Raw genomic sequence first — 230,686 nt, 5'->3', positions numbered from 1 at the left:
TTACCGTAAAGTCCGACAAGGCTTATTTCCTGTCACTCTTTTCCGCGTTAGTCTTAATGCCGCCTTGATCGGCGACATAACCTACGGAACGAAGCACATTGAGGACACCCGCTGCGAAGCCCAGTAGGAGAAATACGATCAATCCCCAAGGCGACGTGCCGGCGACACGATCGATAAACCAGCCAAGCACCGCACCCACCACGATTCCCGCGATAAACTCGCTGGAAAGCTTCATGGCCTGTGCGACCGAACTTGCCGTTTCCGACCGCTCCTCCTCGGAAGCTGGCTTTTTGAACATGCCTTTTTTGACCAATTCGGCCTCAAGACGGTTCAAACGCTGATCCAGCTCCCCGGAAGCAGGTTGCCCTTGCCCATCCTTGACGGCACCGGATGGCTTTTCGGGCTCAATTCCCCGTGCCATTGGCAGCTCCTTTTTTCAAGAAAGGCAGGTTCAAAAACCCATTTCCAAGTTGCGCGCAACATATTGACACGCCGCCCGGTAGTCAAGGCGGTGAAGCCACTGCTCCAGAAGGTTTTTTATTCATAAAAAACAATTGGATAGCTAATGGTGCGACTCATTTTCCGCCCAAAGACGAAGAATGTGGCGCGAATCCTTCACTTTTTCGTTGCCGCTATCCCCAGCCGATCACGGTGGGCACAGCGCGAATGAGCACATTTCGCACCGGACAAGCCCGCTTTGCTCTTTAACCAGAAGAGTCGCCCTGCAAGATTGGCCAATGCGGGCAATCGAAAGCGCTCAATTACGGCGATGGAAACAGTACGCCTTGGAATGACACAGGCGGAAGAGGCCACCCTCTCCCGCCTGTCTGTGCTTATGAGATCAGCTTCCGTCAAACGGAACGCCGCCGCCGAACTGTCATCGGCTCCGGCTCTTCCATTCATGCGGAACCGTGCGCCTATCGTGGCAAGCCCTAGAACTTGCCGGAAAGACCGATGATCGCTCCGAACGCGGTATCCTTGTCCAGCGTGCGGTTGACATACGGCGTAACACCAATGCTGACAGCATCGCTGAATGCATAGGAAACCGTGGTCGACAGGCTGCCGCGTGTATGCGCCGTATCCGAGCCGAACTCATATGCGCCGATATAGTCGGCACTGGCGATCACGCTCGGGTCCTTGTGCGAAAGATCCTGCTCGATCTCCGCATTGACCGACCAGTTGACCTTGTCGGTCAGCGCCATGCCGTAGTTGAGGCCGAAATAGGCCGTCGTGCGCTGTGATTTCACATCCGAATAGGTGAACGGGAAATAGGCATTGGTTTCGGTATAACCGTCCATCTTCAGATCGGTATAGCTCAAGCCGCCATAGTAACCGAGCGACGTCTTGTTGCCGAGATCGAAGGATTGCCCCGCTTCAAGCTGCACGCCCCAGCCATTGATGGTGCTGTCGCCGGTGCCGGGTTCGGTATAGCCCAGAACCTGTCGCGTCCGCTCAACGTCATAGCGATTGATCGCCGCGGAACCGCGCATATACCAGGTTCCGCTCTGGGTAGTATCTTTCCACTGCGCATAGATGCCGCCGCCAATATTGTTGTTGGTGCGGTCGTAATTGTCCGGCATGTCCTGCCAGAAAGTGTGCGCGATGGTTGCGCCCGCCGAGAAATTATCGGTGAAGGCATGACCGAGCGTCATCCAGCCGAGCACATCCTTGCTGTCGCCAGCACGGCCGACATCGGAATAGATGCCGTACCAGTTTTCGCCTGCCTTCGCCATTCCAAGGCCAGCGCCGGAGAAATCGTTGAAGCCCTGACCGCTGCTGCTTCCACCCATCAACCGACCGACGATAGCGCCCTGCGAACCCATGACGGAGAAGGTGTCGTGCGCAAGTGCGGCTACCGTATCAACCGTATTGGTGACATCGATTCCTACGGGCGTGGGAGTCGGGTCCGGCGTCGGCGTTGGGTTTACGTTTGGATCGGGATCAGGCTTTGGATTCGGGTCAGGATCGGGATCTGGTGGCGTTACTGTCACAAGCTTCCAGAGCGCGGCATGTTTTACGGTATCGCTCGTCGTCACGTTTCCGGCAATCACAGTGCCATCATTGGAAACCAAAGTCGCCGCGGAAGTAGCACCGCCCAAATTTCCAAGATCAGTCGGCGTAAGCGCGTCACCGAGCCATGCCGTCGCGTGTTTGTCCCCGTTGTCTAGTGCTGCCTGCCCGACGATCACCTTGCCATCGCCGGAAACTGCTGATGCGATTGAAGAGGTACCTCCCAACGCTCCAAGATTTACGGCCTGTTGATTCCCATCAGACCACGCTACAGCGTGAGTATCACCAGGCAATGTTAAAGCATAACCCACAATCACAGCGCCATCGGAGGAAACTGCTGTGGTCCCTGAGGTTTTACCACCCAAAGTCCCGAGGTCCGTAATCTGTGCTAATCCACCAAACCAAGCGACACCTCGGGCATCAAGACCCGCAGTATCCGCTTGCCCTGCAATCACAGACCCATCTGCGGAAACGTACTGGGCTCTGGCATAGCTACCACCCAAGGAGCCGAGATCAGTCCGGGTTCCATTTGTGGCCCAAGCCATTGCATGACTATCACCTAAGGCAGTCGTATTGGAACTTCCAACAATCACTTTGCCGTCTCTAGAAATATTGTTGGCGGTGGACTGATAGGCATTATTCAGAGGATCTAGATATTGAGGACCTATCAAATCAGCACGCCAAATGGTAGCGGCCCCGTGACCATTTTGCCCTGTACTGCCGACAATCACACTGCCGTCGCCGGAAACAGCAGTAGCTTTCGCGTTATATACCCCGCTATCCAGCGTTCCAAGTTCAATAAGCGCACCACCATTCCACATCACAGGCGCGGTAGTGGACCCGTTAGACCGCGCAGCACTCCCAACGACGACTTTGCCGTCTAGGGATATCCCGGTAACACTGCTTGCTGTGCTTGTGTTGACCCCACCCAAATCGGCCACGGGAACCGGAGCTCCATAATCAGGCTGCTGCGCCATTGCAGCATGCGCACATCCTAATAAAGATGATGTACCAATAAGCAAATAAGCCAAATGCTTATTAAGTATATTCATAGTCCCTCACATTATAAAATAACACACGGATATCATTCGATTCCGATCTTATATTTATTTAAAAAACTATGTCTATATTGATATTTATTGTTTTTATTTTACTAATTTATTGATAACGGTAACTTATATCAATATTTCTAAATTAAATTTAACAATTTCTAATGGATACTGTGGAATAAAATCTAACTATTAAAATATATAATTTATTTATGTTTTTATTTGTAAGATAAATTGCGAACACGTTTTCTATTTCAGATGGAATTCCAAAGCTTTCTTGAACGTATAAAGCCTTATATTCAGGCAAGCGAATGTATTTCCCCCTGAACATCAAAGAACGTAAATTTTTCAGCGGGCTATTAAACAGCGGTGATACCAGACAACGCCGAGCGCATTTCCGGTGAAACGAAGCCATCTTTTACTGAAATTGATTTGTCGGTCGCGTTCGCACAGATCAGCGGGCAGCGCGGCGCGCTGTTCGTCCCGCGAACATGTTGTGTGCTTTTCCGGGCTTGGCTTTTACCGTCGCGGTACGGGATGGTAAGCCGCTTCGCGCTTCTTTCGGAGGTTGCTTTATCAGCTCCAGCCGCCGCCATAGGTGCGGTAGAAGACATGAAGGCCGATCTTGGTCAGCTTCTTCATGGTCGGCGCCCAGAAGGGCTTCACATAGGTCGCATGATAATGTGTGGCGGAGCCCACTTCCGGTAGCCAGATCTGGCCGGAGGAAACCGTCTTTGCTACCTGCTGCGCCATACGCCATTGCGGCATCTCGGTCACACGGTGCTTCTGGCCATCGCAGGCAAAGGAGAATTGGCAGGCATTGAGCCAGTCGCGATTCTGATAGACCGCACCGCAGATCGTGTTCGGATAGGCCGGGTTGCGCACGCGGTTGAGCACCACCTGCGCCACAGCCACCTGCCCCTTGACCGTCTCGCCGCGCGCTTCGAAATAGACCGCCTCGGCAAGGCACTTCTGTTCGCTCGCAGTAAATGCCGAAGGCGGCAACGGAGTTGCCGCCCATCCATGATCTTCATCGCCAATCGGCGGGACGAACCGCCCCTCGCTCGGATCCGGTTTCAAGATGCTTTCGAAGGGTGAGGTCTTTCCATAATCGGGTGTGGAAGGCGCATAACCCAGCGCCAGCACATCCGGCTGGTCATTGGTGATCAGCTTGGCCAGCTGCACCGGCATTTCCGCTCTTGGCTTTGGCGGCTTCACGGCATGGAAGGCCATGGTGATACCGATTTCCTTGCCCTCCAGCTTACTGGAAAAAGCCATCTTGGCGTCGGTTTTTTCCGGCGGGCGGGTGATCATGCTGATCTTGTCGAACATGCTGCCCGCCGTGAACGCCTTGGCAGGCGCCTTTGGCTTGACCGAGACAAGGCGGCCGGTCTTGTCGGTGCGGTTGATGCGGTTTTCATCCGGATTGGGATCATCCGGGCCGAGCTTGGCGGTCTTCTTGCCACCCGAAAGCGCCACACGACCGATGCCAGGCACTTCTATGCCGTTGGTTGCGATGCTGCCAGTGACCGTCGTTGCATCGACAAAAGGCATTTCCGCCTGATGCACGGAACCGACGGGCGCCTTGGCGACGAAAGCCGTCCAGCGATGCGTGCCAAGATCGGCGGAAGGCACGAGGCTCGCCATATCCTGAAAGGCAATCGCATTGGAATTGAAGAGATAGGCGAAAGCTGTGAGTACCAGCGGGATCAGGCGCTGCGGCTTGCGGGCGATGTGACGCGGCTTCGCGCGCACGGCATAATAGCGCCCCTCTTCCGGGCAATAGCCCGTGACAGGATAATGCCATACCGGCTCAGCGACGGTCTTCCGACGACCAAACAGCGCTCGTATCGACACAAGACGCACCGCACACTCCACTCACACAGACTTCTGTTGTTCTCGCGCACATCGTGTCCGAGGCGCGTTTTCACGCATTTCGGGATATGCTTAACAACGCTGATAATGGAGTATTAACCTTGATGTATCGTTAACGGGCTTCCGTTTACTATTTGAAAAGATTGATTAATTTAGAATTAACGCTATCAGCCCGGCTTTTGTTTTCATTGTGTTTTTGGAGCGCACGGGCGACAAGGGACAAAATTGCCCCGACAGGACGAAAGTTATTTCGTCAAAAATCTACACGCAGATTACCGATAAGGAGCCGCGATGCGAAACTGGAAACCCGGACAGATAGTTGCCGCCCTCCTCTGCGTGCTCACGCTATTGCCAGCCACGGCCAAGGCGGATCTTCAACGCAATGGCGTAGTCATTTTCGCCGATACGCCGAAAGTCACGCGCTGGGCGGCAGTGCATATCACGCCGGATGAAACGGTTGGTGACCGCTTTTATCATGTCGAGGTTTTCGAACATCCGAAGGGCGCGAAGCCATGGGTCTTCAAGCGGCTGTCACTGCATATGGTGATAACCGGTGAAGCGCTTGAGAAAAGCCGCATCACATCCCGCGCCAGAACCTATGCTTATAAGGATGTCGAGTTTCGCATCGTCCACAAGCATTGGCTCGCCAACAAGCAGGAACAGGCCCAAACGCCGGTTTGCAGAACTTCAATCGAAGAGTGTCTGAAAGTTGCGGTAGCCGATTAGCTACCAGCTTCATAGGCAGCGTCGAAAAAGGCTTTCTCCAGTTCCACGGCCCGTCGGAAGAAATCCTCGCACTTTGATGCAGCGGCCGGGCCGACACGGTCGAGCTCCGAACGCAGAAAGCTGACGAACTCCACGAAATACGGATTGTCGTGCAGGATGATCCATTCGGCGAAAACGAAATTCTCCGGCAGCGGCTTCGGCGCCTTGTCTGCCCAGTCGAGATAAAGCCATTCGGCTACGGTCAGCACCGACAGGCAAACAGCATAGGAACCGGACTTTGCTGCTTCCAGCATCAGCGCCTTGAACCCGGTCGTCGCCGCCGCATCGGGTGTATCGAAGCGCGTCGCATCGTCAACCTTCAGCGTTTCGAAAGCGCGCTCGAAATAGGAGTTCTCGTCATTGCTGATCATGCCGATGAAGCGCCCCAAGGTCAGCTTCGCGTCCATCCTATCACAGTTGACGAGCGCACCGCCGAGCAAGGACAGGAAACAATCGATGAAACAGTGATCCTGAACCAGATAGCGCGTCATCACGTCTTTCGACGCCGTCCCGGTGTAGATTTCCCGGACCAGACGATGCGTCACGGCCTGTGTCCAGTAGGGCTCCGTGCTCTGTCGCAAACGATCAGTAAATCGTGCGGACACAGCTTCGTCATTCTTCAGCATAGACAAGACGTTGCTCCATATCGCGTGCATTGATTGCGAGCCGAACCTTATCGGTGCTGACCATCGTTCACAATGAACTTGTGAAAGCCCCAATCATCTGTGAAAAGCACTTCATCTCTTCGTTTGCGCATATTCGGATCAGATCGGACAACATGATCAAGAAAACTCTCGCTGCCATCGTGCTCATTGCTGTCGCGTTGTTTGGCTATACCAAGGTCATGGCGCGGGTCAGTCTGGTCGAACCTCCCGTCGCCGCTCCGGCAGAACAGCAGGCCGATGCGATCCGGGTTGAAAAGGCCAGCCGTCAGATGACCTTGCTGCGCCAGGGCCAGACGATTGGCACCTATCGCATATCGCTTGGCAGCAATGGCGATGGCGGTCACAAGCAGCGCGAGGGTGACGAGAAGACACCCGAAGGACAATACTTCATCGATTGGCGCAATCCGCGCTCAATGGCGCATCTGAGCCTGCATATTTCCTATCCGAACGAAGATGATCAACGGGCAGCCGCGGCGGGCGGTTACGCGCCGGGCGGCAACATCATGATCCATGGCCTGCCGAATGGCTGGGGCTGGCTGGCAGCCGCGCATCATTTGTGGGACTGGACCGACGGATGCATTGCCGTCACCGATGCGGAAATGCGCGACATTTGGGCAAGAGTGCCGAATGGCACGCCGATCGAGATCCTGCCTTAGAGCGCATCCCGAAAAGTTTGAAACGATCTTCGGAAAAGATGCGCGCTCTTACTTCACGGACCAGCGGTCGATATCCGCATCCTGCCCGATCAGCGCCAGACCGGTGGCGATCGAATCGAACTGGTTGGAGCTGGTCACCGCCGCATCGGGGAAACGATTCTCGAACACGGTGCGGATGACTGGCACGAAAGATGTGCCGCCCGTGAGAAACACGCGGTCGATATTGCCGGATTGAATTCCGGCCTTTTCAACAGCCTCTTCCACCGACTGTTCGATCTGGCGCACATCCTCGGCGATCCAGTTTTCGAAATCGTTGCGGGTGATATCCGAGCGGATTTCAAAATCATCCGCCTTGAAATGCAGTTCCGCCATGCGCTCAGATGACAACCGGACCTTGAGGTTCGAAACGGCACGATAAATCTCATAGCCGTAGTCGTTCTCGATCAGATTGATGAAATGCTCCAGCGCTTCCGGCTCAACCGCCTGCTTGGCAAGCTCGGTCAGGTCGCGGATCGTCGCGGGCGAGTTCATCAGGAACAGCGTGTTCCAGCGCGCGAAATTTGCGTAATAATGGTTCGGCATGGTCAGGCGCTTGCCGAAGGATTTGTATTCCGTGCCCTTGCCGAGCAGTGGTGAAACTGCATTGTCGATGATGCGATAGTCGAATGTATCACCTGCAATGCCAAGACCTGTCTGGCTCATCGGCGTGAAGGAAAGACCGCCCTTGCCCACTTCGAAACGCACGATGGAAAAGTCGCTCGTGCCGCCGCCAAAGTCGGCCACCAGAACAGTCGAATCCGCCTTCAATTCCTGCGCGTAGAAATAGGCCGCCGCCACCGGTTCGTAGACATAGTGGATGTCGGTGAAGCCAAAGGCGCGAAACGCCTTTTCGTAGCGCTGCATCGCCAGTTCTTCGTCCGGCGAGCCGCCCGCGAAAATAACGGGCCGCCCGATCACCACGCGATTGCCCTTGGGCGGCAGCCGGTCGCCGAGACGCGCCGCAACCGTTTCGAGAAAGGTCGTCAGAATATCCTCGAACTTGAAGCGCTTGCCGAAAACCGGCGTATCGCTGAAGGATTTCGACGCCGCGAAGGTCTTGAAGGATTGCAGCATGCGCGTCGAATGCGGTGCGTTGACAAAAGCATCCATCGCCCATGGGCCGCTTTCCACCGTGCGTTCGCCGGTTTCGCGATCCTGCCAGAAACAGAGGATCGAGCGATAGCCGGTCACATCGGCGCCATCCTTGACGACGCTCAGCACCGCCGCCGAACCATCGGGGCTGGCAACGGACAAAACCGTGTTGGTGGTGCCGAAATCGATGCCTAATGTCACGCCATCAAATGGGCTCTCAACAGCCTTCGTCATCACTGCACCTTTTGGGAGAAAATCGGGGAGCGGGCGGATTAGCAGCCGCGACGGCCAAGCTCAACCCGTTAATGTGCGTTTTGATGCCAATGGATGAGAGCATTTCCAGCAAAAGTGCGTAGCGGTTTTGCGCAGGATAATGCGTAAAAACAAATAGATAGAGCGGTTCCACGACTGCGTTTTAATCGGAACCGCTCTAGATCGGTGCGAAAATAAATACCTGAAACACCGGCCAAACCCGTCATGTAACGAACGGAAAAGAAGTTTGAAGTAAAAGATTGTAGTTTTTTTGAAACTTTATAGAATTTTTGTTTTCAGACTGTTAGGTTTCGGCCCCGCATCCGGAGTGGTTCACCTTTCAGAGCATAATCCGACCAAATCTGTTCTCATGATACCGCCTGAACTGCTCCCTTATTTGTTCTCACCGCATGAATGCGACGCCGGGTGATCTCGTCCGACTGCATGATGCTCCAGGCTGTCCAACAAATGAAAGCGATACTCATGGCGTTTCTCTCACGTACACTTCTGGCCACCTTCTTGTTGTCTGCTAGCGCCCTGCCCTTTGCAGCGCTGGCTGAAGATGCAGCGGGCCAGCCGCTCGCCACCGGCTATCACAGCAGCGGCCAGGTTACCGCTGAGGTTAGCGGCGCCATACGCGATGGTGACAAGCTGACCGTCAAGGTCCGTTTCAAGAATGCCACGGAAGGCGACAACGTTTCCTCGACGCTTTACAGCTCCATGTCGGACAAGGAGTACGAGAACGATTATTACCTTCTTGCCGGCGACAAGAAGTATCTGCTGTTGAAGGACTCCGAGGGCAAGCCGCTCACGCCGACTTCCGTTTCGCTGTTCGGCAAGGGGCCTGTGGTCGGCGTCTGGCATGGCGTCTTTCCGGCACCACCGAAAGACCAGAAGGTGACGCTCTATATCAAGGGGGTCGAGCCGCTTGGGCCGTTCGCCGTTCCCGCTGAATAGGGGGAACAGCCAATGGCTACGATCCATCGATTGACCCGTTTCGGTCTCATCGGCCTTGCTGCGCTGTGCCTGCCATCGGTTGGAACAGCGCAGGATGCAGGGCTGAATACGGACAAGAGCGCTTATATTCGTGATCTTGTGCCGGAAATCCGCGATCTGGTTTCAGCATCGAGCGGCACGGATGGCAACGCACGCGGCCTTTCGGGCGCAGCGCAACAGATTGTCGAGAAGAGCGGCAACATCACGATGCGCGAGACAGACAACAGCATCGTCCTGTCTGTCACGAGCGATATTCTGTTCGGCTTCGACAGCGCCAAGCTCACGGCTAAGGCCAAGTCCACACTGGGTGATGTCGTCAAGATATTGGACAGCACACCGGATTCCACCGTGCAGGTTGTCGGCCATACGGATTCCAAGGGTTCCGACAGCTACAACCTCAAGCTTTCGAAAGCGCGTGCCGGAGCGGTTGTCGAGTTTCTTGTCGTCAATGGCGTGTCGTCAGCACGCCTGAAACCGGAAGGGCGTGGCGAAAGCGAACCTGTCGCGCCCAACGACATAGAGGGCAAGGACAATCCCGACGGTCGCGCCCAGAACCGGCGTGTCGAATTCGTGCTGCCAAAAGCATGATGCAGTCTGCACAGCAGCGCCAAAAGAAAAAGCCCGGATCGCTCCGGGCTTTTTTGCATCATGCTTATCGCTTCTTCTTGGCGCGACCGGCGAACGGATTGTCCGAGGTGCGCAGCGCGAGGCGGATTGGCACGCCCGGCATATCGAAGGTTTCGCGTAGACCGTTGATCAGATAGCGCACATAGGATTGCGGCATCGCATCAGGGCGCGAGCAGGATACGACGAAGCCCGGCGGACGGGTCTTCACCTGCGTCATATATTTCACCTTCAGGCGGCGACCGGAAACAGCCGGCGGCGGCTGATGGGCGATCACGCCTTCCAGCCAGCGATTGAGGCGACCAGTAGAAATACGGCGATTCCAGATCTCATGGGTCTTCACGACATTTTCCATGAGCTTGTCGAGACCCTGTCCGCGTTCGCCCGAAATCGGCACGGCGCGAAGTCCGCGCACCTGCGGCAGAAGGCGGGCGGTCTTTTCGTAAAGATCGGCCAGAACCATCTGGCGGTCTTCGATCAGGTCCCACTTGTTGAAGGCGATGACCGGTGCACGACCTTCACGGATGATCAGATCGGCGATCTGCAAATCCTGCTTTTCGAAAGGGATCGTCGCGTCGAGCACGATGATCACCACTTCCGCAAAGCGGATGGCGCGAAGGCCGTCGGCGACCGACAGCTTTTCCAGCTTTTCCTGCACGCGCGATTTGCGGCGCAGACCGGCAGTGTCAAACAGCTTGATCTTGCGACCGTGCCATTCCCAGTCGACCGAAATCGAGTCACGGGTAATACCCGCTTCCGGGCCGGTCAGCAGGCGATCTTCGCCGAGCATCGTGTTGATCATCGTGGACTTGCCCGCATTCGGGCGTCCGACAATAGCAATGCGCAGCGGCTTGGTGGCATCATAAGCCGGGATGACTTCTTCATCCGGATCTTCGATGTCGTCGCCGATCAGCTCGCCGACAGCTTTCGGCGTGAAGACTTCGTCTGCGGTTTCGGCTTCCTTCTCATCGGCAAAGACGCGTTCTTCGCCCAGAAGTTCGACAATGGCGTCGCGCAGGTCGGGCATGCCCTGACCATGTTCAGCCGAAATCGGGCACGGTTCGCCAAGACCGAGCTGGAAGGCGTCGTAAAGGCCCGACTGCGCGCCGCGCGCTTCGGCTTTGTTGGCCACCAGCACCACCGGCTTGCCGGAGCGGCGCACCAGTTCGGCAAAGGTGTTGTCGGCAGGCGTCAGGCCGTTCTTGGCATCGACCACGAACAGAACCGCATCGGCTTCGCTGATGGCGGCTTCCGTCTGGGCGCGCATGCGCGCTTCCAGCGAGTCATTGACGGCCTCTTCGAGACCAGCGGTGTCGATCACCTGAAACTTGAGGTCGTAGAGCTTGGCGTCATGGATGCGCCTGTCGCGCGTGACGCCCGGCAGGTCGTCCACCAGCGCCAGCTTGCGGCCGACGAGACGATTGAACAGCGTGGACTTGCCGACATTGGGACGCCCGACGATAGCGAGAGTGAAACCCATGAACGAAAATTACTCCAGAAAGAAACAGGGCCGGTTCAAGACCCGCCCCGAAGATAGCCTTTGTTTAACTTTGTGCCGCAACGCCTGCGCTGCGCATCAGATCCAGCATGGTGTTAGCGCGCTGGCGGATATTGGCCTGGGCCAAACCGTCATCGGCGATCTGCTTGAACAGCTTAGCCGCATCGTCGTAACGCTCGGCCTTCCAGGCAGCAAGGCCAAGGGCTTCGCGCGCGCTGGAGCGCATCGAATTGCCATCGGCGGACAGGGTTTCGACGCGCTTGGCGACATCGTCATAAGAACCGCTGTCGACCAGCAGATAGCCCGCACGCAGGCGCGCCACATCACGCAGAGGGCCCGGCACGGCATTGTCGGCAGCGATATCGTCGAACGCCTTCACGGCGCCAGCTGCGTCGCCCTTGCCAGCAAGAACCGAAGCAGCGCGCAGGCGCGCCAGAACCGGATAGGAACCGTAGCCGGTCTTTTCCAGATCGTCGAGCGCAGCAAGCGCCTCATCGTTCTTGCCTGCCGATGCGAGGTCAAGCGCCGCGAGGAACTTGTCGCCGGATGCAGACGCCTTGCTGTCGGTCCAATGCTGATAGCCGACCCAGCCAGCAGTGCCCAGAACGACAGCAACGGCAGCACCGATCACGATCGGGCCGAAATTCTTCCAGACCTGCTTCGCCCGTTCCGAACGGAGTTCTTCGTTTACCTCGCGAATGAAACTGTCGTCTGCCATGGACCTGCCATTGTTCTTGAATCTGGTTTACGAAATAGATGTTCTGGCGCTTTTAGTCGGAATTGTCGCCATATGTAAGACCCGTCTGCGAAATAAGCAGATCAAGCCCCGCGTAAAAGTGAATTTCGGTCCGACCTTCGCCATATTCAAGGGATAGCGAGGTCATATCCCCCTTCCCGGCCTTCGATTTTCCCGGTATCTGATGGCAATGCGCGTTTTCTCCCCCAAAACTCTTCTCGCTCTTTCCCTGTCGACGGCTTTTTGTGCGCCTGCCAGGGCGACATCGCCGGACGCGAGTGCCGGAGCCGACGCTGCTGCCGCCAAAACGCAATATGTGCTGATTTCCTTCGACGGCGCACATGACAATGCGCTTTGGACGCGCTCACGCGAACTCGCGAAGAAGAACAACGCCCATTTCACCTATTTCCTGTCCTGCGTCTTTCTTATGATCCGAAAGGACCGCGCCAGCTATCAGCCCCCGCACAAAAAGGCCGGCGCGTCCAATGTCGGCTTTGCCCAGACCCATGATGAAGTCGTGACCCGGCTTGGCAATATCTGGCAGGCGCACCTGGAGGGCAACGAGATTGCCAGCCATGGCTGCGGCCATTTCGATGGCACAAGCTGGTCCACCGCCGACTGGAACAAGGAAGTCGGCGAGTTTCGCCGCATCGTTGCCGACGCCTACAAGAACAACGGTATCGACGGCGAGCCGGAAGGCTGGCGCGACCTCGCGCGGCACGGCATCAACGGCTTTCGCGCACCCTATCTCGCCGCTTCGAAGCCGGTGCAGGACGCGCTGAAGGCCAATGGTTTCCGCTATCAGGCCTCATCCGTCACACGCGGGCCGGAACTGCCCCAATTCACGGGCCAGTTCGCATCCTTTGGCCTGCCGCTGATCCCGGAAGGTCCGTCGCAACGTCCTATCGTCGGCATGGATTACAATCTCTATGTTCGCCATTCGAAGGGCAAGGAAGCGCCAGAACAGTCGGCAGCCTTCGAGGACCGCGCCTATAAGGCGTTTCGCGCCGCCTTCGACAAGCAATATGACGGCGAGCGCATTCCCTTGCAGCTGGGTTTCCATTTCGTGCTGATGAATGATGGTGCTTACTGGCGCGCCATGGAGCGACTTGTTTCTGAAGTCTGCACCAAGCCGGATGTTAAATGCACCACCTATGGCGATTATCTGAACAGCCTCGACAAAAACACCGGCCACGCTGCGCAAAGCAGGTCGTAGCCGGCGTTTTCCAAACCCTCATGCTGAGGAGGCGCGTAAGCGCCGCCTCGAAGCACGAGGGTGCTGGTGTCCTTCCTTAAACGCTCTGCGGTGTTTCCAGATTTTCGCGATCCAGCGACGGCAGCGGTTCGCCATGGATGGTCGCCTCGAAAGCCCGCAGACGTTTGTAGATCGACAGAAGCTCGATAATCGTCGTCCATGAATTGACGAGATACTGGAACGACCCCTGCACCTGAGAGAACACGTTGCTGATCTGGTTCATCAGTCCAAGTGTCAACTTACCTGCCACGATGGACGGAATGAGGATAATCGTCGGAAAGACATTGTCCGCCTGCAGGTAGAGAATGCGGGCCACGTTGAAATAGACATAGTGGAAATAAAGCCGGAAGTAATTGTGTCGGACATTGCGGAACAATTCGCGCATTGTAACCGGCCCCGCGCGGTCATCATGATCCTCGCCATAAACCAGTTCCTTACGATAGGCCGCTTCCACGCGCTGATTGTTAAACTCCAGCCCCGGCAGCTTGATGCCGACCAGCGCCAGCAGGCCTGTACCGAAGACGGCCCAGAAAACCGCCGCCCACACAAGTGCATGCGGGATGACGCCGATGATTGGCAGTTCATTGATCTTCTCGGAAAAACTGAACAAGACCGGCAAGAAGGCGATCAGCGTCATGACGGCCTTCACCAGACTGACGCCCAACTGTTCCAGCGTTGAGGAAAACCGCATCGTGTCTTCCTGCACGCGCTGCGCCGCACCTTCTATGTGGCGCAGTTGCGGCCAGTGGCTCATGTAATAATCATTCATCGCCGTGCGCCAGCGGAAGATGTAATGGCTGACGAAGAACAGGCTCAGCACACCGACCGTGACCGCGATGAAGGCGATGCCAAGAAAGTCGACAGTGCCCCAATAGAAATCGCTGGCCGTGACCGACCCGGGCGTCGACAGCGCCTTCTGCACCATATCGTAGAACGGACCATACCAGGCATTCACCGCCACGCTGGCCTGCACGGAGAAATAGGTCGTGAACAGGATCAGCGCCGAACCGAGGATTGACCAGCGCTGCCATGGATGCGGCGAGAACACTGCCCAGAAAGCATAAAACGCAAAGGTTGCTACCGCAAAATAGATGTAGAACCAGAGGAACGGCGTGGACCAGAAAATGCTGGCGCCGATGATCGGCGCAGCATCCGCAGCCGCTGGCGGCATTCCGAATATGCGCCCGAGATTTTCTCCCCCCATGTACCAGCTAAGGACAGCCAGCAGGCTCCAGAGCACGACAGACGGAAAAAACAATTTGGGGCGGGGGAAGAAAGATACGAACACGAAAAAGGTCCCGATTCTATGGGGTTATCGCCCCCATAGAATGCCTGTTAGCGTGCCTTTACCAGTTAAATCTTTGTAAGATTTTGCCAGAAACCTCATTAGTTTCCTGCTTTTAGCGCCCTATTTGGCCTTTTGACCGGCAAGCACGCCGATGACGGCAACAGCCACCAGCGAAAGCGCTGCCGCGAGACTGGCCGAGGTGAACGAGCCGGAACGCTGCGCCATGTAACCGGCGACCAGCGGCCCGACAATCTGCCCGATGCTGAACGACACGGTCATACGCGCCAGTGCCCGCTTTGGCGATGCCGGAGCCAGAACCCGTGCGATCTGGAGACCGAAAGCCGTCAGCGCCATGAAGGTCATGCCCAGAAGCGCGCCGCCGACCAGCGGGCCAACGGGCGGCGCGATGACGACGCTGGCGGCAACGCCGATGGCTTCCAGTAGCGCCGTCAGCGCAAAAGCATTGAACAGGCCGAACTTTTTCGCCGCCGGGGACCACAGCCAGATGGACGGCGCAGCCGTCAGGCCGGTAACAATCCACACGGCTGCTTCCATCAGCGGTCCGCCTTCATTGGCGCGCACGATGGCGATCAGAAACGTCGCGGTGATGACATAGCCGAAGCCGAAAATACCGTAGGCAAGCGCCAGTGCATTGAAGGCAAAGCTTTTCGGCAAAGCCGGTTCACGTGTATTGCCGCCATTGCCGCGCGGCCCTTCGCGCACCAGAAAGACCACGCCCACCAGCATGACCAGCGTAAGCAAAGCCGCACCGACCCAATCCGCACGCCAGTCAAGGCCAGAAAAGCGGATGGCGGCGACCAGCACCGCCGAGATGGCAATACCGCTGCCCACCCCACCGAAATGCACCGCGCCAAGGCCGCTGCGCTCGGCGGCGGTCACATGGCTGAGCACGATGGCCGTGCAGAGGATCATGGTCACCGCGCTGATGAAACCGGCAGCAAAGCGGATGGCTGCAAACATCCAGACGCCGTCGAACAGCGCCATCGCCGCGCAAAGCACTGCACTCATGATGAGACCGGTGATGACGCTGGCGCGTTCAATGCCTGCCGACCAGCCATAGCCCGCCGCGACAGCGCCAAGCAGATAGCCGATATAATTGGCGGAAGCGATGAAGCCTGCATCAGCGGCGTTGAAGCCAAGATCGGCCATCATGCCCGGGAGGATCGGCGTGTAGATGAAACGGCCAATGCCCATTGCAGACGCCATGGCGAGAAAACCGCCCAATGCATAACGGATCGCCGTCTGGTGTTGAGCGGTATTGGGGGAGGATGACATTGAAATATCCGAACGGGAAAAAGCTGACTTGAGAAAGTTCGACTTAGCACTGCAGTTGCAAATTCGTCAGGCCGTGGCGAAACGAGTGACTTTCGAGCACCGGAGCGGAGCGTACTTTTGGGTACGTGAGCACCGGAGCACAGGAAATTGCTCGTTGCAGCCCGGCATCACGAAGAATGCAACTGCAGTGCTGGGAGAGAACGGCATCATGCGCCGCAAAATACCCCTCAAGCGTTGGCGTACAATTCAATTTTTCTGATGGCAGCGATCAAGGGGGAATAGGGGAATAGGGGAATAGGGGAATAGGGGAATAGGGGAATAGGGGAATAGGGGAATAGGGGAATAGGATTAACAACGCCTCGGCCGTTCGCAACCAAAACATACTGCCTTATTCCCCTATTCCCCTACTGCCCTACTTCAATGTGGAAACATCGCGCTTGGGGAGGCCAAATTGATCGCGGTTCAAAAACTCGTTTCTATGACCGGTCTGTGTGCATCCGTTGTTCTGGCCGCTGGCGCGGTTCAGGCGGCGGAGCTGAAGTCCATGGAAGAGGTTGGTGCGGCATTGCAGGCCTGCTGGTCGCCGCCCGCTGGCACAAAGAACTCATCCGTCACGCTGAGCTTCAGCTTCAAGCACGACGGCAGCCTGATCGGCACGCCGCGCGCAACGGCGATCGATGTGCAGGGCGACGACAAAGCCAGGAAAGCTTTTGTCGATACCGCCATACAGGCCGTGCAGAAATGCACGCCGGTGCAACTAGCTCCCTCGCTCGCGCAAGGGATCGGCGGTGGTGTCTATACGATGCAGTTCAGCTCCCCCGACAAATAGGCGCGAACGCTCGGCAGCGTCCAAACATGGCTTGCGAATCACATAAGTGTATGCTTATGTGTTAGCCATGAACGAGAACGATATTTTCAAGGCGCTGGCCGATCCGACCCGTCGCGCAATCTATGAAAAACTGGCGACTGGCAGTCTGCATGCCAGCGCGCTGCGCGAGGGCATGGAGATCAGCCAGCCCGCCATGTCCCAGCATCTGGCGGTTTTGCGCGGCGCCGGTCTGGTACGGGAAGAAAAGCGCGGGCGGTTCGTGAATTACGAAGTCGATCCCGACGGTCTGGCGCTGATGGCCCAGTGGCTGATGAAATATCGCGCCTACTGGCCAGCGCGTATCGACGCCCTGAAAGACTTGCTGAAGGATATGGACCAATGACCGAGCAGCAGAGCCAAACGCCGAAGCCCGATATCGCACAGACCTATGAGCTGGATGCCGCGCCGCAGAAGGTCTGGCGGGCAATCAGCACGCCCGAATTCCGGGAGCACTGGCTTCCTGCAGCCGATCTTGCCGAACAGAGTGCCGCATCGTGCAAACCCGGTGAGGAAATCACCTATCGGATGCGCGAGAGGGAACCGCCTTTTCTCGAAAGTACCGTCACTTTCAGCATTGCTCCCAATGGTGAGGGCGGCACGCGCTTGCAGATCAGCCATGTGCTGAGCGACATAAGGCTGAAGCGCCCTGCCCCGGTTGCAGCCAACGCAAACGGAACACTGCTGATGCGCACGGCCTAACCCGACCACGCCTTCATCCGACAATCTGGAAAGGAGTTCGCCATGCGCGAAACGATGCAACTCGTCCCTATGGTCGTTGAACAATCGAGCCGTGGCGAGCGGTCATTCGACATTTACTCCCGTCTGCTGCGCGAGAGGATCGTGTTTCTGAACGGTGAAGTGAACGACACGGTGTCGGAACTGGTCTGCGCCCAGTTGCTGTTTCTCGAAGCGGAAAATGCCAAGCTACCGATCAATCTCTACATCAACTCACCCGGCGGTGTGGTGACGAGCGGTTTCGCGATCTACGATACGATGCGCTATATCCGTGCGCCTGTTCACACGCTTTGCATGGGCACCGCCCGCTCGATGGGTTCCTTTCTGCTGATGGCGGGCGAACCCGGCCACCGCGCAGCGCTACCCAATGCCAGCCTGCTGGTGCACCAGCCATCGGGTGGGTTTCAGGGCCAGGCATCGGATATTTTCATCCATGCCGAGGAGGTGCAGCGTACCAAACGTCGCATGATACGGCTTTACGCGGAACATTGCGGACGCACCGAAGAAGAGGTTGAACGCGCACTGGACCGCGATAATTTCATGACCGCGCAGGAAGGTCTCAGCTGGGGGCTGGTCGATCACATTCTGGAAAAGCGCGACGACCCGGTTTCATAAAGGCCACCACACAAAATGAAAGAAGCGACAGTATTTGCATGGCCCGGGTCTTGCGACCCGGACATGCGTGTACTATCTCTCATCATGATATCTTCAGATCACTTTAACCAATTGATGTTATTTATTAATTTTAAACCCCAATATATTGAACCCTATTAATAAGTGGACATAATGAATTTCAATTCCTGTATTGTTTTATCCATGATCGTTCTTGCAGGCTGCGCTGGACAGGCGAAATACGATGCGTCGCCTCCCTTCCGAAAGAACAGTCACGTTTCCGCCATTGAAGCCGAGGCCATTCAAAGGGAACGGCAAATATCAGCCGACCAGGGTTCGGTGGAATCCAGTGTTTTGGCAAATCCGATGCGGTCGCATCCATGGGAGTAGAGTGACCTCCCAACTGGTAAGCAATCCCGGTTGGATTGCTCAAGAGTGTACCGTCTTCGTTGTCTGGACCGGCACGCTGTCGGGAATTCCCGAATGCAGGAAGTGCAACAGCGTATCCTGCACCGATTCCAGCCGATGCACGCAATCACGCCAGCCGAAAGGTATTTCCTTCGGCACGGGCGGAATGCGCTGCGGCACCACGCCTTCATCCAGCGAACAATTGGCGATGATGATCTGCAGCGCCTCGCTGACCCATGGCGGCGGGGGAGCCTCTTTCTTGCGCAGCGCATTGCCAAGCGCTTCGCCAAACAGTAGCGCCGAGGCGTAAAGACGAATGCCGCGACGATCATAACGTCCGGCCATTTCGGTCACTTCGCGCGCCGCCAGCCGCCCGCGCAATGACCAGCGCGCATTGCTTCGGGCAAGTGCAATGCCGTCGCCCAGCGCGATGACAGCCCGATGGGCAGAAGTGAACTGATTGACCGCATTTTGAGCACGCACCGGGTCCTGTTTATCAAGCGCCATAGCCGCCTGTTTCAGCCCGTTTGCCAGCCGGTCCAGCAGGCCCCGCGCCGCCCTGTCGATCAGGCGTACCGGGTCAGGCGTCAGCAAGATCTGGCTGAACAAAAGCCCGACACCTGCCCCCACCAGAACGTCGATCAGGCGGGTCACACCCGCCACTTGCGGCCCCATGGCCAGCACCAGAATGGCCGAAACGCCGGACTGGATAGCAATCGCCGGAGCCATGCCGAACGAGGTCGCCAGCACCATGGCAATGAAGGTCACCACCGCCATATGCATGACGGGAATGGTTTCCGGCAGCAGAAGCGACAGTTCCCCGATCACCACGCCTGTCGTTACGCCGACCATGACGCCAATGGCCTGCTTGCCGTGGTTCGGCAGGTTGGGCGCAAGGCAAATCACCGCTGTAACCATGGCAAAGACCGGCCGCGGCTGGCCGAGAAGCCATTGACAGATCAGCCACGCCACAGCGCCCGCAATGGAAGCGACCAGCGCATCGCGCCAGCTCACCGACCATTGCTGAACGATCTTGTTCAAGCGCTGATGCATGGCTTTCTCCGCTTCGGCAGACCTATCCGCAGATATCTATGGCAGAAGCCCGGCAGCTCAAGACTTGAAGAAGGCCTCATACTGATCCGGCTTGAAACCGACCGTCAGCACGCCGTCCTTGTCGAGCACCGGACGCTTGACCATGGAGGGCTGTTCCAGCATCAGCGCACGCGCCTTGGCGGCATCGACATTCTGACGCACTTCTTCCGGCAATTTGCGAAAAGTCGTGCCCGCGCGGTTCAAAAGCTGTTCCCAGGCGACGGTTTTCAGGAAGCGGTCGAGCGTTGCCGCATCGAGCCCTTCCTTCTTGTAATCGTGAAAACCATAGTCGATGCCATGGTCCTCAAGCCATGTGCGCGCCTTCTTCATGGTGTCGCAGTTTTTGATACCGTAGATGGTCACGCTCATGGTCGACTCCTTCAATCCTTTGCGCGATCAAAGGCCAATACGCATTTCGGTTCAACCCTTTATGTCAGGTCTATCGCGCATCGTGAAAGATTATGCCCAGCGTATGTCGCATGCCGGAGCGGATCCGGCTGACGCCGTGCCGCATCTTGACCCGGTAGTCGCCGCGCGTGCCTTGTACCGGTCGGTCGTTGACGGCGAAGATCACCGCATCGCCCTGTTGAAGCGGCACCACCTCCGCCCTGCTCTGCATACGCGGGCGTTGCTCGGTGAGCACGAATTCGCCGCCCATAAAATCCTCACCCGGTTTCGACAGGAGAATGGCCACCTGCAACGGGAAAGCAATGTCACCATAAAGGTCCTGATGCAGACAATTATAATCCCCCTCCACATATTGCAGGAGAAGCGGTGTCGGGCGCGACTGGCCAGCTGCATGGCAGCGTTCCAGAAAGGCGTCATGGGTTGGCGGATAGCGGGTGTCGCTGCCCATTCTCCGGCTCCACGCATTGGCGATGGGTGCAAGCTGCGGATAGAGGCTGGCGCGGAGGCTCCCAATTAAGGCAGGCAGCGGATTGGCGTAATATTTGTATTCGCCGCGTCCAAAACCGTGCCGCGCCATGGAAATGGTGGTGCGAAATGCGGCGGAATCATGCCATTTCGTGGCGAAATTGTGGCAATCGCTTTCTAAGAGAAGTTTCGGGAGAATGGCCGTACCGAATGTGTCGAGTTCGGAACCGATTTTCTCCCAGTCATAGGCGGCGACTTTTGCCGCCGCCATTTCGTGATCGCCGCTCATGCTTCACGCTCCCGCTGCAGGAGGTCGCGCTTGCGCTCGACACCCCAGCGATAGCCGGACAGCCCGCCATCATTGCGCACTACACGGTGGCATGGCACCGCGACGGCGATCTTGTTGGCGGCGCAGGCCTGCGCGACGGCGCGAACGGCTTTCGGTGCGCCGATCCGCTCGGCAATATCCGTATAGCTCACTGTTTTTCCTGCCGGAATTTCCCGCAAGGCCTGCCAGACGCGCTGCTGGAACGCCGTGCCCCGCAGATCGAGCGGGAGGTTGAGGCCAATGCCCGGCGCTTCGACAAAGCCGACCACCTGCGCGATCATGTCTTCAAAGTCGCGATCGGCCCCGATGAGATTGGCTTTCGGGAAGCGCTTTTCCAGATCGCGGATCAGGGCTTCCGGATCGTCACCCATCAAGATGGCGCAGACGCCCTTCTCGCTCGCCGCCACAAGGACTGCGCCAAGCGCCGATTGCCCGATGGCGAAACGAATGTCGGCATCCTTGCCGCCCTGCCGGTAAGCCTTTGGTGTCATTCCAAGAATCCGGTCCGAGGCTTCATAGAAGCGGCTGCTGGAATTGTAACCGGCATCATAGATCGCATCGGTCACGCGGATTTCCGGCGCGTCGAGCGCCACGCGCATTTTCCGGGCGCGATGTGCGTCGGCATAGGCCTTGGGCGTCAGCCCGGTGAAGGCTTTGAAAATGCGATGGAAATGAGCCGGGCTGGTCTTCACCGCATCCGCGATTTCTTCCAGAGACGGCACTTCCTCCGCTGCCTCGATATAGCGGCAGGCAGCCGCCACGATTTCGGCATGGCGCGCATTGTTCTGCGTTGCGAGCGTTTCGGTCAGATACGGCTTGCAGCGCATGCAGGGGCGAAAACCTGCCCGCTCCGCATCTTCGCAACGATCGAAAAACTGCACGTTCTCGCGCTTTCCGCGCCGCGACGGGCAGGATGGGCGGCAATAAACGCCGGTGGTGCGCACGGCATAAACGAAGGCTCCGTCCGACGCCTTGTCGCGTCCGAGCACCTTCTGCCAGCGGCTTTCATCGGGATCATGCGTTTTGAGGGTCATAAGGTTCATGTCCGTGTTCCTTCTTTATATGAACCAGACATAGGACCTTACAAGGGCGGTCACACTCCGCTGCTTGCTTTCAAATTCAAAATGAAAAAAGCGGGCCTTTACAGACCCGCCTTTTCCGAAATATCGATCGATACCAGCGATCAGGATTTACGCGCATCCGCGATGGCTGCGATCAGTTCCTGCTGCTTCATCACGCCGCCATAGAGCTTGGTGCCGATGACGAAAGACGGGGTGCCGCTGAAATTGAACGCTTCACCCTGATTCATGTTGCGCTCGAGAATGCCGTTGATGCGCTTGGAATCAGCCTTGTAGGCTGCTTCAAGCTTGGCGGCGTCGAGACCGCCCTTCTTCATGGCCGTATCAACCTGTTCCTTGGTCAGACGGCCCGGCGTGGCCATCAGTGCTTCCATGGCCTTGACGTAATTGCCGGACTTTTCCGCAGCCAGAACAAGCCGCGCCGCATAGGCCGACATATCGCCGAAAATGATCCAGTCCTTCAGAACCAGCCGCACATTGCCGTCATCCTTGACGACGCGCATCAGTTCACCATGGCCCTTTTTGCAATAGGGGCACTGATAGTCGAAATATTCAACGATGGTGACATTGCCATGCGGATTACCGAGAACCGGGATTTCCTTGTCGTAGAGAACCTCGGCCACGGTCGGAACGGCCTGTGCCAGACCCTGCGCACCCGAGAATCCGAGCGTCGCAATGGTCCCGGCTGAAACAGCCAGCATCTGACGGCGGTTTATCATGAACTAGCTCCCATGCCAGATTGGGACTTGTCGAGCACCACAACGCGTGCACCCGTCGGGGCGCGCTTGTAGAGATCGAGAATGTCCTGATTGAAAAGACGGATACAGCCCGAGGACGCCGCCTTGCCGACCGACCACGGCTCATTGGTGCCATGGATGCGATAGAGCGTGTCCTTGCCGTCGCGATAGAGATAGAGCGCGCGGGCGCCAAGCGGATTGCGGATACCGCCCTCCAGACCATTGGCGTATTTCGCATAATGGTCGGGATTACGCTTGATCATGTTGGCGGTCGGGGTCCAGCGCGGCCATTGCGATTTATAGGCAACCTTGGCTTCGCCCTTGAAAGTCAGTCCGGCGCGACCGACACCGACCGAATAGCGCATGGCCTTGCCGCCCGGCTGCACGAGATAAAGATAGCGCGCATAGGGATCGACAATGATCGTACCCACCGGGTGATCCGTCGCATAATCGACCTGTTTGCGCAGGTTGCGCTCGGCAATCTTGTTCACATCGAGCGCGGGAATGAAATTCTTGCCATCGGTGACAGCGCCATACATCACTTCATATTCGCTGCGCGCCGTCTGCACTTCCGGTTCTGCAACGGCTGCGACTTGCACCGGCTGCGGTTCTGCCACAACCGGCTGAACCATGGGCGCAGGCATCACGACTGCAACCGGCTGCTCGGCGGAAGTCGTCGTGCAAGCGGCGGCTGCCAGCGGCAGCACAGCGATGGTGGCAATGCGCAACAACCGCGCCGCAATGCGGTATCTGTCGTCCCCGCGTTTCATAATTGTCCAAGCCCCCGGCATCGTCTTCAATCCTTGTTTCTGCAATTACATCCGGCCATCGGTGGTGAGACCGGCCGACCGGGCAATGGTGGCAGACGTGACATCGCCCACCAGTCTCGTCCCCTCCCGCTCGCGGCTTGCCTTGTCGAAGAAAATCATCGTCGGCGGGCCGGCCACTTTCAGCTTCGCCATCAGGTCCGCATTGCCATTGGTGAGATCGGAAATATCAGCCTTGATGAGCTGATAGCCGTTCAGGCTTTTCTTCACATCGGCATCCGGCAACACACGCTTTTCCACGGTGGAGCAACTCACGCACCAATCCGCCGTGAAATAGATCAGCGTCGGGCGCGAGCCTTCCACTGTCGCAAGCTTCTCCTGAAGGGAAGAAACCGTATCGACCGGCGCGAATCGCAGCTCGGCCATACTCTGGTTGTCGCCACGGTTAGCGAATACGGCCAGCGGTTGCAACGGATCTCTGCCGCCAGACGCCAGTCCCAGCATCAGGATGGTTGCGTAGACGAAGGCTGCCGCGCCAATCGTGCGGGCCACAACGCTATGCCCCGGCACTTTGAGGAACGCAAAACTTGCCACACCGAACAGCAGAATGGCCCAGAGCGCCATATCCACGCCCGAGGGCAAAAGCGGTGCGGCCATAAAGATCGCGGTTGCCAGAAAACCGAAGCCGAAAATCTGCTTAACGGTTTCCATCCATGCGCCTGCGCGCGGCAGCGTGCCCGCGCCAAGGGTCGCGAAAGCGATCAGCGGCAAGCCCTTGCCGATACCAAGCGCGAAGAGTGCCCCCGCACCCAGCGCGACATTGGCCGTCTGTGCAATATAGAGAAGCGCGCCCGCCAGCGGTGCGGTCACGCAAGGACCGACAATCAGCACCGACGAAAAGCCGAGCACGGCGGCAGAGCGCTTGGAGCCTGTACGCTGGCCGGTCTGCGCGGAAACCGCGCTGACCCACCGGCTTGGAAGCTGGATCTGGAACAGGCCGAACATCGACACGGCCAGCAAGGTGAACAGCGCCGCCAGAGCAAGCGCCGTCCATTTCGATTGCAGGACCATTTGCAGGTTCTGCCCCGACCAGCCAGCGATCGCCCCCACCAGCGCAAAGCCCAAAGCCAGACTGACCACATAGATGGAGGAGAGGACGAAGCCGCGTTTTGCCGTCAGCTTTTCGCCTTCGCGCGCCAGTGTTCCGGCGACGATGGGATAGATCGGGAAAACGCAAGGCGTGAAGGCCAGCAGCACACCGAAAGCAAGAAAGGCTGCGATCACAAAGCCCGTGCCGCCCTCAGCGAGCAGGTTTTCGACCATGCCCTTTTCGGGTGCGAGCGCAAAAGCCTTGCTTTCATTGGCGGTGCTCGCAGCCATCCGGGGCGCAGCAGTCGTGAAAGCGGCGCCTTGCGCGAAAGACTGGGTTTGGGCCTTGGCCAGGGTGCCCATCTGGCTTGAAACGGCCAGCGTCACCGGGTCGACTGTCCGCGTTTCAGGCCGATAGCAGATGCCGTCTTCCTGACAGCCCTGATAGGTGATTTCCACCGGAGCAGTTTGCGCATTCAGGCTGGCACTGGCATGGCGATAATAGACTTCGAGCTTGCCGAAATTCGGGTCGTCCTTGGCAATACCGGGCTGCGTATCGACATCGAGCGCATTGCCCTTGTCGTCCTTGGCGGCAATATGATCGCGATAGAGATAATAGCCTTCGGCAATGGTCCAGCCGAGCACAAGGCGTCCATCGGCGTCCTTCGTCACGCCAAGACGAAAGGCTTCGTTCACCGGCAAGGGGCCAGCGGCAAAGGCTGACGAGAACGCCGTGAAGATCAGGAGAGCGAAACTCACAAGGCTCGCAGAAAGACGCATTCCGGTTTTCCGAACTGATTCGTAGTAAATTGATTATGTTGCAAAAGGCGAATGCCGCCGCCACCTTAAGGCAGCCTTAAGCTGGGACAGCGACAAGCCGGGCCGATTTAAAACGACAACAAGGCAAAAACGGGAAGATCGATGCGCATTCTGGTTGTTGAAGACGATGCAATCCTGCTCGACGGGCTGTCCGTTGGTTTGGGCATTGCCGGTTTCACCGTGGATGCGGTCTCGACCTGTGGCGATGCCGAAGCAGCCCTTGCTGCACAGAATTACAATGCCGTTGTGCTTGATCTCATGCTGCCGGACGGGTCCGGTCTCGACATTTTGAAAACCATGCGACGCGGACGCGACGACACCCCTGTCCTGCTTCTGACCGCTCGTGATCAGGTGCCGGAACGCATCGCGGGGCTGGATGCTGGCGCCGACGACTATGTCGGCAAGCCGTTCGACCTGCATGAACTGGCCGCCCGGGTGCGCGCCATTGCGCGGCGCGGGACTGGTCGCGCCAATGCCATGCTGGAATGGCGCGGCGTCGAGCTTGATCCGGCGGAAATGTCCGCGCGCTTCAAGGGCGAACCGCTGCGGCTGACGCGGCGTGAATTCTCGATCCTGCGCGCGCTGATGGAGCGCCCCAATGCGACGCTTTCCAAATCATCGCTGGAAGAAGCGCTTTATGGCTGGCAGGAAGAAGTGGAAAGCAATGCGGTGGAGGTGCATGTCCACCACCTGCGTTCCAAACTTGGCTCCGATTTCATCGAGACGGTGCGCGGTGTTGGCTATCGTCTGGCGGGGGCCTGCGCATGAGTTCGATCCGTGGTCGCCTGACCGGTATTCTGATTGGCGTAACCTGCATCGTCTGGCTGGCTGCCGTGGTCTGGATTCACACCACCACACAGGCCCAGCTGGAAAAGGTTCTGGATGCGCGTCTGATGGAAGCTGCGCGCATGGTCAATTCGCTTTTGAGCGATCATCGCGTTGAAGTCGGCCCTGATGGCGATGGCGGCCAGCTTTCGCTCAAGCCCATGCCGGAGTTTTCCGACTATGACCGGCAGCTTTTCTGCCAGATCTGGGCGCTGGACGGCAAGCTGGTCGGGCGCTCGGAAAGCGCGCCAGTAACGCGGCTGACCAGCGTGGCAAACGGCTTTTCCAACACGGTTGTCGCTGGCGAACGCTGGCGCGTGTTTGCGGTTGAAAACACGCAACTTGGTCTGCGCGTCATGGTCGGCGACAGTCTCTATGTCCGCGAAAGACTGGTCCGCAATGTGGTGACGGGGCTGGTCGTGCCTGCCCTTCTGGTGCTGCCGTTGCTGGCAGGCATGATCTGGCTTTGCGTGCGGCGCGGGCTCAACCCGTTGAGCAGCCTTGCCTCCGTTCTGTCGAAGCGACAGGCGCAGGATTTGCGCCCGCTGCCGGAAGACAACCTGCCCACGGAAATTGCACCTGCAGTCACCGCGCTAAACGGGCTGTTCCACCGTGTCGAGGAAGCACGCGAGCGCGAGCGCAACTTCGCGATTTTCGCCGCCCATGAGCTGAAGACGCCGCTCGCCGGTCTGAAGACGCAGGCACAGATCGCGGAGAGCGCAAAGGACGAAGCCGTGCGCGCCAATGCGGTGCGCCAGATCGCAGCCGGTGTGGACCGCACCAGCAGGCTGGTCGGTCAGCTGCTCGATCTTGCAGCGCTTGAAACGTCGGACGAAACCGAAACCCCGACGCCGGAACCGGCCTGCAAGCTGCTGCACACTATCGCCACCGATATGCGCATGCTCGGTGCGCAACGTGGTGTCGCCATCGAATTGCTGGAGGGCATGCCGCTCGTGCAGATGCCCTTCCCGCATCTCTTCACGCTGGCAGCGCGCAACCTGATCGAAAACGCAGTGCTGCATTCCCCGCCGGATGGCTTTGTGCGCTGCGGCTTTACCATCGCGGACAGCCGCCTCACCCTGACCGTCGAAGACAGTGGCCCCGGCATTCCCGATATCGAAATGCCGCATGTCACCGAGCGCTTTTTCCGCGGCAAGCACCGGCAGGACAATGGCAGCGGCCTCGGCCTTGCCATTGTGCAAATGGCGGTCACGCGGATGGAAGGCACATTCGATCTGGTGAACCGTCCCGATGGTGGTCTTCGCGCCACGCTGACGGTGCCAATCGCCTGACGTCTGAGACCGGTTTCCTCCCTAGAAAATCGTCGTTGATTAGGATCAATGACAGCACGCCACTGAGCGCCGATAGAAATCCTGTCGCTACAACTGCCCCTGACGGGCGGTCTTCGTTACGCGCTGCGAGGGGATTTCATGAACTACGCCGCTGGAACAGTCCTATCCGGTCTGGGAGCGCTTTTTGCCGTGCTCCTGGCCGGATTTTCCCATGACGAGCTGTTCAGAACCCATATGTGGATTCTGTTCGTCGTGCTCGCCATTTTCACCATTCTTCTGTTGCGCAACGCCGATTACGGTCTGACGCCGAAAAAGACGGATCAGTCCGTCTATATGGATGGTCCGATCCGCTACGGCCTGATCGCCACAGTGTTCTGGGGCGTTGTCGGCTTCCTCGTCGGCGTTGTTATCGCCGCGCAGCTCGCATTTCCGGATCTCAATCTGGAACCATGGTTGAACTTCGGTCGCGTGCGCCCGCTGCACACTTCCGCCGTCATCTTCGCCTTCTGCGGCACCGCTCTCATCACCACATCCTTCTATGTGGTGCAGCGCACCTGCCGCGCCCGCCTGTTCGGCGGCGATCTGGCCTGGTTCGTGTTCTGGGGCTACCAGCTTTTCATCGTCATGGCCGCCACCGGCTATCTGCTTGGCATCACGCAGAGCCGCGAATATGCCGAACCGGAATGGTATGTCGACATCTGGCTGACCATCGTCTGGGTCGCCTATCTGGTCGTATTCCTCGGCACCGTGCTGAAGCGCAAGGAACCGCATATCTATGTGGCCAACTGGTTCTTCCTCGGCTTCATCATCACCATCGCCATGCTGCATATCGTGAATAACCTTGCCGTGCCGGTCTCCTTCCTTGGCACCAAGAGCTATTCCGCCTTCTCGGGCGTTCAGGATGCGCTGACGCAATGGTGGTACGGTCACAATGCCGTCGGCTTCTTCCTGACCACCTCGTTCCTCGGCATGATGTATTATTTCGTGCCGAAGCAGGCGAACCGTCCGGTCTATTCCTACCGCCTGTCGATCATCCACTTCTGGTCGCTGATCTTCCTCTATATCTGGGCCGGTCCGCACCACCTGCACTATACCGCCTTGCCTGATTGGGCGCAGACGCTGGGCATGGTGTTCTCGATCATGCTGTGGATGCCGTCCTGGGGCGGTATGATCAACGGCCTGATGACGCTTTCCGGCGCATGGGACAAGATCCGCACCGATCCGATCATCCGCATGATGGTGGCTGCCATCGCCTTCTACGGCATGGCGACCTTCGAAGGCCCGCTGATGTCGATCAAGGCGGTCAATTCTCTGTCGCACTATACCGACTGGACCATTGGTCACGTTCATTCCGGCGCGCTTGGCTGGAACGGCATGATCACCTTCGGCGCAATCTATTATCTGGCTCCAAAGCTGTGGAACCGCGAACGCCTCTACTCGGTGCGCATGGTCAACTGGCACTTCTGGCTCGCCATTCTCGGCATCGTGCTCTACGCCGCCGCCATGTGGGTTGCGGGTATCCAGCAGGGCCTGATGTGGCGCGAATACGACGATCAGGGTTTCCTCGTCTATTCCTTCGCAGAAACGGTCGCCGCGATGTTCCCTTACTACGTCATCCGCGTGACCGGCGGCCTGCTCTACCTCACGGGCGGTCTCGTCATGGCCTGGAACGTCTATCAGACCATTCGCGGAAACCTGCGCGATGAAGCGCCGATTGCCGGCGCAAGCCCGGCCAAGCCGGCATCTGCGATGCAGCCTGCGGAATAAGGATCGAACACACATGTCCTTTCTGAAAAAACACGCCGTAATTGAAAAGAACGCAACGCTGCTGCTGGTTGGATCGCTGACCGTGGTGCTGATTGGCGGCATCGTGGAAATCGCGCCGCTGTTCTATCTCGAAAACACCATCGAGAAGGTGGAAGGGATGCGTCCCTATTCACCGCTCGAGCTTGCGGGGCGCAATATCTATGTGCGCGAGGGTTGCTATCTGTGCCACAGCCAGATGATCCGCCCTTTCCGTGACGAGGTGGAACGCTATGGGCATTACAGTCTTGCGGCGGAATCCATGTATGACCATTCGTTCCAGTGGGGCTCCAAGCGCACGGGGCCGGACCTCGCCCGCGTCGGTGGCCGCTATTCCAACGAATGGCATGTCCAGCACCTGATCCGCCCGCGCGATGTGGTGCCGGAATCGGTCATGCCGAGCTATGGCTTCCTGAAGGATACGCCGCTTAGCGCCAACAACATTGCCGCCGATCTCAAGGCCAATGTCGCGGTGGGCGTGCCCTACACGCAGGACATGATCGACAATGCGCTGGCCGATCTGAAGGCGCAGGCCGATCCCGAAGCCGACACATCCGGCGTCGAGGGGCGTTATCCCAAGGCCAAGCTCGGCGATTTCGACGGCAATCCTGCTGCGGTGACGGAGATGGATGCGCTTGTCGCCTATCTCCAGATGCTCGGCACGCTGGTCGATTTCTCGACCTACGATCAATCCCCCAAAGCGCGATAGGAGCTTCCCATGGATTACAACGCCATGCGCCACTTCGCCGACAGCTGGGGCCTGCTCGGCATGACGGTCTTCTTCGTTATCACCGTCTTCTATGTCTTCCGTCCCGGCAGCAAGAAGATCGCCGACGAGGTGAAAGCCATTCCGTTCAAGGATGACGCAAATGACTGATAAGCATATCGACGACGTCAGCGGTGTTTCGACCACCGGCCATGAATGGGACGGCATCCGCGAACTCGATAATCCTATGCCGCGCTGGTGGCTGTGGACCTTCTACGCCACCATCCTGTTTGCCATCGGCTACACCATCGCCTATCCGGCATGGCCGCTGATTTCCAGCTCGACTGCGGGGCTGACCCAATGGTCGAGCCGCGGCGCGTTGCAGGAAGACATGCGCCAGGTGGCGGCGGAAAAGCAGGGCATTCTCGACCAGATCAAGGCCAAGGATGTGCATGAGATTCTGGCCGATGAAAACCTGCGCCAGTTCGCCATTGCGGGCGGCGCTGCGGCTTTCCGCGTCAACTGCGTGCAGTGCCATGGCTCCGGCGCGCAGGGCGCACCCGGCTATCCGAACCTCAACGACGATGACTGGCTGTGGGGCGGCTCCATCGACGAAATCCTGACGACGATCCGTCATGGCGTTCGTTCCAAGGATGACGGGGATACCCGCACGTCCGAAATGCCCGCCTATGCCGACATTCTGGAACCGCAGCAAATCCGCGATGTGGCGGCCTATGTGGTGAGCCTGACCGGCACACCACACGACCCGTCCATGGTTCCCGCAGGCCAGAAGGTCTTCTCGGAAAACTGCGCGGTCTGCCATGGCGCAGACGCCAAGGGCAGCCGCGAATTCGGTGCACCGAACCTGACCGATGCGATCTGGTTCTACGGTTCCGGCGAAGACGCGATCATCCGTCAGGTGTCGCATCCCAAGCACGGCGTGATGCCTGCATGGGAACCGCGCCTCGGCGACACAACCGTCAAGCAGCTGGCGATATTCGTCCATTCGCTGGGCGGGGGAGAATGAAGAGAGGGGAGTAAGGCAGTAGGGGAATAGGGGAGTATGTTTTGGTTGTGAAGGCCCGCAACGTCGCCCCCCTTTTTTCATACTCCCTTACTCCCCTATTCCCCCACTCCCTTCTCCTCCCTAGGAGCATAAAATGTCAGAGCAAGTCGAACGTATCGACGTTCAGGCAGTGAATTCCCCCAAGACACGGCAGTCGCTTTACGCGGCGCGGGTCAAGATTTTTCCGAAGCGCGTTCAGGGTGAGTTCCGGCGCTTCAAATGGCTCGTCATGCTCATCACGCTGGGCATCTACTATCTGACGCCGTGGCTGCGCTGGGATCGCGGGCCTTATGCGCCGGATCAGGCTGTGCTGATCGACCTCGCCAACCGCCGCTTCTATTTCTTCTTCATCGAAATCTGGCCGCAGGAATTCTATTACGTCGCGGGTCTGCTCATCATGGCGGGCCTCGGCCTGTTTCTGGTCACATCCGTCGCGGGCCGCGCATGGTGCGGCTATACCTGCCCGCAGACGGTCTGGGTCGATCTCTATCTCGTGGTGGAACGCGCCATCGAAGGCGACCGCAACGCCCGCATGAAACTCGACAAGGGTCCATGGACCTTCGACAAGATCTGGAAGCGAGTGACGAAACATTCGCTCTGGCTCCTGATCGGCGTTCTGACCGGCGGCGCGTGGATTTTCTACTTCGCCGATGCGCCAGGCCTGCTGCTCGATTTCGTGAGCGGACAGGCAGCACCCGTCGCCTATTTCACCGTCGCTATTCTCACCGCCACCACCTATACGCTGGGCGGGCTGATGCGCGAGCAGGTCTGCACCTATATGTGCCCGTGGCCGCGCATTCAGGCCGCGATGCTCGACGAGAATTCGCTGACCGTCACCTATAATGACTGGCGCGGCGAACCGCGTTCGCGCCATGCCAAAAAGGCTATCGCCACCGGCGAATCCGTCGGCGACTGCGTGGATTGCAATGCCTGTGTGGCCGCCTGCCCGATGGGTATCGACATTCGCGACGGCCAGCAGCTGGAATGCATCACCTGCGCGCTGTGTATCGATGCGTGCAATTCGGTGATGGACAAGATCGGCAAGGCGCGCGGCCTCATTTCCTATGCGACGCTGGCCGACTACGACGCCAATATGGCGCTTGCCACCAACAACGGAACGATGCCCATCACCCCTGCCCGGGTTTACGATGCGCCCAATGTGCTTTCCGACAAGGTGCAAAACCTGTCATGGGGCAAAGTGCTGCGTCCGCGCAGCCTGTTCTACTTCATCGTCTGGGTGCTGATCGGCCTTACGCTGGTCATTTCGCTGTCGATGCGCCAGCGCATTGGCATCAATGTTCTGCACGACCGCAACCCGCAATATGTGCTTCTGTCGGATGGCTCGATCCGCAACGGTTATACGGTCAAGCTTCTCAACATGATCCCGACGCCGCGCACCTTCCGCTTGTCGATCGAAGGACTGCCCGGCGCGACCCTGACCGTGCAGGACGAAACGACAGACACAGACGGCAATTATGCCGTGCCCGTCGAACCCGACCGGCTGAAGACATTGCGTGTCTTTGTGACCTTGCCGCATAGCGCCATCTCGGACCACCGCAAGGATTACGAAATCGAAGTGCGCGACGCGGACGGCGCTGAACACGCCCGCTACAAGGCAACCTTCATGGCTCCGGAGGGACGATAATGTCGGCAGAAACCAAGACTGCATCCGCGAATTCGGCAGGCACATTCACCGGCTGGCATATGCTGGGCATTATGGTGACGTTCTTCGGGGTGATCATCGCCGTCAATGTGACGATGGCCTATCTCGCCATTCACAGCTGGAGCGGGCTGGTCGTCGCCAATTCCTATGTTGCGAGCCAGGAATTCAACGAAAAGGCCCAGACCGGCAAGGAACAGGCAGCCCTCAACTGGCAGTCGACGCCTGCCTATGCCGGGGGTGTCTTTACCTGGCGGCTCACCGACCGCGACGGCAAGCCGGTTGCAGTGACGGGCGGAACGGTGGAGTTCAAGCGTCCCGTTGGCGATGTGAACGATACCAGGGCAGCACTTGCCACCCGGGAAGCGGGCGTGCTCGGCGCAAACATTGACCTCGCCGATGGCGCATGGGTCATGGAGATCAACGCCGATGCCGGTCTGGAAGACCCCTATCGCCATATCGTCCGCGTTCTGATCAAGAACGGGAAGCTGTTATGAGCTGCTGCGTCGAGAATGCACAGATTGCGACGGTCATCCAGACCGTTTCCCCGGATGAAATGCAGCTCGCCAGCCGTGCGCTTGGCGACGGGCTGCGCCAGCTCGACCTGTCGGTGCCGGGCGTTCACTGTGGATTGTGCATCAAGACGATAGAAGAAGCGCTGGCGCAGATCGCTGGCGTTGCCTATGTGCGCGTCAACCTGACCGCGCGGCGGGTCGCGATCCGCTGGAAGGACGGCGAGACCCCACCCAATGTCGTCGATCCGCTGCGTCGCCTCGGCTATGAGGCGCATATTTTCGACATGGCGCAGGAGAAAGACCCAGCCTTCACGCGCCTGCTGATCGCCCTTGGCGTTGCGGCTTTCGCTTCCAGCAATGTCATGTTGCTTTCCGTCGCTGTCTGGTCGGGTGCGGATGCGGCAACCCGCGACCTGTTTCACTGGGTCTCCGGCCTGATCGCCCTGCCGACGCTGATCTTCTCAGGTCGCATCTTCTATGTTTCCGCATGGAACGCACTGCGCGCAAGGCGTGTGAACATGGACGTGCCGATTGCGCTGGCCATCTCGCTTGCCTTTGCGATGAGCATCTATGAGACCATGAACCATGGTCATCATGCCTATTTCGATGCCTCGGTGACGCTTCTGTTCTTCCTGCTGATAGGTCGTACGCTGGACTATATGATGCGCGCCCGTGCCCGTTCCGCCGTGCGCGGATTGGCGCAGCTTGGCAGTCGCGGTGCGGTGGTGATCGCCGACAATGGTGAGCGAAACTATCTGCCAGTCAATGAAATCCGCCCCGGTATGCGCATCATTCTGGCGGCTGGCGAGCGCGTGCCGGTTGATGCCAGAATTGAGGAAGGCCGCTCCGAACTCGATTGCGCCATTGCATCCGGCGAAAGCGATGCGGTGCCGGTCGGCCCCGGTTCGGATATTCGCGCCGGTACGCTGAACCTCTCCACGCCGCTCGTCATCCGGGCAACGGCGGAAGCCAAGGATTCCTTCCTTGCCGAAATGGTGCGCCTGATGGATGTGGCTGAAGGCGGTCGCGCCTATTATCGCCGCCTCGCCGACCGCGCTTCCGAACTCTATGTGCCGATGGTGCACACGATTGCCTTCCTCGCCTTCACAGGCTGGATGGTCTACACCGGCGGCGACTGGTACCGCTCGATCTATATCGCCATCTGCACGCTGATCATCACCTGCCCCTGCGCGCTGGCGCTGGCCGTGCCGATTGTGCAGGTGGTTGCAGCGCGCCGTCTGTTCGAGAACGGCATCATGATCAAGGACGGCTCCGCCATGGAGCGCATGGCCGAGATCGACACCGCGATATTCGACAAGACCGGTACGCTAACGCTCGGCCAGCCGCGCCTGATCGGCCTTGAAAGCGTCAATGCGCACTATCTCGAAATCGCCGCCGAACTGTCGCTCTATTCCCGCCACCCGCTGTCGCGGGCGCTGGCGCAGTTTTCCGGTCAGGGACCGATGAGCGCCTTCACACGGATCGAGGAAATTCCGGGATCGGGCATCGAGGCGGAAATCGACGGCAAACTTTATCGTCTCGGCAAATCCGAATGGGCTGGCGGCATGGCCGATGCAACCGCCGCAAACGGCCCGGAAACCTGTCTCTCCATCGACGGCATGCTGGTCGAAACCTTCCACTTCGAGGACAGCCCGCGTGAAGACGCAGCCGCCGCCATCGGCGCCCTGAAAACGGATGGGCTGAAGCTTGGCATCATCTCCGGCGACCGATTGCCAGCCGTCCGGAAGCTCGCGGATTATCTGGGTGTCGATGACTATCGCGGCGCAGTGCTGCCCGCCGACAAGTCGCAGCTCGTGCGGGAACTTTCCGGCGAAGGCCGCAAGGTGCTGATGGTTGGCGACGGCCTCAACGACGCGCCTGCCCTTGTCGCAGCTCATGTTTCCATGGCTCCGGCAACTGCTGCCGATATCGGGCGCAATGCCGCCGACTTCGTGTTTCTGCGTGAGAGCCTGGCCGCTGTGCCGCTGACCTTTGCCGTCTCGAAGGAGGCAGGCCGGCTGATCAGCCAGAATTTCGCGCTGTCCATCGGCTATAATATCATCGCCGTGCCGATTGCGATCTTCGGCTATGTCACGCCGCTGGTGGCAGCACTGTCCATGTCGCTGTCGTCCATCGTGGTTGTCAGCAATGCATTGCGGTTGAAAGCCGGGAAGCAGAAGCAGCAGGCGCAACAGCAGCGTGTCGCCCCGGTCGCCGTGGTCAAGGAAGCGCACAAATGAGCGGGCTTCTCTTTCTCATCCCCGTCGCCCTTTTGATGGGCGCGGTGGGGCTGGCCGCCTTCCTGTGGTCGCTGAAAAACGGCCAGTATGAAGACCTAGATGGCGCAGCGAACCGGATCCTGCTCGACGACGACGCTAGGCCGTCACAAGAATCGCGCGCAGATCGTTGACATTGGTGCCGGTCGGGCCCGGTATGAACAGATCGCCGATGGCGTCAAAGGCCGTCCAGGCATCGTTGTTGTTGAGGCGCGCCGCACCATCCTCGCCCGCCTTTTGCAGACGTGAAACCGTGCTGCCATCGGCAAAAGCACCGGCATTGTCTTCCGAACCGTCGATCCCGTCCGTATCGGCGGCAAGCGCATGAATATTGGCATAGCCATCAATATCGAGCGCAAAAGACAGCAGAAATTCGCTGTTGCGGCCGCCTTTGCCACCCTTGCCGCGAATAGTGACTGTGGTTTCGCCACCTGACAGAATGACAATCGGCTTCTTGAACGGACGGTCGCGTTCGACCACTTCCCGCGCAATTGCCGCATGGACATGCGCCACTTCGCGCGATTCCCCTTCCATGGCATCCGACAGGATCACCGCTTCAACGCCGTGCCGGGCAGCCTCTTTCGCCGCTGCTTCCAGCGATACGGCGGCAGATGCAATCACCCGCACTTCGTTTTGCGCGAAAACCGCATCATCCGGCTTTAGCGCATGCGCTCCTTCGCCGCGAATATGGGCAAGTGCGGCCTCCGGCAATTCCAGCCGGTAGCGTTCGATGATCTTGAGCGCGTCATCGCGGCTGGTTTGGTCCGGCACCGTCGGACCGGAGGCCACGAATGCCGGATTGTCGCCCGGAATATCCGAGACGACCAGTGAGAACACCCGCGCCGGATGAGCGGCAGCGGCAAGGCGTCCGCCCTTGATGGTCGAGAGATGCTTGCGCACGGCATTCATGGCCGAGATCGGCGCACCCGACGCCAGCAACGCCTTGTTGACGGCAATTTCGTCTTGCAGCGTCAGCCCTTCCGGGGGCGACGGCAGCAGCGCCGAGCCGCCGCCGGATATCAACGCCACCACGAGATCGTCTTCTGTCAGACCCGACACGGCTTCGAACAGGCGCCTGGATGCCACAAGTCCCGCTTCATCCGGAACCGGATGCGCCGCCTCGATAATCTCGATACGTTCGCAGGGCGTGCCATAGCCATAGCGTGTCACCACGAGGCCTTCGAGCGGGCCATCCCACGCCCTTTCAAAAGCCGCCGCCATCTGTGCAGAACCTTTGCCAGCGCCGATCACGATCGTGCGCCCCTTTGGCTTGGCGGGCAGATTGGCGCGGATAACCAGTTCGGGATCGGCAGCCGCCACGGCGGCGTCGAAAAGGCTGGTCAGGAATTTCTTCGGATCGGCAATGGCGCTTGTGGCAGTCATGAGAATCCCGGCTTCACAAATCAACGGCGGCACTATTCCCCGCGCGGCACATAAAATCAATGGAGCCGGCCATCTCCCTCCAGATAACCAGCTCCACGCTCTCCCCTCCAGAGAACCGATCAGGCCTGACGCTCAGGCAACATCGTGATTGGCCATGCGCTCCAGCGCGCGCACCAGACCGGAATGGTCGAGACCATCATCACCATGCGCCGCGCAGGAATTGAACAGTTCCTGCGCCGTGGCCGTGTTGGGCAGCGAGACACCCAGCGCCTTCGCGCCCTGAAGCGCCAGATTGAGGTCTTTCTGGTGCAGGGAGATGCGGAAACCCGGATCGAATGTCCGCTTGATCATGCGCTCTCCATGCACTTCGAGAATACGCGAGGAAGCAAAGCCGCCCATCAGCGCTTCGCGCACCTTGGCCGGATCAGCACCCGCCTTTGAGGCAAATACCAGCGCTTCGGCAACCGCTTCGATGTTGAGCGCCACGATAATCTGATTGGCGACCTTGGTGGTCTGGCCATCGCCGCAATCGCCGACCAGCGTGATATTTTTGCCCATCAGCTTGAGAAGCGGCAGCGCCGCGTCAAAGCTTGCCTGCGCACCGCCCGCCATGATGGAAAGGCTGGCATTTTTCGCACCGACCTCACCGCCGGATACCGGCGCGTCGATATATTCGGCCCCGGCAGCGCGAACTTTTTTCGCAAATTCCTTGGTTTCGATGGGCGAAATCGAACTCATGTCGATGAGCGTCTTGCCCTTGCCCAGGCCTTCCGCCGCGCCGTTTTCTCCGAAAAGGACTTCGGACACCTGCGGCGTATCCGGCAGCATGAGGATGGTCGTTTCACATTCCGCGGCCACCGCCTTGGGCGTATCGAGAACCGTCAGACCCGCATCCAGCAGGTCCTTGTGCGGCGGCTGGCTATGTTTCGAGGTGAAAAGCTGGTGGCCTGCATTTTGCAAATGCTGCGCCATCGGCTTGCCCATGATACCCAGTCCGATAAAGCCGATCTTGGCCATTCTATATCTCCCTATGCAATTTACGCGCTGAGACGCTCGGCTTCATATTGTTTGAACCAACCCAGACCTTCCTCGGTCGTTGTCTTCGGCTTGTATTCACAGCCGATCCAGCCCTTGTATCCGGCGTTCTTCAGCGCTTCGAAGACGTTCGGATAATGGATCTCGCCGGTGCCGGGCTCGTTGCGCCCCGGATTGTCGGCAAGCTGCACATGCGCGATCAGTGGCTTGTAGCGCTCATAAGTGGCGACGAGTTCGCCACGCGTGCGCTGCTGGTGATAGAGGTCATACTGGATGAACAGGTTGTTACTGCCCACCTCGTCGATGATCGAAACCGCCTGCTCCACCGTGTTCAGATAGAAACCCGGAATGTCGTAATGGTTGATCGGCTCGATCAGCAGGCGGATGCCGTGCTTTCCCAGTTCCTTCGCCGCCAGCCGCAGATTGCTGACGAAAGTCGCCCGCATTACATCCGGGTCGATGCCCTGCGGCGCGATACCGGCAAGGCAGTTGACCTGCGAACAGTTGAGCGTCGTGGCATAATCGATGGCGTCGGCCACGCCACGACGGAATTCGTCTACACGATCCGGCAGCACCGCAATGCCGCGCTCCCCGCCCGCCCAATTGCCCGCAGGCAAATTGTGCAGCACCTGCGCCAGATTGTGACGGGTCAATGCTGCTTTCAGCTCATGCCGGTTGAACTCGTAGGGGAACAGATATTCCACCCCGGTGAACCCCGCCTTGGCGGCCAGCGCGAAGCGATCCATGAACGGCGCTTCGGTGAAAAGCATGGTGAGATTGGCTGCAAATCTTGGCATGTTCAACTTCTCCAATTCTAATCCAGCAATGCCGCTATCGCAGTCGGCGCATCCTCGCCACGTTCGGCCAGTTCCTCGAACTCGACCACCTGATCAATGTCGGTTCCCATGGAAATATTGGTGACGCGTTCCAGAATGAATTCCATCACGACCGGCACCTGATGCTCCTGCATCAACGCCTTGGCCTGCTCGAAACTTTCCGCAAACTGGTTGGGACTGCGGACCCGGATCGCCTTGCAACCGAGGCCTTCCGCAACCGCCACATGGTCGACGCCATAGCCCTTCTCCGCATCACCGGACGCATTGATGTTGTCGAAGGCAAGGCTGACCTCGAAATCCATGTTGAAGCCGCGCTGCGCCTGACGGATCAGGCCGAGATAAGAATTGTTCACGACGACATGGATGTAAGGCAGTTTGTGCTGCGCGCCGACCGCCAGTTCCTCGATCATGAACTGGAAGTCATAGTCGCCCGACAGCGCCACGATGGGCCGATCCGGATCGGCAGCGCGAACACCCAGAGCCGCAGGCAAGGTCCAGCCGAGCGGGCCAGCCTGTCCGCAATTGATCCAGTTGCGCGGGCGATAGACATGCAGAAACTGCGCACCCGCAATCTGGCTGAGGCCGATGGTGGTGACATAGCAGGTGTCACGACCGAAAGCCTTATTCATCTCCTCATAAACCCGCTGGGGTTTCAGCGGCGTCTGGTCGAAATGCGTCTTGCGCAGCATGGTGCGCTTGCGGCCTTCGCATTCCTTCGCCCAACCGGACCAGTCGCGCAGCTTGCCTGCCGCTTTCCATTCGGTTGCGACGTCGAGCAACTGCTTCAACGCCTTGCCCGCATCGGACACGATGCCGAAATCCGGCGCAAAGACGCGCCCGATCTGCGTCGGTTCGATATCGACATGGATGAAGGTGCGATCCTTGCGATAGGTATCCACATTGCCGGTATGCCGGTTGGCCCAGCGATTGCCGATGCCGATGACCGCATCGGAAGCCAACAGATTGGCATTGCCATAACGGTGCGAGGTCTGGAGACCGCACATACCGGCCATCAGACGGTGATCGTCCGGGATAACACCCCAGCCCATCAGGGTCGGGAGGACCGGAATGCCGGTGATCTCGGCGAATTCGACCAGAAGATCCGACGCATCGGCATTGATGATGCCGCCGCCTGCGACAATCAACGGACGTTCCGCTGCGTTCAGCATGGCAATCGCCTTTTCGGCCTGCGCCCGCGTGGCGGCTGGCTTATAGGCTTCCATCGGCTGATAGGTGTCGATGTCGAACTCTATTTCGGCCATCTGCACGTCGATTGGCAGATCGATCAGCACCGGACCGGGACGACCCGACTTCATGATATGAAACGCCTTCTGGAAGACAAATGGCACCAGTGCCGGCTCCATGACCGTGACCGCCCATTTGGTGACAGGCGCCGCAATCTTGGCGATATCCACCGCCTGAAAATCTTCCTTGTCGAGACGCGCGCGTGGCGCCTGCCCCGTCACGCAGAGGATCGGAATGGAATCGGCAGATGCCGAATAAAGGCCGGTGATCATATCCGTGCCCGCAGGGCCGGAGGTGCCGATGCACAGGCCGATATTGCCATGCTTTGCCCGCGTATAGCCTTCGGCCATATGCGAAGCGCCCTCAACGTGACGCGCCAGGACATGGCGGATCGAACCGCGCGCTTTCATCGCCGAATAAAATGGATTGATAGCCGCGCCCGGCACGCCGAAAGCGCAATTGATCCCTTCCCTCTCCAGCACAAGCACGGCTGCATCGACTGCACGCATTCTGGCCATGGCCAATCCTCCTATGGAAACATTCTCCATTTACAAAAGCTATAATCTAAAAATGGAAATGCATACCATTATACGGAAATAAAGATTTTCAACGGAATGGAGATAATCGGCTATACCCTCTGCGCCTTTCCGACTGGCAATGGATGCGATAGTGGTAACTCTGCAGTTCAGGCGGGATTCGGAGACGGGTGATGGAACAGGCCAAAGCAAAGCGGGGCCGCAAGGCGGCGGAGAATGCCGCGCCCTCATCCGTGCAGGTTCTGGACCGCAGCCTCAAGCTTCTGGCGCTGATCGCCGATAATGACGGCTCGACCCTGACGGACCTTGCTGACGCGAGCGGCATGGCCCCTTCCACGGTGCACCGTCTGTTATCCTCGCTCGCCAATCACGGCATGGTTTCCCACGATGTGGAAACCGGCGACTGGACCATTGGCGTCAAGGCTTTCGAAATTGGCAATGCCTTTCGCCGTTTTCGCAAGCTGGGCACGCTGGCGCGCCCCTATCTGAAACAGCTTATGGAGACCAGCGGCGAGACCGCGAATATCGGCGTCGAGGACGACGGCGATGTCGTGTTCATCTCGCAGATCGAAAGTCACGCGCCGATGCGCGCCTTCTTTCGTCCGGGGCGGCGTGGACCGATCCACGCATCGGGCATCGGCAAGGCAATTCTGTCAACGTGGTCGGATGGCGAAATCGCCCGCGCCCTTTCGGGAAAAATGCTGGAGCATTTCACCCAGCGCACGCTTGATGGCCTGCCCGCACTTTTGAAAGACATTCAGGCGACGCGCATGCGCGGCTGGTCCATCGATGACGAGGAACACACGCTCGGCATGTGCTGCATCGCCGCCCCGATTTTCAACGAATATGGCGAGGGCATAGCGGGCATTTCCGTTTCCGGCCCTGCCGTGCGCCTGCCGAAGAAAAAGCTCGAAGAGCTGGGACCGCTCATCCGCGCGACCGCCGATCAACTGACCCGCGCCATTGGCGGCAAGCGGCCGGAAGAGCTTTAAAACAAAAGACCCGCAGCAGATCGCTCCGCCGCGGGCCATCCTCCTCCAGGATTGGCAGATCAGGCGAGTTCCGCCTTGAGCGGCTTGCCCGCCACATAGGTTTCGACGATTGCGCGGTCGTCACCGACCGTTTGCAGCAGGAACAGTTCCTGTTCCAGCGTCGCGCCTGCCGCCATGCGAAGGCGCATCGGCGATGTGGCGGCTGAATCCAGCACCACGATATCGGCCTCCGTGCCTTCGTCCAGCGTGCCGATCTTGTCTTCCATCGACAGCGCCCGGGCATTGCCAAGCGTCATCATGTAGAAGGACTGGAACGGGTTCAGACGCTGTTCGCGCAACTGCAAAATCTTGTAGCCCTCGTCCATGGTACGCAGCATGGAAAAGCTGGTGCCGCCGCCGACATCGGTCGCCACAGCCATGCGCACGCCCGACGCCTTCAGGCGATCCCGGTCGAACAGGCCGGAGCCGAGAAACAGGTTCGAGGTCGGGCAGAACACGGCCACCGAGCCGGTTTCCGCCATAACGCCCACTTCGCGTTCTTCCAGATGTATGGAATGGCCAAGCAGCGTCTTGTTTCCCAAAAGCCCGTAATGCTCGTAAATGCCAAGATAGTCTGGCGCATCCGGATAAAGCGATTTGGTGAAGGCTATTTCGTCGTGGTTCTCCGACAGGTGCGTCTGGATGAAGCATTCGGGATGTTCACGGGCCAGCGCCTGACTGGCTTCGAGCTGTTTCGGCGTCGAGGTAATGGCAAAGCGTGGCGTGATCACATAGTCGAGGCGGTCCTTGCCATGCCAGCGCGCGATCAGTTCCTTGCTGTCGTCGTAACCGGATTGTGCCGTGTCGCACAAAGCGGGCGGCGCGTTGCGGTCCATCATCACCTTGCCGCCCAGCATGCGCATGTTGCGATGCTGTGATGCACGGAAATAGGCGTCGACGCTCTGCGGATGCACCGAGCAATAAGCGACAGCCGTGGTGGTGCCATGGCGGATCAGCTCGTCCAGAAAGCGCTCGGCGATGAATTCCGCGTGCTGCTCATCGGCGAATTTCTGTTCGGCCACGAATGTATAGGTGTTGAGCCATTCCAGAAGATTGGCGGCATAGGACGCGACCACCTGGGTCTGCGGATAATGGATATGCGTATCGATGAAGCCCGGCAGAATCAGATGCGGACGATGATCGGCCAGTTTCACATCGCTGCCCGCTTCCGCGCTTAGCTCGGCGTAATCGCCAAGGCGCGCAATGCGTCCGTCTTCGACCAAAATGGCGCCATCTTCGATATAGCGATAGGAAGCGCTGTCATCGAGACTTTGCGGCTCATCGCGAAAGGTCAGCACGCGGCCACGGATGAGAAGTCTGGTCATTGTTACTTTGCTCCAGCAGTAGCGGATTCATACCAGGAGGCGAGAAGCTGGCGCTCCTGATCCGTTACCCCGGTGACGTTGGCAGGCGGCATGGCATGGGAGCGACCGGCCTGCAAATAGATTTCGCGCGCATGGGCGGCGATTTCCCGGTCCGTTTCAAGCGTCACGCCTTTTGGCGGCGTGATCATGCCTTCCCAGCCCGGCTGCACCGCGTGACACATGGCGCAGCGTCCCAAAACGGTATCCCGCACTTTGCCAAAGTGCGGGTCCGAAATGAAAGTTTGCTGTAAAGCGGAAACCTTCTGTTCTTCCGGCTGGCCGGTCAGAATCTTCGGCGCGGTGGAAAGCCACATGATGATGATGAACAGGATGACCGTCACCAGCCAGGTCCAGGTCGGCTTGCCTTTACGGGCATGCTGGGTGTTGAACCAATGGCGGATGGTCACGCCCATCAGGAACACCAGCGATGCGATGATCCAGTTATACTGCGTGCCGAAAGCCAGCGGATTGTGGTTCGACAGCATCAGGAACAGAACCGGCAGCGTCAGATAGTTGTTATGCGTCGAGCGCTGCTTGGCGATCTTGCCGTATTTCGGATCGGGTTTGCGACCGGCGATAAGATCGGCCACCACGATTTTCTGGTTCGGGATGATGATCATGAACACGTTGGCCGACATGATCGTCGCCGTGAAAGCGCCCAGATGCAGGAAGGCTGCGCGGCTCGTGAACAGATGCGTATAGCCCCAGGCCACGAACACCAGCACGACATAGAGCATGACCATCAGAAGCGTATCGCTCTTGCCCAGCATCAGCTTGCAGATCGTGTTATAGGCGACCCAGCCAAACGCCAGCGAGCCGATGGAAATGGCAATGGCGACCGGAACAGACACATCGAGCACATTCGGATCGATCAGGTAAAGATCAGCGCCCGTATAATAAACGATGCAGAGCAGCGTGAAGCCCGACAGCCAGGTGGCGTAGGATTCCCATTTGAACCAGGTGAGGTGTTCCGGCATTTCGGCGGGCGCAACCAGATATTTCTGGATGTGATAGAAGCCGCCGCCATGGACCTGCCATTCCTCGCCATGAGCGCCAACCGGCAAACCGGGACGCTGGCGCAGACCAAGATCAAGCGCGATGAAGTAGAACGACGAGCCGATCCACGCAATCGCGGTAATGACATGCAGCCACCGCGCTGCGAAGCCCAGCCAGTCCCAGGCTACGGCAAAATCATACATCAGGCACTCCCATTGTTCGCCCCATTGTTCGTTATCCTATTATGTGCCAAAGCTTTGCGTCCGAGGGAACGTCACAACACGACCATCACTTTCAAAAAAAACTAGACAATCGTGGAGGGGACGCATGTCTTATCTTGATAATCTGCGCGTTTTCGTGCGCGTTGTCGAATTGGGAAATCTTTCTGCCGCCGGGCGCGACCAGCGCGCCTCTCCGGCGGTTGCGAGCAATCGAATCAAGGAGTTGGAGAAGCATCTTGGGGTCCGGCTCTTCAACCGTACCACGCGCAAGCTGACGCCAACCGAGCATGGCCGCATATTCTATGATGGCGCGTTGAAAATCCTCGAAGCAGTCGATGAGGCGGAAGCAGCCGTCGCGGAACTTGCGAAAAATCCCAAGGGATCGATTCGCATCACCGCGCCTTTGGGGCTTGGCCGCAGGCTCATCGCATCGGGCATTCCGGAGTTTCACGACAAATATCCGGACATTGAAGTGCGCCTGCGACTATCTGACCACGAGATCGACATTATGAGCGAAAGCGTGGATGTCGCCTTCAAACTCGGGGTTCTGGAAAACTCCAACTTGCGCATGCGCGGCATCCTGAATTGTGAGCGCGTGATCTGCGCTGCGCCGCAATATCTTGAAAAACATGGGGTTCCGCAATCGCCGGAAGAGTTGCTGGGCAACACCCATGACTGTTTGCTGCTGCGTTTTCCGGGGTCGAAGGAATATTACTGGTCGCTTCAAACACCGGAAGGTCTTCGCAAATTCGAAGTGACCGGCCCTTATGATTCCGATGATGGCGACGTATTGACGCAATGGGCGCTGGGCGGGCGCGGCATCATCAACAAGCCGCTGTTCGAGGTGAAGGAATATCTCCGCGACGGTCGGCTGATACCGCTTCTCGAAAGCACACCACCGGCACCGATCCAGCTTGCGGCGATCTATCCGCACAAGCGTTTTCAGGACCCGAAGGTACGTCTGATCATCGATTTCATGACGGAGCGCTGCCAGCGGCTCATACGCGAAGCGCTGGCTTAAAAAAGCGGCCTGCCAAATCAGGCGGGCTGCGAGACCTTGCTTGTGGTCAAAACGGCGGTCAGCACTTCGGCCGCCGCAAGGGCTGCGATGACTTCGGGGCGTTTGTCCTTCACGACCGCGCCGCCGACCGGACAGATCAGATCTTCAAACAGATCATCGCTGCCGAACTCGCGTTTCAACCAATTTTTGAAAGTCGCCTTCTTCGTCTTCGAGCCGATCATGCCGACATAGATCGCATCGCGGCGTTGCAGCGCTTCGGCAGCGATCAGAAAATCAAGCGCGTGATCATGCGTCAGGATGATGAACGCACTGCCCGGCGGCGCGGAGCGCACCACCTGCTCCGGCATGGCCGCGAGGCAGGTTTCAACGCCCGGCGCGTCGACAGCCATCAGCTCCGCCTCGCGCGTATCCACCAGCACCACCCGCACCGGCGTGAGCGAAAGCGCATAGGCCAGCGCATCGCCGACATGGCCTGCGCCGAAGACATAGACATGCGGACGGGTGGCGATTTCCGCATCGACCTTGATGACCAGTTCATCCGCAAGGCCGCGATTGACGCGTTTGAAATTCAAGGCCACGCGCCCGCCGCAGCATTGGCCGATCTCCGGCCCCAAAGGCACATCCATCGGTGAATCGCGACCGCCAGCAAGTATTTTCCGGGCGTGGTCGATAGCCATATATTCGAGCTGGCCGCCGCCGATAGTGCGGAAGATCATATCGCGGGCGACCAGCATCCAGGCCCCGGCATCGCGAGGCGCGGAACCCTTCACATCCGTGACCTCGACCAGCACCGTGTCGTGGCGACGGTTCAGGAAAGCCCGGATATCGTCCCGCCTGCCCAGCGTGCCGCTGCTCATGGTGCTACCCCTTTTGCGCGCGTAGCCGCTCGATAGCCATCAGCACACGCTCAGGTGTGGCTGGCGCATCGAGACGCGGGCTGATCTTGTGGTCGGCAACGCTCGCAACCGCATCCGACAGTGCATAAAGCACCGACATGCCATGGGGCAGCGGCGGCTCACCCACCGCCTTCGAGCGATGGATGGTCGGTTCATAAGCTTCCGACCAGTCGGTCAGCGCCACATTGAAAATCTTGGGCCGGTCGGATGCTAGCGGGATCTTGTAGGTGGACGGCGCATGGGTGCGAAGCCGCCCCTTATTGTCCCAGACCAGTTCTTCGGTGGTGAGCCAGCCCATGCCCTGCACGAAGCCGCCTTCGATCTGGCCGATATCGATGACACGGTTGAGCGACCGTCCGGTATCGTGGAGAATATCAGTGCGTTCCACCACATATTCGCCGGTCAGCGTATCGACCGAGACTTCCGAACAGGCCGCGCCATAGGCGTAGTAATAGAAGGCATGGCCTTTGCCCTTGGCGCGATCCCAGTGGATTTTCGGCGTCTTGTAATGCCCGGCAGCAGAAAGCTGTACGCGACCGATATAGGCCTGCTTCACCAGTTCGTTGAAGCTGATTTCCTGATTGCCGACGCGGATGCGGTTGGGCAGGAAGACGACCTGATCTTCCGGCACCTGATGCTGCTCGGCAGCAAAACGGATCAGCCGCTTCTTGATCTGGCGCGCGGCGTCCTGCGCCGCCATGCCGTTGAGATCAGCACCGGACGAAGCAGCCGTCGGCGCGGTGTTCGGCACTTTGGCGGTTGTCGTTGCGGTGATCTTCACCCGGTCGAGGTCGATCTGGAATTCTTCCGCCACGACCTGCGCCACTTTGAGATGGAGCCCCTGCCCCATTTCAGTACCGCCGTGGTTCATATGCACCGAGCCGTCATTATAGACATGCACCAGCGCACCAGCCTGATTGGACACGGTCTTGGTGAAGGAAATGCCGAATTTTACCGGCGTCAACGCCATGCCGCGCTTCACAGTGCGGCTTTTGGCGTTGAATGCGCGGATAGCTTCACGCCGCGCGGCGTAATCGGCGCTCTGTTCCAGTTCGGCGACGATGCGCTGGATGATGCAATCTTCCACCTTCTGGTGATAGGGCGTGATATTGCGTGTCGCGCCCTCGGTCCCCATCGCGTCGTAAAAATTGAGCTTGCGGATATCGAGCGGGTCTTTGCCGACCGCAAAGGCCACTTCCTCGATGACGCGCTCCGCACCGACCATGCCCTGCGGGCCGCCAAAACCGCGGAAAGCGGTGTTGGACACGGTGTTGGTGTAAAGCGGCGCGGATTGCGCATGCACTGCCGGGAAGAAATAAGCGTTGTCGCAATGGAACAGCGCACGATCGCCGACCGGCCCCGAAAGGTCCGCCGAGAAACCGGCATTGAGCGCGAACATATAGTCGACGCCCAGAATATTGCCTTCGTCGTCGAAACCAACCTCGTAATCGATCATGAAATCATGACGCTTGCCGGTGGCGGTCATGTCCTCGTCGCGGTCAAGGCGGATTTTCACCGCGCGCTTGTGCTTCTTGGCGGCAATAGCGGCAATGGCGGCCCATTGATTGGCCTGCGTTTCCTTGCCGCCGAAGCCGCCGCCCATGCGGCGCACTTCCACCGTGACCGAATGGCTCGGCACGCCCAGCGCATGGGCAACCAGATGCTGCGTTTCGCTCGGTCCCTGCGTGGAGCAATAGATGGTGACGTCTTCATCCTCGCCGGGAACAGCCAGCGAAGCCTGCCCTTCCAGATAGAAATGGTCCTGACCGCCAACCATCATGCGGCCCTTCACCTTGCGCGGCGCATCATCGATGGCCTTGCGGGCGTCACCGCGATTGAGCGTCAGCGGCGTGAAGACCAGACGGTCTTTTGCGCCATCAAGGCCTGCAATGGTAAACAGGCCCGGCATTTCCTCATATTCAACCTTGGCCAGACGCGCGGCGCGGCGGGCCTGATCGCGGGTGCGGGCAATGACGGCGAAGATCGGTTGCCCGTGGAACTGTACCGTATCCACTGCGAAGATCGGATCGTCATGCATGCCGGACGGCGAGACATCGTTTTCGCCGGGAATGTCCTTATAGGTCAGCACATCGACAACGCCGGGCGCTGCACGCACGGCGGAAAGGTCGACAGACTTGATATTGGCATGGGCAACTGACGCAAGGCCGACACCGACATGCAGCGTGCCTTCGGGTTCCGGAATATCGTCGATATAGACCGCATCGCCCGTCACATGCTTATGCGCGGAATCATGCCTCTGATCGGTGGCGACACCACCTTTGATAGCGGCGGCTTTGATCGTGCTTGCAGGATGTTTGTTCATGCCTGCCTCCTTCAAACCGCTTCGATATGCTGAGCGCGCAAGGGTTTGGCTTGCCCTTGCGTTTCGTCATAGAAACGGCGCAACAAATTCTTCGAGACCATCAGGCGATAATCCGCCGTGGCGCGCATATCGCTGAGCGGCTGGTAATCCTGCTCATAGGCACCGATTGCGGCCTCCACTGTTTCTTCGGTCCATGGCTGGCCCAAAAGTGCCGCCTCAACCGCAAAGGCGCGTTTCGGCGTCGCCGCCATGCCGCCATAGGCGATCCGGATGGAAGCGACCTTGCCTGCCGCGTCGAGCGTCATGTGGAATGCACCCAGCGCTGCGGTGATATCTTCCTCAAAACGCTTGGACACTTTGTAGATCGCAAATTGGTTGTCTTCCGCCGGGATCGGCACATGCACCGCCTCAACGAATTCGCCGGGCTGACGGTCCTGCTTGCCATAGGCGATGAAGAAATCTTCAAGCGAAATGGTGCGGCGGATATCGCCCTTGCGCAGGGTCAGACGCGCATTGAGTGCAATCAGCGGCGGCGGCGTGTCGCCAATCGGCGAGCCATTGGCGATATTGCCGCCGATGGTGCCCATATTGCGCACCTGCTCGCCACCGATGCGGTTGATGAGACCGCTGAGCTGCGGAATGCTTTTGGCGAGGAAGGAGAAGGCTTCCGTATAGGTCACGCCCGCGCCAATGGTGACGACGTTGTTGTCCTCGGAAATAGAACGCAACTCCGTGAGATGGCCGATAAAGACGACCGGCGAAATATCCCGCATCATCTTCGTGACCCACAGGCCCACATCGGTAGAACCGGCCACCACGGTCGCCTTCGGCTCATCGGCCAGCAGGGTTGCGAAATCGTCGAGATCGGCAGGCACAACCAGACGGTCCTTGCCCTCGCCCACTTCAACGCGCGAACCGTCGCGCATGGCTTTCAACTGTTCGACCACATGAGCGCGTTCTGCCGCCAGCGGATCTTCCGTCGTGTTGCCGTAATCGGAAATGGCGCGGGCAGCGCGAATGATCGCCTCGTAACCGGTGCAGCGGCAGAGATTGCCTTGCAGCGCCTTTTCAATCACCGGATCGGCGGGCTTGGGATTGCGCATCCACAGCCCGTAAAGCGACATGACGAAGCCCGGCGTACAAAAGCCGCACTGCGACCCGTGAAAATCGATCATCGCCTTTTGCACCGGATGCAGACCACCATCGGCCCCGCGCAGATGCTCGACCGTCACGACATGGCAACCATCCAGCGAGCCGACGAAGCGAATGCAGGCATTCACGCTTTCATAGACCAGCTCGCTGCCCACGATCTTGCCAACCAGCACCGTGCAAGCGCCGCAATCGCCTTCGGCGCAGCCTTCCTTGGTGCCGCGCAGCTTGCAGGCCAGACGCAGATAATCGAGAAGCGTTTCCGTTGGCGAAACCCGGTCGAGCTCAACCCGCTCGCCATTGAGAAGAAAACATATTCTGTTTCTCACAGACTGAACCATCCTGCTCAGCTCCCGCGATAGGTCGAATAGGAAAAAGGCGAAACCAGAAGCGGCACATGATAATGCGCCTTTTCATCGGAAACACCAAAGCGCAACGGCACGACGTCAAGGAACGGCACGCCGTCTTCGTCCTTGCCGAAATATTCGCCGACATGAAAAAGGAGTTCATAGGAACCGCGTTGCAGGTCGCCATTGGTCAGCAGCGGCTCGCCACTGCGCCCGTCCTGATTGGTGCGGATTTCCTTGATGCTGTGCGGCGCGTGATTCTCGATCCGGCGCAGTTCGATACGCAATCCAGCAGCCGGTTTGCCGCTGACCGTATCGAGAACATGGGTCGTCAATCGACCTGTTCTGCCCTCGTCGCCGTGATGTCCCTGACCCATTTGCACTCCTGACCCCTTGCGCGATTCTCCGGCCCATGAACCTTGTCCATGAAACGGATCCGCTGCAAGTCGCTGATTTCACTCGGTTTGCCAGTACCGTTTTTGCTATCAAAGCACATTTATATGGCAGACCGGCGGCGTTCCCGCTTTTGTTCCCATCGTGAAGTATTCCGCCTTATTCGGCATTAAGAAAGAGCTTTCTCATTGGATGTCTTTCAAAATTTTGAAGGGGAATTCACACCGCAAATCTTTATTATCATGGGCAAAACCAAAGCGTGATCCGCATGCCGTTGAACGGTTTTCGGGGTGCGCTGGCACTGACATCAAGGGGATATGGCATGAGTTACCCACGCAATCTGATCGGCTATGGCCGGAACACACCTGATCCGCGCTGGCCCGGCGGGGCCAATATAGCCGTCCAGTTCGTGGTCAATTATGAAGAAGGCGCCGAGAACTGCATTCTCGACGGCGACGCGGCGTCCGAGTGCCTGTTGTCCGAAATCGTCGGCGGGCAGGCCTGGAACGGCCAGCGCAACCTGAACATGGAATCCATCTACGAATATGGCGCGCGTTCCGGCTTCTGGCGTCTCTGGCGCGCCTTCACGCGACGCAACATGCCCGTCACGGTCTATGGCGTGACGCTGGCCATGGCGCGCAATCCCGAAGCCGTCGCCGCCATGAAGGAAGCGGATTGGGAAATCGCCAGCCACGGCTTGCGCTGGTGGGAATATAAGGACGTGCCGGAAGAGGTGGAACGCGAGCATATTCGCGAAGCCGTGCGCCTGCACACCGAAGTCACCGGCTCGCGCCCGCTTGGCATTTATCAGGGCAAGCCGTCCGACAACACGCTGAAACTGGTGATGGAAGAAGGCGGCTTTGTCTATTCCGCCGATTCCTATGCCGATGAGCTGCCCTATTGGGTCAAAGGCCCCAAAGGTCCGCATCTGATCGTGCCCTATACGCTCGACGCCAACGATATGCGTTTTGCAACGCCGCAAGGCTTCAATTCCGGCGACCAGTTCTACACCTATCTGAAAGACGCCTTCGACGTGCTCTACCGCGAAGGCGCGGAAGGTGCACCCAAGATGCTGTCCATCGGCCTGCATTGCCGTCTGGTCGGACGTCCGGGTCGCGCAGCAGCACTTGAACGTTTCCTCGATTATGTCCAGAGCCATGACAAGGTCTGGGTCGCCAAGCGTATCGACATTGCCAATCACTGGCACGAACACCACAAGCCGAAAGTGGTCGACGTGGTGCCATCGAAGGCCAGCAAGGCCGATTTCGTGGCCCGCTATGGCAGCATTTTCGAGCATTCGCCGTGGATTGCCGAGCGCGCCTATGATGCTGGCTTCGCCGCCGCCGAGGACACAGCCTCCGGTCTTGCCGGTGCGATGACGAAAATCTTCCGCGCGGCCTCGCCCGAAGAGCGGCTTGGCGTTTTGAACGCCCACCCGGATCTCGCCGGCAAGCTGGCGCAGGCCAAGCGCCTGACCGCAGAATCCACAGCCGAACAGGCTGGTGCCGGTCTGGACGCGCTGACCGACGCGGAAAAGCAGACATTCACCCAACTGAACGATGCCTATACGCAGAAATTCGGCTTTCCCTTCATCATCGCCGTGAAGGGGCGCAACAAACAGGAAATCCTCGACACGTTCCAGCGCCGCGTCGCCAATGACCGCGAGACCGAGTTCGCCACCGCTTGCGCGCAAGTCGAGCGCATCGCGCTCTTGCGACTGAAGGACATCCTTCCAGAAGCGCTTTACTAAAAACACTCTACTGACCAGGGAAGTACCAATGACCCGCACTTATTTCGCACCGACTGGCGGATTGCCGCCGCAGACGCAGCTTCTGACCGACCGCGCCATGTTCACGGAAGCCTATGCCGTCATTCCGAAAGGCACGTTCAGCGATATCGTCACCAGCTTCCTGCCTTTCTGGGAAAAGACCAGATTGTGGGTGATCGCGCGTCCGATGTCCGGTTTTGCCGAGACTTTCTCGCAATATATCATGGAAGTGCAGCCGGGCGGCGGCAGCGACCGCGCCGAACTTGACGACCGCGCCGAGGGCGTTCTGTTCGTGGTCGAAGGCGAAGTGACTGTCACCATTGCAGGCAAGACCCATACGCTCACCGAAGGCGGCTATGCCTATCTGCCGCCGAAAAGCGGCTGGAGCCTGCGCAACGCGGCCAGCAAGACCGCGCGTTTCCACTGGGTCCGCAAGGCCTATGAATATGTGGACGGGCTTGATGTGCCGGAGCCGCTGTTCCTCAACGAAAACGACATCGCACCCTCGCCCATGCCCGATACCAATGGCGTCTGGGCGACGACGCGCTTTGTCGATCCGAACGATCTGCGCCACGACATGCATGTCACCATCGTCACCCTTGAACCGGGCGGCGTGATCCCCTTTGCCGAAACCCATGTCATGGAGCACGGCCTCTATGTGCTGGAAGGCAAGGCGGTCTACCGGCTCAATCAGGATTGGGTGGAAGTGGAAGCCGGTGACTTCATGTGGCTGCGCGCTTTCTGCCCGCAGGCTTGCTATGCAGGCGGTCCGGGCAAGTTCCGCTATCTGCTTTACAAGGACGTGAACCGCCACATGAAACTGACGCGATAGACTGTCGTTTCAACAGGGTATCCGGCCAGCGAGCGCCGGATACCTGCCGGATACAACTGCTGTCCCGCAACTTTCAAGCAAACGTTGCAGCCAAGACTATATTAGACTTCGATAACCTTTTGCGATTATTCGCAGAAACAAGATATTTTGACGGGAATGTAGTTGAACGCACAGCTGAATTGTGCTCAATAAAATTTCAAAGCCGCCTCTTTTGAGTAGCAGGCTTCGGATGATTGTTTTTTAGAGAGAAATTTATTTATGAAAAACCATCGCGCGCTCGGCCTTGCTTGCACGCTGGCAGCACTTCTCGCAACGCCTGCCTTTGCAGCCCCCCTTCCGGGCGGCGCAAGCACCTTGCAGGAAACCTATCAGGACTGGACCGTCTCCTGTCAGACGCAGAAGGATGCGTCCGCCTGTGCTATCCGTCAGGAGCAGAACAGTTCCCAGACTGGCCAGCGCGTCTTGACTGTCGAGCTGCGCAATGTGGCGGGCGGTAAGGTCGACGGTGTTATCCTGATGCCATTCGGTCTTGATCTGGCCAAAGGCGCGACCCTCAAGATCGATGATGCAGTTGGTCCAACGCTCGCATTCTCCACCTGCCTTCCGCAAGGCTGCCTTGCACCGATCAGCTTCGAACTAAAACAGGTTGCAGCCATCAAGGCGGGCGCCAATATTAACGTGACGGCAACGGCGCTCAGCCCAAGCCAGCCGGTTGCCTTCAAGATTTCCCTGAAGGGTTTTGGCAGCGCGCTTGATCGTATCAGCAATCTGACGAAGTAATCGCGGAAGCGAATGCGGATACGGTATGATATCCGCAGCATGCAACTATGCCGTACGACCTTCTGGCCGTACGGCATTTTTGTTTTATGCAAGCGTTCTGGAAATATGGGCCAGATGTCTACGCCAGCGCAAAGTCATCATCACGGCAACGATACCAAGCCCGGCGGCAAGGCCAAGCCAGATGCCCTGACCGCCCATGCCGACCTTGAAGGCCAGCAGCGCGCCAAGCGGCAGGCCCACGCCCCAATAGCCAAGCAATGCCAGAAACATCGGAACACGGGTGTCGCGCATGCCACGCAACATGCCTGCAGCAACCGCTTGCGCACCGTCTACCGTCTGGAACAGAGCGGCCAGCGCAAGGAAGCTGACGGCCAGCTCCATGACGGCCAGATTTTCCGGATCGTGCAGATCGAGAAACACGCCGATGAACAGGCGCGGGATCAGAACCATCAGGAGACCCATGATCATCATAAAGCCAACGCCCAGCGCATAGGCGCTCCAGCCCGCATAAGCGACGGCCTTGGGATTGCCCGCACCATAAGCGCGCCCGACGCGCACGGTCGCCACCTGCCCGAAACCGAGCGGCACCATGAAGCTGAGCGATGCGATCTGGATCGCCACCGCGTGGGCCGCCATGGCGGTCGCACTGATCCGGCCCATCATGACGACAGCCGCATAGAAGATGGAGGTTTCGAACACGAAGGTCAGCGCCATCGGAAAACCGATGCGCCATAGTTCGCGCAGGCGCGGCCAGTCCGGACGCCAGAAGCGACCAAACAGGTGATAACGGCGGAAGCGGCGATGACGCAGCGTGATCACCGCCATGCCAAGAAACATCATCAGGCTGGAAAGCGTGGTGGCAATACCAGCGCCATGCAGTTCCATACGCGGAAATCCGAAATGACCGAAAATCAGTGTCCATCCGGCCAGCGCGTTGAAGCCGATCGCAGCACCCGCAATCAGCAATGTCCACATGGGCTTTTCCATCGCGGCGAAGAACGAGCGCAACACGATGTAGAACAGATAGGGCAACAGCGCCCATTGCAGCGTGTGCATGAAGTCGGTCGAGCGCGCAGCGATATCCGGCTGCTGTCCGAGGAACAGGAATATCTCCTCGCAATGCCACAGCACGACCCAGATCGGCATCGAGATGATGATCGCCGTCCAGAACCCTTGACGGACCGTGCGGCGCACATCGCGCACCGAATGGCGGTTCCTGCCAAGCGCGATGGCGATCATCGGCATGACAGCCGAGACCAGTCCCATCGAGAAGATGACCAGCGTGTGGTAGAAGCTCGTGGCCAGAAGTGCCGAGGCAAGCGTATCCTTGCCCAGACGCCCGATGAAAATCACGTCGGTGGCCGTCAATGCGGCTTGCGAAACATTGGTCAGGATCAGCGGCCAGCCGAGTTTCAGCGCCGCGGAAAGTTCTCTGCCCCAGCGCTGTACGCTGTTTTGATGGGGCTCATGAAAGCCCACATTGGTTGTACTGCTCACATTCCACTCCCCTGAATCACCCCGGGAGCCGTCACTCCGCCGGATGATTCAAAACCTGAAAACCACGCGCCGAGACATCAAAGACTCAGAGACCGGGTCAATCTGAGGAGAGTGGCGTCGCGTTACGATCATCGACCGTCCCATGCCGGCTAAGAGCCGCGCGTTGCTTTTCAAAAACAACGGCGCCCCAGCTTTTCGGGTTGCTCAATTTCAATGGGGAACGTTTTGCATGTTCCTGAAATTGATCCGGAGCCAAGCGGGCTGCGCATCGATATGCACAATTTAGCAGCATATGGATATCAGACTTGCTTAAAAGAGCAACACATCTTGAGACGTAAATTCTAACATGCCGACACGCCGGGAAACCAATTTTCGCACCTGTCGTGAAAGAGCCATTTATCGTCCGATAAGTGATTGACCCGGCGCTGCGCCCGGCTACAAATATACTTGTTGTATTTTGCGAGGTTCCCATGCGCAGCACCAAGGTCATCCATATTGTAGGCTGTCACGCGGAAGGCGAAGTTGGCGATGTCATCGTCGGCGGTGTCGCGCCACCGCCGGGTGAAACAGTGTGGGAGCAGTCGCGCTTCATCGCCATTGACGAAACCCTGCGTAATTTCGTGCTGAATGAGCCGCGCGGCGGCGTGTTCCGCCATGTCAATCTGCTGGTTCCGCCGAAAGATTCGCGTGCGCAAATGGGCTTCATCATCATGGAGCCTGCCGACACGCCGCCAATGTCCGGTTCAAACTCGATCTGCGTTTCAACTGTGCTGCTCGACAGCGGCATTATCCCGATGCAGGAGCCGATGACGCGCATGGTGCTGGAAGCGCCGGGCGGCCTCATCGAAGTGGAAGCTGAATGCCGCAACGGCAAGGCTGAGCGCATCAGCGTGCGCAACGTGCCCTCTTTCGCCGATCGGCTGGATGCGGCACTTGAAGTCGAAGGGCTTGGCACCCTCACCGTCGACACGGCCTATGGCGGCGACAGTTTCGTCATTATAGAGGCGGCCCAGATCGGCATGAAGATCGAGCCGGGTCAGGCGCGTGAACTGGCCGAGATCGGCGTGAAGATTACCAAGGCCGCCAATGAGCAACTTGGTTTTCGCCACCCGGAAAAGGACTGGAACCACATTTCGTTCTGCCAGATCACCGAGCCGGTCACGCGTGAAGGCGATGTTCTGACCGGCGTCAACACGGTGGCGATCCGTCCGGCCAAGCTCGACCGTTCGCCGACAGGGACCGGCTGCTCGGCACGCATGGCCGTGCTGCACGCCAAGGGCCAGATGAAAGTGGGTGAGCGCTTCATCGGCAAATCTGTGCTTGGCACAGAGTTTCACTGCCGGCTGGACAGGCTGACCGAGCTTGGCGGCAAGCCCGCCATCAGCCCCATCATTTCCGGGCGCGGATGGGTGACGGGCACCTCGCAGCTGATGCTCGATCCGAGCGATCCATTTCCGGGCGGATATCGCCTGTCGGACACCTGGCCCCGGGGCGAATGATAATCAGGCGCTGAGAGCTGCTCCTCACCCTGAGGTGCGGAGCGGAGCGAAGCCTCGAAGGGCGAGGTCCAGATGGAACTTGAAACGCAACGCCAGTCGCCACATTCTTGATCCTTCGAGACGGCCCTGCGGGCCTCCTCAGGATGAGGGCGTGGTAGAAGTCAGAGCAAAGCGTGCAATAAAAAACCCCGCCTAAGCGGGGTTTTTCGATAGCGTAAAGCTATAACCTCACGCGAAGTCCAGCGCGCGGTCGCCGTTTTCATCCTTGATACGGGATGGCAGGCCGATATGATTCAGGATGTTCAGGAAAGGCTTCGGGTTCAGCTCTTCCACATTGACCATCTTCTTCACGTCCCATTCGCCTGAAGCGATCAGGATTGCAGCCGCAACCGGCGGAACGCCAGCCGTGTAGGAAATGCCCTGCGAACCCACTTCGTTGTAAGCGTCCTTATGGTCGGCAACGTTGTAGATGAAGACTTCCTTTTCCTTGCCGTCCCTGGTGCCCTTGACGAAATCGCCAATGCAGGTCTTGCCGGTATAGTCCGGCGCCAGCGACGACGGATCGGGCAGTACAGCCTTGACCACCTTGAGCGGCACAACTTCGAGACCTTCAGCGGTCTTGACCGGCTGCTCGGACAGGAGGCCGAGATTGTTCAGCACTGTGAAGACATTGATATAGTGATCGCCAAAGCCCATCCAGAAACGGACATCCGCATTCGGATAGTTCTTGGACAGTGAATGCACTTCATCATGGCCGGTCATATAGGCCTTGCTCGGACCGACGACAGGCAGATCGAACGTGTGGCCGACTTCGAACATTTTGTTCGACTGCCAGGCACCCTTCTGCCAGGAATAGACCGTGCCGGTGAATTCGCGGAAATTGATTTCTGGGTCGAAATTGGTCGAGAACCAGCGGCCATGCGAACCGGCATTGATGTCGACGATATCGATGGACGTCACTTCATCCAGATAATCGTCGGCGGCCAGACGCGCATAGGCGTTGACCACGCCCGGGTCGAAGCCGATGCCGAGAATGGCAGTGATGCCCTTCTCTTCGCATTCCTTGAGGTGCTTCCATTCATAATTGCCATACCATGGCGGCGTCTCGCAGATCTTCTTCGGATCTTCGTGAATGGCCGTATCCATATAGGCAACGCCCGTATCGATACAGGCGCGAAGAACCGACATATTGAGGAAGGCCGAGCCGACATTGATGACGATCTGAACGCCCGTCTTCTGGATCAGAGCCTTGGTGGCTTCAACATCCAGAGCATCCAGCGCATGCGCTTCCAGCTTCACCTCGGTCTTGAGGCTCTTCTTTTCATGCACGCTATCGATAATCTTGCGGCATTTCTCAACCGTGCGGGACGCAATATGGATATCGCCCAATATGTCAGAGTTTTGTGCACATTTATGTGCAACAACCTGTGCCACGCCCCCGGCGCCGATAATGAGAACGTTCTTCTTCATTTTCTGTCGATGCTTCCTCTTCCAGCGGTTTCCCGCCATCTGTTTCGCGTCCCCCGTGCTCTCGCCGCGGAACTAGTTTAAGTTTCGCGTCGCTGGTGATGAGTGCGACGCAGGGTTCAGGAGAGCGAACCCTCAAAATCCGCGAAGGTGAATTCGCGGACAACATTGACCGTGCCATCAAGTTCGCGCACGGCAATCGCAGGCATTTTCACGCCATTGAACCAGTTTTTCTTGACCATCGTATAACCGGCCGCATCCGCAAAAGAGAGGCGGTCGCCGACCTTCAACTCCTGACCGAAGTTGAATTCGCCGAACACATCGCCCGCCAGGCACGACTTGCCGCAGACCATGTAACGATGCTCGCCTTCATTCGGCTCCATCTTCGCGGTTTCGCGATAGATCAAAAGATCGAGCATATGGGCTTCGATCGAGCTGTCGACGATGGCGAGGTTCTTGCCGTTGAACAGCGTGTCGAGAACCGTCACTTCCAGCGTCGTGGTCTTGGTGATCGAGGCTTCGCCCGGCTCCAGATAGACCTGCACGCCGAACTTTCCCGAAAACGCCTTCAGGCGCGCGCAGAATTCATCGACCGGATAATTCTCACCGGTGAAATGAATGCCGCCGCCAAGGCTAACCCATTCAACCCGATGCAGAAGCGAGCCGAACTTGTCTTCGATCTCGGTCAGCATCTTGTCGAACAGACCGAAATCGGAATTTTCGCAATTGTTGTGAATCATGAAGCCGGTCACGCGGTCCATGACCGTCTCGACCTTCGCCACATCCCATTCGCCAAGGCGGCTGAACGGACGCGCCGGATCGGCGAGATCGAAACTCGATGACGACACGCCCGGATTGAGACGCAGGCCGCGCTTGATATGCGCCGCCTTATCGGCAAAGCGATCCAGCTGGCCGATGGAATTGAAGATGATCTTGTCGGCATTGGCGATGACTTCGTCGATCTCGTGATCGGCATAGGCAACGCTATAGGCATGGGTTTCGCCGCCGAATTTCTCGTGGCCGAGACGCACTTCATTGAGCGAGGACGAGGTCGTGCCGTCCATATATTGGCTCATGAAATCGAACACCGACCATGTCGCGAAGCATTTCAGCGCCAAAAGCGCCTTCGCACCGGATTTCTCGCGCACATAGGCGATCTTTTCCATGTTGCGCTTCAGCTTGGTCTTGTCGATCAGGTAATAAGGCGTCTGGATCATGGCTCTTCGGGTCGTCCAATGGGGAAATCTGGCCTGTCCAGCAAGGCTGGTCGCCACGTTGGGAAGAAACGTCAGACGCTTCTTCTGGAATTATTCAAAGGCTTATAGGAAGCTTGTGACAGAAACACAAATCCGCCACAGCGCCATCGAGAAAAATTTCCCCATAAGCTGTCGCGGATCGCTTCTGTCTTGGCTGTCAGCCTTAAACGGTTGGCCCTCATATAGAGCTTTTCGCCAGAATTTGAACCCCTTACCAGCTTCTCCCTTGATTTGATTGAAAGTCTTTGTGCGCTGGCCCGGCTTTCCGCGCATGATTGACGGCTCTATCATTGCGTGAAATGCCGCCTGGATAATTAAACAAGCATTTGCTTGACAAATTACAGTGGCGGGCGTAGCGATTGGCATGCAGTTCGGACCGACGGGCATTTTTAGCCCTCCATGTCCGGTGATTCATATGTGTAAGGAAAAAATCATGCAGGACCAAACATCCGCTAGCGGCCAGCCCGCCGGTTGGGGAGACCTGTTTGCGGGTAAGAATGCCATCCGGTCGCTCACCCTTGTCGGCGGCGTCGCATTGCACGCCATCAACGTATTCATCGCGACGACCATCCTCCCAACGGTCGTCGCCGATATTGGCGGCATGGATTATTATGCCTGGAACACGGCGCTATTCGTGACGGCATCCATTCTCGGCTCGGCGCTCGTTCCGCGCCTGTTATCGCAAGCGGGTCCGCGCAGCGCCTATCTGATGGCGGCAATTATTTTTGCAGCCGGTACGCTTGCCTGCGGTCTCGCGCCATCCATGCCGGTCATGCTGGCCGGACGCTCGGTGCAGGGCCTTGGCGGCGGCATGATGCTGGCCCTTTCCTATGCGATGATCCGCATCGTCTTCCCCGAAAACCTGTGGCCCCGCGCGATTGGCCTTGTTTCCGGCATGTGGGGCGTTGCAACCCTCGTCGGTCCCGCGATTGGCGGCATATTCGCCGAACTTGGCATCTGGCGCGCCGCCTTCTGGTCGCTGGCGCCGGTGATCGGCATCTTCGCCATCATGGCCATGGTCGTGCTGCCACGTGCCTCCGGTGATGCTGGCAGCCGCGCACCGCTGGCCTGGCCGCAGCTCATTTTGCTGACGGCGGCAGTGCTTGCCGTTTCGGCCGCCAGCATTTCGGTCAATGCCGTCATGAATGCGGCAGGTGTCGCGCTGGCTGTCGTGCTGTTGCTCCTGCTCTTCATCATCGAGCGCAATTCGTCGCGGCGTATTCTTCCCAAGGGATCGTTCAGCCTTCACCGCCTCGGGGCGCTCTATCTGACGCTTGCTTTTCTCAGCGCCTCGGTAACCAGCGCGGAAGTGTTCGTGCCGCTGTTCTTTCAGGTGCTGCACAATCAGTCGCCCCTGGTCGCCGGCTATCTGGCCGCCATCATGGGCGGAAGCTGGACACTCGGCTCTATCGGTTCTTCGGGTGTTTCCTCCGGTCGTGTCGACCGGGTGATCATCGCTGCACCGCTGATGGGCATAGCAGGCATGATTACGCTTGCGGCACTCGTCCCCGTCGGTAGTGACGGTCACTGGGTCAGCCTGCTGCCGATCTGTCTGGCGCTGGCGGTCATCGGCTTTGGCGTGGGCATGACCTGGCCGCATCTTCTGACGCGTATTTTCAAACGCGCTGATGCGGATGACCAGAATCTGGCGTCGGCTTCGGTCACCACCGTACAGCTTTTCACCACTGCGCTCGGCGCATCGCTGGCAGGCATGATCGCCAATATGGCAGGCCTCAGCAATCCGGGCGGATTTGCAGGCACCGCCAATGCCGCTATGTGGCTGTTCTCCGGCTTTGCCGTCATGTCAACGCTGGCATTCCTGTCTGCGCTGGCATTGGTGCGCAGCGCAAGACAGCCGCAAGCGGCATCGTGCTGATCAGGAAGGACTGGCTGGGGTAAACACATAGGCGCAGCGCCGCGCCCCGGCCAGAATATGCTCGGTACGGGCAACAGACACATCCGGGCCGAGAACCGCTTCAAAAACCTGAAGCTCGGCCCGGCAAAAACCCTGACAGGCATCAGCGGCGGCACAGATGGGACAATGGTTCTCGACAAAAAGCCACGAACCGTCCTCCTGCCACTCGGCATCGGCCATATAGCCTTCGGTCGAGCGAATATCTGCAAGCGCCTTGACGCGCTCGTCGAAAGCCATGTCTTTCAGGCGCGCATGATACTGGCGGCGGGTTTCCGTCTCGCGATGCGCAACCAGCGTTTCCAGCGCATCTTCACCAAGGATGGTGCGCACGGAATGCAGAAGCTGCACGGTCAGATCGGCATGGGTATCGGGAAAGCGCTTATTGCCGGTTTCCGTCAGATCCCAGAACTGCGACGGGCGGCCAACGCCCTGCGAAACGGAATGCGGCGCGACGAGACCCTCCTCGGCCAGACGCACCAGCTGCTGGCGCACCGCCTCGCCCGTCGTGCCCAGATGATCGCCAATTGCGGCAGCCGTCTGCGCACCGCGCATCTTGAGCGCCAGCATGACGCGTTCTGCGGGCGAACGTGCTCCCGAAACGTCTGTATTTAGAAAGTCATTCCTTGACATATTGCCTGTTTTCGATTTAAAGAAGCATTATCTTGTTAAATTAAGCGATCCAGTCTGAATTATCAAGATAGTTGTATATCAAGGAGTCTAAAATGAGCTTCACCTTGCCTCCGCTTCCCTATGCGACCAACGCTCTTGAAGGCGTCGGCATGGGCACCGAAACGCTTGAGCTGCACCATGGCAAACACCATCAGGCCTACGTAACGGCGCTGAACGGCTTCGTCGAGAAGAACGATGCGCTCAAGGGCAAGTCGCTTGAGGAAATCGTGCTCTTTGCGAAAGACAAGGCCGATCTCGCTCCGGTCTTCAACAATGCTGGCCAGCATTTGAACCACGATCTGTTCTGGCAGAACCTGTCGGCAAACGGCGGACGCCTTCCGGGCGCGCTGGAAAAGAAGATCGTCGAGGATTTCGGCGGCGTCGACCAGTTCAAGGAAGCCTTCAAGACGGCGGCTGTCGGCCAGTTCGGCTCGGGCTGGGCGTGGCTGGTTCTGGCCAATGACGGCAAGTTGAAGGTCACCAAGACGCCAAATGGCTCCAATCCGCTGGCAACCGGCGAAGGCAAGGCGCTATTAGGGCTTGATGTCTGGGAGCATAGCTATTATCTCGATTTCCGTAATCGTCGGCCTGACTATGTAACGAACTTCCTCGACAAGCTGGCCAACTACGAATTCGCGGAAGCCACCCTGAAGGCAGCCTGACGCGCTTATATTGATTGCGATCAAAGCGGCCTGCCTGCACAGGATGCAAACTCCACGGAGTTGCATCTATGCGGGCGGGCCGCAGCAATGACCGATAAAGACCAAACCAACCGACCCAATCCATAAGGCGCCGTCCTCCCAAGCGTGGTGCCGGAGAACAACAGAGACAGTTCCGAAGATGAGCAGCAACTTTAATCAGGAAACCGTCACCGACATCCATCACTGGACCGACACGCTGTTTTCCTTCCGTACGACACGTGATCCGGGCTTCCGCTTCCAGAGTGGCCAGTTCATCATGATGGGCCTCGAAGTGAACGGCAAGCCGCTCACCCGCGCCTATTCCATTGCCTCGAGCCTCTATGAGGACGGGCTGGAATTCTTTTCGATCAAGGTGCCGAACGGTCCGCTGACCTCCAAGCTCCAGCATCTGAAAGTTGGCGACCAGATCATCCTGTCCAAGAAGCCGGTCGGCACGCTGCTTTATGACAATCTGAAGCCCGGCAAGAATCTGTGGCTGCTCTCGACCGGCACCGGCCTTGCGCCGTTCCTGTCGATCATTCGCGATCTGGAAGCCTATGAGCGCTATGAGAAGATCATTCTCGTTCATGGCGTGCGTCAGGTGGCAGAACTGGCCTATACGGATTTCATCTCCAACGAATTGCCGCAGGACGAATTCCTCGGCGAGATGGCGGCAAAGCAGCTCATCTATTACCCGACCGTCACCCGCGAGCCTTACAAGAACCGCGGACGCCTGACCGATCTCATTCGCTCCGGCCAGATTTTCACCGATATCGACATGCCGGAACTCAATCTGGAAGACGATCGTGTGATGCTGTGCGGCAGCCCGGAAATGCTGGCTGAAACCAAGCAGCTTCTGGAAGAGCGCGGCTTCAAGGAAGGCAGCCAGAGCGAAGCCGGTCATTTCGTGATCGAAAAGGCCTTCGTCGAAAAATAAGTTTTGCAGTTCTGCAAACAGGAAAAGGGAGGCAATCGCCTCCCTTTTTTCATTTCAGCTCTTCGAAATCGAGCCCGATATCGAGATTCGGCGCGCTGTGCGTGGTCCAGCCAACCGAAATCAGATCGACGCCGCTGGCAGCGACCGCCGCCACGGTTTCCGGCGTAATGCCGCCGGAAGCTTCCGAAATGGCGCGCCCGCCGATCACCGATACCGCCTCGCGCAATTGCGCAGGCGACATATTGTCGAGCAACACCGCATCCACGCCCGTCGCCATGGCTTCATCGAGCTGTTGCAGCGTATCGACTTCGACCTCGATCTTGACCATGTGACCGGCACCGGCCTTGGCGCGTTCGATGGCCTCACGCACACCGCCAGCGACTGCGATGTGATTGTCCTTGATCAGCACCGCGTCATAGAGCGCGAAACGGTGGTTCATGCCGCCGCCTGCCCTCACAGCATATTTCTGCAAGGCACGCAGCCCTGGCGTCGTCTTGCGCGTGCAGACAATGGAAGCCTTTGTGCCCTGAACCGCCTTGACCAGATTGGCCGTGGCGGTCGCGATACCGGAGAGATGACCGAGGAAATTGAGCGCGGTCCGCTCCCCCGCCAGAATGGAGCGGGAGGAGCCTGAAACGCGGGCGACATCGGCCCCTTTTTCGAGAGACTGACCATCCCGCGCCAGACGTTCGAATGTGACATCCGGATCGACCAGACGAAAGGCCATTTCGGCCACATCCAGCCCGGCGATAACGCCCGGCTGGCGCAAACTGAACAGCATGGCCGAGCGGTGATCCTCCGGCACCACCGCATTGCTGGTAATATCGCCAGCCAGCCCCAGATCTTCCAGAAGTGCGACGCGCACCAGCGGTTCGACGACAAGCGGAGACAAGCGCGGCAGGTTCATCATGCAGTCCTTGGAATTCGTTGAAGTGAGGTTTCGGGGGCGGCGATGTCGCGGGCTAGCGCGAATGCCGTCTCGAAGGTGTGGAAGCGGCGCTTGGCCTCCGCATGTTTCTGCGGGTGGTCGGTGCGGGCATGGCTGCCGCGCGACTCGCGCCGTTCAAATGCCGCAACCGCAGCGACCAGCGCCACGGCTGCGGCATCGTCGGTCTCCGCGAGGGGGAGAAGGGTGGTGATTGCAGAGCGCAAACCTTCTTCATCACGCAGCAGGCCAAGGTGGTTGGAAACGACGCGCCGAACCGGCTCGGGATCGGCACTCTGCGGCAGGCTGACCGGCACGGGATGCCGTACGGTGACCGCCTCTTCACAGCCAAGCGCGCGGGCGGCGCGCAGCCCCATGGCGGCGGCTTCAAGCAGCGAATTGCTGGCAAGCCGGTTGGCGCCGTGCAAGCCGGTGCAGGCCGCTTCGCCCACGGCCCAGAGACCCGGCAGACTGCTGCGCCCATCGGCATCGGTCCAGATCCCGCCCATATGGTAATGCGTGGCCGGTCTGACCGGGATCAGATCACAGGACGGATCGGTGCCATGCTGCTTGCAAAGCGCATCGATACCGGGAAACCGCGTAGCAAAACGCGCGCCCAGCGCCGTGCGCGCATCGAGATAGACCTTGCGCCCTTGCGCAATCTCGCTGCCGATGGCGCGCGCCACCACATCACGGGGCGCAAGCTCGCGGCCCGGAACATCCGCCATGAAGCGCTCGCCGCGGTCATTGACAAGTTGAGCGCCTTCCCCGCGCACGGCCTCGCTGATCAGCGGCAGACGCGGCGCGGAAACGGCTAGCGCGGTCGGATGGAATTGCACGAACTCCATATCGGCAAGCACAGCGCCTGCGCGGCCAGCCAATGCGGCCCCCTGTCCTAGGTTACCGAGCGGCGTGGTTGTTGCGTTATAAAGTCCGCCGATCCCGCCCGTCGCCAGAACCACGGCAATTGCTGCAACCGGGCCGACATTTTCAAGACAGGCACCGACGACACGGCCATCCTGCCGCATGAGCCGGAGAGCGCGGGTGTTTTCCATGACGGTGATTGAAGGCGTCGCCAGAACCTTGGCGGTCAAGGCGCGCATGATGCCCGCCCCCGTCGCATCGCCATCCACATGCACAATGCGATGGCGGCTATGGGCAGCTTCCAGACCGAGTGAAAATGAACCGTCCGCCTTGCGGTCGAAGTGCACGCCATGGGCTTCCAGCGCAGCAACGACGTCCGCGCCCGCTTCTATGATTTCTGCCGCCACGCCCACGTCACACAGGCCGTCGCCAGCGGCAATCGTATCGGCCAGATGCAGCGCAGCACTATCATCCGCGCCAACGCTTGCAGCAATGCCGCCTTGCGCCAGCGTGCTGGAACCGGACAGGCCGAGGCTTCCCGCTGTTACCAGCAACACTGGCTGTGGAGACAGCGTGAGCGCCGTCATCAGACCGGCAAGGCCGCTGCCAATGATAAGGACCGGGGTCGTGTTCATACCATTAACATCCGCTCGACGGCGCGCCGGGCAGGTTCCATTAATGCGGCATCGACAGTCACTTCATGGCGATTGTTTTCCAGCGCATCGCGAATATTGGTGAGCGTGATCCGCTTCATATGCGGGCAGAGATTGCACGGGCGGATGAACTCGACATCCGGGTGATCAACGGCAACATTGTCGCTCATGGAGCATTCGGTCAAAAGCACGACGCGCCGCGGCTTCTTCTCGCCGACATAGTCCGACATGACCGCCGTGGAACCGGCGAAATCGGCGACCGCCACCACTTCCGGCGGGCATTCGGGGTGCGCCAGAACCACAACGCCGGGATGGCTTTCGCGCAATTCGCGAATATCGTCTGGCGTGAACCGCTCATGCACCTCGCAATGGCCATGCCAGGCGAGAATTTCGACATCGGTTTCGCGCGCCACATTCTGCGCCAGAAACTCGTCGGGGATCATCAGCACGCGCGGTACGCCAAGCGATTCCACTATCCTTTTGGCATTGCCGGAGGTGCAGCAAATATCGGATGCCGCCTTCACGGCAGCAGATGTGTTGACATAGGTGATGATCGGCACGCCGGGATGCGCCTCGCGCAACAGCGCCACATCTTCAGGGGTGATGCTGTCGGCCAGCGAACAGCCCGCAGCCATATCCGGGATCAGCACCGTCTTGCTGGGATTGAGCAGCTTGGCCGTCTCGGCCATGAAATGCACGCCCGCCAGCACAATTACATCGGCATCGACTTCCGCAGCCTTGCGCGCCAGCGCCAGACTGTCGCCGACAATATCGGCCACACAGTGGAAGATTTCCGGTGTCTGGTAATTATGCGCAAGGATAACGGCATTGCGCTTTTTCTTCAGCTCGAGAATGGCCGCGACATCGTCTTCGAAGCCCAGCCATTCCGCCTTGGGCAGCACCTTGGCCACGCGGTCATAAAGTTGCGAAACGGAAACATGATCGTTCATGTGCGAGCCTCCCAGCTCATCGACATGCGTTTACGCATCAACCTCACACGAAAGCGTTTTGCGCTTTTGCTGGAAATGCGCGGGCATGCCCATTTATACTCAATCTGAGCATTTCATGTTTATGAACTTATACTCGATTCGAGTATATTGTCAATCGCGGGAGATTGGCAGCTTGGCTCCAGCCAGATGGCGCTCGGAAAGGGCGCGTTCCTCGACAATCGAGTAGCGGAAACGGAACAGTTTTGCCGGGCGACCGCCTGTTTCGCTGTCGCTTTCGCCAGTTTCCTCGACGAGATCCTGCTGCTCGATCAGACGGCGGAAATTCTGTTTGTGCAGGCGCAGACCCGCCAGCGCTTCGACAGTCCGTTGGAGTTGTAGAAGCGTAAAACTGTCCGGCATCAGCTCAAACACCACCGGGCGATATTTGATCTTGGCGCGCAGCCGCGCAATCGCCGTGGCAAGGATTCGGCGATGATCGGCAAACATGGAACGACCGTTCTCGTCTTCCTTCATTCCGGCCTCAGCCACCAGACCGGCCTCGAACAACAGCTCATAGCGTTGCAGCACGAGGTCTTCGTTCCAGCGTCCGCCCCACTCTCCATTGTCAAAGCCGAAGGTGAAGGCAATGCGCCGCATGCGCTGCGCGGTCAGTTCCGGCGTTTCGGCCCGATAGGCCCAGACAAGGAGCGCATTGTTGAGATGCTCCATGATGGCCGGTTCGCCCTGACGATGATCTTCCCACGGCAGATAATCATACCAGCCGCGCCAGCCCGCCTGCCCCGCTGCCGCATCGCTTTCGCGCACAAGGCCGAGATAGCTGATCGAGATGATGCGTTCGCCCTGGGCGTGACGGTCACGGTCGGCAAAAGTGTAGAGCTGCTCCAGATAGCCGACCGGATGCGCGGTTTCCGACTGTACCCAGGCACGCAGACCGGATTGCAACGAACGGTGCTCGCTTTCGAACGGGCCAGATGGCAGGGCCTGTCCCTGCCGCACGGTCATGACGCGCGGCTGTTCGCTGGTCACAGCGGCCAGCACGGCAATCAGTTCGGTGTGGGCAATATCGTCGGTCACAGCAACTCCGGAAAACACTTCCGACATTGAACGCGATTGACGAATAATTACAAGGCGCTACCGCCATACGGCACAGAATTTAAGGGTTAAGTTTTCGGTTTCGCGCCGAAAACATGCTCCGGTCCCGGGAATGTGCGCGCCCGCACCTCCTCGGCATAGGCTTTCGCCGCATCGGACACCTGCGGCGCCAGTTGCGCAAAGCGCTTCACGAAGCGCGGTGTGAAATCCTGAAACAGCCCCAGCATATCGTCCGAAACCAATATCTGCCCGTCGCAGGCAGCCGACGCGCCGATGCCAACCGTCGGGACGGAAAGCGATGCGGTGATCTCGCGCGCCAGCGGCTCTACTGTGCCCTCAATGACCAGCGCAAACACACCGGCATCGGCGATGGCCTGCGCATCGCGACGAATACGGTCGGCCTCATTGTCATCGCGTCCGAGCGAGCGGAAGCCGCCAACCGTATTGACCTGTTGCGGCATCAGGCCGACATGACCGAACACCGGAATGCCCCGCCGGACCAGAAAATCGACCGTTTCAGCCATTTCCTCCCCGCCTTCGAGCTTGACGCCGTCACAACCGGTTTCCTGCATCACGCGGGCGGCATTGCGGAACGCCTGTTCCTTCGATTCCTGATAGGAACCGAACGGCATATCGACGATGACGCAGGCCGTTTCGGCTCCACGCATCACCGCTTGGCCGTGGGCGATCATCATGTCGAGCGTGACGGCAAGGGTAGAATCCATGCCGTAAAGCACCATGCCGAGCGAGTCCCCCACCAGCAGCAGGTCGCAATGGGGATCGAGCAGCCGCGCAATCGGCGTCGTATAGGCAGTGAGGCTGACAATCGGGCGCTCACCCTTAAAAGCCGAAATGGCCTTCGGTGTCAGTCGCTTCTGTTTGACGGGTGCGCTCATCTCAGGCCGCCTGTTCCTGCGCGACATGCGCAATGACGCGATTATCGAGAAGCCGCGTTGAGCCAAGCCGCACGAACAGCGCAATCAGCACTGGCCGCCCCTGCACTGCCGTCAGGCGTTCCAGCGTCTCAGGGTCACGCAGCGCCACAACTTCCGGCGTCGCCAGCGGTTCTGTGGCGATAAATGCACGAATTGCCGCTTCCAGCGCATCGGGATCGTCCACACCGGAACGATAAAGCCGCTCGGCTTCATCGAGCGCCTTCGGCACGATGATGGCGGCGGCGCGCTGCTCCGGCGACAGATAAACGTTGCGCGACGAACAGGCGAGCCCGTCATCCTCCCGCACGGTCTTGACGCCAACCACACGCACGGGAATGGCCAAGTCGTCCACCATGCAGCGGATGATGACGAGTTGCTGAAAGTCCTTTTCGCCGAAATAAGCGGCATCGGGACCGACGATGTTGAAAAGCTTGCTGACTACCGTTGCGACACCGGCGAAGTGGCCGGGACGCGCCTCGCCTTCCATCTGGTTGCCAAGGGTCGGCACATCCACCACGGTCTGCATCGGGCGCGGATACATGTCGCTGGCGGCTGGCGCGAAGAGGTAATCGACCTCTGCCCCGCGCAACAAAGCCGCATCGCGCTCCAGATCACGCGGATATTTGTCGAGATCTTCATGCGCGCCGAATTGCAGCGGATTGACGAAGATCGACACGACGGTCACGTCATTGTCGGCGCGTGACCGGTGAACAAGTTCCAGATGGCCTTTGTGAAGATAGCCCATGGTCGGCACGAAGCCGATGCGCTTGCCCGCACGACGCGCAGGCGCCAGAACCTGCCGCAACTCCTCGATGGTGCGGATAATCTGCATGCGCGTTCCTCCTCGCGGCCAAATGAATGGCGAGGACTCCTACCGTGTCAGGTCTGATATGACAACAGGCTATCAGATCATTGCGGTGTGACCGCCGCCCCCACCGTATTGCCGACAGCGCGGCCGAAACGGTCGATCTGCTCGTCATAGGTCTTGCGCGTTTTTGGATCGAACACGGCAATCGGCGCTGTGACCACGAGAGAGGCCGCCGTTCCGACGCCCTGCGCCGTGCCAATTGCCACGGCACCCAGCCGGTCGCCGATACCGATCTGCGAATCCGTGATGGTCTGGCCCGCAACAAGACGCTGGCCGATCAGCTGCACGACCTCCGGACTGGAGGCGAATTTGCCGTGATTGAGCCTGTCGCCCGATTTGAGCTTGGTAAGATCGATGACGGTAATACCCGCCTTCTCAAGCCCCGAACGGTACGGTTCGATGGACGGATCGATCTGGCCCAGACGGTCGATATTGCCCGAAATGCGCCGCGACAGCGCAAGCGCGCGGTCGTCGCGCGAGGTGAACAGCGTGAAGCGCGGATGATCCTTGCCCATCGCCAGAAATTGCTTGGCAAACACATCGACGTCCAGATCGGGCGAGGCCAGAATGACGTCTGTGACCTTGGCATTCACCCGTCCGTCGCGGATCGCCATCTGGCGCAGCGCTTCCACCGTCAGCCAGCTGCCCATGGAATGGGCCATGACTGTGATGTCCTTCACCTCCGGCTCGCGGGCAATGGCGCGCAGCACCTGCTCCAGCGCATCGCGGGAATAGTTGGTGCTTTCCTTGTCGTAATTATAGTCGAACACGCTGGCGCGCGACGGCCAGGTGAAGATCACCGGCGCAACATCGGCTCCGGAATCGTGCACGATCTGCGCAAAGCGATAGACGGAATCTTCAAATGTATTGTTGAAGCCGTGCACGAACACCATCACGCGGCGGCTCTTGGTGAGATGGGGGCGAACCCAGCCCGCCACTTCAACATCGGTCTTGATCGGCGTCACGCTGACAGTGGTAAAATCCGTCTGCGGATTGGGCGGCAGCTTCTTCGGCCACTGCACCTCACCAGCCTTGCGGTTCTTTTCCGGCGGAATGGACACGACGATATCGTTGATCGAGACCAGCTTGTCGCGCTCGCCAGAGAAGAGAATACCGGGATTGTCGGATGGGCGACGGGTGGTGGCGACGAGGAGGTCGACCTTCGTCGCTCCGGGCGTTGTCACATCGCCGACAGGCAGAAGCACGCCTTCAGGACGGCCAGCGCAGCCCGCGAGCAGTGTCATCAAAACAAGCAATGCAGGCACAGCCCGACGAAACATGCTCTGCAAAACCAAGCTCCCTTTACGCCACCGCTTCAACCAAAAACCAGAACCGATTTCTGGAAGCCAAGACGCGCCACGTCAATAAACCCGAGTTTCTTTTACACTGCGAATTTTGCACGTTAACATATTCTTTACCGGGGGAGTTCTGCCAAGCCCCTTTTATCACCCGCAGAACGATCGCAGACCCGCTGCGACTTATCGGTTACACACTGTTCAGCAACTAACACTTTTCCCGACCAGCCTGACAGCCGATATAGGGACCAACAGCAAACGTAACTCCCTGAACAAAGGAGGCAATCATGGCTTTGGAACTTACCGGACTGCACCACCTGACGGCTATCACCGCCAACGCAGCGGGCAACCGACGCTTTTACACCGACACGCTCGGACTGCGGCTCGTCAAGAAGACCGTCAATCAGGATGACACCAGCGCCTACCATCTGTTCTATGCCGATGGTCTGGCATCGCCGGGCACCGACATCACCTTCTTCGACTGGCCGGTTGAGCGCGAACGTCGTGGCACCAACAGCGTGGCCCGCACGGGTCTGCGCGTGAATGGCGTCGAAAGTCTCGACTGGTGGCAGAAGCGCCTGAATGAACAAGGCATCGAAACCGGTGATATTTTTGAAGTGGCCGGCCGCGCCGTGCTCGATTTCGAAGACCCGGAAGGCCAGCGTCTACGGCTGACCGACGATGGCGGCGCGGGCGACGCCCATAGCTGGGACAGAAGCCCCGTTCCAGCCGACAGGCAGATTCGTGGCCTCGGCCCGATCACGCTCAGTGTTCCAGACCTCGCGCCGACCAAGATCGTGCTCGAAAAGCTGATGAACATGAGCGAGATCAACGACTATGCCTCGCCTGATGGCGAAGGCCATGTCCATGTCTTCTCCATGGGACCGGGCGGTGCGGCAGCCGAATTGCATGTCGCCGTGCAGCCAAACCTGCCAACAGCATGGCAGGGTGCCGGAGCCGTCCATCATGTCGCCTTCCGCACGCCGGACCAGGAAAGCATGCAGGAATGGGTCGAACGCCTGCGGTCGCTGCGGGTGCCGTCCAGCGGTGAAGTGGAGCGCTACTATTTCCGTTCGCTCTACTTCCGCGAACCGAATGGCATCCTGTTCGAGATCGCAACCGACGGTCCGGGCTTTGCCGTCGACGAACCGCTGGAGAGCCTCGGCGAAAGCCTGTCGCTGCCGCCTTTCCTGGAAAGCAAGCGCGCAGCCATCGAAAAGGGCCTCAAGCCATTAGACTAAAAAGTAAAAAGGGCCGCCGGAGAAATCCGGCGGCCCTTTTCGTTGTTTGATCGGCAAGCACTTTAGAGTTTCTGCTTGAGCCATTCGCCGGTGACGCGAATATCGTCGTCGGTCAGACCATGCCAGCCCTCGATTGCGCGAACGTCGATATCCGCACCATCGTCCCGCAGCGCCTTTGCCAATGCGCCCGAAGCATCGCCGAACGGATCGGCTGCACCGTTCAACTGGAGAACGGAAGCATCGGACAGATCGGCATCCGGCTGTTCCTCCAGCACTTCCGATGCACGCAGCAAAACCGCCTTGTGCACGATATGCGGATGAAGCCGCATGAAGGCCGCAAGCAGGTTTGCCCCGTTGGAATTGCCGATAAAGGCCAGTCGGCCCGGATCGATATCGTAGGCCGCAATCGCGCCCTCGACGAAAGCCTCAAAGGCTTCCGCTTCGAACCGGATATCCTTCTGGTCGAACCGCTTCTGATCGAAACGGCGGAACCAGCGCTGAATGCCCTCCTCCGTGCTGCGACCGCGAACCCCGATAAGCGTAGCGCGCGGTGCGGCCATGCGGGCGAGCGGCATGAGATCATTCTCATTACCGCCCGAACCATGCAGCAGGATCAGCGTGCTGCCATCCGGGTCTTCCGGCTGATGAACACGATGGACGAAGGGCAGGTCGCGATAGATCACCCGCTCCTCACCCGGCAGGCCGAATTGCGGCATGCGGGCGCGGATCGCTTGGGCCTGCTTCTCATTGCCCGGCGGCACGAACAGAAGCTGCCCCAATGTTTCCACCGGCTCGTCCACGGTAAAACCGGGGGCGTCGGTGGCAAATTCGAACAGGGTTCCGCCCGGCTCGCGAACATAGAGCGAGGTGAAATACTTGCGGTCGTGCACGTTGACCTCGCTGGAATTGAGCTTCGACAGCTCCTTTTCCAGTGTTGTCACATCTTCGGTTGTGCTGGCGCGAAAGGCCACATGATCGGCAATGCCGGTCCCCGGAATGCCGGGCCAGAAGCCGCTCGCATCGCGCACATCGATGGCGTCGCCGGAATCCGACACAAGCCGGTCGATGGTTTCTTCCTTCCCCTGACGGTGAAAGCCGAAATAGCGCTCGATAAAAGCGGCCGTCTGCTCTGGCTGCTCCGACAGGATGGTGGCAGAGCGTATCCGGCGAATGGCAAATTCAGCCGGAATGCCCTCGCCGGACCACGGATCATTGGCCGCCAGATCGCTGCCGACCAGCTTGACGATCACGCCATCGGGATCGCGCAGCCGCAGAACCGGTTCGCCGAATTCCTGCACCGGACCTTCGGACTGTACGTGATAACGCAAGGCGCGTTCCAGCCAGAAGCCGATGGCCGTCCGGTCGATGGAAAGCGCGATTTCGCTGACCTGCCCGTGACCGACGCGGCCCTTCGAACCGTCTTCCCAGACCAGAAAGGTGATCAGGGAACCCGGCGTGCCGGAGCGGTCGCCATAGAACAGATGCAGCTGCTCGGCATCCTCGAAGCCGCCCGTCCGCTTGACGATACGCAGACCCAGAAAGCCCGCATAGAAATCGACATTCGCCTGCACCTTGCGCGTGATCAGCGTGAGATGATGGATGCCACTGGTCATGATTGCGATCTCCCGTCCTAATAAAGCTGCACGAGAGATAGTACAGCCAGCGCGGATTGCCCATGGGGCTATGCGGTGACGGATTGTCAACGCATACGGTCAAAGCGGCGGTACGGGAACAGTGCTTGTTTTGGGGAGGTTCAGAAAAAGAAAAAGGCCGCGCGGGAGGAGGATGCGCGGCCTGATCTTCGAATACGGCTGGGAGGAGGAGTGCCGTATTCCGGTATCGAGTTCTGGGAGGAGGAGTGAACTCGATGACCAAGTTTTAACCGGCGGCTCATTTTACAACAACGGTCAATAATGCATGTCAGTTATGCAAATTCGACAATGCTCAAGAAACAGGCAGTCGCCAAAAATGCACAAGCGCCCGCAAAACGGGCGCTTGTCTGAGCTGTTTTATCTTTTGATAACAGAAACTTACAGGAACTGCGCGATCAGCGGTGCAGCCAGCACATTAACCAGTCCAACCAGCACCATGACGAGACCCGCGATGGAACCTTCCTCGCTGCCGATCTGGTGGGCTTTCGCCACGCCAGCGCCATGTGCGCCCATGCCGAACAGTGCGCCGCGCGCCAGCGCCGAACGCAGCGGCAGCCAGTTGAGCATCATTTCGCCGAGCGCCGCACCGAAAACGCCAGTCAGCACCACGAAAATGGCGGTCAGGTCCGGCGTGCCGCCAATGTCGCCCGAAACAGTCATCGCAAAAGGTGTGCTCATCGAACGCGGCATCAAGCTGAGGCTGATCGCCTCGTTGAGACCGAGCAGATGCGCCAGCCCCCAGGCTGAAGCCATGGCCGACGAACTGCCGACCAGCACACCGGCCAGAAGAACCGGCCAGTACCGGCGGATCGTCGCGCGCTGCTGATAGATGGGAATTGCGAAGGCAACCGTTGCAGGGCCCAGCAGAGCCACCAGCCAATGCGTGGCGCCGAAATAGCCGCGATAGTTCTCGTTGAGCGCGACAACCAGCCCCATCAGCAGAAGCGGCGTGACGGCCAATGGCGTCAACCACCACATGGGAAAGCGGCGATAAACGCGCTTTGCCGCAAGATAAAGCAGGATCGTGGCCGCCGACCAGAACAGCGTTGCCACGAAGGGGTTACTTGGCAGCATAACGAAGGCTCCAGCGATAGCAGAGGTCTACCGTCAATGCGGTGACGCTCATCACCGTCAGCGTGCCGAGCAGGATGACAGCCATGATCTTCAGGCCGAGCACGCCGATCAGTTCGCGGTGCTCAAGGATCGCCAGAACGGCGGGCACAAAGAACAGCAGCATCTCGGCGAGAAACCATTCCGCGCCGCGCTTCATGCTGAACAGGCTGACACGACCGCTCAACAAAAGCGCCAGCACCAGTCCCATGCCGATGATACCGCCCGGCAGAGGCAGGCCGACCACGCGGACGAAAGCTTCACCCGCCAGCCAGAAGCCGACCAGCGTCGCAATCTGCATCATGCGGCTGTGGTGCAGCGCATAGCGGAAGCGGACAGCAAGAGTATGAGCATTTCTGGAGGCGTTCATGGGCTTCTTCCCGGGCCGTTGCCCGTTTGCATTCGGTCTGTTGTTGAGGATCAATATAGGCTGTCTTGGCTTATTCTAGAAATGAATTGATTTCATTGCAGCTATTCCGATATAGAATAGCTGCAATGAACTTGAGAGGCTTTCAGGCATTTGTAGAGGTGGTGCGCCAGGGCGGGTTTTCCGCCGCGGCCAGAGCCATTCACGCGACCCAGTCCACGGTCAGCAAAGCGGTGAAGCAGCTGGAGGAAGAGCTGGGCCTTGCCCTGCTCGACCGCGACGCCGCCCCGCCGCGCCTGACTGCGGCGGGCGACATTGTTTATCGCCGCGCCCTGGCCATGCTGGCCGAGAAAGACGATCTGCTGGCAGAGCTTGGCGAATTGCGTGGCCTGAAACGCGGCCTCCTGCGTCTCGGACTGCCGCCCATCGGCTCCAGTGTGCTGTTTGCGCCGGTCTTCGCCGCCTATACCAAGCTTCATCCGGATATCGACATTCAGCTGGTCGAGCACGGCAGCCGCCGTCTGGAGGAGCTGCTGCTGGCGGGCGATGTCGAGCTTGCAGCCTCGCTTCTGCCGGTCGAAGACAGTTTCGAGTGGCAGGATGTGCGCTGCGAACCTGTCGTGGCCCTGCTCCCCGCAACCCATGAGGCAGCTTCCGGCGACGGCGTCACGCTGGACCAGATCGCAGGCTCGCCCTTCATTCTTTTTGAAAGCGGCTTCGCACTCAATCATATCATCCTCGATGCCTGCCAGCAGCATGGCTTTGCCCCGAATGTCGCGGTCCGCTCCAGCCAGATCGATTTCATCGTCGAACTGGTGGCGGCGGGCATGGGCGTCGGCTTTTTGCCCCTGATGATCGCCGAGCAACGCCATCATTCCGGCGTCCGCATTCAGAAAATCACCGATGCGGACATGAACTGGAACATGGCTCTGATCTGGCGCAAAGGCGCGTTTCTGTCCCATGCAGCGCGGGCCTGGCTGACGCTTGCTAGTGGATTGAATTTGACGTTTGAATCCCGGCTGACATAGATGCTGTTTCAAACGTCAAATTCGAAAAATCCACTAGTTGCATATATTCCCTAGTGGTCTTTTTGATTCCAACATTTGCTCAGCGCTTGAACCGAGGGATGCAAATGTTGGAATCAGACCACTAGTAGTGGAACTTCAAAAAAACCTTGAAGCGCGCGAACCAGCGCCTATCTCAAATAGACACCTACGCTACGCGCCATCCGGCGGCGTTCCGTCTTGACGCTTATGAGCTAAGAAGGAGGCTATGATGGAAGGTCAGGTTATATTCTACAAAGGCGACAGGATCCTTTACCGGCATCATATCGAAGTGCAGGACGACGATTATTCCAAGGGCGTCAATGACGCCTTGATCGCCTTCCAGCGCAACTATGCCGGCTTCGACCTTGCGGGCGACGATATTCACGTCCGCTTCAAGAAGCCCGGAGATGTTTAACGGCTGACTTAATCAATCGCGATTGGAGCGCGCGTCCGGTATAGCGCCGAACGCGTGCGGCTCCTTCTGTCGGCATGATCAGGCGGCTGCGTAGGCAGCTTCGCGCGCCACACGGCGAATGTCGTTGCGGCTGAGGCCGAGATCGCTCAGTTCGCGGTCGCTGCAGCTTTCAAGCTCGCGCAGGTTTTCGCAGTACTGCATCCAGCGATTGAATTGGGTACGAAGATTGATTGGAAGGCTCATGGCGATATTCCCCTTGTTTTTATCTTCCTCCCATTGATGAGCTTCCGCTTTTCCCGTTTCATTGAGAAGTGCAGTTACTGCATGGCTGCAATGTGATTGGCGAAATCCTACAAATTTAGCTCAAATAATTTTTCTTCTAATTTAGGTTGCTCTTTTAAAGTGAAACTTTTCCGGTTAGACGGGAGGTCGAGTGCCTTCTAAAGTCGATGCAAACCGGTAAGAATGAAAAAAACTCTCATTATAGTCGGTAACGCTCCCCTGCCTCGCGACCTGTCGCGCGAGGTTGATGCGGCAGATTTTGTGGTTCGTTTCAACGAGCCCAAACAGTCCATCGGCATGAGTGGCACGCGCACCGACCTTCTGATTCTGGCAACCTCCAGCAAGCCGATGCAGCGCCGCCTGCGCGATCCGGGTTTTGTGCAAACGCCGACATTCAAGGCCGCGAAGGAAGTCATGCTCGCCTATCATCCGAGCATCATGCGCCTTTACCACCCCAAGCCGAACATTCTCTCCCGCCTCAAGGGACGGCGTTCCGACTGGACCGTCGAGACCATCGAGGTCGTGGGCGGCGCGGGCAAGGAAATCCGCCTCATGCCGCCGCAATTCTACATCGACGGCTGCAAGGAGCTGGGCGTCGACGAAGGGAACTTGAGCAAGGTTTTTCCGAGCACCGGCTTTTTCGGCATCTGGCACATGCTGGGCGAATGCCCTGCCGAAAACTGGGACGTAAAGCTGTGCGGTTTCACCTGGGAAGGCTGGAAACGACACACATGGGGCGACGAACGCAGTTGGGTCGAAAGACAAGTGGCTACCGGACGCATCAGTATCATCGAATAACCCGATCCTCTCGGGTCTTGGCAGCAGATCTCGTTAAAGGAGTATTTGAATGACTGAACCGTTACGCATCTTTATTGGTTGGGATTCCCGCGAACCGATCGCATATGAAGTCGCCAAGGCCTCGGCGCTGAAGCATTCTTCCATTCCGCTCGAGATTGTGCCGATCAAGCTGCAGGATCTGGTTGATCAGGGCGTCTATACGCGCGACATCGATCCGCTGGCCTCCACGGAATTCACCTATTCTCGCTTCTTCACCCCATGGCTTGCGGGCTATAAGGGCTGGGCGCTGTTCTGCGATTGCGACTTCCTGTTTCTCGGCGATATTGCCGGATTGCAGGCCTATAACGACCCTTCCAAGGCGGTTTATTGCGTTCAGCACGACTATCAGCCGAAAGACAGCGTCAAGATGGACGGCAAGGTGCAGACCACCTATCCGCGCAAGAACTGGTCGTCCTGCATGTTGTTCAACTGCGAGCATCCTTCGACGCGCCAGCTGACGCCGGAGCTCATCAACCGCGAAACGGGCGCTTTCCTGCATCGCATGCAATGGGCTGCCGACGATGAAATCGGCGCGCTGCCGACCGAATATAACTGGCTTGAAGGCTGGAACGACAAGCCGGAACATGGCCTGCCCAAAGTCGTGCATTACACAAGCGGCGGCCCGTGGTTCAAGGACTGGCAGAATGTCGATTATGCCGATCTCTGGCGCGCCGAGGCCGACATTGTGGAACCGGGCTGGAAGCCGATCTGACCGCCAGCCTGATCGGGCGAAAAATCCTGGAGCTTTTTAACCGGCTCCACGCTACATAGATGCCATGAACGAAACACGTCATGAATCTCCAGCGCAGGGCGGATCAGAACAGTCCGCAGCGCCGCAAAAGCCAGACGGCCCCAAAAGGGCCGGCTCCGTGGTTTTAGATGACGGCCCGAAAAGGGCCGTCAAGGCCTTCATCATCCATCTGAAGCGGGCGAGTGATCGCCAGCCGCAGGTGGCGCAGCTCATCGAAAGCCTGCCCATGCGGGCGGACGTGGTCGACGCCATTGACGGGCGCGTGCTCGATGAAGACACCATCCAGCGCGTCTATCGCCGCTCGGTGCACAAGCCGCGCTACCCCTTTCCGCTCAGCACCAATGAGGTTGCCTGTTTTCTGTCGCATCGCAAGGCGTGGCAAGCCATTGTCGATCAGAAGATTGATGCCGGTTTGGTGCTTGAAGACGATGTTGAGCTGACGCCGGAATTCGCAGCCGCTTTTCAGGCCGCGCTGCAGCTCGTCGACCATGACAGTTTCATCCGTTTCCCCTTCCGCGAACGGGAAACAGGTCGGGAAGTGCTGAATATCGACGGCGTCCGTGTTATCCTGCCTGTACCGGTTGGCCTTGGCATGGTTGCCCAGCTTGTCGGGCGCGAGGCTGCCAGACGGCTGCTGGCCGCGACCGAGACCTTTGACCGACCGGTGGACACCACAGCGCAAATGAACTGGGTGACGGGGCTGAAGCCGCTTTCCGTCCTGCCCGGCGGTGTGCGCGAGGTGTCGGTCCGGCTGGGCGGCAGCACTATCCAGAAGTCCCGTTCGCTGCCTGACAAGCTGAAGCGGGAAATCCTGCGTCCGCTCTATCGCTGGAAGATCAAATCCCGTTCACGCAAGGGTTAAAGCGCTGTCATTTGAGATAGAACTGCCCTAGCTATTTAAATCACGCATTTCGCGACCGGCGAAACCACACAGCGTTGCTGGAATATTCTCGTGAGGATTGCCTTGTCAGTTCCGATTCTTCTGTATCACCAGATCGATGTTCCGCCCCGGCACAAGGCGCCTTTTCGCAGCATGACCGTGCATCCCGACCGCTTTCGCAGCCAGATGACCTGGCTCAAGCGCCTCGGTTATCAGGGATTGTCGTTCAAGGATGCGCTGCCCTACATCTATGGCGGCAAAAAAGGCAAAGTCGCGGTCATCACCTTTGATGACGGCTTTGAGAATGTCTTTCGCAATGCGCTGCCTGTGTTGCAGGAGCTTGGCTTTACCGCCACGAATTATTTCGTCGCGAACCAGATCGGCGGCTTCAATCTCTGGGATCAGAAAATCGGCGTGGCGCGGGCCAATTGCATGAGCACCGCTGAAATGCGGGAATGGGCCGCGCTCGGTCACGAGGTGGGGTCCCACACACTCGACCACATCAATCTGCGCGAGGCCAGCGATGCGGAGGCCGAGATACAAATCCGGCAATCGCGCGAGAAAATCGAAGATCTGCTTGGTCAGGAAGTCATCTCATTCGCCTATCCCTATGGCGGCGAGAATGCCAGAACGCGCAAGATCGTCGAGCAGGCTGGCTATAAATATGCCACCACGACGGAAAGACGCCGTGCAAAATCCACGGACGACCCGTTCGGTATTCCGCGCCTGACGATCCGGCGTAACGATATATGGCTACAGTTCCTGCGGAAGATCGTCATAGCCTGAACGGGCGATTTCAGCTCGCTTTTGCTGGCTCCATCCGGCTCGGCTTTGGCAGGTTTTGCAAATCCACCATGAAACCGCGTTCGACCAGACATTCCGGTCCCGTATATTGAACGGAGCCGGAATAGACCAGCGACAGGTCATCGGAAAACTGGTCGCTGCCGACGATGGCCTTGTAATGCTCCGATCCGCCTGCGTGGCTTCCCTCCGACGCTATCCGCTGAAATTCTTCGACCGAGCGCGACGAAAACCGGTAGTGCAACAGCGCGCCAGTGACGGGCAGATAGTTGCGGAAGCAAGGGCCCGGTCCGTGAATGCTGCCCCGGCGGTAATCGGTCTTGCGGTCCACCCAGATCAGCGGAAACTTGGACAGGCGCATGCTGCGCCCGAACAGACGCTGGCGCGGGCCGCCGCGCACGGCGACACCGAAGCGCTCCTGCCGGACCGTATAGCCGTCGCCATCGAAATGCGATGACACTTCAAACGGATATTTCGTTCCGTCATCGACAAATACGCCATCGCGCAAAAGACCGGCAGGATACATGTCGATCATCGGCGCCAGACAGCGCCGGATTCCTCTCGCTTCCAGTTCCTGAATGAAATCGCGCAGACTGCGCTGTTCCATGCGCGGAAAGACGAAGAATTCGTCGGCATCCACCGAAAGATACCAACGGCGGCGACCGTAAATATTGAATATCGCGTCGCGCCAGACGCGCCCGCGATTGGCCTCCGCATAGCGAACATCGGAAACGAAAAGATCGACATCCGCAGCATTCGCAAGAATTTCCGCCGTCCCGTCATCCGATTTATCGTCCACGACGATGAAACGTGTGACGCCCAGCGCACGATAATATCGCAGGAACGAATTCAGATAAGCGGCGGCATTGCGCACCACGCAGATCAGCGGCAGATCGTCCGGCAGCAAAGCGGCAAAACTCCCGGACGATGCGATCAGATTTGCCTTGCCACGCCTCTTGGGCACCGACAGCCGCGCATGACGCCAGCGCAGCTTGAATTGTTCTGCCGACGAGGCTCGCCAATAGGCGGCCCAATCCGTTTCGTTTGACGCTGGATAGTGCATGGGCGGCAAAACAGACTTCATACGGGGGATGTCTTTCAGGGGATGCTAATTAAGCCACATATTGGTGTTATTTGCTGGCAAATCCATGCCCGCAAGAATCACGCTGTGTTATGTCCCGACAAGAATGCGTGAACGCCGATATCTGTTCTTTTGGCTGCATTGGCTTGATCTCAATCAATGCTGCTTCAATAAAACGTGGCAAATTGCCCGCAACCGCGCCATGGACGCCAAAGGCCAAAAGCGCTAGTTAAGGCAAAGACAAGCGCATCGGCCTAAAAATCGGGAGCGATTTTTCGGAAACACGATGCGTCGAATCAAATAGTTAGAGCGAGTTTTGTGCGTCCGGAAGGTCGCGCTGCCCTCTAAGGAGCGCATGATGGATTATCGCCGGTTTTTCGAAGAAGCGATTGATCAGTTACACGCCGAGAAGCGTTACCGCGTTTTCGCCGACCTTGAACGCATCGTCGGACGTTTCCCCCGCGCAATCTGGCGTAACAATGGCACAGCCCGTGAAATCACCGTCTGGTGTTCCAACGATTATCTCGGCATGGGGCACCATCCCGACGTGATCAAGGCCATGTGCGACACCGCAAGCAATGCCGGTTCCGGCGCTGGCGGCACGCGCAACATTTCCGGCAACAACCATCCGCTGGTTGAGCTGGAAGCCGAACTGGCTGATCTGCACGGCAAGGAAGCCGGTCTGGTTTTCACCTCCGGTTTCATTTCCAACGAAGCCTCGATCTCGACCATTGCGCGCCTGTTGCCAAACTGCCTGATCCTGTCCGACGAGCTGAATCATGCCTCGATGATCGAAGGTGTGCGCCGTTCGGGCGCGGAGAAGAAGATTTTCCGTCACAATGACGTCGAGCATCTGGAACAGTTGTTGAAGGCCGCCGATCCGGCGCGCGCCAAGCTGATCGTGTTCGAATCCGTCTATTCGATGGATGGCGATATTGCGCCGATCGAGAAGATCGCCGATCTGGCCGACAAGTATAATGCCATGACCTATATCGATGAAGTTCATGCCGTTGGCATGTACGGCACGCGCGGCGGCGGCATCACGGACCGTGATGGTCTGGCGCATCGTATCGACATTATCGAAGGCACGCTTGCCAAGGCTTTCGGTGCGCTGGGCGGCTATATCACCGGCTCACGCGCCATTATCGACGCTGTTCGTTCCTACGCGCCGGGCTTCATCTTCACGACTGCGCTTCCGCCATCAGTAGCAGCGGCTGCAACGGCTTCGATCCGCCATCTCAAGGCATCACAGGTCGAACGCGACGGCCAGCAGCGTCAGGCGCAGCAGGCCAAGGACGTGCTTTCGGCAGCGGGCCTGCCCGTCATGCCTTCGGACACGCATATCGTGCCCGTGCTGGTTGGCGATCCAGAGCTTTGCAAGAAGGCCAGCGACCGGCTGCTCGATGTGCATGGCATCTATATTCAGCCGATCAATTACCCGACGGTACCACGCGGCACCGAACGCCTGCGGATCACGCCGTCGCCGCTGCATGACGATGCGCTGATCGACGGGCTGAAGGTTGCGCTGCTGGAAGTCTGGAACGCACTCGGCATTCCCTTTGCCGAAAACGACGCCCCGCAGGCAGCCAGCTCCGATCGCGTCGTGCCGCTGATGGTTTCCAAAGCCGGTGGATAAGCGCTTCGCAAAGCACTGAATGAAAAAAGGCCGGTTTTCACCGGCCTTTTATTTTAGATTAAAGCTGCTCGATCCATTTCACGAGCCGGGCTGCGGCCTCGTCGATCTGATGTGGCGCACGACCGAAGCAAAGGCGGAAGAACGCCTCACCGCCCTGTCCGAAGGCGCTGCCCGGTGCGAGACCCACATTGGCCCGGTCGATCATATCGATGGCCGCCTTGACGGAATCCGTCACGCCTTCAACGCCGAAGAACAGGTAAAATGCTCCTTGCGGCGGCGTGAGGCGCACCTTGCCGGTTGCCTGCAAGGCCGAGCACAGTCTGTCGCGGGTAGCGCGGGCGCGCTCTACCTGCATGGCGATAAAGGGTTCGCCCTGATCGAGCGCTGCGACGGCGCCGCGCTGCATGAACGGCGCCACGCCGGAATTGGAATACTGGATCATGTTTTCGATCACTGGACCGACTGAAGGATGCACCGTCATCCAGCCCACGCGCCAGCCGGTCATGGCCCAGTTCTTGGAGAAGGAATTGACGAAGATGATGCGGTCGTCGGGCTCCATGATTTCCATGAAGGACGGGGCGTGACCGCCGCCATAATAGAAATGCGTATAGATCTCGTCGGCGATGATCCAGAGCCCATGCTTGCGCGCCAGATCGAGGATGAAACGCAGCGTCTCGCGGTCGGCGGTCCAGCCGGTCGGGTTGGACGGCGTGTTGACGAACAGCGCGCGGGTGCGCGGCGTGATGGCGGCAGCGATTTTCTCCGGGTCAAGCACCCAGCCATTCGCGCCGAACTCCAGTTCGACTGCAACCGGCACTGCGCCAGCAAGGCCAGCCGCACCAACGAAATTCGGCCAGGCTGGCGACAGATAAATCGCTTCTTCGCCTGCACCCACCGTCGCCGTCAGCGCCATTTCGATAGCGTGCATGCCCGAACCGGTGACATAGAAATTTTCAGGTTGCAGGGGCAGCGGGAAATGACGCGCATGATAACGAGCCAGCGCCTCGCGCAGTTCAGGAATACCGGCCTGCCAGGTATAGAAGGTCTCACCGTCAGTGATGCTCTTCTGCGCCGCATCGCGGATGAAATCCGGCGTCGGCAGATCGCCCTCGCCAACCCACAACGGAATGAGACCCTCGCGGCCCCGGCCATGATTGGCAACGGCGACAATGCCGCTTTCTGGCGCTTGTGCTGCTTCGCGGCGAAGACTGGCTAAAAGTGTCATGATGATCCTGCGCTGCTTGGTATGTGTATATCGGCCTTAGCAAGCCGCGAGCACAAAATCACTCGGCATTTTGTGATGATCCGATCATCGGGATTGATGAATGCCAAAAAGAAAACGGAGCCTTTGCAGGCTCCGCTTTGCATTCCAAAGGAAAATCCAGATCAGGCCTTCTTGGCAAGCAGATCGCGAATTTCCGTCAGCAGGACTTCTTCGCGCGGTGCTTCCGGCTCAGGCTTCGCTTCTTCCTTCTTCTTCATACGGTTCATGCCCTTGACGACGAGGAACAGAACCCAGGCGATGATCAGGAAATTGATCAGCAGGGTGACGAAGTTACCGTAAGCAACGGTTGCACCGGCTTCGCGGGCGGCGGCCAACGTAGTCTTCGGCTCACCAGCAAGCTGGATGAACATGTTCGAGAAGTCGATACCGCCGGTAACCAGACCGATGATCGGCATGATGATATCGTTGACGATGGAATTGACGAGGCCACCGAAGGCGCCGCCGATGATCACACCGATGGCCAGATCGACCATATTGCCCTTGAGAGCGAATTCCCTGAATTCTTTCAACATTAGCCTGTCTCCCTCACGAGTGCGACTGCATAACCGGGCCGTCGTTGCTGCGGTGCGCTCGTCGAATTAATATGGCGTCAGATCGCTCCGACGGTGAATGATAGGACCGCTCCTGACAGGGGGAGGCTCGAAGAACGGTTCTATCAAATTGTATTTGGTTTAGTTTGTATTCGAAAATATTCAAAGAAAAGATAAACATGGATATTGACGGGTAAAACATCCGGTTTTCCATCAATATTCTTGCGTGCCTGACGTGAAAGTGCTTGCGTCAAGCAGACTTGAAGAACTGGGAGAGGAATAAAACCGCCTATGCAAGGCTGGGGAATCATCGGCGCTGCCTTCTTGTACCTGCTGCTTCTCTTTGCTGTCGCCAGTATCGGTGATCGCAGATCGTCGCGCTGGAACAGTGCGCCACGTCCCTATGTCTATGCGCTGAGCCTTGCGGTCTATTGTACGTCCTGGACCTTCTTCGGCTCCGTCGGCTTGTCCGCACAGCGCGGGCTGGAATTTCTCGGCATCTATATCGGGCCTATCCTGGTGTTCACGCTCGGCAACCGGCTGCTGCGCCATATCGTGCGGCTGGCCAAGGCGGAGCGCATCACCTCCATCGCCGATTTTCTGGCTGCGCGGTACGGCAAAAGTTTCGGCGTGGCATCGCTTGCCACCTGCATCGCCGCCGTGGGATCGATCCCCTATATCGCCCTGCAGCTGAAGGCAGTGGCGGGCAGCGTCGGGCTGGTGATGGACCATTATGGCCGCACCGTCGCCCCGCCGGCCTTCATCTTCGGCGATATTTCACTGGCCGTCGCCGCCGTGCTTGCCGTTTTCGCGATCCTGTTCGGCACGCGCCATACGGATGCGACCGAGCACCAGAACGGGCTGATCCTCGCTATTGCGGTGGAATCCGTCATCAAGCTCTGCGCGTTCCTGACGGTCGGCCTCGCCTGCACCTTCTTCCTGTTCGGCTCGCCTTCGCAGCTCATCAACCAGATTTCGCAATCCACGGATGCGCTGAAGGCGTTTCACTACGAGACCTCCATCGGCACCTGGATTATCCAGACGGCCTTGAGCGCTGCGGCCATCATCATGCTGCCGCGTCAGTTCCACGTCACGGTCGTCGAAAGCCGCAGCGACAAGGAGTTGCGCACCGCATCGTGGCTGTTCCCGGTCTATCTGGTGCTGATCAATATCTTCGTCTTTCCGATTGCGTTGATTGGCGTGATGACGCTCGGCAACACGGTCAGCGGCGACCTTTACGTGCTGGCCCTGCCGCTTGCTGCCGAGGCGCACTGGATGGCGCTCATTGCCTTCCTCGGCGGATTGTCGGCTGCAACCGCCATGGTGATCGTCGCCTGCGTGGCGCTTTCGATCATGATTTCCAACCATCTCGTGCTGCCGCTTTTCATCCGCAGCATGGCCAAGCGCCATCCCGCCGAACAGCCCGACCTCACCAAGGTCATCCTGAACACCCGGCGCGTGACGATCATCGCCATTCTGGCGCTCGCCTTCGCCTATTATCGCTTCACCTCCAACAATATTCATCTGGCCTCGATCGGCTTCGTGTCCTTTGCCGCCATCGCGCAATTTGCTCCGGCCTTCATCGGCGGCCTGTTCTGGCGCAATGCCAACGGGCGCGGCGCGATGCTTGGCCTGTCGGCAGGCTTTCTCGTCTGGGCCTATACGCTGCTGCTGCCCACCATGGCGCCCGAAAACGCCGCCATTTTGCGCGACGGTTTTCTCGGCTTCACGGCGCTGCGCCCCGAAGCGCTGTTCGGCACCGATGCGCTGCCGCTGACCAATGGCGTGATCTGGAGCCTTGCCGCCAATACGCTGTTCTATGTTCTGGGCTCGCTGTCGCGCGCCTCAACGCCGCTGGAGCGCATTCAGGCCAGCATCTTCCTGCCGCGCTATTCCATCGCCGCGCCAACCCTGAAGCGCTTTCGCACGACGGTGACCGTGGCCGAACTGAAAGCCACCATGGCGCGCTATCTCGGCTCCGAGCGCGTCGAGCGTGCATTCCTGCGGTTCGAAGGCCACGAACAGCGCAGGCTGGACCCGGGCATGACGGTGGACACGCCCCTGATCCGCTATGCCGAGCAGTTGCTTGGCACGGCAGTTGGCACGGCTTCGGCGCGGCTTGTGCTGTCGCTGCTTTTGCAACGCAACGACGCTTCCGGGCGGGATGCGCGCCAGCTTCTCGATGACGCCTCCGCTGCCCTGCAACAAAACCGCGACCTGCTGCAGATCGCGCTCGACCAGATGGAACAGGGCATCACGGTTTTCGACAAGGATTTCCGGCTGGCCTTCTGGAACCGCCAGTTCCGCACCCTGCTCAATCTGCCCGACGAGGTGATGCAGGTCGGTATCCCTGTTTCGGAAATCGTCGAGCATCTGACCCGCCGCGAAGATATCGCCTTCAACATGCGCGCCAATGTCATTCATTCGCTGACGGCCAGCCGCAAGCCGTTGCGCATGAAGATGAAATCCACCGACAAGACTCTGGAAATCCAGTCCAATCCAATGCCGGATGGCGGCATCGTCGCGACCTATACCGACATCACCGCCGCCGTTGAAGCCGACCTGATGCGCCAGAAAGCCGCCGAAATGCTGGAACAGCGCGTGGCCGACCGCACGGCGGAGCTGACGCATGTGAACCAGGAGCTGGCGCGTGCGCAGGCTGCTGCCGAAGAGGCCAATCTCGGCAAGACGCGTTTTCTCGCTGCTGCTGGCCACGACATTCTGCAACCGCTCAATGCGGCCCGCCTCTATTCCACCGCGCTGTCGGAAAAACTGGGGCGTTCTGAAACCAGCGAATTTGCCCGCAACATCGATTCCTCGCTGGAGGCGGTCGAGGCTATTCTGGGCATGGTGCTGGATATTTCGCGTCTCGATACCGGATCGCTGAAGCCTGAAGTCTCGGTGTTCCGGCTGGACAGACTGTTGACCCAGATCGCCACCGATTTCACGCCGCTGGCCCGCAAGAAGGATTTGAAGCTGCGCGTGGTGCCGTCGAGCATCGTCGTGAAGACCGACCGCAACATGTTGCGCCGCCTGATCCAGAACCTTGTTTCCAATTCGATCAAATATAGCCGCAGCGGCGGCATGCTGCTTGGCGTCCGGCGGCGCGGCGCTTTTGTGGAGTTGCAGGTGCTCGACACCGGTATCGGTATTCCGCAACACAAGCTGAAACTCGTCTTCCGCGAATTCACCCGCCTTGACGAAGGCATGCGTGAGGCGGAAGGGCTGGGGCTTGGCCTGTCTATCGTCGACCGCATTGCCCGACTGCTGGAATTTCCGCTGTCGGTGCGCTCGGTTCAGGGCAAAGGAACCACATTCACCTTGCGCATCCCGGTTTCAAACGAGCCGGTGCCCGTGGAAGAAACACGGAGCCGTCGCGGCCATGCACGCGCGCTGGAACTGACAGGTCTCGATGTGCTGTGCATCGACAATGATGCCGATATTCTGTCCGGCATGGAAACGCTGCTTTCGGGCTGGGGCTGCAATGTGACCACACTGCGCAGCGGGGCGGCGCTGAGAGCGTTCTGCGTCAATCGCAGCACCGCGCCGGATGTGATCGTCGCAGATTATCATCTGATCCACGAAAACGGGATCGACATGATCGGCTACACACGAGAGCATTTCAAAACGGAAATACCGGCCATATTGCTGACCGCCGACCGGTCCAAGGAAGTGCGCCAGCGCGCAGAAGATGAGAACATCACCTTGCTGAACAAGCCGCTTCGTCCGGCGGCTCTGCGCTCGCTGCTGTCGCATTTCTATCATGCGCGACAGGACAGCACCTCGTCACAGACGGCTGCACAGTAAAACTGGATCAGCTGCTGATCACATCATTGCCAATGCGCGACAGCAGAATGACGGCCTGCGTGCGGCTATCGACGCCAAGCTTCTGCAACACCGCCGAAACATGCGCCTTGACGGTCGCTTCCGACACGCTCAGCTCATAGGCGATCTGCTTGTTGAGAAGACCTTCGGCAAGCATGGTCAAAACACGGGTCTGCTGAGGCGTCAACGTGCGCAGGCGCGCAATCAGCCCTTCGATTTCCGGGTCTTTCGGGTGATCGAGATCGATCCCTTCCGGCGTCCAGATATCGCCCGCCAGCACGGCGCGAACCGCCTCGCCGATGGTTTCCATGCTGGCTGATTTGGAAATGAAGCCCGATGCGCCCAGTTCCACCGCATGATGGATGGTGGCGGCGTCATCCGTGGCGGACACGATTACCACCGGCAGCGCCGGTTGCAGCGCCTTCAGCGCGACCAGTCCGGAGAGGCCTGCGCCGCCGGGCATGGTCAGATCGAGCAGCAGAAGGTCGATATCGTCGCGTTCGGCAACCAGTTTCCTGACAGCATCGAAATCGCCAACTTCGACAATCTCCACGTTTTCGGATTGCCCCGACAGAACCTGTCTCAATGCGCCGCGGAAAAGCGGGTGATCGTCAGCGATGATAAAGTGCATGTGCCTCGCGCGCCAATTTCAAGTGGTTCCTCCCCGTGCGGTGCATCCAATGCGACGCCTCAGTGTCTGAATCAAAAAGGGTCAGGCCGTGGCGAAAATGGTGATTTCGAGAACCGGAGCTTGAGCCGTACATTTGGGTACGTGAGCACCGGAAGCGGAGAAATTGCCATTTGCAGACCGGCATGGCCACTTTTGGAACAGACACTAAGTTTTTATGCCTATTTTTATCCTGAGCAACCAAAAATCACGTTGCTAACGTGTTTTCGCATTTCTCATTGCCGCCATGTGGCCGCATTGTGTGGTAGGGTTGCGCCGGAAATTAAAAACGCAGGCCCCGCCAGACACGTGAGCAGAGGGCGGGAACCAGAAGGCATTCCATGACGCGCAATACGCTTTATCCCGAGATTGAACCCTTCAAGGAAGAGATGCTGCAGGTGTCACCGCTGCATCGCATCCATGTTGAGCAGTGCGGCAACCCGGATGGCAAGCCGGTGATCATGATTCACGGCGGCCCCGGCGGCGGCATCACGCCCGCCATGCGCCGCCTGCACGATCCGGAGCGCTACCGCATCATCCTGTTCGACCAGCGCGGTTGCGGTCGCTCCACACCGCATGCCGAATTGCGCGAAAACACCACCTGGGATCTGGTGGCTGATATGGAGCATATCCGCGCGCATCTCGGCATCGACAAATGGCAGGTCTTCGGCGGCTCCTGGGGTTCGACACTTGGCCTTGCTTATGCCCAGACCCACCCGGAGCGTGTGTCGGAAGCGGTGCTGCGCGGCATTTTCATGCTGCGCCGGTTCGAAATCGACTGGATGTACACCAACGGCGCCAGCATCATTTTCCCGGATCACTTCGAAGCTTATCAGGAGCATATCCCGGAAGCCGAGCGCGGCGACATGATTGCCGCCTATTACAAGCGCCTGACGGATCGCGACCCGAAAGTACAGCTGGAAGCCGCCCGTCGCTGGGCGCGCTGGGAAGGCTCGGTGATTTCGCTTCTGCCCGACCCATCGCGCGTGGATGCCTTCGGCGCGGATGAATATGCAATCGCCTTTGCGCGCATCGAATGCCACTATTTCCAGAATCGCGGCTTCCTCGATTCCGACGACCAGCTTTTGCGCAATGTTGAGCGTATCCGGCATATTCCGGGCGTGATCGTGCATGGCCGCTACGATATCTGCACGCCATTCATCAATGCATGGCAGCTCAAGAAACTGTGGCCGGAAGCCGATCTGAAGATCGTTGAGGATAGCGGCCACGCCGTGACCGAGCCGGGCATCGTGCATGAGCTGATCGAAGCAACAAAGCGCTTCGCAGCCTAAACCACACACAGAAAAGGCGCCATCCGGCGCCTTTTTGCTATTCCAACTCTGATCAGGTGCGCCCGCCGGGCGGTGTTGGCGTTGTTTCGGCGGGCTTTTCCGGCTCACTGTCGAAGCTTTTGGCGATATCCATAAAGCGGCGCATGAAGCGCTCCATATAGCTCATGGATTGTTCGAATTCCTGTTCGCTCGGCAGGCCCGATGCCGTGTTGCCGCTGCCGCCCTTCTGATCGATGGCGGCCAGCCGGTCTTCGAGACCTTTCACCCGGTCCTGCAAATCCGCCAGATCGTTTTCATAAGCCTCGCGATCTTCCGTTGCCATCTTGCAGACCATCTGGCCCTGCGACTGTTCGGTGCAAACCGAAATCGCGCCTGTCTTGGTATCGAGGCGCACATAGCCGGTTTCGGTCTGCTCCAGACGATAGCGGCCGGTTTCCTGCGCGACTGCTCCTGACGCAGCCAATACCGGCGCGACCAGCGCCACCGCCGCCAGACCGCGGATGACGGGACGCGCAGCAAAAAAGGTGTTTTTGTTCGACATAATCCGATCTCCCTTTGGCTTCCTGTCATCATATGGGAGCTTTGCGACGAAAATCGAACACCTGAAGCGGTTCCAGTTAAGAACGAAATCATGCAAACCGCTTCAGGTGTTTGCTTTTTCGCATTCTCCCACGCAAAACCGCTTCGCACTTTTGCTGGAAATGCTTTGGGTCTTTGATTTCCTGACAATTTCGGTCTAGAGGACACGCATGACCAAGATCATCTACAAGATCGCCCCGCGCGACCTCTGGGCGCAAGCGGAAAAGGCGGGAAGCTTTACGGGCGCGCCGGTTGATATTGCCGATGGCTATATCCATTTCTCTACTGCAACACAGGTGCGCGAAACGGCTGCAAAGCATTTCGCAAACCAGAACAACTTGGTTCTTGTGAGCGTGGACGCGACCCGTCTTGGTGAAAACCTTAAATATGAGGCCTCGCGCGGCGACGCGCTTTTCCCTCATCTCTATGCGGACCTGCCGCTTGACGCGGTCGTGGCTGTCGAGCCCCTGCCGCTCGATGACGACGGACTACATATTTTCCCGGAGCTGAAAGACGAATGAGCGGACTTTTTGAAACTCTCGGCCGACGCGCCCTCTTCTCTTTCGACGCCGAACAGGCGCACGGCCTGTCCATTGCCGGGCTGAAAACCGGGCTCGTAAGCTGCAATGCGCCGGGCGACCCCGCTCTGTCAGTCAAGGTTGCGGGCTTGCAGTTTCCCAATCCGCTCGGCATGGCTGCCGGCTACGACAAGAATGCCGAAGTGCCGGATGCGCTTTTGAAGCTCGGCTTCGGCTTCACCGAGATTGGCACAATCACCCCGCGACCGCAAAGCGGCAATCCGCGTCCGCGCATTTTCCGCCTTGTGGATGACAAGGCCGTCATCAATCGCCTCGGCTTCAATAATGAGGGCCACGAGGCGGCTTTCAAGCGCCTGTCGCAGCGCGCAGGCAAGAGCGGCATTGTCGGTGTCAATATCGGCGCCAACAAGGATGCGGAAGATCGCATCGCCGATTACGTTGCGGGCATTCGCCGGTTCTACCAACTGGCGCGCTATTTCACCGTCAATATTTCCTCGCCCAACACGCCGGGTCTGCGCAATCTTCAGGCGCGCGACAGTTTGCGCGAGCTTTTGAGCCGCGTGCTGGAAGCGCGCAACGAAGAAGGCAGCATGTGCACGCTGAAGCGTCCGGTGTTCCTCAAGATCGCGCCTGATCTGTCCGATGAGGAACTGGACGACATTGCCGCCGAGGCCACCGAACAGAAGCTGGACGGTATCATCGTTTCCAACACCACCCTGTCGCGCACAGGGCTGAAAAGCGCCGAAAACCGTGATGAAACCGGCGGACTTTCCGGTGCACCGCTGTTCGAACGGTCGACCGTGGTTCTTGCCCGCATGCGTGAGCGTGTCGGCCCCGACATGCCCTTGATCGGCGTAGGCGGCATCGACAGCGCGGAAACTGCCCTGACCAAGATCAAGGCCGGAGCAGATCTGGTGCAGCTTTATACAGGTCTCATCTATCGCGGCCCCGGCTTGCCAAGTGATATCCTGCGCGGGTTGTCGGCCGCGGTCAAACGCGAAGGCGTTGCCAATATCGCTGAGCTGCGCGACCGCGACGCAAAAGACTGGGCAGCCCGTCAGCTGCCTGCCTGATTATCTCGTGAATTCCAGCCTGTAACGGCGCGGCAGCATCGCCAGAAGCGTAATGCCGCGCACCGACAGGAACAGATTGAGCGCCAGCCAAAGCCCGTGATTGCCCATCGCGGGCTTTGCCGCATAAAGCACGGCCATAAAGAAGGCCAGCGACAGGAACATCATGTTGCGCATGTCGCGTGACCATGTGGCCCCGATATAGACACCATCCATATGGAAGGCGAGCAGCCCGGTCATGCCGGTCAGTGCTGCCCATGGCAGATATTTGAGCGCCTCGGCATGCACATCCTCGGCCTTGGACAGGAGGCTGATGATCGGATCACCGAAAACCAGAAGCGCGAAGGCGATGATGCTCGCCATCACCAGCCCCCAGACAAAGGTCAGCTTCGCACCGCGCACAAAGGCCGGGCTATAGCGGGCGCCGATGGACCGCCCGACGATCTGTTCGGCGGCAGCGGCCATGCCGTCGAGGAAAAAGCCTGCCACGAGGAAGAAATTCATCAGCACGGCATTGGCCGCAAGTGTCACCGGCCCGAGATCGGAACCAGCACGTGTGAAGAAGGCGAAGGCGGTCAAAAGCAGGAAGGAGCGGATCATGATATCGCGATTGACCGCGAACATGCGCACGATGCCTTCCTTCTGGAAAATGCGCTGGCGGCTCGGGCGCCTGGTGGCGTCCTTGCGGAAATGCCGGACCACCAGAAAAAGGCCGACAATCGCCGCGACAGTTTCGCCGGTGACCGTGGCCCATGCCACGCCCGTCACACCCCAGCCGAGTTCCAGACCGAGGATGATGCAAAGCACAATGTTGATGCCATTGAGCAGAACCTGAAGGCCAAGGCCGAGCAGCCCCTGCCCGCGCCCGAGCACCAGTCCAAGAACGGAGTAATTGATGAGCGCAACCGGGGCCGCCAGCATGCGGATCGACACATAGGTCGCCATGGCTTCCTGGGTTGCGCTTGTCGGATGCATGAAGCTGGAAGCCGCCGCCAGTGTCAGCGGCAGTGTCAGGATCATCAGCACGCCAGCTGCGACAGCGATGATAATGGCGCGCCAGAAGATCGCCTGTTCTTCGACGGCGTCTTCAGCACCCATGGCCTGCGCCACCAGACCGGTGGTGCCGGAGCGCAGGAAATTGAACATGGATAGCAGGAAATCGAAGACCAGCGCGCCGATGGCCAGTCCGCCGATCAGCTCGGCCTTTCCCATCTGGCCGACCACGCCCATATCGACGAGGCCCAGAAGGGGTGTCGTGACGGCGGCAAGTGTCATGGGAATAGCGATCAGCATGACCATGCGATGCGTCACATCGAACGGCCTCGAAACGCTTCCAACGCGCTGCGACTGATCCATAATCAACTATCCCCGAATTCATGCTTGTTGTTCGAGAACGTCTACTCTGGAATCGCTCGAAACTACAGAGAATTCGGCCCATAGATTGTCGCAGCCCCTGACAGCTTTATGTCAGGAGAAAACACCTGTTCAAAGGCCCAGCATCATCGCCCAGTAAATCCGATTGGGCTTGTTTTCCGGCGTAGCCCAGGCAAGGCCGTAATGGCTGAATGTGGGATCGAGCATATTCTTGCGATGACCGGGCGATTTCATCCAGGCGTCAAACACCGCCTCGGTGCTCGACTGGCCGGATGCGACGTTTTCAGCCGCTGGCCCGCGAATGCCCGCCTGACGCAACCGCGCAACAAACCCATTGCCCCAGCCCACGCTGTGGCCGATCTTGCCATAGCTTGCCATGCGCTTCGCCTGAAAAAGCGCGGCCTGTTCCAGCTTGGAGTCGGTCGCCATCATCGAAAGGCCGTTTGCCTTGCGGATGGTGTTGAAAAGCCCGGTGGGATCGCCCGCGCTGACCACATTTGTCGCTGCCTCAACCGCGCCGAACGGCAAAGCGGAGAGCGAAACCGCGCCCCCGGCCAGCACCAGAAAGCCGCGCCGGGAAAGCATAAATCCTTGTTTTTGCTGCATCGTCCGAATGTCTTTATTTGCCGCATTGTCCAACGCAAAACCGCTTCGCACTTTTGCTGGAAATGCTCCTAACCTGCTGCCAATATCTGCTATTTGCGATAGCTGAGGATACGGAGCAAAATAAAGGCAGGGATGACAACGGCAGCGCCCAGAATGAGATAATCCGCAAAACGGGCGACGGCGGAGAAGCCCATATTCCACAGGCGCAGGAAGAAATCGCGAATGCCCCACAGAATGTCATAGGGCGTCCAGTGGAACGCGCTCATGACAACGCCGACCACCAGCGAAATCAGCACCAGCTTGATAATGATGCGAGCAGGCGTATCGCCAAGAAAACGGTTTACACCATCAGACATGCAACTCTCCTGCGTCTCGATTTCCGCCATGCGGACAGATTCATCGCGCAAGACATAGGCTGTGATGATGACATCCGCAAGTTTTGAGCGTCTGAACCTAAAGAGCCTGAATCAAAAAGCGGCATGTGTGTGCGAAAATGGTGATTTTCGAGTACCGGAGCGGAGCCGTACATTTGGGTACGTGAGCACCGGAAGCCTCGCATAATCCTGAAAAGTTGCAGACTTTTCGGATCAGATTATGCGAATGCAAATCTCAAATCGCCATTTGCAGCCACACAGGGCGACTTTTGGAACAGGCTCTATCTTTGCTTACGATAATCGCGCGGCGCCTTCTGCTTCTGGCGCGAGAAGGAACGGTTCATGCTGCGCGTGTCGGTAAAGCCGCTGGCGACGGCCACTTCCAGAAGCGATAATCCTGTTTCGGCCAGCAGTTCCTTTGCCTTCTTGACGCGCAGTTCTTCGCGCACTTCGAAGGCCGTGCGTTCCAGCGCCAGCCGGAAGCCGCGTTCCATCTGTCGTACCGAAATGCCAAGCCTGCGCGCCACGTCGATCATCGGCACCGGGTCTTCCAGCGTTTCCTCGAAAATGCGGATGGCCTTGCGGATCATCGGCGAGCGCACGCCGTTGAAGCTGAGCGCGGGCTGTTCGGAACGGACCAGCTCGTAAGGGATCATCAGGATCGACGCACTCTTGCGCGCCAGTTCCTCGGAGATCTCGTTCTGGATGATCGAGAGAGCCAGCGACGCCGCTCCCAGTCCGCCCGCGCAGGTATAGTGCCGCCCGCTACGGTGAAACAGACTGGTCGTGTCGGCGGTATAGCCGTCGAACAGGTCGAGAAAATCGTCGCGGTGGAACCAGTTCACACAGCAATTGCGGTCTTCGAGCAGGCTGCCCTCGGCAAGCAGGAAAGCGGCGGTGCAAAGCCCCACAACGGTCTTGCCGCGTTTGTCGGCGCGCTTGATGAGATCGATCAATGCCTGCTGGCGCGGCCGATACTGGGCAAGCACCCCGCCGACGACGGCGACATAATCGCATTCGTCGAGTTCGCCGATGGGAGCCGTCGGTTCGATCACCATGCCGGAGCTGGACGCAACCGGATCGCCGGACAGCGTGCAGATTTTCCAGGCGCAACGGATCTGGCGGCTCTTGTCGCGATCATCGGCAGCCAGGCGAAAAGGATCGAGAAACAGGCTCAGCGCCGTCAGCGTAAAACCCGGCAGCGCAACAATGCCAACCGACAGCCTGCGCGGCTGGGCTTCGCCTTGCGCGTTATGTAAATCCGGCTTTCGGCTAGTGTCCAATCCCGTTCCGTTTGCCACGTCAGTCGCTCTCCTCCGCCCTTGTCACATATCTGCGCGGAGTTACTCGTGCCGTCAACGAAAATGCTTGGAAAGCTTCAATTGCTGCGCCTGATAATTGGAACCGAGATCGGTGCCGTAAAGCGCCTTCGGGCGGTTCAGCATATGCTCATAGACAAGGCGACCGACGATCTGGCCATGTTCCAGAATGAACGGCACTTCATGGCTGCGCACCTCGAGAACCGCGCGGCTGCCTGTACCGCCAGCAGCACTATGGCCAAAACCCGGATCGAAGAAGCCCGCATAATGTACGCGGAACTCACCAACGAGCGGATCGAAAGGCGTCATCTCTGCCGCGTAGAGCGGCGGCACATGCACGGCTTCACGCGAGACGAGGATATAGAATTCATCCGGGTCGAGCACCAGTTCGCGCGCGCCGCGATCATAGATCGGCTCCCAGAAATCGAGCACATCATTGGCGGCGCGTTTGTCCACATCGACAACGCCCGTGTGGTGCTTGCCACGATAGCCGATCAGCCTGTCCGGACCGCCGGAAAGATCGACCGAAAGGGCGATGCCGCCGCCGGAAATATTCGGCATTTCAGCAGCCACCAGCGTCTCGGAATGATGCAGCGCGGCGAGTTCCGCCTCATCCAGCTGGGCGCGACCCTTGCGGAAGCGGATCTGCGACAGGCGCGAGCCAGTGCGCGCAACAATCGGGAATGTGCGCGGACTGACTTCCAGATAAAGCGGGCCCTTGTAACCGGCAGGCACCTTGTCAAATTCCTGCGCGCCATCAACAATCACGCGGGTGAAAATGTCGAGGCGACCGGTCGAGCTTTTTGGGTTGGCGGAAGCCGACAGTTCCGGCGACAGCGAAAGGCTTTCCAACAGCGGCACGATATAGACGCAGCCGGTTTCGAGAACTGCGCCTGCGGTCAGGTCGATCTCGTGCAGCTTGAGACGCTCAAGCTTGTCCATGACCGGCGTGCCGGGACCCGGCATGAAGGAGGCGCGAACGCGATAGGCCTTTGCGCCAAGGCGGAGATCGAGGCTCGCAGGCTGGATCTGGTCGGCATCCAGCGGGCGCGGCGAAGCCAGCAAACCGCTTTCGAACAGCGCAGCGATATCCGCATCCGCCAGAATTCCCGCATCTTTTTGCGCCATCGACCTCGTACTCCATAGTCTGAGCAATTCTTCAAAAGACCTTTGACCACTCGAAGGCCCGATGCCAACCCTTCACGCCCGGAGAAACGGGGTTTTCCGCAGGAATCGAAGCCAATCGCAAACCAACAAGGCAGGCTTTTCCGCGAATCTGGTTCTTCTAGCATTGACGACCTTGCGCAACAGGCATAATGAAAATGTGTTCCGTGGTGATTTGGCCGGCCGGCTTGCAGCCACGTTAAAGAATTCGCTAAAAAGGGCCGCGGTTCGTTACCGGCCTTTTGGGCCGGTTTTTTATTGGCCGCCGAGATGCCACTAAACGCTTTTTGGGCGTCCCGGCCGACCAGCTTTTGACAGGTTGGAAAAATGACGACTGAGACTACCCGCAAGTTCCGCCCCGCGACACAGCTCGTGCACGCCGGTTCGCTCCGCTCCGGTTTTGCCGAAATGTCGGAAGCGATGTTCCTCACGCAGGGTTTCCTCTACCCCGATGCCGAAGCCGCCGAAGCGCGCTTCAAGGGCGAAAATCCGGGTTTCATCTATTCGCGTTATGCCAACCCCACCACGGACATGTTCGAAAAGCGCATGTGCGCGCTGGAAGGCGCCGAGGAAGGCCGTGCCACGGCTTCCGGCATGGCTGCCGTCGCCGCCGCCATTCTGTGTCAGGTCAAGGCGGGTGATCACGTGATTTCCGCTCGCGCCGTGTTCGGTTCGTGTCGCTATATCGTCGAAACCTTGCTGCCGCGCTATGGCGTGGAAATCTCGATCATCGACGGCTCGGATATCGCAAACTGGAAAGCCGCTGTTCGTCCGAACACCAAGGTGATGTTCCTCGAAAGCCCGTCGAACCCGACGCTCGAAATCATCGACATCGCCGCCGTGGCCGAAGTGGCCAATGAAGCCGGTGCGAAGCTGATCGTCGATAATGTGTTTGCGACCCCGCTTTACCAGAAGCCGCTGGAGCTTGGCGCGCATATCGTCGTCTATTCGACCACCAAGCATATTGACGGTCAGGGCCGCTGCCTTGGCGGCATCGTGCTTTCCGACCGCGAATGGATCGAAACCGAGCTTCAGGATTATTTCCGCCATACTGGCCCCGGCATGAGCCCGTTCAATTCGTGGATCATGTTGAAGGGTCTGGAAACGCTGTCCGTGCGCGTGCGCCAGATGACGCAGTCGGCAGCCGCTGTGGCCGACGTTCTCGCAGGCAAGCCGGGCGTCAAGCGCGTTATCTATCCGGGCCGCGCCGACCATCCGCAGGCCGATATCATCGCCAAGCAGATGACGGGCGGTTCGACCCTGATCGCGCTGGAATTGGAAGGCGGCAAGGAAGCTGCGTTCAAGTTCGAAAACGCGCTACAGGTGTTCAGCATTTCCAACAATCTGGGCGACGCCAAGAGCCTGATCACCCATCCGGCCACCACGACGCACAAGAACCTCAGCGATGAAGCCAAGGCCGAGCTGGGCATTTCCGATGGCGTGCTGCGCATTTCGGTCGGCCTCGAAGATACCGACGATCTCATGGAAGACGTCGAAGAAGCGCTGAAAGCAGCGGTTCGCTAAATAGAGAAAATGATGACCCGGCCTGATTCCGTCAGGCCGGATCATCCGTTCGATTTCTGTCCATTTTCATCCTGAAGCTTCTCGGGATCACGCAAAAGACGGTGTTTCGTCTTAAAAAATGTGACCTTTTCGCTGCAATCCCCCGCAAGAACGATCCAAAGGCAGAAAATCTGCCTCGCTGACCCTGTCCAGATTGCCGCTTCGCGTTGACCTCCAACGCAACTTTGGCGATAGGTGGGCATCAGGCACATGATAAAGGCGGATGCGATGTATAGGGCGGTGACGCAGGGGATCGAAGTAACGGTTGAGCCGTTTTATCTGGAAGACGAGTCCGCCCCCGAAGACAATCGCTATGTCTGGGGCTATCGCATTACCATCGCCAACAATTCATCCGACACAGTGCAACTGCAATCGCGCTACTGGCAGATTACCGACGCCAATGGCCGCGTCGAGGAAGTGCGCGGCGCCGGTGTCGTGGGCGAACAGCCGGTTCTCGATCCGGGTGACTCGTTCCAGTATTCGTCTGGTTGCCCGCTGACCACATCGTCCGGCGTGATGGTGGGCCGCTATCAAATGCAAAATCCGACCGGCAACACATTCGAGGTCGATATTCCGGCTTTCTCGCTGGATGTGCCAGAGCAGCGCCGCACGCTGAACTAGAGCCGCAATTGCATCACAGACATGAAAAAGCCGGGGCGGCTCTCCTGAACCGCCCCGGCTTTTTCATTATTCTCATTCATCACTTCGCAAACAGCGCGGGGTCGAACTCGTAGCTGGTCGAGCAGAATTCGCAGGTCACCGAAACCTTGCCGTTCTCGATGCTGTCCTGAATTTCCTCAGCGGTGAAACCGGCAAGGACGCCCTGGATTTTCTCACGCGAGCAGGAGCATTCGTCCACCACCTTGATGGCGTTGAAAACGCGCACGCCGCGTTCATGGAACAGGCGATAGAGCAGCCGTTCAGAGCCGATCGTTGGATCTGTCAGTTCCGAGCTTTCGATGGTCCCGACCAGCGACCGCGCCTCATCCCAGGCGTCATCCACCGGATGATGCACGACCTCATTATCGTCGCCATCGCCGCCCGGCAGATCGGGAATGCGCGCGCGCAGTTCCGATTCCGGCAGGAACTGGATGATCAGTCCGCCTGCGCGCCATTTCTCGGCGAGCTTGCCATCGGCACCCCGTTCGACCAGCTTGGCGACGCTGAGCTTGAGATCGGTCGGGATCTGTTCCGACTGGCGGAAATAGGTGGTGGCGATTTCTTCGAGCGTCGAGCCGTCCAGTGCCACGATGCCCTGATAGCGCTGCATATAAGCGCCCTGATCCACCGTGAAGGCCAGCGTGCCGCGACCGAGCAGTTCTTCCGGCTCAGTCTTGCCTGCAGCGATGGCGTCCTTCAGACGCTCTTCATCGAAACGCGCATAGGCGCGCACCGAATGCGGCGTGCTGAAATCCACCACCAGCATGTCCACCGGACCGTCGGACTGGGTCTGGAAGATGAACTTGCCTTCGAATTTGAGCGAAGTGCCGAGTAGCACGGTCAGAACCGTCGCCTCCGCCAGCAGGCGGGCCACTTCTTGCGGGTAGTTATGGCGCTTCAGAATGGCGTCGATGCTCGTGCCAAGCTGAACCGCGCGACCACGCACATCGAGCCCTTCCACCTGGAAGGGCACGACGGCATCGTCGCCGGCAAAGCCGAAATCACCCAGATCGAGCTTGGGACCCGACTGGCCGTTTTCGGCTTCGATATGAACGTTGCTGGTATCCTCAGCCACAGAAAACTCCAATCACGCGCCTTGCAGGCACCAGGCCAGAATGGCCTTCTGGGCGTGGAGCCTGTTTTCGGCTTCGTCGAACACGACCGATTGCGGCCCGTCGATCACTTCGTTGGTCACTTCCTCCCCGCGATGCGCAGGCAGGCAATGCATGAAGAGCGCCTTCGGGTCGGCTTGCGCCATCAGCCTTGCATTGACCTGATAGGGCACGAACACATTGTGTCCACGGGCGCGATCTTCCTGTCCCATCGAAACCCAGGTGTCGGTCACGATGCAATCCGCACCGCTCGCCGCTTTCTCCGGGTCTGTCGTGGACATGATGTCCGCACCGTGCGCCCTGGCCCAGTCAATAAAGTGCTGGTTTGGCTCGCTGCCTTCCGGCGTCGCGATATTGACGTTGAAGTCAAACCGCGCCGCAGCTTCCACAAGCGAATGCAGGACGTTGTTGCCGTCCCCCATCCAGGCAAAGGTTTTGCCTTTGATCGAGCCGCGATGTTCCTCATATGTAAGAACGTCGGCCATGATCTGACAAGGGTGGGTGTCGTCGGTCAATGCATTAATGACCGGAACGGTCGCATATTCGGCCAGTTCCAGCATGCGGTCATGCGATGTGGTGCGGATCATGATCGCATCCACATAGCGCGACAGGACCTTCGCCGTATCGGCGATGGTCTCGCTGCGGCCGAGCTGCATTTCCGAGCCGGTGAGCATCAGCGTTTCACCGCCGAGCTGGCGCATGCCGACATCGAACGACACGCGCGTGCGCGTCGACGGCTTTTCGAAAATCATCGCCAGCACCTTGCCGGCAAATGGCTTTTCAATCTCGCCCGCCTTCAGACGCGCCTTGCGCACCTTTGCATCCTCAAGGATGGAGCGCAATTCGCTTCCCGGGACGGAAGACAGATCGAGGAAGTGCTTGATACCGTTATCCTGAGCCATGATTACGCCGTCTTGCTGATCGGATTTGCGACGGAAAGCCGTTCCACGGCCGTTTCGATGCGGTTCAGCGCCTCACGGGCTTCTTCCGGCGTCGTAATCAGCGGCGGCAGCAGACGAACGACATTGTCGCCAGCCCCAACGCTCAGGAAATGCTCATCACGCAACGCCTGAATGAGCGTGGTGTTCGGCACAACGCACTTGATGCCCATCAGGAGACCGCGACCGCGAACTTCGGAAACCACATTCGGGAACCGGTCGATGATCGAGGCAAGGCCCTGCTTCATGACAAGTGCGGTGGCCTGGACATTTTCAAGGAAACCGTCAGCCAGCACGACGTCCAGCACGGCATTGCCGACAGCCATGGCCAGCGGATTGCCGCCATAGGTCGTGCCATGCACGCCGGCAACCATGCCCTTGGCGGCTTCAGCCGTCGCAAGGCAGGCGCCAACCGGGAAACCGCCGCCAATACCCTTGGCCACAGCCATGATGTCCGGCGTAACGCCCGACCATTCATGGGCAAACAGCTTGCCGGTACGGCCAACGCCGGTCTGGACTTCGTCGAGGATCAAAAGCAGGCCCTTATCGTCGCAGATCTGGCGGATAAGGCGCATGAATTCTTCCGGGAAGCCACGCAGACCGCCCTCGCCCTGTACGGGCTCAAGCAGGATGCCCGCGGTTTCATCGGTAATAGCGGCGCGCAAGGCGGCTTCGTCGCCGAACGGCACCTGATCGAAACCTTCGACCTTCGGGCCGAAACCTTCAAGATACTTGGCCTGACCACCGGCAGCAATGGTCGCAAGCGTGCGGCCATGGAACGCGCCTTCAAAGGTGATGATCCGGAAACGCTCCGGATTACCATTGGCAAAATGATAGCGACGTGCAGTCTTGATCGCGCATTCGAGCGCTTCCGCGCCGGAATTGGTGAAGAAGACCTTGTCGGCAAAAGTGTTGTCGACCAGACGCTGGCCGAGCTTTTCCTGTCCGGGAACTTCATAAAGATTGGACAGATGCCACAGCTTTTCAGCCTGATTTTTCAGGGCTTCGACCAGATGTGGATGCGAATGGCCAAGGGAGTTCACCGCGATGCCGGCCGCAAAATCGAGATAACGCTCGCCGGTTTCGGTGATCAGCCAGATGCCCTCACCTCGCTCGAAGCGCAGAGCCGCACGATTATAGGTGTCGTAAAGCGGTTGCACGGTCGTAGCGTCGGTCATTGCAATCAGGCCTCCATAAGCCCTTCTAAATGCTGCATATCCGAGGAAGACGGACTGTCAGCCTTTGCCATTTTGAGCGATAACGCGACCCTCTCTCCAGCCGGTTATCACAGGATTGCAGCAGGTGGATCATGCGTCTCGCGCGTGACGGTCCTGCCGAAATAAAAAGCCGCCCACCGGGCGGCACAATTATTCATGGGCGTATATTGGCGCTCGCGAAAAAAATGTCAATCAAACTAAGCCCGGATTGTCGCTCATCTTTGCGCATGAGTTCATGCATTTTATGCCCGCACGTCTGAGCTTTGAGCCAGATTTGCCCAAGCCTTGCCCGAGCTCTGCACAGCGGGCATATCAGAGTTTCCGCAACAATTCCGTAACCGGGGTAGCGCGACCGGCACACGCCCTATATATAGTGCCCAGTTTCCACGACAGGGCTCGTGCGGCGGCTTCTCTCTCCCAGGTGTTCAAAAATGCACCACAGGACCAAAGAAAAACCGTGTTTGCCACCCAAGTTGGGGAAAACCCTAAAAATGGAATCTGCCTGACAGGGCTATCCCTTGTCATGGAGTCATCCGGTAATGTAGTTTCTCTTTAAAGAAAAAAGCTACATTTCGTGCGGCGGACCTAGTCACCCGGATAGATATGGTGTTTGCGCCTGGAGCAATCCGGGAACACTGGTGGATTCCGGATAACGAAATTGATTGGAGCCCAGGGCGATGAACTGGACAGACGAACGCGTTGAACTACTGAAGAAACTGTGGAGCGAAGGCTTGAGTGCAAGCCAGATCGCTGCACAGCTTGGCGGCGTCAGCCGCAATGCAGTGATCGGCAAGGTGCACCGTCTGAAGCTTTCGGGTCGTGGCAAGACGACGACCGCTGCTCCGCGCAGCAAGAAGGTGAATACGGTTGCAGCAGCGCCGCGTCCTGTGACGCAGCATACGGGCGGAAGCACGCATACCACCCATACGACGACGATGCGCACGGCAACCGTTACCAAGACGGTCGGCGCAACGGCGCTGCAGATGGAATATGCTGCTGAAGTGGTGACCGAGACCGTCATCAAGCCGGCTTCGGATGTGGTGGTGCCGATTTCGCGCCGCCTCACTTTGTTGCAGCTCAGCGAACGCACCTGCAAGTGGCCGATCGGCGACCCGCTGAACGAAGATTTCCACTTCTGCGGCAGTGAATCCTGCGAATCCAGCCCTTATTGCAAGTATCATTCCCGTATGGCTTTCCAGCCGACAGCAGAGCGACGCCGGGCACGCTGATTTAAGGGAATAGGTGAGTAAGGGAATAAGGGAGTATGTCTGACGATATCGTCGACAGCTCCCTTTTTCTTTGCCTGTAATTCTATTCAGATCACATCTGCCCTACTGCCTTAATCCCTTATTCCCTTACTCCCCTATTCCCCTCCTCATAGACCTTCAGCGTGCGGTCCGCGATGCCGTCCCAGCTATAGTCGCGCGCGATCCAGTCGATGAGTTGCTGTGACTGTTCAGCCGTCAGCGGGTTATCGGTCTTGCGGCGGAGCGCATTTTTCAATGCGTCGATATCGCCGAGCGGGAAATAGTCGTCGTCGGGCAATCCAACTTCCACATTGGCCGTGATGTCGCTTGCCAGCACATTGAGGCCGTAGCCCATGGCCTCCAGAAGCGCGATGGGCATGCCTTCGTGGCTTGATGGCAGCACGAAAAGCCCCGCCTGACTGAAAAGCGCGGATAATTCCTCGCCCCGCAATGCCCCAGTCAGCACCACGCCCGGCACAGCCTCGGCGCGGGCGCGCACCTCACCGGCATAGTCGGCGGTATATTCAGCCGAGCCGATCAGAGCCAGTTTCAGCGACGGATCGGAGAGCTTGGCGAAAGCTTCGATCAGGTCGAGCTGGCGCTTTTCCGGTACGATGCGGGCGACCAGCGCAATATAGCGGCTGGGGGCAAGCCCATGCTTTTCCAGCCAGCTCGGATCGCGGCTGGGTTCCCGCAGGGTAACGCCGTTCGGGATGAAGGTGACGGGAACGTTATAGCGTTGCTCAACCGTTTTCGCGATGTCGTTGGAGACGGCGATGCGGGCGCTTGCAAAGCGCATGCCCCATTTTTCGCCAAGCTTCAATGTCGTGCGCGCTAACCGCCCCCATTTCTGGCGGTTGTAGTCGAAGCCGTGATGGGTCACGACCGTCCGCAAACCGAGCAGGCGCGCAAGCGGCGTCACCAGCGCGGGGCCGATGGCGTGAATATGCAAAATGTCGGGGCGCGTGAAACCGGCACGCAGCACACCGAGGAACGTATGCACGATGGCTTCAAACTTCATCGACGTGGGCGCCCAGATCGGCGTGACCTTCACGCCTTCCCAGACATAGGGCTGCTTCCGGTCGAGATAGGGACTGCGGCCCACCACCTCCACATCCCACCCCTTGGCAATGTAAAGACGGGCCAGTTCTTCGACATGCCGCTCCACGCCGCCTTGCACATTGGGTATGCCGCGCAGGCCGAGCATCATGACGCGTCGCCTTTTAGCCCCTTGTCTCATCAAAGCGCTCCCAGTTCCGCGTAAAGTTCCAGTGTCCGGTTCCGGTATGCCTCCGGCGAGAATTCCTTAGCCGCCCAGTCGCGACCCAGACGGCCCATCTTGCGCCGGGCCTGTGGTGTCAGACCGGCGGCTTCGCCCATGACGCGGGCGAGATCTTCGGCATCGCCGGTTCTGGTCACCATGCCGGTTTCACCGGGCACGATCATTTCGGGAATGCCGCCAATATCAGCACCAATGACCGGTACACCGAGCGCATAGGCCTCCAGAATGCTGATCGGCGCGTTTTCATACCATTCGGATGGCAGGATCAGCGCCTTTGCCTCACCGATCAGCCGGTGCAGCCGCTCGCCCGAGACATAGCCCGCAAAGGTGACATCACCGCCGGTTTCAGCCGCCAGCGCGCGCAAGGATTGCTCCTCCGGTCCGGTACCGGCCACAATCAGCTTCTGCCCGGAAATTGCCGCCGCGCGGATCAGCGTGCCGATGCCCTTTTCAGGCGCAAGACGTCCGACATAGGCAAAGTAGTCGCCCTCATGCTCGAAGGGTTCGAGATTGTCGGTCTGCGCGAAATTCGGGATATAGACCAGCTTTTCCTCCGGCCAGCCCCATTCGATCAGCTTCGAAATATAGAACCGGCTCGGCACCACAATGCGGTCGAGCGTATTGCGATAAAGGCCGAGCGTACGATGGATGGCGGTTTCCACGAAAACCAGCCCGCTCAGCGCCGTTGAATCCTTGATGCATTTATGGAGCGCGACATTGTAGATGCGCCCACCCTTGCAACGCTCGCAGATCTGGTTATGCGACAGCATCTTGTAGGCCGGGCATGCGAGCTTCAGATCATGTGCGGTCATCACGGTCGGGACGCCCGCCGCCTTCAGCACCGGAAAGATCGACGGCGACAGGTGGTGATAGACATTGTGGGCATGGGCGACACTTGGCCGAAAACGCTCGATCAGCGCCTTGATGCGGTCTCGCGCTTCCCATGAATAGATGATCTTGCCTGCCTGCGCGACCTTCGTGAGCAGGCCGCTCTCGCGCCCATATTCGATTTCCGACACGAAATAGGATGACCAGTCGGAGGCGAAATTGTCCGGATGCTGCATGGCAAAGGGAGCCGTCTCCCAGCCAATCTCGGAAAAGAGCTTGATATGGTCGAGGAAAACCGCCTCAGCCCCGCCGCGCCGGTAAAAATAATTATTGATCGCCAGCAAGCGGTGATCCGGATCGGCTGCTTTCATCAGGGAGCACCTCCATCTGCTCCGATATGAGCCAGCGCATCGCGTATCGACAGAACTTCAACGCCACTCTGCGCCGCGTGGGAAACCAGCTTTTCGAAGGTTTCCGGCGTGCAACCGAACGGGGTCGGCCTATCGCTGATATCATGCGTGTAAAAGATCAACCAGCCCGGACTTGCAACGAGATCGTCGATCCAGCGGGTCAGTTGTTCCGCATGGTGCTCCGGCTGCCGTATCTCGACGGCTTCCAGAAAGGCCAGATCGACCGCATCGCGATTGATGCGCTCACCGCCGCTGCGGCAGGTCGCGAAACGGTCTGAAAACAGGCCGCGCGATAGCACCGACGACGCGCAATAGGGATAGGCGAAGTTGCGCCGTCCGACCCGATCCGGTTCGATCTCGCCCAGATAAGCGTGGTTACGATCAAGATCCGCAACAAGATCTCGCGTGCCGACCGAAGGCACATTCCAGTGCGCGAAAGTGTGGCAGCCAATGTCGTGCCCAGCTTGTGCAAGCCGGTGGAGGCCCTCTTCCGTAATCAGCTGGCGATGCGCCTCAACGGAACCAACCAGACCACCGGCAATATAAAACGTGCCATGAAAGCCGTATTGTTCCAGTATCTTCGCGCCTACGCTTTCGGCGGTATCGGGAACATCGTCGAATGTGAAGCTGATGATCCGCCGGTCCTTCGGAAGCGGAAAAGGCCGCAGCGGAAAGCTACGGCTCAGCGCGTCGTGCAATCTGTTGTTCAGCCGGTCCAAACGTGCCCTTGCCCAGCCCAATCTGTCCTGTTCCATTGTTTTTACCAAGCCTTTGCCCCAAAAAGCTTAACTCACAAGTCGCGCCTTCGCCTGAAGACGCATGCCGAAAATGGCAATCATCAAACAAAACCAAACAGAGCTGCCATTCTGGAAAAACGTGCTTTCCATGCAGGATGCATAGAGGCCGTATAACCACAAACGGCTGAACAGAAGCGTCAATGCAGGATCGTTCCCAGTCGCTTCGGCTGCCCTGATATAACGTAGCGGCAGGATCATCAGCCAGATCAGCATAAGGATCAGGCCAAACACACCCGCATTGATCATCATATCCAGATAGGCATTATGCGCGTTGAAAGCTGCGACTGCCCATGTCGCCCCGCCTCCCCCGGCATAGACCATTTCCGGTGTTTTCCAGAACGAGTCCAGCCCGTAACCAAATATCGGCTTTTTAGCGACTGCTGAAAAGGCTATGCGCCAAATATCGGCGCGGTTGGTAAATGTCGCGTCAATGCCAAGGCTCGTGATGAGCTGGCGGATGGGGTCGGAAACCGCAGCACCCACCGCCACAAAATTGAACGCAGCCACCCCGCCAATGGCGATGGGAATGCGTGTCCAGCGCCAGTGCATGAAGATGAGAGACATGAAGGCGATGAAGGGAAGCATGGCTGTCGATGTCTTGCCGCCCGTATGCAGCAGGAAGAAAACACACAGCACCACGACCAGCCCGCCAGCCTTGCGATAGCCTTTCTGCCAGCCATAAAGCCCGAAGAAACTGAGCAGTACCAGTGCTGCCGCTGCCGCGTTCTTGTGCGGAAAATGTCCGCGCCACGCACCTGCCAGCATCGGTTCCAGCACATCGGTGCCCTGATGGATGGCACGGCTCGGCAGGAAGATGACGCCGAAATAGGCAAAGCCGAGCGTGATGAACGAGCCGATCAGCAACAGGCGCGCCATCTGGTTTTCAGAGCGCGGCAACAGCAGGAATATGCTGGCGTTGAGCGCGGTCAGGATGGACAGCACCACCTTGCGGCTTGCGATGCTGGGATGGGCCGAGAGAATGGCCGTCACAAACATCCAGATAAACAGGGTTACCAGCAGTACGCGCGGCTGAAGGATGGTCTTTCGCAGAGGATTGCTCAGGCCACAGGCAAGAAAGGCCACGGAAATCGTCAGCGTCATCAGCTGGTTCAGCAGGTTCGACTGGCCCGCCGAAGCGCTTGCACCGATTTCAGCACTGGTTCCGGGGTAAGGACTGATCCCGACCCACAGAAACAAGATCATGATGAGAAAGAGAGCGGCGCCGAAAGATGACGACACCGACGTCAGATCGTGGGCCGGTGCTTTGACTGGTGCACGGGCCGCGACACGCCGATGTGAAGCGAGATCAGACACGGCTCTCCCGATTTCTACGCCATGCGCCAAGGTAACCGAGGGCAAGCGCGAGCGCCACACCGAGACCCATGCCGACGAAACCACCACCAGCGCCCAGCAACACGGTGCGCGGCGGCCAGCTGCGGCTGATGGGCGGGATTGCCGTGGAGATCACGCGAATATTGGTGGCATCAAGCTGCTGGCGCTGATGCGTTTCGGTCGAGCGCGTCAGGAATGTGTTGTAGATCGAAACCTTGGCGGCCATGTCGCGTTCGAGATCGGACAGCTGCACCTGCGCATCATTGTCGAGCGCCACAGCCGAGCGCGCCGTCGTGGCCTGCGCATTGAGCGCATCGACGACCGCATTGGCCTGATCCAGATCGACCTTTGCCGATTGCAGGATACGCGAACGTTCGGCGGCGATCTGCTGCTCCAGCCCGGCAAGCTGGCGCTGCGTGTTGATGAGTTCAGGATAGCGCGGACCGTAGGTCATGGTCAGCGCATCATAGCGCTGCTTCAGTGTCGCATACTGGCTGCGCAGATTGGTCATGGTCGGCGATTGCAGCGTGCTTGCCGGACCGACCGGGCTGCCCGTATCGCGGGTCAGTTCGCTATAGCGGGTACTGGCATCCGTCTGGCGCGATCGGGCATCGAGCAGTTTGGTGTTGATCTGCGCCATGGACTGCGCGCTGACCAGCTCGCCACCGGTTGTCTGGAGGCCATGCGCGCGGCGGAAAGCGGCGACTTTTTCTTCGGCGTCCGTTGCGGCTTTCTGCAAGGAGGTCAGGCGTTCCGACAATGCGGCGGCAGCACGGCCTGCGCCGTCTGCATCGGCTTCGGCAACTTCTTCCTGAAAGGATTGCGCCAGCGCGTCGGCAACCTTCACCGACTTTTCCGGATTGTCGGTCCAGACGCCGATCGTCACAAGATAGGATCGTTCGGGACGGGTCACGACAATGCGCTGCGACAAAGCGCGCACCGCCGTCAGCGTATCATCCGATGGGTCCTTCGGCTTGCCCAGACCCAGCAGCGCGCGCAGATCGAAACTGGCTGGCGGCGGCACGAATTCGGCATCGTTCTGCAAATTGAGATTCTGCACGACGCGACGCAGCACATTGCCCGACACGAGCATTTTCATCTTGCTTTCAATGTCGAGAATCTGGCTGTCGGCCTGAAGGCTCTGGGCATAAATATCATTGGGCAGCAGCTGCAAACCGGATGGCGGCACCAGCATATCCGTATAGGCCGTATAGCGCGGCTTGGCTGTCATGCCATAGGCAAGGCCTGCCAGCGCACCGGCTACGGCGAGGATGACAATCCATATCCAGCGCGCGCGTACCCATTCAAGTGCCGCCCAGAGGTCGATTTCCGGCAGCATGAGCCCGCCACCGGATGCTTTTGCTTCAGGCTCTTCCAGATGCGGTGCAGACGGCCTGTCGGCACCTGCCTCATCGGGAATTGGCCCGGAAACAGGGGCTGATACAGGTGCAGGCCGCGGATAGGACGGCGCATGGTTCTGCGCCAAAGCCTGGTTCCATTGCTCGAGCGTCTCTGCGCCGCGTCCTTCATCACGCGGTAGCTGAGCCTTCGAAGCAAGGTCACGCAAGGTGTACATCGATCAATCCTATGGTTGCCTTGGCCTATGGTTACCCTGATCGCGGGAGAAACCGTCTTTCTGCTTTTTATATGAGAAGATTAAAAAAAATGGTTAATCACAACTATTGGGTTGCGATGCGCGATAAGACTGGAAAATACATGACCTGTTCAGTTAGGGTTCATATTTCAAGGCTACATCTGACAGAAAACATAGAGTAGGTCGGGAGAGGGAAAAGGCCCGTTGGTAAAACCATGCCGGATCGGTCCCATGCGCAAAGTTAGCGCCGACAGATAATGCCGTTCAAATTACTCTCTTAAGTTCGCAGTATGAAATGTTAAAACGCTACTGGCCCACATTGTTGTCCTATGCCGCTTCGAGCGGCAGTCTGTTTGCCGCCAATGTCGCGCAGCTGCTGACTTTTGCCATTCTGGCACGCTATCTGGGATCGCACGAGTTCGGGCTTTTCGTGACCGTCATGGCGATCACGGCCATCGCAAACTACATTTGCGGACTTGGCGGCGCTGAATGTCTCGTGCGGCGCGTGGCGCAAAATCCCGACATCTATCCCGCCATGCTCGGCCACAATATCATCCTCATTGTGACGAGCGGCATCGTGCTGGTGATCCTCGGCATGATCGTTTTGCCGTTCTGGCTTGAATCCGTTCCGGAATTCGCCAGCAATTATCTCGGCATGTTCTTTCTGCTTGTCACCAATATCGTGCTTGTCCGCGCCATCCTTCTCGTCGAACAGATTTATATCGCCCATACCGACTTCGTTGCCGCCAATCTCTCGGTGGTCGGCTTTGCCGTGGCGCGCACGCTGGCGGCGGTTATCGCCTGCCTCGTCTTCGATATTTCAACCGTCGTGCAATGGGCCTACTGGCAGTTCGGCTGCCATGTACTGGTGCTCGTCATCTATGCGTTATTTCTTCGCAGGCTCGGCGCGCCGCAATATCGCATCGTGCGGGAAGAAATCCGCCTCGGCATCATGTTCGCCTCGCAATTTATCTTCCGCGCCGTTCGCCAGAATGCCGATCTGCTCATTCTCGGGGCGCTCGTCGCACCCAGCATTGTCGGCAGCTATGGCGTGACGCGCCGTATCGTCGACAGCAGCATGCTGACCATCGATGCGATGAACCGCCTCGTCTATCCGCGCCTGTCGCAAGCCAGCGCCGATGGCATTCATCATGCCTTGCCGATCACGCTGCGCCTGTTGGGAGCCTCGCTGTTGATTGGAACGATGACCTCACTGGTCGTCTTCATCGCTGCGCCCTATCTCCCACTCTTATTCGGCAAGGAATACACGACGCTGATCGCCTTCTGCCGCACGTTGTGCTGGATCACGATCTTCGTCGCGCTCTGGTCGATTGCGGTGGATTTGCTCGGTGCGGCCAGCCAGCATACCTATCGTACTGCGGTGCTGAATGTCGGCAATATTCTGGGTGCGCCGCTGCTGGCTGCGGCCACATGGTATGCGCCAATCACCGGCACTTTCACCGCAATTTACTTTATTGAAATATGTATCGTGTTGGCTTCGTGGTGCTGCGTCTTCTACCTCGTCAAAAGAAGCCGCGAAGCAGCTGCAAGGAAAGAGGTTCAAGTCTAAGCCCGGTCCGTCCGGGCAGAGGGGCAGGTTAAAGTGGGGAGCATATCTGTCGCGGAGACAAAGACACAACGGGTGCGCCCGATGCGTGTCGATGACATACCAGCTGTGCGCGCGCTGTTTACCCAGGTCTTTCGTCCCAAATCGACCTCCCACAGCGAGAGTTTCGACCAGTATTTTCGGCATGTTTTCTTCGAAAACCCTTATTACGATGCCGATCTGTGCAGCATCGTGCATGAGGACAGCAAGGGCGAGATCGACAGCACGCTTTGCGTCTTGCCGATCCCCTATCATGTCGATGGCAAAATCGTCATGGGCAGACTGCTGTGCGCCTATATGATGCGGCCCGGCGGCTCGCCGCGCGGTGCGGCTGAACTGACACTCACCTTGCGCTCGCGTCCCAATGATTTCTCATTCAGCGATAGTGCAGCACCCGTCAGCACGCGCCATTTCAGCGCGGTTGGCGGCATCACGCTCGACACGCACGGTCTGGCATGGACGCGGATTTTCCGCGGCGCGAGCTATGTGGCCCAGTTCGTCGCCGAGCGCCGTGCAGTTTTGCGTGGCTGGCCCGCCGCAAAAGTCGGCAAGCTTTTGGATGCGCTGGTTCCGATACCCAAATTGCGCAACTCCACCAATGGCAAACTGGCGGTGCGCGAGATCGATCAAGGCGAGGCTATCGGCCTGATCCGCCAGCTGCTGCCAACCTATGACGCCTATCCCGCCTGGACAGAACAGGACCTGCAATGGGTATTGACCCTAGCCAAGGATAACCGTGCGGCCGGCGAGCTTCGCTTCTGCGCGGTTTCCGGCAAAGGCGACGAGCCGGTCGGTTTCTTCTGCTATTACGCCCGGACGAACGGGATGGCCGAAGTGCTCAGCATTCTGGCACTCAAAACCCGCGAGCAGGCCGTTGTCGAAGTCATGCTGTCGCATTTGCAGGAGGCGGGCCATATCGCGGCGCAGGGCCGTGCCGATCCGCGTTTTCTCGGCGCACTTTCGCAGCAATCGGTCATGTTCTTCCGCCTGAAGGCCAATGTTTGCGTGGTGACAGCAAATCCCGGCGTCGTGAATGCGCTGGATCACAATGACATTTTCATCGGCGGGCTTGCAGGCGAAAGCTGGAGCAGGCTGGTGACCGACTTTCAGTGAGATTGTGCGCTACCGGCTGAACTGACGCTCCAGCAGGAAGAAGGTCGTCGGCCCGTCAGCGCCCGCGCCGTTATCAAGACGAAATTCCACCGGCCCCTCGCCGGTGGCGACAGGCGCATGAAGCTTGCCATCGAGACCGATGGCAGACAATTTCCAGGCCGATGCAGCACCCGCAAGCCGGACATCAATGCGGTTGCGCAGCAAGGTCACCGGCAAACGCCCCCAATCCTCGATCACCTTTTGCGCATCGTCGCGAAAGCGCATGCCGGTATTGCGGGCATCGGTCGCGAAAATCACCAGCATCTTCTCGCTGCTTGCCAGGGGCTGTTCGTCGAGTGCCGACACGGAAACAAGGCCGCGCTCTTCGGCATGACCGACGGTAAGCTGCCCAAGCGTCAGACTGTCCTTCAGATCGGCGAAGGCCAGCGCTTCGGTCCGGGGCGTCACGACCCGCATACGGGTGCGGTCCCGTTCCAGCAGGATTTCGCCGGTCGCGCTGGCGAAAATGCCGCGATAAGGATCGCTCGCATTGTCCTCCGGCAGCAGGCCTGCCTGTTTCAAACGCCCCAGAACATTGTCGAGCGCAACATTGCGATAATTGATCTCAATGCCTTTGGCCGTGTTTTCCGGCCAGTGCAGACCCGAGGCGAACAGGCCGATACCGCCGACCAGCGCCAGAGTTTTCAGCCTTTCGGGTTCCCGTGTTTCAAGCGAATCGCCAAGACTGGTTTCACCCTGCATCATGAAGGGGACAGCGAAAGACGCCGTTTTGACATCGCCGCGCCGGAACAGAAGCGAGGCCAGCGTTTCGCCCGCACGCGCCACCGGATCGACCGCGAATGTATAGGGCACGATGCGCTGGCGAAGCGGCTCCGCCTCATCGAAGGCAAGCGTGATCGGCCCCTGCCCGTGGCGGCAGATACCGTCCCAGCCCTGCAAGGCGGCATAGGCCGGAAAAACCAGCCCCGCTTCATAACGATAACGGTTCCAGAACAGGTGTTCGTATTCGGTGACGAAGAAGGGGCGACCAATCCAGCGGCCAGCGGCCAGCTCGCTTACATAGGAGGCGGCATCGGCGATGGAGCTGTTCTGCTTCATCGTCGTTCCGGGTTCCATGGACCCCGTCCAGTCATGATAGGTATTGGCGCTGACCGCCTGTTGCGGCATGCGCGACAGCGCGGTCTGGACCGTAAACCAGTTGTTGTAGGGTGCGATCAGCCCCTTATAGCCAAGCGTTCGATAAGCGGCCTCGAGCCGTGCGGCCAACGCCTGCTCCCGCTCGACAACGAAAGCCTGAAAATCATGCAGCCGCGCACCGCCGCCTGAACGGCTCTGCGGCAGTTGCACTGTTCCCGCTTCGAGGTTCTCCTCTGCGGCAAGACCGCCCCAGGCACGCGAAAGTGCCGCCGTGTTGGTATAACGTTTTTTCAAAAACGCATTGAACGCCGGCGCAAAACCCGGCCAGAACGGGCCGCTTGCTTGCTTGCCATGCAGGAAACTGGTGAATTCGATACCATTCTCGTTGAACGGAATGATCAACGCCAGCGCCGGGTCCTGCAACGGGGCCAGTCCCGTATAGGGATTGACCGTCGCATAGACTTCTTTTTGAAACCGCAACCAGTGTTCGAAGGCTGTGTCGTCCACATAGATGCGCCGTTTCAGATTGCCTTCCGGTCCCCAGCGGTTCATATCCCTGCCGCCGAGCGCGCCGCTTTCCGCCGTCAGTCCGTCGATGGTCCAGTAGATGCCTTCGCGTTTCAAGGCGGCCATCAGATAGCGAATGCGATCCAGTGCTTCGGGATCGAAGTTGAAGTCCCCGTCACGATTGAGCATCAGATCGGTATCGAGAAAATGCAGCCGCGCGATATTGTAGCCATGCATGCGCAGCTGCTGCACATAGCGATCGATGAAAGCGTGATCGATCTTGCCTGCCGACGGCAATCGCCAGGAGAGCGACGCGCAAAACAGGCGCTGAGGCTCATCCGGTTTTGCAGCCCGGACGAGACGCCCGGCGGCATTGGCCACGATGCGTCCTTGCTCATCGATCGCGGGATTGGCCAGAAAGGACGAGAAGTCGAGCGGACTGCCCGGCGCCATCTCCAGCCGGGTTTCCTTGACCGGCATCCACTCTTCCGCAACAGTCGTTTCCGGCCAGAACGCCAGCGCGCTGAAACCGGCAAGGCAGGTAAGAAAAGCGGCGAGCGGCTTCTTCATGAGGCCCCTTTCGGGGTCTCTTTCGGGATATCATTCAAGACCCGGCTTTCGATCCAGTCCTGCGGCTTTCGGCGCGGCTGGAAGAAGCCGAGCGGCATGGCAGCCGCATGGAAAATCCACGCCACGACCGCATAGACGCCGAGCGAAACGCTGCGCTCGCGAAGCGACATCAGCACGAAAGGCAACAGCGCGAAGACAAGCGCTGCGACCAGCGCCCATGGCGTGACAAAGCCCAGCAAAAGTGCTGCGATCACCACCAGCCACCAGATATAGACCACACCCCAGAGGCGCAGTTCCGGTAGTTCCTTTATAACATTTTGCCAGTGCGGCTGGCCAACAGCCGCCCGCAGCACCTCGCCCGTACCGCGCAGATATTTGCTCTTCCAGCGGCGCGTCAAAAGCTTGTAGGCATTCATCGAATAGCCGAAATGCTGTACGAAAGGCCGGTCGAGACGATAGAGTTTCCAGCCGTGGGTGCGCAGGCGCACGCCCGCATCAAACTCTTCATGGCCATGCAGATTGCGGTCGGAGAAATAGCCCGCCTGCTCGATGGCGGCACGGCGATAGAGACCGCCGCCATTCATCCGGTCGATATTACCGGCCTGCTTTTCCGGTGTCTGCCTGCGTGCACGACGCTGAAATTCGAGGCTTTCCAGAATCTGGTCCACCACATGCCCGGTCACGCCGCCGGTTTCCGGGTGGTCGGCCATATATTGCAGGGCGGCGGGAATAAAATCCGGCTCGATGATCATGTCGCCGTCGATCAGGCAGATGAAAGGCTGCGTGGAATATTGAAAGCCCAGTTGCGGGCCAAGACCGCAGCTTGCCCGTGCGGGCGCTTCGATCTGCACCACCCGCACGGCGTAGGCGCTGGCAATCTCCACCGTACGATCCGTCGAGCCGCTATCGGAGACGATGACTTCGACCTGCCCGTCAGGCAAAGCTGCAAGAGCGCTCTCAATCGCAGCGGCGATGCGCTGTTCTTCGTTCAACGTCTTGATGATAATCGAAACTGACATTACCGTTTTGTCCGCTCCCGGTTGATTATCGACAGTCATCGCTTGAAGAGGTTAAACTTCCGCGATGATTTCCAGCATTTCATAGTTCTGTTTAGTTTCAAATAAACTAAACCCCGTTATGAAGATGTCGATTCGTCAGTTCATATTGTGCAATCAGCTTATGAACCGGCAAACAAACAGATATTTCAAGGCTGCTGATGTTGAGTGCCAATTTCCAAATCAAAGTGCATGGTCGCGTTGACGACCTATCCAGGGATTGGCCCGACGCCGACGACAGCAGCGGTTGCGCGCTTTATGTCTTCCAGTCCAGAACCTTTCTGCGCGCCTGGGAAGCAAGCTATGGCGAAGCGCATAAAGCTCAGCTTTGCCTGATTGAAGTCCGCGACCAGAACCAGCGGCCAGTCCTGTTCGTACCGTTTTGCATCATGCAGCGCTATGGTGCACGCATTCTGTCTTTCGTGGATGACGGTGTTTCCGATTACAACGCGCCGATCCTTTTTGAAGACGCGCCACATTGGGATGTAGCGGGCGCTGAAGCCCTGCTGAAGCAGATTTTTGCAGCCCTGCCGCCCTTCGATATGGTGGCTTTTGAAAAGATGCCGCAGGAAGTCGAAGGCCGGCCCAATCCTTTCTGGGGCCTGTCCAATCGCGATTGTTCGGCGGGCACGCACTGGATCACGCTTGACCGCCCCATGCCGGAGATCGAACAATCGATCCGCGGCCATAGTACCATTGCCAAGCGTGGCAAGGCGCTGCGCCGCGCCGGGCGCTATCGCTTTCTGGTCACGCGTGACGCACAGGAACGGGCAACCTTTCTCGAAACCATGCTGCAACAAAAACAGAAGCGTTTTGAGGACACAAAAGTCCCCGGTTTCGAGACCCATCCCGAAAAGCGCCGCTTCTTCGAAATGGTGACCGAGCCTCTGGCCGCCGTAAATGCCCTGCACTTTTCCGTTCTGACAATGGATGATGCGGTCGTCGCCACCATGTGGAGCGTCACGCGCAAACGGCATTATTGTGCAATGATCACCACCTTTGAAGACGGCATCTGGAACAAATATTCGCCCGGCAAAGTGCTGATGCTGCGCCTGATCGAAGCCTTGAAGGCCGATGATTATGATTGCTTCGACCTCGGCTTCGGCAACGAACCCTGGAAACACGATTTCGCCAACATTGAAATCCCGATGCGCGATTATGTGGTTGCCCGCACCCTGCGCGGCAAGCTCGCGCTCGCCTATCAGCGCACCATCGACGGCCTGCGCACCACCCGCCTTTACAAACGGCTTCGCCCGCTCAAATGGGAGCTGCTGCGCCGCCTCTCGCGTTAGAGCGCGCATCTTGTTCCGAAAACCGTTTCACACTTTTCGGGATGCGCTCTAATTCTCAGCCCACACGCTTTGGCAGGCGCACCATGAAGGTTGAGCCTTCGCCCAGCTGCGAGCGCACGACAAGACGTCCGCGATGACGGGCCAGAATATGCTTCACGATGGCAAGCCCCAGCCCGGTGCCCTTTTGGGCCCGGCTGGTTTCCACATCGATGCGATAGAACCGCTCGGTGAGGCGCGGCAGATGCTCGGTCGAGATACCCGGCCCGAAATCCTGTACGGAAACCACGACTTCCGGCGCACTGCCGGTTTCATCCGTCTCGAGCTTGACGATGACCTTCTTGCCCGCCTGCCCATATTTGCAGGCATTTTCGACAAGGTTCTGGAACACCTGAATCAGCTCATCACGGGCGCCGGTCACAAGCAGCGGATGATCGGGCAGATTGCGCTCGATCACCACGTCGAGATTGGCGGCCAGCGGGTTCAGCGTGTCTGCGACATGGTTGAGAATAGACGTCAGGTCCACGCTTTCATTGACCGCCAGATGCGCCCGCATTTCCAACCGGGACAGTGACAGCAGATCGTCAATCAGGCGCGACATGCGTTCGGCCTGTTTCTGCATGATATCGAGAAAGCGGTCGCGCGCCGCGACGTCGTTGCGCGCTGGCCCCTGCAAGGTTTCGATAAAACCGCGCAACGAGGCAAGCGGCGTGCGCAATTCATGGCTGGCATTGGCGATAAAGTCGGACCGCATGCGGTCGATACGGCGCGTTTCGCTCTGATCGCGGAAGATAAGCACGAACAGCTCGGGCCGCCCTTCCGCATCTGGCAGCGCCTTGACCATGGCCTTGTACCAGCGGTCGATCGGCACACGCTCGAAATATTCGATGCTGCGCGGTTCGCCATCGGCGATGACACCCTGAATGAGCGCATGCATTTCCGGAGCACGAAAACGCAGATAAAGCGCCGTTCCGCCTTCGAGCGACTGGAAAGCCTCCAGCGCGGCCGCATTGGCGAACAGCACCGTACCGCCATGGTCGAAGACAATCATCGGATCAGTGAGGAGATCGGCCAACCGCTCGCCGGAAACACCGGCCATTTCGCTTTGGTCTTCATCCTTGACCGGATCTGCGTCGGGCTCACCGCTGCCGACTTCGTTGGCAACCCAGACCGCCCCCAGCACCACCAGCGCCAGTAGCGCCGCCCGGAACCAGAAAGGCAGTTCCAGAGCCATGACGCAAACCGCCAGAACCATGCTGACAACGAGCACGCCTTTCACCCGCCCAAGCGGAGCAAAGATCGACGCTTCCGGAGCGCGCGTCTCCGGGGCGGTCTCGGCATCATCGGCACGGCGGTTGTCTTCACTCATTGTCTATCCCTTGGACTAGAGCGGTTCCGGTTAAAACGGAATCGGTGAACCGCTCTATCTATTTGTTTTTACGCGCTACCCCACACAAAACTGCTTCGCACTTTTGCTGGAAATACTCCAGGCCCTGATGCCTTCGCTGAACCTGTTGCCAGAGCCGGAAAACCGTTTTCCCCGACCAGAACACGCGTGACGACAAACCTTTATGCCTCAGTCGAAATCAGCGTCGGCGTCTTTACGTAGCTTCTCATATGCCCATATCATGGATTGATATAAACGAAAGGGAATTGCCGTGGGTGACAGTTCGAAGACAGCTAACAAAAAGAACGACAAAAAAAGCGATACTCCAGCCGCCGATAAGCCCATCAAGCTGAAGCTCGATGGCGAAACCCGCAAATTCGATATCAACGATCCCAAGCTGCCCAACTGGATCGACGATCAGGCTCTGCAATCGGGCGGTTATCCCTATTCGTCCAGGATGAAGAACGATGAATATGAGGCGACGCTCGAACGCCTGCAGATTGAGCTCGTCAAACTGCAATACTGGCTGCAATCGACCGGCGGGCGCGTCATCAGCGTTTTTGAAGGGCGCGATGCGGCTGGCAAGGGCGGAACGATCTTTACAATCCGCGAATTCATGAACCCGCGTACTGCGCGCAATGTGGCCCTGCCGAAGCCGACGCCGACCGAAAGCGGCCAGTGGTATTTTCAGCGCTATGTCGCCCATTTCCCGACGGCGGGCGAATTCGTCACCTTCGACCGTTCCTGGTACAACCGGGCCGGTGTCGAAGCCGTGATGGGCTTCTGCACTCCGGCGCAGCTGGAAATCTTCCTGACGGAAACGCCGGATTTCGAGCGCATGATCGTGACGGACGGCATCCACCTGTTCAAGTTCTGGCTCGATATCGGCCAGGAAATGCAGCTGAAGCGCTTCCATGAGCGCCGCCACAGCGCGCTCAAGAGCTGGAAATTCTCCCCGATGGACGTGGCCGGTATTTCGCGCTGGGATGATTATTCCGCAGCGCTCCACACCATGCTTGAGCGTACCGACAGCGGCTATGCGCCATGGACCATCGTGCGTTCCAACGACAAGCGGCGCGCCCGGCTGGCCGCCATCCGGCGCATCCTTTTGACCCTGCCCTATGACGGCCGTGATCTCGACGCCATCGGCCCGGAAGATCAGTCCATTATCGGTCGCGGTTCGGCATTCATCACGCAGTCGTCGACACCCAAATAAAAGATGCTCGGCCTGTGCGGGGTTTTCTCCCAGAGATGGGGTTTGCGCACCAGCTGCCACAAAGCCCGCCAGGCCGAGAGCGAAATCAACACCCAATAGACCGGTATTCCCGGCAGATAGGCATAACCACCGCGCTCTGTCGGCTCCATGGTTTTTGCGCCGAGCAGATAGAAGCTGAGATAGGCCAGCAGAATATTCACCACATCCAGCACCAGCAGCGAAAGGCTGCTTGGCGTCAGCGGCTGCATGACCAGTTTGACCATCAGAACGGCAAGCGTCACCAGCATGATCGGATGCAACAGCGCTGAGCTGATGATGCCGAGCGTATAAATCTGGTTGATGGCAAAGCGCCACCCGCCAAGCTGGCGCAGCGCCGTATAAGGGTCGCGGGCATGCACCAGCCAAGTCTGTATCCAGCCTTTGATCCAGCGCGTGCGCTGCTTGCGCCAGACATCGTAATCCTCCGGCGCGTCCTCGACTGTGCCGCGACTGATGGTGCCGATGCTATATCCATAGCGCGCCAGACGAATGCCGAGATCGGCATCTTCGGTTACGTTGAAAGCATCCCAGCCGCCGACTTCTTCCAGACATGACCGGCGAAAATGATTGGACGTGCCGCCAAGCGGAATGACCAACCCCTGCCCGGCCAGCCAGGGCAGAAGCCCGCGAAACAGCGCCGAATATTCGAAGGCAAACATGCGTGTCAGGAGATTGTGTCGAAAATTGCCGATAATCAGCGGGGCCTGAACGCAGGCAAGCTGTCCGCCATTGCGCAGGAAAGCCTGCCATGCCTCGCGCAACTGATCGGGATGCGGGCGATCCTCGGCATCGAACACCGCGACAATCTCGCCGCGCACAAATTGCAAAGCATAGTTTAGCGCGTTCGGCTTGGTGCGCGGGCCGCCCGGCGGCACGGGAATGACCTCGAAATTGGCAGGCAGATGCTGGCGTTCAATCGCATCGCGTGTCTCGTAATCATCTTCCTCGCAGACGAGTTTGATCTCCAGCTTGCTGCGTGGCCAGTGGATACCATTGAGCGCGGTAATCAGCTGGCCGATCACCTCTTTTTCCCGATAAAGCGGCACAAGCACGGAATAGACCGGCAAATCCCGTTTCTTCAGCGGCAAGATATCCACGAAGCACAGACGGCCGCCCGTCGTCACGGCAAACAGCCGGATCAAAACGCAGCCGAAAAAGAACAATGTCATCAGGACATGCATCGCCAGAAATGTCTGCAGAGGCCAGTTGATGATAGCGGCGATCAGCAGATAAAGCGCCATCGCGATGCCGAAGGCCTGCCAGCTATGCAGAACGCGTGCAGCTGAAAGGGATTGCGGTGTCATCTGTCGGGCACGGTCAATCAGCCGCGCGCTGTAACGCCGACGCAGGATTTGCCTGAGAAGTGTGGGGGTACAGATACGGATGCGTTTGCGCAGTGATGGATTGGCACGCACATGCTCAAGCAGGCTCCTGATCCGATGCTCCGTTGGCGCAATATAAAGATATGTCGTGCCGTCCTGCCCGATGGTCGTGACCTGCGCAATGTCGGTGAGATTGTGCAAGGCGTATTCATCGGAAATGAACACGCGCGATGGCAGCAGCTCCTGCGTAAAATCCAGACCCAGCAAATCCGCAATCGCTTCGAAAACAGCGGTTTCGCTGACGCCCGGCTGCTGGACAAGCTCCGTGCAAAATGTGGTCCCATTGCGCACCGCTTCGCCATAAGCCCCCAGGAGCAAGCAACGCGCAATGCCACGACGCTGCAATCTGGCAGATATGGCACCGCATATCTCCAGATCGAAGCCACTCGATCCGCTGTTCATAACGCCCCCCGACGCTGGACAAATGATACTCGATAAATATAGATCAGTAATTCTTGTTTTATTATATCCTAATTATAGAATATATTTATACTTTACTCTATTTCACTTCACTTATTATTGTAAAAATGAAAGTAAAAGAATATTGCAAAAAAGCAACCTGTATTTTGTATGCCGAACAGCATGCAACCCTTGCAAGTTGCGCGTTAACGCGAAATTATGCCGCTCATGATAGGAAGCCTGCCAATGAAACGTTGTTTTTCAAGCTTGGTGATTTTGGCTGGCCTGCTGACGGCAAGCCCGACTGCATTCGCGCAGACGGCGCCGTCCGCCCCGGATTTTTTCAACCAGAAGGAACGCCTGCCTTTGCCATCGCTGCAAAAGCTGACGCGACTGCGGTTCATCACCACGGTGGATTTTCCGCCCTTCAACATGCTCAATAATCAGGGGCAACTCTCCGGCTATAATGTCGATCTGGCCAAGGCGCTCTGCCGCCAGCTCAGCATCGAGGATATTTGCCAGATCGAAGCTGCGCCGTGGAATGAGCTGGAAGATCGTGTGCTGAAAGGCGATGCCGAAGCGATTATCGGCGGCTGGCAGCCCACGGAAGCGCGGCGAAAGGATTTCGTCTTTTCGCGCAGCTATATGCGGCTGCCTGCGCGTTTCGCGACGCAGAACAGCAAGATCTTTGCGCAACCTGCTTCGCTCGCTACACGCGGCAAATCGGTTGGTGTCATTGCCGGCACGGCGCATGAACAGCTTCTCAAGAGCTATTTCCCACAAGCGCAGGCAAAGCCCTATCCCGATCGGGCAGCCATGCTGGCCGACCTCAAAGTCGGCAAGCTCGATAGTGTGTTCGATGACGGCATGACGCTGTCCTTCTGGCTGAACGATGCTGAAAGCGGCAATTGCTGCACCTCGACCGATGGCCCCTATCTTGCGCCGCAATATCTCGGACCCGGCCTCAGCATTGCCGTCTCCCGCGACGACGCCGCTATCGCCAGCGCCTTCAACAATGCCCTGCAAGCCTTGCAGCAAAAGGGCGTCCTGACCGAGCTTTATCTGCGTTATTTTCCGACCAGCTTTTACTGACAATCACTTCAATCCGGCTGAAGCGACTCAAGCGGAATGCCCGCCGCTCGACTATCGCCCTATGCGTACTCTCGACAGCGCCAAACCAGCGCTCGGGCATGCGTGCCATTTTGACGCAGATTGCTCGTGAATCGATTTCGAATTTCAGAAAGTTTTGAAACTTCGGATATAACAATACTTACAGTAATAAAGTAAAAATGTTTAATATCAAGCATTTTTGGAGGATTTTGGTGCTACTCAGGCTGATAAAGCAGCCAATATCAAGCATTTATGCGCCGCTTTTACCACAAACATAAGTTAAAATACATCGATTTATTTTGACTTGAAGAAATAAGCCCTCGATCCCTAATCTGGCATGGGGAGAAGGAGGATTTATACGATGTTTGATGGCGTTCCTGCACAATGGCACAAAGCTCCGGAACAAACCAAACGCTCGCCGAATGAAGCGGCGTATGTCTTTCTGGGGATCATGCTGGCGGCACTGTCCGTACCAGCTGCATTTCTCGGTTGGGCACTGTTTCAAAGCATCGGCTCGCTGCTGCACTGATTAACCTGCAGGCAGAGCATTTCCAGCAAAAGTGCGTAGCGGTTTGAGGAGACTGGCACCTACTGTGAAAGTGTGATCTGTGAGCCAGTGAGAACATCCCGGTGAGGATGTTCGTGAAACAAGATTTCAGCAAACAAAAAGCCCCGCCGGATAAGCGGGGCTTTTGCTTTTTGGGCTGTCAGCGTGGCGGTCAGATGCCGCCACCCGAACCATTCGGCACATCATCCTCGTCATCCTCCGGCTTCTTCGGCGCTTTGCGCGCGATGATGCTGTAGAACATCGGGATGAAGAGCGTTGCAACGAAGGTTGCCACGAGCATACCGCCGATAACGCCGGTACCGATGGAGTGACGGCTGGCCGAGCCTGCGCCCGAGCTGATTGCCAGCGGCACCACGCCGAGAATGAAGGCCAGCGAGGTCATCACAATCGGGCGGAAGCGCAGACGTGCCGCAGACAAGGCCGCATCAAAGGCGGATTTGCCCGTTTCGCGTTCCAGCACGGCAAATTCCACGATCAGAATCGCGTTCTTTGCCGCAAGACCGATGAGTGTCACCAGGCCGATCTGGAAATACACGTCATTGGTCAGCCCGCGCAGATGGGTTGCCAGAAGCGCACCGAAGATCGCGAAAGGCACCGCCGTGATAACAGCCAGCGGCAGGCTCCAGCGCTCATACTGGGCAGCCAGAATGAGGAACACCATCAACAGACCGAAGATCATGGCCTGCGAGCCGGTGCCGCTGGTCGTGACTTCCTGATAGGCGGAACCCGTCCACGCGATCTGGAAACCCTGCGGCAGCACTTCCGCCGCCACTTCCTGCATCGCCTTGATGGCGTCGCCCGACGTGTAGCCTGGAGCCGGATTGCCGGTGACCTTCGCAGCATTGAACGCGTTGAAACGTTCGAGCTGGTCGGGGCCGACGATGCGCTTGACGGTTACGAGTGCACTGAGCGGGATCATGCTGCCGGAATCGGCGCGCACGAACACATGTTTCAGATCGCTCGGATCGCGGCGGAACTCCGCCTCGGACTGCAGATTGACCTGATAGTTACGACCGAACAGCGTGAAGTCGTTGACATAGACACTGCCGAAGGTGGCCTGCATGGCGGTGAACACCGAGTTGATCGGCACGCCCATCGCCTTGGCCTTTTCGCGGTCAAGCTGGATGTCGTATTGCGGAACATTCGGATCGAATGTCGTGCGTACGCCTGCAAGCTCGGGCCGCTTCGCGGCTGCATCGGTGAGCAGCTTCGTCGCATTGGTCAGCGATTCCACGCCACCACCCGTGCGGTCCTGAACATAAAGTTCGAAACCGCCGGTCGTGCTGAGGCCGAGGATCGGCGGCGGATTGAAGGCCAGCACAAGGCCGTCCTTGATCCCCGCATTCATGCCCATGATGGCGCCCGGCAGGTTGCGCGCGTCGAGATCCGGCGTCGTGCGTTCCTTCCAGTCCTTGAGCATGATGAACATGGTGCCTGCACTGGTCTTCAGACCGCCCGACAGGAGGTCATAGCCAGACACGGCAAACACGTTTTCCACCGCCGGATGCTTGCGAATATTCTCGCTCGCCTGATTGAGCACAGCCGTCGTGCGTTCCAGCGAAGCTGCCGGAGGCAAGATGGCGACGCTGAACAGGAAGCCCTGATCTTCATCCGGCAAAAGGGAGCTTGGAACCTTCTGGAACAGAAAATAGGTACTGCCCAAAAGGCCGGCAAAGATCAGCAAGCCGATGGCGACGCGCTTCAGGAAGAAGCGAACGCCAGCCGTATAGCCTTCCGTCACCCGATCGAAGAACCGGTTGAAAATGCGGAACGGCAGGATCGGCTCATGATGTCCGGGCTTCAGGATCAGCGCGCAGAGTGCTGGTGTCAGCGTCAGCGCCACCGTACCGGACAGCACGACCGAAATCGCGATGGTAACGGCGAACTGCTTATACATTTCGCCGACGAGACCGCCCATGAAGGCGACCGGAATGAACACCGCGCAGAGCACGAGAACAATAGCGACAACCGGCCCCGTCACTTCGCCCATGGCCTTGATGGCGGCCTTGCGCGGTGAAAGTTTCTCGGTCGTCATGATACGTTCGACGTTTTCCAACACCACGATGGCGTCATCCACGACGATACCGATGGCGAGCACCAGACCGAACAATGTCAGAAGGTTGATCGAGAAGCCCAGCACATACATGCCCGCAAATGTACCGATGATGGAGATCGGCACCGCGATAACGGGAATAAGTGTTGCGCGCCAGTTCTGCAGAAAGATGAACACCACCAGGACGACGAGGATGATAGCCTCGATGAAGGTGTGGATCACTTCCTCGACCGAGACCTTGATGAACTTGGTCGTATCGAACGGGATCGAATAGTTGATGCCCGCCGGGAAGCTGGTTTTCAGCTCATCCATACGATTCTGGATGAGTTCCATCGTGTTGAGCGCGTTTGCGCCCGGCTGCAGATAAACCGCAATCGGAACGGCGGGCGTTCCATTGAGATTACTGTCAACCAGATAGCTTTCTGTGCCCAGTTCAACGCGCGCCACATCTTTCAGACGCAGCGTCGCCGCATTGGGACTGGAACGCAGAATGATGTTTTCAAAAGCCTTTGTATCCGGCAGACGGCCTTGCGTCGTCGCCGTATAGGTGAACGGACCTGCCTGCGGATCGGGCTGATCGCCAAAGCGACCCGCTGCAAACTGGGCATTCTGTTCCTGAATGGCGGTCTGAACATCAGATGGCGTCAGATTATACTGGGCCAGCTTGTCCGGGCGCAGCCAGATACGCATCGAATAATCGATATTGCCGAGCAGCTGTACGTCGCCCACACCCGACAGACGCTTGAGATCGTCGATGACGTTCAAAAGCGCATAGTTACCGACATAGGTGCGATCATAACGGCCATTCTCGGCGAACATGGCGACCATGCCCAGAATGGTGGTGGAACGCTTGTCCACGGTCACGCCGAGACGCTGCACTTCCTGTGGAAGCGAAGAGGTCGCGCGCTGAACGCGGTTGTTCACGTTGATCGTGGCCTGATCCGGGTCGGTGCCCAGTGCAAAGGTCACGGTCAGCTGCATGGTGCCGCTGCCAAGGCTCGAGGACTGCATATAGAGCATGTTCTCGACGCCGTTGATCTGCTGCTCAAGCGGAGCGGCGACGGTTTGCGTCACCGTTTCCGCGCTTGCACCCGGATAGGTCGCGGTGACCACCACCTGCGGCGGCGTCAGCTCCGGATACTGCGCAATCGGCAGAATGCGGATGCAGATAAGCCCCGCAAGCACAAGCACAATGGATATGACCGCCGCAAAAACGGGGCGGTCTACGAAAAACTTATTCATTTGTTGCCTGCCGCCTGTTCCTTGCCAGCTTCAGCCGACGATGCTTCCTTGTTGCCGGCCGCAGCAGCGTCGACAGGTTGCACCTTGGCGCCCGGATGTGCCTTGATGACGCCTTCCGTCACAACGCGGTCACCTTCCTTGAGGCCGTCGGAGATCAGCCATTCATCGGTAAGCTCGCGGGCGACCGTGACCGGGCGCACCTCCACGACATCGTCCTTGTTCACGACATAGACGAATTGCAGCTGCGGGCCCTGCATCAAGGCGGCCTTCGGGATCGTTACGGCGTTTTTCACCTGGATGCCGAGGATAACGGCTCGCACGAACTGACCCGGGATCAGACGGCGATCCGGGTTCTGGACCACGGCGCGGGCGCCGAGCGTTCCGGTTTCGGTATCGAGCGAGGACGAGGTGAAGTCGATCGTGCCTTCATGATCATAGGCCTGACCGTCGCCGAACAGGATCTTGATCTTGAGACGGTCGGCATCTTCACCGGTCGCACCGCGTTCGGCGCGCAGTTTCTGGATTTCGGCGGCTTCCGTATCGGTGAACGAGAAGTTCACATAGACCGGATCAAGCTGCGTGATCGAGGTCAGAAGGCTGGACGTCGCATCGGTGCCGATAAGGCTGCCCTCGGACACCTGCTCCTGGCTAGTGATGCCGCTGATCGGCGCGGTCACCTTGGTATAGCTGAGATTGAGTTCAGCGGTACGCAGCTGCGCCTGCGCCGCAGCAACAGCGGCCTTGTTCAGATCGCGGGTCGCAAATGCGGAATCGCGGACTGCGGCGCTCTGCACCTTCTGCTGAACCAGCTGCTCTGCGCGTTCGGCGTCGCGGATGGACTGCTGATACTGCGCCTGGGCCTGAGCAACCTGAGCCTGCGCTTTTTCAAGCTCGGCCTGATAGGGAGCCGGGTCGATTTCGAACAGCACTTCGCCAGCCTTGACTTCGGTGCCTTCGACGAAGTTACGATGCAGCAGGATGCCGCCAACGCGGGCGCGGACCTGCACATTGCGATAGGCGCTGATGCGCGCTGCATATTCATAAGTAACGGGCACGTCGTGCGGTCGGATCGTCACGACTGCAACCTGCGCAGGCGGTGCGCCTGCCGGTGCCTGTGCAAAAACAGGCTGCCCTGCAAAAACAAGAAAAGCGGCTCCCACCGCAAAAAGCCGGATAGAACGATGGATGGTCATGATGGGTGTTGCCCTTGTTGTCGCCCTAGAGATGCCCATAAGGTTTGATGCCCATAAGGTGCGGCCAATTAAACATACATATCTGTTTGTAAACACGATTTGGGATGCTATAGTCAATAAGCTCAAAGGTAGATCACGAATGATTTATCCACGGTACAGCCGAAAAAGCAAGGAAATCCAGCCTTTTCCGGCAGATCGAGACAAATATGCGCCGCACCAAAGCCGAAGCCGCCGAAACGCGGGAAGCCATACTGATAGCCGCCGAGCAGATGTTTCTCGAACGCGGAGTCAATCAGTCATCGCTCATGGAAATAGCATCCCATGCGGGCGTGACCCGTGGGGCAATCTATTTCCACTTTCATGACAAGCTCGACATCTTTCAGGCCATCATCGGTCAGGCGCGGTTTCCGCAAGAAGAGATCATGCTGCAGGCAGCGAGCGTCGATCACCCCAACCCGCTGCATGTGCTTGAACAGTCCATTGTTTCCGCGCTGGAACTCTTCGTGACGAATGAACGCCAGCAGGTCATTTTCACCATCATCAACCAGCGCTGCGAATATGTGGGCGAAATGGCCCCGGTGGTGGAGCGCATCAAGGAAGCACGCGACAATGTGCTGTCGCTTTTCACCGGCCTTCTGGATGTGGCCGAGCGGCGCGGCGAACTTTCTCCGGAATGGACTGCCAGTACGGCAGCCCCGATCTTGCTCGCAATTGTCAGCGGGTTGCTCAATGAGTGGCTGCGCAGCGAAAAGAATTTCGATCTGGTGACCGGCGGCAGCAAGGCCGTAAGAACGCATATTCAGTCCTTGCGCAGAACCGATTGAGACCGGCTGGGAGCAGAAAACACTGCATTTCGGCTCTCAATCTTACCGTTTTGATCACGACCGACTGCATTCTTGATACAGACGGGCCGTTATAATCCAGCCGGCACTAAAGTGTTTCAGGAAGACTCGACACATCAATATTTTACGTTTACGTCAATGTAAGCCTTGCGAAGATGTGGAAACTCGACCACATTATTCTTGAGGAAGCGGCCCGAGAGGACGGGTAAGTTTGGGAGATCGGCGGAGAAGTTTCCGCCAGAGCATTTCCAGCAAAAGTGCGAAGCGGTTTTGCGTCGGATAATGCGTAAAAAAACAGATAGAGCGGTTAGGACGATTCAGCCTTCGCTGAAACCGCTCTGGATGCAACGGACGGAGCAATCCGGGGAGAAAAGATGGCAAAAAAAGCGACAGGGCAAAGCGCATCCGCAACCGAAGCCGTCACGACGGAGCAGGTTAATCCTGCACCCGGACAGCCGAACCGGTATTGGTTGCAATCCTATCCGGCTGGTGTTCCCGCCGAGATTGATCTCAACCGCTCGACGTCCATCGGCGACATGATCACCACCGCCTGCCGCCAGTTTCCCGCCAATCCCGCCTTCACCTGCATGGGCAAGGACCTGACCTATAAGGCGCTCGATGACAATGCGCGGGCGCTCGCGGCTTTCCTGCAATCGCGTGGTCTGGTCAAGGGCGACCGTGTCGCCATCATGATGCCGAACGTGCTGCAATATCCCATTGCGATTGCCGCCGTGCTGCGCGCCGGTTTTGTCGTGGTGAATGTCAATCCGCTTTATACGCCGCGCGAACTGGAACATCAGCTTAACGATTCCGGCGCAAAGGCGCTGATCGTGCTGGAGAATTTTGCCGCGACCGTTGAAAAGACCCTGCCCTCGGTCAAGCTGTCGACCATCATCGTGGCGTCCATGGGCGATATGCTGGGCCTCAAGGGCCACATCGTCAATCTGGTGGTGCGCAAGGTCAAGAAAATGGTTCCGGCCTGGAACCTTCCTGGCCATATCAGCTTCAAGGATGCTCTGGCGCAGGGCAAGTCGAAGCCCTTCAATCCGGTTCCCGTCGAAGGATCTGACCTCGCCTTCCTGCAATATACTGGCGGCACGACCGGCATTTCCAAGGGAGCGATGCTCACCCACAGCAACATCCTTGCCAATGTCGAGCAGATGGGCGTGTGGACGGAAGTGGCCTTCCGCATCAAGGGCAAGCCGAAAGCGCTGAATTATGTCTGCGCGCTGCCGCTCTATCACATCTTCGCGCTCACGGTGAATGCGATGCTGGGCATGAAGCTTGGCGCGCGCAACATCCTGATCCCCAATCCGCGCGACATTCCGGGCTTTGTGAAGGAACTGAAGAAATATCCGTTCCACATCTTCCCCGGCCTCAACACGCTGTTCAACGGCCTGATGAACAATCCCGATTTCAAAACGCTGGATTTCAAGCCATTGATCCTGACGCTTGGCGGCGGCATGGCCGTGCAGCGCCCGGTGGCCGAACGCTGGCAGGAAATGACCGGCTGCCTGATCACGGAAGGCTATGGCCTTTCGGAGACCTCGCCGGTCGCAAGCGCCAATGCGCTGGATGCAACCGAGTTCAGCGGCACGATCGGCTTGCCGATGCCCTCGACCGACATCACCATCCGCGATGATGACGGCAATGATCTGCCGCTCGGCGAAGTCGGTGAAATCTGCGTGCGCGGCCCGCAGGTCATGAAAGGCTACTGGAACAGGCCCGACGAAACATCGCGCGCCATCATGCCGGACGGCTATTTTCGCACCGGCGACATGGGTTTCATGGACGAGCGCGGCTATACGAAGATCGTCGACCGCAAGAAGGATATGATCCTCGTCTCCGGTTTCAACGTTTATCCGAACGAGATCGAGGAAGTCGCGGCGGAACATCCGGGCATTGTGGAATCGGCCGCCATCGGCGTTCCCAACGAACATTCCGGCGAAGTGGTGAAGCTCTATGTGGTGCGCCGCGATGCCAATCTGACAGCCGATGACGTCAAGGCCTTCTGCGCTGAGCGGCTGACCAACTACAAGCGCCCGCGTGAAATCGAATTCCGCGAAAGCCTGCCAAAGAGCAATGTGGGTAAAATCCTGCGCCGCGAATTGCGCGACTGATCGCCAAAATCAACAGCCGGGGTTCTCGCCCCGGCTTTTCTCTTTCGATCAGGCCGATGGCGGGGCAAGCGGCTGCACGATTTCCTGAAAGGGCGCGAGCGCTTCGCAACGTCCGGCCAGACCTGCCAGCGCCGGATATTTCGCCGTATCGAACAGACGCCCATGGGCCTCGCCAACAAAACGCAGCGCGCAGGCAACCGCAATATCCGCATGGCCGATATCGGTGCCGAACCAGAATGGCGAGCCGCGCAAGGCCAGATCAACTTCCAGACCATCCAGCACGCGAGCGATCTGCATTTGGCATCGCTCCACCCAGACCGGCGACTGTTCGCTGCGCAAAAGCCCCTCATAGAGAAGGCTCACCGCCTTGTCGGCAAGCCCGGTCGCCAGCGCGCAAACCTTCAGCGCCTGACGCCGTTCTAAACCGTGACCGGCAATCAGCGGCTTTCTGGCCTCGGCAATCTCATCGAGATAATCCAGTATCGCCGCACTTTCGATCAGCACTTCGCCGTCATCAAGCAGCAGGGTCGGCACACGGCTGAGCGGGTTATATTCAGCGAGGCGGTCGCGGTCGCCAAATGTGGACCACGGCCAATGCTCGAACGGCAGGCCGTAAAGGCGCATGGCGATTGCGACACGCCGCACAAAGGGAGAATCATACTGGCCGATAAGGATCATGGGCTTAAGCTCGGATGAGGTTCTAACCCGGCTATGCTACCGCAGGACCCCACTTCCGCAAGGGTCACTGCGATGAATTCTTCTGAACGGAAGATCAGAAAACAGAAAGCTTTACGTTATGGCTTTCAGCAGTTCCGGCAGACCTGCAATGGAATCCAGCACGACATCCGCATGCGGTTCCAGCGCTTCACGCGGGCTGTTGCCTGACAGGACGCCGACCGCAAGCCCCGCATCCGCCGCATGGGCGGTTTCGAGATCATGCAGATTATCCCCCACCATGGCGATTTCACGCGGCTCAAGCCCCAGCTTCTCCGCGAAATGCAGCAATGGATCGGGATAGGGTTTTGGCCGTGCCGCCGTGTCATAGCCGATGATCACGTCGAAAAAGCCCTCGATGCCAAGCGCCCTGGCAGTCGCATGGGCGCCCGCCTCGGAATCATTCGTTGCAATGCCGAGCCGATAGCCCATGGCGCGCAGTGCTTCCAGCGTTTCACGCAGGCCTTCGATGGCGACCGCCGAACGCGCGCCCTCCTCGACTGCATAGCGGTCATATTCACCGATCAGGCTGCGCAAATCCGCCTTGTCCAGTTCCGGATGCCAGAGCGAAACGATGTCTTCCACCGTGCCCGCCGCGATCACCGAATTGGCGCGAAAGCGCTTTGCCGTCCAGTCATAGCCACCGGCATCGAGCAGGGAGCGCGCATGCGGTTCATCGCCCTTTGCAGAACGCTGCGCCAGTGTCCACGACACCGAAAACCATGTGCGGTCGAAATCGATCAGCGTGCCGTCCTTATCGAAAAGAACGGCACGGATGTCTTTCAGGCGATCGGCAAAGGGCGTCGCACTCATGCTTCGAGTGCGCCTGCACGCTTCTTGACAGAAGACGGCTTCGCACCGAGCAGTTTCAGAAGATCGTCGCCCCGGCGCACATAGCGCAGCGAGCGGCGCGTCAGGATGCGACCGGCCTGCGGTGCGGTCATGACGATATCGTGTTCCGGTTCGCCCGGCACGGTGACGATCGTGACGAGTTTTGCGCCTGCTTCCACCACATCGCCCGGCTCGACATGGAAGAACACCATGCCGCCTTGCGGCGCACGGACCATTTCAACATTCGAGAGCGGCGAGATGAGGCCCTTATAGTCGAGGTCGAGCTTGACGCTCTCGTCGCGAATGACGCCGCGATGCACGAGGAACTTATAGAGACCTTCCCCGTCGCCCTTGCCCATATCGGCATAAACATCGGTCAGGCCGCGGAATTCCACCGTGGTCACTGCGCGGCGCTTCATATCGCGCTTGTCTTTCGGCAGTTGCAGAACGGGATGCGCGCAGGCTTCCTCGAAAGCGGCATCCGCCGTGGTGTCCCAGGCAAGGATTGCCGTGGAATTGAGCGCGACGGCCAGATCCTTCATGTCTTCCACGAAATCATCCGCGATATAGACATAGTTTTCGCTCTCGTCGTCGCAATGCAGATCGAGCACGATGTCGTTCGGCAGAGCTAGCTTCAAAAGCGTCGCCTTGAGGCGCTTGGCCAGCGCTTCCGGCGCGTCGGGACCGGGCAGTTCCGACGTGTCGAAATCGGGCAGAAGCGGGAATGCACGATTGAAGTTCACCGCCGAGAACATCTCGAAACGGCCCTGATGCTGATAGGTCTGCCACTGGTTCGAGCCAATCGGATTGGCCTGCGGCACTACGGTGATGTTGCCCAGAATGCGACCTTCTTCGCCAGCCTTTTTGAGCATCGGGATAAGGAAATGAAGTGCAGCCTGCCCTGGCAGTTCCGAACCGTGCAGCGAGGATTGCAGATAAGCGGTCGGCGCATCGCCGCCCTTGCCCGCAAAGCGCAACACGCGCAGTTCGATAGCATTGCCCGGCACGTCGCCCGCAAATTTGATGATCTCAGTCTTCATTTCTCATCCCATTTCATTTTTATACGAATGGAGCCGGGTCTGGTACAAACCCGGCTCCACATCATTTCTATAACGCAGGATTACGGCGTCAAGCTTTGCGTCGTGCGTGCAGATGCGCGACGAGACCTTGCGTCGACGCGTCGCGACCGCCAGCCGATTCCTTGCCGGAAACCACCGGCAGCAATTCGGTCGCAAGTTCCTTGCCCAGTTCCACGCCCCACTGGTCGAAAGCATTGATGCCGAAAATCTGCGCTTCGACGAACACGCGATGTTCATAAAGCGCGACGAGGCGACCCAGCGCATAGGGATCGAGCATATCGTGAACCAGCGTCAGCGACGGGCGATTTCCGGAGAATACACGATGCGGCGCAATGCGTTCGACATCGGCTTCCGGCATTTTCTTCGCCTGCAACTGGGCACGGGCTTCGTCCAGCGTACGGCCCTTCATCAGCGCTTCCGACTGCGCGAGGCAGTTGGCCAACAGCATTTCGTGCTGATTGTCGAGCGCCGGTTCATGGCCCTTCGCCGCCACGATGAATTCCAGCGGAATCGTATCCGTGCCCTGATGCAGAAGCTGGAAGAAAGCGTGCTGGCCGTTGGTGCCGGGCTCACCCCAGACAACCGGACCTGTCGGGCCGGAAACCGGCTTGCCGTCCACGGTCACGCTCTTGCCGTTCGATTCCATGTCGAGCTGCTGGAAATAGGCCGCAAGGCGCGACAGACGCTGATCGTAAGGGATGATCGCCCGGCTGCCATAGCCACAGATCGCGCGGTGCCAATAGCCGATCAGGCCGAGCCACATTGGCAGATTCTTCTCCATCGGCGCATCGCGGAAATGCACGTCCATGGCGTGGGCACCGGCGAGGAACTTGCGGAAATTATCGGGGCCGACGGCGATCATCACCGGCAGGCCAATAGCAGACCATACCGAATAGCGACCGCCCACCCAGTCCCAGAAACCGAACACGCGCTCTTCGGCAATGCCGAAGGCCGCAACCTTGTCGAGCGCCGTCGACACGGCGGCGAAATGCGCACCCACGGCAGCTTCGCCCAGCGCATCGGCAATCCATTTGCGCGCCGTCTGCGCATTGGTCATGGTTTCGATGGTCGTGAACGTCTTCGACGCGATGATGATCAGCGTTGTCGCCGGATCGAGCGGTGCCAGCGTGTCGGCGATATGTGCGCCGTCGATGTTGGAAACGAAATGCGCGCGCGGACCATCGTGATAAGGCGCCAGCGCCAGCGTGGCCATGACCGGGCCAAGGTCAGAACCACCAATGCCGATATTGACGATATCGGTGATCTTCTTACCCGTCGCGCCCTTCAGCGCGCCGGAACGGATGCCGTCCGCAAAGGCCGCCATGCGATCCAGAACCTGCTTCACGTCCGGCAGCACATTGTGACCGTCGACGAGCACTTCCTTCGACGACGTATCGCGCAGGGCCACATGCAGCACGGCGCGGTCTTCAGTGTTGTTGATATGCTCGCCCGCGAACATGGCGGCGCGGCGGCCTTCCACATCGGCGGCCTCTGCCAGTTCCTTCAGCAGCGCAATGGTCTCGTCATTGACCCGGCATTTCGACCAGTCGAACAAGAGATCATCCAGCGAGAGCGAATAACGCTCGAACCGGCCCGGATCGGATTGAAATGCCGCGCGCATGTCGTGCGGGGCGTTCTCCGTCCAATGCTTTTTCAGCTTAGCGACCGTTGCTTCAAGCTTCGTCGCGTCTCTTGCCATGATGCTACTCCCGAATCAAATCGATTTAATCGCGGATATTAGGGCAGTTTAAGAAAGTTTGTGGCAATTAGAGCGCATTGATCCGATTAAATAGGATCAGCGCTCTAACCATTTGTTTTTACGCACATCTTTTCCGAAAACCGTTTCACACTTTTCGGGATGTGCTTAAAATCACCGAAACTTACTATTTGGATAGATTGCCATATACATCTTATCAATCAAATTACATTGATAGCAGGACGCGTCTGGAGAAAGCATGGACCTGACCGGTGAAGAACGCATAGCAGCGCCAAGACAGGCGGTGTGGGACGCGCTGAACGACATTGAGACGCTGAGAGACTGCATCCCCGGCTGCGAAGACATCGAGCGTCTCTCGCCAACTGAAATCCGCGCTGCGCTCAAGGTCAATCTTGGCATTGTCAAAGTCCGGTTCCACGGCATGCTGGAACTGTCCAACATGAACCCGCCGGCCTCCTATACGATTTCCGGCCATGGTGAGGGTTCGATTGCCGGTTTTGCGCACGGCGTGACCGATGTGACGCTGACCGAAGATGGCGACGAAACCATCCTGTCCTATGCCATACGCGGTGATGCGGGCGGCAAAATTGCCCAGCTCGGCACCCGGCTGCTCGGCTCGGTCGCGCGCAAGGTTGCAGACCGGTTCTTCGCCAGTATTGCCGAAGCCGCATCCGGCAAAGCGGCAAAAACCGCATAATTTCAATCCATCTGTCTGCCTTAAAAAGCGGTGCCTCGCACCGCCTATTTCTTGACGTCCGGAATCATAAATTGACCAGATGATAAAAAATTTGACCTTCCGAAAAAATCTGTCATCCTACCCTTAACCGGAGCAGGCAACAGCAAGATTGCAGCCCGGACATGAGCGGCATTGCGCAAAGGGAACCCGCGTGTCGCATAGAGCACCGAGGCGTCTGCAGGGACGCACAAAGGTCGCTCTGAAGCATTTCTACGCATCGTGATTTCCAAAGGTCGATCCCGATTTTTGGGCCAATACTGTAGATAAAAATGGGAGATGCGATCCATGAATCCTTCCACGAGGGGATCCGCAGGCAGTTCATCCATTGATGCAGAAGCGGGCCACACGCCTGACATTCACGGCGCGCGTCTCGCCGCCGGTGAATATGCGCATGTGTTTGACGATCTGCATCCGCCGCTGACGCGGCACGAAGCCATTGTCGAATCCGACCGTTGCTATTTCTGCTATGACGCGCCGTGCATGAATGCCTGCCCGACCGGCATCGACATTCCGCTGTTCATCCGGCAGATCAATGCCGGCAATCCGGTCGGCGCGGCCAAAACCATCCTGAGCGAAAACATTCTCGGCGGCATGTGCGCCCGCGTCTGCCCCACCGAAACGCTGTGCGAAGAAGTCTGCGTGCGCGAAACGGCCGAGGGCAAGCCGGTCAAGATCGGCAATCTGCAACGCTATGCCACCGATGTTCTGATGGCTGAGGGCAAGCAGCCCTTCAAGCGCGGACCGGACACCGGCAAGCATATCGCCGTGGTCGGCGCTGGTCCTGCCGGTCTTTCGGCAGCGCATCGTCTGGCCATGAAAGGCCATCAGGTCACCGTGTTCGAAGCCCGCCCTAAGGGCGGCGGCCTCAACGAATATGGTATTGCGGCCTACAAGACCGTCAATAATTTCGCCCAGCGCGAACTGGAATTCGTGCTGGAAATCGGCGGCATCACCGTCGAGTACAACCAGACACTCGGCCAGGATATCACCATCGAAGCGCTGAAAGCGGGCCACGATGCGGTGTTCCTCGGCATGGGCCTGCCGGGCGTGAACGATCTTGGCCTTGCTGGCGAAGATGCGCCCAATGTTCTCGACGCGGTCGATTACATCGCCAATCTGCGTCAGGCGAAGGACCTGTCCACTCTCCCTGTTGGTCGCAATGTGGTCGTCATCGGCGGCGGCATGACGGCAATCGATGTCGCAATCCAGACCAAGAAGCTTGGCGCGGAAAATGTCACCGTCGTCTATCGGCGCGGTCAGGAAAGCATGAATGCCAGCGCTTACGAACAGGAACTGGCGCAGATCCATGGCGTCGCGATCCGGCACTGGCTGCAACCCCATGCGCTGGACCGCAGCGGCGACGGCACCGTGCATGCGGTGACCTTTGAATATACCGGCAACCAGGACGGCAAGCTTGTCGGCATGGGTGAATATCTGACGCTTGAAGCCGATCAGGTCTTCAAAGCCATCGGCCAGACATTCGATCCAGAACCGCTGCGCGGCTCCGGCATCGGTATGGCCAAGGGCCGGATCAGCGCGGATGCGGAAGGCCGCACTTCGGTTGAAGGCATCTGGGCAGGTGGCGATTGCGTTGCAGGCGGTCAGGACCTGACGGTCGCATCGGTCGAGGCGGGCAAGGTTGCCGCCGAATCGATCCATGCGGCGCTGACGCGGCGTCCGCAGCCAGTGGAAGGTTTCGCAGAAGCCGTGCTTTCCGGCGGCGCGCATCACACGACAGCATCCCCGCGGGACAGAAGCGTTCCATCCGATCAATGGGCAACGACCCAGCTTGGCAACGAGCAAGGCTGAGGAGGTTCAAGACATGGCTGATCTTTCAACGAATTTTCTCGGCATCAAATCCCCCAATCCTTTCTGGCTGGCTTCGGCCCCGCCAACCGACAAGGCCTATAATGTCGAGCGCGCCTTCAAGGCGGGCTGGGGCGGCGTCGTGTGGAAGACGCTGGGGTCGGAAGGCCCGCCAGTGGTCAATGTCAACGGCCCACGCTATGGCGCGATCCATGGCGCAGACCGGCGGCTTCTCGGCCTCAACAACATCGAGCTGATTACCGACCGCCCGCTGGAGGTCAATCTGCGCGAGATGAAAGAGGTGAAGATGCGCTGGCCGGACCGCGCGCTGATCGCCTCGATCATGGTGCCTTGCGAGGAGGAAGCCTGGAAGGCGATCCTGCCTCTGGTCGAGGAAACCGGCGCGGACGGCATCGAGCTGAACTTCGGCTGCCCGCATGGCATGAGCGAACGCGGCATGGGTGCGGCTGTCGGTCAGGTGCCGGAATATGTCGCGATGGTCGTCAAATGGTGCAAGCAATATAGCCGCATGCCGGTGATCACCAAGCTGACACCCAACATCACCGACATTCGCAAGCCAGCGCGCGGCGCTCATGCAGCGGGAACCGATGCCGTATCGCTGATCAACACGATCAACTCCATCGTCTCGGTCGATCTCGACCGCATGTCGCCGGTGCCGTCGATTGATGGCCGCGGCAGCCATGGCGGCTATTGCGGCCCGGCGGTGAAGCCGATTGCGCTCAACATGGTGGCGGAAATCGCCCGCGATCCCGAAACCCACGGCCTGCCGATTTCAGGCATTGGCGGCATCACGACATGGCGCGATGCGGCAGAGTTCATCGCGCTCGGTTGCGGCACGGTGCAGGTCTGCACGGCGGCTATGACCTACGGGTTCAAGGTCGTGGAGGAAATGATCGACGGCCTGTCGGACTGGATGGATTCGAAGGGCTATGAAACGCTCGATGACTTCCGCGGCATGGCTGTGCCGCAGGTTTCAGACTGGCAATATCTGAACCTGAACTATGTCACCAAGGCGCGCATCGATCAGGATCTCTGCATCAAGTGCGGTCGCTGTCACATTGCCTGCGAGGACACTTCGCATCAGGCGATCACCAATCTCGTCAATGGCGCACGCCATTTCGAGGTGATCGACGAAGAATGCGTCGGCTGCAATCTCTGCGTCAATGTCTGCCCGGTCGAAGACTGCATCACCATGGAGCAGATCGGCGGCGTCGATCCACGCACCAAGGCGCCGATTGCGCCGGATTATGCCAACTGGACAACGCATCCGAACAACCCGATGGCTGTGACAGAAGCGGCGGAGTAAAAAGGGGCCCAATTATATGGGCATGACGTAGATATCTTTACGTCAATTCTGATAAAAGTCCTTAAATAGCTTTGGGATTGGATTTCAATCGAGGAAGTTCAATCTCAAAGCACGCAGACAGCATACTATAGAATATCGTTCGCATAATTGAAAAATATTTTGCTACCATATATTCACATTCATTTTGTTGTTATTGATTATAGTTAATTTCAATCTAAAATTATGGTATACATTATTTAAAATGATGGGGATTTACCCATGAGAAAATTACTAACATTTTTTTCCGTACTTTTTCTATACATATCCAACAGCGCTCAAGCGTGCCCATTTCATGAGCCAGAAGCCACTGAATGTATGGCTCAATGTGATGTGAAATGTCATCATAACAAGTGGTCAATATGCTTTTGGTGGTGCGGACTAGGCAACCCCTCGCCCCAAAACACATCATTATCAGGCCAAAAATACGAAACAAAGAATACTATCGATTTTTTAAGAAGACCAAACTTTACTTCTATAAAATGGCAACCCGATTTGGGTTAGGTGTTATTGACCAAGAATATGTTGGTGTATTGCTGTCGCCAGCAAAAAACCTCAGAAATGAGAAAGCGCCGGGCAAGACCCGGCGCTTTTCATTTAGCCCGTGAAGAGATCAGACGATCAGCCCTTCGGCGCGCAAGGTCTTCCAGAGTTCATCCGGAATAGCCTGTTCGAACCATGTCACATTGGCGCGGATCTGGTCCGGCGTGCGAGCGCCGACGAGAATGCAGCTAACCGCCGGATGCATCATCGGGAACTGAACGGCGGCGGCAGCCAAAGGCACGTTAAAGCCGTCGCAGATATCGTGCAGCCGTTCGGTGCGGGCGATGATTTCGGCAGGCGCATCGGCATAGTTGAACTTCTGCTGTCCGCCGCGTGGCGACGCCAGAATGCCTGAGTTGAACACACCGGCCACGACCAGCGCCATGCCGCGCTTTTGCACCAGCGGCAGAAATTCCTTTTCCGCATCCTGATCCAGCAGCGAATAACGTCCGGCCAGAAGCGAGCAATCAAGGTCGGCTTCGTCCAGCGCATCGCGAATGGCTTGCCATTCATTGACGCCGAGGCCGAAGCCCTTGATGTTGCCCGCATCGCGCAGTTCGGTCAGCGCGCGAAAGCCGCCGCCCTTGGTCAGCGCGCCCCAATGGTGTTCGTGCAGATCGCCATGGGTGACGCGACCGATATCGTGGACATAGAGCAGATCGATATCGGGATAGCCGAGCCGCTGCTGGCTGTCGTCGAAACTGCGCATGATGCCGTCATAGCTGTAATCGAAGACTTCCTGAAACTTGAGCCCGTTGCACCAGCCGGAATCGAATTCGTTCTTCGGCGGCGCTGGCGGCAGTTTGCGCCCGGCCCGCTCGGTGGTCATCAGGCGGCCAACCTTGGTGGAAATGACGAAAGGCTCGTTCGTTTCCCGGAGCATATCACCCAGAAGATGCTCGCTGCGGGTATAGCCATACATCGGCGCGGTATCGAAGTAGCGGATGCCGCTATCCCAACCTGCTTGCAACAGCGCTGCCGCATCTGCACGCGAGACGGGCTCGTAAAGCCCGCCCAGCGGCGCCGTTCCCAGACCAAGCGCCGTGACTGACAGGCCGGTGCGGCCCAGCACCCGCCGTTCGGTGGCCTTGAATCCCATGAAATCCTCACTTCCTCACACCGCGCATGACCGGCGGCGTTCTCCCATTCGCAGAACTGATAGCGCACATCTCGAACCGGGCGAAACACCCCTCCGACGAAATGTGCGTGAAACAAATAGCGAGGAAGCACGCATCAACGCAATCGGAAACATGCACATGCGAAAAACGCATTCGCACACGAATAGAGGGCGCTTGACAGGTTCCAACTTTGCCTCTTATTACTAAGATGTCAGACCAATTATAAACCAAAAAGGGAACGGGTCTGACGACACGTCCACGATCCAGCAAAAGCGTCACATGCTTTGCTGTCAACGTGGAATTGGTGCTTCGAGGCGAGTCTTTGGTCGCTTCTTAGTGTCTGAAGCAAAAAGGCGGCAGGCCGCGACGAAAATGGTGATTTCGAGAACCGGAGCGGAGCGTACATTGGGTACGTGAGCACCGGAAGCCTCGCATAATCCCGAAGAGTTGCAGACTTTTCGGATCAGATTATGCGAATGCAAATCTCAAATTGCCATTTGCAGACCGGCATGGCGACTTTTGGATCAGGCACTCGGACACAACATTGGGAGAGCTGCCGAATGACAACCCGGTTGGGAACCGCGTAATGCAGGACAGCAAGTTTCAGCTGTCGCCGCTTCCGCCGATAGATCGTGCGCGGCAGGTCACGGAAGCGTTGGCCACCTATATTCAGGCGGCGAATGTGCAGGCGGGTGATCGCCTTCCCGCCGAACGCGAACTCATGACAGCGCTGGCCGTGGGACGTTCGACAATCCGTGAGGCAATCCGGCATTTTCAGGCGCTCGGCGTCATCGAAACGCGCAAGGGCAGCGGCACCTATCTCCTGAAACCCGTATCTGCGGCGACCATCCATATGCCGCTTTCCTTCGATCCCGCGCGGCTTCGCGACGGCCTGTTGCAGACGCTGGAGGTGCGCCGCGGCATCGAAACGGAAGCCAGCATGGTGGCGGCCCGCAAGCGCACGGCCGAAGACCTCGTCATCATCGAGGAAAAGCTCAACGAGATGGAACGCGTGCATCTCGCCAAGGGAACGTCCGGGCCGGAAGATCTTGCCTTCCACCTTGCCATTTACGACGCCACCCAGAACCCGATTTTCCGGCAATTGCTCGAACAGATGCGCGATGCGTTCTTCCGCTTCTGGGACGAGCCGTTCGACCGATCCGATTTCGCGCGGCGGACCTTTCCGTTCCACCGCACGCTCTTCAACGCCATCGTGGCTCAGGACCCTGAGACTGCGCGGCTGGAAACGCTCAAGATTCTCGACATCGTCGAGGAAGATATCAAGGAAATGTCCAAATGACTGACGGGATGGACCCGCTGGATTTCGCCGCACTGACGGTTGCCCATGATGAAAGCAATGCTTTCGATGCCGTGGTTCCGCCCATCGTGCAGACATCGCTCTTCACCTTCCCAAGCTATGACGACATGGTCGCTTCCTATCGCGGCGAGAAAGTGCGCCCGATCTATACGCGCGGCCTCAACCCGACCGTGCGCGCCTTTGAAGACATGCTGGCCAAGCTGGAAGGCGGTGAAGACGCGCTGGGCTTTGCAAGCGGTATGGCGGCGATTTCGGCAAGCGTGCTGGCATTCGTGCAGCCCGGCGACCGCATCGTTGCGGTACGCCATGTCTATCCCGACGCTTTCCGCCTGTTCGGCACGATCCTGAAGCGCATGCGCATCGAGGTTGAGTATGTCGACGGGCGTGACGAGGAAGCCGTCGCCCGCGCACTGCCGGGTGCCAAGCTTTTCTACATGGAAAGCCCGACAAGCTGGGTCATGGAAGCGCATGATGTCGGCGCGCTGGCCGCCATCGCCAAACGCTTTGGCGTCATCACCATCATCGACAATAGCTGGGCCACGCCGATCTTCCAGCGTCCGCTGTCGCTGGGCGTCGATCTCGTGGTGCATTCGGCATCGAAATATCTCGGCGGTCACAGCGATGTCGTTGCCGGTGTCGTGACGGGCTCAAAGGTGCTGGTCGATATGATCCGCGCCGAAACCTATCCCTATCTCGGCGGTAAGCTGTCGCCGTTCGATGCCTGGCTGCTGGTGCGCGGCATGCGCACATTGCCAACCCGCATGAAGGCGCACGAGGCCTCGGCGCTCGAAATCGCCAAGCGCCTGCAAGCGCTCGACGCGGTGGAAACCGTCTGCCATCCGGCGCTCGCCAACCGTCTGCCGGCCGGGCTGAACGGCACGTCCGGCCTGTTCTCGGTGATCTTCCGCGAACACGTCAATGTCCGCACGCTCTGCGACAAGCTGGAGCTGTTCAAGCTCGGCGTGAGCTGGGGCGGCCATGAAAGCCTGATCGTACCGGGCGAAGTGGTGCTGCAACAAAGGGCGCAACCGAACTCCGCGCATACATTCGGCATCGATCCGCTCTCCGTCCGCCTGCATGTCGGACTGGAAGGAACCGGGGCCCTGTGGAGAGACCTCGAAACGGCGATTGCCGCCGCCACTGCATAAAAAAACAAAGACCTTTCAACAGTCGTGAGGAAACAAAGGGGAACGACATGAAAAGACTGATCGCAACTGCATTTGCCGCCATGCTGATGAGCGGCACCGCCATGGCCGATACGACCCTGAAGCTGGTGGAAGTCATCACCAGCCCGGAACGCACCGAAACGCTGAAATCCATCGTCGCCAAGTTCGAAGCGGCCAATCCCGGCACCAAGGTGGAGATCATCTCGTTGCCATGGGGTGAATCCTTCCAGAAATTCGCAACCATGGTGTCGTCGGGTGAAATTCCCGATGTGATGGAAATGCCGGATACCTGGGTGTCGCTCTATGCCAATAACGGCATGCTGGAAAGTCTGGAGCCTTATCTGAAGGAATGGCAGACCACGCCAGACCTGACGGAGCGCGCGCTGGAACTGGGCCGCAGCGTCCAGAACACGGCCTATATGCTGCCTTACGGCTTCTATCTGAACGCCATGTTCTACAACAAGAAGCTGCTGTCGGAAGCCGGTGTTTCGGAACCGCCGAAGACCATGGACGAATTTGTCGAGGCTTCGAAGAAGATTGCCGCCCTGCCCGGCAAATCGGGCTACTGTCTGCGCGGCGGAGCGGGCGGCCTCAACAGCTGGGTGATCTTCGGCGCATCCATGGCTGGCTCCAACAAGTTCTTCAATGAAGACGGCACTTCGACCATGAACAGCGATGGCTGGAAGAAGGGCATTGCCTGGGTGGTCGATCTCTACAAGAACGGCCTCGCACCGAAGGACAGCGTCAATTGGGGCTTCAACGAAACCGTCGCCGGTTTCTACAGCGGCACCTGCGCCTTTCTCAATCAGGATCCGGATGCGCTTATCGCCGTTGCAGAACGCATGAAGCCGGAAGATTTCGGCGTCACTGTCATGCCAAAGGGTCCGGACGGCAAGACCTTCCCGACTATCGGCTTCGCCGGCTGGTCGATGATGAGCGCCAGCAAAAACAAGGATCTTGCCTGGAAGCTGATCTCCACGCTGGAAGGCCCGGAAGGCAATATTGAATGGAACAAGCGCGTCGGCACCCTGCCGGTGCTGAAATCTGCGCAGGACGATCCGTTCTACAAGACACCGCAGTTCAAGGGCTGGTTCGATGAGCTTGCCGACGCGAATGTGGTTCCGACCGTGATGCCGACCTATCTGGAAGAATTCGCTTACTTCAAGGATTCGCTCGTCATCACCACCTCGCAGCAGGCGCTGCTGGGCGAAATTACGCCGGATCAGCTGGCCGACCAATGGGCTGAATATCTGACCAAGGCGCAGCAGAAGTTCCTCGCCAACAAGAAGTAACATCCCTACGGGCGCGGTCTGCCTGATCGCCAGAAGCGCCGCGCCCGTTCCATTTGCAATTGCAGCCGCATGACTGCGGTTCCCACGATTGATCGGGAAAGCGAGTGATGAACACCACTATCCCCCAGCAGGATCGGCGCAGCCTCCTGCAACGTTTTGCCCATGCATCCGAGCCCTATCTCTACAGCGCGCCTGCGCTGATCCTGATCGGCGCGATCATGCTGGTTCCGCTGGTGCTCGGCATTTCCTATGCCTTTCGCGATATCCAGCTGCTGAAGCCATTTTCGGGCGGCTTTGTCGGGCTGGAGCATTTCAGCACGCTTGCAACCGACCAGAACTTCTATCGCGCCCTGAAAAACACCCTCTGGTGGACCGGCGGCTCGGTGTTTCTGCAATTCGTCTTCGGGCTCATTCTCGCATTGCTGCTGGACAAGCCTTTTGCCGGACGTGGCATTGCACAGGCGCTCGTCTTCCTGCCCTGGGCCGTGCCGACGTTCCTCTCCGGCCTCAACTGGGCCTGGCTGTTCAATCCGGTCATCGGGCCGCTGCCGCACTGGCTCTATGCGCTGGGCCTTCTGGATGCGCCGAACAACATCCTGTCCGATCCCAATCTTGCCATGTGGGGCATCATCACCGCAGGCGTCTGGTGGGGCATTCCCTTCTTCGCCATAACCATGCTGGCGGCACTCCAAGCCATCCCGCGCGATCTTTACGAGGCTGCATCCATAGACGGCGCGGGCCCGCTCCAGCGCTTTCTCTCGATCACCCTGCCCTATCTCGCCCCGACCATGGCCATCACCATTTTGCTGCGCACCGTGTGGATCGCCAACAGCGCCGACCTCATCGTCGTCATGACCGGCGGCGGTCCCGCCGACCGCACGCAGATCGTGGCAAGTTATATCTTCACACAGGCCTTCAAGCGGCTCGACTTCGGCTACGCTTCCGCCATCGCGCTGGTGCTGCTTCTTCTCCTGCTGGTCTATTCGATGCTGATCGTGCTCCTGCGCCAGACATTGCTGAACAAGGACTGAGATCATGACCGCTCGCAAACTTCTCCTCACCGGAGCGCATCGCGGCGCGATCCTCCTCTATATTCTGTTCGCGCTGTTCCCGCTGTTCTGGCTTCTGAAAGTCTCGGTTACACCCAATGACTTGCTCTATAGCGAAGGTGTGCGGCTATGGCCGTCGCACACCACGTTCGAGCATTTCAGCCATGTGCTGTCGCACAGCGCCTTTCCGCTGTTCTTCCGCAACAGCCTGATCGTCTCCGGCGCAACTGCGGTGATCGTCACGCTTCTCGCATCGCTGGCCGGTTATGCGCTGTCGCGCTTCACCTTCAAGGGCAAATACTGGATCGTTGCGCTGATGCTTCTGACCCAGATGTTCCCGCTGGTGATGCTGATTGCGCCGATTTACAAGATCATGGCCCCACTCGGCCTCACCAACAGCCTGTTCGGACTGATCATCGTCTATTCGGCGTTCAACGTGCCCTTCGCGACCTTCCTGATGCAGTCGTTCTTCGACGGCATTCCGAAAGACCTCGAAGAAGCGGCCAAGATAGACGGCGCGACGCAGTTCATGGCGTTCCGCCAGATCATCCTGCCGCTGACCTTGCCGGGCATCGCCGCCACGCTGGGCTTTGTCTTCACCGCCGCATGGAGCGAACTGCTCTTCGCGCTGATGCTTATCTCCGGCAATGACGCAGCAACTTTCCCGGTCGGCCTCCTGACCTTCGTGTCGAAATTCTCCGTCGATTTCGGACAGATGATGGCGGCGGGCGTTCTCGCGCTTATCCCGGCATGCATCTTCTTCTTCCTCATCCAACGCTATCTCGTGCAGGGCTTGACCGCCGGCGCGGTCAAAGGCTGAAAGGACCCTTCCCCATGGCTTCCATCGACATTCAGTCTGTCCGCAAGAGCTACGGCGATCTGGCTGTTCTTCACGGCGTCGACCTTGAAATCAAGGACGGTGAATTCATCGTTCTGGTCGGTCCGTCCGGCTGCGGAAAATCAACCCTGCTGCGCATGATCGCAGGACTTGAGGACATATCGTCAGGGCAGGTGCAGATTGGCGGCAAACGCGTCAACGATCTTGCGCCGAAGGATCGCGACATCGCGATGGTGTTTCAGTCCTATGCGCTTTATCCGCATATGAGCGTGGCCGACAATATGAGCTACAGCCTGCGCCTGCGAAAAACACCCAAGGAAAAAATCGCCGGCGCCATCAAGGCGACGGCGGGCAAGCTCGGCCTCGATCCCTTGCTGGAACGCCGCCCCAAGGCGCTTTCGGGCGGGCAGCGCCAGCGCGTTGCCATGGGCCGCGCCATCGTACGCCAGCCCAAGGCCTTTCTCTTCGATGAACCGCTTTCCAATCTCGACGCCCGCCTGCGTGAGCAGATGCGCGCCGAAATCAAGAAGCTGCATGGCGAATTGAAGGCAACCTCGATCTACGTCACCCATGACCAGATCGAGGCCATGACGCTCGCCGACCGTATCGTCGCCATGCATGGCGGCGTGGTGCAGCAGGTTGGCTCGCCGCTCGAACTCTATGACCATCCTGCCAATCTGTTCGTGGCCGGGTTCATCGGCTCACCGGCGATGAATTTCCTTGATGTCGTCTATCTGGAAAAGGATGGCGGACCACGCCTCAAGCTTGCCGACGGAACATTGATCGCCCTGCCGCAGCCGATGGCGCTCGCCGATGGCGTCAAGGCGACACTCGGCATTCGTCCGGAACACGTCGCGCTGGAAAAGGAAGGTTCGCTGACGACGCATGTGGATCTCGTGGAGCCGACGGGCTTCGGCATCATCCTGCATCTCAGCCTGCACGGCCTGCCGTTCAAGGTCTTCACGCTCGACCGCGATGCGTTGCGGGCGGAAGGGTCGGTGCATGTGAGCTTTCCGGCCCAGCATCTGCATCTGTTCGACAAGGATGGCAATCGCGTCGACGCGCGCAAGACCCAGTAGTTTAGAGCATTTCCAGCAAAAGTGCGTAGCGCCTACGCGGGAAAATCAGTTCACTGGACTGATTTCTGATCCCGCTTCGATGCGTAGGATAATGTGTAAAAACAAATAGATAGAGCGATTCCACGATTCCGTTTTAACCGGATCAGCTCTAGGCGAAACGCGCCTGAATGCTCTGCGACAGCAGGGCGACCGGGCGCGTCTGGTCGCCGGGCGGGTTCCAGAGCAGCTCCTCGATCTCGCTGGAAGCCACCGGCACCTGACCGTCTTTCAGGGTCAGATGGAAAAGCTCCGCTTCCACAGTTGAGTCCACCTCATTGGCGGCTGGCGCTGACATCTTCGCCGCATAGCGCAACTGGCTGGCGTCGATATGGATGCCAAGCTCTTCCTCGATCTCGCGGATCAGCGCGATTTCGGGCTGTTCACCCGCATCGATCTTGCCGCCGGGCTGGAAGAAGATGGTGCTGCCGCGCTTACGCACGAGCAGGAAGCGGCCTGCCTCGTCGCGGATGATGGCTGCTGAAATACGAATCGTTTTCATGATGCGGCAGGTTCGTCCCGCGGGCGAATTCCGTCAAGGATGATGGCGCTGACGGCGGCCGCCGTTTCGTCATAAAAGCCGGGCTTCTGGGTGCGGTCTTCCAGTATTGCGGAAATCTGCACCGAGAAATCTGAATAATGCTGTGTCACCGCCCAGATCGTGAAAATCAGGTGGTAAGGGTCGACAGGCACGATGCGCTTTTCCGCGATCCAGCGATGAATGACAGCCGCCTTTTCATCGACGAGCTGCTTCAGATGCCCCTTCAGAAAATCGGAAATGGCTGGTGCGCCGTGCAGGATTTCATTGGCGAACAACCGCGAAGCCTCTGGCTTTTTGGCTGAAATTTCCAGCTTTACCGCGATATAGCGGCGCAATTCATCGAGCGGATCGCCTTCCGGATCAATATTCTCGAAGGGCTCAAGCCATGTGGCAAGTGTGTCTTCCAGAACAGTCACATAGATGTTCTGCTTGCGCGGAAAATAATAGAGGAGATTGGGCTTCGACATGCCCGCCTTCTCGGCGATCTGGTCGATGGTCGAGCCGCGAAATCCGTAGTTTGAAAACACTTCCAGCGCCGCATCGAGAATGAGCCGGCGATTGATGGCCTGAATGCGCGTCGCGCCTTCCGTCTTCTCATGCGCAGCCGGATCGGCATGCGTGGGGGATGAGGCAGATGGGGGTGCGGAAGGGGCTGTGGCCATTTGACACCTTTCGGCAGTGTAGAATTTTTCAAAAGCGCTTGACCGTCTTCGAACGCTCTTCTAGCCTGCATTTTGACCAACTAGTCAAGTTTTTGCAATTCAGGCAAGAATATTGTGGCCAAAGAGCCGGGTCGCGGGAACATTTTAAGCGGGTGGATACGAGCCGGAACCAGAATTGGCGCGGTATCCAACGCATCCATACAATGAGGAGGTCGAGTGCATGGTGCTCACCAGTAATCTCAGAGTCAATGGCGACCGCCTGTGGGACAGCCTGATGGATATGGCCAAAATTGGCCCGGGCCTGCGCGGCGGTAATAATCGCCAGACGCTGACCGATGAAGACGGCGAAGGTCGCAAGCTTTTCCAGTCATGGTGTGAAAAGGCCGGACTGTCGATGACCGTCGACACCATGGGCAACATGTTTTTCCTTCGCCCCGGCGAAGATGCCGATGCCGACCCTGTCTATATGGGCAGCCATCTCGACACGCAGCCGACCGGCGGCAAATATGACGGCGTTCTGGGTGTGTTGGGCGGCCTCGAAGTCATGCGCACGCTGAACGACATGAATATCCGCACCAAGCGCCCGATCGTGGTCACCAACTGGACCAATGAGGAAGGCACCCGCTTCGCACCCGCCATGCTGGCTTCGGGCGTGTTCGCAGGCGTGCTGGATCAGGACTGGGCCTATGCGCGCACCGACGCCAAGGGCAAGAAGTTCATCGATGAGCTGGAGCGCATCGGCTGGAAAGGCGACGAGCCTGTGGGCCAGCGGAAAATTCACGCCATGTTCGAACTGCATATCGAACAGGGGCCGATCCTCGAAGCTGAAAACAAGGATATCGGCGTCGTCAGCCACGGTCAGGGCCTGTGGTGGCTGCAAGTGACGCTGACCGGCAAGGAAGCGCATACCGGCTCCACCCCGATGAAGATGCGCAAGAATGCCAGCCTCGGCCTCGGCAAGATGCTGCAACTCGTCAACGAAATCGCCATGGCGCATCAGCCGGATGCGGTTGGCGGCGTCGGCCATATCGACGTCTCGCCCAATTCGCGCAATGTCCTGCCGGGCACGGTCGTGTTCACGGTGGATTTCCGCTCACCCAATCAGGCTGTGCTCGACGGCATGAAGGCGCGTTTCGAAAAAGAAGCGCCGAAGATTGCCGAGGAACTGGGCATCGGCATCGAGATCGAAGTGGCTGGCCATTTCGATCCTGTCACCTTCGACAAGGGCTGCGTGGAAGCTATCCGCGATGCCGCCGAGCGGCTTGGCTACAGCCATCGCGATCTTGTTTCCGGTGCTGGCCACGATGCCTGCTGGGTCAATCGCGTTGCCCCGACGGCAATGGTCATGTGCCCCTGCGTCGACGGTTTGAGCCACAATGAAGATGAGGAAATTTCGAAGGACTGGGCGTCGGCTGGGACCGACGTGCTTCTGCATGCCGTATTGGAGACTGCTGAAATTGTAAGCTGATTTCACTGCCATCCAATACGGCTTCTGTTTCGCAACAAAACCAAAAAGGGGAACGAACAGTGGCCAGTAAAGTGATCAAGGGCGGCACAGTCATCACTGCCGACCGCACCTTTAAAGCCGACGTTCTCATCGAAGGCGAGAAGATTGCTGCCGTTGGCGACAATCTGACCGGCGATGAAATTATCGACGCGACCGGCTGTTATATCATGCCCGGCGGTATCGATCCGCATACCCATCTGCAAATGCCCTTCATGGGCACCTATTCGTCCGACGATTTCGACACCGGCACGGCGGCAGCGCTTGCCGGCGGCACGACCATGGTCGTCGATTTCGTGTTGCCGGATTCCGAGGGCAATCTGCTCGACGCGCTTCAGGAATGGTTCCAGAAGGCGGGCAAGGCGCGCACCGATTATTCGTTCCACATGGCCATCACCGGCTGGAACGAGCGCACCTTCAACGAGATGGCCGAAGTGGTGAAGCGCGGCATCAACACCTTCAAGCATTTCATGGCCTATAAGGGCGCGCTGATGGTGAATGACGACGAGATGTTCGCCTCGTTCCAGCGCTGCGCGGAACTGGGCGCCATGCCGCTCGTTCATGCCGAAAACGGCGATGTCGTCGCCCATTTGCAAGCCAAGCTGATGGCCGAAGGCAATAATGGACCGGAAGCCCATGCCTATTCGCGCCCGCCGGAAGTCGAAGGCGAAGCCACCAACCGCGCCATCATGATCGCCGATCAGGCAGGCGTGCCGCTTTATGTGGTGCATGTTTCCTGCGAGCAGAGCCATGAAGCGATCCGCCGCGCCCGGCAGAAGGGCATGCGCGTTTTCGGCGAGCCGCTGATCCAGCACCTGACGCTGGACGAAAGCGAATATCATAACAAGGACTGGGATTATGCGGCGCGCCGCGTGATGTCGCCGCCTTTCCGCGACAAGGTCAATCAGGACAGCCTGTGGGCAGGCCTTGCAGCTGGCAGCCTGCAATGTGTCGCGACCGACCATTGCGCCTTCACGACCGAGCAGAAGCGCTATGGCATCGACAATTTCGTCAAGATCCCGAACGGCACCGGCGGCCTTGAAGAACGCCTTCCGGTCTTGTGGTCGCGCGGAGTTCGCACCGGTCGCCTGACGCCGAACGAATTTGTTGCGGTGACGTCGACCAACATTGCGAAGATCCTCAACATCTATCCGCAAAAAGGCGCAGTTCTGCCGGGAGCCGATGCCGATCTGGTCATCTGGGATCCGGAAGCCACCAAGAAGATTTCGGCCAAGACTCAGCACTCTTCCATCGATTACAATGTGTTCGAAGGTTTCGAGCTGAAGGGCCTGCCGGTCGTGACGCTCTCTCGCGGTCGCGTTGCCTTCAACAAGGGCAAGGTTACGGCCGAGCCGGGCGACGGTCGCTTCATCGAACGCGAGCCGAACGGTGCCGTGAACAAGGCATTGTCGCAGTGGAAGGAAATCGTTGCTCCCCGTAAGGTGGAACGCAGCGCAGAACATATGCCGATAGGAGTCTGACACATGGCTCTAGCTCAGCTTCGGGAACCGCGCATGAATGTGAATGACAGCATGGCCCCGGAGAGGGGCTTGGAGACTGCGCAGACCGTGATCGACATCAAGGATCTGTCATTGGTTTTCGAGACCAATGACGGGCCGGTCCATGCACTGTCCAATATCAACCTCGCGATCCAGCGTGGCGAGTTCGTTTCCTTTATCGGCCCTTCGGGTTGCGGCAAGACCACGCTGATGCGTGCGGTCGCCGATCTCGAACAGCCGACCTCCGGCTCGGTCACGGTCAACGGCAAGACGCCCGAAAAGGCACGACTTGACCGGTCCTATGGCTATGTGTTTCAGGCAGCCGCCTTGTTTCCATGGCGCACGATCGAGGACAATATCAGCCTGCCGCTGGAAATCATGGGCTACTCCCGGGCGGAGCGTCAGGAGCGGATCGAGAAGAATCTCGCGCTCGTCAATCTGACCGGCTTTGGCAAAAAGTTTCCATGGCAGCTTTCCGGCGGCATGCAGCAGCGCGCTTCCATTGCACGTGCGCTGTCGTTTGACCCCGACATGTTGCTGATGGACGAACCCTTCGGCGCGCTTGATGAAATCGTGCGCGACCACCTCAATGAACAGCTTCTGAAACTCTGGGCTGCGACGCGCAAGACCGTGATCTTCGTCACCCATTCGATCCCGGAAGCCGTATTTCTTTCCACCAAGATCGTTGTGATGAGCCCGCGTCCGGGCCGCATTCATGAAATCATCGATTGCGATCTTGGACCTGACCGGACGCTGGATATTCGTGAATCGGAAGCTTTCCTGAAAATCGCCCATCGCGTGCGCGAAGGCCTGCGGCTGGGGCATATTCATGAATAAAGCGCGCGGCCTAGACGTTGTTGTAGGAGGCCGGAGATGAAAGCCTTCCTGCACGACAAATTCATTCCCGTGACGACGGTTCTCGCCGTGTTCGTCGCGCTCTGGTATGGACTGGCGGTGTTTCTGAACGCGCCCTTCGAACGTGATCAGGCTGAGCGCGCCGGGACCGAGATTTCGTTTTCCACGCTCGTCGCCAATACGATGAACCAGGAGCGCCCGGTTCTGCCAGCACCACATCAGGTGGCGCAGGAAATCTGGAAGACCGTCTTCGACGTCAAGCCGACGTCCAAGCGCAGCCTCGTCTATCACGGCTGGGTCACGCTTTCCTCGACGCTGCTCGGCTTCGCACTCGGTTCGCTTCTCGGCATTGCGCTGGCGGTCGGCATCGTCCATTCGCGCACGCTCGACAGAAGCCTGATGCCGTGGATCATCACCTCGCAGACGATCCCGATTCTCGCCGTCGCGCCGATGATCATCGTGGTACTGAATGCCATCGGCATATCGGGCCTGCTGCCGAAAGCCTTCATATCGACCTATCTCTCCTTCTTCCCTGTTGCCGTTGGCATGGTGAAGGGGTTGCGGTCGCCGGATGTCATGCATCTCGACCTCATGCGCACTTATAATGCGTCACGCGCGCAGGTGTTCTGGAAGCTGCGCTGGCCAGCGGCCATGCCGTTTCTCTTCACATCGATGCAGATTGCCGTTGCCATCAGCCTCGTTGGCGCCATCGTCGGCGAATTGCCGACCGGCGCTGTCGCCGGACTTGGCGCGCGCTTGCTCGCCGGTTCCTATTACGGGCAGACGGTGCAGATCTGGGCGGCACTCATCGCCGCTGCCGTCATGGCCGGTGTCTTGGTGGCATTGGTCGGGCTGGTGGCGCGCATCGTCAACAGCCGCATGGGCGCGAAGCCGGAAAGGGCTGCGGCATGACGACCGGCATTCTCTCCCTAATCGCCATCATTGCAGTATCGTGGGTGATCGTAGGCTGGGTTTCCAGCCTCAAGGCCCGCACCCCGCAAGGCCAGAAACTGCTCGACATCGCAGTCCCTGCCCTGTTCGGCATCGCCATGCTGGTGCTGTGGGAAGCAGCCGTCCGGCTGTTTGCCATACCGCAGGTGCTGCTGCCTGCGCCCTCCGCCATCTGGGCGCGGATCGTCGATTCTGTGCCGATCCTCTGGGCGGATTTCCGCCAGACCTTCATGAAGGCGGTCATCATCGGCTATGTCGCCGGTTGCGGGCTGGGCTTCATCACAGCCATCGTCGCCGACCGCATCCCCTTCCTGCGCAAGGGCCTTTTGCCGCTTGGCAATCTGGCGGCGGCGCTGCCCATCGTCGGCGTCGCGCCGATCATGGTGATGTGGTTCGGTTTCGGCTGGGAGTCCAAGGCTGCCGTCGTCATCATCATGACCTTCTTCCCCATGCTGGTGAATACGGTCGCAGGCCTTGCAAGCACCGGATCGATGGAACGCGACCTGATGGAGACCTATGGCTCCAATTACTGGCAGACGCTGGTGAAGCTGCGCCTGCCCGCCGCAATGCCCTTCATCTTCAACGCGCTGAAGATCAATTCCACGCTCGCGCTGATTGGCGCTATCGTGGCAGAATTCTTCGGCACGCCGATTGTCGGCATGGGCTTCCGCATTTCGGCTGAGATCGGCCGCATGAATGTGGACATGGTCTGGGCTGAAATTTTCGTCGCCGCCCTTGCGGGATCGCTTTCCTACGGGCTGATCGCGCTGATCGAGCGCAAAGTGACATTCTGGCACCCTTCTTACAGGCGGGGGTAAGCCTTTCCGGCGGAAGCGCGAAGTGCTTTTGCAGGAAGTGCGTAAATGTAAGCAGATCCGGTATCCGCCAACATAAGGCGGGACCGTCAACCAGAGGAGAACCAAGCATGAAGAAGGCACTATCCATAGGCCTCGCAACAGCCGGACTTGCTCTTGCACTCATGAGCACGACGGCCATGGCCGCAGACAAGCTGACCTTGCAGCTCAAATGGGTCACGCAGGGCCAGTTCGCAGGCTATTACGTGGCCAAGGACAAGGGTTTCTACGACGAAGAAAAACTCGACGTCGAGATCAAGCCGGGCGGTCCAGACGTTGCCCCGCCGCAGGTGATCGCCGGTGGCGGTGCGGATGTGGTGGTCGACTGGATGCCGTCGGCGCTCGCCACCCGCGAAAAGGGCGTACCGCTGGTCAACATTGCCCAGCCTTTCAAGAAGTCGGGCATGATGCTGACCTGCCGCAAGGAAACCGGCATCACCAAGCCGGAAGATTTCAAGGGCCGCACACTGGGCGTCTGGTTCGGCGGCAATGAATATCCGTTCCTGTCCTGGATGAACCATCTGAAAATCCCGACCACTGGCGGCAAGGATGGCGTTACCGTTCTGAAGCAGGGCTTCAACGTAGATCCGCTGATCCAGAAGCAGGCCGACTGCATCTCGACCATGACCTATAATGAATATTGGCAGGTGATCGATGCCGGTATTCCTGCCGACCAGCTCGTCGTCTTCCCTTATGAAGAACAGGGCGTGGCGACACTGGAAGACGGGCTTTATGTGCTTGAAAAGAGCCTTGATGATCCGGCCATGGTCGAAAAGCTGGCACGCTTTGTCCGCGCTTCGATGAAGGGCTGGCAATATGCGTCTGAACATCCGGATGAAGCCGCCGACATCATTCTCGACAATGATTCTTCCGGTGCGCAGAAGAAGGAAGTTCAGGAGCGCATGGTCAAGGAAATCGGCAAGCTGATCGACGGTTCGGACGGCACGCTTGATGTCGCCGCTGCCGATCGCACGGTTGAAACGCTGCTTGGCGGCGGGTCCGATCCGGTCATCACCAAGAAGCCGGAAGGCGCATGGACCGCAAAGGTCACCGACGCGATGAAGAAGTAATCATCTCGCGCTCAATATGAAAAACCCGGAAGCATGCTTCCGGGTTTTTGTTTGTCTATCCAGTATGTTACTTGAATTTTTCTTCCAGAGCCACGGCCCGAACAAGCTCGCGTTCCAGACGCGCTTCTTCCTCGACCTTCGGCTTGGTGAAGCGTCCGAGCAGCAGATAGGCGACCGGCGTCACATAAAGCGTCGCGATGGTTGCAAGGCCAAGACCGCCGACGATCACCCAGCCGAGCGCCACGCGGGCTTCTGCCCCGGCCCCGCTTGCCAGTATCAGCGGCACACCGCCGAGCACGGCGCAGATCATCGTCATGCAGACCGGACGCAGGCGGATATTGGAGGCTTCCTCAACCGCCTCCCGCACGCTCAGCCCCTTGTCGCGCAACTGATCGGCAAATTCGACGATCAGAATACCGTTCTTGGCCATGATGCCCACCAAAAGCACAAGGCCGATCTGGCTATAGACGTTGAGGCTTGTGCCCGTCAGCATCATAGCGACCACCGCACAGCCAAGACCGAGCGGCACCGTCGCCATGACGATCAGTGCACTGACGAAGCTTTCAAACTGCGCCGCAAGCACCAGCAGAATGATGATGATGGCAAAGCCGAACACCATAGCAAGACCGCTGGAGGTTTCGCTGAGCGTTGTGGCTTCGGCGAGCGGAATGATATGGCTGCCAGGCGGCAGAAGCGGGGCTGCAATTTCCTGCGCTGCCGTGAAGGCATTGCCGAGTGCAAAATCAGCGCGCAGGCCGGTGGTGATAGCCACCGAACGCTGGCGCGTTTCGCGATCAAGCTGCGGCGGCACCGCCTTTTCAACAACGGTCGCGATGGACGACATCGGCACATAACGCCCGTCCGCCGCTTTCATGAAGATGTTTTCCAGATCGGTCGGATCGTTGATCGGATTGGTGGTCGCGACGAATTTCACGTCGAAACTGCGGTCGCCCACATAGACCGAGCCGATCTTGCGCCCGTCCAGCACCGACTGCACGGCATTGGCGAGGCCGGTAATGTCGATGCCAAGATCGGAGGCGCGCTCACGGTTGATCTCGACGGAAAGCTGTGGCTGTGTCGGCTCCACCGACAGGCGCGGCTGCTCAAAGCGCGGATCTTTTTCCAGCGCCGCGACGACGGCCTGCGCAGCAGGCTGAAGCTTGGCATAATCACTGCCGACAATGGCGAATTGCAGTCCGTTACCAGCGCCGCGAATACCGAGACTGTTCGGCTGGGTCGAGAAGATACGCACGGCGGTAATGTTCTGCACCCGCTTGGTGATATCCGCCATGATCTCCTGCTGGCTGCGGTGACGCTCCTTCCATGGAGCAAGCGTTAGCACCATGAAACCATTATTGGCGGAGCCGCCGGAACCGGCAATGGCATAGGTGGTGACAATCTCGCCATCGTCACGCAATGGCTGGATCGCTTCCTCGATCTTGTTGAGCTGCGATTGCAGGAAGTCAACGCTGATGCCCTGCGGTCCGTTGATGCGCAGCACCGCCACGGCGCGGTCTTCCGACGGCGTCAGTTCCTGACGGATCGTGCCAAACACGGCAACCGATACGCCGCCGAAAAGCAGTGCAACCAGCACAACCACCCACGGTGCAGCCAGACAGACATGAAGGGTCTTGCGGTAAAAACCTGCAAGTCCGCCGCCGATACGGCGCAAGAACAGCGGGCCATGTGCGCCTTCCGTCTCGCCGCTGCCTTCCTTCAGAAAGCGCGAGGCCAGCATCGGGCAAAGCGTCAGCGCCACCACAGATGACAGCAAAACGGCAATGGCCAGCACGAAGCCGAATTCGCGGAACAATCCGCCCGCCTGCCCCGGCAGAAACGAAATCGGCACGAACACGGCAGCCAGTGTCAGCGTGGTCGCGATGACGGCGAAGAACACTTCCTGCGTGCCGAGCACCGCAGCAGCGCGCGGGCCCATGCCCTGATTGCGCCGTCGCACGACATTTTCCAGCACCACGATGGCGTCATCGACCACAAGGCCGGTGGCAAGCACCAGCGCCAGCAATGTCAAAATATTGATGGAAAAGCCCGCGAGATAAATCGCCGCGACGGTGCCGATCAGCGCCACCGGCATGGACAGGGCCGGAATGAGCGTGGCGCGAATATCCCACAGGAACATGAAGATGATCGCCACCACGATGATCACCGAAGCAATCAGCGCAATCTCGACTTCATGGATAGCGCCATTGATGAAGCTTGCATCATCGCTGGTGACGGCGATGTTCACACCTGGCGGCAAGGTGGTCTGCAGATTGGCAACGGCAGCGCGAACGCCTTGCGAAATATCGAGTGTGTTGGACTGCGCCTGACGCACAATGCCCAGCCCGATGGCCATCTTGCCGTTGGAACGCACAGCCGAACTTTCGATATCGGGTCCGAGCGTGACTGTGGCGACGTCACGGATCTGCGTGCGGCCCTTGATATAAACATTCTCGAAGTCTTCGGGCTTTTCCAGATTGGCCGTCGCACGCACCACGATCGCCTGATCGGAGCTGCGCAGTGAACCCGCTGGTGCATCCAGCCCCATGGAATTGAGCGCGGTCGCCACATCGGCCAGCGTCAGCCCATAGCTTGCAAGACGTGCCTGATTGATATCGATGCGGAAAATCTTGGCGCGGTCGCCGTAGATCTGCACATCAGCCACGCCCGGCACAGCCGACAGCACATCCTGAATCTGGTCTTCGATCAGCACGGTCATATCGTCGACGGACATGGTGTCCGATGTCACCGCCAGTCGCATCACGGGATCAGCGTTCGAATCCGCCTTGATGATGCGGGAGGGATCGGCTGCCTCCGGCACGGTGTTGGCAACGCGTGAAATCGCATCGCGCATATCGGCGGCAGCAACATTGAGATCGACACCGTCGTTGAACTCGACCGTCACACGGCTGCGTTCAAAGGACGATGTCGAGGAAATCGACTTGACGCCGGACACGCGCGCAACGGCGTTTTCCAGAACCTGCGTCAGCTGGCGGTCGATGGTTTCGGCGGACGCACCGCTGAAATCCGTACTGATCGTGACAACCGGGCGATCCACATCCGGCAATTCGCGAATATCGACGCCCGTGAAAGCAGCAAGACCTGCCACGACAATGAGAACATTGATGACGAAAGCAAAGACCGGGCGACGAATGAAAAGTGCGATCGAGCCGCCGCGATCGGCGGATGATGGTTTATGACTGCTCACCAGCGCCCCCTCAACCGGCTACAGGTTTTGCAGCCGCAGGATCGGCGCGGGCCGTGCCCTGCGCATCCATCACGCGAACCGGCGCTTCATCGCGAACCGTCTGGACCCCTTGCGTGACGATCATGTCGCCCTGCTTGACCGGACCATCCAGAAGAATGCTGGTGGCATTGCGCTGCACGACGCGAACAGCGATCTTCTTCGCCAGACCTTCCTCGATACGCCAGATATAAGATCCATCCGCGCCCCACTGGATCGCCAGCGGGTCGACAGATGGAAAACGATTGCCGGGGAAAAGCACCGTGACGTAGAACGACATGCCGGCGCGCAAGCGATCTTCGGAATTATCGACCTCGGCCCGCACATGCAGCGTGCGGCTTGCCTCATCGATCATATTGTCGACGGCATTGATTTCGCCCTTGTGGGTTTCACCCGCAAAGGCCGTCGTTTCCGCCGTCAGCGGCTGCCCAACCTTGATCTGCGGGGCAAAACGTTCTGGAACCCAGATATCGACCAGCATCTTGGAGCGGTCGTCGATCCGCGCAATGGAAGTCTGGGCGGTGACATAGTTGCCCGCATTGACAGGCAGAATGCCCACCACGCCGGAAATCGGCGAGCGCACCGTGCGACGGCTCAAGGCAAGCTGCGCATCCTTCAGGGCAAGCTGCGCATTGGCGACGCCCAGTTCGGCTTCAACAGCCTGAACACCCGTTGCGGTGTTCGTGGCTCTCAGGCGTTCGATACGCTGGCGGGTTGTCTCGGCATCTTTCAGAGCCGTTTCAGCCTTGGCGACGGCAATCGTCTCGGTGTCGGAATCAAGTTCCGCAATCGCATCGCCCGCCTTGACGCTGTCGCCAGCCTTCACGAACAGCTTGTTCATATAGCCGCTGGAATAAGGCGTGATCGACACTGTGCTGAGCGCACGCGCGGACCCGATGGCGGTCAGACGATTATTGATGGTTTCTTCGCTCGCCGGTTCGACGACGACCAGCGGCGCCCTCGCTCCGGATTTGGCAGCGGATTGCTGAGCGCGGGACGCATCGGCGCCTGCGGCGGCGTTTTCCGACGCTGCATTCTTCTGTTTATAGGCGTACCAGCCGCCCGCAGCGGCCAGAACAATAAGCAGGCAGACGACAATCTGCTTCCACGATTTCATTCAGCTCTCCGGCAGAACCCGTCCCATCGCTGCCCGACAGGTTCTGTCTTTTAAAAAATATACTTTTTTACACGACACGTCGAATGTCTGACCATATGCGGCAACCTATCGACACGATGGTTACCGCCTGCCCATGACAGAGATTCGATGGAGAAATAGCTAACACATCCCCATATTACTTTTTTGCATCGCCTCCCGAGAAGGTCGAATTAAATTTCCGTAATGCTTGCTCGCAATCTGTCGCGAGCTCAATTCAATCGATACAATAATGTCTGTTGGAAATCTGCCCCGCCACCATATATAGGAAGCTATATTTATTGCAGTCTCGAGACTCACAGGCATATTGGGCATTTCGGGGCATATCGGACGCGCTGCATCGGCCAACAGCCCCAGACGCCGTCTATTTGGAATCAGGTTATGGCGGTTGTTGAAAAGATCATAGATCCGGGCGACGTTCCGATGGACACCGCTGCGCAGGATACAAACGCGGAAGATCGCACATCGCCCGCGCAATTCACGCGTTTGCGCTGGCAGAACCGCCTTTCCAGCAAACTGCTTCTGCTTATTGTGCTCGCCGTCCTCGTGGCGGAAGTGCTGATTTTCGTGCCGTCCATCGCCAATATGCGCCTGCGCTGGCTGACGTCGCGCCTTGATACGGTCGGCGCGGTTAGCGAAGTGCTGGCGGCCAGCGCGAATATGGACGTTCCGCGCGCCATTCAGGACAAGGTTCTGCTCGTCACCGGCACCAAGGCAATCGCGCTGCGTGAAGCTGGCGCCTCCCGCCTTCTCGCCATGTCGGAAATTCCCGGCAAGATCGATCAGGTTATCGATCTTGATAATGTCAGCGAAGCGGCGTCCATCTGGGACGCTTTCAGCACGCTTTTTGACGGTGGCGACCGAACCTTGCGTATTTACGGTTCGGTTTCGCCGACAGCGACGCCCGGTCGGGTGATTGAAATCGTCACCTCCGATGCGCCCATGCGGCGCGCCATGCTGATCTATGCCCGCAACGTCGCCGTGATCTCGCTGATTATTTCGGTGATTGCCGCCAGCCTGATCTATCTCATCATTCATGAAATGCTGCTGCGCCCGGTGCGCATCATGCATCGCAACATGATCGACTTTGCAACGACGCCGGATAATCCGGCGCTCATTTTGGTGCCGGAAAACCGCAAGGACGAGTTGGGCATCGCCCAGCGGCAGATTTCCCACATCCAGAGCGATTTGCAGCGCACGTTGAAAGAACAGAAGCATCTTGCCGATCTTGGGCTTGCCGTGTCGAAGATCAATCACGACATGCGCAACATTCTGGCCTCCGCACAATTGATGTCCGACCATCTGTCTGACGCCAAGGATCCGATGGTGAAGCGCTTCGCGCCCAAGCTCATCCGCACGCTCAGCCGTGCGATCAGCTATTCGGAAAGCGTTATCGCCTATGGGCGCTCGCAGGAAGCGCCGCCGAGGCCGCGCCGGGTCAATCTGCACGCCGTCGTCACGGATGTGCAGGAAAGCCTCAATCTGGAAACCGAGAGCGGTATCGAATTCGACAATCGCATTCCGGATGACTTCGAACTGAACGTCGATTCGGAACAGCTGTTCCGCGTGCTGAGCAATCTGTGCCGCAATTCCGTGCAGGCCATGGAGAGGGATGATACGGGCGGCGATGCCGCTGTGAAGCGTCTGACGCTCTCATCCGGTCGAATCGGCACCACAGCCATCATCGGCGTCGAGGATACGGGGCCTGGCCTGCCGCAAAAGGCGCGCGATAACCTCTTCACGGCGTTCAAGGGCTCGACACGCAGCGACGGTACCGGACTGGGCCTCGCAATCGCGCAGGAGCTTATCCGCGCCCATGGAGGCAGTATCGAGCTTCGGGAAGACCGTCCGATCGGCGCGCATTTCGAGATTCGTCTGCCTGATTTGCCTGCGCAGCGCGAAAGAGAACAGACACGGCGGGAGGAAACCGCCTGATTGGGGAAAAACCCCAGGGAAAACAACGGTTGAGAAGCCCGGAAAACCGGGCTTTGACAAGAAATATTCACATAACGGCATTTTTTTCTCAGAAGACGCTTGCATTTAGTAATGGGTCCGATTATCAACCGCCCATCGCCGCAGCGAGCGGCACAAAGGCAAGCACCCGTAGCTCAGCTGGATAGAGCACCAGACTACGAATCTGGGGGTCAGAGGTTCGAATCCTTTCGGGTGCGCCATTTCTTTTCAAGCATTTAGCGAAGATTTCAAGAGAGACTGATCGTCAGATCGGGCTTCGCTTTTTGCCGATCCGGCATCAGATCAGAACGCGTCCACTCACAATCAGGCTGCTGAAATAGCTTCGGCTCGTTGCTTTCGATGCGCTGCTGAATGCAGCGACATCACTGTGGTCGCCTACTCCACCGAATCCATAACGCACTGATATGTAACGCCTTGAGAGGTGATCGCGATTTTCGTCAAAGTCTCGTACGCGATTTCATAGCCCTCGCCTGCAAACTTGCTTCCGGAAGTGGACGGCACCCTCTCAAGAAGACGATCGCGGCTAAAGGCGCTCAACCGGATATGGTCAGGATCGTCAGGTGACGTGAAGACATCGATGACATTGTCATGGTCGCATACATAAGAGATACGGTCCTGATCGGCCTCAGCGAGGGCCAGAGAGGGCATCAGGATTAATAAGGCACCGATCAGCCAACGCATGGAAAAACTCCCTCCTGAGCCCTGTAACGCGCCTCGCACGATCCACACGAGCGAACGCCCGGATTGTCCCGTTTAAGTGCACCCTGTTTGAAAGCCGCTTCGTTCTTCACACGGCATGTCAGTTGGATGTGTGATGTTCTCACATAGCGAACTGCCAGCGATCCGCGCAAGGGAGCATAGCAGCGACCGATGCGAAAAGCGGAACGAGCACGCGCGTTGCGCAAATAGCAGCGTCAGTCATACGGCATTTTTTTCTTGGAGAAGAAGTGGTGCCCGGAGGCGGATTCGAACCACCGACACGCGGATTTTCAATCCGCTGCTCTACCAACTGAGCTATCCGGGCATCCTGTAGCAAGCACTTGGTCTTGCCGTGTGGCGGTGTTGGTGTCCGCCGGAAGTGGGTGGGTTATAGCATTAAATTTCGCGCTGTCCAGCACCGTATCGCATTTTTTATGCGCTTTTCTCACAGTTTCTCTAATGAATTGATTTCACAAGAGAAAAAGCGTCAAAAAGCCTAATTCTCGCCCTCGTCCTCTTCGCCCAGAGGCTTGCCGGGGATGACATAGCTTCCCGAAAGCCAGCGATTGAGATCGATGCTTTTGCAGCGCGGCGAACAGAAGGGATAGCTGTCACGCGCCGAAGGCTTGCCGCATTCCGGGCAAGGTCGTGTCGGGCGCAGCGGCGTCACGCGGGCGCCAGCTGCTGCGGATATGTCCTTCTTGCCGTTCATGGCTTAAACCTTAAACTTTTCCGGTGCTCCAGTTGGCATAGACCGGATAATCACCGTCAGCCAGCAGGCTTACGGTTTCCTGGAGCGGCAGGCCGACCACATTGCTGTAGGAGCCAACCAGTTTGACGACAAAGCTGCCTGCAAGTCCTTGTATGGCGTAGCCGCCAGCCTTGCCGCGCCATTCCCCCGAAGAGAGATAGGCGTCAATTTGCTGGCGCGACAGGCGCTCGAAGCGCAGGCGCGTTTCCACCAGGGTCTGGCGCAGATTGCCATTCGGCAAAATGAGGCAGACGCCCGTGAAAACCTTATGGGTACGGCCCGACAAAAGACGCAGACATTCCCGCGCCTCATCGGCGGTTTCCGCCTTGGGCAGAATACGCCGCCCGACCGCGACGACCGTATCGGCCGCAAGCAGGAAGGGCTTGGCGAAATTGGCGTCGCTTTTCAGCTGCGCCAGCGCCGCTTCGGCTTTTTCACGCGACAGACGGCGCGCCAGCGAGCGCGGATGCTCGCTACGCTGCGGCGTCTCGTCTATGTCCGCTGGCTGGATATGATCCGGCTCGATACCGGCCTGCCCCAGCAGTTCGATCCTGCGAGGAGACCCGGAAGCCAGAACCAGCTTGTGTTGCGCAACTGTCGTCAAGAACACCCCCGAAACGGCTGCCCGTGCGTGATAAGCTTACTTGAAGCGGTAGGTGATGCGACCCTTGGTCAGATCGTAAGGGGTCATTTCGACCAGAACCTTGTCGCCAGCCAGAACGCGGATGCGGTTCTTACGCATACGGCCAGCCGTATGAGCGATGATTTCATGTTCATTTTCGAGCTTCACGCGGAACATTGCATTCGGCAGCAGTTCCGTAACAACACCCGGAAATTCGAGGACTTCTTCTTTCGCCATGCGATACCTGTTTCTTTCTTCGATAAAAAGCGTCCGAAAATGGACTCTGATCCTAAATTTGGCCGGAACCTATATGATTAGGCGGCATTTGTGAACAACGGAATTCCGTGAACTTATTTCGGGCTGAAACGCTGCAAAATCTGCGTCTTCAAACGATCCCGCACATCGCGATAAGCATTCATGATCTGCTCGCGGCTGCCGGTGACCAGCGTGGGGTCCGGCGTCGGCCAATATTCCACATCCACGGAGAAACCGCGCATGCGCTCCAGCACCGTATGGTGGGCAAGTGGTGTCAGCGTCACGATGAGATCGAAATAGCCGTCGGCCAGTTCTTCAATGCCCCGCGGCTGGCGGTCGTCGAGCGAAAGCCCCTCTTCCGAAAGCACGGCATCCACGAACGGATCGCGTTCACCGCGTTTCACACCTGCGGAAGCCACATATATATTGGGTGGCAGCAGCTTTCTTGCAAGAAGTTCGGCCATTGGCGAGCGGATCGCGTTCTTGCCGCAGACGAAAAGCAGGGATGACGGCAGTTTCTGTTTCGGGCCCACATCGCCCTCTCCATCATCCTGCGCGTTCACGACATCAACTGCGACCATGCAGGCTCAACCTCGCCAATGCAGCACGCAGACAAGCGTGAACAGTCGCCGCGCCGTGTCGAAATCGACTTCGATCTTGCCCTTCAGCCGCGCCTGCAAGGTTTGCGACCCTTCATTGTGCAGCCCGCGCCGCCCCATATCGATGGCTTCGATCTTGCTTGGCGTGGCCGACCGGATTGCCTGATAATAGCTTTCGCAGACCATGAAATAGTCGCGCACCACGCGGCGCAGCGGTGTGAGCGACAATATATGCGTCGCCACATCGTCCCCGCTTTCACGGCTGATGGCAAAGATCAGCCGCGTTTCCATCAGCGAGAGTTTCAGCCGGTAGGGACCGCCGGTCTCGTCGCCAATCGGATGAAAGGAATTCTCCTCGATCAGATCGAAAATCGCGACCGCGCGTTCATGCTCGACGTCAGGCGTCGACCGCCCGATGGATTCATCGAGTTCGACATCAACAAGACGGGCATTGGGAACGCCAGCGGTCATGATGCCTCATAGATTGAGCCGGATGGCGACAGACTTGGCGTGTGCGTCGAGACCCTCGGCACGCGCGATTTCAATGGCCGCAGGGCCGAGCACCCGCAACTGGTCCGGACCGAGCTTCAAAAGCGAGGTGCGCTTCATGTAATCAAGCACATTCAGGCCCGACGAGAACCGGGCCGAGCGCGCCGTCGGCAGGACGTGATTGCAGCCGCCCACATAATCGCCGATCACTTCCGGCGTGTGTGCGCCGATGAAAATGGAACCGGCATTGCGGATCTTCGGCAGCAGCGCTTCAGGATCAGCAACGGCAATTTCCAGATGTTCGGCAGCAATACGATTGGCGAGCGGAATCGCCGCCTCAAAATCTTCAACCAGAATGACCGCGCCGAAATCGCGCCAGCTTGCCGTGGCAGTCTGCGCGCGCGGCAGCGTAAGCAACTGGCGCTCGACTGCCGCTTCCACATCCTTCGCCAGCGCTTCGTCATTGGTCATGAGGATGGATTGCGCGGCGGTATCATGCTCTGCCTGCGCCAGCAGATCGGCAGCAATCCAGTCCGGATTGTTGTCCTTGTCGGCAATCACCAGAACTTCCGACGGACCGGCGATCATATCGATACCGACGATACCGAACACAATGCGCTTGGCCGCCGCGACATAGGCATTGCCGGGGCCGACAATCTTGGCGACCGGCTTGATAGTTTCTGTGCCATAGGCAAGCGCTGCAACAGCCTGTGCGCCGCCGACGCGATAGATTTCCGAAACGCCTGCCAGACGCGCCGCAACCAGCACCAGCGGATTGAGAATGCCATCGGGTGCCGGAACGACCATGACGATGCGCTCGACACCCGCCACCTTGGCAGGCACGGCATTCATCAGGACCGAGCTTGGATAGCTGGCCGTGCCGCCCGGCACATAAAGGCCGACAGCCTCGATTGCCGTCCAGCGCGAACCAAGTTCAACGCCGAGCGCATCAGTGTAACGGTCATCCTTGGGCAATTGCCGTGCATGGTGGCTTTCAATACGCTCATGCGCCAGTTTCAGCGCCTCGACGGTGGATGCCGGTGCAGCCTCAAAAGCTGCGTCAATTTCAGCTTCCGTGACGGCGATGCCGGTCTTTTCCAGATCGATACGGTCGAAACGGCGCGAATAGTCGATCAGGGCCGCATCGCCTTCGAGGCGCACGCGCTCAACGATTTCGCGGGCTGCGCGGTCTACGTCAGCCGAAACTTCGCGCTTGCCGGACAAAAAGGCTGCGAATTGCTTTTCGAAGTTCGGATCGGTTTGTCTGAGCGTCGTGACCACGCTTGTATTCCTTTAAATAGTCCAGATAAGAGCAACCGTCCGCGTGACAGCAGACGCGATGCATGGAAGGTTCATCTCATACGCCGTGACGCGGGAGCGATTCCGTTTCCCAGGCCGCACCCAGATCCGTCAGCTGCGCTTCGATGCATTCCACCGAAAGACGGATAGCGGCATTTGCCGAGAATGTCAGTTCTATTGTGCCCGCAGGCGCTTCGCCGGGGACAAAACCGATCGTCAGCAGCGACAGGACGTCGTCCTGTTTCTGGCGGTCGATGCCAGTGGCCTTGGCGGCAGTGACGCGGTTGAAATGCAAAGCGGTGCGGCGGCGCTGATATTGCGGCTTGCGCAGGAATTTCGGACGCGCTTCTTCCCAGACGAAACGGTTCGCCGTCAGAACGAAGCGCTGTTCCTTGGCGATATATTGGAGGTCTGAGACTTTGAGAACCGCGTCCTGAAGATGGGCGGACAGGACCTGCAAATCCTCTTCATCCAACGCCACAAGCTTCAACATATCCATGGTCCGCACCGACTTCCTGTCATGTTCAAAACAACCGTCCCACGCCGCATCCAGATCGGCGACATGGGTGGTTCACGAAGCAACTTTGCTCAATAACTTTGCATGTTGGCAGAAAAAAATCGACAGGCTTTTCAAGCCTGTGATCAATCAACGTGACAGAATGAAAAAGCCGAAACCTGGATTAGATCGCGTTTCGATCCGATTGCATCGGATCGGCGCTCTAATCCTTTACTCTAACGCGCATCTCATCCGATCGAAGCAGGATCAGAAATCAGTCCAGTGAACTGATTTCCCTGCGGAGACGTTTCACACTTTTCGGGATGCGCTCAAAGTTCCGGCCCTTGCCGATTATCCGCTGATGCGTTCGACATTCGCGCCGCAACGCGAAAGCTTTTCTTCCAGACGCTCGAACCCGCGATCCAGATGATAGACGCGGTTAACGACGGTTTCGCCTTCGGCGGCAAGGCCCGCAATAACCAGCGAGACCGATGCGCGCAGATCGGTCGCCATGACCTGAGCGCCCTTGAGGCGTTCCACGCCCTCAACGGTCGCGGTCTGGCCGGACAACGAAATCTTCGCGCCAAGACGCGCCAGTTCCTGCACATGCATGAAGCGATTTTCGAAGATCGTTTCGGTGATGTGCGACGTGCCCTTGGCCTTGGTCATCAGGCCCATGAACTGCGCCTGAAGGTCGGTCGGGAAGCCCGGGAAAGGGTCGGTCGTGACATCGACGGGATGGATACCATGGCCGTTGCGCACAACGCGCAAGCCGCTATTGGTCTCGGTGATTTCCGCACCGGCCTGACGCAGTGTATCGAGCGCCGAAGAAAGCAGGCTTTCCTGCGCGCCTTCGAGCAGCACGTCACCGCCGGTCATGGCGACAGCCATTGCATAGGTGCCGGTTTCGATGCGGTCAGGAATGACGCGAACGCGCGCGCCGGAAAGGCTGGTCACGCCCTGCACGTGGATCGTGCCGGTGCCCGCGCCCGTGATCTTCGCGCCCATTGCATTGAGGCAATCGGCAAGATTGACGACTTCCGGCTCACGCGCCGGGTTCTCGATGATCGTCTCGCCCTTGGCGAGCGCAGCCGCCATCAGCATGACATGCGTTGCGCCGACAGACACTTTCGGGAAGCGATAGCGACCACCGACAAGACCGCCCTTCGGCGCACGCGCCTTGGCATAGCCGTTTTCGATGTCGATTTCGGCACCCAGCGCCTGAAGGCAATCGAGCAGCAGATCAACCGGGCGCGTACCGATGGCGCAGCCGCCTGGCAGCGACACGGTTGCTTCGCCCATGCGCGCCAGAAGCGGGCCAATCACCCAGAAGCTTGCGCGCATTTTCGAGACAAGCTCATAAGGCGCAGTGGTATCGACGATGTTGCGAGCCGTGAAATGAATCGTGCGGGAATAGGCGCCGTTCTGATGCTCGCGGCGGCCATTGACCGAATAATCGACGCCATGATTGCTGAGGATGCGGATCAGCTGCTCGACATCGGCCAGGTGCGGCACATTTTCAAGCGTCAGCGTATCGTCGGTCAAGAGAGAAGCGATCATCAAGGGCAAAGCGGCATTTTTTGCGCCCGAGATCGGAATGATTCCATTCAGCTTATTACCGCCGACGATTTTGATGCGATCCATGCTGTTTCCCCTTCTGGGCCGGGGCTTGCCCCCGGTAATCGATTTGAAGCCGTTGGAACGCGTTTCGATCGGGAAAATCGGATCAGCATTCCAACTGTTTGTTTTTAAGCACATCTTGCCCGAAAACCGGTTCACCCTTTTCGGGATGTGCTGTTGCTGCTGCCTGAACGGCGCGGCGGCGATACTGACAAAATGACGAGTCTTGCGGCGGAATTACGTTCAAACGCGAATCGCTTTCGAACGACAATGGCAACCGAGAACAGAAATGCGCTTTTACCTTAGCCGACGTCTCTCTTCAAGAAAGGCCTATTCGGTTTCTTTACCAGCAGTGGAAATGCCGTCATTGCGCTCATCTGCCTCTCCGGAGCGTCGCGAGCGCGACTGTTCCTTGCGGCGCATCAGATTCGCGCGCAGCTGATCGGCCAGCCGTTTTTTTTGACGGTCCAGCTGGTTTTGACGTTCCTGATTGATCGGTTTTTCACTCATGAGCCGTGTCTACTACGAGAAAAAGCGCCAGAAAAGCGGCATGATGCGCAGCTATACGCAGATTTCCACATTATGTGAAAAGAAATGCATTTGGTCGCTTGCGATTTGCGTAATGATGTGTCAGAAGTCCGCCGCACTCAAGAGAATGCTGCGGTAGCTCAGTGGTAGAGCACTCCATTGGTAATGGAGAGGTCGAGAGTTCAATCCTCTCTCGCAGCACCAGTCATCTCTTTGAACGCGCACGATTTCCCGTAAAATTGCACGCCTGAATAACCTTCTTGTAAAAGAGGGTTGTAAGAGCATTTGCGTCTGCGCCTCCTTCACATTTTTTATAAACGGCATCCGCGCGCGCAAAAAAACGCCATATGCGGAATGACCGTTTTGGGAGCTATGCGCCCTCGAAACCTGCCCTATCTCTCACCTCAGCGCTTCCGTCCCACTTTTGGAACGTTGGCACGCACGACCCTGCGGAAAATAACGAGGTGATTTTGAATGAAGAAGGCAAGATTTCCCGATTCACAGAGCGACAAGCCATTCAAGGTCGAAAACGACACCACGTCCGGCTATTGGAGCCACACCCCTGAAAATACACTCCCCCCGCCGGATATGATGGGCGCTTACATGCGCAACCGCCCTGTACCGTCCAAAGCCGTGAAAGGCCGCAAGGCCTGGATCATCGGCAGTGGGATCGCAGGTCTTTCTGCGGCGTTCTATCTGATCCGCGATGGCGGCATAAAAGGCGAAGACATCACCATTCTCGATGCCATGCAAATCGAGGGCGGGTCGCTGGATGGCGCGGGAAACCCCGAAGATGGCTATATCATCCGCGGCGGCCGCGAAATGAACTGGAACTACGACAATCTGTGGGACATGTTCCAGGACGTGCAGGCGCTTGAGCTTCCGGAAGGATATAGCGTCCTCGATGAATACCGGCTCCTCAACGACAACGACCCTAATTTCTCCAAAGCCCGGCTGATGCACCAGCGCGGAAAGATTCGCGACTTTTCCACCTTGGGCCTGTCCCGCTCCCAGCAGTGGGAATTGATCCGGCTTCTGCTCAAGCGCAAGGAAGAGCTGAACGACATCACCATTGAGCAGTATTTCAGCGCAGGGTTTCTGGAGACCAATTTCTGGTATCTGTGGCGGTCCATGTTCGCTTTCGAGAACTGGCAAAGCCTGCTTGAAATGAAGCTCTATATGCACCGTTTTCTGGATGCGCTCGACGGTCTTCATGACATGTCGGCATTGGTGTTTCCGAAATATAACCAATATGACAGCTTCGTCCCTCCCCTCGTCACGCATTTGCAGAAAGCGGGCGTAAAGGTCCAGTTCGGCACGCGCAGCTACGATCTCGATATGAGCGTGGATGGTGATGCACGCACGGTTACCGGCATCAAGGTCAAGGTTGACGGCAAGGACAAGACAATCGCGGTCGGCCCGCATGATCTTGTCTTCGCGCTTAGCGGCTCGATGACCGAAGGCACCGCCTATGGCGATATGAACACCACCCCTGTGCTCGAACGAGGACGACATGATCCGGGCGATGAAAGCGACTGGGCGCTCTGGAAAAACCTCGCCAAGAAATCGCCGATATTCGGCAAGCCGGAGAAGTTCTATGGCGATATCGACAAGTCGATGTGGGAATCCGTCACTTTAACCTGCAAGCCGTCGCCGCTCATCGACAAGCTGAAGGAACTGTCGGTCAATGATCCCTATTCCGGAAGAACCGTAACCGGCGGCATCATCACCTTTACGGATTCCAACTGGGTTTTGAGCTTCACCTGCAATCGCCAGCCGCATTTCCCCGACCAGCCGGACGATGTGCTGGTGCTCTGGATCTATGCCCTGTTGATGGACAAGGACGGCAATTACATCAAGAAACCTATGCCGGCCTGTACGGGTCGCGAAATCATTGCCGAGCTTTGTTATCACCTCGGTATCGAGGGCCAGATCGACGCCGTCGTGGCAAACACCAAAGCGCGCCTGGCGTTGATGCCCTATATCACCGCCATGTTCATGCCGCGCGCAGCCGGGGATCGACCCCATGTCGTGCCCGCTGGCTGCACCAATCTGGCGTTGATGGGCCAGTTTGTGGAAACCTCGAACGATATCATTTTTACCATGGACAGTTCGATCCGCACGGCACGCGTGGGCGTCTATACGCTGCTCGGCCTGCACAAGCAGGTGCCTGATATCAGCCCCGTGCAATATGATATCCGCACCTTGTTGAAGGCCGCGCGCGCGCTCAACAATGACGAGCCGTTTATCGGCGAGCGCTTGCTGCACCGGCTGCTGGCCAAAACCTATTTCGCGCATATCCTGCCACCGCTGCCGGAGGCTGACACCACGACGCGCGAAAGAGCGGAAAGCGAACTGATCGAGCTGTTGGGCAAAGGCGGAAGCGCCGTAGGCAACGTGTTCGGCTGGCTGGAAAAGATACGCGGCAACTTCTTATCGCGGGACAAGCGCGAGTGACCGACACTCCTCCGGTCCATAAAGCAAAAGCGCGGCGTGCAAACAAGCTCGCCGCGCTTTTCTGTTTTGATGATCATCAAAGGCCTAGAGCATAAACGGAATTCCAATCGCTGCAGCAGCGAGGAACGTTATGCAGGCGCCAATAGCCAGAAACAATTTCATCCTCCGTAATCTTTTTTAGGTAAAATGAATAACAAGTGATGTTATCGAAGCAATAACGGACGAAAAAATAGAACCCCATAATGGGGCCATTATTAATGCTGACATAATTTCAATCCTTTATTATTTTTTATAGAAACAATATCCTGATAGGATCATTCAGATTTTTTCCAAATAGGAAAAAAGTATAATTATTAGTTTTACTTGTAACTCTATAAATAATTTGACCCCAATATTCGTCCACCATCTTCTTCTGTTTCATCTGGTTGATTTCGAAAATTTTCCCTGAAAAGTGATCGCCTATTTTTACCGCTTTATGCGATAGCATTTTAGCGCATTCTTACCCGTTGCTCTTTTCATCAGATGGTCGGGGACCGTTGGTGAAACATTTGGCGTCCAGCCTTCGGTTAAACGGGAAACCCAGGAGAGGATATTCTATGCTGTGGACCTTGTTCGGCGTTCTTTCGGGTGCCTGCATTGCCATTCAAGCGCCGATCAATGCAGCACTTGCGCGCGGACTTGGCTCGCCACCGACCGCTGCCGCAATCTCGTTTCTTGCGGGCGCGGTCATTCTCGCCATCGTCTCTGCCATCACCGCCAAGGCGACCGGTAACCTCCCAGCGTTCAACGTTCCGGCAGGCTGGCTGTTTGTTGCAGGCGGTGCGCTTGGCTGCATTTATGTCACGGCATCCATCTTGCTGACACCGCGTATTGGCGCGGCAGCCGTGATGGGCCTTGCCGTGGCCGGTCAGCTGATGGCCGGATTGCTCGCCGACCGCATCGGCTTCATGGGCGTTGCGGTGCGAGAGATCACCGCTGGACGCGTCGTGGGAGCCGTATTGCTGCTCACTGGCGCGTTGATGATCCGTTTTCTCTAGGATAGCGAAATAAAAACGCCGCGCTTCTCAGCGCGGCGTTTTCGTATTCTACACAGGGCTGATGCCGGTTCAGCCCTTGAATGTGTATTCCGCAATCGACTGCGGCTTCATCTCGATCGAGAAGCCCGGCAGTGACGGCGGCATATAGGCCGCGTTCTTGATCACGCATGGGTCGATGAAGTGCTCGTGCAGATGATCGACATATTCGATCACACGGCCTTCCTTGGTGCCCGAAACGGCCACATAGTCGATCATCGACAGATGCTGCACATATTCGCACAGGCCAACGCCGCCCGCATGCGGCCAGACCGGCTTGCCGAACTTGGCAGCCATCAGCAGCACCGCCAGAACTTCGTTCAGGCCGCCCATGCGGCAGCTGTCGATCTGGACGATATCGATAGCGCCTTCTGCGATGAACTGCTTGAACATGATGCGGTTCTGGCACATTTCGCCAGTTGCGACCTTCACGTCGCCAATGGCTTCGCGAATCTTGCGATGGCCTGCCACATCGTCCGGGCTGGTCGGCTCTTCAATGAAGAACGGCTTCGAGAAGGCCAGCTTGTTGACCCATTCGATGGCCTGATCGACTTCCCAGACCTGATTGGCGTCGATCATCAGATAACGGTCGGGACCGATCACTTCGCGCGCAATGGTCAGGCGACGGATATCGTCTTCGAGATCGCGGCCAACCTTCATCTTGACGTGGTCGAAACCTTCATCGATGGCTTCCTGGCAAAGACGGCGCAGCTTGTCGTCGTCATAGCCGAGCCAGCCGGCCGACGTCGTATAGCAGGCATAGCCTTCCGCTTCGAGCGTGGCGATACGCTCTGCCTTGCCAGCTTCCGCCTTGCGGAGGATCGCAAGAGCCTCGTCACGCGTCAGCGCATCGGTGAGATAGCGATAATCGACAATGTCGGCAATTTCTTCCGGAGACATATCGGCCACAAGCCGCCATACCGGCTTGCCAGCCTGCTTTGCAGCGAGGTCCCAGAAGGCGTTGACGACTGCACCGGTGGCGAGATGCATCGCGCCCTTGTCCGGGCCGATCCAGCGCAGCTGGCTGTCGCCGGTCAGGTAGCGCCAGAACTTGCCGGGGGCCGCGAGGAAATCATCCATCGAGGAGCCGACAACCAGATGACGCATGGCGAGAATCGCCTGACAGCAAATGTCGTTGCCGCGTCCGATGGTGAAGGTAAGGCCGTGGCCCTTCAGCGACGCATCATCCGTATCAAGGATGACATAAGCCGCCGAATAATCCGGGTCCGGGTTCATGGCATCCGAACCGTCCAGACTTTGCGAAGTCGGGAAACGCAGATCGAAGACGCGCAGGTCAGTGATTTTCGTCATGATATATCCGTGATCAGGGCATGATCCCAAAACATGGGAACGGTGTTGGGATCATGCATAAACAAAAGCCTAGATGTCAGCGCGCACGTTCTGCTTCTGCGTGCCAAGGCCTTCAATGCCGAGTTCGACGACATCACCAGCCTTGAGGTAGCGAGGCGGCTTCATGCCCATGCCGACGCCGGGAGGCGTGCCGGTGGAGATGATGTCGCCCGGCTGCAGGGACATGAACTGCGAGAGATAGGAAACGAGATAGCGAACGCCATAGACCATCGTCTTGGTCGAGCCGTCCTGCATGGTTTCACCATTGAGGGTGAGCCACATTTTCAGGTTCTGCGGGTCGGCGACTTCGTCCTTCGTCACCAGCCATGGGCCGGTCGGGCCGAACGTGTCGCAGGACTTGCCCTTGGTCCACTGACCGGCGCGTTCGATCTGGAAAGCGCGTTCGGAAACGTCATGCAGCGTGCAGTAGCCGGCAACGTAGTCCAGCGCATCATCTTCCGAAACGTATTTGGCGGTCTTGCCGATGACGATGCCGAGTTCAACTTCCCAATCGGTCTTTTCCGAGCCGCGCGGGATGAGAACATCGTCATCCGGGCCGACGATAGCCGAAGTGGCCTTCATGAAGATGACCGGCTCAGGCGGCACAGCCATGCCGGATTCGGCGGCATGATCGGCATAGTTGAGGCCGATGCAGATGAACTTGCCGGTGCCTGCAACGCAAGGACCAAGGCGCGGATTGCCTTCAACCTTCGGCAGCGAATTGACGTCGACAGCGCCAAGCTTGGCCAGCGCATCGGGGGCCAGAGCCGCACCGGAAAGGTCGCTTACATGCGCGGAGAGATCGCGGATCGCACCATCGGCATCGAGAATGCCCGGCTTTTCCTGACCAGCTTCACCGTAACGAAGAAATTTCATGATTTTGCTCCTTTGGGGGGATGAAAGAGAGGGCGTTAGGGGTGGTTGAGATTCCGGCTATGGCGTGCCGAAAATGGTGTTTTTCGAGAACCGGAGCGGAATGTACTTAAAGGTACATGAGCACCGGAAGCGAAGAAAAATGCCATTTGCAGGCCGCCAGAGCCTGAATATCGACTGCCCTAAATCGTCCAGCCGCCATCGATATTGTAAGCCTGACCGGTCGTGTAGGTTGCACCGGCGAGATAAACGGCGAGATCGGCAATCTCTTCCGGCTGACCGATGCGGCCAATCGGCTGACGAGCGATAAACGCCGCGCGCTGTTCTTCATAATCGCCCTGCGAACGCAGACGGTCCTGCAAGGATGGGCTTTCGACCGTGCCGGGGCAGATCGCGTTGCAGCGGATGCCCTTGGCGACATAATCGGCGGCGACGGCCTTGGTGAGACCGATAACGGCAGCCTTGGTGACGCCATAGGCGAAACGGTTCGGCACGCCCTTCACGCTCGATGCGACGGAAGCCATGTTGACGATGGCGCCGTCCTTGCGTTCCAGCATGCCCGGCAGCACGGCGCGGATGGTGCGGATCATCGCCTTGACGTTGAGATTGACGGCGAAGTCGAGGTCTTCGTCCTTCATTTCGAGAATGGAGCCGCCATGGACGACACCTGCGCAGTTGAACAGGATGTCCACCTGGCCGATCTCGGCTACAAGCGTGTTCACCTCAGCCTCGTCAAGCACGTTGAGCTTGCGGGTGATGATGCCGTTGACGCCTTCGATTTCCTTGAGCGCATCGGTGTTGATGTCGGTCGCATAGACCTTGGCGCCCGCTTCCGCGAAAGCCAGCGCGCTGGCGCGGCCAATCCCCTGAGCTGCGGCGGTTATCAGCGCGGTTTTTCCATCAAAGCGTATCGTCATTTTCAAGCCTTCCGTTCGACAAGCAGGATGTGATCGCAAGCGAGCACCACTTCATCCCGCTGATTAAGCACTTCGCAGCGTTCCGTCACGCGACCCATATTGGCGCGTTTGGGATCGTCTTCCTTGGCACTGATCGTCACGCGTGTGCGGATCGTATCGCCGATATGCACCGGACGAATAAACCGCAGACGATCATAACCATAGGAAAAAGCAACCGGGTTGATCAGCGTCGCCGTAAGGCCGACGCCGATGGCAAAAATCATGGTGCCATGCGCAATGCGCTGGCCGCCCGGCAAGGTCTTGGCGAATTCCGCATCCATATGATGCGGAAAGAAATCGCCCGTATGCCCGGCATGAACCACGAAATCGGTTTCGGTGATGGTGCGGCCCGTGGTGAGGCGCACATGGTTCATCTCATAGTCTTCGTAGTAGATTGTCTGTTCGGCCATGGTCAGACCTCCGGTTTTGCGGCGAGCGGCGTGGCAGGCGCGGCGCTCGACTGATAGGCGGCCTCGACAAGCGCCATGGTGTGCCAGGCATCTTCGACGGACCCCACCAGCTCGGCATCTTCGCCAGTCGCGAAACGCTGCAATTGCGCCATACGATTGAGGAAAGCGTCCGGGAACCAGGCACCTTCAAGCGGCACGGAAACCCAGTCGTCACCGCCCTTGGGCTTGATCCAGAGTTCATCCGGCTCGCCGCGCGGATAGTCGAGATTGACGCCCAGTTTCACATAGGCCGCACCTTGCGCGCCGCAGATGCGGAACTCGCAGGCCTGAAACTTGCGGCCGAAATCATGGTCATGATTGACCGAAAGCGCACAACGGACACGGTCGCCATAATCGAGGATTGCGGCGGTGCGGGTCTGGGCCACGTCATGGTTTGGATGACCAATGGTCTTGGCGTGAACGCCAAGCGGATTGCCGAGCAGACCGCGGATGAAATCCAGATAGTGGATCGAATGCATGGCGATCTCGATGCGCGGCAGACCTTTCAGGAACGGCCACAGACCCCACGGCGTGGCAAGCGCCAGCCATGCGTCGAAATCCACCACTTCGCCAAGCAGGCCCTTATCGACGGCGTCGTAAAGAGCGAGCATCATCGGCGCGAAACGCAGCTGGAAATTCACCGCCGCTTTCAGATTGCGCGCGCGGCAGACTTTCAGGATTTCGGTTGCTGCGGCAAGGTCGCTGCCCATCGGCTTCTGGATCAGAACAGCTGCACCTTCCGGCAATTGCGACAGGATCGCTGTATGGGCTGATGGCGGCGTGGCCAGATCGAAGATCGCGCCTTCGACGGCAAGCGCTTCCTCAGCACTGGCAAACGCCTCGATGCCCCATTGATCGGCAAGCTCTTTAGCCTTGTCCAGATTGGGATCGAAAATACCTGCAACCGGAAAGCCGCCCTTCTTGTAGGCGGGCAGATGCGCGTCGCCGACAATGCTGCCCGCGCCGAAGATCACGATGGGCTTCGGCTTGGAGGGCTTCGCCCACCACTGACGCAGCTGCTTTGGATCGAAAGCCTCAGTCATGATGGAACACCTCTTCCATCATTGCCCACCACTCGCCCTCTTTGCGGGTCTCAAACGGCTTCTGGCATGGCATGCAAAAGGACCACCATTCCTGATTTTTTGGGTTATCGGCCATCTTCTTCATGTCGGCGTCAAAGTCGGTGCCAACATAATCCCATGTGCCGAACAACAGGTTTTCCGGCTCTTTGAGAAAGATCGTATAGTTGGTGATGTTGCATTCCGAGATGAGCGCCAGAATTTCCGGCCACACAGCTGCGTGCAGCTTCTTATATTCTGCGATCTTCTCCGCATTGAGGCCAATCACCATGCCCATGCGCTGTTTTGCGGGAGACGTCATGCCGCCTCCGTTATCTCGCGGGTGAATTCCGAAATCGACCGGGCGCGCACTGCGTCCCAATCCCACTCGATGCCAATGCCCGGCTCCGACGGTGCAATGGCGCGACCGTCGCGAATTTCCATGCCCTTGGTCGTGAGGTCGTCGAGCTGCGGAATATATTCGACATAGCGACCGTTCTGCACCGCGCAGACGAGGCTGACATGCAGCTCCATCAGGAAGTGCGGGCAGACCGGAATGTCGAATGTTTCCGCCGCATGGGCGACTTTCAGCCAAGGCGTGATGCCGCCTATACGCGCCACATCCACCTGTACGATGGAGCAAGCGCCCTTTTGCATATATTCGCGGAAATGGCGGATCGAGTAAATGGATTCGCCCACCGCAATCGGCGTCGGGGTGGAGCGCGTCAGGCGGATATGACCGTCGAGATCGTCAGCTGGAAGCGGCTCTTCGATCCATGCCAGATCAAGCTCCTTCAGGCGCTCGGCGCGACGAATGGCTTCTTCCACCGTAAAGCCCTGATTGCAATCGGTCATGATTTCGAAGCCGTCGCCCAGCGCCGCGCGCACGGCGGACAGGCGCGCATAATCTTCAGAACCATGCGGCTTGCCGATCTTGACCTTGGAGCCAGTGAAGCCCTTGGCCTTGGCCTGCAACGCATCCTCGACCAGCGCTTCTTTCTCGATATGCAACCAGCCGCCTTCTGTCGTGTAGAGCGGGCAGCTTTCCTTGGCGCCGCCTGCGAGCTTCCAGAGCGGCAGGCCCTGCTTCTTGGCGCGCAGATCCCAAAGCGCAGTATCGACTGCGGCCAGCGCCAGCGCGGTGATCGGGCCGATGGTCGTGGCATGGGTTGCGAATTCCAGCTTGCGCCAGATGGCTTCGATGCAATCGGCGTCCTCACCGATGATCAGCGGCACGAGATGGTCGCTCAACAGGCGCATGACGGACGAACCGCCAGTGCCGATCGTATAGCTGTAGCCCGTGCCGACCGCACCGTCGCTGTCCGTGATGGTGACAATCGGCGTTTCCTGGCTGACAAAGCTCTGGATCGCGTCGGTGCGCTTGACCTTCGGCGGAAGGTCAACCATGCGCAGTTCAACTTTTTCAATACGTGCCATGGTCAGACTGCCCCATTCTGGGCCAAAGTCTTGCCGCTTGCGGCATCGAAAAGATGCGCCTGCGACAGATCGAGTTGCATTGTGATGGTTTCGCCCGGTTGCAGGTGACGCGGGTTCAGCATACGCGCCACCCATTCCTTGCCGGCGAATTCCACGAAAACCAGCGTTTCATTGCCGAGCGGCTCGGTGATCGAAACACGCATGTCTTTTTCATGCACGGCTTCACTGGTGGAAATGCCGTGGCCTTTCGGGAAGACATCATCCGGGCGCAGGCCGAATGTCACCTTGGAGCCGTCCTTGGCCTTGCCCCGGAACTGGGCAGGCAATGGCAGGCGGTCGCCGTTTGCGAAGACCAGATCGTCGCCCGTCACCGTCGCCTCGCCCATATTCATCGGCGGGGAGCCGATGAAACCGGCAACGAACTGCGTTGCGGGACGCTTGAAGACTTCATCCGGGGTTCCGGCCTGCTCGATATGGCCATCGCGCATGATGACGATGCGGTCGGCAAGCGTCATGGCTTCGACCTGATCATGCGTCACGTAAACGACCGTCGACTGTACCTTGGCATGCAGCTTCTTGATTTCAGTGCGCATCTGGGTGCGCAGCTTGGCGTCGAGGTTCGACAGCGGTTCGTCGAAGAGGAACACTTCCGGATTGCGCACAATGGCGCGGCCCATGGCGACGCGCTGGCGCTGGCCGCCGGAGAGCTGCGCCGGGCGACGTTCCATCAACGCTTCAAGACCGAGAATTGCCGAGGCTTCATTGACGCGACGGTCGATTTCCGTCTGCGACTGCTTGGCGATCTTCAGCGAGAAACCCATGTTCTCGCGCACCGACATATGCGGATAGAGCGCATAGGACTGGAACACCATCGAGATGTTGCGGTCACGTGGCGGCAGATCGTTGACCACCTTGCCGCCGATTTCCAGCGTGCCGTCGGTGATGGATTCCAGACCCGCGATCATGCGCAGCGTCGTGGACTTGCCGCAGCCGGAAGGACCGACCAGCGCCACGAACTCCTTGTCCGCGATTTCGAGATTGATGCCATGCACCACGCCGACATTGCCGTAGCGCTTGACGAGATTTTTGATGGAAAGCTGAGCCATTGCTATATCAACCTTTAACCGCGCCGAACGTCAGACCAGCAACGAGGTGTTTCTGGACGATGAATGTGAGGGTCAGCGCCGGAATAATCATCACGACCGCCAGCGCGCACATGCCGCGCCAGTCGATGGTGAATTCAGCGGTGTAATCGAGAAGACCCACAGGAAGGGTCTTGGAATTGACGGAACGGGTGAGCTGGGAAGCCAGCGCATATTCGTTCCACGACGTGAGGAAGGCAAAAATGCCTGCCGTCGCGATGCCGGGGCCGGCCAGTGGGAACTCCACCTGCCAGAAAGCCTGCCAGCGCGTGCAGCCGTCAATCTGGGCGGCTTCCGCAAGATCCTTAGGCACCTGACGGAAGAAGCCGTCGATCAGCCAGATCGTGAATGGCACGTTCAGCGCCACATAGGTCAGGATGAGGCCGAAATGGGTGTCGATGATGCCAACGCGGGAAAACACCATGAAGAGCGGCAGCGAGAGCGCAATACCCGGCACCGAACGCGTCAACATGAAACCGAGGAAGGTTGCCGACTTGCCCCAGAAGCGGAAGCGCGCGAAAGCATAGCCGCCCGAAACGCCGACGATCAGCGCAATCACGGTGGAGGTCACCGAGATGATGAGCGAATTGCGGAAATAATCCCAGACCGGAATACCGCCAGCACCTGCGCCCGAGAACATGGCGCGATAGGCCTCGAAGGTGATTTCCTGCGGAATCCACACCGGCGGCTTCGCCATGATTTCGACCGGCGGACGCAGCGAGGAAAGCACGATCCACAGGCCGGGCAGGCAGATGACAGTCATCGCCAGAAACAGGCCGACCAGATAGGCGATTTTCTTGATACGGCGCAGCAGGCGATGCTGGCTGTTGCTGAGTGTTGTTGTTGCCATGATTACCACTCCGCTCCAATCTGCGTGCGTGCGGACGCAAGTTTGCGGAAGAACAAGACGGTGAAGAGGATCGAGAGCAGGATCGCGACATAGGCCATGGCATTGGCCATGCCCATCTGCGCATCCGCATAGGCCGTGCGGCCAACCAGGGTCCAGATCAGCTCGGTGCGACGCGCCGGGCCGCCATCGGTCATGATCTTCACAATGTCATAGGCGCGCGCCACATCCAGCGAACGGATGGTCATCGCGATATAGGCGAAAGGCATCAGGTAAGGCCAGATGACATAGCGGAAGGTCTGCCATGGCGTGCAGCCATCGACGCGCGCGGCTTCCACCGGATCCTGCGGCATGGACAGAAGACCGCCCAGAATGAGGATCGCGAAGACCGAGGTCGACATCCAGACTTCCGCCAGCAGGATGGCGATCAGTGCCAGATTGCCGTCGATCAGCCATGGAATGGCGGTATTGGTCAGGCCCAGCGACTGCAGCGCATTGTTGACCAGACCGATATTGTCATTGAACATGAACTTGAACTGGAAGCCGACGAGCACCGGCGAGAACATCATCGGGAACATCATCAACGTGCGCAACACGCGCTGGCCGCGCGTCGCCTTGTTGACGAGCATGGCAAGGCCGAGGCCGAGCAGCATTTCCAGATTGAGCGCAATGGTGAGGAAGACCACCGTGCGGATGAAGGCCGCCCAGAACACCCAGTCGGTCAGAATGCGCTGATAGTTGCGGAAACCGATGAAGTTGAACAGGCTCTCGGGGCGCGTCAGCCGGAACGGCGTGAAGCTCGAATAAAGCGACAGCGCGAGAGGAAACAGAACCACCGCTGCGAGGATGATAAATGCCGGGAGCAGAAGCAGGACCGGCGGGGAAAGTCTCTTGAACATTGCTCTTCCAGACAGTGGATTGGCAAACAGTGGAACTGGCAACCGGTGGTACCGAACAGGCAGTGCTACTGGCAAAAAAGGCCCGCCCCAAAAAGGTTTCAGGGCGGGCCCATGATTTTATTCAGGCAGGATCAGAGCTCGCCCGCATCCTCAAGGATCTGCGTTGCCTTCTTGGCAGCGTCGTCGAGAGCCTGCTGGGACGTCTTGTCGCCAAGGATCGCAGCCTGAAGCTCAGGATAGACCGCATTGGAGATTTCGATCCAGGACGGGGTCTGCGGAACCGGGAATGCGGTCTTTGCCGTTTCCTGGAACACCGAGAGCACTTCCTTCTTGTATGGATCGGAAGCTGCCTGCGCGATGACGTAATCCCAGACAGCGGTACGGGTCGGGAGCGTGCCTGCAGCCGATTCCTGCTTTTGCGAATCCTCGTTGGTCAGGAACCAGACGAGCGAGGCAGCGGCTTCCTTCGTCGGGCAGGCTTCCGTTACCGAGAAGCCATGATGACCCGACCAGCCGGTGCGCTTGCCGGAAGAACCAGTCGGCGCCGGAGCGATGCCGACATTGCCAGCGACCTTCGACGACTTAGGATCGTTGAAGTAGGTCGCCCAGCCCGGCCAGTCCAGATTGATTGCGATGGTGCCGGAAGCAAAGCCTGCGCCCAGTTCATCCCACAGATAGTTGGTCGTACCGGCAGGGACGGCCTTTGCCTTGTAGAGATTGACGAACCAGTCGAGGGCGCGAACACCGGCTTCCGAATTGAAAGCAGGCTTGCCGTCCTTGAGATAGTCGCCGCCTTCAGCGACCAGCATTTCATAGAAGCGGCCATTGATGGCCTCTTCCTTGCCCGCAAACTGCGTGCCGTAGAAATTCGGCGGGTCAGCGAAGAATACAGCCTGATCCGACACTTCCTTCCAGGTCTTGGCCGGCGCGAGGTCGTAGCCGTATTTCTCCTTGAAAGCCTTCTGCTTGGCTTCGTCCTGGAAAAGGCTCTTTTGATAGTAAAGCGCCGAAACGTCGAACTGCGCACGCGGCAACATGATCAGCTTGCCATTGAGCGTCGAAGCCTTGATGACCGATGGCACGAAGCCTTCGATTTCTTCCTTCGGAACAAGCGCATTCAGATCGGTGTACAGTGTCGTATACTGCGGTGCGAAAGACGAGTGGTTGGAACCGACGCACCAGTTGATCGAACCGGAAGCGATGTCGGACTTGATTTCCTTGTCCAGCTCGAAGTGGTTCTTCTTGGAAAGGATGTTGACCTTGGCGCCAGTGGCCTTCTCCCATTCGCCGATACGCGAATAGAGCGCTTCATACTGCTGGCCGCCAATAAGCTTGGCGTTGATCGTCACGCCTTCAAACTTGCCCGGCAGATCGGCTGCAACCGCCGGAGCCATCCCCACGGCCATCAGCGCCACGCCTGCCAAAATGCGCGATTTGAAATTCTGCATCTCTTCTCCTCCTAAAACGGACACTCCCTGTCCGCACCCCCGGTTGTGAAGGTTGTATTTATATGCAAACATAGTATTCAATAACGGTCAAGGCGTTTTATCGCGCATATACGACTTTCACACCTGACAATGTTTGTATATGAATTACGAAATTCACGAAGGACCACCTTGGGGGGACGCATTTGGAAACCGATGATCGCTACCGCGCACCCGCGCTCGACAAGGGCCTTGATATCCTCGAATTGCTGGCAGGCGTTGACGGCGGACTGACGCAGGCCGAGATTGCCAAGCATCTGGATCGCAGCCCGAACGAATTCTACCGCATGCTCGACCGGCTGGTGAAACGCGGCTATGTCACCAAGCTTGAGGGCGACCGCTATTCGTTGACGCTGAAGCTGTTCGGCCTTGCCCAATTGCATGCGCCGGTGCGCCGTCTCGCCTCTTTTGCAACGCCCTTCATGCGTGAGCTTGCCGACCGTTCCAAGCAGGCAAACCAGCTCGCCGTGTTCGACCGCGGCTCGGTGGTGGTGATTGCGCAGCAGGAAGCGCCAGATTATTGGGGCATTTCGATCCGCGTCGGCTCGCATATCAGCCTGTTCGACACCGGTTCGGGCCATGTGCTGCTTGCCTTCCGCTCCCCGGAAGAGCGCAAGATGATGATCGCCGAATATGTCAAGGAAAGCGAGCGCATCGATCTCGACGCGAGTTTCTATGAGCGTCTCGACCAGATCCGCGAGCGCGGCTACGAAATGATGCCAAGTGCGCAGGTTGCAGGCGTCTACAACCTCTCCGCCCCAATTCTCGGTCCCGACGGCACCTGCATCGCGGCACTGACCTGCCCCTATGTCACGCTGGTGAATTCGTCTTCCGCGCCGGACATCACCCAGACCATTACGCTGTTGCAAAAGACCGTGCAGGAACTGTCGAAGCTCGTCGGCGCTGATCTCTCCACGCTCGATTGAATTCTTATTTGAAAACTATCTTCTTTTTTGAAAATATCGACGCAGGAGGAATCTCATGTTGATTGATACCCATCTGCACCTGATCGACAAAAGCGCGCTCAGCTATCCCTGGCTTGGCAGCGTGCCAGCGCTTGATCGGGATTTTCTGTTCGACACCTACCGGCAGCAGGCGGAACGCTGCGGCATCGCCGCCGCCCTGCACATGGAAGTGGATGTTGCACCGGAAGCCATACAGGCTGAAACCGAGAATGTGCGTGCCATTTCTGTCCACTCCGGCGGCTTCATCAAAGGCGCTATCGGCTCCTGCCGCCCCGAGGAAGAAGGCTTCGCCGCTTATCTTGAGCGCCAGCTTGCCGATCCCTTTGTCAAAGGTTTTCGCCGTGTTCTGCATGTCGTGCCGGACGAGCTTTCCGAAGGCGCGCTGTTTCGCCTAAACCTGAAGCGTATGGAAAATACGCGCCTGACTTTCGATCTCTGCACACTGCCGCACCAGATCGACAAGGCCATCGCGCTCGCCGATCTCGCGCCGGGCCTGCAATTCGTGCTCGATCATTGCGGTGTGCCGGACGTCAAGTCGGGCGCGCTGGAAAGCTGGCAGAAAGGCATCACTGAAATTGCCCGCAGGCCCAATGTCGTGGCGAAGATTTCCGGTGTGGTGGCGTATGCCGATGCGCAAAGCTGGACTGCCGAGACGATCCGCCCCTATGTCGAGCATGTGATCAAGGCTTTCGGCTGGGATCGCGTGGTGTGGGGCAGCGACTGGCCGGTCTGCACGCTGGCAAGCTCCGTCGATGGCGGGCTGGCAACCTGGGTGGCAACGACCCATGCCCTGCTCGAAGGCTGCGGCAATGACGAAAAGGCGCGCCTTCTGTCTGAGAACGCGCGCCGTATCTGGAACTTGTAAGCTTCCCCCCTCATCCTGAGGAGACTCCCTGAGCGAAGCTCGGGGAGACGTCTCGAAGGATCGAGGGATAGGAAACGGGAAGCTGCCTCCTCACCCTTCGAGACGCCTCCTTCGCAAGCTCAGGAGTCTCCTCAGGATGAGGGCGGAGAGGTCGGCGAATTCCAGCCGTCAGAAGCTTTCGCGGAAGAGCCGGTTCAGATCGGCGATTACCTGTTCTGCCGATTCATTGCCCTGAAGGCCCTTGTTGATGCGCTCGGAAGCTGCTTCCTGGAAAGGCATGTAGCCGTCATGGCGCGGGCGCACCCAAGCGCCTTCCAGCGTTGCGCGCGTATCGCGATAGAAGCCCGACGTGGCCGCATTCACGCCCTCGTCTTCCCATGCTTCCGCATGGCCGGGCTGGCCGTTGGAGGCGGCATAAAGCCCCTTCTGCACCGCGCCGCTCGCGATCCAATAGGCGAAGTCGATAGCCGCTTGCGGGTGCTTCGTAAAGGCCGAGACGGCAATGCCGGTGCCGCCCAAAGCCGACCCTGCAACACCCTTCGCGCCTGCCGGAATATCGGCAAAACGGATCAGACGGTCGCGGAAGCCCGGCATGGCATAGTTCACATAGCCATAGATCAAAGGCGTGCAGGCAATGCCGGAATCTGGCTTTGCCATTTCTTCGAACACTGCAATCGGATCCATAGCGAAGCATTCCGGCTTCACCAGCGCGGCGATTTCCCGAAGCTGTTCAAAGGCCTTCACGCCGTCTTCGATGCTGATCAACTCGCCTTCGGTCGCGCAAGCTGAACCGTTGTTTGCCGCCAGCGTATAGAAGCACATCAGCGAATGCGGCGAGCGCAATGGCAAAAGCACCTTGCCCGCACGCGCCAGCTCCAGCACCTGACCCCACGAAGTGGCAGGCTGTTCAATCAGGTCCGGACGCCATGCCTGAACCTGCGTGGCCGCATCGAGCGGAAACGCCCATTGATGGCCCTGCCAGTTATAGCTCGGGAAAGATTGACCGACCGAACCATCGGCAAGCGCTTTCAGCTCAGCTTCGCGGCCCGGCACATCGAGCGGCAGCAGGCAGCCTTCCTTGGTGATCTGGCCGACATGCGGATGATCGATGACGATCATATCGAAATTGCGCGCCAGTTCCTCGACCGGAAAGGTTTCGAAATCCTGCAAGGAGCGCTTTTCCCATTCGATCTCGACGCCCTTGTCGCGCAGCCATTGCGTGGCGCCGGCAACCATCGGATCGTAGCCGCGCGGGTGGCTCCAGGTCATGCCTTTCAGCTTGATCGCACTCATAGACCGAACTCCTCACGAATTGCCTTGCTGTTTTCACCGATGCGCGGCGCTGCGCGCTCCACCTTGTGGCGCTGCCCGTTGATACGCAGCGGCGAGCGGGTGGTGGTGATGGAGACATCATCCTCACGCGTGACGGTCTGCAGCATGTCGAGAACCGAGAAACCGTCGCTGGCAAGCAGCTCTTCCCAATTGAGAACGCGGGCGCACCAGATGTCGGCTGGCTCCAGAATGGCAAGCCACTCATCCACCGTCTTCTGGGCAATGCGCTCGGCAATCAGGCGCTTGATTTCGTCGCGCTTGGTAAACCAGCTCGACGGATCGTCGGCATATGGGGCCAGCGTGTCCGCTTCCAGCAGCGCCGCTAGTTTCGGGATCGGCGTCATGGCGATGGCCAGATAGGCATCCGCCGCCTGATAGACCCCGTAAGGTGCGGAGAGATAAGCATGCGCGCTGCGGAAATCGGAACGCTTCGGCAAGCGGCGTCCGTCATTGAGATGGGTGGTCAGCACTTCGAACTGGAAATCGACCAGCGCTTCAAGGAGGCTGGTTTCCACATGTGCGCCTTTGCCGGAAATACCGCGCCGCACCAGTGCCGCAAGAATGCCCTGCGCCACGGCAGCGCCCGCCAGCATGTCCGCCACGGCCAGACCGAACGGCACCGGCCCCTGCCCTTCATCACCATTGAGCCACATCAGGCCCGAACGCGCCTGCGCCAGCAGATCCTGTCCCGGACGCTTGACCCACGGACCCTCTTCGCCATAGCCGCTGATGGAGGCATAGACGAGGCGCGGATTGATCGCCTTGGCGGCTTCATAATCAAGCCCCAGCCGCTCGATGACGCCGGGGCGGAAATTCTGGATCAGAACATCGGCCTTGGTAATGAGCTTCTTCAGCGCTCCAACATCGTCCGGGTTTTTAAGGTCCAGCGCCAGGCTGTCCTTGCCGCGATTGATCGCATGGAAAATCGTTGAATCGCCACCGATCTCCGTATCGCTCAGATAAAGCCTGCGCGACAGGTCTCCGCCGTCCGGGCGCTCGATCTTGATAACCCGCGCTCCGAGGTCCATCAGGCGCAGCGAGCAATAAGGCCCCGACAGAAACTGGCTCATATCGACAACAACGAGCCCGCTCAGCGGCAGTTCATTTTCCGACATCGGGAAATTCCCTCCTCATGAATTTCTTATGTAAATATAGTCTTCACATATGGATTTATAGAAGGCAAGGCTGAAATTGCCCTAAAAAACAAAAACGCCGCCCGAAACGGGCGGCGTTTTTGAATACTGAGCGATCGCTAAGTCGAACGATCAGACGTCGAGTTCGACTTCACGACTTGCGGTTTCGAGCAGCGTCCAGACGTGATCGGCCAACGAGTTCCACACTTCGACGCGGTAGTGATCCGCATCCCACTTCAGCAGGATGATCTGCACGCGGTCGAAGATCGTGCGCGCAGCACCCGGTGCTGCCATCGAAGCCAGATCGAGCGGCGAAGCGGCATTGAGCAGCCACTCGGCCTGTGGGCCTGTAATATCAATACCGGCCTCGCGATGGCTCACTTCGACCAGCGCATGCGGTTCGGTCTCGTAGAGGCTTGCGAAAGCCGCGATGATGGCGCCAGCTTTGCTATCATCGGCCCAGATAAACCATTCATCCGGCCCGATGCAGGCGACGGCGATGTCGCCGGTTTGCTCAAGTCCGCCAATCCTGGCCGGGATCTTGGCCCCGAGCGACTTTTCCGCCAGCGCCAGTTTTCCCGGATTGAAGCGCAGGACAAAGCGCGCGCCATCAGCGGCGGGTCGAATATCAAGCCGTCCCGGAATGGCAACCGCGCGGCTCGCAAAAGGGTTGGTCTGTTGCAGCATGATGCGATCCTTATCCGTTCAGCTTCTTGCCTTCTGGGTCATAGAAGACGAGCCCAGTAATTTCCGCCTCATGCGCGGTGCCATCCGGCATCGGCATATAGATGGTCTCGCCCGTGCGATCCTTGCCACCGGCAATCAACGCCATGGCAAAGGAGCGGCCCAGCGTCTCGCTCCAATAGGACGAGGTGACGTGACCGAGCATGGTCATCGGCACAGCCTGTTTCGGATCGGCGACGATCTGTGCGCCTTCTTCCAGAACCAGTTTCGGGTCCTTTGGCAGCAGGCCAACCAGATGCTTGCGATCCTTCTTCAGCATATCCGGACGCGCCAGCGAACGCTTGCCGACGAAATCCGGCTTCTGCTTGCCGATGGCCCAGCCAAGTGCTGCGTCATCCGGCGTCACCGTGCCGTCCGTGTCCTGACCGACGATGATATAGCCCTTCTCGGCACGCAGCACATGCATGGTCTCGGTGCCATAAGGCGTGACGTCATATTTCTGGCCCGCTTCATAAAGCGCCTTCCACAGAGCCAGACCATAACGCGACGGGACATTGATTTCGAAGCCGAGTTCACCGGTAAAACTCATGCGGAACAGACGCGCCGGTACGCCGAGGAATGTGCATTCCGCCACCGACATATGCGGGAAAGCTTCGTCGGAAAGATCCACGCCCTCGACCATCGGCTCGATGAGCTTGCGCGCATTCGGTCCATTCAGCGCCACCACGGCCCATTGTTCGGTCGTAGACGTCAGCGACACTTTCAGATCCGGCCATTCCGTCTGGAGATAATCCTCCATCATATTGAGAACACGCGGCGCACCGCCGGTCGTGGTGGTGACATGGAAACGGTCCTGCGACAGCCTGCCGACCACACCATCGTCGCGGATAAAGCCGTCTTCACCGAGCAGCAGACCATAACGGCAGCGCCCGACACCCAGCTTCGTCCATGGGTTGGTGTACATGCGGTTCATGAATTCGGCCGCATCCGGGCCGACCACCTCGATCTTGCCGAGCGTCGACGCATCGAACATGCCGAGGCTGGTGCGCACGGCCTTGCACTCACGCGCAACAGCCTTGTGCATGTCTTCGCCAGCCTTCGGGAAATACCATGCACGACGCCAGAGCGAGACCGGCTCGAAAGCAGCACCCTGTTCTTCAGCCCAAGGGTCAATCGGCGTTTTGCGCGTGACGTCGAACAGTGGCCCGCGGTTATAGCCGCAGAAAGCACCGAAAGTCGTCGGCGTATAGGGTGGACGGAACGTCGTCAGACCCACCTGCGGTGCAGGACGGCTGAGCGCATCGGATGCAACCGCAAGACCGTTGATATTCGAGGTCTTGCCCTGATCCGTCGCCATGCCGTTGGTGGTATAGCGCTTGATATGCTCGATGGAGCGGAAGCCTTCGCGCACCGCAAGGCGGATATCCTTGGCCGTCACGTCGTTCTGGAAATCGATGAAGGCTTTAGCCTTGCCGGGATCGCGATCCGTCGGCAGTTCGCGGCAATTGACGCCCGCGCAGACGAAGTCGCCCGCGACCGCATATTCCAGCGCCTTGGCCTTGTATCCGGCATCGTTTGCCGCCGCAGCACCGCTGGCGGCACCTTCACGCAAGGCGGCCTGAAGATCGAAATTGCCGTTACCGGCACCAGCGCAGCGGCTTTCTTCCGTGCGTTCGCCCGGCAGATAGATCTGGCGTTCCTCATCCCAGATGAGCGAACCCTTGGTGTGCGAGAACAGATGCACGCTCGGGTTCCAGCCGCCGGACATCAGCACGACATCGCAGGCAATGGTGCGCGCCGAGCCGACCGAACCGTTCCTGACCGGATTGACGCGAACAGACGCAACGCGATGACGGCCCGCCGTATCGCTGACGGTCCAACCGGTCAGCGTCTCGATGCCGAGCATCCTGGCGCGGTTCACCAGACTGTCGGCGACTTGTTCGCGCACATCGATAATGGCCGGAACCTTGACGCCCGCAACCGCGAGATCGAAGGCCGTAAGCCAGGCTGAATCATGCGAGGTAACAACGACAGCCTTTTCGCCGACCTTGACGCCATAGCGATTGAGATAGGTGCGTGCGGCACCGGCCAGCATCACACCCGGACGGTCATTGCCCGCAAAGACCAGCGGCTTTTCGATCGAGCCCTGCGCCAGCACGACCTGTTTGGCGCGCACGCGCCACATGCGCTCACGCGGGGCATTGGCGGCAGGCTTTGCCTGATGGTCGGTCAGGCGCTGGCAAAGGCCGACCATGTTCTGATGATAATAGCCAATCGCCGTGGTGCGCGGCAAAAGCGTGACATTCGCCAATGTGCCAAGTGTCGCCAGCGTTTCGTTCAGCCAGTCCCAGCTGGTGCGGCCATTGATGACCGGCTCCGGCTCGGACAGAAGCGAGCCGCCCATTTCCGCCTGTTCATCGCAGAGGAAAACTTTCGCGCCGCTCTTGGCGGCTTCAAGGGCTGCGGCAAGACCGGCAGGCCCTGCACCCACCACCAGCACGTCGCAATAGGCATAGCGGCTGGCATAGCTGTCGGGATCAGCCTCGGACGGCGACTTGCCAAGCCCGGCAGCGCCCCGGATGAAAGGCTCATAGACCTTGTTCCAGAAGCTCTTCGGCCACATGAAGGTCTTGTAGTAGAAGCCCGCCGAGAAGAACATGTAGAAGGCATCGTTGACCGCGCCAACATCATGCTTGAGCGATGGCCAGTGGTTCTGACTTTCCGCCTTCAGCCCGTCATAAAGCTCCAGCACGGTGGCGCGGGTGTTCGGCTCGTAACGGCCCTCGCCTCGCGAAACGCCCATCAGCGCATTCGGCTCTTCGGAACCGGCGGAAAGAATGCCGCGCGGACGGTGATATTTGAACGAACGGCCCGCCAGATGCTCGCCATTAGCCAGAAGCGCCGAAGCAAGCGTGTCACCCTCAAAGCCGGCATAGGTCTTGCCGTTGAAGGAAAAGCGTACCGGCTTGGCCTTGTTGATGCGGCCTTTATTATTCAAACGCATGTCGGTCATTATTTCGTCTCCGCAGCGGGCGTTTGTTCCTGTCCGTCTGCCAGTACAGGGCGTGCTTCACCGGCCTTGTAGGTCGTGACGAATTTGTCGCTCACCGTGTCGCGCACCGCATTGAAGAAGCGGCCGCAACCATTGATGTGCCGCCAGCGTTCAAAATGCGTCCCGCGCGGGTTGGAGCGGATGAACAGAAAATCGCGCCATTCATCATCGGAATAGGTCGAAGGATCGGCAGGACGCGCAATATGCGCTTCGCCCGCATAGGCGAATTCAAGTTCCGGACGTTCCATTTCGCAATAAGGGCAACGGATCAAAAGCATGTCGATATTTCCTTAATGCGCAACCGCGGCGGCTGCCGCTTCGTCGATCAGGCGACCCGTCTTGAAACGGTCGAGTGTGAACGGCGCGTTGATCCAGTGCGGTTCGTCGCGGGCGATGGTGTGGGCAAAGACATGCGCCGAACCCGGCGTTGCTTTGAAGCCGCCCGTGCCCCAGCCGCAATTGACATAGAGACCCGGAACCGGCGTCTTGCCGATGATCGGCGAGCGATCCGGGGTGACGTCGACGATGCCGCCCCATTTGCGCAACATGCGCATGCGGGTGAAGATCGGGAAGATTTCGCAGATCGCCGCCAGCGTATGCTCGATCAGCGGCAGGCCGCCGCGCTGGCTGTAGGAGGTGTACTGGTCCGTACCGGAACCGATCACCAGCTCACCCTTGTCGGACTGGCTGATATAGGCGTGAACGGTGTTGGACATGACCACGCAGGGGAAGATCGGCTTGACCGGCTCCGACACCAGCGCCTGCAGCGGGAAGCTTTCAAGCGGCATGCGCACGCCAGCCGTATCCATGACGACCGAGGTGTTGCCAGCGGTCGAAACGGCAACCTTCTTGGCTTTGATGAAGCCACGTGCGGTTTCCACACCGGTCACACGGCCCGAAGCATCGCGACGAATGGAGAGAACCGGGCAATTCTGGATGATATCCACGCCACGCTGGGTCGCGCCACGCGCATAGCCCCAGGCCACGGCATCGTGACGGGCCACACCACCGCGACGCTGCAAGGTGGCGCCAACCACCGGATAGCGGGCATTGGGCGAAATATCGAGCGGCGGGCAATATTCCTTGGCTTCCTCTTTCGACAGCCATTCATTGTCGATGCCGTTGAGGCGGTTGGCGTGAATGTGGCGCTTGAAGCTCTGCACGTCATGCACCGTATGCGCCAGCATCATGACGCCGCGCTGCGAGAACATGACATTGTAGTTGAGGTCCTGGCTGAGACCTTCCCACAGCTTCACCGCATGTTCGTAAAGATGCGCGCTCTCGTCATAGAGATAGTTGGAGCGAATGATGGTGGTGTTGCGCCCCGTATTGCCGCCGCCGAGCCAGCCTTTTTCGATCACGGCGACATTGGTGATGCCGTGTTCCTTGGCCAGATAATAGGCCGCGCCCAGACCATGCCCGCCCGCGCCGACGATGATGACGTCATATTCGGCCTTGGGTTCGGCATTGGGCCATTGCGGGTCCCAGTTCTTGTTACCGGAAAGCGCGTTTTTGATAATAGAAGCTGCAGAAAAGCGGGACATGAACAACCACCAGTTTCGCGACCGCATGCGCCCTGACGGCACATACGAAGCCTTTGATCATATTTCTATTGTGTCCTGTGAAAACCCGACAGCAGGCTTGCGTCAAAAGACGCCATAAATACGACATGCGCACCATTTCGCGACATAGGCAAACCGCGCGCGTACCTCCCCGATGGCAGCCGGTCGCGCCCGTGATTTCATGCCGTTTCGCGCCGCGCCGCCAGCCCTCCTGACAGACAGCTGTCAGGAGCCGGTTCCACCCAAGGTTTCCTTTTTGCGGTCGCGCTATAGTTTATCAGGAACACAAATAAGCGATATGGGACGAGGAATATGTCACACCGAGGTCTTCTGAAAGGCGCAGCCATCGCAATCACCCTGCTTGCCGGCGCGACGGGACTTTCCAGTCCGGCGCAATCACAGGTTGTCGTTTCATCCAAAATCGACACGGAAGGCGGCGTGCTCGGCAACATCATTCTCGCCGTCCTCAACGCCAACGGCATTCAGACGACCGACCGCATCCAGCTCGGCGCAACGCCGGTGGTGCGCAAGGCCATCGTGGCCGGTGAGATCGATATTTATCCCGAATATACCGGCAATGCGGCCTTCTTCTTCAACAAGGCGGATGATCCGCTCTGGAAAGACCCGGCCAAGGCGTTTGAGACGGCAAAGAAGCTCGATTACGACGCCAACAAGATTGTCTGGCTGTCTCCTTCGCCTGCCAACAACACCTGGGGCATTGCGCTGCGCAAGGACGTGGCCGACGAGAACAAGCTCGCCAGCCTCAGCGATTTTGGCAAATACACGTCCGGCGGCGGCAAGGTCATTCTGGCCGCCTCGTCGGAATTCGTGAATTCGGCTGCGGCCCTGCCCGCTTTCCAGACCGCCTATGGCTTCACGCTGAAGCAGGATCAGCTTATCACACTGTCTGGCGGCGATACGGCTGCGACCATTGCCGCCGCCGCCAACCAGACGAATGGCGCAAATGCGGCAATGGTCTATGGCACGGATGGCGGCATTGCGCCGTCCGGGCTTGTGGTGCTTGAAGACGACAAGCATGTGCAGCCGGTCTACCAGCCCGCCCCCATCATCCGCGAAGACGTGCTGAAAAAGAACCCGAAGATCGAAGAACTGCTGAAGCCGGTTTTCGCAAAGCTCGACCTGACCACGCTTCAGGAACTGAACGGTCGCGTGCAGCTCGGCGGTGAACCGGCCAAGGCGGTCGCCGAGGACTTCCTGAAGAAGAACAGCTTTCTGAAATAGGCGGATAAAGGCGACCCTTTGCCGGATAGAATCGCAGTCCCTCATTCCCATTCCGCGAAAGCTGAAAAGGTCTCGCTATTCAGTCGCGTCGACAGGCTTGGCCTCGTCATAACCGTTCTGGCCATCGCCGGGCTGTTGCTGCCGTTTGCCACCTTCCGCGCCAACCGCATCGTTCAGGGCGAACCGCGCTTTCTGCTCGACGCGTTGCCCGTCGGTGAAGCCGCTCTGCTGCTTGTCATTGTCGTTGCGTGGCTGTTGGTCGCCCTGTTTGCAAAGGGCCGCATATTGCGGCTCGGTGCAAGCCTTGTCGGACTTGCCGCCATGCTGATCGCGATAGGGCTTGCGGCGACGTATCTTTCACCCGCTGGCAACAATTACGCACGCATTCCACCCGCATCGGGCTTCTGGCTGCTGCTCTTCACCAGCGGCATTTCAGTCGCCGATGCTCTGGTGCGCCTGCAAGTGCGACCGCTGGTGCGGGTGGGTTTGCTGACACTCGCTGCCCTTCTTCTCTATGCGCTGCTCGCCTCGGGGCTGTGGGACAATCTCTCCTTCATGAAGGAATATCTCAGCCGCGCCGACAGTTTCTGGAACGAAGCCCGCCGTCATGTGGAACTGGCGCTCGGTTCACTTGTCGCGGCAACGGTCATCGGCATTCCGCTCGGGCTTATCTGCCATCGCGTGCCGCGGCTGCGCGGTCTGGTGCTGAACAGCCTCAACATCGTTCAGACGATCCCGTCGATGGCCTTGTTCGGCATATTGATCGCGCCGCTGGGCTGGCTTGCCGCCAACGCGCCATGGGCGGCAAGTCTTGGCATTCGCGGCATTGGTGCAGCGCCCGCCTTTGTCGCGCTGTTTCTCTATTCACTTCTGCCCATCGTCGCCAACACTGTGGCGGGACTTGCGCAGGTGCCAGAACCCGTCAGCGATGCCGCACGCGGCATGGGCATGACGCGCCTGCAACGACTGTTCAAGACCGAGTTTCCCCTGGCGTTTCCGGTCATCCTCACCGGCATTCGCATCGTCATGGTGCAGAATATCGGCCTGACGACCATTGCCGCGCTGATCGGCGGCGGCGGTTTCGGCACATTCGTCTTTCAGGGGATCGGGCAGACAGCCATGGATCTCGTGCTACTCGGCGCGCTGCCAACGGTTCTGCTGGCCTTCGGCGCTGCCGTTCTGCTCGACGCCGCCATTGAAATCGCCGGGAAAGGAACCGCGCAATGATCGAGTTCGACCGGATTACCAAGCGCTATAATGGCCGGGCTGCGGTGGATGCGGTCAGCTTTTCCGTCGAGCCGCATAGTATTGCGGCCATTGTGGGCACGTCCGGTTCGGGCAAGACCACCTTGCTGCGCATGGTCAACCGCCTTGTCGAGCCGACCGAAGGCGAAATCCGGATCGACGGGCACAGCAATATGGACGAGCCGGGTCACGCCCTGCGGCGGCGGATCGGTTACGTCATCCAGCAGCACGGGCTTTTTCCGCATCGCACAGTTGCGGAAAACATCGCCACCGTGCCGGTTCTGCTCGGCTGGCCAAAACAGCGGATCAATGCCCGCGTCGATGAATTGCTTGATCTGTTTCAGCTTGAACCGGCGGACTATCACGACCGTTATCCGCAGGAACTTTCGGGCGGCCAGCAGCAGCGCGTTGGTGTCGCGCGGGCGCTGGCGGCAGAACCGAACATATTGCTGATGGACGAACCTTTCGGCGCGCTCGACCCGGTCATCCGCGCCAAGGCGCAGGAAGACCTGAAGGCCATTCAGCGCCGTTTCGGCACCACGATCCTGCTGGTCACGCATGATATGGAGGAAGCGATTTCGCTTGGCGACCATATAGCGGTCATGGATGACGGCAAGCTTTTGCAATATGGCCCGCCTGCGGAAATTCTGGCGCGGCCTGCGACGGAGTTCGTCGAAAGGCTGGTCGGCACCGGCGAGCGCCCGTTCCGCCTGCTCTCGCTGACCGATCTGAAAACGGTCCTGCAACCGGGTGACGCCAGCGGCGACGCCATGCCCGTCTCCGCCTCGCAACGCGATGCGCTGGCCGAGCTTTTATGGTCGGGTCGCAATGCATTGCCGGTTCTCGATGGCGACGGCAGGCCGCTCGGTCGCGTGACGCTGGAAAGACTGTTGCGGAAAGCGGAACGCCCGGCATGAGGCTGTTCGTTTCCATCATTCCCCGGCTGGCGCTTCTGGCGGTGCTGCTGCTTTTTCTGATGCAGCCGCATCTGTTCGAACCCCTCTTCCGCCCGCTGGTCAGCGATGGCGCGCCCGTCATCTATGACCGCGCCAATCTGATGACGCTGACCTTGCAGCATCTGGGGCTGGTGGCGCTGGCCACCCTGATATCGACACTGGTTGCGGTCGCCATGGCGATCTTCGTGACCAGACGGCAAGGCGCGGAGTTTTTGCCGCTTTCGCGCAGTCTGGTGAATATCGGCCAGACTTTTCCACCCGTTGCGGTTCTGGCGCTTGCTGTGCCGGTTTTCGGTTTCGGCGACAAGCCGACGCTGATCGCGCTGTTTCTCTATGGGCTTCTGCCGATTTTCGAAAACACACTGACCGGGCTGACCACCCTTCCCGCGCCCGTTGTGGAAGCAGCACGCGGCATGGGCATGACGGGAATGCAGCGTCTGGTCAAAGTTGAAATGCCGCTTGCCATGCCCGTCATCCTTGCCGGAATAAGGCTGTCGGCGGTCATCGGCCTTGCCACCGCCACCATCGGTTCGACGGTCGCAGCCAGTACGCTTGGCGAAGTGATCATTGCCGGTCTCATCTCCAACAACCTCGCTTTCGTGCTGCAAGGCGGTCTCGTCGTCGCGGCGCTGGCCATTCTGATCTTCGACGGCTTTCAAACCCTCGAACATTATCTCATGAAACAGGCCGGAAGAGACGCCTGAACCGGCCCGTACCCCTTTGAATAGCCATATTGCGCTCCTATATCGTGTTAAACCAACATTGGGCGAGGAACGGAATGAATATCGGGCAGGCAGCCACAGCATCAGGCATATCGGCGAAGATGATCCGCCATTATGAAACCATCGAGCTTATCGAGGCTGCTGATCGCACGGATTCCGGCTATCGCGTCTACACACAAAAAGATGTCGAGACACTGCGCTTCATCCGCCGCAGCCGCGATCTCGGTTTTCAGGTTGAACAGATCAAGGAACTGCTGGCGCTCTGGCGTGACCGCAACCGCGCATCCGCCGATGTGAAGAAGGTCGCGCTCGTTCATGTCGAGGAGCTGGAAGCCAAGATGCTCCAGCTTCAGGAAATGGCCGACACACTGCGCCATCTGGCAAAGAACTGCCATGGCGACAATCGCCCCGATTGCCCGATTATCCACCAGCTGGCAGAAAATGCCGCCGAGCCGCGCAAGCGTCCCGCCGCGCGCAAGGGCGAATTGCTGCACAGCAAGGTCTGACCTATCCACACCTTCAGATGAAAAACGCCGGGATTTCTCCCGGCGTTTTTATTGCAACTCCCGATGAGCTTAGCTCTTCGGCAGCGTATAGGCGATGACATAATCGCCCGGCTTGGTGCCGATCGAGCCGTGCCCACCGGCAACCATCAGCACGAATTGCTGATCGCCAACCGTATAGGACATCGGCGTCGCCTGTCCGCCTGCGGGCAGACGCGCTTCCCAGAGTACCTTGCCGCTGGTCAGGTCATAGGCGCGCAGATAATCGTCGACAGCCGCGCCAAGGAAGGCAACGCCGCCTGCCGTGATCATCGGACCACCGATGCCCGGCACTCCAACTTTCAGCGGCAGCGGAACCGGGGCCATATCGCGAATGGTGCCATTGCGATGCTTGTAGACGGTCTTGCCGGTTCGCAGATCAACGCCCGCAACATAACCCCATGGCGGGGTCTGGCACGGAATGCCAAGCGGGCCGAGGAACGGTCCCATGAAGACGCCATAAGGCGCACCATCATTGCGGTTCAGGCCCTGTTCGCTGCCCTTCTCATCCTGCCCCTTCGGCGGAATTTCCGAACGCGGAACAAGGCGTGACGTGAAGGCCAGATAGGTCGGCATGCCGAACATGACCTGACGCACCGGATCAACGGCCACACTGCCCCAGTTGAAGACACCGAAATTGCCCGGATAGACAATGGTGCCCTTCAGCGACGGCGGCGTATAGCGGCCTTCATAAGCCAGCTGGTGGAACTTGATGCGGCAGGCGAGCTGATCGAACATCGTCACGCCCCACATATCGCTTTCGTGCAATGCTGGCGGGCTGAAGGTCAGATCGGAGATCGGCTGCGTCGGCGACGAATGATCTTCCGGGATGGTGCCGGTCGGGGCCGGGATTTCCTTGATCGGAATGATCGGCTCGCCGGTGCGGCGGTCGAGCACATAAAGGTCGCCCTGCTTGGTCGGGCCGACCAGCGCTGGCGTGCCGTTGATGTCGAGCAGAACCGGCTGCGCCGGAACGTCCATATCCCACAGATCGTGATGGACCGTCTGGCGCACCCACTTCACCTGACCCGTATTCACATCAAGTGCGACGATGGAGGAGGAATATTTCTCCACATTTTCGCTGCGTCCCATGCCGAGCTGGTCAGGCACCTGATTGCCAAGCGGCACGAAGATCAGGCCGAGTTTTTCGTCCACGCTGGAGACCGACCAGCTATTGGGCGAATTCGTCGTGTAGAACTGACCTTCCGGCAGCGGCGTCGTGACGTCCGGATTGCCCGAATCCCAGTTCCAGATAAGCTGGCCTGTGCGGATATCGAAGGCGCGGATGACGCCCGACTGTTCTTCCGTCGAGTAATTGTCATTGACGGCGCCGCCGACAATGATCTTGTCGCCAACAACAGCCGGAGGTGAGGTCGAGTAATAATAACCGGCCGGATTAAACTTCATGCCATGGCTGAGATCGAGCGTGCCGCCATTGGCAAAATCGGTGCAGATTTCACCAGTTGCCGTGTCAAGCGCGATCAGGCGGGCATCCGAGGTCGGCAGATAGACCCGCTCGGCGCATTTGGCGCCAGCCGTTGCATTGGAGTCCTTCCAGTAGCTCACGCCACGGCAGGTCTGGTGCTGGCGGTCGGTGTTGAAGCCGACTTTCGGGTCAAACTTCCACTTTTCCTTGCCGGTCGCGGCGTCGAGCGCAATGGCCCAATTATGCGGCGTGCAGAGATAAAGCGAGTCGCCAATCTTGAGCGGCGTCACCTGATAGGTGGTTTCGCCGACATCCTGCGGCTGCTTCACGTCACCGGTCTGGTATTGCCAGGCAACCTGCAATTTGGAGACATTGTCCGGCGTGATCTGTGACAGCGGCGAATAACGCTGGCCATAGGGCGTGCGGCCATATTGGTGCCATTCACCGTCCGGCACATTGCCGCCCAGGTCCGGTGTTGCCGCAACCTTGTCTGTCGGGAGACTACCCGCAATATTGTAGGGGTCCTGCGTCATGGAATAGCCGGCAATGGCAAGCGCAATCACGCTTGCGACCGTCAGCGGCAGACCGCCGCCACCTTGCCCGCCATTCAGCGGCTTGCGGATCCACGGGGTCAAAAGCCAGAGGCCAAGCAGCACGATAATGCCGCCGCGCGCGCCCAGCTGCCACCAGTCGAAGCCGACTTCATAGACGGCCCAGCCCAGAGAGCCGAGCACGATCAGCGCATAGAGCCACAGAGCCGTCGCGCTTCTTTTCAAGAGGAGAGCGGCTGTCAGCAAAAAGCCGACAGCCGCAATGATGTAGTACCAGCTGCCCCCCAGGGTAACGAGCTGAATACCGCCCCAGCCGAGCGCTAGCCCAACCAGTAAAAGGACGATAGAGGTCAAGGAAATAAGCAAAAGATTACCCCTTCAAGTGTGACTGCAGACCGCCGTGCCTGAGCCCGAATGCACGGAAAACATTGAATGCGAGAAGTCCTGATGGGTGGGAGCGCCGTTGCGTTTCGAACGCAGCGGAGCTCTCTGCCTATATTAAACATTAGGCAGAAATAAAATAAATCCAGAGGAAACTAAAAAAGGCGGCTCGTGAGAGCCGCCTTTGCTTGGGAGTTCGTTTGAATTGCTGTGCTGGTCAGCCGAGTGGGCTTTGGAACCGGCGCAACCTCAGCGCATTGCTGAGCACGAAGATGCTCGACAGCGCCATCGCGCCCGCCGCCAGAACCGGCGATAGCAAAGTGCCGGTGAAGGGATAGAGAATACCGGCAGCGACAGGAATGAGCGCCACATTATAGGCGAAGGCCCAGAAGAGGTTTTCGCTGATATTGCGGATTGTCGCTTTCGATATCGCGATGGCGTTTGCAACACCGCGCAGGTCGCCTGACATCAGCACCACATCCGCGCTTTCAATCGCAATATCCGTGCCGGTGCCAATGGCAATGCCAACATCTGCTGCTGCCAGCGCCGGGGCATCGTTGATGCCGTCACCGACGAAAGCAATACGCTTGCCGCCAGCCGAAAGCCGCTTCAGCGCTTCGACCTTGCCGTCCGGCAGCACTTCCGCCACCACTTCATCAATGCCGAGCCGCTTGGCTATGGCCTGCGCAGTGCGGCGGTTGTCGCCGGTGATCATCGCCACAGTGAGTCCCTGCTCATGCAGGGCAGCGATGGCCGCTGGCGTGGTTTCCTTCATCGGGTCGGCGACCGTGATGATGGCCGCAAGCTTACCGTCAACGGCGGCATAAAGCGGAGATTGGCCTTCATCGCCGAGACGCTTTGCATCCTCGGCAAACACCGCCACATCATGACCGAGTTTGGCCATATAGCGGTCAGCGCCGATGGCGACTTCATGCCCTGATACCGTCGCCTTGAGACCAAAGCCCGGTACCGCTTCGAAAGCCGTCACGTCGGCAAGCTTCAGCCCCTTTTCCTTTGCAGCCGTCACGATGGCGTCGGCAATCGGATGTTCGGAACGAGCCTCGACAGCTGCCACCAGCGCCAGAAGTTCTTGCCTGTCGAAACCGTCGACCGTTGCGAAATGCGCCAGTGCGGGCTTGCCCTGGGTCAGTGTGCCGGTCTTGTCGACAGCGATAATCGTTGCATCACGCAAGGTTTGCAGGGCATCGCCACGGCGAAACAGAACACCGAACTCTGCCGCACGACCAGTGCCAACCATAATCGACGTGGGGGTTGCCAATCCCATTGCGCATGGGCATGCGATGATGAGCACGGCAATGGCGTTGACCAACGCATAGCCGAGCATCGCGGTGCCGCCAATGGCAAGCCAGAGCACGAAGGTCAGCGCGGCGGCAGCCATGACGGCGGGCACGAACCAGCCTGTCACCTTGTCGACCTTGGCCTGAATGGGCAGCTTGTCGGCCTGCGCATCCTCCACCATGCGGATGATCTGCGAGATCACCATGTCGCGGCCAACCTTGGTGGCGCGGAAAGTGAAAGCACCCGTCTTGTTGATGGTGCCGCCGACCACTTCCGCACCCTTGTCTTTGGCGACCGGCACCGGCTCGCCGGTAATCATCGATTCATCGACATAGGACGAGCCTTCGATGACCTCACCGTCAACCGGCACTTTTTCACCAGGGCGCACCTGCACGATATCGCCTGCGCGCACGTCTTCGAGCGGCACATCGACCGTCTCGCCGTCGCGCACCACCCGGGCCGACTTGGCCTGCAAGCCGACCAGACGGCTGATGGCCGCGCTGGTGCGTCCCTTGGCGCGCGCTTCAAGATAGCGCCCGATCAGGATCAGCGTGACGATGACCGCCGCCGCCTCGAAATAAACGTTGACCGTGCCCGCGGGCAAAATGCCCGGCAGAAAGGTTGCGACAAGCGAGAACCCCCAGGCCGCAAGCGTGCCGACAACAACCAGCGAGTTCATATCCGGTGTTGCGCGCAGCAGCGCCGGAATGCCCTTCTTGAAGAAGCGCAGGCCCGGTCCAAACAACACAAGCGTGGTCAGTACAAATTGCAGATACCAGCTGTTCTGCATGCCGACCCGGTCCATCACGAACATATGGACGGCGGGAATGAGATGCGATCCCATTTCCAGTACAAAGACCGGAAGGGTCAAAACTGCCGCCAGCAGAACGCTCTTTTTCAATTCAGCAGCTTCGGCATCGCGCTTTTCGCTTTGGGTTTCGGCTGGTGCTTCGTCGGTGTGATCGTTCAGCGACCGCGCCTCGTAACCGGCTTTCTCGACGGCCTTGACCAGTTCGGCGGTCTCGACCTGTCCGGCCAGTTCCACATGCGCACGCTCGGTCGCCAGATTGACGCTGGCGCGTGTCACGCCCGGCACCGCATTCAGCGCCTTTTCGACTTTGCTGACACAGGAGGCGCAGCTCATGCCTTCAATGGCGAGATCGATGCTGCCGGACGGAACCTCGTAGCCTGCCTTGCGGATGGCATCGATGACGGCAGGCAGATCTGGCGTGCCCTTGAAGGTCACGTCGGCGCGCTCAGTGGCCAGATTGACGGAAACCTTGTCGACGCCTGCGACCTTCGACACGGCCTTTTCGACCGAGGAGACACAGGATGCGCAGCTCATGCCTTCCACGGGAACGGGAAAGCTGATGGATTCGTGATCGACGGGCTTGTTCATGGCAATCCTCTTCGAGACCCTTAGCGGCCTCTCTTCACGCCTCCGGAGAGGCTAGATTTCTGAATTGCCATATAAGTACTCCTTCCCACCGTTGGAAGGTCAAGCACTTTTTTGGAAGCGGCAATGCGGTGTAGTGGTGGCGGAGTTTCCGGTCAGATTGGCAGCCGGTTATGGGCTGCGGGCATGGTGAGGCCAGTGCCATTATTGCTCTGGATAAAGGCCTGCACATCGCTGGCCGGCATCGGGCGACCGGTCAGAAAGCCCTGCACTTCGCCGAAACGCTCGGTTCTCAAGCGCTCAAGCTGCTGTGTTGTTTCTACGCCTTCGGCGGTGGTGACGATGTTGAAACCAGCGCCCAGCGTGGCCACCGCCTGGATGATGGCGAGATCGCGCGTATCCGCTTCGATCCCGGATACGAAGCTGCGGTCGATCTTGATCTTGTCAAACGGAAAGGAGCGCAGATAACTGAGCGAGGAATAGCCGGTGCCGAAATCGTCCATGGCAATACGAGCGCCAAGGCGGCGCAACTCGAACAGCAATTCGATATTGTGCTTGCTGTTGGACAGAAACACCGATTCAGTGATTTCCAGTTCGAGCCGGTTTGGCGACAGGCGGGCGGCATCCAGCGCATCGGTTACAGAGTGCAACAGCGAGCTTTGGCTGAACTGGACCGGCGACAGATTGACTGAGACCTTGATGTCCTCCGGCCAGGAAACCGCTTCGCGGCAGGCAGCCAACAGCACCCAGTCACCGATAGGGCCGATCAATCCGGTTTCTTCCGCAAGCGGAATGAATTCCGCCGGGGAAATCATCCCGCGTTCGGGATGACGCCAGCGGATCAGTGCTTCGAAACCGGAAATCAACCCGCTCTCCAGATTGAAGATCGGCTGATAATGCAGTTCGAACTGTTGGGACGACAGCGCCTGACGCAGCTCGCTCGTCATGATGTGGCGCTTTTCAGCAGCCAGACGCAGCGAGTGCTGGTAGAAATGGAAGCTGCGCCTGCCGCTTGATTTCGATGCGTGAAGCGCCAGATCGGCATTGCGCATCAGTACGTCGGAATTATCGCCATGCAGCGGCGCCTGCGCGATGCCCATGCTGCAGGTGACGAATTCGGAATTGTCGCCGAGCTTGAACGGTTCCTGAAACGCCGAAAGTACCCGATCCGCAAACATGGCGATCTGGCCAACAGTCCCGCTGCGGTAGATGACGGCGAATTCATCGCCGCCGAGCCGTGCGATGAACTGGTCGCTCGTGGTGATCTGGCGCAACCGCTCGGCCACCTGCTGCAAAAGCTGGTCGCCTGCCTGATGGCCGATATTGTCGTTGATGCTCTTGAAATGATCGATGTCGATATAGAAAAGTGCAAATGGCTCCGCATCACCGCCCTTTTTCTGCAATTCCTCCACATGATGGGAGAAATAGGCACGGTTGGGCAATCGCGTGAGGCTGTCATGCATGGCGATATGGGCCATGCGCGCCTCGATTTCGCGTCGTTCGGTGACGTCTTCGATCAGGCCGATCAGATAGCGCGGCGAAGCGCCGTCAATCGGCGGAATGGAACTCTTGATCACGCGCAGAATACGCAGGGTTCCATCGTCGTGATGGGTTTTATATTCAACGCTCAGCGCTTCGCCCTTGCTCATCACCTGACGATCCTGCTGCGCATATTGGCGGCGCTCCAGATCCGTCATCAGTTGGGCGTCGGTAAAGCCGACCACCGTCTCGACCGCCTTGCCGCTCGCCTGCGAGGCCGCCTGATTGTAGAGCACATAACGCCCCTCATCCTGCATGTCCTTGATGAACACGCCGAGCGGCAGATTGCTGACAAGGCTATCGAGCAAAGACTGGGCATGGATCGCCTGCCGGTTGGCTTCGGCAAGTTCGGTCCGGTCCTGTACGATGGCGAGAATGGCTTCCCTGCCATCGAACTGCACCTCACGCCCGTAGGTCAGGACTTCGATGATTTCGCCGTCGGCGCGCCGGTGCTGCCAGCGCTCCGGGCGCTCCAGATCGCTACGATCACGAACAGCGCTCAGCATGCGCTCGCGCTCGGTATGCGGACGGATATCAAGTACGGTCATGCCCGGCAGCTCGTCGGGCGTGTAGCCGTAAAGCGCATAGGCTGCGTCGTTCATGATGATGAAGCCGAGGGTCTGCGGATCATAGACCCACATTGGCGTCGGATGGGTGGTGAACAGAATACGGAAATCCTGCTGGGATGTGCTCGCCATGGAGCCTCCCGCCTCTGCCGGACCGGCTTTCCGCTTCGCCATTATACACCCCTTGCCCCAAGCCGACACATGCCGTCAGTCTAAATTAGCCAATAAAACCTCTCACTGGAACATCATATTCCGCATGAGTTCATGACCAGACAGGCACGAACAAACAGGCGGGGACCGCCACCAGGACGCACTTCCCCGCAGGGACAATACGACCAATGGTTTTAACAAACCATATATGAAGGAGGCGCTCATTTAGTTTTTTCTGATGATCTTATTTTATCGCAGCTGCCGTCACCGGGAAGTGACCCCACATCCACTGAAGATTGCTTGACCGTTCAAAACTTCCGGCCTATGCCTATGGATGCAAAATTCGTTGGGGTGCCTCGAAAGAGGCTGAGAGGCGCGTTCTCGCGTTAACCCATTGAACCTGATCCGGGTAATACCTGCGTAGGGAACGGAGTTTGACGCGTCGCGGACAGGGTTCATCCCACTCGGAGCTTATGCTCCATACAGGTTCATGGCGTCTCATCTTTCCGTTCGGAATGAGAGACGATACGATGAACCAGAAACATAGTTTCTCCCGAACCAAATCCAACAATGACCAGACACGGTCTGCGCCCATCTGCGTGCCCCCCATCTGTGTGACCATTGCCGGTTCCGACAGTGGCGGCGGTGCTGGCATTCAGGCCGACCTCAAGACATTTTCGGCGCTCGGCGTCTATGGCGCGAGCGTCATTGCCGCTGTGACCGTGCAGAACACCTGTACGGTGAGCGCGGTGCATGACATCCCGCCCGCCATCGTCGCTGGGCAGATAGACGCCGTCTTCAGCGATCTCGACGTGGCTGCGGTGAAGATCGGCATGGTGTCCGTGCCTGAAACCATCGATGCCATTGCGCGCGGACTTGCCCATTTTTCAGGCCCTATCGTGCTCGATCCGGTGATGGTGGCCAAGTCGGGCGACCGGCTTTTGAGCGAAAACGCCATTGCGCTTTTGCGTCAGAAACTGGTGCCGCTCGCAACGCTTTTGACTCCCAACCGGCCTGAAGCGGCCTGCCTGCTCGGCTGCGGTCTGGCGCTCGACGATGAAGACGCCGAACAGCAGGGCCGCGCATTGCTCGAACTCGGCGCGAAAGCCGTTCTGATGAAGGGCGGGCATGCCGAAGGCGAAATTTGCGTCGACCTGCTCGTTCGCCGCGATCAGCCGACGCTGCGTATCGAAGCGCCACGCATCCGGACCGTCAACACCCATGGCACAGGCTGCACGCTCTCCTCGGCCATTGCGGCAGAGCTTGCCAAAAACCTGCCGCTCGAAAAAGCGGTGCTTGCAGCCCACACCTATCTGCAAGGGGCAATCCGCGCTGCCGACACATTGAAGATCGGACACGGCCATGGGCCGGTGCACCATTTCCATGACCTCTGGAAAACCCGCACGGAGGAGATTGCGTGATGCGCGTCACCATCATCGGAGCGGGTGTCGCCGGTCTTGCCACCGCCGCCGAGTTCACCGATCAGGGCCACGCCGTCACGGTGATTGCCCGCAGCCCGCAGATCGGTTCCGACTGCTGCTCCTGGCTTGCAGGCGGCATGCTGGCGCCATGGTGCGAGGGCGAAAGCGCCGAGGAGCCTGTGGTACGGCTCGGTCAGGAAGCCATCGGCTGGTGGGAAAAGCACGTCTCCGGCGTCAAGCGCGAAGGCACGCTGGTTCTGTCGCACAACCGCGACGCCAGCGAGTTGCGCCGCTTCGCCCGCCGCACGGAAGCCTTCGACACAATAGACAGTGAACGCATCGATGCGCTGGAACCCGATCTCGCCGGACGTTTCCGGCAGGGCCTGTTCTTCGCACGCGAAGGCCATCTCGATCCGCGCAAGACACTGGTTGAACTGGCCGGAAACCTGCAAAGAAAAGGCGTCGTGTTCCACCTCAATACGGAAGCGGACACAGCGAAGATCGACGCGGATATTATCGTCGATGCCCGCGGTCTTAGCGCCCGCGATGTGCTGCCCGATCTGCGCGGTGTCAAAGGTGAGATGCTGGTTGTCCGCTCGCGTGACATCAACCTTTCGCGGCCTGTGCGTCTCCTGCATCCACGCATTCCGCTCTACATCGTGCCGCGCGGCGACGGCGTGCACATGATCGGCGCGACGATGATCGAAAGCGATCAGCGCAGTGGCATCAGCGTGCGCTCGACATTGGAGCTTTTGAGCGCGGCTTACGCCCTGCATCCGGCCTTCGGCGAAGCGGAGATTCTCGAAACCGGCGTCGATGCGCGCCCCGCCTTTCCAGACAACCTGCCCCGCGTGCGACGGCGTGGCAAAACCATCTATGTCAACGGGCTTTACCGCCATGGCTTCCTGCTTTCGCCCGCCGTGGCACGCATGGCGGTTGCGGCCGCGACCACGCCCGAAACCATGCCCGAATTTGTGGAGGACTATGCATGACGATCGTGCTCAACGGTGAAGTCATCACCACGGCAGCCGCCAATCTGGCGGCGCTGCTGACCGAGATCGAACTGGATGAAGCGATTGTTGCAACCGCGCTGAACGGTGAATTCGTGGCCAGCGACGAGCGCGCAGCCGCGACCTTGTCGGCTGGCGACCGCATCGAAGTTCTGGCCCCGATGCAGGGAGGCTGAGATGCTGGAATTCTACGGCCAACAATTTGAAAGCCGCCTGCTGCTCGGCACGGCGCAATATCCATCGCCCGCCATATTGGCGGATGCGGTGCGCGCTTCGCAAAGCGATATCGTCACCGTGTCGCTGCGCCGCGAAAGCGGCGATGCGCGCGCCGGACAAGACTTCTGGGCGCTGATCCGCGAGCTGGGCGTCGCCGTTCTGCCCAATACGGCAGGCTGCCACACGCCGCGTGAAGCGGTAACCACCGCCAAAATGGCGCGTGAAATCTTCGGCACCAACTGGATCAAGCTGGAAGTGATCGGCGACCACGACACGTTGCAGCCCGACCCGTTCGGTCTGGTCGAAGCAGCGCGCATACTGTGCGACGACGGTTTTGAGGTCTTTCCCTATATGAATGACGATCTTGTCGTCGCGGAAAAGCTCATTGAAGCCGGTTGCAAAGTGCTGATGCCCTGGGGCGCGCCGATCGGCTCGGGCCGTGGCCTCAACAATCCTTATGCGCTGAAAACCATGCGGGCGCATTTCCCCGATATTCCGCTTGTTGTCGATGCCGGCATCGGTGTGCCGTCCCATGCGGCTGCGGCGATGGAACTTGGCTATGACGCCGTGCTCATCAACACCGCTGTCGCCAAGGCTGGCGATCCCGTCGCCATGGCGCGCGGTTTTGCCCTTGCGATTGAAGCCGGGCGGCTCGCTTTTGAAGCAGACGCCATCGAAGCGCGCGATATGGCGGCACCTTCCACCCCTCTTCTCGGAAAGGCGTTTTTGTAATGGCCCTCGATCCGTTCTACCCGATCTTCGATAGCGCAAAATGGCTGGAGCGTATGGTGCCGCTTGGCGTCAAACTGGTGCAGTTGCGCGCCAAGGATAAGACCGAGCAGGACCTGCGCAGCGAAATCCGCGCCGCGCGGAAAATCTGCCTTGCCCATGACTGCCAGCTGATCGTCAACGACTACTGGAAGCTCGCGCTGGAGGAAGGTTGCGACTTCATCCATCTCGGACAGGAAGACCTCGACGATGCTGATCTTGACGCCATTCGCGCCGGTGGTTTGAAACTGGGTGTTTCGAGCCATGACGAGGCGGAACTGGACCGCGCCCTGTCGGTAAAGCCAGACTATATCGCGCTTGGCCCCATCTACCCGACCATTTTGAAAAAGATGAAATGGCACGAACAGGGCCTGCCCCGTCTTGGCCAATGGAAGGCGCGGATTGGCGACATTCCACTGGTCGGGATCGGCGGTATGAGCGTCGAACGCGCACCGGGCGTTTTCGAAGCGGGCGCCGATATCGTTTCCGTCGTCACCGACATCACCCTCAATGCCGACCCCGAAAGCCGCCTGCGCCAATGGATCGAAACCACCCGCGCTTATGCAGGCCACGCTCTGGAGCAGACCCCCATGGAAAGGCAACGCACATGAAAAAGACCGTCTTCGCCGCCCTGTTCGGCCTCGCTTTCACCGCTGCCACCGCCGCTCACGCCGACGACAAGCTAAAGCTCATTCTCGACTGGTATGTGAACCCCGATCACGGTCCCATCATCGTCGCCGACAAGCTCGGCTACTTCAAGGATGCAGGGCTGGACGTGGATATCGTCGCGCCTGCCGATGCCTCGACGCCGACCAAGATGGTGGCGGCGGGACAAGCCGATCTTGCCATTTCCTATCAGCAGCAGGTGCATCTTCAGGTGCATGAAGGCCTGCCGCTTATCCGCGTCGGCACCTTGATCGACTCGCCGCTCAACTGCCTGATGACCCGCGACGACGGATCGGTAAATTCCATTGCCGATCTCAAGGGCAAGAAGATCGGCTATTCGGTCGCCGGAACCGAGGAAACTCTGCTCGGCACCATTCTCGGCCAGCACGGTGTCAAACTCTCGGATGTCGAACTGATCAATGTGAATTTCTCGCTCGCGCCGTCGCTGATGTCGAAGCAGGTCGATGCGGTGATGGGTGCCTATCGCAATGTCGAACTGAACCAGATGGCCGTCGAAGGCGTGCCCGGCAAATGCTTCTTCGTCGAGGAAGAAGGCGTGCCGGTTTATGACGAGCTGGTCTATGTCGCCGCCACGACCAAGCTGGATGCGGCGGAAAAGAACAAGATTTCGCGCTTCCTCTCGGCCACGGAGAAGGCCGCGCAATATATCGTCAATCACCCGGACAAGGGTTACGAGCTGTTTTCATCCTACAGCACCGAGCTCAAGGACGAGTTGAACCAGCGCGCCTGGAAAGACACCATCGCGCGCTTCTCACGCGCGCCTGCAAGCCTCGATTACGGTCGCTGGCAGCGTTATGAGGCCTATCTCAAGGAGCATAATCTGGTGCCCTCCATCCTGCCGGTCGAAAAATTTGCCATCGACGTCAACGCAGAAGGGAGCAAGTCATGAGCCAGCCGCAACCGCATTATTCATCCGAACTGTTCACGCGCCTTCGCGCCGCAACACTTGCCGACTGGAAGCCCTATATCGAGCATGAATTCGTGCGCGGATTGGGTGACGGCACCCTGCCGAAAGCTGCCTTCCTGCATTATCTCCGTCAGGATTATGTCTATCTGCACCACTATGCGCGCGCCTTTGCGCTCGGCGTTGTCAAGGCCAATACGCTGCAGGAAACCCGGCTCTGCGCCGATATCATGCACGGTCTCGCCCATATGGAACTGCCGCTGCATGTCAGCATCTGCGCCCGCGAGGGGATCAGCGAAGACGAGCTTTACGCGACGAAGGAAGAGCCGGAAAATCTAGCCTATACGCGCTATGTGCTCGATTGCGGACAAGCGGGCGATTTCCTCGACCTGCTGACCGCGCTTGTGCCATGCGCGCATGGCTATGGCGAGATCGGCCTCAATCTCGCCGTGACCGCCCTGCCCGGCACGCCCTATCAGGAATGGATCGATACCTATGCGGGGGCCGAATATCAGGACATGTGCCATACGGTCGGCAAGCTGTTCGATCAGGCCGCCAAAGACCGCATCGGCGACGACTTCGAGAAAAGCCCGCGCTGGCCAAGGCTCTGCCAGATTTTCGCCACCGCAAGCAGGCTCGAAGCCGAGTTCTGGTCGATGGGGCTAAAGGCGGCTTAGTTGGAGGGAGCAGTTCTAACTCGTTCCCGCACAAGGCGCATCGCCGACGGCTTGCTGTCGGCGGCGGTAGCGCTGGCCATCTGGCAGGCGGTGGTAAGCATAGGCCAGATGCCGCGCTTCATTCTGCCCGGTCCGCTGGATGTGGTGCAGGCGCTGATCGCCAATGCCGGGCTGATTGCAGAAAACGCCGCCGCCACCATTGGCGAAGTTCTGGGCGGTCTCGTCCTTGGCAGTGCGGTCGGCATCGCCACCGCCATCTGCCTGATGATGTCGCCGCTGGCGCAGCGGCTTGTCATGCCCGCCATGGTGTTTAGTCAGGCGATCCCGATCTTTGCGCTCGCCCCGATTTTAACCTTGTGGCTCGGCTATGGTCCTGCATCGAAGATCGCGGTTACAGTGCTGATGATCTTCTTCCCTATTGTTTCCACCTTCTTCGACGGCATGCGGCGCACCGATAGCAGCCTGATCGACGCAGCGGAAATTCTGGGCGCGGGACGCATGGCGATCCTGTTTCGTATCCGCATTCCGTCTGCCTTTCCCTCACTGGCGTCTGGCCTGAGCCTTGCCGCCGTCTATGCGCCCATCGGCGCAGTGGTGGGCGAATGGGTGGGCGCATCGAAGGGCCTCGGCTATCTGATGCTGCTCGCCAATGGGCGCGCCAAGGTGGATCTCATGTTCGCCTGCCTGTTCGTGCTGGCGGCTTTCACCATGCTGCTGCACGGCACGGTGTCGCATTTCGCCCGCAAGCTTGCCGCCTGGCCGAAAAAAGCCGCATAAAAAAACCGGCGGGGTCTCCGCCGGTTTTCACATTCCTTCAGACTGCTATCAGGCCAGCGTATAGGCCGTCTTGACCGTCGTGTAGAACTCGGCGGCGTACCGGCCCTGCTCGCGCGGACCGTAGCTCGAACCCTTGCGCCCGCCGAATGGCACGTGGAAATCGACACCGGCGGTCGGCAGATTGACCATCACCATGCCCGCTTCCGAATTGCGCTTGAAATGCGTTGCGTATTTCAGGCTCGTCGTGCAGATGCCCGACGACAGACCGAAGTTCGTATCGTTGGCGGTGGCAAGCGCTTCTTCGTAATCCTTGACGCGGATGACCGAAGCGACCGGGCCGAAGATTTCCTCACGGCTGATGCGCATCTGGTTGGTGGCTTCGGTGAAAAGTGCTGGCTGGAGATAGAAGCCCGGCGTTTCGCGGTTCAGGCGTTCACCGCCAAAGGCAAGCTTCGCGCCTTCCTTGCGGCCAAGCTCAATGTAATCCATGTCCTGCTGAAGCTGGCTTTCGTCCACGACCGGGCCGATATGCGTACCTTGCTTCAGCGCATTGTCGACGACAACGCCCTTCAGCCTTTCGATGGCAGCGGCAACAAACTTGTCGTGGATGCCTTCCGTCACGATGATGCGCGAGGACGCGGTGCAGCGCTGGCCGGTCGAGAAGAAGGCCGAATTGACCACGGATTCGACCGCAACATTGAGATCGGCATCATCCAGAACGACGACCGGGTTCTTGCCGCCCATTTCAAGCTGGAAGCGACGATTGTGCTCGATGGAGGCAGCGGCAACGCGCTTGCCCGTGCCCGTCGAGCCGGTGAAGGTCACAGCCTGAACATCGGCGCTGTCCAGAATGGTCTGGCCGACGACCGAACCTCTGCCCATGACGAGGTTGAGAACGCCCTTCGGCAGTCCGGCGCGATGCAGAATATCGACAATCGCCCAGGAGCAGCCCGGCACGAGGTCGGCTGGCTTGAAGACGATGGTGTTGCCGTAGCAGAGCGCGGGCGCAATCTTCCAGGTCGGGATGGCGATCGGGAAATTCCACGGCGTGATGATGCCGACGACGCCGACAGCCTCACGGGTGACCTCGACGCCGATGCCCGGACGCGCCGAAGGCAGCGTTTCACCGGCAAGGCGCAGGCACTCGCCTGCGAAGAAATCGAAAATCTGGCTGGCGCGGATGGTTTCGCCGATGCCTTCGGCAAGGGTCTTGCCCTCTTCGCGCGACAGGAGACGGCCAAGCTCGTCCTTGCGCGCCAGAATCTCGTCGGCTGCCTTACGCAGGATCGCATGGCGCTCCAGAATGCCGGAACGCGACCAGGCCGGGAAAGCGGCCTTGGCAGCTGCAATCGCCGCTCTCGTGTCTTCAGCCGTCGCGCGGGCATAGGTGCCCACCACATCATTGGTGTCGGACGGGTTGATGTTGGCAGTGCCGTCACCGCCAACCCACTCGCCAGCGATCAGATTCTGATGAATTGTCATATGAACTCTCTCTCCCGATATCAGCCGTGCGGCTCTGATATATCTCACTTTCATTCGCGCATAGAACCAGCGAATGCAAGGTTGCATCGGGCTTTTAGCAGAAAATGTGAAAAGTATTACTTTTAAAATCCCAAAATCGGCGTTCTTGTAAAATTGCCACACCTGACACCTTGCGAACCAGAAATTGCATTTAGGGCCTTGGCAAACGAATTTGCTCATTTATTGTGCAGCAATCTGAAACACTGGCAGGAGGTATGAGATGCGTGTCCAATATCCATTCCCAATGGTGCCCAGTGTTTCTGCGGGCGCCTCTAATCGCTAGGTCCGCGGCCCGCCTCGCGGGCTAAAAATCGCTCCTTCGGAGCATCTTTCCAAAACCATCGCTGTTCGCGGCTCCTCCGGGGGCCGACTGTTTTGTTTTCTCAATCAAGGGCCAGTTCTGCGCGCGAGCACAGGCTGGAATATGGATATGACTCGGTTTCGTTTAGATTTCCGGGGACCTGCGTTCCGCAATGTCCTCGGCTATACTTTCAGCCATTGGCGAAGTCAGCCCTTGCGGCTGGCGCTGATGATAATCGGCATGCTGCTTGCAACAGCCGCAGATGTTTTGACTCCGCTCTATTCGGGGCGGCTGGTCGATGCGCTTTCGCTTGGCAATAACGGCGCATGGGATGCCGCCATTCAGGCGCTTGTCGTGCTGCTGGCGCTGGGCGCGCTGGCGCTGATCACCCGCCAGCTGACCTTCTATGTCATCACCGACTTCACTTTGAAGATCATGAGCGACATGGCGGCAAGTTCGTTCCACAAGTTGCAGCGGTTTTCGACCGACTGGCACGCCAATGCCTTTGCCGGATCAACGGTCCGCAAGGTTTCGCGCGCCATGTGGGCGCTCGATCTGCTCAATGACACGCTGATCATCGCCCTGCTGCCGTCAATCCTGATGCTGGTTGGCTCGGTTGCGTTGCTGTCGTGGTACTGGCCGCTGATGGGCTTGTTGGTTGCCATCGGCTCTGTGCTGTTCATCGTCTGCACGATTGTGATTTCGCTTGGCTTTGTTGCGCCTGCCGCAACACTGGCCAATAGCTGGGATACGCGCATGGGCGGCTCGCTGGCCGACGCCATCTCCTGCAACGCTGTCGTGAAGGCATTCGGCGCGGAAAGCCGTGAAGATGTTCGTCTTTCGAAAGTCGTCACCAAGTGGCGCAGCCGCACGCGCCGTACCTGGCTGATCGGCACGCTGAACGGCTTCATTCAGGGCGCAAACCTTCTGGTCATGCGCGGCGTTGTCATTGCCTTTGCGCTCTATCTCTGGAGCCAGGGCAAGGCCACGGCAGGCGATATCACCTTCGTTTTGACGGCATTCTTCATGCTGCAGGGCTATCTGCGCGATGTCGGCATGCATATCCGCAACCTGCAACGGTCGGTCAACGACATGGAAGAACTGGTCGATATCGAGGCACAGCCCTACGGCATTGCCGACAGGTCTGGCGCTACCGCGATCAAGATCGGTGCGGGCGAGATCACCTTCGATCACGTCACGTTCCATTATGGCAACCATGAAGACCCGCTTTACCGCGACTTCTCGGTTAAGATCGATGCAGGCGAACGGGTTGGCCTTGTCGGCCATTCCGGCTCTGGCAAGACCACCTTCGTGAAGCTGATCCAGCGGCTTTACGACGTCACTGACGGCGCCATCCGCATTGACGGCCAGAACATCGCTGAAGTCACCCAGGCGTCGCTGCGGTCGCAGATCGCCATCGTGCAGCAGGAACCGATCCTGTTTCACCGCACGCTGGCCGAGAACATCGCCTATGCCCGCCCCGGCGCAACACAGGCCGAGATTGAGGAAGCGGCACGCCTTGCCAGCGCGCATGACTTCATCACCCGGTTGCCGAAGGGCTATGCGACGCTGGTGGGTGAACGCGGCGTGAAGCTGTCGGGTGGTGAACGCCAGCGCGTGGCCATTGCCCGGGCGTTTCTGGCCAATGCGCCGGTTCTGATCCTCGACGAGGCGACGTCCAGCCTCGACTCGGAATCGGAAGTGCTGATCCAGCAGGCGATGGAACGCCTGATGATCGGGCGCACCACGCTCGTCATTGCTCACCGGCTTTCGACGGTGCGCGCACTCGACCGGCTGCTTGTCTTCGACAAGGGACAGATCATCGAGGAAGGCGACCACGATGCGCTGATCCGCAAGCCGGGCGGCATCTACCGCCGTCTGTTCGAACGGCAGGCGCTGGAGCTGACGAAGGGTCTCGAAGACGTCATTTGAGGCACGCTATAACCAGAATACTTTCACCGCCTAAAGAACAGGGCCGGAATCACTTCCGGCCCTATTTTTATTGGGCTTTTTCTATTCATTGCGCGTTCAGATCACGTCCGGTATCACCTGCCGCTCAACCGTGGCTTGACATTTCCATGACAGAAATGTGACACGAAATTTCTCATATTTAGAAATGGTAGCGGGTAAGAGATGTCTGGAGTAGTGGAAAACGCGGGCGAACGCCGCTGGAGCGATGCGGCCATTTTCGGCGCTTCGCATGTCTCGTGGCCTGTGCGCTTTGTCTGGGTCGCGCTTGCTTCCATCGTCCTGTCCGTTCTGCTCGTCTTCTCCGTTGAATGGATTTTCCGCGGTTCGTTTGCTGAAACCGTTGAGTTTTTCCGCACCCCGCACAAGCCTGCATGGACGACTGTTGCCTTCTTCGTTGTGGTGCTGACCGCCAGCGATGCGCTTTTCGGGCGCATCCATTACGGGCTTTTTGTGGTCGGGCCGCTGGCGCTGATCGCTGCCGCGACGGCGCGCGAAAAAAGCCTTTATCTCGGCGACCCGCTCTATCCGAGCGATTTTCTCTATGCCCGCCAGATCGTCGACCTGCTGCCGCTTCTGGTGCGCGAGCGCCCGTGGAGCGCTGTCGGCATCACCCTCCTCCTGATCGCCAGTGCCGCGCTGCTCATTGCCGCCAGCCTTTTCTGGTGGCGTCGCTTCGACCGTATTCCCTGGAAAGGCCGCGCACTTCGTCTGGCCTTTGCGCTGCCTTTGCTCGCCTGGTTCGCCTTCATTTCCGACTATGCCAGTTTCTCGCTGGCCCGCGACCGCCTGCGCGTTCTGCCCATCATGTGGGACCAGAAGGAAAATTACGCGCATAACGGGTTCACCATGGCCTTCATTTTGAACGTGCCAATGGCAACCGTCTTCGCGCCGGAAGGCTATTCGCCCGAAACAATTGCGTCGATTGAACCACCTGCACAGCTCATTCCGGCAGCACTTGATACCGGCAAGCCCGACGTCATCATGATCATGAGCGAGTCTTTCTGGGACCCGACCCGCCTGCCGGGCGTCGCCTTCAGCGCCGATCCGATCCCGACCGTGCGTGCGGAACAATCCGGCTATGTGTTCTCGCCGGAATTCGGTGGCATGACCGCCAATGTCGAGTTTGAAGCTCTGACCGGTTTTTCCAAGGCATTCCTGCCTTCGGGCAGTATTCCGTACCAGCAATATATTCGCCGCCCACTGCCTTCGCTTGCAAGCTTCTTCAAGGAACAGGGCTATGCGACGCGGGCGATCCACCCCTATCGGCAATGGTTCTGGAACCGCGGTCCCGTCTATGAAAACATGGGATTTGACAAGTTCATGTCAGAAGAAAACATGCCGCCGCTGGAAAAGCGCGGTGCGCTTGCTTCGGACGATGCGCTGACCACCGAGATCATTCGCGAGGCTGACGAGCAGCAGGACCCGTTCTTCTTCTTCGCCGTTTCGCTGCAGGGCCATGGCCCCTATGAGGCCAACCGTTATCCGGATTCCAGGCTCGATGTACAGACCGACGCCAGCGAAGCTGTGCGCCAGTCGATCCGCAGCTATTCGCAAGGCGCGATGGATGCCGATGCAAGCCTTGCACGCCTGATGGACTGGGCGTCGAAGCGCGAACGCGAGACCATTCTGGTGTTCTTCGGCGATCACCTGCCGCCGCTCGGCCCCGTCTATACCGAAACCGGCTTCATGCAGGATCGCGTCGCAAGCCGCATTGCGCCCGCCGCCGACATGCTTCTCCAGCATGAAACACCGCTCGTGCTATGGTCGAACAAGCGCGGCGCGGAACGCAGCACCGGCACGATCAGCCCGGCTTTCCTGCCGATGCAGATCCTCGAAATGGCCGGAATGCAGCATCCCTATTACACCGGCTTCCTGCGCCAGTTGCACGACCAGTATCGCATTGTTGATGCGCATGCCGTGTTCGATGGTGATGAAAATGCCGATGAAGGCTGGCAGCAGCGCCCGCCCTTCGCACCGCTCCTGCGCGACTATCAGATGCTGCAATATGATATGATTTTCGGCAGCAGTTACGCGCGGGATCGGTTCTTCCCGGCACCGTCACAAAGCTGATCGCGATGTTTATGCCGGCGCCTTGCCGGCAGACTGGCGAATGATCAGCTTGTAGTCGATCTTTCGGGCCGGTGATGTCTGGCCGTTCTCGATATGGTTCAACAGCATATCGGCTGCACCACGCGTCATTTCGAAGATGGGCTGGCGCACGGTGGTAATCTGCGGCGACACCATGCTGGCAATAGAGCTGTCATCGAAACCGACCACGGTGAGATCACCCGGAACCGACAGTTTGTGGTCATGCGCCATCTGCACCACTGCCGCCGCCATATCGTCATTGGACGCGAAGATCGCCGTCGGGCGATTTTCCAGTGACAGAAGCTTCTTTCCCGCCACAAGGCCGCTGGCAAAACTGAAGCCGCCCTGCGCTTCATAATCGGGATTGCGCTCGATGCCCGCCGCTTCCAGCGCCCGGCGATAACCGGCCAGTCGCAATTCGGCAGAGCGGTGGGTCGGATCGCCAATGATGATCGCAATCTTCCTGTGGCCGAGCTTCAGAAGATACTCCATCAGGTCGACGGTCGCTGCTTCATCGTCGATGGAAACACTGTCGGTCGGATGCACGTTGACGTCGCCCGCCACGCGCGCAAAGGGCATGGCCGAGGCTGAAAGCTCCTGTAGAATCTCCGGATCGTCCGACATGGGCGGCGTCACGATGATGCCGTCGAGGCCTGACGCATGGGCGGTTTCGATCAGCGCGCCGCGAATATCGGCGCGGTTTTCGACCGGGAAGATCAGCAGGCGATAGCGCGTACCGCGCAAACGCTCCAGCGCGCCCATCTGCAATTCGGTCACATAGCTGGAGCTGGGGTTTTCGAAGAAAAGACCGATCAGATGCGAGCGGCGCTCCACCAGATTGCGCGCTGCCGCATTGGGCCGATAGCGGAGCTCCTGCCCCACTTCGCGCACCTTTTCACGGATCGCCTCACGCACATTCGGTTCGTCGTTATAGACGCGCGAAACGGTCTTGATCGACACGCCTGCCAGACGCGCCACATCGTGTATCGTCGCTCTTTTGCCTGTTGCAGCCATATAGAATCGACTTCCTCCCCGAAGACCTATGTAGATAGCTTGTTCGCCGGATAACGAAAAGGCCAAACGCTTCAGGGAATGGAACATATGCGGGATCGCGTCAGAAAACGCACTTCGCGCCCGTTATCGAGCGAAAACATGCCCCCGCGCCCCGGAACAACATCGATGATCAGTTCAGTGTGCTTCCAGACTTCATATTGCGGACCGCTGATATAGACTGGCGCGCCGCCAATCTCGCCCAGTTTGACATCATTGTCTCCGACGACAAACTCGCCCTGCGGATAGCACATCGGTGAAGAACCGTCGCAGCAGCCGCCCGACTGATGGAACATGATTGGCCCATATTCCGCCTGCAACTCGGCAATGAGATCAAGTGCGGCGGGCGTGGCGCTGACCTGGCCCTTGCCGTCATCGCCAGTGTTGGTTTCGGGATTCCTCGCAGAACCCGTTTTCGGGTTTTCTTGCAACATTCTCTCCTCCCTCGCATGAGAACGGGCGAAACAGGTCCGCCCGCTCAGAACAGGTAAAGTCCATCCTGCACGCTTTACTGCGTCAGATCCATCACGACGCGGCCTTCGATGTTGCCCTTGCGCATATCATCGAAGATGGAATTAACATTTTCCAGTTTCTCGGTGCGGATGGTCGCCTTGACCTTACCATCGGCAGCGAAATCGAGCGACTCCTGCAGATCGAGGCGGGTGCCCACGATGGAACCGCGCACGGTAACGCCGTTCAGCACCATGTTGAAGATCGACAGCGGAAAATCGCCCGGCGGCAGGCCGTTCAGCGACACCGTGCCGCCGCGCGCCACCATGCCCAGCGCCTGCTCGAAGGCAATCGGCGACACTGCCGTCACCAGCACGCCTTGCGCGCCGCCATCGGTCTCCTTCTTGATATAGGCTGCCGGATCGTTGTTCGTCTTGGCGTTGACAGTCACCGTCGCACCAAGCTTACGCGCCAGTTCGAGTTTCTTGTCATCAATATCAACGGCGGCCACATTCATTCCCATCGCCTTGGCATATTGCACCGCCATATGGCCGAGACCACCGACGCCGGAAATCACCACCCAGTCGCCCGGCTTGGTATCCGTCACCTTGAGACCCTTATAGACCGTAACACCGGCACAGAGCACCGGCGCGATTTCGTTGAAATCGATATTCTTCGGCAAATGGCCAACGAAATTCGGATCGGCAACCACATATTGCCCGAAGCCGCCATTGACCGAATAACCGGTATTGAGCTGTTCCTCGCACAGCGTTTCCCAGCCGCCGAGGCAGTGGCGGCAATGACCGCAGGCCGTATAGAGCCACGGAACGCCGACGCGGTCGCCTTCCTTCACATGTTTGACGCCAGCACCCACGCCCGACACGAAACCCACGCCCTCATGCCCGGGGATGAACGGCGGATTGGGCTTCACCGGCCAGTCGCCTTCGGCGGCATGAAGATCGGTATGGCAAACGCCGGATGCCTGAATGGCAACCTGAATCTGTCCCGGTCCCGGTTCCGGTATCGGCACTTCGTCGATTGTCAACGGCTTGCCAAATGCTCGTACCACTGCCGCTTTCATTGTCTTGGCCATGAAGTCTCTCCTTCGTTATCGAATTGAGTTTCTTTCAAGCTGTTTCCCGAAACGGGATGGAAAAATGAGTAACAGGAATATGGAGCACCCGGGTGCCGCGTCCAGCCTGCCGCGCGAGGGCAGTTTAATGGACCATTCAAGGGTTGCCCGGGCATTTTCGCCCAGGCCCCTTCGCAGTCCCCTTGGGAGGGTGAACCGATGCCGTTCTTCCAACGCAATACTGACATGGAAGACGGGAATACTCTTTGATTAGACGCAATGCGGAGACGTTAATTCCCCGCATCACTTTTCGCAGTCGGTCAGGGCTTAGAAAAAGCCCAGCTTCTTCGGGCTGTAGCTCACCAGCATGTTCTTGGTGTTCTGGTAATGCTCCAGCATCTTCAGGTGGTTTTCGCGGCCGATACCCGACTGCTTGTAACCGCCGAAGGCCGCATGGGCCGGATAGGCATGGTAGCAGTTGGTCCACACACGGCCCGCCTGAATAGCGCGACCGAAGCGATAGGCCCGCGTTCCGTCTCGGGTCCAGATACCGGCACCCAGACCATAGAGCGTGTCATTGGCAATCGACAGTGCTTCCGCATCGTCCTTGAAGGTTGCAACGGATACGACCGGTCCAAAAATTTCTTCCTGGAAAATGCGCATCTTGTTGTTGCCCTTGAACACGGTCGGCTTGACGTAATAACCGCCAGCCAGATCGCCCGGCAGGATATTGCGTTCACCGCCGGTCAGCACTTCCGCGCCTTCCTGACGACCAATGTCGAGATAGCTCAGGATCTTCTCAAGCTGCTCGCTCGAAGCCTGCGCGCCGATCATCGTTGCCGGATCGAGCGGATCGCCCTGCACGATGGCTTCCACGCGCTTCAGCGCCTTTTCCATGAACCTGTCGTAGATCGACTCATGGACAAGCGCACGGCTCGGGCAGGTGCAGACTTCACCCTGATTGAGGGCGAACATGACGAAGCCTTCAATGGCCTTGTCGAGGAAATCGTCGTCTTCGGCAGCCACATCCTTGAAGAAGATGTTGGGCGACTTGCCGCCAAGTTCCAGCGTGACCGGAATGAGGTTCTGGCTGGCATATTGCATGATGAGGCGACCGGTCGTGGTTTCGCCGGTGAATGCGATCTTGGCGATGCGCGGGCTGGATGCCAGCGGCTTGCCCGCTTCGAGACCGAAGCCATTGACGACATTGATCACGCCGGCTGGCAGCAGATCGGCAATCAGTTCCATCAGGACGAGGATCGAGGCCGGGGTCTGTTCGGCAGGCTTCAGCACCACGCAATTGCCAGCGGCGAGCGCCGGAGCCAGTTTCCAAACCGCCATCAGGATCGGGAAGTTCCACGGAATGATCTGGCCGACAACGCCCAGAGGCTCATGGAAGTGATAGGCGACAGTGTCGTGATCGATTTCCGAAATGCCGCCTTCCTGCGCGCGGATGACACCGGCAAAATAGCGGAAGTGATCAACGGCCAGCGGAAGATCGGCAGCGGTGGTTTCGCGGATCGGCTTGCCATTGTCCCATGTTTCGGCGGCAGCAAGCGCAGGCAGGTTTTCCTCGATACGATCGGCAATGCGATTGAGGATCAACGCGCGTTCGGCCACGCTGGTGCGGCCCCATGCATCTTTTGCCGCATGAGCGGCATCAAGTGCGGCTTCAACATCCGCAGCGTCAGACCGTGCCACTTCGCACAGAACCTGACCATTGACCGGCGAGGTATTTTCGAAATAGCGGCCCGACTTGGGTTCGACCCATTTGCCGCCGATGAAGTTTCCATAACGTTTGGCAAAAGCCGGCTTCACCGTCCGGCTGAATTCAACCTTATTCATAGCTTCCTCCCGAAATAACGCTGCCTCCACCACGACAGTTGCATTCTTCGTGATGCCGGACTGCAAAGAGCAATTTCCTGCGCTCCGGTGCTCACGTACATGAAAGTACGCTCCGCTCCGGTGCTCTAAAATCACTCTTTTCGCCACGGCCTGACGAATTTGCAGCTGTCGTGTACAGCGCTTCGACAAGGAGGATCGCGCGATAGCCGGGAAGAGTCATCCCGCGTTTTCACGCTCGCAAGATCATGTGTCGCAATATTGAGACAGTTGCGTCAGGTGATTTTGCAAAGAGATTAATGCGGGCGAATGATCTTGAGACGGTTCAGCTTGCGATGCAGCGTCGCCCGGCTGATGCCCAGAAGCACTGCTGCAGCGGAAATATTCCCCTCTGCGCGGGCCAGAGCCCGCAGGATAACGCCCCGTTCCGACTCCGCCATATCCTCGCGTGGGTCGGCATTCCAGCCGAGAATATCGGCAGCAGGCAACGGACCTGCCAGAACCGCATCGTCAAGGCCAAGCGCCAGACGCGCAGCGCGTGTTGCACCGATCACCAGATCGTCCTTGTCGACGGCGATCAAAGCCCCGCCGCTGCGGTCAACGCTGGGGGCCAGCATGATGCGGGCCTTGGGAAAAGCCTGCCGGAAATTTTCCGCCTCGATCCGGCGCGCCGCGTCGATCACCGCCACAGAGATGAGCTGCGCAAAGGCTTCCGTCAGATCGGAACGGCAGGATGACACATCAAGCGCGGCCATAAGCCGACCCTGATGATCGTGAATCGGGGCCACGGTGCAGGACAGCCCGATATTGCGTGAGTGAAAGTGCTGATCACGATGGATGGTGAGCGCACGCTGTTCAACGATACAGGTGCCGATGCCATTGGTGCCTTCGCATTCCTCGCTCCACACAGCGCCCGTCCACAGGCCCCAGCGATAGAACGTGTCGTCGTCGCTTGGCGCACCGCGCCGCTCCACCGGCACGCCTTCACTGTCGGCCAGAAGCACGCAGCAGCCAACACCGCCGACCGCCATGTAGAGGCGATCCATACTGGCCTGCGCCACGCTGACCAGCCGCTCCACCCGCTCATGCGCAGTGCGGAATTCGCCCTCGGAAAGCGTGCGCACGGCGCCCGGATCGGCAGGGTCGAGTTTGTGCAGTTCGGCAGAACGCTGCCACGACGCTACCAGCGCCGAGCGGGCCGACCCGCCGGTGTGGATCGCGGACAGAACGCGGTCCGCATGAACCCTTTCTTGCGGTGCACCCATCATTCTCCTCCCAGGAAGGCTGGAACCGCTGAATTCGCCTTGAACATTCCCCAATGCAGCACCGCTGAACAGTTCTGCCGGGTACGTTCCCGATGATAATGGCCTGTTCCCCCACAACTGGCAAGCGCGTCCTCGAAACTTCGAAACAAAGACGGCCCGACGGAAATACGCGCCGGGCCGTGAAATGTGGTCTTTGGGAGGTTAGTACTTATCAGGAGGTGTACACCTCGTAAGAGGTACTTTTTATAAACGGTGCGGAACCAATCTAGTTGATGTCACCCGGACAAAAATACACCAGTCCGAGCTGTATCGGGAGGAATCGATCAGCATCCGCACCGCATTCTAAAAGTAATATTTATAAATTCTCAAGTATAAAAAGTTTTAAAGTACATCAGTAAACTATCAGAAAGAAGAATAATTGCAAATTACAACCATTTGATTGCTATTAGGAACCCGCAATAAATGGTGACAAGGTTTTTTCTTTGTTTTGAATGAAATAATTCAATGCTTCCTCCTCTGCGGCATTGAGACGAAGGCCAAGCTTGGTGCGACGCCACAGAATATCTTCTGCCGTGCAAGCCCATTCATTTTCAATGAGATAAGAGACTTCAGCCTCATAGAGATCAGCGCCGAAATGGCGACCAAGATCATTGAGCGACGAAGCCTTGCCAAGCAGCACACGAACACGCGTTCCATAGAGCCGGAACAGGCGGCGGGCATGGGCTGGCGACAAAAATGGATAGGCCGCCTGTACTTTCCGTAACTCGCCGTCGAAAGCAACTTCCTGAAAATCACCACCGGGCAGTGCTGCGGCATGAGTCCATGGCGCGCCCTTCTTGCCCAGATGATGCTCGATCTTTTCCAGCATATGTTCGGCAAGCCTGCGCGCCGTCGTCAGCTTGCCGCCGAAGACGTTGATAAGCGGCGCAAGACCTGCTGGCGCATCATCTTTCAGAACATAGTCGCGCGTGGCTTCCTGCGCCTTGCTGGCCCCGTCATCGTAGAGCGGACGCACGCCCGAATAGGTCCAAACGACATCTTCGCGACGCACAGGTTCTGCGAAATATTCGCTTGCTGCAGCACACAGATATTCTGTTTCGCCTTCGGTGATCGCCACCTTGGCGGGATCGCCCTTATAGTCCTGATCGGTGGTTCCGATCAGGGTGAAATCATCTTCATAGGGGATCGCAAAGATGATGCGGCCGTCATTGTTCTGGAAGAAATAGGAGCGCGGATCGGCAAATTTCTTGCGCACCACAATATGGCTGCCCTGTACCAGACGCACATTGTGCAACTGGCGATCCCCTTCCACGCCCTGCAGAACCTTGTCGGCCCACGGACCAGCGGCATTGACCAGCAGACGCGCGCGGATTTCTTCCTGATGTCCGGTGTCGGCGTTCTCAATCGTCACCGTCCAGCCCTGACTGTCACGGCGCGCAGCCACCACCTTGGTACGGGTGCGAATGGATGCGCCACGGTCAGACGCATCGCGCGCCGTCAACGCCACAAAACGGGCATCGTCGACCCAGCAATCGGAATATTCGAATGCCTTGGTGAAAAGCGGCTTCAGCGGCTGAGCAGCAGGGTCGGTGCGCATATTCAGCGTGCGTGTCGCCGGAAGTTTTTTGCGACCACCCAGATGATCGTAGAGGAACAGGCCGAGCCGCAACAGCCATGCCGGGCGCACCCCACCCTTGTGATAGGGCAGGACGAAACGCATCGGATGGATGATATGCGGTGCATTGGCCCATAGAACCTCGCGTTCCATCAGCGCCTCGCGCACCAGACGAAACTCGTAATGCTCCAGATAACGCAGGCCGCCATGAATCAGCTTGGTGGCGCGGGAAGAGGTGCCACTCGCCAGATCGTTCATTTCCGCCAGGAAAACAGAAAAGCCGCGCCCGATCGCGTCGCGCGCAATGCCGCATCCGTTGATGCCGCCACCAATAACGAAAATGTCGAATATTTTATCCTGCGCCATGGCAAACCTTAAAAGCGGCTTTCAGAGCGCTTGCAGCAGACAGACGCTCGAACATTCATTTTAAAACGCGTCACCGGACGCGCCTCAGAACACCAAAGCGAATATAAAACTATTTAATACGAAAGCAAAGCGAAAATAAACGAAACTACCCCGCTTTGGCCGTCGCCCCGCTATCATTAAGGGTTTCGATCAGCTCCACCTCATGTTCCGCACACAGATCGCGCAGCTGCTGCGACGAGCAACGGTCGGTGATGAACGTGTTGATCTGCGAAATATGGCCGATGCGTACCGGTGCGGCACGCTCCAGTTTGGTGGAATCGGAAACGAGGATGACATGGCGCGCATTGGCGATGATCGCCTGCGCGACTTTCACTTCACGGAAATCGAAATCGAGCAGTGCACCGTCCTCGTCCATCGCCGAAGCGCCGATGATGGCATAGTCGACCTTGAACTGGCGGATGAAATCAACCGCGGCCTCACCCACAATACCGCCGTCGGATGAGCGGACCACACCGCCGGCGATGACCACTTCGATGGAAGTGTGAACGCGCAGCGTATTGGCGACATTGATGTTGTTGGTGATGACCATCAGTTCGCTATGGTCGATCAGGGCATGGCTGACGGCTTCGGTCGTGGTGCCAATATTGATAAACAGGGATGCGCCATCCGGGATAATTTCGGCTGCGGCCCTGCCAATCGATTCCTTCTCGTTGGCGGCAATCCGGCGGCGCGCCTCATATTCCATATTCTCAACGCCGGATGGATAAAGCGCCCCGCCGTGAATGCGGCGCAGCAGGCGCGCGCGGCACAGATCGTTGAGATCCTTGCGCACGGTTTGCGGCGTGACATCAAAAGCCGCGGCCAGATCGTCCACCAGAACCTGCCCCTGACGGCGGGCAAGGTCCAGAATTGCATTGTGACGAGGGGTAAGCTGCATTTTTTGCCCGCGCTGAGTTTGTTAGAATTGCGAGCCTGTAATGTCTCTGTTTTCGGAGAGAAAGCAACCGTCTATGCCCGTCTGCGCTGTTTTCACAGCCATTAGAGCGGTTTTTGTTTTCATGCATTCTCGCTGCGCAAAGCCGCTCAATCGTCGCCCAAAGTGCTGTTGTACATATTGTGCAGCTTGCAGGCCACTTCGGTACGATTGGCAGCGCCGATCTTGCGCATGATGTTATGAACATGCGCCTTCACGGTGCCTTCGCTCATGCCGAGTTCGAAAGCGATCACCTTGTTGGAACGCCCAATGCGAATCGCGTGCACCACCTCGATTTCACGCGCAGTCAGCAATTCGCCCAGCACATCCTCATCGATATCCGGCGGCGGCGACTTGATTGCCATGGAAGCGGGAATATACATGCCGCCAGCGCTCGCCAGATGGATCGCCTCGACGCAGACCCGGACATCGACCGAGGTGGGGATATAGCCTCTTGCGCCGATTTCCATGGCCCGCACCACCTGCGCCCATTCCTCGCGTTCCGCGAGAAGCACGATCGGCGATGGCGACCACATTTCCACGAGGGAGCGGATTTCTTCGGAAAAGAACGGATCGGCGAGCCGCTTGGCGCCGATATGCAGCAAAATGACAGCGCTGCCGTTGAACGCCTTCGCCTGTTCAGCAAAGGCATAGCACGTCACCGGCATTTTCAACCCGTTCATCAGGAGACCGTTGAAAAGGCACTCCCGCTCCAGATTGCTTTTGCATACGAGTAGCAGATGGCGGTCGCTGTTCGGCAGAATGCCGACATCAACCGCTCCATTGTCTCTATCTTTTGGCACAGCCCAAAGGCTGGCAACTCTGGCGTCCAACATCGGCGCGTCTCCCCGGCACGAAGGTTTACTAACTTCTACGCAGTGATCCGCCGACCCTGCCCCGCCGCAAGATCGGTATTTAAATGATGCTTATGACTTATATTGACGAATTCCCGCCATTCCATGTGCTAATATTGCTACCTCAAAGCATTCGTGTCATTAATTTATGTTAGCAAGTTGGAAAATTTATGTTGTCCGTAAGAGCGACTTAAACAGTAGGAAGATATAAAACTATATCTTTCGTTTAGTACGGAAGTGTTATGCATAGTGGCAGAGGCATTGCGGCGCCTTCGGTGGGGGCGCTGATCGACTTACTGGAATCTTCTCCGATTCTGGCCGACCTTGATGCGCACGCAATTGGTGCTTTGGCTTCCCTTGTCGTTACCGAGAGCAATTTTGCCACCGATGCCATCATTATAGAACAGGGCGAGCGCGTCAAAAACGTGCATATGGTCGTGTCCGGCTGGGGCTGCGTCTATCGCGACCTATCCGGTGGCCAAAGACAGATCATCGACTTTCCAATCCGTTGCGATTTCATCGGGCTTCGCACCGCCGATGGCTACAGTTATAATACGATTTCAGCCATCACGCCGATGAAAGTCATTGAAATTCCACTGGCTTCACTCGAAAACGCGATCCGCCGTGTGCCGCGTCTGGCGATGATCTTCATCGAGCTTCTGTCACGACAACGCGCCATGCTGATCGAACATCTGACCAATGTTGGTCGCCGCACCGCCTTTGTGCGCACAGCGCATCTGCTGCTGGAGCTGTCAGACCGGGTCAAGGCCTGCTGCATTGATGATCCCGATTCCTATTATTGTCCGCTGACGCAGTATCAGCTGGCGGATGCGCTGGGACTGACGCCAATTCATCTCAATCGCATGTTGCGGGATTTGCGCGAGGAAGGGCTTGTTCTCTTCCGATCCAACCGCGTCGAGATTCTGGATCGCGAACGCCTTGTTGCGCTCGCCGAATATGACGGGGAGTTCATGCGCATGTCGGTTTTCGACCGAAAACGTTAGACACATATTCGTGAAGGGATGGTTTCTGGAAAATCGGGAACAGCTTCCAGCGTCTGAATGGTCGGAGTGAGAGGATTCGAACCTCCGACCCCCTCGTCCCGAACGAGGTGCGCTACCAGGCTGCGCTACACTCCGAACCAGTCGGTCGCAACCATACGGCGCGACCGTTGTGGCGGCTTATAACGCTGCATTTTTGATGCCGCAAGAGCATGACGCAGTTTTTTTGCGGTCACAATCGCGACTGCTCATAAATATCACAGGATCAGAGCACTTCGGCTGGAAACACGGGCGTAAAGCCTGCGCCGTAGGCGACGAAATGCGGATTGGCGAAGCCCTTCACGCCCTGCCCGGCGCGCTGTCCGTAAACAAACGGCTTGCCGTCGATGGTGGCGGTCATGCCGCCTGCGGCACGCAGCACCGCATCACCAGCCGCTGTGTCCCATTCCATCGTCGGCGCAAAACGCGGATAGATATCTGCTTCGCCGCGCGCGATCAGGCAGAACTTCAAGGACGAGCCGACCGAGACATGGCCGGAAATCTGGTTTGCCTGCAGGAAGCGCTCGGTTTCAGGCGTATTATGCGAACGGCTGCACACGGCAATGCGTTGCTCGGCAACCGCGCGCGCACGGATTGTGCGGCGGCGGACAATCTTGTGGTCCGCAGTGGTTTCCGCTTCCTCGGCATGGTTGCCCGCACCCGTGAACAGCAGATTGCGCGCCGGAGCGTAGACAATGCCCGCGACCGGCACACCATCTTCGATCAGGCCGATATTGACCGTGAAATCGCCATTGCGCAGCAGAAATTCCCGCGTGCCATCCAGAGGATCGACGAGCAGAAAGCGCCGTCCGAGATGGGTCGGAAGACGACCAGCGGACACCTCTTCCTCGGCCACGACCGGGATATCGGGTGCTACCGACGACAATGCCGCAAGGATAATCGCCTCGGCGGCACGGTCTGCCTCGGTGACAGGCGATTCATCCTTTTTGCGCTCGACGGCGCAGCCATCGACATAGTGCTTCATGATGACCCGGCCAGCCTCGAGCACGGCCTCTTCAAAAACGGCGAGCAAGGCTGCGCCGTTGGGTTCTGCTTTGGGAGAGGCTGGAATGTTCATCGCTCAGATCGACCAGGAATCGCTACCATAACTGCCGATAACACCACGTTCGGCCAGATACTTTTCTACTTCCGCGACCAGTTCGTCAACATTGCGCCCCGTTGTATCGAGGCGCAGTTCCGGCGACACCGGCGCTTCATAAGGCGAATCGATGCCCGTAAAGGACTTGATTTCACCCCGTAGCGCCTGCGCATAGAGGCCTTTCGGGTCGCGCGCAATGCATTCCTCAATCGGCGTGTCGACGAAGATTTCGATGAACTCTCCCTCCGGCACTCGCGCACGCACCGTGTCGCGCTCGGAGCGGAACGGAGAAATGAACGAAACCAGTGTGATCAGCCCGGCATCCGCCATCAGGCGGGCCACTTCGCCGACGCGACGGATATTTTCCGCCCGGTCCGCATCGGAGAAGCCGAGATCGCTGTTGAGGCCATGGCGGACATTGTCGCCATCCAGCAGATAGGTGTGCTTGCCCAGCGCATGAAGGCGCTGTTCCAGCCGGTTAGCGATGGTGGACTTGCCTGAACCGGAAAGGCCGGTGAACCACAACACCGCCGGTTTCTGGAATTTCTGCGCAGCCCGTGCCTTGCTGTCGAGGTCGAAAGCCTGCAAATGCACATTGGTCGCCTGACGAAGTGCGCTGTCGATCATGCCTGCGCCGACCGTCGCATTGGACACACGGTCGATCAGCACAAAAGCGCCGGTAACGCGGTTGTCGGCATAAGGGTCGAGCACAATCGGGTCCGCCGTCTGGAGATAGCAGAAGCCGACCTCGTTGAGATCGAGACGCGCCGCGTCCTCGCGCGCGAATGTGTTCACATCCGTCCGATATTTGATCTGGCTCACCGTCACCGGCGTCTGGTCGGTCTCGGTGCGTAGCAAATAGGAGCGTCCCGGCTGCAAGGCGTCTTCGCCGAACCAGACGATA

General features: G+C 58.5%; 204 protein-coding genes, 4 tRNA genes, 1 pseudogene and 2 riboswitches (1 of these 211 running past the window's edge). Of the genes and pseudogenes, 90 read left to right on the top strand and 119 right to left on the bottom strand.

The features are described 5' to 3' along the window. Nucleotides 1–22: 22 nt before the first annotated feature. The 4 genes and pseudogenes from QBD01_RS03615 to QBD01_RS03605 form a co-directional block, all read right to left on the bottom strand. Nucleotides 23–421 carry an AtpZ/AtpI family protein gene (locus QBD01_RS03615; RefSeq protein ID WP_109368421.1) on the bottom strand — a complete coding sequence of 133 codons (399 nt, stop codon included), beginning with the start codon at nucleotides 419–421 and terminating at the stop codon, nucleotides 23–25. 511 nt (nucleotides 422–932) lie between these two features. Continuing rightward, a complete protein-coding gene (locus QBD01_RS03610; protein WP_280991636.1) occupies nucleotides 933–2,237 on the bottom strand; it encodes an autotransporter domain-containing protein in 1,305 nt (434 codons plus the stop codon). A 3-nt stretch (nucleotides 2,238–2,240) separates the two neighbouring features. Beyond that, nucleotides 2,241–2,831: pseudogene (locus QBD01_RS25405) on the bottom strand (hypothetical protein); the annotation flags it as partial. 804 nt (nucleotides 2,832–3,635) lie between these two features. Continuing rightward, nucleotides 3,636–4,925 (bottom strand): cell wall hydrolase, encoded by a 1,290-nt coding sequence (locus QBD01_RS03605; protein ID WP_280991635.1) that lies wholly within the window; start codon nucleotides 4,923–4,925, stop codon nucleotides 3,636–3,638. A 300-nt stretch (nucleotides 4,926–5,225) separates the two neighbouring features. On the opposite strand from QBD01_RS03605, the gene QBD01_RS03600 reads away from it, so the two are divergent. Further along, nucleotides 5,226–5,660: a DUF5086 family protein gene (locus QBD01_RS03600; protein WP_280991634.1), complete on the top strand. Its 435-nt coding sequence runs from the start codon at nucleotides 5,226–5,228 to the stop codon at nucleotides 5,658–5,660. Here QBD01_RS03600 and QBD01_RS03595 read toward each other — a convergent pair. Beyond that, nucleotides 5,657–6,325, bottom strand: a complete 669-nt coding sequence (locus QBD01_RS03595) for a TenA family protein (RefSeq protein WP_280992102.1) — start codon at nucleotides 6,323–6,325, stop codon at nucleotides 5,657–5,659. The genes QBD01_RS03600 and QBD01_RS03595 overlap by 4 nt on opposite strands. Before the next feature lie 152 nt (nucleotides 6,326–6,477). Here QBD01_RS03595 and QBD01_RS03590 point away from each other — a divergent pair, with 152 nt between their 5' ends. Next, a complete protein-coding gene (locus QBD01_RS03590; protein ID WP_280991633.1) occupies nucleotides 6,478–7,020 on the top strand; it encodes a L,D-transpeptidase family protein in 543 nt (180 codons plus the stop codon). 48 nt (nucleotides 7,021–7,068) lie between these two features. Here QBD01_RS03590 and QBD01_RS03585 read toward each other — a convergent pair whose 3' ends face one another. Next, complete coding sequence (locus tag QBD01_RS03585; protein WP_280991632.1) at nucleotides 7,069–8,385, bottom strand: Hsp70 family protein; 1,317 nt, start codon at nucleotides 8,383–8,385, stop codon at nucleotides 7,069–7,071. 486 nt (nucleotides 8,386–8,871) lie between these two features. On the opposite strand from QBD01_RS03585, the gene QBD01_RS03580 reads away from it, so the two are divergent. Next, nucleotides 8,872–9,360 carry a hypothetical protein gene (locus QBD01_RS03580; RefSeq protein WP_280991631.1) on the top strand — a complete coding sequence of 163 codons (489 nt, stop codon included), beginning with the start codon at nucleotides 8,872–8,874 and terminating at the stop codon, nucleotides 9,358–9,360. 12 nt (nucleotides 9,361–9,372) lie between these two features. Continuing rightward, nucleotides 9,373–9,987: an OmpA family protein gene (locus tag QBD01_RS03575; RefSeq protein WP_280991630.1), complete on the top strand. Its 615-nt coding sequence runs from the start codon at nucleotides 9,373–9,375 to the stop codon at nucleotides 9,985–9,987. Nucleotides 9,988–10,051: 64 nt separating this feature from the next. Here the strand turns inward: QBD01_RS03575 and der are convergent, their stop codons facing one another. Together der and QBD01_RS03565 are read right to left on the bottom strand one after the other, a co-directional pair. After that, nucleotides 10,052–11,503: a ribosome biogenesis GTPase Der gene (gene der, locus QBD01_RS03570; protein ID WP_280991629.1), complete on the bottom strand. Its 1,452-nt coding sequence runs from the start codon at nucleotides 11,501–11,503 to the stop codon at nucleotides 10,052–10,054. A 64-nt stretch (nucleotides 11,504–11,567) separates the two neighbouring features. Beyond that, the gene (locus QBD01_RS03565) at nucleotides 11,568–12,239 is read right to left on the bottom strand and encodes a tetratricopeptide repeat protein (protein ID WP_113534691.1); all 672 of its coding nucleotides are present in this window, start codon (nucleotides 12,237–12,239) and stop codon (nucleotides 11,568–11,570) included. 208 nt (nucleotides 12,240–12,447) lie between these two features. Between QBD01_RS03565 and QBD01_RS03560 the strand changes: the two genes are divergently transcribed. Then, nucleotides 12,448–13,473: a polysaccharide deacetylase gene (locus QBD01_RS03560; protein ID WP_280992101.1), complete on the top strand. Its 1,026-nt coding sequence runs from the start codon at nucleotides 12,448–12,450 to the stop codon at nucleotides 13,471–13,473. A 76-nt stretch (nucleotides 13,474–13,549) separates the two neighbouring features. On the opposite strand, the gene sbmA is transcribed toward QBD01_RS03560, so the two are convergent. Together sbmA and QBD01_RS03550 are read right to left on the bottom strand one after the other, a co-directional pair. Continuing rightward, nucleotides 13,550–14,800, bottom strand: a complete 1,251-nt coding sequence (sbmA, locus tag QBD01_RS03555; protein WP_280991628.1) for a peptide antibiotic transporter SbmA — start codon at nucleotides 14,798–14,800, stop codon at nucleotides 13,550–13,552. A gap of 120 nt (nucleotides 14,801–14,920) precedes the next feature. Then, the gene (locus QBD01_RS03550; protein WP_280991627.1) at nucleotides 14,921–16,096 is read right to left on the bottom strand and encodes a YbfB/YjiJ family MFS transporter; all 1,176 of its coding nucleotides are present in this window, start codon (nucleotides 16,094–16,096) and stop codon (nucleotides 14,921–14,923) included. A gap of 28 nt (nucleotides 16,097–16,124) precedes the next feature. On the opposite strand from QBD01_RS03550, the gene QBD01_RS03545 reads away from it, so the two are divergent. The 5 genes from QBD01_RS03545 (at nucleotide 16,125) to QBD01_RS03525 (ending at nucleotide 18,314) form a co-directional block, all read left to right on the top strand. Continuing rightward, the gene (locus tag QBD01_RS03545; RefSeq protein WP_280991626.1) at nucleotides 16,125–16,355 is read left to right on the top strand and encodes a hypothetical protein; all 231 of its coding nucleotides are present in this window, start codon (nucleotides 16,125–16,127) and stop codon (nucleotides 16,353–16,355) included. Nucleotides 16,356–16,574: 219 nt separating this feature from the next. Further along, the gene (locus QBD01_RS03540) at nucleotides 16,575–16,925 is read left to right on the top strand and encodes a hypothetical protein (protein ID WP_280992100.1); all 351 of its coding nucleotides are present in this window, start codon (nucleotides 16,575–16,577) and stop codon (nucleotides 16,923–16,925) included. Nucleotides 16,926–16,992: 67 nt separating this feature from the next. Then, nucleotides 16,993–17,307 carry a metalloregulator ArsR/SmtB family transcription factor gene (locus QBD01_RS03535; protein WP_280991625.1) on the top strand — a complete coding sequence of 105 codons (315 nt, stop codon included), beginning with the start codon at nucleotides 16,993–16,995 and terminating at the stop codon, nucleotides 17,305–17,307. Beyond that, nucleotides 17,304–17,663: a hypothetical protein gene (locus QBD01_RS03530; protein ID WP_280991624.1), complete on the top strand. Its 360-nt coding sequence runs from the start codon at nucleotides 17,304–17,306 to the stop codon at nucleotides 17,661–17,663. Before QBD01_RS03535 ends, QBD01_RS03530 begins: the two co-directional genes overlap by 4 nt. A gap of 42 nt (nucleotides 17,664–17,705) precedes the next feature. Then, nucleotides 17,706–18,314 (top strand): ATP-dependent Clp protease proteolytic subunit, encoded by a 609-nt coding sequence (locus QBD01_RS03525; RefSeq protein WP_151588779.1) that lies wholly within the window; start codon nucleotides 17,706–17,708, stop codon nucleotides 18,312–18,314. A 426-nt stretch (nucleotides 18,315–18,740) separates the two neighbouring features. Here QBD01_RS03525 and QBD01_RS03520 read toward each other — a convergent pair whose 3' ends face one another. The 7 genes from QBD01_RS03520 to dsbD all read right to left on the bottom strand — a co-directional run bounded on the left by QBD01_RS03520 (nucleotide 18,741) and on the right by dsbD (nucleotide 25,464). After that, nucleotides 18,741–19,772, bottom strand: a complete 1,032-nt coding sequence (locus QBD01_RS03520) for an FUSC family protein (protein ID WP_280991623.1) — start codon at nucleotides 19,770–19,772, stop codon at nucleotides 18,741–18,743. Nucleotides 19,773–19,829: 57 nt separating this feature from the next. Beyond that, complete coding sequence (locus tag QBD01_RS03515; RefSeq protein WP_078337982.1) at nucleotides 19,830–20,180, bottom strand: ArsC family reductase; 351 nt, start codon at nucleotides 20,178–20,180, stop codon at nucleotides 19,830–19,832. A gap of 70 nt (nucleotides 20,181–20,250) precedes the next feature. Continuing rightward, nucleotides 20,251–20,973 carry a 2OG-Fe(II) oxygenase gene (locus tag QBD01_RS03510; RefSeq protein ID WP_280991622.1) on the bottom strand — a complete coding sequence of 241 codons (723 nt, stop codon included), beginning with the start codon at nucleotides 20,971–20,973 and terminating at the stop codon, nucleotides 20,251–20,253. After that, a complete protein-coding gene (gene ada, locus QBD01_RS03505) occupies nucleotides 20,970–22,055 on the bottom strand; it encodes a bifunctional DNA-binding transcriptional regulator/O6-methylguanine-DNA methyltransferase Ada (protein ID WP_280991621.1) in 1,086 nt (361 codons plus the stop codon). Before ada ends, QBD01_RS03510 begins: the two co-directional genes overlap by 4 nt. A gap of 140 nt (nucleotides 22,056–22,195) precedes the next feature. Then, nucleotides 22,196–22,810, bottom strand: a complete 615-nt coding sequence (locus QBD01_RS03500) for a DsbA family protein (protein WP_280991620.1) — start codon at nucleotides 22,808–22,810, stop codon at nucleotides 22,196–22,198. After that, nucleotides 22,807–23,598, bottom strand: a complete 792-nt coding sequence (locus QBD01_RS03495; protein WP_280991619.1) for a L,D-transpeptidase — start codon at nucleotides 23,596–23,598, stop codon at nucleotides 22,807–22,809. Before QBD01_RS03495 ends, QBD01_RS03500 begins: the two co-directional genes overlap by 4 nt. A gap of 45 nt (nucleotides 23,599–23,643) precedes the next feature. After that, complete coding sequence (gene dsbD, locus QBD01_RS03490; RefSeq protein ID WP_280991618.1) at nucleotides 23,644–25,464, bottom strand: protein-disulfide reductase DsbD; 1,821 nt, start codon at nucleotides 25,462–25,464, stop codon at nucleotides 23,644–23,646. A 141-nt stretch (nucleotides 25,465–25,605) separates the two neighbouring features. Between dsbD and QBD01_RS03485 the strand changes: the two genes are divergently transcribed. From QBD01_RS03485 to ccoS, 10 genes are all read left to right on the top strand, one after another. Then, nucleotides 25,606–26,271, top strand: a complete 666-nt coding sequence (locus tag QBD01_RS03485; RefSeq protein WP_182519358.1) for a response regulator transcription factor — start codon at nucleotides 25,606–25,608, stop codon at nucleotides 26,269–26,271. Continuing rightward, a complete protein-coding gene (locus QBD01_RS03480) occupies nucleotides 26,268–27,620 on the top strand; it encodes an ATP-binding protein (protein WP_280991617.1) in 1,353 nt (450 codons plus the stop codon). Before QBD01_RS03485 ends, QBD01_RS03480 begins: the two co-directional genes overlap by 4 nt. Before the next feature lie 138 nt (nucleotides 27,621–27,758). Continuing rightward, nucleotides 27,759–29,387, top strand: coding sequence for a cytochrome-c oxidase, cbb3-type subunit I (gene ccoN / locus QBD01_RS03475; RefSeq protein WP_280991616.1), 1,629 nt, complete (start codon nucleotides 27,759–27,761; stop codon nucleotides 29,385–29,387). 13 nt (nucleotides 29,388–29,400) lie between these two features. Further along, the gene (gene ccoO, locus QBD01_RS03470) at nucleotides 29,401–30,132 is read left to right on the top strand and encodes a cytochrome-c oxidase, cbb3-type subunit II (protein ID WP_280991615.1); all 732 of its coding nucleotides are present in this window, start codon (nucleotides 29,401–29,403) and stop codon (nucleotides 30,130–30,132) included. Nucleotides 30,133–30,141: 9 nt separating this feature from the next. Next, a complete protein-coding gene (locus QBD01_RS03465; protein ID WP_078337972.1) occupies nucleotides 30,142–30,300 on the top strand; it encodes a cbb3-type cytochrome c oxidase subunit 3 in 159 nt (52 codons plus the stop codon). Then, a complete protein-coding gene (gene ccoP / locus QBD01_RS03460; RefSeq protein WP_280991614.1) occupies nucleotides 30,293–31,156 on the top strand; it encodes a cytochrome-c oxidase, cbb3-type subunit III in 864 nt (287 codons plus the stop codon). Before QBD01_RS03465 ends, ccoP begins: the two co-directional genes overlap by 8 nt. A gap of 133 nt (nucleotides 31,157–31,289) precedes the next feature. Beyond that, nucleotides 31,290–32,840: a cytochrome c oxidase accessory protein CcoG gene (gene ccoG, locus QBD01_RS03455; RefSeq protein WP_280991613.1), complete on the top strand. Its 1,551-nt coding sequence runs from the start codon at nucleotides 31,290–31,292 to the stop codon at nucleotides 32,838–32,840. Beyond that, on the top strand, nucleotides 32,840–33,352 hold the full coding sequence (locus tag QBD01_RS03450) for a FixH family protein (RefSeq protein WP_151588767.1): 513 nt from the start codon (nucleotides 32,840–32,842) through the stop codon (nucleotides 33,350–33,352). The genes ccoG and QBD01_RS03450 overlap by 1 nt, the downstream gene beginning before the upstream one ends. Next, complete coding sequence (locus tag QBD01_RS03445) at nucleotides 33,349–35,610, top strand: cation-translocating P-type ATPase (protein ID WP_280991612.1); 2,262 nt, start codon at nucleotides 33,349–33,351, stop codon at nucleotides 35,608–35,610. The genes QBD01_RS03450 and QBD01_RS03445 overlap by 4 nt, the downstream gene beginning before the upstream one ends. After that, nucleotides 35,607–35,780, top strand: coding sequence for a cbb3-type cytochrome oxidase assembly protein CcoS (ccoS, locus tag QBD01_RS03440; protein ID WP_280991611.1), 174 nt, complete (start codon nucleotides 35,607–35,609; stop codon nucleotides 35,778–35,780). Before QBD01_RS03445 ends, ccoS begins: the two co-directional genes overlap by 4 nt. On the opposite strand, the gene QBD01_RS03435 is transcribed toward ccoS, so the two are convergent. The 4 genes from QBD01_RS03435 to gcl form a co-directional block, all read right to left on the bottom strand. Next, nucleotides 35,746–37,029, bottom strand: a complete 1,284-nt coding sequence (locus tag QBD01_RS03435; protein WP_280991610.1) for a glycerate kinase — start codon at nucleotides 37,027–37,029, stop codon at nucleotides 35,746–35,748. The genes ccoS and QBD01_RS03435 overlap by 35 nt on opposite strands. Nucleotides 37,030–37,161: 132 nt before the next feature. After that, the gene (locus QBD01_RS03430; protein WP_280991609.1) at nucleotides 37,162–38,046 is read right to left on the bottom strand and encodes a 2-hydroxy-3-oxopropionate reductase; all 885 of its coding nucleotides are present in this window, start codon (nucleotides 38,044–38,046) and stop codon (nucleotides 37,162–37,164) included. A 20-nt stretch (nucleotides 38,047–38,066) separates the two neighbouring features. Then, on the bottom strand, nucleotides 38,067–38,861 hold the full coding sequence (gene hyi / locus QBD01_RS03425) for a hydroxypyruvate isomerase (RefSeq protein ID WP_280991608.1): 795 nt from the start codon (nucleotides 38,859–38,861) through the stop codon (nucleotides 38,067–38,069). A 17-nt stretch (nucleotides 38,862–38,878) separates the two neighbouring features. Next, a complete protein-coding gene (gene gcl, locus QBD01_RS03420) occupies nucleotides 38,879–40,663 on the bottom strand; it encodes a glyoxylate carboligase (protein WP_280991607.1) in 1,785 nt (594 codons plus the stop codon). Nucleotides 40,664–40,854: 191 nt separating this feature from the next. Between gcl and QBD01_RS03415 the strand changes: the two genes are divergently transcribed. Next, nucleotides 40,855–41,673, top strand: coding sequence for an IclR family transcriptional regulator (locus QBD01_RS03415; RefSeq protein ID WP_280991606.1), 819 nt, complete (start codon nucleotides 40,855–40,857; stop codon nucleotides 41,671–41,673). Nucleotides 41,674–41,732: 59 nt separating this feature from the next. Here the strand turns inward: QBD01_RS03415 and guaD are convergent, their stop codons facing one another. Both guaD and QBD01_RS03405 read right to left on the bottom strand, forming a co-directional pair. Then, nucleotides 41,733–43,037, bottom strand: coding sequence for a guanine deaminase (gene guaD / locus QBD01_RS03410; protein WP_280991605.1), 1,305 nt, complete (start codon nucleotides 43,035–43,037; stop codon nucleotides 41,733–41,735). A gap of 2 nt (nucleotides 43,038–43,039) precedes the next feature. Beyond that, complete coding sequence (locus QBD01_RS03405) at nucleotides 43,040–44,275, bottom strand: urate hydroxylase PuuD (RefSeq protein WP_280991604.1); 1,236 nt, start codon at nucleotides 44,273–44,275, stop codon at nucleotides 43,040–43,042. Nucleotides 44,276–44,399: 124 nt separating this feature from the next. Here QBD01_RS03405 and QBD01_RS03400 point away from each other — a divergent pair, with 124 nt between their 5' ends. After that, the gene (locus QBD01_RS03400) at nucleotides 44,400–45,314 is read left to right on the top strand and encodes a LysR family transcriptional regulator (protein ID WP_182519343.1); all 915 of its coding nucleotides are present in this window, start codon (nucleotides 44,400–44,402) and stop codon (nucleotides 45,312–45,314) included. 17 nt (nucleotides 45,315–45,331) lie between these two features. On the opposite strand, the gene xdhC is transcribed toward QBD01_RS03400, so the two are convergent. From xdhC to uraH, 4 genes are read right to left on the bottom strand one after another with little or no spacing between them, the layout of a single operon-like run. Beyond that, entirely contained in the window at nucleotides 45,332–46,171 is an 840-nt protein-coding gene (xdhC, locus tag QBD01_RS03395) for a xanthine dehydrogenase accessory protein XdhC (protein WP_280991603.1), read from the bottom strand. Nucleotides 46,172–46,175: 4 nt separating this feature from the next. Beyond that, nucleotides 46,176–48,533 carry a xanthine dehydrogenase molybdopterin binding subunit gene (xdhB, locus tag QBD01_RS03390; protein WP_280991602.1) on the bottom strand — a complete coding sequence of 786 codons (2,358 nt, stop codon included), beginning with the start codon at nucleotides 48,531–48,533 and terminating at the stop codon, nucleotides 46,176–46,178. An 11-nt stretch (nucleotides 48,534–48,544) separates the two neighbouring features. Further along, entirely contained in the window at nucleotides 48,545–50,023 is a 1,479-nt protein-coding gene (gene xdhA, locus QBD01_RS03385; protein WP_280991601.1) for a xanthine dehydrogenase small subunit, read from the bottom strand. Between the two features lie 5 nt (nucleotides 50,024–50,028). After that, nucleotides 50,029–50,406 carry a hydroxyisourate hydrolase gene (uraH, locus tag QBD01_RS03380; protein WP_280991600.1) on the bottom strand — a complete coding sequence of 126 codons (378 nt, stop codon included), beginning with the start codon at nucleotides 50,404–50,406 and terminating at the stop codon, nucleotides 50,029–50,031. 338 nt (nucleotides 50,407–50,744) lie between these two features. Here uraH and puuE point away from each other — a divergent pair, with 338 nt between their 5' ends. The 3 genes from puuE to QBD01_RS03365 all read left to right on the top strand — a co-directional run bounded on the left by puuE (nucleotide 50,745) and on the right by QBD01_RS03365 (nucleotide 53,802). After that, entirely contained in the window at nucleotides 50,745–52,172 is a 1,428-nt protein-coding gene (gene puuE, locus QBD01_RS03375) for an allantoinase PuuE (protein WP_280991599.1), read from the top strand. A 28-nt stretch (nucleotides 52,173–52,200) separates the two neighbouring features. Continuing rightward, nucleotides 52,201–53,022, top strand: a complete 822-nt coding sequence (locus QBD01_RS03370) for a bifunctional allantoicase/(S)-ureidoglycine aminohydrolase (RefSeq protein WP_280991598.1) — start codon at nucleotides 52,201–52,203, stop codon at nucleotides 53,020–53,022. A 258-nt stretch (nucleotides 53,023–53,280) separates the two neighbouring features. Then, complete coding sequence (locus tag QBD01_RS03365; protein ID WP_280991597.1) at nucleotides 53,281–53,802, top strand: invasion associated locus B family protein; 522 nt, start codon at nucleotides 53,281–53,283, stop codon at nucleotides 53,800–53,802. A gap of 84 nt (nucleotides 53,803–53,886) precedes the next feature. Here QBD01_RS03365 and QBD01_RS03360 read toward each other — a convergent pair whose 3' ends face one another. Further along, complete coding sequence (locus tag QBD01_RS03360) at nucleotides 53,887–55,299, bottom strand: MATE family efflux transporter (RefSeq protein WP_280991596.1); 1,413 nt, start codon at nucleotides 55,297–55,299, stop codon at nucleotides 53,887–53,889. A 470-nt stretch (nucleotides 55,300–55,769) separates the two neighbouring features. Here QBD01_RS03360 and QBD01_RS03355 point away from each other — a divergent pair, with 470 nt between their 5' ends. Beyond that, nucleotides 55,770–56,798, top strand: a complete 1,029-nt coding sequence (locus QBD01_RS03355; RefSeq protein ID WP_280991595.1) for a 4-hydroxyproline epimerase — start codon at nucleotides 55,770–55,772, stop codon at nucleotides 56,796–56,798. A 228-nt stretch (nucleotides 56,799–57,026) separates the two neighbouring features. Here the strand turns inward: QBD01_RS03355 and QBD01_RS03350 are convergent, their stop codons facing one another. From QBD01_RS03350 to QBD01_RS03340, 3 genes are all read right to left on the bottom strand, one after another. Beyond that, a complete protein-coding gene (locus QBD01_RS03350) occupies nucleotides 57,027–58,268 on the bottom strand; it encodes a saccharopine dehydrogenase family protein (RefSeq protein WP_280991594.1) in 1,242 nt (413 codons plus the stop codon). Nucleotides 58,269–58,384: 116 nt separating this feature from the next. Next, nucleotides 58,385–59,482 (bottom strand): carboxynorspermidine decarboxylase, encoded by a 1,098-nt coding sequence (nspC, locus tag QBD01_RS03345; RefSeq protein ID WP_280991593.1) that lies wholly within the window; start codon nucleotides 59,480–59,482, stop codon nucleotides 58,385–58,387. A gap of 102 nt (nucleotides 59,483–59,584) precedes the next feature. Further along, nucleotides 59,585–59,908, bottom strand: coding sequence for a hypothetical protein (locus tag QBD01_RS03340; protein WP_280991592.1), 324 nt, complete (start codon nucleotides 59,906–59,908; stop codon nucleotides 59,585–59,587). Between the two features lie 46 nt (nucleotides 59,909–59,954). Between QBD01_RS03340 and QBD01_RS03335 the strand changes: the two genes are divergently transcribed. Beyond that, nucleotides 59,955–61,397, top strand: a complete 1,443-nt coding sequence (locus tag QBD01_RS03335) for an MFS transporter (RefSeq protein ID WP_280991591.1) — start codon at nucleotides 59,955–59,957, stop codon at nucleotides 61,395–61,397. Here the strand turns inward: QBD01_RS03335 and QBD01_RS03330 are convergent, their stop codons facing one another. Then, nucleotides 61,398–62,003, bottom strand: coding sequence for a transcriptional regulator (locus tag QBD01_RS03330; RefSeq protein WP_280991590.1), 606 nt, complete (start codon nucleotides 62,001–62,003; stop codon nucleotides 61,398–61,400). 155 nt (nucleotides 62,004–62,158) lie between these two features. Between QBD01_RS03330 and QBD01_RS03325 the strand changes: the two genes are divergently transcribed. Together QBD01_RS03325 and QBD01_RS03320 are read left to right on the top strand one after the other, a co-directional pair. Further along, nucleotides 62,159–62,767, top strand: coding sequence for a superoxide dismutase (locus QBD01_RS03325; RefSeq protein WP_280991589.1), 609 nt, complete (start codon nucleotides 62,159–62,161; stop codon nucleotides 62,765–62,767). Between the two features lie 178 nt (nucleotides 62,768–62,945). After that, nucleotides 62,946–63,722, top strand: a complete 777-nt coding sequence (locus tag QBD01_RS03320; RefSeq protein WP_078337945.1) for a ferredoxin--NADP reductase — start codon at nucleotides 62,946–62,948, stop codon at nucleotides 63,720–63,722. Nucleotides 63,723–63,771: 49 nt separating this feature from the next. Here the strand turns inward: QBD01_RS03320 and nadC are convergent, their stop codons facing one another. From nadC to QBD01_RS03285, 7 genes are all read right to left on the bottom strand, one after another. After that, complete coding sequence (gene nadC, locus QBD01_RS03315) at nucleotides 63,772–64,629, bottom strand: carboxylating nicotinate-nucleotide diphosphorylase (protein WP_280992099.1); 858 nt, start codon at nucleotides 64,627–64,629, stop codon at nucleotides 63,772–63,774. Then, nucleotides 64,629–66,146, bottom strand: a complete 1,518-nt coding sequence (locus QBD01_RS03310; protein WP_280991588.1) for an L-aspartate oxidase — start codon at nucleotides 66,144–66,146, stop codon at nucleotides 64,629–64,631. Before QBD01_RS03310 ends, nadC begins: the two co-directional genes overlap by 1 nt. Next, nucleotides 66,143–67,114: a quinolinate synthase NadA gene (gene nadA, locus QBD01_RS03305; RefSeq protein ID WP_280991587.1), complete on the bottom strand. Its 972-nt coding sequence runs from the start codon at nucleotides 67,112–67,114 to the stop codon at nucleotides 66,143–66,145. The genes QBD01_RS03310 and nadA overlap by 4 nt, the downstream gene beginning before the upstream one ends. Nucleotides 67,115–67,264: 150 nt before the next feature. Next, nucleotides 67,265–68,215, bottom strand: coding sequence for a hypothetical protein (locus QBD01_RS03300; RefSeq protein ID WP_280991586.1), 951 nt, complete (start codon nucleotides 68,213–68,215; stop codon nucleotides 67,265–67,267). 59 nt (nucleotides 68,216–68,274) lie between these two features. Continuing rightward, nucleotides 68,275–69,102: a 3-methyl-2-oxobutanoate hydroxymethyltransferase gene (gene panB, locus QBD01_RS03295; RefSeq protein ID WP_280991585.1), complete on the bottom strand. Its 828-nt coding sequence runs from the start codon at nucleotides 69,100–69,102 to the stop codon at nucleotides 68,275–68,277. A gap of 1 nt (nucleotide 69,103) precedes the next feature. Continuing rightward, nucleotides 69,104–69,973 carry a pantoate--beta-alanine ligase gene (gene panC / locus QBD01_RS03290; protein ID WP_280991584.1) on the bottom strand — a complete coding sequence of 290 codons (870 nt, stop codon included), beginning with the start codon at nucleotides 69,971–69,973 and terminating at the stop codon, nucleotides 69,104–69,106. Nucleotides 69,974–70,050: 77 nt separating this feature from the next. Continuing rightward, a complete protein-coding gene (locus tag QBD01_RS03285) occupies nucleotides 70,051–71,289 on the bottom strand; it encodes an alpha/beta hydrolase (protein WP_280992098.1) in 1,239 nt (412 codons plus the stop codon). A 302-nt stretch (nucleotides 71,290–71,591) separates the two neighbouring features. Here QBD01_RS03285 and QBD01_RS03280 point away from each other — a divergent pair, with 302 nt between their 5' ends. Further along, nucleotides 71,592–72,545: a ring-cleaving dioxygenase gene (locus QBD01_RS03280; protein ID WP_280991583.1), complete on the top strand. Its 954-nt coding sequence runs from the start codon at nucleotides 71,592–71,594 to the stop codon at nucleotides 72,543–72,545. Between the two features lie 62 nt (nucleotides 72,546–72,607). Here QBD01_RS03280 and QBD01_RS03275 read toward each other — a convergent pair whose 3' ends face one another. The 3 genes from QBD01_RS03275 to QBD01_RS03265 all read right to left on the bottom strand — a co-directional run bounded on the left by QBD01_RS03275 (nucleotide 72,608) and on the right by QBD01_RS03265 (nucleotide 75,677). Then, on the bottom strand, nucleotides 72,608–74,158 hold the full coding sequence (locus QBD01_RS03275; RefSeq protein ID WP_280991582.1) for a VOC family protein: 1,551 nt from the start codon (nucleotides 74,156–74,158) through the stop codon (nucleotides 72,608–72,610). Between the two features lie 417 nt (nucleotides 74,159–74,575). Further along, complete coding sequence (locus QBD01_RS03270) at nucleotides 74,576–75,271, bottom strand: LrgB family protein (RefSeq protein WP_182519324.1); 696 nt, start codon at nucleotides 75,269–75,271, stop codon at nucleotides 74,576–74,578. After that, entirely contained in the window at nucleotides 75,258–75,677 is a 420-nt protein-coding gene (locus QBD01_RS03265) for a CidA/LrgA family protein (RefSeq protein ID WP_280991581.1), read from the bottom strand. Before QBD01_RS03265 ends, QBD01_RS03270 begins: the two co-directional genes overlap by 14 nt. A gap of 125 nt (nucleotides 75,678–75,802) precedes the next feature. Here QBD01_RS03265 and QBD01_RS03260 point away from each other — a divergent pair, with 125 nt between their 5' ends. Beyond that, nucleotides 75,803–76,702, top strand: a complete 900-nt coding sequence (locus tag QBD01_RS03260; protein ID WP_280991580.1) for a LysR family transcriptional regulator — start codon at nucleotides 75,803–75,805, stop codon at nucleotides 76,700–76,702. A gap of 247 nt (nucleotides 76,703–76,949) precedes the next feature. Continuing rightward, nucleotides 76,950–77,135 carry a hypothetical protein gene (locus QBD01_RS03255; RefSeq protein WP_109370167.1) on the top strand — a complete coding sequence of 62 codons (186 nt, stop codon included), beginning with the start codon at nucleotides 76,950–76,952 and terminating at the stop codon, nucleotides 77,133–77,135. A 78-nt stretch (nucleotides 77,136–77,213) separates the two neighbouring features. Here QBD01_RS03255 and QBD01_RS03250 read toward each other — a convergent pair whose 3' ends face one another. Then, on the bottom strand, nucleotides 77,214–77,378 hold the full coding sequence (locus QBD01_RS03250) for a DUF1127 domain-containing protein (RefSeq protein ID WP_210261360.1): 165 nt from the start codon (nucleotides 77,376–77,378) through the stop codon (nucleotides 77,214–77,216). Between the two features lie 222 nt (nucleotides 77,379–77,600). On the opposite strand from QBD01_RS03250, the gene QBD01_RS03245 reads away from it, so the two are divergent. From QBD01_RS03245 to QBD01_RS03230, 4 genes are all read left to right on the top strand, one after another. Then, complete coding sequence (locus tag QBD01_RS03245) at nucleotides 77,601–78,215, top strand: hypothetical protein (RefSeq protein WP_280991579.1); 615 nt, start codon at nucleotides 77,601–77,603, stop codon at nucleotides 78,213–78,215. Between the two features lie 49 nt (nucleotides 78,216–78,264). Further along, nucleotides 78,265–78,966 (top strand): glycosyltransferase, encoded by a 702-nt coding sequence (locus QBD01_RS03240; RefSeq protein ID WP_280991578.1) that lies wholly within the window; start codon nucleotides 78,265–78,267, stop codon nucleotides 78,964–78,966. Between the two features lie 64 nt (nucleotides 78,967–79,030). Beyond that, complete coding sequence (locus QBD01_RS03235) at nucleotides 79,031–79,867, top strand: glycosyltransferase family 25 protein (protein ID WP_280991577.1); 837 nt, start codon at nucleotides 79,031–79,033, stop codon at nucleotides 79,865–79,867. 102 nt (nucleotides 79,868–79,969) lie between these two features. After that, nucleotides 79,970–80,671, top strand: a complete 702-nt coding sequence (locus QBD01_RS03230; RefSeq protein ID WP_280991576.1) for a polysaccharide deacetylase family protein — start codon at nucleotides 79,970–79,972, stop codon at nucleotides 80,669–80,671. Nucleotides 80,672–80,681: 10 nt separating this feature from the next. Here the strand turns inward: QBD01_RS03230 and QBD01_RS03225 are convergent, their stop codons facing one another. After that, entirely contained in the window at nucleotides 80,682–81,770 is a 1,089-nt protein-coding gene (locus QBD01_RS03225; protein ID WP_280991575.1) for a glycosyltransferase family 2 protein, read from the bottom strand. A gap of 355 nt (nucleotides 81,771–82,125) precedes the next feature. On the opposite strand from QBD01_RS03225, the gene hemA reads away from it, so the two are divergent. Then, nucleotides 82,126–83,403, top strand: a complete 1,278-nt coding sequence (hemA, locus tag QBD01_RS03220) for a 5-aminolevulinate synthase (protein WP_280992097.1) — start codon at nucleotides 82,126–82,128, stop codon at nucleotides 83,401–83,403. A gap of 58 nt (nucleotides 83,404–83,461) precedes the next feature. Here hemA and QBD01_RS03215 read toward each other — a convergent pair whose 3' ends face one another. Continuing rightward, nucleotides 83,462–84,628: a pyridoxal phosphate-dependent aminotransferase gene (locus QBD01_RS03215; RefSeq protein WP_280991574.1), complete on the bottom strand. Its 1,167-nt coding sequence runs from the start codon at nucleotides 84,626–84,628 to the stop codon at nucleotides 83,462–83,464. A gap of 161 nt (nucleotides 84,629–84,789) precedes the next feature. Next, entirely contained in the window at nucleotides 84,790–85,200 is a 411-nt protein-coding gene (gene mscL / locus QBD01_RS03210) for a large conductance mechanosensitive channel protein MscL (RefSeq protein WP_280991573.1), read from the bottom strand. A gap of 309 nt (nucleotides 85,201–85,509) precedes the next feature. On the opposite strand from mscL, the gene QBD01_RS03205 reads away from it, so the two are divergent. Beyond that, entirely contained in the window at nucleotides 85,510–89,025 is a 3,516-nt protein-coding gene (locus QBD01_RS03205; protein WP_280991572.1) for a PAS domain-containing hybrid sensor histidine kinase/response regulator, read from the top strand. Between the two features lie 7 nt (nucleotides 89,026–89,032). Here the strand turns inward: QBD01_RS03205 and QBD01_RS03200 are convergent, their stop codons facing one another. Further along, on the bottom strand, nucleotides 89,033–89,674 hold the full coding sequence (locus QBD01_RS03200) for a response regulator transcription factor (RefSeq protein WP_182519314.1): 642 nt from the start codon (nucleotides 89,672–89,674) through the stop codon (nucleotides 89,033–89,035). Between the two features lie 377 nt (nucleotides 89,675–90,051). On the opposite strand from QBD01_RS03200, the gene pip reads away from it, so the two are divergent. Further along, on the top strand, nucleotides 90,052–91,002 hold the full coding sequence (gene pip / locus QBD01_RS03195) for a prolyl aminopeptidase (RefSeq protein ID WP_182519313.1): 951 nt from the start codon (nucleotides 90,052–90,054) through the stop codon (nucleotides 91,000–91,002). Nucleotides 91,003–91,054: 52 nt separating this feature from the next. Here pip and QBD01_RS03190 read toward each other — a convergent pair whose 3' ends face one another. Further along, complete coding sequence (locus tag QBD01_RS03190; protein ID WP_280991571.1) at nucleotides 91,055–91,543, bottom strand: hypothetical protein; 489 nt, start codon at nucleotides 91,541–91,543, stop codon at nucleotides 91,055–91,057. Between the two features lie 208 nt (nucleotides 91,544–91,751). Here QBD01_RS03190 and QBD01_RS03185 point away from each other — a divergent pair, with 208 nt between their 5' ends. After that, the gene (locus QBD01_RS03185) at nucleotides 91,752–92,102 is read left to right on the top strand and encodes a DUF952 domain-containing protein (protein WP_182519311.1); all 351 of its coding nucleotides are present in this window, start codon (nucleotides 91,752–91,754) and stop codon (nucleotides 92,100–92,102) included. Then, nucleotides 92,099–93,193: a quinone-dependent dihydroorotate dehydrogenase gene (locus QBD01_RS03180; protein WP_280991570.1), complete on the top strand. Its 1,095-nt coding sequence runs from the start codon at nucleotides 92,099–92,101 to the stop codon at nucleotides 93,191–93,193. The genes QBD01_RS03185 and QBD01_RS03180 overlap by 4 nt, the downstream gene beginning before the upstream one ends. Here QBD01_RS03180 and QBD01_RS03175 read toward each other — a convergent pair whose 3' ends face one another. From QBD01_RS03175 to QBD01_RS03155, 5 genes are all read right to left on the bottom strand, one after another. After that, nucleotides 93,194–94,546: an MATE family efflux transporter gene (locus tag QBD01_RS03175; RefSeq protein WP_280991569.1), complete on the bottom strand. Its 1,353-nt coding sequence runs from the start codon at nucleotides 94,544–94,546 to the stop codon at nucleotides 93,194–93,196. Between the two features lie 129 nt (nucleotides 94,547–94,675). After that, nucleotides 94,676–95,170, bottom strand: coding sequence for a CAP domain-containing protein (locus tag QBD01_RS03170; RefSeq protein WP_280991568.1), 495 nt, complete (start codon nucleotides 95,168–95,170; stop codon nucleotides 94,676–94,678). Nucleotides 95,171–95,259: 89 nt separating this feature from the next. Further along, the gene (locus QBD01_RS03165) at nucleotides 95,260–95,526 is read right to left on the bottom strand and encodes a DUF6460 domain-containing protein (RefSeq protein WP_182519307.1); all 267 of its coding nucleotides are present in this window, start codon (nucleotides 95,524–95,526) and stop codon (nucleotides 95,260–95,262) included. Nucleotides 95,527–95,825: 299 nt separating this feature from the next. Next, nucleotides 95,826–96,827, bottom strand: coding sequence for a GlxA family transcriptional regulator (locus tag QBD01_RS03160; RefSeq protein ID WP_280992096.1), 1,002 nt, complete (start codon nucleotides 96,825–96,827; stop codon nucleotides 95,826–95,828). A 72-nt stretch (nucleotides 96,828–96,899) separates the two neighbouring features. Continuing rightward, nucleotides 96,900–97,991: a 2'-deoxycytidine 5'-triphosphate deaminase gene (locus QBD01_RS03155; RefSeq protein ID WP_280991567.1), complete on the bottom strand. Its 1,092-nt coding sequence runs from the start codon at nucleotides 97,989–97,991 to the stop codon at nucleotides 96,900–96,902. Between the two features lie 193 nt (nucleotides 97,992–98,184). After that, nucleotides 98,185–98,264, top strand: a riboswitch (SAM riboswitch). A 90-nt stretch (nucleotides 98,265–98,354) separates the two neighbouring features. Here QBD01_RS03155 and QBD01_RS03150 point away from each other — a divergent pair. Further along, a complete protein-coding gene (locus QBD01_RS03150; RefSeq protein WP_280991566.1) occupies nucleotides 98,355–99,551 on the top strand; it encodes an O-succinylhomoserine sulfhydrylase in 1,197 nt (398 codons plus the stop codon). Between the two features lie 267 nt (nucleotides 99,552–99,818). Next, nucleotides 99,819–100,211 (top strand): Co2+/Mg2+ efflux protein ApaG, encoded by a 393-nt coding sequence (gene apaG, locus QBD01_RS03145; protein ID WP_182519304.1) that lies wholly within the window; start codon nucleotides 99,819–99,821, stop codon nucleotides 100,209–100,211. Between the two features lie 79 nt (nucleotides 100,212–100,290). Here the strand turns inward: apaG and QBD01_RS03140 are convergent, their stop codons facing one another. From QBD01_RS03140 to QBD01_RS03130, 3 genes are read right to left on the bottom strand one after another with little or no spacing between them, the layout of a single operon-like run. Further along, nucleotides 100,291–101,325 carry an Hsp33 family molecular chaperone gene (locus tag QBD01_RS03140; RefSeq protein ID WP_182519303.1) on the bottom strand — a complete coding sequence of 345 codons (1,035 nt, stop codon included), beginning with the start codon at nucleotides 101,323–101,325 and terminating at the stop codon, nucleotides 100,291–100,293. A 12-nt stretch (nucleotides 101,326–101,337) separates the two neighbouring features. Then, on the bottom strand, nucleotides 101,338–102,264 hold the full coding sequence (gene argF / locus QBD01_RS03135; protein ID WP_182519302.1) for an ornithine carbamoyltransferase: 927 nt from the start codon (nucleotides 102,262–102,264) through the stop codon (nucleotides 101,338–101,340). Nucleotides 102,265–102,266: 2 nt separating this feature from the next. Beyond that, nucleotides 102,267–103,478: an aspartate aminotransferase family protein gene (locus QBD01_RS03130; RefSeq protein WP_280991565.1), complete on the bottom strand. Its 1,212-nt coding sequence runs from the start codon at nucleotides 103,476–103,478 to the stop codon at nucleotides 102,267–102,269. 716 nt (nucleotides 103,479–104,194) lie between these two features. On the opposite strand from QBD01_RS03130, the gene QBD01_RS03125 reads away from it, so the two are divergent. Then, nucleotides 104,195–104,746 (top strand): GcrA family cell cycle regulator, encoded by a 552-nt coding sequence (locus QBD01_RS03125; protein ID WP_078337909.1) that lies wholly within the window; start codon nucleotides 104,195–104,197, stop codon nucleotides 104,744–104,746. 118 nt (nucleotides 104,747–104,864) lie between these two features. Here the strand turns inward: QBD01_RS03125 and QBD01_RS03120 are convergent, their stop codons facing one another. The 5 genes from QBD01_RS03120 to QBD01_RS03100 are packed head-to-tail and all read right to left on the bottom strand — an operon-like array spanning nucleotide 104,865 to nucleotide 110,989. Continuing rightward, entirely contained in the window at nucleotides 104,865–105,971 is a 1,107-nt protein-coding gene (locus QBD01_RS03120) for a glycosyltransferase family 4 protein (RefSeq protein WP_392391316.1), read from the bottom strand. Nucleotides 105,972–106,003: 32 nt separating this feature from the next. Beyond that, nucleotides 106,004–107,245 carry a glycosyltransferase family 4 protein gene (locus QBD01_RS03115; RefSeq protein ID WP_280991563.1) on the bottom strand — a complete coding sequence of 414 codons (1,242 nt, stop codon included), beginning with the start codon at nucleotides 107,243–107,245 and terminating at the stop codon, nucleotides 106,004–106,006. Further along, nucleotides 107,245–108,039, bottom strand: coding sequence for a polysaccharide deacetylase family protein (locus QBD01_RS03110; protein WP_280991562.1), 795 nt, complete (start codon nucleotides 108,037–108,039; stop codon nucleotides 107,245–107,247). Before QBD01_RS03110 ends, QBD01_RS03115 begins: the two co-directional genes overlap by 1 nt. A gap of 30 nt (nucleotides 108,040–108,069) precedes the next feature. After that, nucleotides 108,070–109,395 (bottom strand): O-antigen ligase, encoded by a 1,326-nt coding sequence (locus QBD01_RS03105; protein WP_280991561.1) that lies wholly within the window; start codon nucleotides 109,393–109,395, stop codon nucleotides 108,070–108,072. Further along, nucleotides 109,388–110,989, bottom strand: a complete 1,602-nt coding sequence (locus QBD01_RS03100) for a GumC family protein (protein WP_280991560.1) — start codon at nucleotides 110,987–110,989, stop codon at nucleotides 109,388–109,390. Before QBD01_RS03100 ends, QBD01_RS03105 begins: the two co-directional genes overlap by 8 nt. Before the next feature lie 313 nt (nucleotides 110,990–111,302). On the opposite strand from QBD01_RS03100, the gene QBD01_RS03095 reads away from it, so the two are divergent. Continuing rightward, nucleotides 111,303–112,577: a lipopolysaccharide biosynthesis protein gene (locus QBD01_RS03095; protein WP_280991559.1), complete on the top strand. Its 1,275-nt coding sequence runs from the start codon at nucleotides 111,303–111,305 to the stop codon at nucleotides 112,575–112,577. An 81-nt stretch (nucleotides 112,578–112,658) separates the two neighbouring features. After that, nucleotides 112,659–113,726, top strand: coding sequence for a hypothetical protein (locus tag QBD01_RS03090; protein WP_280991558.1), 1,068 nt, complete (start codon nucleotides 112,659–112,661; stop codon nucleotides 113,724–113,726). A 9-nt stretch (nucleotides 113,727–113,735) separates the two neighbouring features. On the opposite strand, the gene QBD01_RS03085 is transcribed toward QBD01_RS03090, so the two are convergent. Together QBD01_RS03085 and QBD01_RS03080 are read right to left on the bottom strand one after the other, a co-directional pair. Next, nucleotides 113,736–115,940 (bottom strand): glycoside hydrolase, encoded by a 2,205-nt coding sequence (locus QBD01_RS03085; protein WP_280991557.1) that lies wholly within the window; start codon nucleotides 115,938–115,940, stop codon nucleotides 113,736–113,738. Then, nucleotides 115,937–116,959, bottom strand: a complete 1,023-nt coding sequence (locus QBD01_RS03080; RefSeq protein WP_280991556.1) for a glycosyltransferase family 2 protein — start codon at nucleotides 116,957–116,959, stop codon at nucleotides 115,937–115,939. Before QBD01_RS03080 ends, QBD01_RS03085 begins: the two co-directional genes overlap by 4 nt. A 197-nt stretch (nucleotides 116,960–117,156) precedes the next feature. Here QBD01_RS03080 and QBD01_RS03075 point away from each other — a divergent pair, with 197 nt between their 5' ends. Continuing rightward, nucleotides 117,157–118,287, top strand: a complete 1,131-nt coding sequence (locus QBD01_RS03075) for a GNAT family N-acetyltransferase (RefSeq protein ID WP_280991555.1) — start codon at nucleotides 117,157–117,159, stop codon at nucleotides 118,285–118,287. A 55-nt stretch (nucleotides 118,288–118,342) separates the two neighbouring features. On the opposite strand, the gene QBD01_RS03070 is transcribed toward QBD01_RS03075, so the two are convergent. Then, a complete protein-coding gene (locus QBD01_RS03070) occupies nucleotides 118,343–119,653 on the bottom strand; it encodes an ATP-binding protein (protein WP_280991554.1) in 1,311 nt (436 codons plus the stop codon). Nucleotides 119,654–119,942: 289 nt separating this feature from the next. Between QBD01_RS03070 and ppk2 the strand changes: the two genes are divergently transcribed. After that, entirely contained in the window at nucleotides 119,943–120,887 is a 945-nt protein-coding gene (gene ppk2 / locus QBD01_RS03065; protein WP_280991553.1) for a polyphosphate kinase 2, read from the top strand. On the opposite strand, the gene QBD01_RS03060 is transcribed toward ppk2, so the two are convergent. Then, nucleotides 120,830–122,710 carry a glycosyltransferase gene (locus tag QBD01_RS03060; RefSeq protein WP_280991552.1) on the bottom strand — a complete coding sequence of 627 codons (1,881 nt, stop codon included), beginning with the start codon at nucleotides 122,708–122,710 and terminating at the stop codon, nucleotides 120,830–120,832. The two genes, ppk2 and QBD01_RS03060, sit on opposite strands and share 58 nt — an antisense overlap. A gap of 243 nt (nucleotides 122,711–122,953) precedes the next feature. Here QBD01_RS03060 and QBD01_RS03055 point away from each other — a divergent pair, with 243 nt between their 5' ends. Both QBD01_RS03055 and QBD01_RS03050 read left to right on the top strand, forming a co-directional pair. After that, complete coding sequence (locus QBD01_RS03055) at nucleotides 122,954–123,799, top strand: transporter substrate-binding domain-containing protein (protein ID WP_280991551.1); 846 nt, start codon at nucleotides 122,954–122,956, stop codon at nucleotides 123,797–123,799. Nucleotides 123,800–124,178: 379 nt separating this feature from the next. After that, on the top strand, nucleotides 124,179–124,346 hold the full coding sequence (locus QBD01_RS03050; protein ID WP_171058783.1) for a hypothetical protein: 168 nt from the start codon (nucleotides 124,179–124,181) through the stop codon (nucleotides 124,344–124,346). A 190-nt stretch (nucleotides 124,347–124,536) separates the two neighbouring features. On the opposite strand, the gene QBD01_RS03045 is transcribed toward QBD01_RS03050, so the two are convergent. Both QBD01_RS03045 and QBD01_RS03040 read right to left on the bottom strand, forming a co-directional pair. Further along, a complete protein-coding gene (locus tag QBD01_RS03045) occupies nucleotides 124,537–127,680 on the bottom strand; it encodes an efflux RND transporter permease subunit (RefSeq protein WP_280991550.1) in 3,144 nt (1,047 codons plus the stop codon). Next, the gene (locus QBD01_RS03040) at nucleotides 127,677–128,873 is read right to left on the bottom strand and encodes an efflux RND transporter periplasmic adaptor subunit (protein WP_280991549.1); all 1,197 of its coding nucleotides are present in this window, start codon (nucleotides 128,871–128,873) and stop codon (nucleotides 127,677–127,679) included. The genes QBD01_RS03045 and QBD01_RS03040 overlap by 4 nt, the downstream gene beginning before the upstream one ends. A gap of 206 nt (nucleotides 128,874–129,079) precedes the next feature. Between QBD01_RS03040 and QBD01_RS03035 the strand changes: the two genes are divergently transcribed. Together QBD01_RS03035 and QBD01_RS03030 are read left to right on the top strand one after the other, a co-directional pair. After that, nucleotides 129,080–129,697 (top strand): TetR family transcriptional regulator, encoded by a 618-nt coding sequence (locus tag QBD01_RS03035; protein WP_280991548.1) that lies wholly within the window; start codon nucleotides 129,080–129,082, stop codon nucleotides 129,695–129,697. 392 nt (nucleotides 129,698–130,089) lie between these two features. After that, a complete protein-coding gene (locus QBD01_RS03030) occupies nucleotides 130,090–131,835 on the top strand; it encodes a long-chain fatty acid--CoA ligase (RefSeq protein ID WP_280991547.1) in 1,746 nt (581 codons plus the stop codon). Nucleotides 131,836–131,883: 48 nt separating this feature from the next. Here QBD01_RS03030 and QBD01_RS03025 read toward each other — a convergent pair whose 3' ends face one another. The 4 genes from QBD01_RS03025 to pgi all read right to left on the bottom strand — a co-directional run bounded on the left by QBD01_RS03025 (nucleotide 131,884) and on the right by pgi (nucleotide 136,158). Then, complete coding sequence (locus QBD01_RS03025; protein ID WP_280991546.1) at nucleotides 131,884–132,513, bottom strand: glutathione S-transferase family protein; 630 nt, start codon at nucleotides 132,511–132,513, stop codon at nucleotides 131,884–131,886. A 111-nt stretch (nucleotides 132,514–132,624) separates the two neighbouring features. After that, a complete protein-coding gene (locus QBD01_RS03020; RefSeq protein ID WP_280991545.1) occupies nucleotides 132,625–133,362 on the bottom strand; it encodes an HAD family hydrolase in 738 nt (245 codons plus the stop codon). Further along, nucleotides 133,359–134,420 carry a succinylglutamate desuccinylase/aspartoacylase family protein gene (locus QBD01_RS03015; protein WP_280991544.1) on the bottom strand — a complete coding sequence of 354 codons (1,062 nt, stop codon included), beginning with the start codon at nucleotides 134,418–134,420 and terminating at the stop codon, nucleotides 133,359–133,361. The genes QBD01_RS03020 and QBD01_RS03015 overlap by 4 nt, the downstream gene beginning before the upstream one ends. A gap of 88 nt (nucleotides 134,421–134,508) precedes the next feature. Continuing rightward, a complete protein-coding gene (gene pgi, locus QBD01_RS03010; RefSeq protein ID WP_280991543.1) occupies nucleotides 134,509–136,158 on the bottom strand; it encodes a glucose-6-phosphate isomerase in 1,650 nt (549 codons plus the stop codon). Nucleotides 136,159–136,414: 256 nt separating this feature from the next. Between pgi and QBD01_RS03005 the strand changes: the two genes are divergently transcribed. The 3 genes from QBD01_RS03005 (at nucleotide 136,415) to preA (ending at nucleotide 140,045) form a co-directional block, all read left to right on the top strand. Continuing rightward, entirely contained in the window at nucleotides 136,415–136,873 is a 459-nt protein-coding gene (locus QBD01_RS03005) for a carbon monoxide dehydrogenase subunit G (protein ID WP_182519280.1), read from the top strand. Between the two features lie 324 nt (nucleotides 136,874–137,197). Further along, the gene (locus tag QBD01_RS03000) at nucleotides 137,198–138,721 is read left to right on the top strand and encodes an NAD(P)-dependent oxidoreductase (protein ID WP_392391305.1); all 1,524 of its coding nucleotides are present in this window, start codon (nucleotides 137,198–137,200) and stop codon (nucleotides 138,719–138,721) included. 13 nt (nucleotides 138,722–138,734) lie between these two features. Then, entirely contained in the window at nucleotides 138,735–140,045 is a 1,311-nt protein-coding gene (gene preA, locus QBD01_RS02995; protein WP_078337885.1) for an NAD-dependent dihydropyrimidine dehydrogenase subunit PreA, read from the top strand. Nucleotides 140,046–140,694: 649 nt separating this feature from the next. On the opposite strand, the gene QBD01_RS02990 is transcribed toward preA, so the two are convergent. Next, the gene (locus QBD01_RS02990; protein ID WP_280991541.1) at nucleotides 140,695–141,723 is read right to left on the bottom strand and encodes an aldo/keto reductase; all 1,029 of its coding nucleotides are present in this window, start codon (nucleotides 141,721–141,723) and stop codon (nucleotides 140,695–140,697) included. 605 nt (nucleotides 141,724–142,328) lie between these two features. Here QBD01_RS02990 and QBD01_RS02985 point away from each other — a divergent pair. The 6 genes from QBD01_RS02985 (at nucleotide 142,329) to QBD01_RS02960 (ending at nucleotide 148,484) form a co-directional block, all read left to right on the top strand. Further along, nucleotides 142,329–143,042, top strand: coding sequence for a FadR/GntR family transcriptional regulator (locus QBD01_RS02985; protein ID WP_280991540.1), 714 nt, complete (start codon nucleotides 142,329–142,331; stop codon nucleotides 143,040–143,042). Further along, nucleotides 143,039–144,208, top strand: coding sequence for a PLP-dependent transferase (locus QBD01_RS02980; RefSeq protein WP_280991539.1), 1,170 nt, complete (start codon nucleotides 143,039–143,041; stop codon nucleotides 144,206–144,208). The genes QBD01_RS02985 and QBD01_RS02980 overlap by 4 nt, the downstream gene beginning before the upstream one ends. A 47-nt stretch (nucleotides 144,209–144,255) precedes the next feature. Beyond that, nucleotides 144,256–145,518: a sugar ABC transporter substrate-binding protein gene (locus QBD01_RS02975; protein ID WP_280991538.1), complete on the top strand. Its 1,263-nt coding sequence runs from the start codon at nucleotides 144,256–144,258 to the stop codon at nucleotides 145,516–145,518. Between the two features lie 107 nt (nucleotides 145,519–145,625). Beyond that, complete coding sequence (locus QBD01_RS02970) at nucleotides 145,626–146,549, top strand: carbohydrate ABC transporter permease (RefSeq protein WP_182519273.1); 924 nt, start codon at nucleotides 145,626–145,628, stop codon at nucleotides 146,547–146,549. A 4-nt stretch (nucleotides 146,550–146,553) separates the two neighbouring features. Then, complete coding sequence (locus tag QBD01_RS02965) at nucleotides 146,554–147,387, top strand: carbohydrate ABC transporter permease (RefSeq protein WP_280991537.1); 834 nt, start codon at nucleotides 146,554–146,556, stop codon at nucleotides 147,385–147,387. A gap of 14 nt (nucleotides 147,388–147,401) precedes the next feature. Continuing rightward, the gene (locus QBD01_RS02960; protein WP_280991536.1) at nucleotides 147,402–148,484 is read left to right on the top strand and encodes a sn-glycerol-3-phosphate ABC transporter ATP-binding protein UgpC; all 1,083 of its coding nucleotides are present in this window, start codon (nucleotides 147,402–147,404) and stop codon (nucleotides 148,482–148,484) included. A 148-nt stretch (nucleotides 148,485–148,632) separates the two neighbouring features. On the opposite strand, the gene QBD01_RS02955 is transcribed toward QBD01_RS02960, so the two are convergent. Together QBD01_RS02955 and QBD01_RS02950 are read right to left on the bottom strand one after the other, a co-directional pair. Beyond that, on the bottom strand, nucleotides 148,633–149,022 hold the full coding sequence (locus tag QBD01_RS02955) for an NUDIX domain-containing protein (RefSeq protein WP_182519270.1): 390 nt from the start codon (nucleotides 149,020–149,022) through the stop codon (nucleotides 148,633–148,635). Then, nucleotides 149,019–149,723: a TetR family transcriptional regulator C-terminal domain-containing protein gene (locus QBD01_RS02950; RefSeq protein WP_280991535.1), complete on the bottom strand. Its 705-nt coding sequence runs from the start codon at nucleotides 149,721–149,723 to the stop codon at nucleotides 149,019–149,021. Before QBD01_RS02950 ends, QBD01_RS02955 begins: the two co-directional genes overlap by 4 nt. A gap of 220 nt (nucleotides 149,724–149,943) precedes the next feature. Here QBD01_RS02950 and QBD01_RS02945 point away from each other — a divergent pair, with 220 nt between their 5' ends. The 6 genes from QBD01_RS02945 (at nucleotide 149,944) to QBD01_RS02920 (ending at nucleotide 156,456) form a co-directional block, all read left to right on the top strand. Continuing rightward, nucleotides 149,944–151,191 carry a Zn-dependent hydrolase gene (locus tag QBD01_RS02945; protein WP_280991534.1) on the top strand — a complete coding sequence of 416 codons (1,248 nt, stop codon included), beginning with the start codon at nucleotides 149,944–149,946 and terminating at the stop codon, nucleotides 151,189–151,191. A gap of 59 nt (nucleotides 151,192–151,250) precedes the next feature. Beyond that, the gene (gene hydA, locus QBD01_RS02940; RefSeq protein ID WP_280991533.1) at nucleotides 151,251–152,708 is read left to right on the top strand and encodes a dihydropyrimidinase; all 1,458 of its coding nucleotides are present in this window, start codon (nucleotides 151,251–151,253) and stop codon (nucleotides 152,706–152,708) included. A gap of 3 nt (nucleotides 152,709–152,711) precedes the next feature. Beyond that, a complete protein-coding gene (locus tag QBD01_RS02935; RefSeq protein WP_392391304.1) occupies nucleotides 152,712–153,563 on the top strand; it encodes an ABC transporter ATP-binding protein in 852 nt (283 codons plus the stop codon). 36 nt (nucleotides 153,564–153,599) lie between these two features. Further along, complete coding sequence (locus QBD01_RS02930) at nucleotides 153,600–154,493, top strand: ABC transporter permease (protein ID WP_280991532.1); 894 nt, start codon at nucleotides 153,600–153,602, stop codon at nucleotides 154,491–154,493. Next, complete coding sequence (locus tag QBD01_RS02925) at nucleotides 154,490–155,350, top strand: ABC transporter permease (RefSeq protein WP_138785973.1); 861 nt, start codon at nucleotides 154,490–154,492, stop codon at nucleotides 155,348–155,350. Before QBD01_RS02930 ends, QBD01_RS02925 begins: the two co-directional genes overlap by 4 nt. A 107-nt stretch (nucleotides 155,351–155,457) precedes the next feature. Further along, complete coding sequence (locus tag QBD01_RS02920) at nucleotides 155,458–156,456, top strand: ABC transporter substrate-binding protein (RefSeq protein WP_280991531.1); 999 nt, start codon at nucleotides 155,458–155,460, stop codon at nucleotides 156,454–156,456. A gap of 67 nt (nucleotides 156,457–156,523) precedes the next feature. Here QBD01_RS02920 and QBD01_RS02915 read toward each other — a convergent pair whose 3' ends face one another. Together QBD01_RS02915 and QBD01_RS02910 are read right to left on the bottom strand one after the other, a co-directional pair. Beyond that, nucleotides 156,524–159,661, bottom strand: coding sequence for an efflux RND transporter permease subunit (locus QBD01_RS02915; protein ID WP_280991530.1), 3,138 nt, complete (start codon nucleotides 159,659–159,661; stop codon nucleotides 156,524–156,526). Nucleotides 159,662–159,671: 10 nt separating this feature from the next. Next, nucleotides 159,672–160,814, bottom strand: a complete 1,143-nt coding sequence (locus tag QBD01_RS02910) for an efflux RND transporter periplasmic adaptor subunit (RefSeq protein WP_280991529.1) — start codon at nucleotides 160,812–160,814, stop codon at nucleotides 159,672–159,674. Nucleotides 160,815–161,231: 417 nt separating this feature from the next. On the opposite strand from QBD01_RS02910, the gene QBD01_RS02905 reads away from it, so the two are divergent. Continuing rightward, complete coding sequence (locus tag QBD01_RS02905) at nucleotides 161,232–162,785, top strand: HAMP domain-containing sensor histidine kinase (RefSeq protein ID WP_280991528.1); 1,554 nt, start codon at nucleotides 161,232–161,234, stop codon at nucleotides 162,783–162,785. Between the two features lie 162 nt (nucleotides 162,786–162,947). Further along, a tRNA-Arg gene (locus QBD01_RS02900) sits at nucleotides 162,948–163,024 on the top strand. 175 nt (nucleotides 163,025–163,199) lie between these two features. Here QBD01_RS02900 and QBD01_RS02895 read toward each other — a convergent pair. The 11 genes from QBD01_RS02895 to QBD01_RS02845 form a co-directional block, all read right to left on the bottom strand. Continuing rightward, nucleotides 163,200–163,505: a hypothetical protein gene (locus QBD01_RS02895; RefSeq protein ID WP_280991527.1), complete on the bottom strand. Its 306-nt coding sequence runs from the start codon at nucleotides 163,503–163,505 to the stop codon at nucleotides 163,200–163,202. Between the two features lie 267 nt (nucleotides 163,506–163,772). Further along, a tRNA-Phe gene (locus tag QBD01_RS02890) sits at nucleotides 163,773–163,848 on the bottom strand. Nucleotides 163,849–164,019: 171 nt separating this feature from the next. Further along, entirely contained in the window at nucleotides 164,020–164,235 is a 216-nt protein-coding gene (gene yacG / locus QBD01_RS02885) for a DNA gyrase inhibitor YacG (RefSeq protein WP_182519259.1), read from the bottom strand. Between the two features lie 10 nt (nucleotides 164,236–164,245). Continuing rightward, on the bottom strand, nucleotides 164,246–164,878 hold the full coding sequence (locus QBD01_RS02880; RefSeq protein ID WP_078338109.1) for a Maf-like protein: 633 nt from the start codon (nucleotides 164,876–164,878) through the stop codon (nucleotides 164,246–164,248). A gap of 36 nt (nucleotides 164,879–164,914) precedes the next feature. Continuing rightward, the gene (infA, locus tag QBD01_RS02875; protein WP_002965531.1) at nucleotides 164,915–165,133 is read right to left on the bottom strand and encodes a translation initiation factor IF-1; all 219 of its coding nucleotides are present in this window, start codon (nucleotides 165,131–165,133) and stop codon (nucleotides 164,915–164,917) included. A gap of 113 nt (nucleotides 165,134–165,246) precedes the next feature. Continuing rightward, entirely contained in the window at nucleotides 165,247–165,732 is a 486-nt protein-coding gene (locus tag QBD01_RS02870; RefSeq protein ID WP_280991526.1) for a low molecular weight phosphatase family protein, read from the bottom strand. Nucleotides 165,733–165,738: 6 nt separating this feature from the next. After that, nucleotides 165,739–166,221 (bottom strand): UPF0262 family protein, encoded by a 483-nt coding sequence (locus QBD01_RS02865; protein ID WP_280991525.1) that lies wholly within the window; start codon nucleotides 166,219–166,221, stop codon nucleotides 165,739–165,741. Between the two features lie 6 nt (nucleotides 166,222–166,227). Beyond that, complete coding sequence (hisD, locus tag QBD01_RS02860) at nucleotides 166,228–167,520, bottom strand: histidinol dehydrogenase (protein ID WP_280991524.1); 1,293 nt, start codon at nucleotides 167,518–167,520, stop codon at nucleotides 166,228–166,230. Between the two features lie 76 nt (nucleotides 167,521–167,596). Beyond that, nucleotides 167,597–168,037 (bottom strand): DUF2948 family protein, encoded by a 441-nt coding sequence (locus QBD01_RS02855; RefSeq protein ID WP_280991523.1) that lies wholly within the window; start codon nucleotides 168,035–168,037, stop codon nucleotides 167,597–167,599. A 348-nt stretch (nucleotides 168,038–168,385) separates the two neighbouring features. Continuing rightward, a complete protein-coding gene (gene murA / locus QBD01_RS02850) occupies nucleotides 168,386–169,678 on the bottom strand; it encodes a UDP-N-acetylglucosamine 1-carboxyvinyltransferase (RefSeq protein WP_182519255.1) in 1,293 nt (430 codons plus the stop codon). A gap of 306 nt (nucleotides 169,679–169,984) precedes the next feature. Then, nucleotides 169,985–170,164, bottom strand: coding sequence for a hypothetical protein (locus QBD01_RS02845; protein WP_078337864.1), 180 nt, complete (start codon nucleotides 170,162–170,164; stop codon nucleotides 169,985–169,987). Nucleotides 170,165–170,311: 147 nt separating this feature from the next. Here QBD01_RS02845 and QBD01_RS02840 point away from each other — a divergent pair. The 3 genes from QBD01_RS02840 to QBD01_RS02830 all read left to right on the top strand — a co-directional run bounded on the left by QBD01_RS02840 (nucleotide 170,312) and on the right by QBD01_RS02830 (nucleotide 173,676). Beyond that, nucleotides 170,312–170,386, top strand: a tRNA-Thr gene (locus QBD01_RS02840). A 270-nt stretch (nucleotides 170,387–170,656) separates the two neighbouring features. Continuing rightward, nucleotides 170,657–172,639: an oleate hydratase gene (locus QBD01_RS02835; RefSeq protein ID WP_280991522.1), complete on the top strand. Its 1,983-nt coding sequence runs from the start codon at nucleotides 170,657–170,659 to the stop codon at nucleotides 172,637–172,639. A 596-nt stretch (nucleotides 172,640–173,235) separates the two neighbouring features. Next, nucleotides 173,236–173,676 (top strand): DMT family transporter, encoded by a 441-nt coding sequence (locus tag QBD01_RS02830; RefSeq protein WP_280991521.1) that lies wholly within the window; start codon nucleotides 173,236–173,238, stop codon nucleotides 173,674–173,676. A gap of 69 nt (nucleotides 173,677–173,745) precedes the next feature. Here the strand turns inward: QBD01_RS02830 and QBD01_RS02825 are convergent, their stop codons facing one another. The 11 genes from QBD01_RS02825 to QBD01_RS02775 form a co-directional block, all read right to left on the bottom strand. After that, complete coding sequence (locus QBD01_RS02825; RefSeq protein ID WP_280991520.1) at nucleotides 173,746–175,023, bottom strand: L-fuconate dehydratase; 1,278 nt, start codon at nucleotides 175,021–175,023, stop codon at nucleotides 173,746–173,748. 69 nt (nucleotides 175,024–175,092) lie between these two features. Beyond that, nucleotides 175,093–175,938, bottom strand: a complete 846-nt coding sequence (locus tag QBD01_RS02820; RefSeq protein WP_280991519.1) for a fumarylacetoacetate hydrolase family protein — start codon at nucleotides 175,936–175,938, stop codon at nucleotides 175,093–175,095. Between the two features lie 179 nt (nucleotides 175,939–176,117). Next, nucleotides 176,118–176,852, bottom strand: a complete 735-nt coding sequence (locus QBD01_RS02815) for an SDR family oxidoreductase (protein WP_078337860.1) — start codon at nucleotides 176,850–176,852, stop codon at nucleotides 176,118–176,120. A 2-nt stretch (nucleotides 176,853–176,854) separates the two neighbouring features. Beyond that, nucleotides 176,855–177,301 carry a MaoC/PaaZ C-terminal domain-containing protein gene (locus tag QBD01_RS02810; RefSeq protein WP_280991518.1) on the bottom strand — a complete coding sequence of 149 codons (447 nt, stop codon included), beginning with the start codon at nucleotides 177,299–177,301 and terminating at the stop codon, nucleotides 176,855–176,857. Nucleotides 177,302–177,303: 2 nt separating this feature from the next. Continuing rightward, nucleotides 177,304–178,383 carry a Gfo/Idh/MocA family oxidoreductase gene (locus QBD01_RS02805; RefSeq protein ID WP_280991517.1) on the bottom strand — a complete coding sequence of 360 codons (1,080 nt, stop codon included), beginning with the start codon at nucleotides 178,381–178,383 and terminating at the stop codon, nucleotides 177,304–177,306. Continuing rightward, nucleotides 178,376–178,720 carry an L-rhamnose mutarotase gene (locus QBD01_RS02800; protein ID WP_280991516.1) on the bottom strand — a complete coding sequence of 115 codons (345 nt, stop codon included), beginning with the start codon at nucleotides 178,718–178,720 and terminating at the stop codon, nucleotides 178,376–178,378. The genes QBD01_RS02805 and QBD01_RS02800 overlap by 8 nt, the downstream gene beginning before the upstream one ends. Continuing rightward, on the bottom strand, nucleotides 178,717–179,835 hold the full coding sequence (locus tag QBD01_RS02795; RefSeq protein ID WP_280991515.1) for a mandelate racemase/muconate lactonizing enzyme family protein: 1,119 nt from the start codon (nucleotides 179,833–179,835) through the stop codon (nucleotides 178,717–178,719). The genes QBD01_RS02800 and QBD01_RS02795 overlap by 4 nt, the downstream gene beginning before the upstream one ends. 2 nt (nucleotides 179,836–179,837) lie before the next feature. After that, nucleotides 179,838–180,941, bottom strand: a complete 1,104-nt coding sequence (locus QBD01_RS02790) for a sn-glycerol-3-phosphate ABC transporter ATP-binding protein UgpC (protein WP_280991514.1) — start codon at nucleotides 180,939–180,941, stop codon at nucleotides 179,838–179,840. Nucleotides 180,942–180,948: 7 nt separating this feature from the next. After that, the gene (locus QBD01_RS02785) at nucleotides 180,949–181,827 is read right to left on the bottom strand and encodes a carbohydrate ABC transporter permease (RefSeq protein WP_151652203.1); all 879 of its coding nucleotides are present in this window, start codon (nucleotides 181,825–181,827) and stop codon (nucleotides 180,949–180,951) included. Between the two features lie 2 nt (nucleotides 181,828–181,829). Beyond that, nucleotides 181,830–182,723: a carbohydrate ABC transporter permease gene (locus tag QBD01_RS02780; RefSeq protein ID WP_078337853.1), complete on the bottom strand. Its 894-nt coding sequence runs from the start codon at nucleotides 182,721–182,723 to the stop codon at nucleotides 181,830–181,832. Nucleotides 182,724–182,854: 131 nt separating this feature from the next. Further along, nucleotides 182,855–184,171, bottom strand: coding sequence for a sugar ABC transporter substrate-binding protein (locus QBD01_RS02775; protein WP_280991513.1), 1,317 nt, complete (start codon nucleotides 184,169–184,171; stop codon nucleotides 182,855–182,857). A 182-nt stretch (nucleotides 184,172–184,353) separates the two neighbouring features. Here QBD01_RS02775 and QBD01_RS02770 point away from each other — a divergent pair, with 182 nt between their 5' ends. Continuing rightward, nucleotides 184,354–185,133, top strand: a complete 780-nt coding sequence (locus tag QBD01_RS02770) for an IclR family transcriptional regulator (RefSeq protein ID WP_078337851.1) — start codon at nucleotides 184,354–184,356, stop codon at nucleotides 185,131–185,133. Between the two features lie 55 nt (nucleotides 185,134–185,188). Next, nucleotides 185,189–186,037 (top strand): amidohydrolase, encoded by an 849-nt coding sequence (locus QBD01_RS02765; RefSeq protein ID WP_280991512.1) that lies wholly within the window; start codon nucleotides 185,189–185,191, stop codon nucleotides 186,035–186,037. A gap of 168 nt (nucleotides 186,038–186,205) precedes the next feature. On the opposite strand, the gene QBD01_RS02760 is transcribed toward QBD01_RS02765, so the two are convergent. The 6 genes from QBD01_RS02760 to QBD01_RS02735 form a co-directional block, all read right to left on the bottom strand. Continuing rightward, nucleotides 186,206–187,330 carry an extracellular solute-binding protein gene (locus QBD01_RS02760; RefSeq protein ID WP_280991511.1) on the bottom strand — a complete coding sequence of 375 codons (1,125 nt, stop codon included), beginning with the start codon at nucleotides 187,328–187,330 and terminating at the stop codon, nucleotides 186,206–186,208. Next, on the bottom strand, nucleotides 187,327–188,484 hold the full coding sequence (locus QBD01_RS02755; protein WP_280991510.1) for a CaiB/BaiF CoA-transferase family protein: 1,158 nt from the start codon (nucleotides 188,482–188,484) through the stop codon (nucleotides 187,327–187,329). The genes QBD01_RS02760 and QBD01_RS02755 overlap by 4 nt, the downstream gene beginning before the upstream one ends. 150 nt (nucleotides 188,485–188,634) lie before the next feature. After that, nucleotides 188,635–189,189 carry a sarcosine oxidase subunit gamma gene (locus QBD01_RS02750; RefSeq protein ID WP_280991509.1) on the bottom strand — a complete coding sequence of 185 codons (555 nt, stop codon included), beginning with the start codon at nucleotides 189,187–189,189 and terminating at the stop codon, nucleotides 188,635–188,637. Nucleotides 189,190–189,199: 10 nt separating this feature from the next. Continuing rightward, nucleotides 189,200–192,199 (bottom strand): sarcosine oxidase subunit alpha, encoded by a 3,000-nt coding sequence (locus QBD01_RS02745; RefSeq protein WP_280991508.1) that lies wholly within the window; start codon nucleotides 192,197–192,199, stop codon nucleotides 189,200–189,202. Continuing rightward, complete coding sequence (locus QBD01_RS02740) at nucleotides 192,199–192,516, bottom strand: sarcosine oxidase subunit delta (RefSeq protein ID WP_182519239.1); 318 nt, start codon at nucleotides 192,514–192,516, stop codon at nucleotides 192,199–192,201. The genes QBD01_RS02745 and QBD01_RS02740 overlap by 1 nt, the downstream gene beginning before the upstream one ends. Nucleotides 192,517–192,528: 12 nt before the next feature. Beyond that, complete coding sequence (locus tag QBD01_RS02735; protein ID WP_109368235.1) at nucleotides 192,529–193,782, bottom strand: sarcosine oxidase subunit beta family protein; 1,254 nt, start codon at nucleotides 193,780–193,782, stop codon at nucleotides 192,529–192,531. Between the two features lie 330 nt (nucleotides 193,783–194,112). Between QBD01_RS02735 and QBD01_RS02730 the strand changes: the two genes are divergently transcribed. From QBD01_RS02730 to cueR, 5 genes are all read left to right on the top strand, one after another. Beyond that, nucleotides 194,113–195,042 carry an ABC transporter substrate-binding protein gene (locus tag QBD01_RS02730; RefSeq protein WP_280991507.1) on the top strand — a complete coding sequence of 310 codons (930 nt, stop codon included), beginning with the start codon at nucleotides 194,113–194,115 and terminating at the stop codon, nucleotides 195,040–195,042. Nucleotides 195,043–195,072: 30 nt separating this feature from the next. After that, nucleotides 195,073–196,269, top strand: coding sequence for an ABC transporter permease (locus QBD01_RS02725; RefSeq protein ID WP_280992094.1), 1,197 nt, complete (start codon nucleotides 195,073–195,075; stop codon nucleotides 196,267–196,269). Then, a complete protein-coding gene (locus QBD01_RS02720; protein ID WP_280991506.1) occupies nucleotides 196,266–197,204 on the top strand; it encodes an ABC transporter ATP-binding protein in 939 nt (312 codons plus the stop codon). The genes QBD01_RS02725 and QBD01_RS02720 overlap by 4 nt, the downstream gene beginning before the upstream one ends. Next, on the top strand, nucleotides 197,201–197,947 hold the full coding sequence (locus tag QBD01_RS02715) for an ABC transporter permease (protein ID WP_280991505.1): 747 nt from the start codon (nucleotides 197,201–197,203) through the stop codon (nucleotides 197,945–197,947). Before QBD01_RS02720 ends, QBD01_RS02715 begins: the two co-directional genes overlap by 4 nt. Before the next feature lie 74 nt (nucleotides 197,948–198,021). Next, complete coding sequence (gene cueR / locus QBD01_RS02710) at nucleotides 198,022–198,471, top strand: Cu(I)-responsive transcriptional regulator (RefSeq protein WP_113533713.1); 450 nt, start codon at nucleotides 198,022–198,024, stop codon at nucleotides 198,469–198,471. 69 nt (nucleotides 198,472–198,540) lie between these two features. Here cueR and QBD01_RS02705 read toward each other — a convergent pair whose 3' ends face one another. From QBD01_RS02705 to QBD01_RS02695, 3 genes are all read right to left on the bottom strand, one after another. After that, nucleotides 198,541–200,850: a glucose/quinate/shikimate family membrane-bound PQQ-dependent dehydrogenase gene (locus QBD01_RS02705; RefSeq protein ID WP_280991504.1), complete on the bottom strand. Its 2,310-nt coding sequence runs from the start codon at nucleotides 200,848–200,850 to the stop codon at nucleotides 198,541–198,543. A 232-nt stretch (nucleotides 200,851–201,082) separates the two neighbouring features. Continuing rightward, nucleotides 201,083–203,563, bottom strand: coding sequence for a heavy metal translocating P-type ATPase (locus QBD01_RS02700; protein ID WP_280991503.1), 2,481 nt, complete (start codon nucleotides 203,561–203,563; stop codon nucleotides 201,083–201,085). Nucleotides 203,564–203,715: 152 nt separating this feature from the next. After that, a complete protein-coding gene (locus QBD01_RS02695) occupies nucleotides 203,716–205,740 on the bottom strand; it encodes a putative bifunctional diguanylate cyclase/phosphodiesterase (RefSeq protein ID WP_392391315.1) in 2,025 nt (674 codons plus the stop codon). A 412-nt stretch (nucleotides 205,741–206,152) separates the two neighbouring features. After that, nucleotides 206,153–206,259: riboswitch (TPP riboswitch) on the top strand. Nucleotides 206,260–206,345: 86 nt separating this feature from the next. On the opposite strand from QBD01_RS02695, the gene thiD reads away from it, so the two are divergent. Genes thiD through QBD01_RS02655 form a run of 8 tightly spaced genes read left to right on the top strand, consistent with a single transcriptional unit; the run spans nucleotide 206,346 to nucleotide 212,275 of the window. Then, nucleotides 206,346–207,236, top strand: a complete 891-nt coding sequence (gene thiD, locus QBD01_RS02690; RefSeq protein WP_280991501.1) for a bifunctional hydroxymethylpyrimidine kinase/phosphomethylpyrimidine kinase — start codon at nucleotides 206,346–206,348, stop codon at nucleotides 207,234–207,236. Next, nucleotides 207,236–208,228, top strand: a complete 993-nt coding sequence (gene thiO / locus QBD01_RS02685; protein WP_280991500.1) for a glycine oxidase ThiO — start codon at nucleotides 207,236–207,238, stop codon at nucleotides 208,226–208,228. Before thiD ends, thiO begins: the two co-directional genes overlap by 1 nt. Beyond that, nucleotides 208,225–208,422 carry a sulfur carrier protein ThiS gene (gene thiS, locus QBD01_RS02680; protein WP_280991499.1) on the top strand — a complete coding sequence of 66 codons (198 nt, stop codon included), beginning with the start codon at nucleotides 208,225–208,227 and terminating at the stop codon, nucleotides 208,420–208,422. The genes thiO and thiS overlap by 4 nt, the downstream gene beginning before the upstream one ends. 1 nt (nucleotide 208,423) lies before the next feature. Next, nucleotides 208,424–209,194, top strand: a complete 771-nt coding sequence (locus QBD01_RS02675) for a thiazole synthase (RefSeq protein ID WP_280991498.1) — start codon at nucleotides 208,424–208,426, stop codon at nucleotides 209,192–209,194. Continuing rightward, the gene (locus QBD01_RS02670; RefSeq protein ID WP_280991497.1) at nucleotides 209,194–209,841 is read left to right on the top strand and encodes a thiamine phosphate synthase; all 648 of its coding nucleotides are present in this window, start codon (nucleotides 209,194–209,196) and stop codon (nucleotides 209,839–209,841) included. The genes QBD01_RS02675 and QBD01_RS02670 overlap by 1 nt, the downstream gene beginning before the upstream one ends. Next, entirely contained in the window at nucleotides 209,838–210,806 is a 969-nt protein-coding gene (locus QBD01_RS02665; RefSeq protein ID WP_280991496.1) for an ABC transporter substrate-binding protein, read from the top strand. The genes QBD01_RS02670 and QBD01_RS02665 overlap by 4 nt, the downstream gene beginning before the upstream one ends. Continuing rightward, nucleotides 210,803–211,498: a thiaminase II gene (gene tenA, locus QBD01_RS02660; RefSeq protein ID WP_280991495.1), complete on the top strand. Its 696-nt coding sequence runs from the start codon at nucleotides 210,803–210,805 to the stop codon at nucleotides 211,496–211,498. The genes QBD01_RS02665 and tenA overlap by 4 nt, the downstream gene beginning before the upstream one ends. Continuing rightward, nucleotides 211,499–212,275: an ABC transporter permease gene (locus QBD01_RS02655; RefSeq protein ID WP_280991494.1), complete on the top strand. Its 777-nt coding sequence runs from the start codon at nucleotides 211,499–211,501 to the stop codon at nucleotides 212,273–212,275. A gap of 48 nt (nucleotides 212,276–212,323) precedes the next feature. On the opposite strand, the gene QBD01_RS02650 is transcribed toward QBD01_RS02655, so the two are convergent. Beyond that, a complete protein-coding gene (locus tag QBD01_RS02650; protein WP_280991493.1) occupies nucleotides 212,324–213,757 on the bottom strand; it encodes an aldehyde dehydrogenase family protein in 1,434 nt (477 codons plus the stop codon). A gap of 469 nt (nucleotides 213,758–214,226) precedes the next feature. On the opposite strand from QBD01_RS02650, the gene QBD01_RS02645 reads away from it, so the two are divergent. Together QBD01_RS02645 and QBD01_RS02640 are read left to right on the top strand one after the other, a co-directional pair. Then, complete coding sequence (locus QBD01_RS02645; protein WP_280991492.1) at nucleotides 214,227–216,029, top strand: ABC transporter ATP-binding protein; 1,803 nt, start codon at nucleotides 214,227–214,229, stop codon at nucleotides 216,027–216,029. A gap of 201 nt (nucleotides 216,030–216,230) precedes the next feature. Beyond that, nucleotides 216,231–218,138: an LTA synthase family protein gene (locus QBD01_RS02640; protein WP_280991491.1), complete on the top strand. Its 1,908-nt coding sequence runs from the start codon at nucleotides 216,231–216,233 to the stop codon at nucleotides 218,136–218,138. A gap of 9 nt (nucleotides 218,139–218,147) precedes the next feature. Here the strand turns inward: QBD01_RS02640 and QBD01_RS02635 are convergent, their stop codons facing one another. The 8 genes from QBD01_RS02635 to QBD01_RS02600 all read right to left on the bottom strand — a co-directional run bounded on the left by QBD01_RS02635 (nucleotide 218,148) and on the right by QBD01_RS02600 (nucleotide 227,625). Next, nucleotides 218,148–219,170: a LacI family DNA-binding transcriptional regulator gene (locus tag QBD01_RS02635; protein ID WP_151588673.1), complete on the bottom strand. Its 1,023-nt coding sequence runs from the start codon at nucleotides 219,168–219,170 to the stop codon at nucleotides 218,148–218,150. A 71-nt stretch (nucleotides 219,171–219,241) separates the two neighbouring features. Further along, nucleotides 219,242–219,640, bottom strand: coding sequence for a DUF779 domain-containing protein (locus tag QBD01_RS02630; protein ID WP_280991490.1), 399 nt, complete (start codon nucleotides 219,638–219,640; stop codon nucleotides 219,242–219,244). 74 nt (nucleotides 219,641–219,714) lie between these two features. Then, nucleotides 219,715–220,749, bottom strand: a complete 1,035-nt coding sequence (gene adhP, locus QBD01_RS02625) for an alcohol dehydrogenase AdhP (RefSeq protein ID WP_280991489.1) — start codon at nucleotides 220,747–220,749, stop codon at nucleotides 219,715–219,717. A 306-nt stretch (nucleotides 220,750–221,055) separates the two neighbouring features. Further along, complete coding sequence (adh, locus tag QBD01_RS02620) at nucleotides 221,056–222,573, bottom strand: aldehyde dehydrogenase (RefSeq protein ID WP_280991488.1); 1,518 nt, start codon at nucleotides 222,571–222,573, stop codon at nucleotides 221,056–221,058. A gap of 293 nt (nucleotides 222,574–222,866) precedes the next feature. Next, nucleotides 222,867–223,835: a GAF domain-containing protein gene (locus tag QBD01_RS02615; protein ID WP_280991487.1), complete on the bottom strand. Its 969-nt coding sequence runs from the start codon at nucleotides 223,833–223,835 to the stop codon at nucleotides 222,867–222,869. 445 nt (nucleotides 223,836–224,280) lie between these two features. Then, a complete protein-coding gene (gene glpD, locus QBD01_RS02610) occupies nucleotides 224,281–225,816 on the bottom strand; it encodes a glycerol-3-phosphate dehydrogenase (RefSeq protein ID WP_280991486.1) in 1,536 nt (511 codons plus the stop codon). Between the two features lie 145 nt (nucleotides 225,817–225,961). Then, nucleotides 225,962–226,753, bottom strand: a complete 792-nt coding sequence (locus tag QBD01_RS02605) for a DeoR/GlpR family DNA-binding transcription regulator (RefSeq protein WP_280991485.1) — start codon at nucleotides 226,751–226,753, stop codon at nucleotides 225,962–225,964. Between the two features lie 146 nt (nucleotides 226,754–226,899). Then, nucleotides 226,900–227,625, bottom strand: coding sequence for a response regulator transcription factor (locus tag QBD01_RS02600; protein ID WP_280991484.1), 726 nt, complete (start codon nucleotides 227,623–227,625; stop codon nucleotides 226,900–226,902). 260 nt (nucleotides 227,626–227,885) lie between these two features. Between QBD01_RS02600 and QBD01_RS02595 the strand changes: the two genes are divergently transcribed. Beyond that, nucleotides 227,886–228,647 (top strand): Crp/Fnr family transcriptional regulator, encoded by a 762-nt coding sequence (locus tag QBD01_RS02595; protein ID WP_280991483.1) that lies wholly within the window; start codon nucleotides 227,886–227,888, stop codon nucleotides 228,645–228,647. Between the two features lie 58 nt (nucleotides 228,648–228,705). On the opposite strand, the gene QBD01_RS02590 is transcribed toward QBD01_RS02595, so the two are convergent. The 3 genes from QBD01_RS02590 to cysN form a co-directional block, all read right to left on the bottom strand. Continuing rightward, nucleotides 228,706–228,782 (bottom strand) — tRNA-Pro (locus QBD01_RS02590). A gap of 127 nt (nucleotides 228,783–228,909) precedes the next feature. Continuing rightward, entirely contained in the window at nucleotides 228,910–229,761 is an 852-nt protein-coding gene (gene cysQ, locus QBD01_RS02585) for a 3'(2'),5'-bisphosphate nucleotidase CysQ (protein WP_280991482.1), read from the bottom strand. Between the two features lie 3 nt (nucleotides 229,762–229,764). Further along, nucleotides 229,765–230,686 carry the final stretch of a sulfate adenylyltransferase subunit CysN gene (gene cysN, locus QBD01_RS02580; protein ID WP_280991481.1) on the bottom strand. Its footprint extends 1,025 nt past the window's final position, so 922 of the gene's 1,947 nt are visible here — the last part of the coding sequence; the start codon falls outside the window, past its right edge; its stop codon occupies nucleotides 229,765–229,767.

The organism is Ochrobactrum sp. 19YEA23 (assembly GCF_029909865.1).
Lineage (GTDB): Bacteria > Pseudomonadota > Alphaproteobacteria > Rhizobiales > Rhizobiaceae > Brucella > Brucella gambitense.
Note: the sequence above shows the minus strand (reverse complement) of the source record. Positions and strands in the feature narration are given on the sequence as shown.

Coding starts and splice junctions, on each gene's coding strand:
- QBD01_RS03615 (WP_109368421.1), bottom strand. CDS start 421: ATGGCACGGGGAATTGAGCCCGAAAAGCCATCCGGTGCCGTCAAGGAT.
- QBD01_RS03600 (WP_280991634.1), top strand. CDS start 5,226: ATGCGAAACTGGAAACCCGGACAGATAGTTGCCGCCCTCCTCTGCGTG.
- QBD01_RS03595 (WP_280992102.1), bottom strand. CDS start 6,325: ATGCTGAAGAATGACGAAGCTGTGTCCGCACGATTTACTGATCGTTTG.
- QBD01_RS03590 (WP_280991633.1), top strand. CDS start 6,478: ATGATCAAGAAAACTCTCGCTGCCATCGTGCTCATTGCTGTCGCGTTG.
- QBD01_RS03585 (WP_280991632.1), bottom strand. CDS start 8,385: ATGACGAAGGCTGTTGAGAGCCCATTTGATGGCGTGACATTAGGCATC.
- QBD01_RS03580 (WP_280991631.1), top strand. CDS start 8,872: ATGAAAGCGATACTCATGGCGTTTCTCTCACGTACACTTCTGGCCACC.
- QBD01_RS03575 (WP_280991630.1), top strand. CDS start 9,373: ATGGCTACGATCCATCGATTGACCCGTTTCGGTCTCATCGGCCTTGCT.
- der (WP_280991629.1), bottom strand. CDS start 11,503: ATGGGTTTCACTCTCGCTATCGTCGGGCGTCCCAATGTCGGCAAGTCC.
- QBD01_RS03565 (WP_113534691.1), bottom strand. CDS start 12,239: ATGGCAGACGACAGTTTCATTCGCGAGGTAAACGAAGAACTCCGTTCG.
- QBD01_RS03560 (WP_280992101.1), top strand. CDS start 12,448: ATGCGCGTTTTCTCCCCCAAAACTCTTCTCGCTCTTTCCCTGTCGACG.
- QBD01_RS03550 (WP_280991627.1), bottom strand. CDS start 16,096: ATGTCATCCTCCCCCAATACCGCTCAACACCAGACGGCGATCCGTTAT.
- QBD01_RS03540 (WP_280992100.1), top strand. CDS start 16,575: ATGACCGGTCTGTGTGCATCCGTTGTTCTGGCCGCTGGCGCGGTTCAG.
- QBD01_RS03535 (WP_280991625.1), top strand. CDS start 16,993: ATGAACGAGAACGATATTTTCAAGGCGCTGGCCGATCCGACCCGTCGC.
- QBD01_RS03530 (WP_280991624.1), top strand. CDS start 17,304: ATGACCGAGCAGCAGAGCCAAACGCCGAAGCCCGATATCGCACAGACC.
- QBD01_RS03525 (WP_151588779.1), top strand. CDS start 17,706: ATGCGCGAAACGATGCAACTCGTCCCTATGGTCGTTGAACAATCGAGC.
- QBD01_RS03520 (WP_280991623.1), bottom strand. CDS start 19,772: ATGCATCAGCGCTTGAACAAGATCGTTCAGCAATGGTCGGTGAGCTGG.
- QBD01_RS03515 (WP_078337982.1), bottom strand. CDS start 20,180: ATGAGCGTGACCATCTACGGTATCAAAAACTGCGACACCATGAAGAAG.
- QBD01_RS03510 (WP_280991622.1), bottom strand. CDS start 20,973: ATGAGCGGCGATCACGAAATGGCGGCGGCAAAAGTCGCCGCCTATGAC.
- ada (WP_280991621.1), bottom strand. CDS start 22,055: ATGAACCTTATGACCCTCAAAACGCATGATCCCGATGAAAGCCGCTGG.
- QBD01_RS03500 (WP_280991620.1), bottom strand. CDS start 22,810: ATGATAAACCGCCGTCAGATGCTGGCTGTTTCAGCCGGGACCATTGCG.
- QBD01_RS03495 (WP_280991619.1), bottom strand. CDS start 23,598: ATGAAACGCGGGGACGACAGATACCGCATTGCGGCGCGGTTGTTGCGC.
- dsbD (WP_280991618.1), bottom strand. CDS start 25,464: ATGCGTCTTTCTGCGAGCCTTGTGAGTTTCGCTCTCCTGATCTTCACG.
- QBD01_RS03485 (WP_182519358.1), top strand. CDS start 25,606: ATGCGCATTCTGGTTGTTGAAGACGATGCAATCCTGCTCGACGGGCTG.
- QBD01_RS03480 (WP_280991617.1), top strand. CDS start 26,268: ATGAGTTCGATCCGTGGTCGCCTGACCGGTATTCTGATTGGCGTAACC.
- ccoN (WP_280991616.1), top strand. CDS start 27,759: ATGAACTACGCCGCTGGAACAGTCCTATCCGGTCTGGGAGCGCTTTTT.
- ccoO (WP_280991615.1), top strand. CDS start 29,401: ATGTCCTTTCTGAAAAAACACGCCGTAATTGAAAAGAACGCAACGCTG.
- QBD01_RS03465 (WP_078337972.1), top strand. CDS start 30,142: ATGGATTACAACGCCATGCGCCACTTCGCCGACAGCTGGGGCCTGCTC.
- ccoP (WP_280991614.1), top strand. CDS start 30,293: ATGACTGATAAGCATATCGACGACGTCAGCGGTGTTTCGACCACCGGC.
- ccoG (WP_280991613.1), top strand. CDS start 31,290: ATGTCAGAGCAAGTCGAACGTATCGACGTTCAGGCAGTGAATTCCCCC.
- QBD01_RS03450 (WP_151588767.1), top strand. CDS start 32,840: ATGTCGGCAGAAACCAAGACTGCATCCGCGAATTCGGCAGGCACATTC.
- QBD01_RS03445 (WP_280991612.1), top strand. CDS start 33,349: ATGAGCTGCTGCGTCGAGAATGCACAGATTGCGACGGTCATCCAGACC.
- ccoS (WP_280991611.1), top strand. CDS start 35,607: ATGAGCGGGCTTCTCTTTCTCATCCCCGTCGCCCTTTTGATGGGCGCG.
- QBD01_RS03435 (WP_280991610.1), bottom strand. CDS start 37,029: ATGACTGCCACAAGCGCCATTGCCGATCCGAAGAAATTCCTGACCAGC.
- QBD01_RS03430 (WP_280991609.1), bottom strand. CDS start 38,046: ATGGCCAAGATCGGCTTTATCGGACTGGGTATCATGGGCAAGCCGATG.
- hyi (WP_280991608.1), bottom strand. CDS start 38,861: ATGCCAAGATTTGCAGCCAATCTCACCATGCTTTTCACCGAAGCGCCG.
- gcl (WP_280991607.1), bottom strand. CDS start 40,663: ATGGCCAGAATGCGTGCAGTCGATGCAGCCGTGCTTGTGCTGGAGAGG.
- QBD01_RS03415 (WP_280991606.1), top strand. CDS start 40,855: ATGGAACAGGCCAAAGCAAAGCGGGGCCGCAAGGCGGCGGAGAATGCC.
- guaD (WP_280991605.1), bottom strand. CDS start 43,037: ATGACCAGACTTCTCATCCGTGGCCGCGTGCTGACCTTTCGCGATGAG.
- QBD01_RS03405 (WP_280991604.1), bottom strand. CDS start 44,275: ATGTATGATTTTGCCGTAGCCTGGGACTGGCTGGGCTTCGCAGCGCGG.
- QBD01_RS03400 (WP_182519343.1), top strand. CDS start 44,400: ATGTCTTATCTTGATAATCTGCGCGTTTTCGTGCGCGTTGTCGAATTG.
- xdhC (WP_280991603.1), bottom strand. CDS start 46,171: ATGAGCAGCGGCACGCTGGGCAGGCGGGACGATATCCGGGCTTTCCTG.
- xdhB (WP_280991602.1), bottom strand. CDS start 48,533: ATGAACAAACATCCTGCAAGCACGATCAAAGCCGCCGCTATCAAAGGT.
- xdhA (WP_280991601.1), bottom strand. CDS start 50,023: ATGGTTCAGTCTGTGAGAAACAGAATATGTTTTCTTCTCAATGGCGAG.
- uraH (WP_280991600.1), bottom strand. CDS start 50,406: ATGGGTCAGGGACATCACGGCGACGAGGGCAGAACAGGTCGATTGACG.
- puuE (WP_280991599.1), top strand. CDS start 50,745: ATGAGTTACCCACGCAATCTGATCGGCTATGGCCGGAACACACCTGAT.
- QBD01_RS03370 (WP_280991598.1), top strand. CDS start 52,201: ATGACCCGCACTTATTTCGCACCGACTGGCGGATTGCCGCCGCAGACG.
- QBD01_RS03365 (WP_280991597.1), top strand. CDS start 53,281: ATGAAAAACCATCGCGCGCTCGGCCTTGCTTGCACGCTGGCAGCACTT.
- QBD01_RS03355 (WP_280991595.1), top strand. CDS start 55,770: ATGCGCAGCACCAAGGTCATCCATATTGTAGGCTGTCACGCGGAAGGC.
- QBD01_RS03350 (WP_280991594.1), bottom strand. CDS start 58,268: ATGAAGAAGAACGTTCTCATTATCGGCGCCGGGGGCGTGGCACAGGTT.
- nspC (WP_280991593.1), bottom strand. CDS start 59,482: ATGATCCAGACGCCTTATTACCTGATCGACAAGACCAAGCTGAAGCGC.
- QBD01_RS03340 (WP_280991592.1), bottom strand. CDS start 59,908: ATGCCCGTCGGTCCGAACTGCATGCCAATCGCTACGCCCGCCACTGTA.
- QBD01_RS03335 (WP_280991591.1), top strand. CDS start 59,955: ATGCAGGACCAAACATCCGCTAGCGGCCAGCCCGCCGGTTGGGGAGAC.
- QBD01_RS03330 (WP_280991590.1), bottom strand. CDS start 62,003: ATGCTGGCGCTCAAGATGCGCGGTGCGCAGACGGCTGCCGCAATTGGC.
- QBD01_RS03325 (WP_280991589.1), top strand. CDS start 62,159: ATGAGCTTCACCTTGCCTCCGCTTCCCTATGCGACCAACGCTCTTGAA.
- QBD01_RS03320 (WP_078337945.1), top strand. CDS start 62,946: ATGAGCAGCAACTTTAATCAGGAAACCGTCACCGACATCCATCACTGG.
- nadC (WP_280992099.1), bottom strand. CDS start 64,629: ATGAACCTGCCGCGCTTGTCTCCGCTTGTCGTCGAACCGCTGGTGCGC.
- QBD01_RS03310 (WP_280991588.1), bottom strand. CDS start 66,146: ATGAACACGACCCCGGTCCTTATCATTGGCAGCGGCCTTGCCGGTCTG.
- nadA (WP_280991587.1), bottom strand. CDS start 67,114: ATGAACGATCATGTTTCCGTTTCGCAACTTTATGACCGCGTGGCCAAG.
- QBD01_RS03300 (WP_280991586.1), bottom strand. CDS start 68,215: ATGTCGGAAGTGTTTTCCGGAGTTGCTGTGACCGACGATATTGCCCAC.
- panB (WP_280991585.1), bottom strand. CDS start 69,102: ATGAGCGCACCCGTCAAACAGAAGCGACTGACACCGAAGGCCATTTCG.
- panC (WP_280991584.1), bottom strand. CDS start 69,973: ATGCAGATTATCCGCACCATCGAGGAGTTGCGGCAGGTTCTGGCGCCT.
- QBD01_RS03285 (WP_280992098.1), bottom strand. CDS start 71,289: ATGTTTCGTCGGGCTGTGCCTGCATTGCTTGTTTTGATGACACTGCTC.
- QBD01_RS03280 (WP_280991583.1), top strand. CDS start 71,592: ATGGCTTTGGAACTTACCGGACTGCACCACCTGACGGCTATCACCGCC.
- QBD01_RS03275 (WP_280991582.1), bottom strand. CDS start 74,158: ATGACCAGTGGCATCCATCATCTCACGCTGATCACGCGCAAGGTGCAG.
- QBD01_RS03270 (WP_182519324.1), bottom strand. CDS start 75,271: ATGCTGCCAAGTAACCCCTTCGTGGCAACGCTGTTCTGGTCGGCGGCC.
- QBD01_RS03265 (WP_280991581.1), bottom strand. CDS start 75,677: ATGAACGCCTCCAGAAATGCTCATACTCTTGCTGTCCGCTTCCGCTAT.
- QBD01_RS03260 (WP_280991580.1), top strand. CDS start 75,803: ATGAACTTGAGAGGCTTTCAGGCATTTGTAGAGGTGGTGCGCCAGGGC.
- QBD01_RS03255 (WP_109370167.1), top strand. CDS start 76,950: ATGGAAGGTCAGGTTATATTCTACAAAGGCGACAGGATCCTTTACCGG.
- QBD01_RS03250 (WP_210261360.1), bottom strand. CDS start 77,378: ATGAGCCTTCCAATCAATCTTCGTACCCAATTCAATCGCTGGATGCAG.
- QBD01_RS03245 (WP_280991579.1), top strand. CDS start 77,601: ATGAAAAAAACTCTCATTATAGTCGGTAACGCTCCCCTGCCTCGCGAC.
- QBD01_RS03240 (WP_280991578.1), top strand. CDS start 78,265: ATGACTGAACCGTTACGCATCTTTATTGGTTGGGATTCCCGCGAACCG.
- QBD01_RS03235 (WP_280991577.1), top strand. CDS start 79,031: ATGAACGAAACACGTCATGAATCTCCAGCGCAGGGCGGATCAGAACAG.
- QBD01_RS03225 (WP_280991575.1), bottom strand. CDS start 81,770: ATGAAGTCTGTTTTGCCGCCCATGCACTATCCAGCGTCAAACGAAACG.
- hemA (WP_280992097.1), top strand. CDS start 82,126: ATGGATTATCGCCGGTTTTTCGAAGAAGCGATTGATCAGTTACACGCC.
- QBD01_RS03215 (WP_280991574.1), bottom strand. CDS start 84,628: ATGACACTTTTAGCCAGTCTTCGCCGCGAAGCAGCACAAGCGCCAGAA.
- mscL (WP_280991573.1), bottom strand. CDS start 85,200: ATGTTGAAAGAATTCAGGGAATTCGCTCTCAAGGGCAATATGGTCGAT.
- QBD01_RS03205 (WP_280991572.1), top strand. CDS start 85,510: ATGCAAGGCTGGGGAATCATCGGCGCTGCCTTCTTGTACCTGCTGCTT.
- QBD01_RS03200 (WP_182519314.1), bottom strand. CDS start 89,674: ATGCACTTTATCATCGCTGACGATCACCCGCTTTTCCGCGGCGCATTG.
- pip (WP_182519313.1), top strand. CDS start 90,052: ATGACGCGCAATACGCTTTATCCCGAGATTGAACCCTTCAAGGAAGAG.
- QBD01_RS03190 (WP_280991571.1), bottom strand. CDS start 91,543: ATGTCGAACAAAAACACCTTTTTTGCTGCGCGTCCCGTCATCCGCGGT.
- QBD01_RS03185 (WP_182519311.1), top strand. CDS start 91,752: ATGACCAAGATCATCTACAAGATCGCCCCGCGCGACCTCTGGGCGCAA.
- QBD01_RS03180 (WP_280991570.1), top strand. CDS start 92,099: ATGAGCGGACTTTTTGAAACTCTCGGCCGACGCGCCCTCTTCTCTTTC.
- QBD01_RS03175 (WP_280991569.1), bottom strand. CDS start 94,546: ATGGATCAGTCGCAGCGCGTTGGAAGCGTTTCGAGGCCGTTCGATGTG.
- QBD01_RS03170 (WP_280991568.1), bottom strand. CDS start 95,170: ATGCAGCAAAAACAAGGATTTATGCTTTCCCGGCGCGGCTTTCTGGTG.
- QBD01_RS03165 (WP_182519307.1), bottom strand. CDS start 95,526: ATGTCTGATGGTGTAAACCGTTTTCTTGGCGATACGCCTGCTCGCATC.
- QBD01_RS03155 (WP_280991567.1), bottom strand. CDS start 97,991: ATGGCGCAAAAAGATGCGGGAATTCTGGCGGATGCGGATATCGCTGCG.
- QBD01_RS03150 (WP_280991566.1), top strand. CDS start 98,355: ATGACGACTGAGACTACCCGCAAGTTCCGCCCCGCGACACAGCTCGTG.
- apaG (WP_182519304.1), top strand. CDS start 99,819: ATGTATAGGGCGGTGACGCAGGGGATCGAAGTAACGGTTGAGCCGTTT.
- argF (WP_182519302.1), bottom strand. CDS start 102,264: ATGGCTCAGGATAACGGTATCAAGCACTTCCTCGATCTGTCTTCCGTC.
- QBD01_RS03130 (WP_280991565.1), bottom strand. CDS start 103,478: ATGACCGACGCTACGACCGTGCAACCGCTTTACGACACCTATAATCGT.
- QBD01_RS03125 (WP_078337909.1), top strand. CDS start 104,195: ATGAACTGGACAGACGAACGCGTTGAACTACTGAAGAAACTGTGGAGC.
- QBD01_RS03120 (WP_392391316.1), bottom strand. CDS start 105,971: ATGCTCGGCCTGCGCGGCATACCCAATGTGCAAGGCGGCGTGGAGCGG.
- QBD01_RS03115 (WP_280991563.1), bottom strand. CDS start 107,245: ATGAAAGCAGCCGATCCGGATCACCGCTTGCTGGCGATCAATAATTAT.
- QBD01_RS03110 (WP_280991562.1), bottom strand. CDS start 108,039: ATGGAACAGGACAGATTGGGCTGGGCAAGGGCACGTTTGGACCGGCTG.
- QBD01_RS03100 (WP_280991560.1), bottom strand. CDS start 110,989: ATGTACACCTTGCGTGACCTTGCTTCGAAGGCTCAGCTACCGCGTGAT.
- QBD01_RS03095 (WP_280991559.1), top strand. CDS start 111,303: ATGTTAAAACGCTACTGGCCCACATTGTTGTCCTATGCCGCTTCGAGC.
- QBD01_RS03090 (WP_280991558.1), top strand. CDS start 112,659: ATGCGTGTCGATGACATACCAGCTGTGCGCGCGCTGTTTACCCAGGTC.
- QBD01_RS03085 (WP_280991557.1), bottom strand. CDS start 115,940: ATGAAGAAGCCGCTCGCCGCTTTTCTTACCTGCCTTGCCGGTTTCAGC.
- QBD01_RS03080 (WP_280991556.1), bottom strand. CDS start 116,959: ATGTCAGTTTCGATTATCATCAAGACGTTGAACGAAGAACAGCGCATC.
- QBD01_RS03075 (WP_280991555.1), top strand. CDS start 117,157: ATGTTGAGTGCCAATTTCCAAATCAAAGTGCATGGTCGCGTTGACGAC.
- QBD01_RS03070 (WP_280991554.1), bottom strand. CDS start 119,653: ATGAGTGAAGACAACCGCCGTGCCGATGATGCCGAGACCGCCCCGGAG.
- QBD01_RS03060 (WP_280991552.1), bottom strand. CDS start 122,710: ATGAACAGCGGATCGAGTGGCTTCGATCTGGAGATATGCGGTGCCATA.
- QBD01_RS03055 (WP_280991551.1), top strand. CDS start 122,954: ATGAAACGTTGTTTTTCAAGCTTGGTGATTTTGGCTGGCCTGCTGACG.
- QBD01_RS03050 (WP_171058783.1), top strand. CDS start 124,179: ATGTTTGATGGCGTTCCTGCACAATGGCACAAAGCTCCGGAACAAACC.
- QBD01_RS03045 (WP_280991550.1), bottom strand. CDS start 127,680: ATGAATAAGTTTTTCGTAGACCGCCCCGTTTTTGCGGCGGTCATATCC.
- QBD01_RS03040 (WP_280991549.1), bottom strand. CDS start 128,873: ATGACCATCCATCGTTCTATCCGGCTTTTTGCGGTGGGAGCCGCTTTT.
- QBD01_RS03035 (WP_280991548.1), top strand. CDS start 129,080: ATGCGCCGCACCAAAGCCGAAGCCGCCGAAACGCGGGAAGCCATACTG.
- QBD01_RS03030 (WP_280991547.1), top strand. CDS start 130,090: ATGGCAAAAAAAGCGACAGGGCAAAGCGCATCCGCAACCGAAGCCGTC.
- QBD01_RS03025 (WP_280991546.1), bottom strand. CDS start 132,513: ATGATCCTTATCGGCCAGTATGATTCTCCCTTTGTGCGGCGTGTCGCA.
- QBD01_RS03020 (WP_280991545.1), bottom strand. CDS start 133,362: ATGAGTGCGACGCCCTTTGCCGATCGCCTGAAAGACATCCGTGCCGTT.
- QBD01_RS03015 (WP_280991544.1), bottom strand. CDS start 134,420: ATGAAGACTGAGATCATCAAATTTGCGGGCGACGTGCCGGGCAATGCT.
- pgi (WP_280991543.1), bottom strand. CDS start 136,158: ATGGCAAGAGACGCGACGAAGCTTGAAGCAACGGTCGCTAAGCTGAAA.
- QBD01_RS03005 (WP_182519280.1), top strand. CDS start 136,415: ATGGACCTGACCGGTGAAGAACGCATAGCAGCGCCAAGACAGGCGGTG.
- QBD01_RS03000 (WP_392391305.1), top strand. CDS start 137,198: ATGAATCCTTCCACGAGGGGATCCGCAGGCAGTTCATCCATTGATGCA.
- preA (WP_078337885.1), top strand. CDS start 138,735: ATGGCTGATCTTTCAACGAATTTTCTCGGCATCAAATCCCCCAATCCT.
- QBD01_RS02990 (WP_280991541.1), bottom strand. CDS start 141,723: ATGGGATTCAAGGCCACCGAACGGCGGGTGCTGGGCCGCACCGGCCTG.
- QBD01_RS02985 (WP_280991540.1), top strand. CDS start 142,329: ATGCAGGACAGCAAGTTTCAGCTGTCGCCGCTTCCGCCGATAGATCGT.
- QBD01_RS02980 (WP_280991539.1), top strand. CDS start 143,039: ATGACTGACGGGATGGACCCGCTGGATTTCGCCGCACTGACGGTTGCC.
- QBD01_RS02975 (WP_280991538.1), top strand. CDS start 144,256: ATGAAAAGACTGATCGCAACTGCATTTGCCGCCATGCTGATGAGCGGC.
- QBD01_RS02970 (WP_182519273.1), top strand. CDS start 145,626: ATGAACACCACTATCCCCCAGCAGGATCGGCGCAGCCTCCTGCAACGT.
- QBD01_RS02965 (WP_280991537.1), top strand. CDS start 146,554: ATGACCGCTCGCAAACTTCTCCTCACCGGAGCGCATCGCGGCGCGATC.
- QBD01_RS02960 (WP_280991536.1), top strand. CDS start 147,402: ATGGCTTCCATCGACATTCAGTCTGTCCGCAAGAGCTACGGCGATCTG.
- QBD01_RS02955 (WP_182519270.1), bottom strand. CDS start 149,022: ATGAAAACGATTCGTATTTCAGCAGCCATCATCCGCGACGAGGCAGGC.
- QBD01_RS02950 (WP_280991535.1), bottom strand. CDS start 149,723: ATGGCCACAGCCCCTTCCGCACCCCCATCTGCCTCATCCCCCACGCAT.
- QBD01_RS02945 (WP_280991534.1), top strand. CDS start 149,944: ATGGTGCTCACCAGTAATCTCAGAGTCAATGGCGACCGCCTGTGGGAC.
- QBD01_RS02935 (WP_392391304.1), top strand. CDS start 152,712: ATGGCTCTAGCTCAGCTTCGGGAACCGCGCATGAATGTGAATGACAGC.
- QBD01_RS02930 (WP_280991532.1), top strand. CDS start 153,600: ATGAAAGCCTTCCTGCACGACAAATTCATTCCCGTGACGACGGTTCTC.
- QBD01_RS02925 (WP_138785973.1), top strand. CDS start 154,490: ATGACGACCGGCATTCTCTCCCTAATCGCCATCATTGCAGTATCGTGG.
- QBD01_RS02920 (WP_280991531.1), top strand. CDS start 155,458: ATGAAGAAGGCACTATCCATAGGCCTCGCAACAGCCGGACTTGCTCTT.
- QBD01_RS02910 (WP_280991529.1), bottom strand. CDS start 160,814: ATGAAATCGTGGAAGCAGATTGTCGTCTGCCTGCTTATTGTTCTGGCC.
- QBD01_RS02905 (WP_280991528.1), top strand. CDS start 161,232: ATGGCGGTTGTTGAAAAGATCATAGATCCGGGCGACGTTCCGATGGAC.
- QBD01_RS02895 (WP_280991527.1), bottom strand. CDS start 163,505: ATGCGTTGGCTGATCGGTGCCTTATTAATCCTGATGCCCTCTCTGGCC.
- yacG (WP_182519259.1), bottom strand. CDS start 164,235: ATGAACGGCAAGAAGGACATATCCGCAGCAGCTGGCGCCCGCGTGACG.
- infA (WP_002965531.1), bottom strand. CDS start 165,133: ATGGCGAAAGAAGAAGTCCTCGAATTTCCGGGTGTTGTTACGGAACTG.
- QBD01_RS02870 (WP_280991526.1), bottom strand. CDS start 165,732: ATGGTCGCAGTTGATGTCGTGAACGCGCAGGATGATGGAGAGGGCGAT.
- QBD01_RS02865 (WP_280991525.1), bottom strand. CDS start 166,221: ATGACCGCTGGCGTTCCCAATGCCCGTCTTGTTGATGTCGAACTCGAT.
- QBD01_RS02855 (WP_280991523.1), bottom strand. CDS start 168,037: ATGGATATGTTGAAGCTTGTGGCGTTGGATGAAGAGGATTTGCAGGTC.
- murA (WP_182519255.1), bottom strand. CDS start 169,678: ATGGATCGCATCAAAATCGTCGGCGGTAATAAGCTGAATGGAATCATT.
- QBD01_RS02845 (WP_078337864.1), bottom strand. CDS start 170,164: ATGAGTGAAAAACCGATCAATCAGGAACGTCAAAACCAGCTGGACCGT.
- QBD01_RS02835 (WP_280991522.1), top strand. CDS start 170,657: ATGAAGAAGGCAAGATTTCCCGATTCACAGAGCGACAAGCCATTCAAG.
- QBD01_RS02830 (WP_280991521.1), top strand. CDS start 173,236: ATGCTGTGGACCTTGTTCGGCGTTCTTTCGGGTGCCTGCATTGCCATT.
- QBD01_RS02825 (WP_280991520.1), bottom strand. CDS start 175,023: ATGACGAAAATCACTGACCTGCGCGTCTTCGATCTGCGTTTCCCGACT.
- QBD01_RS02820 (WP_280991519.1), bottom strand. CDS start 175,938: ATGAAATTTCTTCGTTACGGTGAAGCTGGTCAGGAAAAGCCGGGCATT.
- QBD01_RS02815 (WP_078337860.1), bottom strand. CDS start 176,852: ATGACGATACGCTTTGATGGAAAAACCGCGCTGATAACCGCCGCAGCT.
- QBD01_RS02810 (WP_280991518.1), bottom strand. CDS start 177,301: ATGGCCGAACAGACAATCTACTACGAAGACTATGAGATGAACCATGTG.
- QBD01_RS02805 (WP_280991517.1), bottom strand. CDS start 178,383: ATGACTGAGGCTTTCGATCCAAAGCAGCTGCGTCAGTGGTGGGCGAAG.
- QBD01_RS02800 (WP_280991516.1), bottom strand. CDS start 178,720: ATGACGTCTCCCGCAAAACAGCGCATGGGCATGGTGATTGGCCTCAAT.
- QBD01_RS02795 (WP_280991515.1), bottom strand. CDS start 179,835: ATGGCACGTATTGAAAAAGTTGAACTGCGCATGGTTGACCTTCCGCCG.
- QBD01_RS02790 (WP_280991514.1), bottom strand. CDS start 180,941: ATGGCTCAGCTTTCCATCAAAAATCTCGTCAAGCGCTACGGCAATGTC.
- QBD01_RS02785 (WP_151652203.1), bottom strand. CDS start 181,827: ATGGCAACAACAACACTCAGCAACAGCCAGCATCGCCTGCTGCGCCGT.
- QBD01_RS02780 (WP_078337853.1), bottom strand. CDS start 182,723: ATGTTCAAGAGACTTTCCCCGCCGGTCCTGCTTCTGCTCCCGGCATTT.
- QBD01_RS02775 (WP_280991513.1), bottom strand. CDS start 184,171: ATGCAGAATTTCAAATCGCGCATTTTGGCAGGCGTGGCGCTGATGGCC.
- QBD01_RS02765 (WP_280991512.1), top strand. CDS start 185,189: ATGTTGATTGATACCCATCTGCACCTGATCGACAAAAGCGCGCTCAGC.
- QBD01_RS02760 (WP_280991511.1), bottom strand. CDS start 187,330: ATGAGTGCGATCAAGCTGAAAGGCATGACCTGGAGCCACCCGCGCGGC.
- QBD01_RS02755 (WP_280991510.1), bottom strand. CDS start 188,484: ATGTCGGAAAATGAACTGCCGCTGAGCGGGCTCGTTGTTGTCGATATG.
- QBD01_RS02750 (WP_280991509.1), bottom strand. CDS start 189,189: ATGCTGCAACAGACCAACCCTTTTGCGAGCCGCGCGGTTGCCATTCCG.
- QBD01_RS02745 (WP_280991508.1), bottom strand. CDS start 192,199: ATGACCGACATGCGTTTGAATAATAAAGGCCGCATCAACAAGGCCAAG.
- QBD01_RS02740 (WP_182519239.1), bottom strand. CDS start 192,516: ATGCTTTTGATCCGTTGCCCTTATTGCGAAATGGAACGTCCGGAACTT.
- QBD01_RS02735 (WP_109368235.1), bottom strand. CDS start 193,782: ATGTCCCGCTTTTCTGCAGCTTCTATTATCAAAAACGCGCTTTCCGGT.
- QBD01_RS02730 (WP_280991507.1), top strand. CDS start 194,113: ATGTCACACCGAGGTCTTCTGAAAGGCGCAGCCATCGCAATCACCCTG.
- QBD01_RS02720 (WP_280991506.1), top strand. CDS start 196,266: ATGATCGAGTTCGACCGGATTACCAAGCGCTATAATGGCCGGGCTGCG.
- QBD01_RS02715 (WP_280991505.1), top strand. CDS start 197,201: ATGAGGCTGTTCGTTTCCATCATTCCCCGGCTGGCGCTTCTGGCGGTG.
- cueR (WP_113533713.1), top strand. CDS start 198,022: ATGAATATCGGGCAGGCAGCCACAGCATCAGGCATATCGGCGAAGATG.
- QBD01_RS02700 (WP_280991503.1), bottom strand. CDS start 203,563: ATGAACAAGCCCGTCGATCACGAATCCATCAGCTTTCCCGTTCCCGTG.
- QBD01_RS02695 (WP_392391315.1), bottom strand. CDS start 205,740: ATGTGGGTCTATGATCCGCAGACCCTCGGCTTCATCATCATGAACGAC.
- thiD (WP_280991501.1), top strand. CDS start 206,346: ATGAACCAGAAACATAGTTTCTCCCGAACCAAATCCAACAATGACCAG.
- thiO (WP_280991500.1), top strand. CDS start 207,236: ATGCGCGTCACCATCATCGGAGCGGGTGTCGCCGGTCTTGCCACCGCC.
- thiS (WP_280991499.1), top strand. CDS start 208,225: ATGACGATCGTGCTCAACGGTGAAGTCATCACCACGGCAGCCGCCAAT.
- QBD01_RS02675 (WP_280991498.1), top strand. CDS start 208,424: ATGCTGGAATTCTACGGCCAACAATTTGAAAGCCGCCTGCTGCTCGGC.
- QBD01_RS02670 (WP_280991497.1), top strand. CDS start 209,194: ATGGCCCTCGATCCGTTCTACCCGATCTTCGATAGCGCAAAATGGCTG.
- QBD01_RS02665 (WP_280991496.1), top strand. CDS start 209,838: ATGAAAAAGACCGTCTTCGCCGCCCTGTTCGGCCTCGCTTTCACCGCT.
- tenA (WP_280991495.1), top strand. CDS start 210,803: ATGAGCCAGCCGCAACCGCATTATTCATCCGAACTGTTCACGCGCCTT.
- QBD01_RS02650 (WP_280991493.1), bottom strand. CDS start 213,757: ATGACAATTCATCAGAATCTGATCGCTGGCGAGTGGGTTGGCGGTGAC.
- QBD01_RS02645 (WP_280991492.1), top strand. CDS start 214,227: ATGACTCGGTTTCGTTTAGATTTCCGGGGACCTGCGTTCCGCAATGTC.
- QBD01_RS02640 (WP_280991491.1), top strand. CDS start 216,231: ATGTCTGGAGTAGTGGAAAACGCGGGCGAACGCCGCTGGAGCGATGCG.
- QBD01_RS02635 (WP_151588673.1), bottom strand. CDS start 219,170: ATGGCTGCAACAGGCAAAAGAGCGACGATACACGATGTGGCGCGTCTG.
- QBD01_RS02630 (WP_280991490.1), bottom strand. CDS start 219,640: ATGTTGCAAGAAAACCCGAAAACGGGTTCTGCGAGGAATCCCGAAACC.
- adhP (WP_280991489.1), bottom strand. CDS start 220,749: ATGGCCAAGACAATGAAAGCGGCAGTGGTACGAGCATTTGGCAAGCCG.
- adh (WP_280991488.1), bottom strand. CDS start 222,573: ATGAATAAGGTTGAATTCAGCCGGACGGTGAAGCCGGCTTTTGCCAAA.
- QBD01_RS02615 (WP_280991487.1), bottom strand. CDS start 223,835: ATGGGTGCACCGCAAGAAAGGGTTCATGCGGACCGCGTTCTGTCCGCG.
- glpD (WP_280991486.1), bottom strand. CDS start 225,816: ATGGCGCAGGATAAAATATTCGACATTTTCGTTATTGGTGGCGGCATC.
- QBD01_RS02605 (WP_280991485.1), bottom strand. CDS start 226,753: ATGCAGCTTACCCCTCGTCACAATGCAATTCTGGACCTTGCCCGCCGT.
- QBD01_RS02600 (WP_280991484.1), bottom strand. CDS start 227,625: ATGTTGGACGCCAGAGTTGCCAGCCTTTGGGCTGTGCCAAAAGATAGA.
- QBD01_RS02595 (WP_280991483.1), top strand. CDS start 227,886: ATGCATAGTGGCAGAGGCATTGCGGCGCCTTCGGTGGGGGCGCTGATC.
- cysQ (WP_280991482.1), bottom strand. CDS start 229,761: ATGAACATTCCAGCCTCTCCCAAAGCAGAACCCAACGGCGCAGCCTTG.